This is a genomic window from Serratia sp. BNK-10, assembly GCF_047456065.1.
Lineage (GTDB): Bacteria > Pseudomonadota > Gammaproteobacteria > Enterobacterales > Enterobacteriaceae > Serratia > Serratia ureilytica.
Window position 1 is genome coordinate 4,426,275 of the sequence record NZ_CP179894.1, and the last position, 228,093, is coordinate 4,654,367.

Here is a 228,093-nt window from a genome sequence, read left to right on the forward strand (position 1 = left end):
CTTCGACGATCGCCACGCTGTCCGGCACCGCGGTCTGCGCGCCGAACAGTTCGCTGTCGACCCGCGCCAGGATACCCGGATTCTGATACGCCTCGCGCCCCATCATCACGCCGTCCAAGTGCTGCAGGTGCTGCCGCGCCTCTTCCAGCGTTTTCACCCCGCCGTTAATGGCGATGGTCAACGCCGGGAAATCCCGCTTCAACTGATAGACGCGCGGATAGTCCAGCGGCGGCACTTCGCGGTTTTCTTTCGGGCTGAGGCCGGAGAGCCAGGCCTTGCGCGCGTGGATGGTGAACATGTCGCACTCGCCGCGCCCGGCGACGGTCTCGATAAAGTCACACAGGAAGGCGTAGCTGTCCTGATCGTCGATGCCGATGCGGGTCTTCACCGTCACCGGGATCGACACCACGTCGCGCATCGCCTTGATGCAATCGGCGACCAGCGCCGCCTGGCCCATCAGACAGGCGCCGAACATGCCGTTTTGCACCCGATCGGACGGGCAGCCGACGTTGAGGTTAATCTCATCGTAACCGCGCTGCTCCGCCAGCTTGGCGCAATGCGCCAGCGCGGCCGGATCGCTGCCGCCCAGTTGCAGCGCCACCGGATGCTCTTCTTCGCTGTAGGCCAGATAGTCGCCCTTGCCGTGGATGATCGCGCCGGTGGTCACCATCTCGGTGTACAGCAGCGTTTCCTTGGTCAGCAGGCGGTGGAAGTAACGGCAATGACGATCGGTCCAGTCGAGCATCGGCGCGATGGAGAAACGATTGGCGGCGTAGGTTGGGGCGTGGTTGTCTTTCGTCATGCTGAGTTACTGGCTACCTGAGTCTGTCTGGGTTCAACGAACGGCGCGCGGCCGCAAACGGCTATTATAACGACAATCGGCGCCGTTGGGAAAACCCGCTTGCCGCCGGCAAAAATAAGCGGAGACAAGGCGAATAAACCCGCTCGTTCAGGTGTTATCTCATTACGGGCGCGCACGGCGCCTCTGCCTTGAGGACATAACCATGAACAGCTTCATTAAACGCCTGCTGGCATCGGCCATTGCCGGCTGCCTGCTGTTGTCCGGCGCGGCGCTGGCGATGGGCGGCGACGGCAGCGGCCAAACCCCGCCAACCTGTCCGAAAGGCCAGGTCTACGACAGCAAAACTCAGACTTGCATGGTAGATAAAAGCGGCAAGGTCGACGACGCCGACCGCACTAACTACGCCTATGCACTGGCGAAAAGCGGCCGTTATCAGGAAGCGCTCGATATGCTCAATACGTTGAAAAATCCCAACACCGCCGTTGCGCTGAACTATCGTGGCTACGCCACGCGCAAACTTGGCCGCACCGATGAAGGGATCGGCTATTATTTAAAATCAGTAGCCCTCGATCCGAAATACCCCAAAGTGCGCGAGTACCTGGGGGAAGCCTATATGCTGAAAGGCCGACCCGATCTGGCTCGCCAACAGCTGCAGGTGATCCAGTCGCTGTGCGGCACCGGGTGCGAGGAGTACCGCGATTTGGCGGCGGCCATCGACCGCCACCCGGAATCGTGATCCGACGCGCCTGCGGAGGTGACTATCAGCGGCGATGCGATACGCGATGAACTCGGCCACTATCTCTCCCGCCTGTGGCGCTATGCGCTGGTGCTCTCGCACCGGCGGGATGTCGCCGACGATCTGGTGCAGGCCACTTGCCTGCGTGCGCTGGAGCGCGCCGCGCAATTCACCCCCGGTTCACACCTGGATCGCTGGCTGTTTTCCATCTTGCACTCCATTTGGCTCAATGAAGTTCGCGCCCAACATCTTCGCCAGGGGCAAGGCTGCATGGCGGCGGAAGAGCTGGGCGATGCGGACAACGGCGAACAGCCGGTCTGGCTCCATGAAGTGATGCGGCGCGTCAGCCGGCTGCCGACGGCCCAGCGCAACGCGCTGTTTCTGGTGTATGTCGAAGGGCTGTCTTACCGGGAAGCCGCAAAAGTGCTGGCGGTGCCGATCGGCACCGTCATGAGCCGTTTGGCGGCCGCACGCCTGGCATTGGCCGATGACCGCCCGTTGGCAAACGACGGCCCGCACCGCAAAGAGCGCCATCCCGCCCCCTTGCCTCCTGATCGTCGATAACGCCCTATTCCAACGAGCGGATAACCCGGCATGGCTGCCCCAGCGCCAGCACGTTGGCCGGGATGTCGCCGGTAACGATACTGCCCGCGCCGATGGTGGTGCCGTCGCCGATGGTCACTCCCGGCAGGATCACTACGTTGCCGCCGATCCAGACGTTGTTGCCGATGGACACCGGCTGCGCCGAGGTGCGGAAAGGGAAATCCGGATCGCCGGTGAAGCGCTCTGCGGCCTTCAGCGGGTGGCTCGGCGTATAGATTTGCACGTTGGGGCCGATCAGCGTGTTGTCGCCGATGGTGATGGTATTGCAGTCGAGGAACACCGCGTTGACGTTGATAAAACAGTTTTTACCGATGCGGACATGCTGCCCGTAGTCGCACCAGAATGGCGTTTCAATCCAGCTCGCCTCCCCCCAGGCGCCGAACAGCTCGCCGAGCAGGCGGTTTTTCTCGTCCGCCTGATGCGAGTCCAGAGCCCCCAGGCTTTTGATCAACGCCCTCGCCCGATGGTACAGGGCGATCAGTTCTTCATCGCGGCTGTTGTACTCCAGGCCGCTTAACAGCTTCTCTCTTTCCGTCATCACACAGGGCTCCTGCTCATCACACGGGTGAAAGGCGTTATACCGCTCTCGTCCCCCGCTCTCCAGCGCTAAAAACGGCAACGTTGATTTGCCACCCGACGGTGGGGAAAAGTTGTGACGCATCTCTCTTTTAGCGCGATCGACGCGCCTTTCCCTGCGCTATCATCAGGGGAAAAGGGGGCAACCCTCGGCGATTCGCCGTAATCATGGTAAAATCGGCTTTTTTACGTACCGGGATATTTGCGATGAACTCAACCACCCAGGAAAAGCTGCTGGCGCAGGCTGAACGCCTCTGCCAGCAACGCAATGTGCGATTGACGCCGCAACGGCTGGAAGTGCTGCGTCTGATGACTCAGCAACCCGGTGCAATCAGCGCATATGACCTGCTCGATCTGCTGCGCGTCGCCGAACCGCAGGCCAAGCCGCCGACGGTATACCGCGCGCTGGATTTTCTGCTGGAGCAAGGGTTTATCCATAGAGTGGAATCGGCCAACAGCTACGTGCTGTGCCACCATTTCGAACAGCCGATGCATACGTCCGCGCTGTTTATCTGCGACCGCTGCGGCCAGGTGACCGAACGCACCACCGAAGGCGTGGAGGAAACGCTGCAGAAGCTGGCACAGGAAGCCGGATTTGCACTGCGGCACAGCGTGGTGGAAGCGCACGGTCTGTGCGCCGGTTGCGTTGAAGTTGAAGCTTGTGACAGCAAGCATGACTGCGCCGAACACGATCACAGCATCGCCATCAAGAAGAAGTAAGACGAAGTCAGGTACTTCCCTGTACCTGCGGCCGGGGCGCCAGAGGATGGAGCGACGCCGGCCTGCGCTGTTGCCGGCCGCCGTCAGTGGCGGCCCTGCGTGTTACCAGCGGTGTTTGGTGTGATCTTCCCAGGCCTTCACCTCTTTTTCGGCCGCCTCTTTCTGGTAACCGTAGCGCTCCTGAATTTTGCCGACCAGCTGTTCGCGTTTCCCTTCGATGACCGTCAGATCGTCATCGGTCAGCTTGCCCCATTTCTCTTTCACTTTGCCTTTCAGCTGCTTCCAGTTACCGTCGGCTTGATCTTTATTCATAGTCTCTCCGTTAACCTGTGGTGAATCAGTGATCCCTGTTGCCGGCCGGGGTTAACCAGAAATTTTTCTGGCTGATGCTTCCTTCACCTTAAGAAGCACCGCTCCCCTTCATTTACCAGCCACATGATTCATTCTAGTTAAACATGGAAATAAAAAAGCCAAAATACAGAATAAAAAACCATTAACAAACAAAATAAAAACAAAAAACGCTAACAAACAACGAACTAACGCGAACAGACCTAGGCTGAAAACATGTAAGCAAACATGACCAAAACCATAAGAAAAACTAACCATTAACCCAACAAAACGTCCGGTTTAATGTGCAGTAAACCAGCTGCCGCGCACCTGGTGGCGGTGCCAAATCCAGCCCAATGCCACGCCACGCAACGTCAGAAACACCGCCAGCGCCAGCCAGAGCCCGTGGTTGCCAAGCAACGGCACGCTGAACAGCGTCAGACCGTACCCTGCCGCGGCCACCGCCATGCTGTTACGCATCTCAGCGCCCCGCGTGGCGCCGATAAACATGCCATCCAGCAAATAGCACCACACCCCGACCAGCGGCAAAATGACCTGCCACGGTAAATAGTGGGCGGCCAACGCGCGCAGCTCCGGTAGGGAGGTCAACGCCGCCACGATCTGCTGGCCGGTAACGGCATACGCCAGGCCGAAGGCCAACGCGACCAGCCCCGCCTGCCTGCAGGCCGCGTGCCACACCTTACGCAGTTGGCTGCCGTCCCGAGCGCCGTAGGCGTGGCCGGAATGGGCCTCCACCGCATAAGCGAAGCCGTCGAGCGCATAGGCGGTAAACGTCAGCAGGTTCATCAACACCGCGTTAACCGCCACCACATCGCTCCCCAGGCGAGCGCCGAAAATGGTCAGCGACGCAAAGCACAGCTGCAGCAACAATGAACGCAGCATGATGTCGCGATTGAGCGCCAGCAGGCGACGCAGATCGCCACGCCAGGCCTGACGCAGCATCGCCAGGGTAATACCGCGCAGACGCATCACCCGCCACGCCAGCCACAGGCCGAGCAATAGCGTGGCATATTCGGCGATGGCGGTGGCCGCCGCCGCCCCTCGCACGTTCCAACCCAGGCCCATCACCAGCCAAATATCCAGCACGATGTTCAGCAGGTTGCCGACGATCAGCAGGATCACCGGCGCACGCACGTACTGCACGCCGAGCAGCCAGCCCAGCAGCACCAGGTTGGCCAGCGCCGCCGGCGCGCTCAACCAGCGGATCTCAAGAAAACGCCGCGCCTGCTCCAGCACCGCGCCATCGCCGCCGACGATCCGCAGCGCCAGTTCAATAAGCGGGTAGCGCAACAGGACGATCGCCCCCCCGGCCAACAGCGCCAGCAGCAGCGGTTGCATAAAGGCGCGCGCCAGCGCCTGCGGGTTCTTCGCTCCCAGCGCCTGCGCCGCGAGGCCGGTGGTGCTCATGCGCAGGAACAGCAGCAGCATGAACAGGAAGCTGGTCGCCACCGCGCCGATCGCCACGCCTCCCAAATAGATCGGGCTGTCGAGGTGGCCGATCACCGCGGTGTCCACCAGCCCGAGCAGCGGCACGGTGATATTGGAGAAAATCATCGGCAGGGCGAGGCGCCACAGGGCTTTATCGGTGTCGCTGGTGAAGGCGGAAATCAGGCGCATGATGGGATGTTCCTGTGACAGAGTGACGAAGGGCGAAGTCAGAAACAAAAACGCCCCAAAACAGGGGCGATTGATACAGGGAGCGGCGGTGATGGCGCGGCGATTAAATCCAGTCGCCGTTGCGGATCACGCCGACCGCCAGCCCTTCGATCGTGAAATTCTGCTGGCGCAGATCGACCACGATCGGTTGGAATTCGTTGTTTTCCGGCAGCAGTTCAACCACGTTGCCGTGCTTTTTCAAGCGTTTGACCGTCACTTCGTCTTCGATGCGCGCGACCACGACCTGGCCGTTGCGCACATCTTGCGTTTTGTGCACCGCCAGCAGATCGCCGTCCAGAATGCCGATGTCGCGCATCGACATGCCGTTCACCCGCAACAGGAAATCGGCGCTCGGTTTGAACAGGGATGGATCCACCTGGTAGTGCCCTTCGATGTGCTGCTGCGCCAGCAGCGGCTCGCCGGCGGCGACGCGGCCGATCAGCGGCAGCCCTTCTTCTTCTTCCATCAGCAGGCGGATACCGCGCGACGCGCCGGAGACGATTTCGATCACGCCTTTGCGTGCCAGCGCCTTCAGGTGCTCTTCGGCGGCGTTAGGCGAACGGAACCCCAGACGCATCGCGATCTCGGCACGCGTCGGCGGCATGCCCGTTTGCGAAATATGATCGCGAATCAGATCGTAGACCTCTTGCTGTCTGGTAGTTAGTGCTTTCATTCCGCCCCCTGTTTGTTTATACAGTCTTGCTGTGAGTATATACAGGTAAGCGCGGATTGGGAACCGAAGAATAAATAAAAATCAGTCAGTAGGCGCTTTGCGTCAGCCAAAATGCTGCCACAAGACCGTGCCCCAAACGAACAGCGCGAGTACGATCGCCAGCGACACCGCCGCCGATCCCATGTCCTTGGCCCGCCCGGACAGCTCATGGTGTTCGCTGCCGATGCGATCCACCACCGCCTCGATCGCGCTGTTCAGGATCTCGACGATCATCACCAGCGTCACCGATCCGATCAATAAAATGCGCGCTATCGCACCCACGTCCAGCCAGACAGCCAGTATGATAGCCAGGAGGGTCACCACCAGTTCCTGGCGGAACGCCGCCTCGTGTTGCCAGGCGGCGGAAAGCCCTTTATAAGAATAGCCGGCGGCCTTGATGATGCGGGTCAATCCGGTTGCTTGGTTTGCCATGTTTTCGTGCCTTTCTCAGAGGTCGGTCATAATAAAAAGAGTCTAGAACAGTCCGCGCTGACGGCTCTCGGTTTTCGAACACCACAGATCTGCTACCCGGTTTCTGGTATGCTTGCGGCGCATTGCTAACAAGAGGCTTCACGTTGTTATGTCAGGTTGGCGTAAAATTTATTATAAAATATTGAATTTACCACTTAAATTGTTGGTAAGAAGTAAGGTTATCCCTTCAGATCCGGTTACCGAGCTAGGGTTGGATCCCTCACGGCCGATTTTGTATGTTTTACCTTACAATTCCAAGGCGGATTTGCTGACGCTGCGCACCCAGTGCCTGGCGCAGGATCTGCCCGATCCGCTCAACGCGCTGGAGATCGACGGCACCGTGCTGCCGAGCTACGTGTTCATTCACGACGGCCCGCGCGTGTTCCGCTACTACACCCCGAAAGAAGAGTCGGTAAAGCTGTTCCACGACTACCTGGATCTGCATCGCAGCAATCCGGATCTCGACATTCAGATGCTGCCGGTTTCGGTCATGTTCGGCCGCTCGCCGGGCCGCGAAGGCCACGGCACGCCGCACCTGCGTCTGTTGAACGGCGTGCAAAAATTCTTCGCCGTGCTGTGGCTCGGCCGCGACAGCTTCGTGCGCTTCTCCAACACCGTTTCGCTGCGCCGCATGGCCACCGAACACGGCACGGATAAAACCATCGCGCAGAAACTGGCGCGCGTGGCGCGCATGCACTTCTCGCGTCAACGCCTGGCCGCAGTAGGCCCAAGCCTGCCGGCCCGTCAGGATCTGTTCAACAAGCTGTTGGCGTCCAAAGCGATCGAAAAAGCGGTCGAGGACGAAGCGCGCAGCAAGAAGATCTCGCACGAGAAGGCCCAGCAGAACGCCATCGCATTGATGGAAGAGATCGCCGCCGACTTCTCCTACGAAACCGTGCGTCTGTCCGATCGCGTGCTGAGCTGGACCTGGAACCGGCTGTATCAGGGCATCAACGTCACCAACGCCGAGCGCGTGCGCCAGCTGGCGCAGGACGGCCACGAGATCGTCTACGTGCCCTGCCACCGCAGCCACATGGACTATCTGCTGCTGTCCTACGTGCTGTATCACCAGGGCCTGGTGCCGCCGCACATCGCTGCGGGCATCAACCTCAACTTCTGGCCGGCCGGCCCGATCTTCCGTCGCCTGGGCGCGTTCTTCATCCGCCGCACCTTCAAGGGCAACAAGCTTTACTCGACGGTGTTCCGCGAATACCTCGGCGAGCTGTTCACCCGCGGTTACTCGGTGGAATACTTCGTGGAAGGCGGCCGTTCCCGCACCGGGCGTCTGCTGGAACCGAAAACCGGCACCCTGTCGATGACCATCCAGGCGATGCTGCGCGGCGGTGCCCGTCCGATCACGCTGGTGCCTATCTACATCGGCTACGAGCATGTGATGGAAGTGGGTACCTACGCCAAAGAGCTGCGCGGCGCCACCAAGGAAAAAGAGAGCCTGTTGCAGATGCTGCGCGGCCTGCGCAAACTGCGCAATCTGGGCCAGGGTTACGTCAACTTCGGCGAACCGCTGCCGTTGACCGCTTACCTCAACCAGCACGTGCCGCAGTGGCGCGAGTCGATCGATCCGATCGAGGCTCAGCGCCCAAGCTGGTTGACGCCGACGGTCAACGATCTCGCCGGCCAGATCATGGTGCGCATCAACAATGCCGCCGCGGCCAACGCCATGAACCTGTGTTCCACCGCGCTGCTGGCCTCGCGCCAGCGTTCGCTGACCCGCGAACAATTGCTCGAGCAGCTCGAGTGCTACCTGCAGCTGATGCGCAACGCGCCTTACGCGCATGACGTCACCGTACCTACGCAGACGCCGGACGAGCTGCTGGATCACGCGCTGAACATGAACAAGTTCGAGGTGGAAAAGGACAACATCGGCGACATCATCATTCTGCCGCGCGAGCAGGCGGTGCTGATGACCTATTACCGCAACAACATCCACCACCTGCTGGTGTTGCCGTCGCTGATCGCCAGCATCGTCATGCATCATCGCCGGGTATCGCGCGCCGAACTGCTGCGCCAGATTGGCATGATTTACCCGATGCTGAAAGCCGAGCTGTTCCTGCATAACGACAAGGAGCAGCTGCCGGACGTGCTGCGGCCGATGATCGACGAGCTGATCCGCCAACAGCTGATCTGCGACAAAGGCGACGAGCTGGTGCTGAACCCGGCGCGCATTCGCCCGCTGCAGCTGCTGGCCGCCGGGGTGCGCGAAACCCTGCAACGCTACGCCATCACCATGTCGATCCTCAGCGCCAACCCGAGCATCAACCGCGGCGCGCTGGAGAAAGAGAGCCGCATCATGGCGCAGCGTCTGTCGGTGCTGCACGGCATCAACGCGCCGGAGTTCTTCGACAAGGCGGTGTTCTCCACCCTGGTGGCGACGCTGCGCGAAGAAGGCTACATCAACGACAGCGGCGATGCGATCCGCGAGCACACCCTCGAGGTGTACAACATGCTGAGCGATCTGATCACGCCGGAAATCAAGCTGACCATCGAAAGCGTCAACATGCCGGAAGAGACCAACGCTCTGCCGCAAACCGATGCGCAAGAAGAGAAAGACGAGTGATTTCGCCCGGCGCGAAAACACAAAAGGCACCCCTTGGGGTGCCTTTTTTCTTGCTGCAGGAAACCGTTACGCCGGCAGATAGCTGAGCGCGATGCCGATAAACACTACCAGCCCAACATAATTGTTCTGCAGGAAGGCCTTGAAACAGGCCTCGCGCTCGCGCCCGGCGATCTGCTTCTGCTGGTGAATGAACAGCGCGCCCGCCAGCAACAGCGACCAGTAAAACGCGCCGCCGAGCTGCGCCAGATAACCGACCCACACCAGCAACAACAGCGTCGCGAACTGCAACAGCCCGACGATCAGCTTGTCATAACGCCCGAACAGGATGGCGGTGGACTTGATGCCTATTTTCAGATCATCGTCGCGATCGACCATCGCATATAGCGTGTCGTAGGCCACCGTCCAGCAGATGTTCGCCAGCAGCAGCAGCCAGCAGCTGAGCGGCAGCGATTCGCTGACCGCCGCATAGCCCATCGGAATGCCCCAGCCGAACGCGGCGCCCAGCACGAACTGCGGCAGGTTGGTCACCCGCTTCATAAAAGGATACACCCAGGCCAGCGCCAGCGCCGCCAGCGACAGCCAGATGGTCATCGCATTCAGCGTCAACACCAGGCAGAACGAGATCAGCACCAGCACCACGAACAGCACCTTGGCCTCTTTCGCGCTCACCCGGCCGCTCGGCATCGGCCGCCCGGCGGTGCGCTTTACGTAGCCGTCCACCGCGCGATCGGCGTAATCATTCACCACGCAGCCGGCGGCGCGCATCAGGAACACGCCGAGCACGAACACCACCAGAATCGACAGCGGCGGCACGCCTTTCCCGGCCAGCCACAGCGCCCACAGCGTCGGCCACAACAGCAACAGCGTGCCGATCGGTTTATCAATGCGCATCAAATGGCTGTAAGCCCGCCATTTACTTTGAGTCACGCTTCCCTCCAACGTCTTGCTCTCCTCTCTTATGCGGGAACCGCTGAATACAGCGGCGAAGCCGGTAAAAACAGTTCGGTCAGCAGCAGCGGCTTTCCCGCCAGCCGCAGCCGTGAACGACGCGCCCACAGCGCGTCCTGCCGGCCGATATGGATATAGTCGCGGGTCAGATCGCCGCTGCTGAACAGATAGCGCCCGAGCGGCAGCGTCCCCAGATCCACCAACGCCTGATCGGGGCCGGTCAGCGTATGTTCCGGGATCACCGTGCGCCCCAGCAGCCAGGGCTGGTCGTCGCCCAGCAGCACCACTTCGCGCAGCCAGTAGCGCGGGCTGTCGGGCAGGTGGTTAGCCTCGTCGCCCAGCGCCTCGCGCGTGACGAAGCATTCGCGCTGCGGTTCAACGCGCACCTGGGCGCAATGGCGTTCAAATCGGCGGGTCATGGAGCCTAACTCCATCAGCCAGTCGCTGACGGCGGCGGGCGCCGGAGGATCCTGTTCGGATAACCACTCCAGCGGCGGCAGGATGGAATCCCTGATGCCAGACATTGCTTTACTCCTCGCCTGAACCGCAGCCGGTACGGCGCGCCAGACGATACAAACTGTTAACAGGCCCCCATTGTAGCGCAGAAATGCGAAAGCGGCAGGCTGATTCGTGGCGAAAACGGCAGGCCTATCGGCCGGAAAAACCGGGGTTCTGTCATCTTTTTGCCATCCGCATTCTCTATCTTCATTTCCCGGCGCGCTGACGATTCTGTGATCGCCCGCAAAGTTTCAGCTTCCTCGCGTTGTGTTATCTACGCGCGTAGATACCCTGATACAGCAGCGTTGAATCGCCATGCGTCCGACATGATTTGTCGGCACACCTTTGTTGCCGGCACCAGGGAAACCATCTTTAACCGCGCCCCTTCAGGCGCAGAACAAAAGAGGATAGCACTGCCATGAGCGAAACAACGCTTGCCCCTTCACAGACCGCCGACGCCGCGCTAGCGGCCGATGAACGCCTGGCGACCAAAGAGGGGCGCAGCCAATTTTGGCGCGCCACCTTCTCCTGCTGGCTCGGCACCGCCATGGAATACGTCGACTTCGCGCTGTACGGCCTGGCGGCCGGCATGGTGTTCGGCGACGTGTTCTTCCCGGAAGCCACGCCGCTGGTGGCGCTGCTGGCCAGTTTCGCCACCTACTCCGTCGGCTTCGTCGCGCGGCCGATCGGCGCGCTGGTGTTCGGCTGGATCGGCGACCGCAAAGGCCGCCGCGTGGTGCTGATCACCACCGTGGCGCTGATGGGCCTCTCCACCACGCTGATCGGCCTGATCCCGTCCTATGCGCAAATCGGCGTCTGGGCGCCCGCCTGCCTGGTGATCCTGCGCTTCGCGCAGGGGTTCGGCGCCGGTGCGGAGCTGTCCGGCGGCGCGGTGATGCTGGCGGAATACGCGCCGGCCAAGCGGCGCGGGCTGGTGGCGTCGATCATCGCCATCGGCTCCAACAGCGGCACCCTGCTGGCGTCGCTGGTATGGCTGCTGGTGCTGCAGCTGGACAAGGAAGATCTGATGAGCTGGGGCTGGCGCATTCCGTTCCTCGCCAGCATTCTGATCGCCGGGGTGGCGCTGTACCTGCGCCGTCACGTGCGGGAAACGCCGGTGTTCGAACGCGAGCTGCAGCAAAACCACCAGCGCATGCTGGACGCCGCCCAGGCCGCGCCAGATACGCGCAGCTACCTGCAACGTACCAAAGCGTTCTGGGTGATGCTCGGCCTGCGCATCGGCGAAAACGGCCCTTCCTACCTGTGCCAGGGCTTTATCGTCGGCTATGTCGCCAAGGTGCTGATGGTCGATAAATCGGTGCCGGCGCTGGCGGTGTTGATCGCCTCGCTGTGCGGTTTTCTGGTGATCCCGCTGGCCGGCTGGCTGTCCGATCGTTTCGGCCGCCGCATTACCTACCGCTGGTTCTGCCTGCTGCTGGTGCTGTATGCCTTCCCGGCGTTCTGGCTGCTCGACAGCCGTGAACCGGCTATCGTCATCTCGGTGATCGTGGTCGGCATGTGCATCGCGTCGCTGGGGATCTTCGGCGTTCAGGCGGCCTACGGCGTCGAACTGTTCGGCGTGAAGAATCGCTACTCCAAGATGGCGTTCGCCAAAGAGCTCGGTTCGATCCTCTCGGGCGGCACCGCGCCGCTGATCGCCACCGCGCTGCTGTCCGGTTTCGGTCACTGGTGGCCTGTCGCCTGCTATTTTGTTGTAATGGCGGCCATCGGCTTAATCACCACCTTCTTTGCTCCCGAAACCCGCGGCCGCGATCTCAACCTGCCGCAGGATGCCGCGTAGCGAGAAGGCGAACAGGATCCCAATTTGGATAATCACTCCGCGCGACGCGTTACCCGCGCCGACGTGGCCCGCGTAGCGGGCACCTCCGTCGCCGTGGTCAGCTATGTGATCAACAACGGCCCGCGCCCGGTGGCGGAAGCCACCCGGCTGCGCGTGCTGGCGGCGATCGAGCAGACCGGCTACCGGCCGAACGACATCGCGCGGGCATTGGCCTCCGGCAGCACGCAAACCTACGGGCTGGTGGTGCCGGATATTTCCAACCCGTTCTTCGCCACGCTGGCGCGGGCGCTGCAGCAGGAGGCCTTCAGCCGCGGCCGCGTGCTGCTGCTGGGCGACGCCGGCGATGACCGGCAGCGCGAGTATGAGCTGATCAATAACCTGCTGCGTCGCCAGGTCGACGGCCTGCTGTACACCAGCGTCGATCGCCATCCGTGGTTCGAGCTGATCCGTGCCTCCGGCACGCCCTGCGTGATGATAGACACTATCGACAGCCAGGCTGGCGTCTGCGCCATCCGCGTCGACGAGCGCGACGCCGCCTGCCAGGCGACCCGCCATCTGCTGCAGCACGGCTATCGCGACATCGGCATTTTTATCGGCCCGCTAACCATGCTCAACGCGCAGGATCGCCTGAACGGTTGGCGCGATGCGCTGCTGGAGGCGGGCATTGCGCCGCGCGACGAGTGGATTTTCGAGGCGCCTTACACCCGCCAGGGCGGCTACCAGGCCACCCAGCGCATGGTGCAAGGCCCGCGCCCGCGCGCCGTTTTCACCTCCAACGAGCAGCAGGCGCTCGGCTGCCTGTCGGCGCTGGCGGAGCATGGGTTGCGCGCGCCGGACGATCTGGCGCTGATCTGTTTTAACGGCACGCAGCAATCCGAATTCAGCGTGCCGCCGCTCAGCGCGGTCGAGCAGCCTATCGACGCCATGGCCAAGCGGGCCATCGCCATGCTGGCCGCCGGCGCCGCGCCCGCCGAGCTGCATGAATTCGCTTTTCAACTGCGCATCCGCCGCTCGTGCGGCTGTTAGCGGTTTTTCAGGACACCTTCTATGCGTTTGATCATTGATTGCGATCCCGGCAACGGCGTTCCCGGTGCCAACGTCGACGACGGCCTGGCGCTGGCCCTGGCGCTGGCGGCCAAACCGCAGCTGCAGCTGGAACTGATCAGCATCGTGGCCGGCAACACCCCGCGCGAAGTGGGCTTCGCCGTCGCCAGCGAGCTGCTGGCGCAAAGCGGCTACCAGGTGCCGGTCGCCCTCGGCGCGGCGCGCGCCCTGAGCGAGCCGCCGGAGCCATGGCGCGCGCATCTGGACAGGCCGATCGCCGATCCCAAGCTGGCGGCGCTGTGGCGCGACTTGCCTGCGCCCTCACTCGCCAACGCGCCCGCACCGGACGCCGCCATCGCCATCGGCGAGCTGATCTGCCGCCATCCCGGCGAGATAACGCTGGCGGCGATCGGCCCGCTGACCAACGTTGCGCACGCCATGCAGCTGTACCCGCAGATGGCGCAGGCGGTGAAAGAGATCGTGATCATGGGCGGCGTGTTCAACGTCGAGGGATACATCAAGGACACCAATTTCGGCCTGGATCCGGAAGCCGCGCGGCTGGTGCTGAACAGTGGCGCCGCTATCACGCTGGCGCCGCTGGACGTCACCACCCAGACCATGCTGACCCAGGCGGATCTGGCCGCACTGACGCAGCCGGATACGCCGCTGTGCCGCTATTTGCGCGCCACCACGCAGCCGTGGATCGATTATTCGCGCCATACGCGGCGCCTGCCGGGCTGCTGGATCCATGATGCGCTGGTGATCGCCTGGCTGCTGGCACCGCAGCTGGTCACGACCGAGATGTTCCATGTGGATGTGGCGCTGGAAGGGGCGCTGACGCGCGGCAGCTCACGCCGTTGGCGGCCGGACAGCCTGCGCCTGACGGTCGGCATGCCGGCGCCGCAGGGTAAGCCGGTGCGCATCATGCAGCAGGTGGACAACACCCGTCTGCTGGCGTTGATCGGCGCAACGCTGGCCCGCGGATGAAAAAAGGTGCGCCAAGGCGCACCAATCATCGAGCCAGCATCGGCAGCGTCGGGTGTTACCCCTTGCCTTTTACGCTGCTGATAAACGTTTTACGCGCAGTGGTCGAGCCCAGTTTCTCGGCCTCATTCATCAGTTTCAGCGCCTTGTCGATATCGCCCGCCTTCACCGCCTGCTTGATGCCGTTATTGAAGTAGCTTTCGGTATCGTTGAGCATCGGCTCCGCCGGTTTCTCCGGCGTCGGTGCAGGCGCCGTCACGGCGGCCGGTGCGGTTGATCCCACCACCACCGGCGCCACGGTCGGCGCAGGCTGCAGCATGCCAATCATCACGTTGCCGGTGCCCTGTTCCGCGGTCACCTTGAGCTTCAGCGTGCCGGTCGTCGCGTGGCCGGCGATCGGATCCGGGATATCCGGCACTGCGTTACCCACGCCCTGCGCGTAGGCCTTGGCCGGGTTAGTCAACTGCGTGGTTTTCGCCAAATCCTGACGGGTGGTGTACACCAGCAGGTAAATCTGTTTTTGACCGAGCGCCGGCGTCAGTTTCAACGTGCCTTCGAGGCGATCGGAGGACATCGCCCCCGGCGGCTGGTAAGGGAAATAGCTGCTCGGGTAATACGCCGCCGGGCGCAGATGCTCGTCCAGCACCAGCACGCTCGGCGCGTACAGCGAATTGTTCTTGGCGAGGCTGCTCAGCGTCACTTCCAGCGAACCGCGATCGGCCGGCAGCGTATAGGCGGCGATCGCCCCCTGAATGTCGCCCTGATTGAGCTGCGGGCTAACGGCGTCGAGCTTCACTTCTTGCGACACCGGCGGTTGCAGCGGCTGCCACGGCAGGCTTTGCAGCGTGGCGGCGCTGATGGCCGGGGCGACGGAAACGTTGGCCGGCGTATCGGCGTTGGCCGCCAAAGGCGCGCCGACGGTCAGCGCCAGCGACAGGCAGAGTGACAGCAGATTCTTTTTCATCGTTATATCCTCTTTCAGCACCGCGGCGGATCAGGCAAGAGATCGGGCCGCGGCGAATGCGGTTGGGGGAGAGCCGGCGGCCCTCCCCGTCCTGTCGTTACCACCAAATTTCCATCTGGGCGCCGAAGGTGACTTCGTCATCCTTGCCGCGGCTGAAGGTATGCATGCTGGTGTCGTTGTAAGCGGTGCCGGCGTTATACCCGGTGTCATCGCCGGTGGCGTAGCCCCACTTCTCGTCCCACTTGGCGTAGGTGGCGAACAGGCGGATGGCCGGACGCGACCAAATGCTGTTGCCCGCCTGCCATTGCTGCGCCAGGGTCACTTTATACTGGCCGTTGCGATCGCCGGTGCGCTGAGATTTGACGTTGTCGTAGCCGGCTTCCAGCAGGGTGCTCATGATCGGCGTCCATTTGTACATCGGACGCACGCCCACGGTGTACCAGGTGGTGCCGTTGTTGTTGTCGCGGTCAATGTCCTGGAACATGGCGACGTACATCAGCGCCCACTGATCGTTGAAGTCGATGGCGCCGTGATCCAACACGCGGATCATCTTGCCGTTGTTATCGATGGTGGCGCCTTCGTTGCGGCCGTTGTTCTGCGAGGTCATCGAGTCGGTGGCGTACTGCAGCACGAATTTGTTGTAACCGTTCAGGATGCTTTGCGTGTGTTCGGCGGTGAACATCCAGCCGTCTTTGCTGGCCCCGTCGGCCAGGCGGTAGTTATCCTGCGCATTGGCTCGGCCGTAGTCCACGCCCAGCTCCAGGGTGCCGCCCGGGTTCAGCTCCAGCCCGGCCAAGCGCACGTCGAAGGTATCGTTGACGGTCGGACGCTGTTTCCATTCGTTATCCAGGTAGCCGTAAGAGCCGCCAGATTCCGAGTTGCGGGTCACGGCGGCGGACAGCTTGCCGAAGCCCAGATCGATGTTTTCCAGACCGGCGCCCGGGCCGGAGATATCCCAGTAGTAGAAGTCGATCATGTGAACGTCATGACGCTGATAGAAACGCTTACCGGCCCACAGCGTGGAGCCCGGCAGCCACTCGATCAGGTTTTTACCCTGCACGTTCACTTCGCGGAAGCCCGGCGTCACGTCTTCCCAGTCGGAGCGCTGCGAGACCGAATAGGCCAGGTTAGTGTCGAAATAGAAGCTCTTGTCGCCTTCTTTCCACACTTCCTGCCCCAGTTTCAGCTCGGCGTAGGTTTCGCACTCGTTGCCGAGACGGTATTTGCTCGCGGCGCCGGTGGCCTTGAAGCACTGTTGCTCACCGCCGCTGCCGGTCCAGCCGATGCCGGAACGGGCGTAACCGTGGAAATCCACGGCCAGCGCCTGAGTAGAGAGAACACCGGCGGCGACAGCCAGTGCCAGAGGAAGTTTGCGCAGAGTAGTCATCATTATTCTCCTGTTATACCGACTTTGATGCTTTAAACGCCCGGCTCCTGGTGCAGCCGTTTACATGCCGTACCGTCTTCACGGAACAGGTGGCAGCGGTGAGGCGGCAGGCCGATGGCGAATGTGGCACCTTCTTCTACCAGCACCACGTCATTCTGGCGGTACACCAGGTTTTGACGGATGGCCGGGATTTGGATATGGATTTGCGTCTCGTTGCCGAGCTGCTCCACCACCTGCACGTCGCCGGTAAGCCGCACTTCAGAGGCTTCGCCGGGCAGCAGATGTTCAGGGCGAATGCCCAGTGACAGGTTGGCGCCGGGTTGGACACCCGCGCCTTCCACCGGCAGCCAGACCAGCTGACGGTTGGGCAGTTCGACCTGCACCTGTCGCGGCTCCGCCGCGGTGACCTTGACCGGCAGGAAGTTCATCTTCGGTGAGCCGATAAACCCGGCGACGAAGCGGTTGGCCGGGTAGTGATACAGCTCCAGCGGCTTGCCGACCTGCGCCACGCGACCGGCGTCGAGCACCACGATCTTGTCGGCCAGCGTCATCGCTTCGACCTGATCATGGGTGACGTAAATCATGGTGCGCTGCAGGCGCTTGTGCAGACGGGAGATCTCAATGCGCATCTGCACCCGCAGCGCGGCGTCGAGGTTGGACAGCGGCTCGTCGAGTAGGAACACGTCCGGCTCGGCCACCAGCGTGCGGCCGATCGCCACGCGCTGACGCTGCCCGCCGGACAGCGCCTTCGGCCGCCGATCGAGCAGGTGCGCCAACTGCAGCACCTCGGAAACCTGGTTCACCCGTTGATTGATTTCCGCTTTCTTGGCGCCGGCCAGCTTCAGGCCGAACGACATGTTGTCCGCCACCGACAGGTGCGGATACAGCGCGTAAGACTGGAACACCATGCCGATGCCGCGCTCGGAAGGCGGCACTTCATTCATGCGTTTCTCGCCGATCAGCAGGTCGCCGGAGGTGATGTCCTCCAGCCCGGCGATCATGCGCAGCAGCGTCGATTTGCCGCAGCCCGACGGCCCGACAAACACCACAAACTCGCCGTCTTCGATGGTCAGATTGACGTCTTTGGAAATCACGGCCTCACCGAAGGCCTTATAAACGCTGCGCAGTGTCACGCTAGCCATGCGTTACTCCCCTGCTTTCGCAGTTAACATGTCGTGTGAAAATGGCGGAGGCAAAGCCCGCCAAAACCCATTGATGACCCTCTTGCTGCGCGCCGTGCTGCCATGCCAACGGCAAGGTCGCCTCAGACGGCGCGGCCGCCTGAGTATAAGGCTGCAGGTTTATCAGCGCTTCAAGGCATTGATCCTGATGGGTAATAAGTAAGCGCACCACGCCATCGCGCTGGCTGACCGCGCTCAGCTCGCCGCGCTGGAAAAGCGGCGAACGGCGCAGGGCCAGCAGCGTCTGGCAGTAACGCAAGGTGGAGTGGCTGTCGTGCTGTTGGCGACTGATGGCCAACGCGCGGTGTTCGATCGCCACCTGCTGATACCAGCTGATCTCCCCGGCGGTGACCTGTTCGGGGGCTTCATGCCACGGCATCGGCGTTTGCGCGCCGCGCGGATCCTGCAGGCCGGCGGCGTGCGGCAGCCCCAGCTCCTCGCCCTGGTACAGGCAGATCGGCGCCGGCAACATCGCCAGCAGCGTCAAAAAGGCGGCGGCGGAACGCAGGTCGCCCTGCCCCCAGCGGCTGACCACCCGAGGCTGATCGGCGTCGCCGGTGCTCCACAGGCTGTCCGCCAACGTGGCGCGGCGGGCATGCAGCACCGCCACCAGCTTTTCCGCGCTGAACGGCATCACGTCGAGCGCCAGCGCGCCGTGGGCGAACCGCTGCACGTCGGCGGCATGACGAACGCGATGGGCTTCGTCGGCGTACCACAGCGTCAGCCCTTCGCCCGTCACCGCCGTTTCGGCCTCCGGCGCCAGCGTCTGCGGCAGCAACAGACCGTCGATCGACAGCGCTTTCAGGTACGGCAGCGCCGCCAGCATGCCGTGCGCGTCGCCCACGCCGTCCCCGTTTCCGTCACGGAAACTGGCCGGATGGATCCGGTACAGGGTGGGCTGAGTGGCGATAGGCATTGACGACATAAATCCGGTATCCCTGCTGCGCGTGGCGTTAAAAATCAATGGGCCGATAGTGCGGGAGTCGCCGGAAAGGGTAATCATCCGTAACAGGATTTTTCATGGGGGAGGAGACGGGAGGATGAGAGAACGACCGCGGCGATGAGAAGTTCCGCGCTTAAGGCAAATCTGTGATCAAACCGGCAAAAATCGCCCCCCTATTTTGTGCCTGACGCCACAGAATAGAGCGCAACGTTAACTGGATCACACTCCTCATCTCTGGGGCGTAGAGGGGGGGAGGATGAGAATATGTCGCGTTGTGACCCACTATGATCGCGAAACGTCTCTCCTTGATTTATGTGCCCACAAAAAGAAGGACTGGATTATGACTCGCAGCATTACCCTCGCCCGTACGCTGGCGCTCTCGGCACTGGCTACTCTGGTGCTCTCTTCTTCCGCCTTCGCCAAGATAGAGGAAGGCAAACTGGTTATCTGGATCAACGGCGACAAGGGCTATAACGGCCTGGCCGAAGTCGGCAAGAAATTCGAAAAAGACACCGGCATCAAAGTCACCGTCGAGCATCCCGACAAGCTGGAAGAGAAATATCCGCAGGTGGCCGCCACCGGCGACGGCCCGGACATCATCCTCTGGGCCCACGATCGCTTCGGCGGCTATGCGCAGTCCGGCCTGCTGGCCGAAGTCCACCCGTCCAAAGCCTTCCAGGACAAGCTGTTCCCGTTCACCTGGGACGCCGTGCGCTATGACGGCAAGCTGATCGGCTACCCGATCGCCGTCGAAGCGCTGTCGCTGATTTACAATAAAGACCTGGTCAAACAGCCGCCGAAGACCTGGGAAGAGATCCCGGCGCTGGACAAACAGCTGCGCGCCAGCGGCAAAAGCGCCATCATGTGGAACCTGCAGGAACCCTACTTCACCTGGCCTATCATCGCCGCCGACGGCGGTTATGCCTTCAAGTATGAGAACGGCAAATACAACATCAAGGATGTCGGCGTCGCCAACGCCGGTTCGCAGGCCGGCCTGCAGTTCATCGTCGATCTGGTGAAAAACAAACACATCAACGCCGATACCGATTACTCGATCGCCGAAGCCGCGTTCAACAAAGGCCAGACCGCGATGACCATCAACGGCCCGTGGGCCTGGAACAACATCGAGCAGAGCAAAATCAACTACGGCGTGACGCTGCTGCCGACCTTCAAAGGCAAACCGTCCAAACCGTTCGTCGGCGTGCTGACCGCCGGCATCAACGCCGCCAGCCCGAATAAAGAACTGGCGACCGAGTTCCTCGAGAACTATCTGCTGACCAACGAAGGGCTGGCGGACGTCAACAAAGACAAACCGCTGGGCGCGGTGGCGCTGAAGTCCTACCAGGAAACGCTGGCCAAAGATCCGAAGATCGCCGCCACCATGCAGAACTCGCAAAACGGGGAGATCATGCCGAACATTCCGCAGATGAGCGCTTTCTGGTACGCCGAACGCAGCGCGGTGCTCAACGCCGTCAGCGGCCGCCAAACGGTGAAAGCCGCGTTGGACGATGTGCAGACCCGTATCACCAAGTAATGTCGTCGTGCGGGGCGCCGTGGCGCCCCGCCGTTGCTTCACAGAAAGGAACGCCCTATGCAATTCGCTCACGCCGGGACGCCCGCGCGTAAAAAATCGAAGTGGTGGCAAAGCGACGCGCTGAAATGGCTGGTGGTCGGCCTGTTCAGCCTGGTGACCTGCTACCTGATTGTGTTGATGTATGCACAGGGTGAATACCTGTTCGCCATCCTGACGCTGATCCTGGTCAGCGCCGGGCTTTACGTCTTCGCCAACCGCCGCGCCTACGCCTGGCGCTATGTGTATCCCGGCGTCGCCGGCATGGGATTGTTCGTCCTGTTCCCGCTGATCTGCACCATCGCCATCGCCTTTACCAACTACAGCAGCACCAACCAGCTGACGTTTGAGCGCGCGCAATCGGTATTGATGCAGCGTCAGTTCCAAAGCGGCAAAACGTTCACCTTCGGCCTCTACCCGGCGGAAAACCAGCAGTGGCGCCTGCAGCTGACCTCGCCGGACAGTGAACAGCCGCTGATTTCCGAGCCTTTCCGCCTCGACGCGACGCCGCCGTTCCCCCTGAAATTGACGGCCCAGAGCGCCGCGCCGCAGGGCGAACCCGCCACGCTGCGGGTGATCACCCAGAACCGGCAGGCGCTGAGCCAACTGGTGGCGCAGCTGCCGGACGGCGATGAATTGCGCATGAGCTCCCTGCGCCAGTTCTCCGGCACCCGTCCGCTGTATGCGCTGGACCAAGACGGCAGCACGCTGACCAATAACCAGACTCAGGTGCGCTACCGGCCGAACGGCGACATCGGCTTCTATCAGGCGATCAACGCCGACGGCGGCTGGGCGCAGGAAACCCTGAGCCCAGGCTATACCGTCACCACCGGCTGGAAAAACTTCCTGCGGGTGCTGCAGGACGAGGGCATCAAAAAACCGTTCGTGTCGATCTTCATCTGGACCCTCGTGTTCTCGGTGATGACGGTGATCCTTACCGTGGCGGTCGGCATGGTGCTTGCCTGCGTGGTGCAGTGGGAGGCGCTGAAAGGCAAGGCTATCTACCGCGTGCTGCTGATCCTGCCCTATGCGGTACCGTCGTTCATCTCGATCCTGATCTTCAAAGGCTTGTTCAACCAGAGCTTCGGCGAGATCAACATGATGCTCAGCCACCTGTTCGGCATCAAACCGGCCTGGTTCAGCGATCCGCTCACCGCCAAGAGCATGATCCTGATCGTCAACACCTGGCTTGGCTACCCGTACATGATGATCCTGTGCATGGGGCTGCTGAAGGCCATCCCGGACGATCTGTACGAGGCCTCGGCGATGGACGGCGCCAACCCGTGGCAAAACTTCTTCCGCATCACCTTCCCGCTGCTGATCAAGCCGCTGACGCCGCTGATGATCGCCAGCTTCGCCTTCAACTTTAACAACTTCGTGCTGATCCAGCTGCTGACCAACGGCGGCCCGGACATGATCGGCACCACCACGCCGGCCGGCTATACCGATCTGCTGGTCAGCTACACCTACCGCATCGCCTTCGAAGGCGGCGGCGGGCAAGACTTCGGGCTGGCGGCCGCCATCGCCACGCTGATCTTCCTGTTGGTGGGCGCGCTGGCGATCCTGAATTTGAAAGCCAGCAAGATGAACTTCGATTAGGGAGAATAACGATGGCCATGGTTCAACCCAAATCCCAGCGCCTGCGCCTGTGGATGACCCACATTTTGATGCTGTGCTTTATCGCCCTGATCATGTTCCCGCTGCTGATGGTGGTGGCCATCTCGCTGCGCGCCGGCAACTTCGCCACCGGCAGCCTGATACCGGAAACCCTCTCCTGGGATCACTGGCGGCTGGCGCTCGGCTTCAGCGTCACCCACGCCGACGGCAGCGTGACGCCGCCGCCGTTCCCGGTGCTGCTGTGGCTGTGGAACTCAGTCAAGATCGCGGCGATCACCGCCATCGGCATCGTGACGCTGTCCACCACCTGCGCCTACGCCTTCGCCCGCATGCGTTTTCGCGGCAAGAGCACGCTGCTGAAAAGCATGCTGATCTTCCAGATGTTTCCAGCGGTGCTGTCGCTGGTGGCGCTGTACGCCTTGTTCGATCGCCTGGGCCAGTACATTCCGTTTATCGGCCTGAACACCCACGGCGGCGTGATCTTCGCCTATATGGGCGGCATCGCGCTGCATGTCTGGACCATCAAGGGCTATTTCGAAACCATCGACAATTCGCTGGAAGAGGCGGCGGCGCTGGACGGCGCCACGCCGTGGCAGGCGTTCCGGCTGGTGCTCCTGCCGCTGTCGGTGCCGATTCTGGCGGTGGTGTTCATTCTGTCGTTTATCGCCGCCATCACCGAGGTGCCGGTGGCGTCGCTGCTGCTGCGCGATGTAAACAGCTACACGCTGGCGGTGGGCATGCAGCAATATCTCAACCCGCAGAACTACCTGTGGGGCGATTTCGCCGCCGCCGCGGTGCTGTCGGCGATACCGATTACCGCCGTGTTCCTGCTGGCGCAGCGCTGGTTGGTGGGCGGCCTGACGGCCGGCGGCGTGAAGGGGTAATTTGTGCCACTGCAGTGCGTTTGATGTTTTTCCTTATCTTTTACCCTATGGATTTCAAGTTACAGCCAGGCGACCAGCTCGCTAAGCCCAGGCGCTTACTTCAGTAAGTAACTGGGGTTAGCGAGTGCAGTCAACAACGCTGTCGCTTGAAAGACGACGGGTAATGATATCCTGTGTCTTTGGCGGCCTCTGGCCGCCATTTTTATCGCTACTCCCGTTTCAGGCGATCGGTGTTGGCCAGATAGAGCGTCACCACCAGCACCAATATCGCCGCCGCGTAGATCAGGGTGTCGATGGGATTTTTGTGATCCACGATAATCAAACGAATAATCGCGGTAATGCCGATATAAATAAAATAGCGCAGCGGGAAATGATAACCCGACTCAAAATACTTGACGATCAAGGCGATAAATTCAAAGTACAGAAAATAAATCACGATGCCTTCAATCAACAGGTAAGAGGACGACTCTTCGCTGTTGATAAATAACACCTTCGCCAGATGGATGGTTTCCTTGACCAGAAACACCACCAGAATTGCCGCCAGCAGCAGCAGGCCCACGTTCAGCACTCGCTGCAGCCCTTTTGCTATCATTATCGAACGCGACGTTTTTGCCATAAAACCTCTCTCTGAATACCGCTTATATGATTCAAGCTTGCCAATATAGGCATTGTCCTAAAAATTACGCCCTTCGCGAAAGCACTTTAAACCCCATTTAATTCATAAAGTTATAATAAGATGTTTCTGACTTATAGATTTGTAGCAAATCGAAATGTCAACTATCATGGGTCACAGAGATCTTTACATAAAACCAATAACCTCGAATTAACAAGGGAATTCTTTATGCGCGCTAAACTTAACGGACTGGTCGCTGCGGGCCTGTTTACCTGTGCATTGTCCGGTCACGCCGCCGGCCTGGTAGCCCCTGACAACGATCTGCGTAACGATCTCGCCTGGTTGTCTGACCGCGGCGTCATCAACGTCAGCCTGTCCACCTGGCCGCTGAGTCAGGAAGAGATCAGTTCCGTTATCGCGCAGGCCAAACCGGTCACCAATACCGAGAAAAACGTCATCGACCGCGTGCAACGCCGCGTTGACGCCCTGAAAGCCAACATCCGCGTCAGCGGTTACGCCTCGACCGATAAACCCGGCACCCCGCAGGGCTTCGGCCAAAACGAGTACGCCGACGATCGCCTGACCATCGGCGCCGGCGCCAACGGCGAGTTCTGGGACGTGCGTCTGCAGGGCTCGGTGGAAGGCGACCAGCGCGTCAGCGACGGCTCCAAATTCAATATGAACGGCTCCTACGGCGCGGTGAAAATCTGGAACCAATGGCTCTCCTTCGGCGAGGTCTCCCAGTGGTGGGGCCCGGGTTACGACGGCAGCCTGATCCGCTCCGACGCCGCGCGCCCGGTCGCCGGCTTTATGCTGCAGCGCGCCGACCAATCGCCGTTTGAAACGCCGTGGCTGTCGTGGATCGGCCGCTGGCAATACCAGTTGTCCGCCGGTCAGCTGTCGCAGTACGCTGCCGTGCCGGATACCAAACTGTTCGGCGGTCGCCTGACCATGATGCCGACCGATTTCCTGGAGCTGGGCGCTTCACGCGTCATGATGTGGGGCGGTGATGGCCGTCCGCACTCCTGGCGTTCCTTCTGGGATGGCGTAACCGGCAACGACAATACCGGCGATCCGAAAAACGATCCGGGCAACCAGTTGGGCGGTTTTGACTTCAAACTCAAGCTGCAGCCGCTAGTCGGCATGCCGGTCAGCCTTTATGGCCAAATCACCGGCGAAGATGAAGCTGGCATGTTGCCTTCGCATAATGCCTATATGTTGGGGCTTGAAGGCCATCCGGAATGGGGCCCGACCACCATCAACTGGCATATCGAAGGTTCTGATACCCGTTCTAACGGCAACGCCAACAACGTGATGTACAACCACTACGTCTATCGGGGCGGTTACTACCAGCAAGGTTACCCGCTGGGCCATGCGATGGGCGGCGACGGCCAGATGCTGTCCGGTCGCGTCGAGCTGGTGCTGGACGACAGCCAGCGTTGGAGCACCCGCTTGGTATACGCCAAGGTGAATCCGAACAACCAAACCATCAACCGGGCATTCCCGCGTTCCGATACGCTGAAAGGCATTCAGCTCGGCTGGGGTTACACCTTCCCGTCACAGGTTAAGTTCGACACCAGCCTGTGGTACACCGACAACGATCACAGCACCGCTGATGACGTAGGTGCGGGCGTCAGCTTCGAAGTGCCGATCAACCTGTAACTTTTCGCAGACGTAAAAAAACCCGCCGCGGCGGGTTTTTTTATTGGCTCAGATCAGGCGATTAGCGCCATTCCTTGAAGCGGTTGATCAGCGCATTGGTCGAGCTGTCGTGGCTGCTGATTTTCTCACTGCCCGCCAGTTCCGGCAGGATGCGGTTGGCCAGCTGTTTGCCCAACTCCACGCCCCACTGATCGAAGGTGAAGATGTTCAGGATTGCGCCCTGGGTGAAGATCTTGTGCTCATACAGCGCAATCAGGCTGCCCAGGCTGAACGGGGTGATTTCACGCAGCAGGATCGAGTTGGTCGGACGGTTGCCTTCAAACACTTTGAACGGCGCCACGTGTTTGACCTGCTCAGGGGTTTTACCCTGCGCCGCGAACTCGGCTTCCACCACTTCCAGCGACTTGCCGAACGCCAACGCTTCGGTCTGGGCAAAGAAGTTGGACAGCAGTTTGGCGTGGTGATCGCCCAGCGGGTTATGGCTGATGGCCGGCGCGATGAAATCGCACGGCACCAGCTTGGTGCCCTGGTGGATCAGTTGGTAGAACGCGTGCTGACCGTTAGTGCCCGGCTCGCCCCAGATGATCGGGCCGGTCTGGTAATCCACCGGATTGCCGTTGCGATCGACGTACTTGCCGTTGGATTCCATGTTGCCCTGCTGGAAGTAAGCGGCAAAACGGTGCATGTACTGATCGTAAGGCAGAATGGCTTCGGTTTCGGCGCCGAAGAAGTTGTTGTACCAAATACCGATCAGCGCCAGCAGCACCGGCAGGTTTTTCTCCGCCGGCGTTTCGGCGAAGTGCTTATCCATGGCGTGCGCGCCGCTCAGCAGCTGCTCGAAGTTGTCGTAACCGATGGACAACGCGATCGACAGACCGATCGCCGACCACAGCGAGTAACGGCCGCCGACCCAGTCCCAGAATTCGAACATGTTGTCGGTATCGATGCCGAACTCGGCCACCGCTTTGCCGTTGGTGGACAACGCAGCGAAGTGCTTGGCCACGTGTTGTTGATCGACGGCGCTGCTCAGGAACCAGTCGCGCGCGCTGTGGGCGTTGGTCATGGTTTCCTGAGTGGTGAAGGTTTTGGACGCCACCAGGAACAGCGTGGTTTCCGGGTTCAGCGGCTGCAGCGTTTCGGCGATGTGGGTGCCGTCAACGTTGGAGACGAAGTGCATGTTCAGGTGGTTTTTATAAGGGCGCAGCGCTTCGGTCACCATGTAAGGGCCGAGATCCGAACCGCCGATGCCGATGTTCACCACGTCGGTGATCGGCTTGCCGGTGTAGCCTTTCCACTCGCCGCCGATGACGCGCGCGCAGAACTGTTTGATCTTGGCCAGCACCGCGTTCACTTCCGGCATCACGTCTTTGCCGTCGACCAGGATCGGGCTGTTGCTGCGGTTGCGCAGGGCAATGTGCAGCACCGCGCGATCTTCGGTGCGGTTGATCTTCTCACCGGCGAACATCGATTTGATGGCGCCTTGCAGATCGGTTTCTTTCGCCAACGCCTGCAGCTTCTCCAGGGTTTCCTGCGTGATGCGGTTCTTGGAATAGTCCACCAACATTTGATCGTTGAAGGTCGCGGAGAACCTGGAGAAACGATCGCTGTCCTCGGCGAACAGGTCGGCGATCCGTACGTCTTTCATCTGTGCATAATGTTGCTGCAGGGCTTGCCAAGCAGCGGTTTGACTAGGATTGATATTTTTCATAGCAACACTCTTAGGCTTGAGAATAAAAATGACGCGTTTGTCCGATTGTAGCCTGTTCGACTGTGATTATGATCGCTTTTCTTGCGATAGGCGCTAACTGTCAACGCATTGCCGCCTCGTTTCAGCTTTCACTCTATACTTTTGGCTAACGGCCTGTTATCGGGGTTGCCGAATTGTCATCAGGCTGTGTCATCGTCGCTTATTTCGTCATTTGAAAGGGATCTCGCTTATGGAATTATCCGCCCCACTCATGTTGGTGCTTATCGGCCTGGCGTCGCTGCTGGCGCAGTGGCTGGCCTGGCTGCTGCGCCTGCCGGCCATCTTGCCGCTGCTGCTGTTCGGCATCGTGCTCGGCCCGACGGTGCATCTGGTGCAGCCGGATCTGCTGTTTGGCGATCTGCTGTTTCCGCTGGTGTCGCTGTCGGTGGCGATCATCCTGTTCGAAGGGGCGCTGACGCTGCGTTTCGAGGAAATTCGCGGCCTTGGCGGCGTGGTGCGCAATCTGGTCACCGTCGGCATGCTGGTCACCTTTCTGGTCATCAGCCTCGCCAGCTGGTGGCTGCTGGATTTCCCGCCGGAGCTGGCGGCGTTGATCGGCGCGGTGACGGTGGTGACCGGGCCGACGGTGATCGCCCCGCTGATGCGCGTCGTGCGGCCGAACGCCAATATCAACCAGGTGCTGCGCTGGGAAGGGATCGTCATCGATCCGGTCGGCGCCATCTTCACCCTGCTGGTGTTCGAGTTCATCGTGCTGAAGCAGAATGCGGAATCCTATACCCACCTGTTTTGGACGCTGGGCGTGACCGCCGCCGTCGGCCTGCTCGCCGGCGCGCTGTTCGGCTACCTGCTCGGCCTGGCGCTGCGCCGCGTCTGGCTACCGCGCTACCTGCAGAACCTGGCGGTGCTGGCGATCATGCTGACCGCCTTCGGCGTTTCCAACGCCATCGCCGACGAATCCGGTTTGCTGACCGTCACGGTCATGGGCATCTGGCTGGCCAACATGCGCGACGTGGATACCAGCGATATTCTGGCGTTCAAAGAGGAGCTGTCGGCGATCCTGATCTCGGCGCTGTTCATCATTCTGGCGGCGCGGCTCGACATCCAGGCGCTGTGGAACATGGGCTGGCCGCTGCTCCTGCTGCTGCTGGCGGTGCAGTTCATCGCCCGGCCGCTGTGCATCGCGGTGTCGACCTGGCGCTCTTCCCTGCACTGGCGCGATCGGCTGCTGCTGTGCTGGATCGCCCCGCGCGGCATCGTCGCCGCGGCGGTCAGCTCGCTGTTCGCGCTGACGCTGCAGCGCAGCGGCTATCAGGGCGCCGACCGGCTGGTGACCGTGGTGTTCGCCATCATCATCGGCACCGTGGTGTTGCAAAGCCTGACCAGCGGCATGATGGCGCGCTGGCTGCGGGTGCAGCAGCAGAAACCGCGCGGCGTGCTGATCGTCGGCGCTAACAGCGTGGCGCGCATGCTGGCGCAGGCGCTGATCAAGCTGAACGTGCCGGTGATCGTCACCGACAGCAGCTGGGAATACTACCGTCAGGCGCGCATGGACGGCATTCCGGCCTACTATGGCCACGCCTACTCCGAACACGCCGAGAACTATCTCGATCTGAGCAATATCGCCCAGGTGCTGGCGCTGTCGCCCAATCGTCACCAAAACGCGCTGGCCGTCTATCACTTCGGCCACCTCTTCGGCGAGGATCACGTGTTCGCCATTCGCTCGGGGGCGCCGTTGAAAGGGCGCGGCGCCAGCGCGGAAAGTTCGCGTTTCCGCCGGCACGAAATTTTATTTAATCAGGAAGCCACCTACGGCCGTCTGAGCAGCCTGCTCGCCAGGGGGGCCACCATCAAAGCGACCAAATTGAACGAAAATTTCGGTTGGTTGGAGTATTTGGAAAAACATCAGGGTGTTATCCCGTTATTCAGCCAAAAGGAAGACGGTTCTCTGCAACCGATTGGCGCCGGTTCCACGCCTGCAATGCCCTGTACGCTTATCGCGCTGGTGCAAGATGAAAATCCCTCACCGTCTGTACGTTGACAGAATGACGATAACCGGCTATTCCTAACAGCCTACTTGCGCACCCGGTGCGCAAGCCAGAAGAGGCGCGTCGCCCAGGTAGAGTGTCAGAGGAGCCGTTTCTCCGTTGACGGCACCCGAGGGGGAGCGACGCCGAGGTAGGGTAATGGCCGGCCATTATCGTATCGACTACAGGGGCTGAATCCCCTGGGTTGTCACCAGGGGATCGCCCGCAGGGCGATCGACAAGGTGGGGCGCTTCTGGGTGTATCGTAGCCTGACCTCTACGCCTGCCCCCTGTTTACCGCTCTCCCCTTGTGCCAAGGCTATGGAAATACAGTGCCCCCAAACGGGCATCCCTGACACGAGGTTTCTACATGAACCAAGCAGTACCCCAGAATTCCACCGTGGTAGCAAAGTTCGGCGGCACCAGCGTCGCCGACTTTGAAGCCATGAACCGCAGCGCCGACGTCGTGCTGGCCAACCCGCAGGTCCGCCTGGTGGTGTTGTCCGCCTCGGCGGGCGTCACCAACCTGTTGGTCGCCCTGGCCGAAGGTTGCGAGGCCGAGAAGCGCAACTACCAGCTTGATGAAATTCGTCGCATCCAGTACGCCATCCTCGATCGCCTCGCGGCACCTGCGGTGATCCGCGACGAGATAGACCGCCTGCTGGAAAACATCGCCATGCTGTCGGAGGCCGCGTCGCTGGCCACCTCGACGGCGTTGACCGACGAGCTGGTCAGCCATGGGGAGCTGATGTCCACCCTGCTGTTCGTTGAAATCCTGCGTGCCCGCAACGTGCAGGCCGAATGGTTCGACGTGCGTAAAGTGATGCGCACCGACGATCACTTCGGCCGCGCCGTGCCGGACAGCGCCGCGCTCAGCGAACTGGCGCAGGCGCAGTTGCGGCCGCGTCTGCAAGAGGCGCTGGTGGTCACCCAGGGCTTTATCGGCAGCGAACCGAAAGGCCGCACCACCACGCTCGGCCGCGGCGGCAGCGACTATACCGCCGCGCTGCTCGGCGAGGCGCTCGGCGTCGGCCGGGTGGATATCTGGACCGACGTGCCGGGCATCTACACCACCGATCCGCGCGTGGTGCCGGCAGCCAAGCGCATCGATAAAATCGGTTTCGAAGAGGCGGCGGAAATGGCCACCTTCGGCGCCAAAGTGCTGCATCCAGCCACCCTGCTGCCGGCAGTGCGCAGCGACATTCCGGTGTTCGTCGGCTCCAGCAAGGATCCGGCGGCCGGCGGCACGCTGGTGTGCAACACCACCGAAAACCCGCCGCTGTTCCGCGCGCTGGCGCTGCGCCGCAAGCAAACGCTGCTGACGCTGCACAGCCTGAACATGTTGCACGCGCGCGGCTTCCTGGCCGAGGTGTTCAACATTCTGGCGCGCCACAATATCTCCGTCGATCTGATCACCACCTCGGAAGTCAGCATCGCGCTGACCATGGACACCACCGGCGCCACCTCCGTCGGCGGCAGCCTGCTGACCACCTCGCTGTTGACCGAGCTGTCGTCGCTGTGCCGGGTGGAGGTGGAAGAAAACCTGGCGCTGGTGGCAATCATCGGCAACCAGCTGTCGCGGGCCTGCGGCGTGGGCAAAGAGGTGTTCGGCGTGCTCGATCCGTTCAACATCCGCCTGATCTGCTACGGCGCCAGCAGCTATAACCTGTGCTTCCTGGTGCCGGGCGAAGAAGCCGAGCAGGTGGTGCGCACCCTGCATCACAACCTGTTCGAATAAGTCATTATCCCTGATTGCGGGCGCAGCATGCTGCGCCCCTGCGTCTAAAAAATCCGTTCAAAACCGGCAGGGGTTCAGCTTGTTGAACCCGCAAAAAAACACAACCACATCCACCGTTCTCAATCTGGCTAAGGAAAACCTGCATGCTGGCAATACTCACGCGCTTATTCCCCCTCTGGGCGATACTGCTGTCCGTCGCCGCCTATTACACGCCGAGCACCTTTACCGGCATCGGCCCCTATGTCAGCCCGCTGCTGATGCTGATCATGTTCGCCATGGGCGTTACGCTGCGGCTCGACGACTTCAAACGCGTGCTGGCGCGCCCCGGCCCGGTGGCGGCAGGCATCTTCCTGCATTATCTGATCATGCCGCTGGCGGCCTGGATCCTGGCGATGCTGTTCCGCATGCCGCCGGATCTGTCCGCCGGCATGGTGCTGGTGGGCAGCGTGGCCAGCGGTACCGCGTCCAACGTGATGATCTACCTGGCCAAGGGGGACGTGGCGCTGTCGGTGACCATCTCGGCGGTCTCGACGCTGGTGGGGGTGTTCGCCACGCCGCTGTTGACCCGCCTGTACGTCGATGCCGAAATCAGCGTCGATATCATGGGCATGCTGCTCAGCATCCTGCAGATCGTGGTGATCCCGATCGGCCTAGGCCTGATCGTCCACCATACCTTGACCAAAACGGTGAAGCGCATTGAGCCGCTGCTGCCGGCGCTGTCGATGGTGTGCATCCTGGCGATCATCAGCGCGGTAGTGGCGGGCAGCCAAAGCCACATCGCCTCGGTCGGCCTGGTGGTGATCGTCGCGGTGATCCTGCACAACGGCATCGGTCTGTTGAGCGGCTACTGGGGCGGCAAGCTGTTCGGCTTCGACGAATCCACCTGCCGCACGCTGGCGATTGAAGTCGGCATGCAGAACTCCGGGCTGGCGGCCACGCTGGGCAAAATCTACTTCTCGCCGCTGGCCGCGCTGCCGGGCGCGCTGTTCTCGGTCTGGCACAATCTCTCCGGCTCGCTGCTGGCGGGTTATTGGTCCGGACGCCCCATCAAGAAAAAATAAACCGCCTGCGGGGACGCAAACATTTGCGTCCCCGTTCTTCTCTGCGAAATTTCGTATTTCCCACTGGTCGGATTGTCATAATTCCCCCCATCCTCTATCATCCGTGAAAAATAAAAATTCAGATTCTTCCTATCCATGCCGATAATGTTGGCAAGGGGGAGAGACGCTCCACTTTTTTTAATTAATTAAGTCACCAGGGTTGCCCGCCAAAAAAGAAGCAGCCTAATTATTATTTAGATCTATACCCACCGTCTTATTTGCTGCGGCAAATCGAGATACCTCGCAATGTGCATGTCGCTCATTATTTCGGGCCGGCCGTCGGTCGCCCGTGGTTAACCTCATGGATTGGGCTGGCTGCCCCGGCAGCCTCTCATAATGGATTACAATGATAAAAAAAATCACCGCCTTGATGCTGCTGGTCAGCACGGCCCTTTCCGCTGAAACCCTGCCGGATTCCCACATGATGCGGGATATGTCGATGGGGGAATCACGCCGCGCGCTGCAAGACAGCACGCGTGAAGTCAACCAGCTGATTGAACAGCGCCGCTATCAGCAACTGAAGCAACAGCGCCTGCTGGCGGAACCGGAACCGGCCGCGCCCGCCCTGCCGCAATCCGCGCAGTGCCTGCCGATCGCCGGCGTTTACCTGCAAGGCATTACCCTGCTCTCGCCGGCCGATTTGTCGGCCCTGAGCGCGCTGCCGGAAAACTGCATCAGCAGCAACGATATCAATCGCCTGACCCGCGAATTAACGCGCCTTTATGTGCAAAAAGGCTATATCACCGCGCGCGTGCAAATTGTTCGCCCTAATTCGCAGGGGGAATTGGGGCTGAGCGTGACCGAAGGATTTATCGAGAAAATAGAAGGCGGCGATCGCTGGGTCAACAGCCGATTATTATTTCCTGGGCTGGAAGGCAAGCCGCTGAAATTAACCGAACTCGATCAAGGATTGGATCAGGCCAATCGTTTGCAATCGAATACCACCAAGCTGGATATATTACCCGGCCGCCAGGTTGGCGGTTCGGTCATTCGTTTGCGCAATCAGCACGCCAAGCCCTGGCTGATTACCGCCGGCACGGATAATTACGGTCAGAAAAGCACCGGCCAGTGGCTGGCGCGCGCCACCGCCACGCTGGACAGCCCGTTCGGCCTGTCGGACTTCGTCAGCCTGAACGCCAACAGCACACTGGAAAACCCGGCTCACCGCTACAACCGCGCCTACACCCTGCTCTATTCGCTGCCGTACGGCGCGTTCACCTTCAGCGGGTTCGCCAGCTTCTCGTCCTATGAGAACCACCAGCAGCTGCCGCACAACGTGGTCAAACTGCACGGTCAGACTCAACAGTACGGGCTGCGCAGCGACTACGTGTTTTATCGCGACCACGATCAGATAGACAGCCTGAGCGGCCAGTTGACCTACAAGCGCATCGACAACTACTTCGAAAGCGTGCGTCTTGAGGTCAGCAGCCCAACGCTGACCCTGGCCGAGCTGAGCGCCAGCCACCTGCAAATTCTGCCCCATGGGGTATTCAGCGCCAACCTCAGCGTCGAGCAGGGCCTGCCCTGGCTGGGCGCCGATCGCCACCCGAGTTCGGTGCACCTCGACAGCCAGTTCACCAAGGGCAAGCTGTTCGCCAACCTGAGCCAGCGCCTCAAGCTGGGTGACGCCACCTATCAGCTCAACAACCTGTTCTACGGCCAATACAGCCGCGACCCGCTGCCCGGCGTGGAGTGGCTTAGCCTTACCGATCGCAGCGCCGTGCGCGGCTTCAGCCGCAGCACCCAGTCCGGCGACAACGGCTGGTATCTGCAGAACACGCTGTCGCGCAGCTTCAATTTAGGTGCCGCCACGCTGACGCCGCGCCTTGGCGCCGACGTCGGCCGCATTCTGCCGCGTCAGGACAACTCGGGCTGGCGCAGCAGCGCCGGGGTGAGCAGCGGCGCCACGTTACGCTACCGACAGGCGCTGGTCGATCTGGAGGTCAGCCGCGGCTGGATTTTGTCGAACCACGCCACGCCTGAAGATCCCGTTCAGGTGCTGGCGCGCTTTTCTTACACCTTTTAATCAGCAGTTTTGCAGGACCCCACGGCAATATACGGAGATACATGGATGAAAAATAATAACTTCAGACTTTCGGCGGCAGGCAAACTGGCCGCCGCGCTGGCGATAATTCTCGCCGCTTCCGCCGGCGCCTACGCCGGTGAGATCGTCGCGGCCAACGGCGCCAACGGCCCCGGCGTTTCCACCGCCGCCACCGGCGCCCAGGTGGTCGACATCGTCGCGCCGAACGGCAACGGGCTGTCGCATAACCAATATCAGGACTTCAACGTCAACCAGCCCGGCGCGGTGCTGAACAACTCCCGCGAGGCGGGGCTGTCGCAGCTGGCCGGCCAACTGGGCGCCAACCCCAATCTGGGCGGGCGCGAAGCCAGCGTGATCCTCAATGAAGTGATCGGCCGCAATCCGTCGCTGCTGCACGGCCAGCAAGAGATCTTCGGCATGGCGGCCGACTACGTGCTGGCCAACCCGAACGGCATCAGTTGCCAGGGCTGCGGGTTCATCAACACCAGCCGCTCCTCGCTGGTGGTCGGCAACCCGCTGGTGGAAAACGGCCTGCTGCAGGGCTACAGCACCCTGGGCAACCGCAATACCCTGAGCCTCAACGGCACCCTGAACGCCGGCGGCGTGCTGGATCTGATCGCGCCGAAGATAGACAGCCGCGGCGACGTCATCGTACAAGACTTCACCCACCGCAACGGCAAAGTGACGCCGGCGGCGATCAACGCCATCAGCGGCCTTAACCGCGTGGCGCGCGACGGCAAGGTGCTGGCCAGCGAGCAACCGACGACCGCGCTGGACAGCTACTACCTCGGCAGCATGCAGGCCGGGCGCATCAACATCATCAACACCGCGCAAGGCAGCGGCGTGAAGCTGGCCGGCAAGCTGACCGCCGGCGACGAGCTCAAGGTGAAGGCCTACGACATTCGCAGCGAAAGCCGCGTCGAAGATGCCGGCAGCAACCGCAACGGCGGCGACAACTACCAGAACTACCGCGGCGGCATCTACGTCAACGATCGCAGCGGCAGCCAGAAGCTGATCCGCACCGAGCTGAAAGGCAAGAACATCAGCCTGGTGGCGGATAACCACGCGCACCTCACCGCCACCGATATTCGCGGCGAAGACATTACCCTGCAGGGCGGCAAGCTGACGCTCGACGGACAACAGCTGAAGCAAACCCAAGGTCACACCGACAACCGCTGGTTCTACTCCTGGCAATACGACGTCACCCGCGAGCGCGAGCAGCAGCAGCAGGCGGGCAGCACCGTCGCCGCCAGCGGCAACGCCAAACTCGTCAGCACACGGGAGGACGTGACGCTGCTGGGCGCCAACGTCAGCGCCGATCGGGCGCTGAGCGTCAAAGCGGCGCGCGACGCGCACCTCGCCGGGCTGGTGGAGAAGGATAAGTCCAGCGAACGCGGCTACCAGCGCAACCACACCTCCAGCCTGCGCACCGGCAGTTGGAGCAGCAGCGACGAAAGCGAAAGCCTGAAGGCCAGCGAACTGCGCAGCCAGGGCGAACTGACGTTGAAAGCCGGCCGCAATGTCGCAACCCAGGGCGCCAGGGTCCACGCCCAGCGCGATCTGACGATCGACGCAGACAACCAGATCCAGATCGGGGTGCAGAAAACCGCCAACGCCAAAGCGGTGCGCGATGACAAAACCTCCTGGGGCGGCATCGGCGGCGGCGACAACAAGAACAACAGCAACCGCCGCGAAGTCAGCCACGCTTCCGAACTGACCAGCGGCGGCACCCTGCGCCTGAACGGCCAGCAGGGCGTCACCATCACCGGCAGCAAGGCGCGCGGCCAGAAAGGTGGCGAAGTCACCGCCACCCACGGCGGCCTGCGCATCGACAACGCGCTGAGCACCACCGTGGACAAAATCGACGCGCGCACCGGCACCGTGTTCAACATCACCAGCAGCTCGCACAAGGCAGACAACAGCTACCAGAGCAGTACCGCCAGCGAACTGAAGTCCGACACCAACCTGAAGCTGGTCAGCCGTAAGGATACCGACGTGATCGGCAGCCAGGTCGCCAGCGGCGGCGAACTGAACGTCACCTCACAGACCGGCAACATCAACGTCAAGGCCGCCGAGCAGCAGCAGAACATCGACGAGCAGAAGACCGCGCTTACCGTCAACGGCTACGCCAAAGAAGCCGGCGACAAGCAATACCGCGCCGGTGTACGCATCGAACACACCCGCGACAGCGAGAAAACTACCCGCACCGAGAATCGTGGCGCCACCCTCAGCGGCGGCAGCGTGAAGCTCGAAGCGGATAAGGACGTGACCTTCAGCGGCTCCAAATTGGTCGCCGACAAAGGCGACGCCAGCGTCAGCGGCAATAAGGTTTCGTTCCTGGCGGCCGACGACAAAACCACCTCGAACACCGAGCAGACCAAGGTCGGCGGCGGTTTCTACTACACCGGCGGCATCGACAAGCTCGGCAGCGGCGTAGAGGCCGGTTACGAGAACAGCAAAACGCAGGCGCAGAGCAGCAAGGCAGTCACCTCCGGCAGCGACGTCAAAGGCAACCTGACTGTCAACGCCCGTGACAAATTGACCCAGCAAGGCGCGCAACACAGCGTCGGCGGCGCCTATCAAGAAAACGCCGCGGGCGTCGATCATCTGGCCGCCGCCGACACTACCAGCAGCACCACCACCAAAACCGACGTCGGCGTGAACATCGGCGCCAACGTCGATTACAGCGCCGTCACTCGTCCGGTCGAGCGTGCGGTCGGCAAGGCGGCCAAGCTGGACGCCACCGGCGTCATCAACGACATCGGCGGCATCGGCGCGCCTAACGTCGGCCTGGATATCGGCGCACAGGGCGGCAGCAGCGAAAAACGCAGCAGCAGCTCGCAGGCGGTGGTCAGCTCGGTGAAAGCCGGCAGCATCGACATCAACGCCAAAGGCGAAGTGCGCGATCAGGGCACGCAATATCAAGCCCACAAAGGCGCGGTCACGCTGACGGCGGACAGCCACCGCAGCGAAGCCGCGGCGAACCGTCAGGACGAGCAGAGCCGCGACACCCGCGGCAGCGCCGGCGTGCGCGTCTACACCACCACCGGCAGCGATCTGACCGTGGACGCCAAGGGCGAAGGCGGCACTCAGCGCAGCAACAGCAGCGCGAGCCAGGCGGTGACCGGCTCGATCGACGCGGCCAACGGCATCAACGTCAACGTGAAAAAAGACGCGGTCTATCAGGGCACCGCGCTGAACGGGGGCAGCGGTAAAACCGCCGTCAACGCCGGCGGCGATATCCGTCTTGATCAGGCCAGCGACATGCAGAGCGAAAGCCACAGCGGCTTTAACGTCAAAGCCTCCGCCAAGGGCGGTTTCACTGCCGACAGTAAAAACTTCGGCGCCGGGTTCGGCGGCGGCACCCATAACGGCGAAAGCAGCAGCAGCACCGCGCAGGTCGGCAACGTCAGCGGCCAACAGGGTGTGGAGCTGAAGGCGGGCCGCGATCTGACGCTGCAGGGCACCGACATCAAGAGCCGGGGCGACATCACTCTGAGCGCGGGCAACCAGGTCGCGCTGCGGGCGGCGGAATCGACCCAAACGCGTAAGGAGAGCAAGCTGTCCGGCAATATCGATCTGGGCGCCGGCAGCAGCGACAGCAAGGAAAAAACCGGCGGCAGCCTCTCCGCCGGCGGCGCGTTCGACATCGCCAAGGTGAATGAGTCCGCGACAGAACGCCAGGGCGCCACTATCGCCTCAGACGGCAAGGTCACCCTGTCCGCCAACGGCAAAGGCGATGACGCGCTGCATCTGCAGGGTGCCAAAGTCAGCGGCGGCAGCGCCGCGCTCGAGGCGAAAAACGGCGGCATCCTGCTGGAGTCCGCCAAAAACGAGCAGCACAAGGACAACTGGAGCCTGGGCATCAAAGCCAACGCCAGAGGCGGCCAAACGTTCAACAAGGACGCCGGCGGCAAGATCGATCCGAACACCGGCAAAGACACCCATACGCTGGGGGCCGGTCTGAAGGTCGGCGTGGAACAGCAGGATAAAACCACCCACGCCAACGCCGGCATCACCGCGGGCGACGTGGCGATCAACAGCGGCAAGGACACCCGTCTCGCCGGGGCGCGCGTCGATGCCGACAGCGTCCAGGGCAAGGTGGGCGGCGATCTGCGCATTGAAAGCCGCAAAGACGTTGAGAAAGGCGTGAAGGTGGATGTGGATGCCGGCCTGAGCCACAGCAACGATCCGGGCAGCAGCGTCACCTCCAAGCTGTCGAAGGTGGGCACGCCGCGCTACGCCGGTAAGGTGAAAGAGAAACTGGAGGCCGGGGTAAACAAAGTGGCCGACGCCACCACCGACAAGTACAACAGCGTGGCGCGTCGCCTCGATCCGCAGCAGGACACCACCGGCGCGGTCAGCTTCAGCAAGGCCGACGGCAAAGTCACGCTGCCGGCAACGCCGGCCGGTGAAAAACCGCAAGGCCCGCTGTGGGATCGCGGCGCACGCACCGTCGGCGGCGCGGTGAAAGACAGCATCACCGGCCCGGCCGGTCGCCAGGGGCACCTCAAGGTCAATGCCGACGTGGTGAACAACAACGCGGTTGGCGAGCAGTCGGCGATTACCGGCAAGAACGGCGTGGCGCTGCAGGTCGGCGGCCAAACCCAACTGACCGGCGGCGAGATCCGCAGCCAGCAGGGCAAGGTGGAACTGGGCGGCGGCAAGGTCAGCCAGCAGGACGTCAGCGGCCAGCGCTATCAGGGCGGCGGCCGCGTCGATGCGGCCGCCACGATCGGCGGGCTGCTAGGCGGCGCGGCGAAGCAAAGCGTTGACGGCAACGTACCGTTCGCCAGCGGCCATGCTTCAACTCAGCAAGCGGACGCCAAAGCCGGGGTGTTCAGCGGCAAATAACACGCCCCCCAACGCAACGCCCCCGGTTAAAACCGGGGGCGTTTTTTTTACAGCGTGCTCGGGGTGTCTTCCCAGTCGCGATCGTCGTCCTTGGCATCCTGATCCAACACGTTGTAAGCCACGGCGCAGAACAGCGAGTTCAGGCGCTTCATGTCCCCCAACAATCCCAAATGCAACGAACTGGTCTCGATGCTCTGCACGTTTTGCTGGTGCAAACGATCGACGTGCGCGTGCGCGTAGCGGCGATCCAGAATGCGGAAACGGTGCTTGGAACGGCGCAGGCGCTTGGCGCTGGTGACGTCGCCGGACAGGAACACCGACAGCCCCAGGCGCAGATTGCCGATCAGCCGTTCGTGCAGTCCGTCCAGCTCCGCCAACCCTTCCGCCGAGAAAGCGCGGCGCGCGGCGTGCGACTTGGCGCCCACATCGCCGGCCATGCGCTCGATGATGTCGCCCGCCTGTTCCAGGTTGAGCGCCATTTCGATGATCTCCGCCCAGCGGCGCGAGTCTTCCTCGCCCAGATCTTCCTTCTGGATCTGCGCCAGATACAGCTTGATGGCGGTGTACAGCACGTCGACGTCATCGTCGAGGCGCCGCACCTCTTTATCGACCCCCTGCTTACCGTGCAGCACCTCACGTTGCAGGATCATCATGTGTTCCACCACGTCGCCCATGCGCAGCGTTTCGCGCGCCGCGTTGGCCAACGCCAGCGTCGGCGTGTCCAGCGCGCTGGCGTCCAGATGGCGCGGCCGCATGCGCGGATCGTCGGCCGCTTCGTCGACGATCAGCCGTTCGCACAGCGTCGCCATCGGCCCGGCCAACGGGATCATCACCAGGCAGCGGATCAGGTTGTAGAACACGTGGAAATAGATCACCAGCTCTTCGCTGCCGCCCGGCAGTTGAGCCATCAAATCCGCCAGATAGGAGACGAACGGCAGCACCAGTATGCAGCCCACCAGCTTGAACAGCAGGCTGCCGAGCGCCACGCGCCGCCCCGCGGCGTTCTGGCCGCTGGCGTTGATCATCGCCAGCAGGCCGCTGCCGAGGTTGGCGCCGATCACCAGACAGAGCGCCACCTTCAGCGAAATCACGCCGGATGCGGTCAGGGTGGCGGTCAGCAGCACCGCCGCCAGGCTGGAATAGCTGACGATGGCGAACAGCGCGCCGGTCAGGGCATCCAGCATCACGTCGCCGGTCAGCGACGAGAACAGCACTTTCACCCCGGCCGCCTGGGTGATCGGCGTGGCGGCGGCGACGATCAGCTCCAGCGCCAGCACGATCAGCCCAAGGCCGATCAGGACGCGTCCGATCTGGCCGATCCGCATCTGTTTGCGGCTGAGGAACAGGAAGACGCCGACCAGGATCAGCAGCGGCGACAGCCAGGAAAGATCGAAGGTCAACACGCGCGCCATCAGCGCGGTGCCGACGTCGGCGCCCAGCATGATCACCAGCGCAGGCGCCAGCCCCACCAGCCCCTGCGCGACGAAAGAGGTCACCAGCAGTGCGGTGGCGTTGCTGCTTTGCACCAGCGCGGTCACGCCGATGCCGGAAACGAACGCCAGCGGTTTTTTCTCAACGCTGTCGCTCAACACGCGCCGCAGATTGGCGCCGTAAACCCGCATGATCCCGGTGCGCACGATGTGGGTGCCCCACACCAACAGCGCCACGGACGAAAGCAGGTGAAGAAGGGTCAGCACGGAAGATACGCTCCATTAACGCCCGGCCAAAGGAGGCTGATACCCGATGCTTGTCACGCGACGCAGAGAGGCGAGCCAAAGGATGACGGATACAGCGCGCGGTCCCGCCTGCCGGGCGTGGGTCTGGCAGGACAGCGGGCGGGCGGCAGACCGCAGAAGAGAAGGGTTAATGCGGCGGCGAGAAGGCCCCGGCGCCGCGCTGCGAAGTCATGCAACTTCCCGCAATACAACAGGTTCCAAGTGTAGCCCAATTTCCGCGCCGTCGGGCCGCAGGTCGGCCACCGAACGGTTGAGCACGTCAACCAGCAATTCTACCTCGCAAACCTGAATCCGATACCGTACCACATTCCCGAGCAAACTGTGACCCAGGATCACCCCGCCGATCCCCTGTCCGGCCGGCAACAGGCCGATCGATTCGGGGCGGATCGCCACCTTGCCGACATAGCTGCGCCCGGTCAAGCGGCCGGCCTGTTCGGCGCTCAGCAGGTTGTAGTTGCCGATAAACCCGGCGGCGAAGGCATCCGCCGGCTGGGTATACAGGGTTTCCGCATCGCCGCTCTGCACGATCTGCCCCTTGTTCATCAGCACGATGCGATCCGACAGGGTCAGCGCCTCTTCCTGATCGTGGGTGACGAAGATCGCCGTCAGGTTCAGCTCGCGCTGAATGCGCCGGATCTGCTCGCGCAGGTGTTTGCGAATACGCGCATCCAGCGCCGACAGCGGTTCGTCGAGCAGCAGCAGACGCGGGCGAGTGACCAGCGATCGCGCCAACGCTACGCGCTGACACTGGCCGCCCGACAGCTGATGCGGATAGCGCTTCGCCAAATCGCTCAGCTCCACCAGCGCCAGCGCCTCCTGCACCCGCTGTCCGATCTGTCCGGCCGCCAGCTTCTGCATTTTCAGGCCGAAGGCCACGTTGCCTTCCACCGTCATATTGGGAAACAGCGCATAACTTTGAAACACCATGCCGATGCCGCGCTTTTGCGGCGCCAGCGGCACCAGATCCTGGCCCTGCAGCAAAATTTGCCCGCTGTCGACCGGGGTCAGGCCGGCCAGACAGCGCAGCAGCGTCGATTTGCCGCAGCCGCTAGGCCCCAGCAGGGTGACGAACTCCCCCTCTTCGGCGGTGAAATCGATATCCTGAAACACCTGGGTCTGGCCATAGTGTTTGTTCAGGCGGGTGACGTTGAGATAAGCCATCGGGTTAGCCCTTGTTTTTATTCAGCAGGTTCGCCAGCCAGGTGACGAGCAGCACCACGGCGAAATAGGAGATGACCAGCGCGCTGGTAAAGTGCCCGCTGCCGTTGCGCATATTGAACAGATAGACCTGCAGCGTTTCATACTGGCTGCCCACCAGCAGGTTGGCGAACACGAACTCGCCGATCAGGAACGAAAACGACAGCAGCACGGCGATCGTTCCGCCCTTGCGCAGGTTCGGCAGCACCACCCACAGCGCCGCCTGCCAGGTGCTGGCGCCGAGCAGGTGCGCGGCGTCCATCAGATCGCGCAGGTTAATCGCCTGCATGTTGTTGCTGATGGCGCGGTAGATAAACGGCAGCGCGATGGTGAAATAGCAGCCCACCAAAATCCAGGGGGTGCCGAGCAGCGGCAGCGGATCGGCGGCGAACAGCTGCATCAGCCCCACCGCCGACACCACCGGCGGCACGGCGAACGGCAGCAGGATCAGCACGTTCATCACCGCGTCCAGCTTGGGGAAGTAGTAAGCGATCACAAACATCGCTGGCAGGATCACCACCACCGACAGCAGCAACGTGCCAAAGCAGATCAGCAGCGAGTGCCACAGCGCCAGCAAAAAGCGCGAATCGCTCCACAGCGCCGTCAGCCACTTCAGGGTAAAACCGTCCGGCAAAATGGTGGCGCCCCACTGGGTAGCCAGCGCGTAAACCAGCGTCGCAGCCAGCGGCAGCAGCAGAATCAACAGCAGCAGGCCGGTCACCGTGCGGTGGTACAGGCGTTCAACACGCGACATGAGCATTCTCCATCCGATTATGAGCGCGCATTGAGGTAACTCCTGCGCAGCATCCATTGGTGGATCACCGTGATAAACGCCATCATCGCCACCAGCAGCATCGCCAGCGCGCTGGCCAGGTTCGGATCGAGGGAGATGTCCCCCGCCACCAGCGCCGAGATGCGGATCGGGATCACGTTGAAGTTGCCGGTGGTCAGCGCGTACACCGTGGCGTAGGCGCCCAGCGCGTTGGCCAGCAGGATGACGAAGGTGCCCATCAGCGCCGGCGCCAACACCGGCAGGCCGATATGCCGCCAGTAGCGCCAGGGGCCGGCGCCGAGCAGTGCCGCCGACTCGCGCCAATCGGCGCGCAGCGCATCGAACGCCGGATACAGCAACAGCACGCCCAACGGGATCTGGAAGTAGGTATACAGCACGATCAGGCCGCTCTTGGAATAGAGGTTGAAGCTCTCCATCAAACCGTATTTGCGCAGCAGCAGCGTCAGGCAGCCGTTCAACCCCAACAGAATGACGAAGGCGAACGCCAGCGGCACCCCGGCGAAGTTGCTGGTCATGTTGGTGAACGACATCACGAAGTCATGAAAGCGGGTCTGGCCGAGCTGGCGAAGTGAGTAACTGCCCACTAATGCAATCAGCAAGCCGTAGACGCTCGACCACAGCGAGATCTCCAGCGAGAACTGAAAGGCCTGCAGGTAGAACGGCGACGTGAGGATATCGACATAGTTGCCCCATCCCCAGCCGCTGCTCTCGCTGAAAAAGCTGTGAACCGCGATCCACACCAGCGGGGCGATCTGAAACGCGCCGAACAGCACGATAAACGGCAGCAGGCACAGCGCGGCGATCCATTTGGTTTTGCTGTTCATCGCGCATCCTGCGCCAGCAGCGCCCGGCAGCGCGGCTTGTCGTGCGGCGCCTGCAACAGATCGCAGATCGTGCCGCACAGCTCGGTTTGCTGCGGATCGGCGTCGTCCAGGCTGAAGCCCGCGCCGAACACGAACAGCGGCACCTGGCGCTCTTCCGGCAACACCCCGCCGTGGCTGCGATCGTCGTTCATGCCGTGGTCGGCGGTAACCAGCACCTGATAACCGGCCGCCAGCCACTCGGGCAGGTAGCGCGACAGCGAGCCGTCGGCGCGGCGCGCCGCGTTGCGGTACTGCGGCGAAGAGAGGCCGAAGCGGTGCCCGGCGTCGTCGATGTTCATCGGGTGGATCAGCAGAAAATCCGGCTGATGACGCTGGCGCAGACTTTCGGCGTCGTCGAACAGATGGCTGTCGGGATAGCCGTCGTCATAATAGAAATGGCCGTGCTGAATCGGCAGTTCGGGAGCGTCAGTGTGGCGGTCGCGCGCGGCGTCGAACGGCGTACGGTTATACAATTCGCTGAACCAATGATACGCGGCGGCGGCGGTGGTCAGCCCGGCGGCGCGCGCGTAATGAAACACGCTTTGTTGATGAGAAAGGCGCGAGACGTGGTTGTGCACCACGCCGCTCTCCACCGGCGTGACGCCGGTGAGGATGCATTCATACAGCGGCCGGGAGAGCGAGGGCAACTCGCTCTCCAGCAGGTACAACCGCCCGCGTCCCGCCGCGCATTCGGCCTGCAGATACCCCATGGCGTCGTGCGCCACCCGGTAGTTGAGGCCGTCCAGCAGCACGAGGATCGTTTTCATGGTGCGTTAACTCACTGCTGCATAAACATAATGACGTTTTCCTGCCACAGACGCGGCAGCGCTTTGGCGCTCTGTTCCCAAGCCGCCGGATCGGCGATCGGGTGCGCATTCTTGTACTGCTCGGCCGGCAGCAGCTTGGCCTTGACGTCGTCCGGCAGCGTCAGATGTTCGGCGCGGATCGGGCGGGCATAGCCGCGCGCCAGGTTGATCTGGCCGGCGTCGGAGAAGATGTATTCGCGCGCCAGCTTGGCGGCGTTCGGGTGCTTGGCGTATTTGTTGATGATGGTGGTGTAGCCGGAGATGATCGAGCCGTCCGACGGGATCAGCACTTCAAAACGGGTTTTGTCGATCTGATCGCGGTAGTTCAGGCCGTTGAAGTCCCACACCACGCCAACCTGCACTTCCCCTTTCTCCAGTGATGCGATCACCGGGTTACTCAGGCTCAGGCGGCCGGCCTTGGCCAGCTTGCCGAAGAATTCCAGGCCCGGCTTGAGGTTTTTCTCGTTGCCGCCCATGGCGTAGGTGGCCGCCAGCACGCCGCTGGCCGCCTGCGACGCGGTACCGACGTCGCCGATGGTGACCTGATAGCTGCCCTTGAGCAGATCGGCCCAGCTGTGCGGGATGTCTTTCACCTGCTGCTTGTTGATGATGAAGGCGATGGTGCCGGTGTAAGCCAGCGCCCAGTGGCCGTCTTTGTCTTTCGCCCACTCCGGCACCTGATCCCAGGTAGACGGTTTGTACGGCTGCGTTACACCCTTCTGCACCGCCACCGGGCCGAAGGCCGCGCCGACGTCACCGATGTCCGCCGTGGCGTTGTTCTTTTCCGCATCAAATTTGGCGATCTCCTGCGCGGAGCTCATGTCGGTATCGACATGCTTCAGGCCGTACTTGCTCAACAGATCTTGCCAGGTGCCTTTCCAGTTGGCCCAGCTGTCCGGCATGCCGACGCTGTTGACTTCGCCTTCTTTCTTCGCGGCCTGCTCCAGCGCCGCCAGATCGGTATCCGCGGCCCAGCTCATCTGGCTGGATAACACGATGGCACTGGTTAACACAGAAGCGCACAAACGTTTCATAACTGATGCTCCAGGTGGTAGTGTGGGGATGACTGGACTAGTCCAGTAAGGACCAAACCAATCTAACGGACGAATGTGATAATTATATGTCAGCTTAAAAAAGCGACAGTTTTATCACCCATTGCAACGGCGAAAACGCGACGCTGGTCTACCTTAAGGAAGGCCAAACGCACTGAAACGGGACACCCGCTGTATGAGTGAAGCACCGACGACCGTCGCCACCATCTGCCAAACGCTGAGCGCCCGCATCACCGCCGGCGAGTTCGCCGTGGACGGCAAGCTGCCCTCCGAACGCGCCCTGAGCGAGCAATTCGCCACCACCCGCATTACCTTGCAGGAGGCGCTCGGCCAGTTGGAGGCGCAGGGCGTCATCTACCGCCAGGTGCGGCGCGGCTGGTTCATCTCGCCGCCACGTTTGATCTACAACCCGCTGCAGCGCAGCCATTTTCACGCCATGGCGCAGCAGCAGGGGCGCGCCGCGCATACCGAAGCGATCGACAGCGCGGTCGTCACGCTCGACGCGCCGCTGGCCGGCCGCCTGGCGCTGCCTCCCGGCGCGCAGGCCTATCGCATTCGCCGGCTGCGCTACATCGACGGACGCGCGGTGCTGTACTGCGAGCACTACCTCAATCCGGCCTATTTCCCCGGCATTCTGGACGAAGATCTGACCCAGTCGCTGACCGCGCTGTACGCCGCGCGCTACGGCATTCACTACGGCCGGGTGCGTTTCGACATGCTGCCCACCCTGCTGCCGCAGCAGGCCGCCGCCATGCTGAAAGTGACCTACGGCAGCCCGGCGCTGTTCATTACGCGGGTGAATCGCGATCAGCACGACAGGGTGATCGATTGCGACCTGGAGTATTGGCGGTACGACGCGCTACACATCGATGTGGAAGCGCTGTAAATGACAAGGGCGCATCGCTGCGCCCTTAAAGAGGAAAGTCAGTCGGCGTCGTAGCCGAGGTTTGGCGCCAGCCAGCGCTCGACCTCGCTCACGCTCATCCCTTTACGCGCCGCGTAGTCTTCCACCTGATCGCGCTGGATCTGCGCCACCGCGAAGTACTTGCTCTCGGGGTGACTGAAGTACCAGCCGGATACCGCCGCCCCCGGCCACATGGCAAAGGACTCCGTCAGTTCCATACCGGTGTGGCGGTTGACGTCCAACAGCTGCCAGATGGTCGCTTTTTCGGTGTGCTCCGGGCAGGCCGGGTAGCCCGGCGCCGGCCGGATGCCCTGATAGTTTTCCCGGATCAGCTCCTCGTTGCTCAGGCTCTCGTCGGCGGCATAGCCCCAGTGCAGCTTGCGCACCTGTTCGTGCAGGTATTCGGCGAAGGCCTCCGCCAAACGATCCGCCAGCGCCTTGACCATGATTTTGTTGTAATCGTCGTGCTGCGCGTCGTACGCCGCCGCCAGCGCGTCTTCCTCCAGCCCGCCGGTCACCGCGAAGGCGCCGAAGTAGTCGGCTTTGCCGCTGCTTTTCGGCGCCACAAAGTCCGCCAGGCAGTAGTTCGGGAAGTCGGTTTTTTCCGTCTGTTGCCGCAGGTGGCGGCTCACCGCCAGCACCTCGTCACGCCGTTCGTCGCGGTATACCTCCACGTCGTCGCCGACGCGGTTGGCCGGGAACAGGCCGTAAACGCCGCGCGGGTTGAGGCTACGCTCGGCGGCCAACCGATCCAGCATCTGATTGGCGTCATGGAACAGGCGCTTGGCCTCTTCCCCCACCACCTCATCCTCGAGGATGCGCGGGTATTTGCCCGCCAGCGACCAGGTCATGAAGAACGGCGTCCAGTCGATATAGTGGCGCAGCGTCTCGATGCCGGCCGACACCGGAAACACGCCAAGCTGCCGCGGCGCCGGCGGCTGATAGTCGGCCCAGTTCAGCGCCATGGCGTTGGCGCGCGCCTTGTGCAAATCGACCGGCGGCGTGCGCGGCTTTTTGCGCGCGTGTTGAATGCGCACCGTTTCATACTCTTTGCGGGTGCGCGCCACAAACTCGTCGCGCTGGGTGGCGGACAGCAGCGCCGACACCACGCCCACGGTGCGCGAGGCGTTTTGCACGTAGGTGGTCGGGCCGCTGTAGTTCTGCTCGATTTTCACCGCGGTGTGCGCCTTGGAGGTGGTGGCGCCGCCGATCAGCAGCGGCAGCGTAAAGCCCTGGCGCTCCATCTCTTTGGCCACGTTGACCATCTCGTCGAGCGACGGCGTGATCAGCCCCGACAGGCCGATGATGTCGACATTCTCCTCGCGCGCGGTGCGCAGGATTTTCTCCGTCGGCACCATCACGCCAAGATCGACGATTTCATAGTTGTTGCACTGCAGCACCACGCCGACGATGTTCTTGCCGATGTCGTGCACGTCGCCTTTCACCGTCGCCAACAGGATTTTCCCCGCGGAGGTGCCTTGCTGCTTGCTGGCCTCGATGTACGGTTCCAGGTAGGCCACCGCCTGCTTCATCACGCGGGCGGATTTCACCACCTGCGGCAGGAACATCTTGCCCTCGCCGAACAGATCGCCGACCACGTTCATCCCGGCCATCAGCGGCCCTTCGATCACTTCGATCGGGCGTTCGGCCTGCTGCCGCGCTTCTTCGGTGTCCAGTTCGATAAACTCGGTGATGCCCTTCACCAGCGAGTATTCCAGCCGCTTCTCCACCGGCCAGCCGCGCCATTCCGCCTGCTGCACCGCCGCTTCGCCGTCTTTGCTGCCGCGGTACTTTTCCGCCAGTTCCAGCAGGCGTTCGGTGCCGTCCTCGCGACGGTTGAGGATCACGTCTTCTACCGCCTCGCGCAGCTCGCCAGGCAGATCGTCGTAAATCGCCAGCTGCCCGGCGTTGACGATGCCCATGTCCATGCCGTTGCGAATGGCGTGATACAGGAATACCGCGTGGATCGCTTCACGCACCGGATCGTTGCCGCGGAACGAGAACGACACGTTGGACACCCCGCCGGAGATCATCGCGTGCGGCAGGTGGGTTTTGATGTCGGCGCAGGCTTCGATAAAGTCGACGGCGTAGTTGTTGTGCTCGTCGATGCCGGTGGCGACGGCGAAGATGTTCGGGTCGAAAATGATGTCTTCCGGCGGGAAACCGACGCGTTCGGTCAAAATTTTATAGGCGCGGCGACAGATCTCGAACTTGCGCTCGCGGGTGTCCGCCTGGCCCACTTCGTCGAACGCCATCACCACCACCGCGGCGCCATAGCGGCGCACCAGCCTGGCGTGGTGGATAAAGGCCTCTTCGCCCTCCTTCATCGAGATCGAGTTGACGATGCCCTTGCCCTGAATGCACTTCAGGCCTTTCTCGATAACGGACCACTTGGAGGAGTCGATCATGATCGGCACCCGGGCGATATCCGGCTCGCCGGCGATCAGGTTGAGGAAGCGCACCATCGCCGCTTCGGCGTCGAGCATCCCCTCATCCATGTTGATGTCGATGATCTGCGCGCCGCTCTCGACCTGCTGGCGCGCCACGTCGAGCGCCTCGTTGTATTTCTCTTCTTTGATCAAGCGTTTGAAACGCGCCGAGCCGGTGACGTTGGTGCGCTCGCCGACGTTGACGAACAGGGTGTTGCCGTCGATGGTCAACGGCTCCAGACCGGCCAGGCGGCAGGCGACCGGGATATCCGGCAGCCGGCGCGGCGGCACGCCCTCGACCGCCTTGGCCATCGCGGCGATATGTTCCGGCGTGGTGCCGCAGCAGCCGCCGATAATATTGAGGAAGCCGGCCTGCGCCCACTCCCCGACCTGGCGCGCCATCTCGGCCGCATCCAGATCGTACTCGCCGAAGGCGTTCGGCAAACCGGCGTTCGGGTGTGCGGTGACGTAGGTCTCCGAGATGCGCGCCAGCTCGGCGACGTACTGACGCAGCTCATCCGGCCCCAGGGCGCAGTTCAGGCCGAAGGTCAGCGGCTTGACGTGGCGCAGCGAATTGTAAAACGCTTCGGTGGTCTGGCCGGACAGGGTGCGGCCGGAGGCGTCGGTGATGGTGCCGGAAATCATGATCGGCAGTTCCACCCCCAGCGCTTCGAATTCGGTTTCCACCGCAAAAGCGGCGGCCTTGGCGTTGAGGGTGTCGAAGATGGTTTCGATCATGATCAGATCGACGCCGCCTTCCACCAGCGCGCGGGTCGATTCGCGGTAAGCCGCCACCAGTTCATCGAACGAGATGTTGCGGAACGCCGGATCGTTGACGTTCGGCGAGATGGACGCGGTGCGGTTGGTCGGCCCCAACACCCCGGCGACGTAGCGCGGTTTTTCCGGCGTGCGCGCCGTCCATTCGTCGGCGCAGGCGCGCGCCAGGCAGGCGGCCTGATAGTTAATCTCGGCGGACAGCGACTCCATATGGTAGTCGGCCATGGCGATGGAGGTGGAGTTGAAGGTATTGGTCTCAAGGATATCGGCGCCCGCCTCGAGATAGGCGTAATGAATGGCGGTGATCACTTCCGGCTTGGTCAGCACCAGCAGATCGTTATTGCCTTTCAGATCGCTGCGCCAGTCGGCGAAACGCTCACCGCGGAAATCGCGCTCATCCAGACGGTAGCTCTGGATCATGGTGCCCATGCCGCCGTCCAACACCAAAATGCGCTGCGCTAACTGGCGGCGCAGTTGTTCTACTCGATTCGTCACTGTAACCCCTTCCATTGCCATCCAGCCCATTGCTCAACTGCCGCAAAAACCAACGAGTCATCCTAGCACAGCTTGTAAGGACAAAGGGCCAGGCGACAATTGAGAGTTTTTCAGGTTGTGCGCCAACACCTCCGATGAGCTGACGGCGGCTTGCAATTCATCGACAAAAAACGAAAATGAATTCCATCATACGGAAAAAGGAATCTCACCCATGGCCACCCCTGCTCCCGCCAAGCGCGGCAAGAAGCCCCGCGCAGCAGCCCCCGCCGCCAGTGCGGCGACCGGTCAGGTACAATCGTTGACCCGTGGCCTGAAACTGTTGGAATACATTTCGGAAGCCCAGGGCAACGTGGCGCTGACCGATCTGGCCCAGCAGGCCGGCCTGCCGAACTCCACCACTCACCGCCTGCTCACCACCATGCAGCAGCAGGGATTCGTGCGCCAGGTCGGCGATCTCGGCCTGTGGACCATCGGCTCGCACGCCTTTGTGGTCGGCAGCAGCTTCCTGCAAAGCCGCAACCTGCTGGCGATGGTGCATCCGACGCTGCGCCGCCTGATGGAGGAATCCGGCGAAACCGTCAACCTGGCGGTGCTGGATACCAGCGAGTACCAGGCGATCATCATCGATCAGGTGCAGTGCACGGCGCTGATGCGCATGTCGGCGCCGATCGGCGGCAAACTGCCGATGCACGCCTCCGGTGCCGGCAAAGCGTTCCTCGCCACCCTGCCGGACGATCAGGTGACCAAACTGCTGCACAAGAAAGGCATGCACACCTACACGCCGCATACCCTGACGCCGCACAACCTGAAAGAGGGGCTGGCGCAGATCCGCAAACAGGGCTTCTCCTTTGACGACGAAGAGCACGCGCTCGGCCTGCGCTGCGTGGCGGCCTGCATCTTCGACGAGCACCGCGAAGCCTTCGCCGCCATTTCCATCTCCGGCCCGGTGTCGCGCATCACCGACGATCGCGTGATCGAGCTGGGCGCGCTGGTGATCCACGCGGCGAAAGAGATCAGCCAGGCCTACGGCGGCGTGCGCTAATCCTGCTCATCCGAGGGGCGCCCCAGTGCGCTCCTGCTCCCCTGCCATGCTCTGTTGTCAGCATGTAACAGGCTGTCGGCATCCTGTTTAGCGCACAGGAAAAAAGCTTGAAGCCGATCACAGTTAACGATCCTCACGGCGAAAGCCCATTGCAACCGCTCAAACTTCCTTCGACAATGTTACCGATAACATGTTACCGGTAACAATCAAGCTAAATGAAGGTAACGTCACCCGGTGTTTTGGAGCCAAGCCATGACCAACAATCAAAATCGCATTTACGTCGTTATGGGCGTTTCCGGCAGCGGCAAGTCCGCCGTCGCCGCCGCCGCGGCCCGCCAACTCTCCGCCGGCTTCCTCGACGGCGACTTCCTGCACCCGCGCAGCAACATCCTGAAGATGGCCGCCGGGGAAGCGTTGAACGACGACGATCGCGCGCCGTGGCTAGCCGCGCTCAACGACGCCGCCTTCGCCATGCAGCGCACCAACAACGTGTCGATCATCGTCTGCTCGGCGTTGAAAAAGCAGTATCGCGACCGCCTGCGCGCCGGCAACGGCAACCTGTCATTCATCTATCTGCACGGTGAGTTCCCGGTGATCGAATCCCGCCTGGCGGCGCGCAACGGCCACTTCTTCAAGCCGCAGATGCTGGTCACCCAGTTCGCCGCGCTGGAGCAACCGGGCGCCGACGAGAACGACGTGATGGCGATCGACATCAATCAGCCGCTGGACGCGGTGATCGCCGATACCGTGCGCCATATCCAGAGCTTCCTGCCGCAGGACGTGTGCGCGTGAGTACCGTAACGCTGGTCGGTACCGCAGTCGGCTCGGTTTTACTGCTGTTATTCCTGGTGATGAAGGCGCGCATGCACGCCTTCGTCGCGTTGATGCTGGTGTCCATCGCCGCCGGCATTTTCTCCGGCATGCCGCTGGAACACATCGCCGACACCATGCAAAAAGGCATGGGCGACACGCTGGGCTTCCTGGCGATCGTGGTGGCGCTCGGGGCGATGTTCGGCAAGATCCTGCATGAGGTCGGCGCGCTCGACCAAATTGCGGCGCAATTGCTGAAACGATTCGGACAAAGCAAGGCGCACTACGCGCTCGGCATCGCCGGGCTGATCTGCGCGCTGCCGCTGTTCTTCGACGTGGCGGTGGTGCTGCTGATCGGCATCGTGTTCGCCGTGGCGCGCCGCACCGACGGCAATATCGTCAAGCTGGCCATCCCGCTGTTCGCCGGCGTGGCCGCCGCCGCCTCCTTCCTGCTGCCGGGGCCGGTGCCGATGCTGCTGGCGTCGCAGATGAAGGCCGATTTCGGCTGGATGATCGCCATCGGCCTGGTGGCGGCGGTGGTCGGCATGCTGATCGCCGGCCCGCTGTACGGCAGCTTTATCAGCCGTTTCGTCAACTGGCCAATGCCGCCGGAAGAGAATGAGCCGACGCTGACCAAGGGCAATCTGCCGTCGTTCGGCTTCAGCCTGGCGCTGGTGCTGTGCCCGCTGGTGCTGGTCGGCATGAAAACCATCGGCGCGCGGCTGGTCACCCCCGGCTCGCAGCTGCAGCAGTGGCTGGAGTTTATCGGCCACCCGTTCACCGCCATCCTGCTGGCCTGCCTGATCGTGATTTACGGTCTGGCGAAACCGCGCGGCATGAGCAACGAACAGACGCTGGCCATCTGTTCCGCTGCGGTGCAGCCGGCCGGGATCATCCTGCTGATGACCGGCGCCGGCGGGGTGTTCAAGCAGATCCTGGTGGATTCCGGCGTCGGGCCGGCGTTGGGTGACGCCATGATCGGCGCCGGCCTGCCGATCGCCGTGGCCGCCTTCGCGCTGTCCGCCATGGTGCGGGTGATTCAGGGCTCGGCCACCGTCGCCTGCCTGACCACCGTCGGTCTGGTGCTGCCGGTCACCAGTCAGCTCGGTCTGAACGGCGGGCAACTGGCCGCGCTGGCCATCTGCATCGCCGGCGGCTCCATCGTGCTGAGCCACGTCAACGACGCCGGCTTCTGGCTGTTCGGCAAATTCACCGGCGCCAACGAACTGCAAACGCTGAAAACCTGGACGGTGATGGAAACCATTCTGGGCAGCGTCGGCGGCGCCATTGGCATGATTGCATTCACGATGTTTTAAATCCTAAATCGCCCCCGGCCTTGCACACCAGGGCTGCAAATCACCCCCGGGGGCACCGCCACAGGCGGCGACTATAACAACAGCAATGTGAGGAAGGCATGATTAATCCAACCTTGTCCCGTGTCACACAGCGCATCATCGACCGTTCCCAGGCCAGCCGCGCCGCCTATCTGGCGCGTATCGAGGCGGCCCGCTCCCAAACCGTCCACCGCGCGCAGCTCGCCTGCGGCAACCTGGCCCACGGCTTCGCCGCCTGTCAGCCCGATGACAAGGCGTCGCTGAAAAACATGGTGCGCAGCGATATCGCCATCATCACCGCTTACAATGACATGCTGTCGGCCCACCAGCCGTACGAACACTACCCGCAGCGGCTGAAGCAGGCGCTGAAGGCGGTCGGCGCCGTAGGCCAGGTGGCCGGCGGCGTGCCGGCGATGTGCGACGGGGTGACGCAGGGGCAGGACGGCATGGAGCTGTCGCTGATGAGCCGCGACGTGATCGCCATGTCGGCCGCCGTCGGCCTGTCGCACAATATGTTCGACGGCGCGCTGTTCCTCGGCATCTGCGACAAGATCGTGCCGGGGCTGGTGATGGCCGCCCTCTCCTTCGGCCACCTGCCCGCGCTGTTCGTGCCGGCCGGCCCGATGAGCAGCGGCCTGCCGAACAAGGAAAAAGTGCGCGTGCGCCAGCTGTACGCCGAGGGCAAGGCCGACCGTTTGGCGCTGCTGGAGGCCGAGGCGGCCTCTTATCACGGCATCGGCACCTGCACCTTCTACGGCACCGCCAACACCAACCAGATGGTGATGGAAGTGATGGGTCTGCATCTGCCGGGCGCCTCCTTCGTCCATCCGGACACGCCGCTGCGCGACGCGCTGAACGATGCCGCCGCGCGCCAGGTGACCCGACTGACCGATACCGCCGGCAACTACCTGCCGATCGGCCGCCTGGTGGACGAGAAAGTGGTGGTGAACGGCATCGTCTCGCTGCTGGCCACCGGCGGCTCCACCAACCTGACCATGCATCTGGTGGCGATGGCGCGGGCGGCGGGCATCATCATCACCTGGGACGATTTCTCGGAGCTGTCGGAGGCGGTGCCGCTGCTGTGCCGCATCTACCCGAACGGCCCGGCCGACATCAACCAATTCCAGGCCGCCGGCGGCGTGCCGCTGGTGGTGCGCGAGCTGCTGCAACACGGCCTGCTGCACGAAGACGTGCACACCGTGGCCGGTTTCGGCCTGCGCCGCTACACTCAGGAACCGTGGCTGGACAACGGCCAATTGATATGGCGCGAAGGCGTGGCCGGCTCGCTCGACGCCAGCGTGATCGCCAGCGTGGCCCAGCCGTTCGAACATCATGGTGGCACCAAAGTGATGGCCGGCAATCTGGGCCGCGCAGTGATGAAAACCTCGGCGGTGCCCGCCGATAACCAGATCATCGAAGCGCCGGCGGTGGTGTTCGACAGCCAGCACGATATTGTGCCGGCGTTCGAAGCCGGCAAGCTGGATCGCGATTGCGTGGTGGTGGTGCGCTTCCAGGGGCCGCAGGCCAACGGCATGCCGGAGCTGCACAAGCTGATGCCGCCGCTGGGCGTGTTGATGGATCGCGGCTTCAAAGTGGCGCTGGTGACCGACGGCCGCCTGTCCGGCGCCTCCGGCAAGGTGCCTTCCGCCATTCACGTCACCCCGGAAGCCTATACCGGCGGCCTGCTGGCGAAAGTGCGCGACGGCGATCCGATCCGCGTCAACGGCCGCAGCGGCGAGCTGCAGGTGCTGGTCGACGCCGACGAGTTGGCGCGGCGCACGCCTTGCCAACCCGATCTGAGCGCCGAACACATCGGCTGCGGCCGCGAGCTGTTCGGCGCGCTGCGCAGCCAGCTGTCAGGCGCCGAGCAGGGCGCCTGCTGCATCAAATTTTAATCGATAGCCTGGCCGCATCGCCGCCTGGCGGCGGCCACAGAGGAGAACGTCAGCATGAACAAGTGGACAACAAGCGCCGAGCAGATCCTGACGGCGGGGCCGGTAGTGCCGGTCATCGTGATCAACAAGCTGGAACATGCGGTGCCGCTGGCGAAAGCGCTGGTCGCCGGCGGCGTGCGGGTGCTGGAGGTGACGCTGCGCACCGCCTGCGCCATGGACGCCATTCGCGCCATCGCCCAAGAGGTGCCGGAAGCGATCATCGGCGCCGGTACGGTGATCAATCCGCAGCAGCTGCGGGAAGTGACCGAGGCCGGCGCGCAGTTCGCCATCAGCCCGGGGCTGACCGACGAGCTGCTCAAAGCCGCCACCGCCGGTTCCATTCCCCTTATACCGGGCATCAGCACCGTTTCCGAGCTGATGCAGGGCATGGATTACGGCCTGCGCGAATTTAAATTCTTCCCGGCGGAAGCCAACGGCGGCGTAAAAGCGCTGCAGGCGATCGGCGGCCCATTCCCGCAGGTGCGTTTCTGCCCGACCGGCGGCATCTCGCCGGACAATTACCGCAGCTATCTGGCGCTGAAAAGCGTGCTGTGCATCGGCGGCTCCTGGCTGGTGCCGGCGGACGCGCTCGAAAGCGGCGACTACGCGCGCATTACCGAACTGGCGCGCGCCGCCGTCGCGGGCGCCCAGGCCTGATTTACATCGCAGCGGTGGCGGCCGGCAGCGCCGCCCCGCTGCGCTGGCTGAACCGCTGCTTCTTGCGATAAGCGAACACGTCTTCCACATGCCCCTCGCGGATGCGCTGCTGCAACCCGCGCCAATACTCCGCGGTAAACAGATCGCTGTGCAACTCTTCAAACACCTGCCGAATGCGCCGATCGCCGCACAGGAAGTGGCGGAACTCTTCCGGGAACACATCGTTGGGCGCGATGCTGTACCACGGCTCGCTGGCCAGCTCGTCCTCCGGATAACGCGGCGGCGGAATGTCGCGGAAGTTGACCTCGGTCATGTAGCAAATCTCGTCGTAGTCGTAGAACACCACACGCCCGTGGCGCGTCACGCCGAAGTTCTTGAACAGCATATCGCCGGGGAAAATATTGGCGGCGGCCAACTGCTTGATCGCGTTGCCATACTCTTCAATCGCATCGCGCATTTGCTGGTCGTTGGCCTGCTCCAGATACAGGTTCAGCGGCGTCATGCGCCGTTCCATATACAGATGTTTGATCACGATGCGATCGCCGAGATCTTCCAGCTTGCCCGGCACTTCACGCCGCAGCTCCGCCAACAGCTCAGGGCTGAGACGCGCCTTGTCGACGACGAAATTTTCGTACTCCTGGGTATCCGCCATGCGCCCGACGCGATCGTGCTCTTTCACCAGCTGATAGCAAGCCATCACCTGCGCCTGCGTCACCTCTTTCTGCGGGGCGAACTCATCCTTGATCACTTTAAACACCCGATCGAAGGACGGCAGGGTGAACACCAGCATCACCATGCCTTTCACGCCCGGCGCGATGATGAACTGTTCCTGTGAGTGCGCCATAAAGGTCAGGTATTCGCGATAGCATTCGGTTTTGCCGTGTTTTTGGCAGCCGATCGCCATGTACAGCTCGGCGGTGGTCTTGCCCGGCAGGATCTCGCGCAGCCACTCCACCATCGCCGCCGGCAGCGGTGCGTAGACCATGAAATAAGAGCGGGCAAAACCGAAGACGATGCTGGCCTCGGCCCTGCCGGTTAGGCAGGCGTCGATAAACAGCGCGCCCGATTCGCTGTGGTGGATCGGCAACAGGAACGGGTAAACGCCGTCGGCCAGGCGCAACTTGCCAACCAGCCAGGCGGCCTTGTTGCGATAGAACAGCTCGTTGGCGATCTGGAAGGTCGCCCCCGTCAGTTGCTGTGGGCTGAAGGCGCGTTGCAGCGCCTGAGTGATGTAGCGAATGTCGCGTGTCAGATCCTCCCACGGCAACCGCAGCGGCAGATCGCTCAAGACGCTGCGCAGCATCGCCGGCAGATCGCCATTGGGGGTAAAATCGCGCGCCAGCGGACGCGGAATGTCGCGAAAACGCCGTTCCGGCTGCGAACTGAAGACGAACAGCTTGTCCGGCGTCAGATCGCGATGCTTGAACAACCGGCAATAGACCGAGTTGAAGAAGCTTTCGGCGATCTCAAAACGCGGGTAGTCCGGCAGCAGATCGATATAGACCGCTTTGACCCGGCTGGGGAAGTCGGCGTCGAAATATTTCTGCCCGGTGATGCATTTAAGCTGCTCCACCACCAGACCGACGTGATGGTCGTACAGATGGATGCGCTTTTTCATCGCCTGCTGCACCGCCGGCCAATCCGCCTGCTCAAAGCGCTGCTGCGCGCCGGCGGTCACTTCCAGAAAGCGGCCGTACTGCGCATCGAAGCCCTGCAGGATCGTCTGTGCGATCAACAACTCCAGTTTTGCCGCCATCCTTACCCCCGCCAGAAAAAGAAGCCTGCGCATGCAGGCTCCGGGTGAAACGTCTTCAAGCTTGCCGCATCAGAACTGCTGTTCTTCCGTCGAACCGGTCAGCGCAGTGACCGAAGAGGCGCCGCCCTGAATGATGGTGGTGACCTTGTCGAAGTAGCCGGTGCCCACCTCTTGCTGGTGCGACGCGAAGGTGTAACCGCGCTCCACCGCGGCGAACTCCGCCTGCTGCACCTTCTCGACGTAGTGTTTCATCCCTTCGCCCTGCGCATAGGCGTGCGCCAGGTCGAACATGTTGAACCACATGCTGTGGATGCCCGCCAGCGTGATGAACTGATACTTGTAGCCCATGTCCGACAGCGCCTGCTGGAAGCGGGCGATGGTCTGGTCGTCGAGGTTCTTCTTCCAGTTGAACGACGGCGAGCAGTTGTAGGCCAGCAGCTTGCCTGGGTATTTGGCGTGGATGGCGTCGGCGAAGCGCTGGGCGGCATCCAGATCCGGCGTTGAGGTTTCGCACCACACCATATCGGCGTAAGGGGCATAAGCCAGACCGCGGCTGATCGCCTGCTCGACGCCGGCATGGGTGCGGAAGAAGCCTTCCGCCGTACGCTCGCCGGTGACGAAGGCGCTGTCATACGGATCGCAGTCAGAGGTCAGCAGGTCGGCCGCATCGGCGTCGGTACGGGCGATCACCAGCGTCGGCACGCCGAGCACGTCGGCCGCCAGGCGCGCGGCGACCAGTTTCTGGATCGCTTCTTGCGTCGGCACCAGCACTTTGCCGCCCATATGGCCGCATTTCTTCACCGCCGCCAGCTGATCTTCGAAGTGCACCCCGGCGGCCCCGGCGGTAATCATCGCTTTCATCAGCTCAAAGGCGTTCAACACGCCGCCGAAGCCGGCTTCCGCATCAGCGACGATCGGCAGGAAATAATCGGTGTACCCTTTGCTGCCCGGCTCAATCTGGTTCGCCCATTGGATCTGATCGGCGCGCCGGAAGGTGTTGTTGATGCGCTCGACCACCTTCGGCACCGAGTCCACCGGATACAGCGATTGGTCAGGGTACATGGCCGCTGCGCTGTTGGCGTCGGCCGCCACCTGCCAACCGGACAAGTAGATGGCCTCGACGCCGGCTTTGGCCTGCTGCAGCGCCTGGCCGCCGGTCAGCGCGCCCAGGCAGTTCACGTAGCCTTTGCGCGCCTTGCCATTCAGCAACGCCCACAGTTTGGCGGCGCCGTTTTGCGCCAGGGTGCATTCCGGGTTGACCGAACCGCGCAGATTGATCACGTCTTCGGCGCTGTAAGGGCGAGTGATGCCTTCCCAACGGGCCGATTTCCATTCCTGTTCCAGCTGCTGGATCTGTTGAGAGCGAGAGGTAGACATAATTTTTATCCTTTCAGTCATGTAGGGTTGATTGGGAAAGTTCAGGCCAGCAGCTCATAGCCGGGCAACGTCAGGAAATCGATTAATTCATCTTGCGTGGTGATGCGCTCCATCAGGCGCGCCGCCTCTTCGAACCGGCCGGCGTTAAAGCGCGCTTCCCCTACTTCTTCACGCACCACCAACATCTCTTCTTGCAACATCTGGCGGAACAGCGCCTTGGTGACCGGGCGCCCGTCGTTCAGGCTCTTCTCGTGGTGGATCCACTGCCAGATAGACGTACGGGAGATCTCCGCCGTCGCCGCATCTTCCATCAAACCGTAAATCGGCACGCAGCCGTTGCCGGAGATCCAGGCTTCGATGTACTGCACCGCCACGCGGATATTGGCGCGCATCCCCGCTTCGGTGCGTTCGCCGTCGCACGGCTCCAGCAGTTGGGCGGCGCTGATCGGCGCATCCTGCTCACGCAGCACGTCCAGCTGATTTTGACGATCGCCCAATGCGTTGCCGAACACCTCCATCACCGTGTCCGCCAAGCCCGGGTGCGCCACCCAGGTGCCGTCGTGGCCATTGTTGGCCTCCAGCTCTTTGTCCGCCCGCACCTTATTCAGCACCCAGGCGTTTTTCTCGGCGTCTTTGCTCGGGATAAACGCCGCCATGCCGCCCATGGCGAACGCGCCGCGCTTATGACAGGTTTTGATCAACAGGCGCGAATAGGCGCTGAGGAAAGGTTTTTCCATGGTTACCGACTGACGATCCGGCAGCACGCGATCGCCGTGGTTCTTCAGCGTTTTGATGTAGCTGAAGATGTAATCCCAGCGGCCGCAGTTCAGACCGACGATGTGATCGCGCAGGTGATACAGGATCTCGTCCATCTGGAACACCGCCGGCAGAGTTTCGATCAGCACGGTCGCCTTGATGGTGCCGCGCGGCAGATCGAAACGATCCTCGGTAAAGCTGAAGACATCGCTCCACCAGGCCGCTTCCTCCCAGGACTGGGTTTTCGGCAGGTAGAAATACGGGCCGCTGCCCTTGGCCAACAGCTGGCGATAGTTGTGGTAGAAGTACAGCGCGAAATCGAACAGGCCGCCGGGGATGGCTTCATCACGCCACAGCACGTGCTTCTCCGGCAGATGCAGACCGCGTACGCGAGCGATCAATACCGCCGGGGTCGGTTTCAGCTGGTAGATTTTGCCGGCTTCATTGGTGTAGGAGATGGTGCCGTTAACCGCATCGTGCAGGTTGATTTGACCGTCGATGACTTTGTCCCAGCTTGGCGCCAGCGAGTCTTCGAAGTCCGCCATAAACACTTTTACGTTGGCGTTCAACGCATTGATCACCATCTTGCGCTCGACCGGCCCGGTGATCTCTACCCGGCGATCGCGCAGGTCTTGCGGAATGCCGCGGATCTGCCAATTGCCTTCACGAATGGAATTGGTTTCCGAAATAAACCCAGGCAATTCGCCGCGATCGATATTTTGTTGCCAGCGGGCACGCGCCGCCAACAGCTCATTGCGACGCGGCGTGAATTTCCCCACCAGTTCCGCCAGAAATTCAACCGCTTCATCCGTTAACACCTGGCGCTCCGCAGCGGCGAAACCCTGCGTAAACCTTAACTCCGTGCCTGCTATCTGTTGCGTCATGACCTTGCTCCTTCCCATCGTTGCGCCCGAGCGACCGGCGCATTTTCATCAGAAATCACTGTGGATCAGGGCGGATGGAACGATCCTAAACTGGTCAGATCTCATCCCGATAGCGTTAAGAATACCCAACAAAAAATAAAAATCAAAAACCATTTCCATTTTATTATTAAATATTTTATTAACACTTTATTATCAATTGGTTAGGATAAATAACACGGTCAACAGGTAAGGAAATCGGTTCCAATAGAATTGCAAAGACGGACTAACGCGTTGTTAGGCAATGGTTTTTTGGGAGAATTGACGAGTAAAAAGAAGATCGTGCAGAGGGTGAGCAGTGCGGCGGCCTCGATTCAGCCGCCGGCAGGCAGAAAATATCAGTCGAGAGTCGGATTCATATGGCGCAGATCGTAAGGCGTGATCTGGTAGACGTAATAATTGAGCCAATTGGAAAACAGGAGGTGGCCATGGCTGCGCCAGGTGGCTTTCGGTGTCAGTGCGGGGTTGTCATCGGGGAAATAGTTGAGCGGTACGGCAGGATCGAGGCCGGCATCGTTGTCGCGACAATACTCTCCCGCCAGCGTCATTGTATCGTATTCCGGATGGCCGGTGACGAACGCCAGGCGCTTATCCCTGCTGGCGAACAGGTAGGCGCCAGCCTGCTCGGATTCGGCCAGGATGTCCAGGTCGGTATATTGGCGAATCACCTCGGTCGGGAAATCGGCATAGCGTGAATGCGGCGCCAGAAAGCTTTCGTCGAAGCCGCGCGTCAGCAACGCATGCTGCTGCAGCGTTTGGTGCGGATAAACCCCGGAGAGCTTCACTTCGCGCGTCATCTTGGGAATGCCGTACAGAATATTCAACGCCGCCTGTACCGCCCAGCACACGAACAGCGTGGAGGTAACGTGATGCTTGGCCCAGTCGATCACCCGTTCGATCTGCGGCCAGTAGGCAACGTCGCAGAAATCGACCAGCCCCAGCGGCGCGCCGGTGACGATCAGGCCATCGAAGTTCTCGTTCTGAATATCCTCGAAGTCGCAGTAGAAGTTGTTCAGATGCTCCGCCGGCGTATTCTTCGACTCGCGGCTGTCGATGCGCAGCAACTGGATATCAATCTGCAGCGGCGAGTTGGAAAGCAGGCGCAAAAACTGGTTTTCCGTTTCGATCTTCTTTGGCATCAGGTTGAGGATCAGCACTTTCAGCGGCCTGATTTCCTGTGTTTTTGCCCGCGAGGATGTCATCACGAAGACATTCTCACCGCGCAAGAAATTGACCGCAGGTAACTCATCAGGAACACGAATCGGCATTGCTTAACCCTCACACATCCATTTATACGTTTAGACTTCTAGATGCCCGAAGATAGCGTTTTTTTCCGTCGATGTCGAGCGTTCAGCGGAAAGGTGAAAATGTTTCATTGAGCAAACTGCGTCAGGATCTTGGCAGGGAGGATGAGAGGCACGGAAAGCAAAAAGGCCATCCTTTCGGATGGCCTCTTGGCTTATTTGATGCTTGGCAGTGTCCTACAGTATTCGTCTCATCCTGAGACTCTCCCCTGCGGGGCCGCCGCAAGCGGCGTTAAGGCCCGTTCCCGACGGGCCTTTCGCATGCCCATGCTCGAGCAGAACGCCAGATAACAGACAAAACAAAAAGCCCCATGCTTTCGCATGAGGCTTGTTGTTTTATTTGATGCTTGGCAGTGTCCTACTCTCGCATGGGGAGACCCCACACTACCATCGGCGCTACGGCGTTTCACTTCTGAGTTCGGCATGGGGTCAGGTGGGACCACCGCGCTATTGCCGCCAAGCAAATTCTTTTTTCTGCCGAACTTCTAAACCCACTTTAAATAAAGTGGTGCTGATACCCAGAGTCGAACTGGGGACCTCACCCTTACCAAGGGTGCGCTCTACCAACTGAGCCATATCAGCACGCTTAATTTGATGCCTGGCAGTGTCCTACTCTCGCATGGGGAGGCCCCACACTACCATCGGCGCTACGGCGTTTCACTTCTGAGTTCGGCATGGGGTCAGGTGGGACCACCGCGCTATTGCCGCCAGGCAAATTCTGTTTCATTCCAACCGCCTCACTTCCATGAAGCCATCAGAACCAATCTTGGAACGTCGCTGAAAATCTCTCTAAAAACACCTTCGGTGTTGTAAGGTTAAGCCTCACGGATCATTAGTACTGGTTAGCTCAATGCATCGCTGCACTTACACACCCAGCCTATCAACGTCTTAGTCTTAAACGTTCCTTCAGGGGCCTTGAAGGCCCAGGGAAGACTCATCTTGAGGCAAGTTTCGCGCTTAGATGCTTTCAGCGCTTATCTTTTCCGCACTTAGCTACCGGGCAATGCCATTGGCATGACAACCCGAACACCAGTGGTGCGTTCACTCCGGTCCTCTCGTACTAGGAGCAACCCCTCTCAATCTTCCAACGCCCACGGCAGATAGGGACCGAACTGTCTCACGACGTTCTAAACCCAGCTCGCGTACCACTTTAAATGGCGAACAGCCATACCCTTGGGACCTACTTCAGCCCCAGGATGTGATGAGCCGACATCGAGGTGCCAAACACCGCCGTCGATATGAACTCTTGGGCGGTATCAGCCTGTTATCCCCGGAGTACCTTTTATCCGTTGAGCGATGGCCCTTCCATTCAGAACCACCGGATCACTAAGACCTACTTTCGTACCTGCTCGAGCCGTCACTCTCGCAGTCAAGCTAGCTTATGCCTTTGCACTAACCTCACGATGTCCGACCGTGATTAGCTAACCTTCGTGCTCCTCCGTTACTCTTTGGGAGGAGACCGCCCCAGTCAAACTACCCACCAGACACTGTCCTCACCCCGGATCACGGGGCCGAGTTAGAACATCAAACATTAAAGGGTGGTATTTCAAGGATGGCTCCACGCAGACTGGCGTCCACGCTTCAAAGCCTCCCACCTATCCTACACATCAAGGCTCAATGTTCAGTGTCAAGCTATAGTAAAGGTTCACGGGGTCTTTCCGTCTTGCCGCGGGTACACTGCATCTTCACAGCGAGTTCAATTTCACTGAGTCTCGGGTGGAGACAGCCTGGCCATCATTACGCCATTCGTGCAGGTCGGAACTTACCCGACAAGGAATTTCGCTACCTTAGGACCGTTATAGTTACGGCCGCCGTTTACTGGGGCTTCGATCAAGAGCTTCGCCTTGCGGCTGACCCCATCAATTAACCTTCCAGCACCGGGCAGGCGTCACACCGTATACGTCCACTTTCGTGTTTGCACAGTGCTGTGTTTTTATTAAACAGTTGCAGCCAGCTGGTATCTTCGACTGGCTTCAGCTCCATCCGCAAGGGACTTCACCTACATGCCAGCGTGCCTTCTCCCGAAGTTACGGCACCATTTTGCCTAGTTCCTTCACCCGAGTTCTCTCAAGCGCCTTGGTATTCTCTACCTGACCACCTGTGTCGGTTTGGGGTACGATTTAATGTTACCTGGAGCTTAGAGGATTTTCCTGGAAGCAGGGCATCAACTACTTCTGCACCGTAGTGCATCGTCATCACGCCTCAGGGTTAATATGCAACCGGATTTACCAGGTCACACCCCCTACACGCTTAAACCGGGACAACCGTCGCCCGGCTAGCCTAGCCTTCTCCGTCCCCCCTTCGCAGTAACACCAAGTACAGGAATATTAACCTGTTTCCCATCGACTACGCTTTTCAGCCTCGCCTTAGGGGTCGACTCACCCTGCCCCGATTAACGTTGGACAGGAACCCTTGGTCTTCCGGCGAGCGGGCTTTTCACCCGCTTTATCGTTACTTATGTCAGCATTCGCACTTCTGATACCTCCAGCAACCCTCACAGGCCACCTTCAACGGCTTACAGAACGCTCCCCTACCCAACAACGCCTAAGCGTCGCTGCCGCAGCTTCGGTGCATGGTTTAGCCCCGTTACATCTTCCGCGCAGGCCGACTCGACCAGTGAGCTATTACGCTTTCTTTAAATGATGGCTGCTTCTAAGCCAACATCCTGGCTGTCTATGCCTTCCCACATCGTTTCCCACTTAACCATGACTTTGGGACCTTAGCTGGCGGTCTGGGTTGTTTCCCTCTTCACGACGGACGTTAGCACCCGCCGTGTGTCTCCCGTGATAACATTCTTCGGTATTCGGAGTTTGCATCGGTTTGGTAAGCCGGGATGGCCCCCTAGCCGAAACAGTGCTCTACCCCCGAAGATGAGTTCACGAGGCGCTACCTAAATAGCTTTCGGGGAGAACCAGCTATCTCCCGGTTTGATTGGCCTTTCACCCCCAGCCACAAGTCATCCGCTAATTTTTCAACATTAGTCGGTTCGGTCCTCCAGTTAGTGTTACCCAACCTTCAACCTGCCCATGGCTAGATCACCGGGTTTCGGGTCTATACCTTGCAACTAATCGCCCAGTTAAGACTCGGTTTCCCTACGGCTCCCCTATACGGTTAACCTTGCTACAAAATATAAGTCGCTGACCCATTATACAAAAGGTACGCAGTCACACCACGAAGGTGCTCCCACTGCTTGTACGTACACGGTTTCAGGTTCTATTTCACTCCCCTCGCCGGGGTTCTTTTCGCCTTTCCCTCACGGTACTGGTTCACTATCGGTCAGTCAGGAGTATTTAGCCTTGGAGGATGGTCCCCCCATATTCAGACAGGATGTCACGTGTCCCGCCCTACTCATCGAACTCACGACCTGTGCATTTTAGTGTACGGGGCTATCACCCTTTGCTGCGCGACTTTCCAGACGCTTCCACTAACACACAAGCCGATTCAGGTTCTGGGCTCCTCCCCGTTCGCTCGCCGCTACTGGGGGAATCTCGGTTGATTTCTTTTCCTCGGGGTACTTAGATGTTTCAGTTCCCCCGGTTCGCCTCATGCCACTATGTATTCATGACATGATAGTGTGTCGAAACACACTGGGTTTCCCCATTCGGGTATCGCCGGTTGTAACGGTTCATATCACCTTACCGACGCTTTTCGCAGATTAGCACGCCCTTCATCGCCTCTGACTGCCTAGGCATCCACCGTGTACGCTTAGTCACTTAACCTCACAACCCGAAGATGTTTCCATCGTTCGCGCTGCAAACATTTGAGAGACTCTATGACAGGTTACTCTTTATCCCAGTACATCTACGGAGGGATAAATTTCAGCCGTCATGTTTCAATTTTCAGCTTGTTCCAGATTGTTAAAGAGCAATATCTTAAACATGACTCGGAAGTCATCTTTAAGATATGGTGTATCGTCAGATACTTGAGACCGCCGCTTTCACCGGGTGGGTCGGAAGCTTGGCGTCCCCTAGGGGATTCGAACCCCTGTTACCGCCGTGAAAGGGCGGTGTCCTAGGCCTCTAGACGAAGGGGACACGACACCGTACTTTTATGACGCTTTTGCTCGTTACTTTTTCATCAGACAATCTGTGTGAGCACGCCACGCGAACTAATATCTTTAGGTAAGGAGGTGATCCAACCGCAGGTTCCCCTACGGTTACCTTGTTACGACTTCACCCCAGTCATGAATCACAAAGTGGTAAGCGCCCTCCCGAAGGTTAAGCTACCTACTTCTTTTGCAACCCACTCCCATGGTGTGACGGGCGGTGTGTACAAGGCCCGGGAACGTATTCACCGTAGCATTCTGATCTACGATTACTAGCGATTCCGACTTCATGGAGTCGAGTTGCAGACTCCAATCCGGACTACGACGTACTTTATGAGGTCCGCTTGCTCTCGCGAGGTCGCTTCTCTTTGTATACGCCATTGTAGCACGTGTGTAGCCCTACTCGTAAGGGCCATGATGACTTGACGTCATCCCCACCTTCCTCCAGTTTATCACTGGCAGTCTCCTTTGAGTTCCCGGCCGAACCGCTGGCAACAAAGGATAAGGGTTGCGCTCGTTGCGGGACTTAACCCAACATTTCACAACACGAGCTGACGACAGCCATGCAGCACCTGTCTCAGAGTTCCCGAAGGCACCAAAGCATCTCTGCTAAGTTCTCTGGATGTCAAGAGTAGGTAAGGTTCTTCGCGTTGCATCGAATTAAACCACATGCTCCACCGCTTGTGCGGGCCCCCGTCAATTCATTTGAGTTTTAACCTTGCGGCCGTACTCCCCAGGCGGTCGATTTAACGCGTTAGCTCCGGAAGCCACGCCTCAAGGGCACAACCTCCAAATCGACATCGTTTACAGCGTGGACTACCAGGGTATCTAATCCTGTTTGCTCCCCACGCTTTCGCACCTGAGCGTCAGTCTTCGTCCAGGGGGCCGCCTTCGCCACCGGTATTCCTCCAGATCTCTACGCATTTCACCGCTACACCTGGAATTCTACCCCCCTCTACGAGACTCTAGCTTGCCAGTTTCAAATGCAGTTCCCAGGTTGAGCCCGGGGATTTCACATCTGACTTAACAAACCGCCTGCGTGCGCTTTACGCCCAGTAATTCCGATTAACGCTTGCACCCTCCGTATTACCGCGGCTGCTGGCACGGAGTTAGCCGGTGCTTCTTCTGCGAGTAACGTCAATTGATGAGCGTATTAAGCTCACCACCTTCCTCCTCGCTGAAAGTGCTTTACAACCCGAAGGCCTTCTTCACACACGCGGCATGGCTGCATCAGGCTTGCGCCCATTGTGCAATATTCCCCACTGCTGCCTCCCGTAGGAGTCTGGACCGTGTCTCAGTTCCAGTGTGGCTGGTCATCCTCTCAGACCAGCTAGGGATCGTCGCCTAGGTGAGCCATTACCCCACCTACTAGCTAATCCCATCTGGGCACATCTGATGGCAAGAGGCCCGAAGGTCCCCCTCTTTGGTCTTGCGACGTTATGCGGTATTAGCTACCGTTTCCAGTAGTTATCCCCCTCCATCAGGCAGTTTCCCAGACATTACTCACCCGTCCGCCGCTCGTCACCCGGGGAGCAAGCTCCCCTGTGCTACCGCTCGACTTGCATGTGTTAAGCCTGCCGCCAGCGTTCAATCTGAGCCATGATCAAACTCTTCAATTAAAAGCTTGATGTGCTTCCACTCGAGAAGCGGTGCTCAAAGATTTACTGCATGAATTTTACTTCAGTTAGTCACTCTTCAAGACTTGATATTTTTTTGCATCCGAAGATGCTGGATATCGTCTTGTGGAGTGCCCACACAGATTGTCTGATAAATTGTTAAAGAGCAGTGAGTTAGGCGCTTTCGCTTGCTAACTCGAGGTGGCGTATATTACGCTTTCCTCTTTCAGAGTCAACCCTAATTTTCAGGATTTTTTCTCTTTCTTCCCGGCCGCTGTGTGAAGTGAATCACTTGCGCCGTGTCGATGGAGGCGCATTATAGGGATCCGAGTTTTTTGCACAACCCCTTTTTTGATCTTTTCTTTCTGTTTGCACACTTTTCAGCCCTTCCGAGTGGATCTTGTGCGATCAGGGCCATTTTCCGCAGGATCCGGCGCTGCGATTGGTTGTAATTCCATCGCCAGAGTCTAGTATTGCCGGTAAATATGATCCCGACGTGAGGCAAGCACCATGTCCGATGCAGTACGTTCTTATCTTCAATACACCCCCAAACTCGGTCAGCGCGTCTTGATCGATCCTTCCAGCGTCGTCATCGGCGACGTCGATCTGGCGGATGACGTCAGCATCTGGCCGCTGGTCGCCATTCGGGGCGACGTCAATGCGGTAAAGATCGGCGCGCGCAGCAATATACAGGACGGCAGCGTACTGCATGTGACTCACCGCTCCGAACATAACCCCGACGGTTATCCCCTGTTGATTGGAGAAGACGTGACCGTAGGCCATAAAGCGATGCTGCACGGCTGCGCCATCGGCAACCGGGTGCTGGTCGGTATGGGATCGATCCTGCTGGACGGTGTAGTAGTAGAAGACGACGTGATGATTGGTGCCGGCAGTTTAGTGCCGCCGGGCAAACGCCTGGTCAGCGGCTATCTCTATATGGGCAGCCCGGCACGCCAGGTTAGGCCGTTGACCGCCGCCGAGTTGGAAGGATTGCTTTATTCTTCGAACAACTATGTACGCTGGAAAGATGAGTACCTGTCGGAAGACATCTGACGGGAACCCCGTTCTCTATAAATAAAGAGAACGGGGCAGGATTTATGCCGCCAGTTCGCTGCGCAACTGGCGCAATACCGGCTCGATCTGTGGCATCACTCCATGCCAAAGCAGGAAAGCATGCGCCGCCTGCCCCACCAGCATGCCCAACCCATCGGCATATTCCGTTGCCCCCTGCTGCTGCGCCCAGGCCAGGAATGGCGTAGTGCCCTGCTGATAGAACATGTCATAGCAACGAGTGTGCGCATTAACTACGCCCGCCGGCAACGCCGGGATCTCTCCGCTGATGCCGGACGCCGTCGCATTGATCACCAGTTCGAACGCTTGCTGATCCAATTGATCCATCGGCGCCGCCGAGATCTCCCCCAGATGCCGAAAAGCGTCTGCCAACGCCTGGGCTCGGCTGAAGGTGCGGTTGGTGATCGTTAGCCGACAGCCGAAAGACAGCAGCGGCAGGATCACGCCGCGCGCTGCGCCGCCGGCGCCCATCAGCAGGATGCGATCCTGCGGCCGGATCAATTGCTGACGCTGTAGATCGGTCAGCAACCCGATGCCGTCGGTGTTATCCCCCAACAGCTCGCTATTCGGTAATACCTTCAGGGTGTTGACCGCACCGGCCATCGCTGCGCGCTCGCTCAGCTCAGAAGCGGCCGAATAAGCACGCTCCTTGAAGGGCACCGTGACGTTCGCCCCCAGCCCTCCGGCGCGGATAAACGCCTGCAGGCTGGTTTCAAAACCGTCTAACGGCGCCAACACCGTCCCATAAGGATGCTCAATGCCGGTCTGGGCAGCAAACAGCGCATGAATTCGCGGCGACTTGCTGTGGCCGATAGGGTTGCCAAATACCGCAAACTTCTCCATGCCCATTACCTCTAGCCCTGACGGATCTGTTCGCCGGTCAGAACGTCTCTGATTTCGGAAGGATTAAGACGGCCACCCACCTTGCCGCGCAATACCGGGAAAGCTTCGCCGAACTGCCGCGTAACCTCATCCGCACTGCGGCATGGCTCCAGCCCACTGAGATTGGCGCTGGTCGACACCAGCGGCTTGCCATACTGCCGGCACAGCTGCTGCACCAACGGATGATCGCTGACGCGCACCGCCAGCGAGCTGAAGCGTCCGGTCAGCAAACGCGGCGTCCCCGGCCTAGCGGGCAAAACCCAGGTTACCGGCCCTGGCCAGCTGGCAAACATCGTCGTGCGCTGCTGTTCGCTGAGCGCACTGTCGTCGATATAAGGTTTAAGCTGTGCATAGTCGGCGGCGATCAAAATCAGCCCCTTTTCCCACGGCCGCTGTTTCAGCGCCAGCAATGCATTGACCGCCTGCTCGCTGTCGGGATCGCAACCCAGGCCGAATACGGCTTCTGTGGGATACGCAATCACCTGCTGTTGATGCAAAGCATCGATGATAGATAAAAGGTTCGGGCTTAATTCTGAGTTCATGATGTGATTATTCTGTAGTCGCGACGGGTTTTCCGCACAGCTTGCTGGCACAGCACAGGACGGGGCCTTTTGCCGTGCGCTTTTCCATCAGCAGCGGATAATGGCAATAGGCGCACTCACCGGCGACAGGTTTAACATTGAGGGCAAACTGGCATTCCGGGTAACGATCGCAGGAATGAAAAACTTTGCCGTAACGCGACTTGCGCTGCAGCAGTTTGCCTTGGCCGCACTGCGGACAGGTAATGGCGGTTTCGTCAGGCTTATCGATCACTTCAGTGTGATCGCACTGCGGATAATCGCTGCAGCCGATAAACATGCCATAGCGCCCCTGGCGCAGCACCAACGTCGCCTGACATTTCGGGCACTGTTGCCCATCCAAGACCTTAACGATATGTCCATCGGCCTGCGCTTTCAGCGGCCGAATATATTGGCATTCAGGGTACTGGGAACAGCCGAGGAAGGGGCCGTGGCGACCGCTACGGATCACCAGTTCGGCCCCGCATTCCGGACAGGGTTCATTTTGCCTGGCGGCAAAAATCGCGTTTTTTGTCATAACGTCTTCTATGCGCGTTATCGGCTCAATGCAGATAACCTTCGTTCACTTCAAACAACAGTTCTTCCATTTGCTGATAGGCGCTTTCATATCCGGGGATATTAAACAGCACCATCAACACGACCCATTTCAGATCTTCGAGATCGAATTCCGCATTATCCAAAGCCATAACGCGGTCGATAACCATTTCACGGGTTTCGAGGTTCAATACCTGAATCTGTTCCAGGAACAGGAGAAAACCACGGCAGCCGGCGTCCAGACGTGCACCTTCTTCTTCGGTGTAGATCCGCATTGCCAGCGGATCGGCATCCATAAAGTAAGGGGCATTTTGACCCTCTTGCAGGTCAGCCAACTTCTCAAGCCAATTCAACGCGTTGTAGATATCATCCCGATGAAACCCCGCCTGAGCGAGATCATCGGTCAGTTGATCCTGATCGACGCGCATCTCTGGTTCATTGTGGATATAAGTTTCAAACAAGTACATGAGTACGTCGAACATGGCTTGCCCTCCTTATTCGGACATAGCCGCCGGGTACAGCTGCGATCCACCCTGCTAACTCCAGCTCGAGTAACTTGATTACCACCACTGGCACAGGTTGGCCGGCACGTTCAGCGACGACGTCAACAGGTGTCACCTCATCTCCTACGTTAGCCAACACATCGCCAAATGGCAATTCAACTTCAGCCTGCGACGCACAAATAGTTGTATTTTCGTTCAGTGACAGCCATTGAAGGCCGCTTCCCAGCAATTCGGCGATATCTTTCGGCCCGGTGACCAGATGCGCGCCCTGCTGGATTAACCAATGCGTCCCCTCACTCATCGGGTTTCCTAATGGCCCAGGCAAGGCGAACACCTCACGCCCCTGCTCCAACGCGTAGCGAGCCGTCACCAGGGTACCGCTGCGCAGCGAAGCTTCTATGACCAGAACCCCCAGGCTGAGCCCGCTGATAATGCGATTACGGCGTGGGAAATGGTCGGCCAGAGGCAAATCGGTGACTAAATGATCTGAAATCACGGCGCCGCCCTGCTCGACTATCTGCTCCGCGAGCCGGCGGTGCCGGCGCGGATAGATATTGCCCAGCCCGCTGCCCAACACCGCAATCGTGCAGCCATCGGCCGCCAGCGCCGCACGATGGCAAATGCCGTCGATGCCGATCGCCAAACCGCTGGTGATGGTGAAACCGCAACGCGCCAACTCCTCGGCGAAATGGTTCGCCCAACGCTCGCCGTAATGGCTGAACTGCCGGCTGCCGACCATAGCGAGCTGAGGTTGCAACAGCACCCGAGGATCGCCCTTGATCAGCAGAAACAGCGGCGCGTCGTCGATCTGAGCCAGGTTTTCAGGATAGCCGGACGCCCCATAGTTCAGCATACGGTGCGCCGGCTCCTCCAGCCAACGCAGGGTGGCCGCCAGATAGACGGGATCCACTCGGTTGAACTGTGCCTGCTGCCGTTCGTTCAATCCCAGCTCATGCAACACGCGGCGAGGCTCGCCACTCATTTGCGATAACTGTCGCACGAGCCGACTGGCCACGACGGTCTGTAGCCCCGTGACTCCCCGCATCCGTAAAGCGATCTCTTCCGGCCGCATCGTCTGTTCCCTCAGCAAAAACGGTGGTATTGCCAATCTGAGCAATTGGTGCGCAATGCTGTCAATCAGGTCGGGAAATGTCTAGAATAGAGGTTAAACCTCGTTCATTACTCGGATACAGATCTAAAGATATATGTCAGTCTTGCAGGTATTACATTTCCCAGACGAGCGTCTGCGCAAAGTCGCAGCGCCGGTAAAAGAAGTCAATGCAGATATCCAGCGCATCGTGGATGATATGTTTGAAACCATGTACGCAGAGGAAGGCATTGGCCTGGCTGCGACTCAGGTGGATATCCATCAGCGCATTATCGTGATCGACGTCTCCGAGAATCGCGATCAGCGCCTGGTGCTGATCAACCCGGAGCTGCTGGAAAAAAGCGGCGAAACCGGCATCGAGGAAGGCTGTCTTTCCATTCCCGAGCAGCGTGCGCTGGTGCCGCGCGCCGCGCAGGTGAAGATCCGCGCGCTGGATCGCGAAGGCAAACCTTTCGAGCTGGAAGCGGACGATCTGCTGGCGATCTGCATCCAGCACGAGATGGATCACCTGATGGGTAAACTGTTCGTCGATTACCTGTCGCCGCTCAAGCGTCAGCGCATTCGTCAGAAACTGGAAAAAATGGCCAAGCTTCAAGCCCGCGCCTAACCGATCAGGAAATCAACGTGTCTGACTCTTTACGGATTATTTTCGCCGGAACACCAGACTTCGCAGCGCGTCATCTTGACGCGCTGTTGTCATCTGAGCACCAGATTGTCGGCGTATTCACTCAACCCGACCGTCCAGCAGGCCGCGGCAACAAGCTAACGCCCAGCCCGGTCAAAATGCTGGCCGAACAACACCAATTGCCGGTATTTCAGCCTAAATCGCTGCGCCCCGAAGAGAACCAGCGCCTGGTGGCAGATCTCAACGCCGACGTGATGGTGGTGGTTGCCTACGGGTTGATTCTGCCGCAAGCGGTGCTGGATATGCCGCGTCTTGGCTGCATCAACGTACATGGTTCGCTGCTGCCCCGCTGGCGCGGCGCGGCACCGATCCAGCGTTCGCTCTGGGCCGGTGACAGGGAAACCGGCGTGACCATCATGCAGATGGATGTCGGTCTCGATACCGGTGACATGATGCACAAGATCGCCTGCCCGATTGAGAGCAGCGATACCAGCGCCAGCCTCTACGACAAGCTGGCGCAGCTCGGCCCGCAGGGCATGCTGACGACGCTGCGCCAAATGGCCGACGGCAGCGCCACCCGCGAAGTGCAGGACGAGTCGCAGGTCACCTACGCCGAGAAGCTGAGCAAAGAAGAAGCTCGCCTGGATTGGACACTGTCCGCCGCACAGCTGGAGCGTTGCATCCGCGCCTTCAACCCTTGGCCGATAAGCTACTTCACCATCGATGAGCAACCGGTGAAAGTGTGGCAGGCCAGCGTAATGGCGGAAAGCGCCAACGCGGAGCCGGGCACCGTTGTCCATGCCGACAAGCACGGCATTCAGGTGGCGACCGCCGACGGTATCCTCAATCTGATCCAACTGCAGCCCGCCGGCAAGAAACCGATGTCGGCGCAAGACCTGTTAAATTCACGTCGTGAATGGTTTACCCCGGGTAACCGGCTGTAAGTCACCCCACTGCCCGGCCGTTCATCGCCGGGCCGTTATTTTCTTAATGCCGATCGTTATCAGCTTCAGCCTATGAAAAATAATTACAATCTCCGCAGCATCGCTGCCAAAGCCATCGGCCAGGTGCTGGATCAAGGGCAGTCACTGAGTACTGTTCTGCCGGCGCTGCAAACCTCCATCAGCGATAAAGACCGCGGGTTGCTGCAGGAACTGTGCTTCGGCACGTTACGCGTACTGCCGCAGCTCGAATGGTGCATTCAGCAATTAATGGCCAAACCGCTGACCGGCAAGCAACGTACACTTCACTATTTGCTGATGGTCGGCTTGTATCAGCTGCTGTATACCCGTATCCCGGCGCACGCCGTACTCGCAGAAACCGTGGAAGGTGCGGTGGCGCTGAAACGCCCACAGTTAAAAGGTTTGATTAACGGCGTCTTGCGGCAATTCCAGCGCCAGCAGGAAGAACTTCTGCAGCGCGCCGCCAACAATGACAGCCGCTACCTGCACCCGAGCTGGTTGCTGAAACGCATCCAACAGGCTTATCCCGCCAACTGGCAACAGATCGTCGACGCCAATAACCAGAAGCCGCCGATGTGGCTGCGCGTCAACCGCCTGCATCACACCCGTGAGGCTTACCTGCAGCTGCTGACCGACGCCGGCATCGCCGCGGAGCCTCATGCAGACTATGCCGACGCCGTGCGGTTGCTGGCACCTTGCGCCGTGACCGATCTGCCAGGGTTCGCCGACGGCTGGGTCACCGTGCAAGATGCCTCAGCCCAAGGCTGTGTTGATCTGTTGGATCCACAAGACGGTGAACAGATCCTCGATTTGTGCGCCGCGCCCGGCGGCAAAACCACGCATATTCTGGAAGCGGCGCCGAAAGCACAGGTTATGGCCGTCGATATCGACAAACAGCGTCTGGCGCGGGTGAAAGAAAACCTGCAGCGTCTGCGTTTGCACGCAGAGGTTAAACTGGGCGATGGCCGCACACCGCAGCAATGGTGCGGTGACAAGCAGTTCGACCGTATCCTGCTGGACGCGCCTTGTTCAGCCACCGGCGTGATCCGCCGTCATCCCGACATCAAATGGCTGCGCCGCGATCGCGACATCGCCGAACTCGCCGCCCTGCAGGCCGATATCCTGGAGGCCGTCTGGCCGCATCTGAAATCAGGCGGCGTGATGGTTTACGCAACCTGCTCTATTCTGCCGGATGAAAACAGTAGTCAGATCGCCGCGTTCTTGCAGCGCCATGCCGATGCCAAGCTGGTTGAAACCGGCGATGCGCAGCGGCCGGGACGGCAGAATATCCCGCATCCCGAGGACGGCGATGGCTTCTTTTACGCTAAGCTGATTAAAATGTAATTCTTCAGGGTGCCCACGCGCCCTAAGTCTTTCAGTGTGAAGCAGAGAACACGATGAAAATAATTATTCTTGGTGCCGGGCAGGTTGGCGGGACGCTGGCGGAAAACCTGGTAGGTGAAAACAACGATATCACCGTCGTCGATACCGACTCCGGCCGGTTGCGTCAGCTGCAGGATAAATTCGATCTGCGAGTGGTTCAGGGACATGGTTCTCACCCCCGGGTGCTGCGCGAAGCCGGCGCAGAAGATGCCGACATGCTGGTCGCCGTCACCAACTCCGACGAAACCAACATGATCGCCTGCCAGATCGCCTATTCTCTGTTTAATACCCCCAACCGTATCGCCCGTATCCGCGCGCCGGAATATATCCGCGAGTCGGAGAAACTGTTCCTGCCGGAAGCGGTGCCGATCGACCATCTGATTTCGCCGGAGCAGCTGGTCATCGACTATATCTACAAGCTGATTGAATACCCCGGCGCGCTGCAGGTGGTCAACTTCGCCGAAGGCAAGGTCAGCATCGCCGCGGTTAAAGCCTATTACGGCGGCCCGCTGGTCGGCAATGCGCTCTCTTCGATGCGCGAACACATGCCGCATATCGACACTCGCGTCGCCGCCATTTTCCGCCAGGATCGGCCGATTCGTCCGCAAGGCTCGACCATTATCGAAGCCGGTGATGAAGTGTTCTTCGTTGCCGCCTCACAGCACATTCGCGCGGTGATGAGCGAACTGCAACGGCTGGAAAAACCTTATAAGCGCATCATGATCGTCGGCGGCGGCAACGTCGGCGCCGGCCTGGCCGCCAAGCTGGAGAAAGACTATAACGTCAAACTCATTGAGCGCAATCAGCAACGTGCCGCCGAACTGGCCGAGCAGTTGCACGATACCATCGTGTTCTACGGCGATGCCTCCGACCAGGAACTGCTGGCCGAAGAGCACGTCGAGCAGGTGGATGTATTCATCGCTATCACCAACGACGATGAGGCCAACATCATGTCGGCCATGCTGGCCAAGCGCATGGGCGCCAAGAAAGTGATGGTCTTGATCCAGCGGCGCGCCTATGTCGATCTGGTACAGGGCAGCGTGATCGATATCGCCATTTCACCGCAGCAGGCAACCATCTCCGCGCTGCTTGGGCATGTGCGCAAAGCGGATATCGTCAGCGTTTCATCGCTGCGCCGCGGCGTAGCGGAGGCGATCGAAGCGATTGCCCACGGCGATGAAAGCACGTCCAAAGTGGTTGGCCGTATCGTTGAAGATATCAAGCTGCCACCGGGTACCACCATCGGCGCTATCGTTCGTGGCGACGACGTCATCATCGCTAACGGCAACAGCAAAATCGAACAGGGCGATCATGTCATCATGTTTATTACCGACAAGAAATTCGTGCCGGACGTTGAACGCCTGTTCCAACCGAGCCCGTTCTTCTTGTAGAACGAATTTATTTGGCGATGGTCTATAATCGCGTAGTTGTTCTCTGCCTTGAGAGGAGATAAAACTTCTCTCCTTTTGTGGCAAAGGGAAATTGCTTTGTTAAACTTGAGTTATTAATTCTGCAAGGGGTGCGTTCTATGAGTATGTTGAAAGAGTTTCGCGAATTTGCCATGCGCGGCAACGTGGTCGATCTGGCCGTCGGTGTGATTATCGGCGCCGCGTTCGGCAAGATTGTTTCATCCTTCGTCGCTGATATCATCATGCCTCCGCTGGGCTTGCTGATCGGCGGCGTCGACTTTAAACAGTTCCATCTGGTATTACGTGAAGCTCAGGGCGCCGTACCGGCGGTGGTAATGAACTACGGTTCATTCATCCAAACCGTATTTGACTTCGTGATTGTCGCCTTCGCCATCTTCCTGGCGATTAAATTGATGAACAAAATGCGCCGCAAACAGGAAGAAGCTCCGGCAGCGCCGCCAGAACCTACTGCAGAAGAGAAACTGCTGACGGAAATCCGTGATTTGCTGAGCCATCAACAGCAGCCAAAACTGTAAGACAGCGTTTGGTTATGCCAATAAAAAGCCACCGGATGAAGGTGGCTTTTTTAATGCCTTAAAACCAGAAGGCCAGTGGTAAATTATCGTTTGATAGTTTGCCACTGGCCTCCCAGTTACCGCCTTTGTTGTGTTTTTCTTTACGCCGATAGCTACCTTTGCCTTTCACATTCTTTTCTACCCGCTGACGGAATAGCGGATCATGCAGCAGCGCCTCAATGGCGTTATCTTGAATCTGGCCTTTGGTGTGACGATATTTCGTCATGATAATGCTCCTGTAAAATATGAGGGATAAAACGGGGCGATAATACTGCCGGCGATATAAAAATTAAAGTGCCGTCAGCAACCTTTTTTGCCTTTGTCATCGCTGGCGCCCTGTTCCAAAGCTTCCAGGATCGAACAGTAGTTGCTGGTATGGGCGGTACCGCAGCAGGCGTCGCTCAGCCGTTTCAACGATTCACGCATCCGGGTCAGCTCCGCCAACTTGCTTTCCACTTCGCTCAGGCGCGCATCAACGATAGACTTCGATTCCTGGCAGGTGTGATGTTCCGGATCGACCCGGATCGACAGCAGCTCGGCGATCGTTTCCAGAGTAAAGCCCAACTGCTTGGCATAGCGGATAAAACGCAGCCGCTGCAGATCCTGCTCGGTGTACAGCCGATAACCGCCTTCAGTACGGACATTGTGATCCATCATGCCCTGCTTTTCATAGTAACGCACGGTATCCGGCGTCACTTCGGCAAGCTTGGCCAACTGACCTATCTTGAACATTACTTCTCCTCTCGGGTGAGTTTACCGTCCAGCGCACGCTGATATTCGCCATGCAAGAAGTCCGTGCTCATTCCAGCGTGACGCAACCGATGTTCCAGCAGCGCCATGCGCTTGCTGAGATCGACATAGTCCGGATGCTCACTGTTGATCCCTTGCAGTAAGTGAGCAACGGTTAATGCCTCTTTGCGATCTTCCAGCGCCGGCGGCAGATAACCGGCATTTTTCAGCAGGCGGTAACCGGCGCGTAGCTCAGCAGGCACCGCGCTGTCATCGTCCAGCACGAGCGGTTGTCCCTGGCCGGGCAGATTGTCGAACTCGCCTTTATCCTGGGCATCGAGGATATGACGTTCCGCCCATTGGTCGAGCAACCCCATAACAGACAGCCTCAGTGAGCTTATTGAATGAGTCTAAGCATAACGGATAGGAGCGGGGATCTTAAGCTCGGTGGGGGAATTGAGCACATTTGGCTGGATTTGGACGTAAAAAAACCGGGCAAGCCCGGTTTTTTTACGCGTCTACAGATTACTCTGCAGTTGCTACTTCTGCTTGAGACTCAGCACGATCAACCAGCTCGATGTATGCCATCGGCGCGTTGTCGCCTGCGCGGAAGCCACACTTCAGAATGCGAGTGTAACCACCGGCACGGCTCGCGAAACGCGGGCCCAGCTCGTTAAACAGTTTTGCCACGATCTCGTTATCACGAGTACGGGCGAATGCCAGACGACGATTAGCTACGCTGTCGGTCTTGGCAAGAGTAATCAGCGGCTCAACAACGCGACGCAGCTCTTTTGCTTTTGGCAGGGTCGTCTTGATGATCTCATGACGAACCAAAGAGCCGGCCATGTTACGGAACATAGCCTGGCGATGGCTGCTGTTACGGTTCAGTTGACGACCACTCTTACGATGGCGCATGACCTTATCCTTCTCAGTAAAACCTTAACCTGTGATCCGGTTACTCGTCAGCAATGCTTGCCGGCGGCCAGTTTTCCAGGCGCATGCCCAGAGACAGACCACGTGAGGCCAGCACGTCTTTAATCTCGGTAAGAGATTTTTTACCCAGGTTTGGCGTTTTCAGCAACTCAACCTCGGTACGCTGTACCAGATCACCGATGTAGTGGATAGCTTCTGCCTTGAGGCAGTTAGCAGAGCGGACAGTCAATTCCAGATCGTCAACAGGGCGCAGCAAGATCGGATCGAATTCCGGTTTCTCTTCTTTAACTTCCGGCTGACGTACATCACGCAGGTCAACGAAAGCTTCAAGTTGTTCAGCCAGAATGGTGGCCGCACGGCGGATCGCCTCTTCAGGATCGATCGTGCCATTGGTCTCCATCTCGATGACCAGCTTATCCAAGTCAGTACGCTGTTCTACACGCGCAGCTTCAACATTGTAGGCGATACGCTCTACAGGGCTGTAGCAGGCGTCAACCAACAGACGACCGATTGGGCGCTCATCTTCTTCCGAATGAATTCGGGCAGAAGCCGGCACATAACCGCGACCGCGCTGAACTTTGATACGCATGCTGATAGCCGCGTTCTCATCAGTCAGGTGGCAGATCACGTGCTGAGGCTTGACGATTTCGACATCACCATCATGGGTGATGTCGGCAGCGGTCACAGGGCCAATGCCAGATTTATTCAGGGTAAGAATAACTTCGTCTTTGCCTTGAACTCTCACCGCCAGCCCTTTCAGGTTGAGCAGGATCTCCAGGATATCTTCCTGTACGCCTTCTTTGGTGCTGTACTCATGCAGTACACCATCAATCTCAACCTCGGTCACCGCGCAACCCGGCATAGATGAAAGCAGAATACGGCGCAGTGCGTTGCCAAGAGTATGGCCAAAGCCACGCTCTAAAGGCTCAAGGGTCACCTTGGCGTGCGTCGAACTGACTTGCTCGATATCTACCAGGCGCGGTTTTAGAAACTCTGTCACAGAACCCTGCATTGTGTCCTCTCTTTGGTACTAAGCTTTACTTGGAGTAAAGCTCGACGATCAGGTGTTCGTTAATGTCCGCAGACAGATCGGTACGTTCAGGCATACGCTTGAACACGCCTTCCATCTTAGCAGCATCAACTTCCAGCCAAGTCGGCTTTTCACGCTGCTCAGCCAGCTCCAGAGAAGCTTTAACACGAGACTGCTTTTTAGCTTTCTCGCGGATGCTGACTACGTCATTCGGAGATACCTGATAAGAAGCGATGTTAACAACGCGACCGTTTACCATAACTGCTTTGTGGCTAACCAGCTGACGTGACTCTGCACGAGTAGCGCCGAAGCCCATACGGTAAACAACGTTGTCCAGACGACCTTCCAGCAGCTGCAACAGGTTTTCACCGGTGTTGCCCTTCAGGCGGGTTGCTTCTTTGTAATAGTTACGGAATTGACGCTCCAGAATGCCGTACATACGGCGAACTTTCTGCTTCTCACGCAACTGAACACCGTAATCAGACAGACGCGGTTTACGCGCACCGTGCTGACCAGGTGCTTGTTCAATTTTACACTTGGAATCGATCGCGCGAACGCCAGACTTAAGGAACAGGTCTGTGCCCTCACGACGGCTCAGCTTGAGCTTAGGACCCAAATATCTTGCCATTTTCTTTCTCCAACAATCCTAAAAGCTGCGTTACACGCGGCGCTTTTTCGGCGGACGACAACCGTTATGAGGGATCGGAGTCACATCAGTAATATTAGTGATGCGGAAACCAGCCGCGTTCAGAGCGCGGATAGTAGACTCACGACCAGGACCAGGTCCTTTAACCATAACTTCCAGGTTCTTGATACCGTATTCTTTTACTGCGTCAGCACAACGTTCTGCTGCAACCTGTGCTGCGAACGGAGTGGACTTACGAGAACCACGGAAACCGGAACCACCGGCTGTTGCCCAACCCAAAGCATTACCCTGACGATCAGTGATGGTAACGATGGTGTTGTTGAAAGAAGCATGGATATGAGCCACGCCGTCAGAGACTTGCTTTCTTACACGCTTACGTGTACGAACAGGTGCCTTTGCCATTATTCAATAACCCCGATTATTTCTTGATCGGCTTGCGCGGACCCTTACGGGTACGAGCGTTGGTCTTGGTGCGCTGACCGCGTACCGGCAGACCACGACGATGACGCAAACCACGATAGCAACCAAGGTCCATAAGACGCTTGATGCTCAGGGTAATTTCACGACGCAAATCACCCTCAACGGTGTATTTGGCAACTGCATCACGAAGCTTTTCGATTTGCTCTTCAGACAGCTCACTGATCTTAACATTTTCAGCAATACCCGTGGATGCACAGATAGCCTGTGAACGGGTTTTACCGATACCGAAGATCGACGTTAAGGCGATAACGGTATGTTTATGATCAGGAATGTTAATGCCTGCTATACGGGCCACTATGCACTCCTACTATTTTATACAGCAACACCATTCTGAAAAGCCCGTTTTCAGGATACTCAAATAATGTTGCAGTGCGACATACAAAAGATTGGCTGGCTAATCTAGCCAGCTCAACCCAACTTTGCAAGAAAAATATGCGAGATAATCAGCCTTGACGCTGTTTATGCTTCGGCTCGGCGCTGCAAATCACACGAACGACACCGTTACGCTTAACGATTTTGCAGTTACGACATAATTTCTTGACGGAAGCACGAACTTTCATTTTTACTCTCCGTAACTTCTCAAACGAATCTGACTAGCGGTTATAGCCTTTCAGATTTGCTTTCTTCAATGCAGACTCGTACTGACTTGACATCATCAGAGTTTGCACTTGAGCCATAAAGTCCATGATGACGACAACCACGATCAGTAGCGAGGTACCACCAAAGTAGAATGGTACTTTCATTGCATCACGCATGAACTCCGGGATCAGGCAGATGAAAGTAATGTACATCGCGCCCACCAGGGTTAAACGCGTCATTACTTTATCGATATACTTCGCCGTTTGCTCTCCCGGACGAATTCCTGGTACGAAGGCACCGGACTTCTTCAGGTTATCTGCTGTCTCACGCGGGTTGAATACCAACGCCGTGTAGAAGAAACAGAAGAAGATGATTGCAGACGCATAGAGTAACACATAAAGCGGTTGCCCTGGCTGCAAATACAGCGAAATCGTAGTCAGCCAGTTCCAACCGGTACCGCCCCCAAACCATGATGCAATCGTGGCCGGGAACAGAATAATGCTGGAAGCGAAAATCGCCGGGATAACACCCGCCATGTTCACTTTCAACGGTAAGTGTGTACTCTGTGCTGCATAAACACGACGACCTTGTTGACGCTTCGCATAGTTAACGACGATACGACGTTGACCACGCTCAATGAAAACAACGAAGAAGGTTACTGCAAACACCAATACTGCAACCAACAGCAGCAGGAGGAAGTGCAGGTCGCCTTGCCGCGCTTGCTCGATAGTATGGGCCACTGCCGGCGGGAGCCCCGCTACAATACCCGCGAAGATAATGATCGAGATACCGTTGCCGATACCGCGCTCAGTAATCTGCTCACCCAGCCACATCAGGAACATTGTCCCGGTGACCAAGCTCACAACCGCAGTAAAGTAGAATGCAAAGCCTGGGTTTAACACCAGGCCCTGCATACCAGGCATATTCGGCAGACCGGTAGCAATACCGATCGACTGGAATATGGCCAATACCAGCGTACCGTAACGGGTGTACTGACTAATCTTGCGACGGCCAGCCTCCCCTTCTTTCTTGATTTCCGCCAACGCCGGATGAACCACCGTCAGCAGCTGGATAATGATCGACGCCGAAATATACGGCATGATCCCCAGAGCAAAGATAGAAGCACGGCTGAGGGCACCACCAGAGAACATGTTAAACATTTCAATGATAGTGCCTCTCTGCTGCTCAAGCAATTTGGCAAGCACAGTGGCATCGATACCAGGAATCGGAATGAAAGAGCCGATGCGGAAGACAATCAGCGCGCCGATGACAAACAAAAGTCTGCGCTTCAGCTCGCCGAGCCCGCCTTTAGCACTTTGAAAATCTAATCCTGGTTGCTTAGCCATCTGCTACTTATTCCTCAATTTTACCGCCAGCAGCCTCGATAGCAGCACGAGCGCCTTTGGTGACACGCAGACCACGCAGGGTTACCGGACGAGCGACTTCGCCAGAAAGTACAACTTTCGCGAATTCGATCTGGACACCAACTACGTTAGCGGCTTTCAGCGCGTTCAGGTCGATAACATCGCCTTCAACCAGAGCCAGTTCAGACAGACGAACTTCTGCCGTGATCATCGCTTTGCGTGAAGTGAAGCCGAATTTCGGCAGACGACGGTACAGAGGCATCTGACCACCTTCGAAACCACGACGTACGCCACCGCCAGAACGAGACTTCTGACCTTTGTGACCACGGCCGCCGGTTTTACCCAGGCCAGAACCAATACCACGACCTACACGCTTAGGCGCATGCTTGGCACCTTCAGCCGGAGACAGAGTATTTAAACGCATCTGTTACTCCTCAACTTTAACCATGTAGGAAACCAGGTTGACCATACCGCGAACAGCAGGAGTATCCTCGCGCTCTACGGTGTGACCAATACGACGCAGACCCAGACCGAGCAGAGTAGCTTTATGCTTCGGCAGACGGCCAATTGAGCTGCGAGTTTGTGTAACTTTAATAGTCTTAGCCATGGTCAATTACCCCAGAATGTCGGCAACGGATTTACCACGCTTAGCAGCGACCATTTCAGGAGACTTCATATTCGCCAGAGCGTCGATAGTTGCACGAACCACGTTGATCGGGTTGGTGGAACCATAAGCTTTAGCCAATACGTTGTGCACCCCAGCAACTTCGAGAACGGCGCGCATTGCACCGCCCGCGATGATACCGGTACCTTCATGAGCAGGCTGCATGAACACGCGAGAACCCGTGTGAGCGCCCTTAACAGGGTGCTGCAGGGTGCCGCTGTTCAGCGCGACGTTCATCATGTTGCGACGGGCTTTTTCCATCGCTTTCTGGATCGCTGCTGGAACTTCGCGTGCTTTGCCGTAGCCAAAACCAACGCGACCGTTACCATCACCAACTACAGTCAGTGCGGTAAAGCTGAAAATACGGCCACCTTTTACGGTTTTAGATACGCGGTTTACCGCGATCAGCTTTTCCTGCAGTTCGCCAGCTTGTTTTTCGATGTGAGCCATCTTAAACCTCTTCCTTAGAACTGAAGGCCAGCTTCACGGGCAGCATCTGCCAGTGCCTGGACTCGACCATGATATTGGAAACCGGAACGGTCAAAGGATACTTTCGCAATCCCTTTTTCCAACGCGCGCTCAGCCAGAGCTTTACCTACGGCTGCTGCTGCGTCTTTGTTACCGGAATACTTCAGTTGCTCCGCGATAGCTTTTTCTAAAGTAGAAGCGGCTACCAGTACTTCAGAACCGTTTGGAGCAATCACCTGTGCGTAAATGTGACGCGGGGTACGATGTACCACCAGGCGGGTTGCACCCAGCTCTTGGAGCTTGCGGCGTGCGCGGGTCGCACGACGGATACGAGCAGATTTCTTATCCATAGTGTTACCTTACTTCTTCTTAGCCTCTTTGGTACGCACGACTTCGTCGGCGTAACGAACACCCTTGCCTTTGTAAGGCTCAGGACGACGGTAAGCGCGCAGATCTGCTGCTACCTGGCCAATTACCTGCTTATCAGCGCCTTTCAGCACGATTTCAGTTTGGCTTGGGCATTCAGCAGTGATACCTGCTGGCAGCTGGTGATCGATAGGGTGAGAGAAGCCCAGGGCCAAATTCACCACGTTGCCTTTAACGGCAGCACGATAACCAACACCTACCAGTTGAAGCTTCTTGGTGAAGCCTTCGGTAACACCAACAACCATTGCGTTCAGCAGAGCGCGCGTGGTACCCGCTTGGGCCCATGCGTTAGCAAAACCTTCGCGCGGAGCGAAAGTCAGTGCGTTAGCTTCTTGCTTCACTTCAACGGCGTCGTGGATAGTACGAGTCAACTCGCCGTTTTTACCCTTAATCGAAATAACCTGACCGTTGAGTTTTACCTCTACGCCGGCAGGAATGACGACGGGTGCTTTTGCAACACGAGACATTCTTTCCTCCCGAATTAAGCTACGTAGCAGATAATCTCGCCACCAAGACCAGCCTGGCGAGCTGCACGATCGGTCATAACACCTTTAGAGGTAGAAACAACAGCGATACCCAAACCGGCCATAACTTTTGGCAGCTCATCTTTTTTCTTGTAGATGCGCAGACCTGGACGGCTGATACGTTGAATGCTTTCTACCACAGCTTTGCCCTGGAAGTACTTCAGTACCAATTCCAGAACAGGCTTGGCGTCGCCTTCGATTTTGAAATCTTCAATAAAACCTTCTTCCTTCAGCACGTTGGCAATTGCCACTTTCAGCTTGGAGGAAGGCATGGTGACCGCAACTTTGTTCGCGGCTTGACCGTTACGGATACGGGTCAGCATATCCGCGATCGGATCTTGCATGCTCATCTGTCTTTACTCCCGTGATTCAATTGGTAATTACCAGCTAGCCTTTTTCAAGCCTGGTACTTCACCGCGCATAGCGGCTTCACGAAGCTTAATACGGCTCAACCCGAATTTGCCCACATAACCATGTGGACGGCCAGTTTGGCGGCAGCGTTTACGCTGACGAGACGGGCTGGAATCACGCGGCAGAGTTTGCAGCTTGAGAACGGCATTCCAACGATCTTCATCGGATGCGTTCACATCAGAGATAATAGCTTTCAGTTCAGCGCGTTTTGCAAAGAACTTGTCAGCTAATTTCACGCGCTTGACTTCGCGTGCTTTCATTGATTGCTTAGCCATCAGTAACCCTGCCTTACTTGCGGAACGGGAAGTTAAAAGCAGCCAGCAGCGCGCGGCCTTCATCATCAGATTTCGCAGTAGTGGTAATGGTAATATCCAAACCACGAACGCGATCGACTTTGTCGTAGTCGATTTCTGGGAAGATGATTTGCTCACGCACGCCCATGCTGTAGTTGCCACGGCCATCGAATGACTTGGCGGACAGGCCACGGAAGTCACGGATACGTGGAACAGCAATGGAGATCAGACGCTCAAAGAACTCCCACATGCGTTCGCCACGCAGAGTTACTTTACAGCCGATCGGATAGCCCTGACGGATTTTGAAGCCTGCAACGGATTTGCGGGCTTTGGTGATCAACGGTTTTTGACCGGAGATAGCTGCCAGGTCCGCTGCTGCGTTATCCAGCAGTTTCTTGTCAGCAATCGCTTCACCAACACCCATGTTCAGGGTGATCTTCTCGACCCGAGGGACTTGCATGACAGAGTTGTAATCAAACTGAGACATCAGTTGTTTGACTACCTCGTCTTTGTAGTAATCATGCAGTTTCGCCATCGTATTACTCCAAATTACTTGATAGTTTCGCTGTTAGATTTGAAGAAACGGACTTTTTTGCCGTCTTCGAATCTAAAGCCTACACGGTCAGCCTTGCCGGTAGCCGCGTTGAAGATAGCAATGTTAGAAACCTGAATTGCAGCTTCTTTCTCAACAATGCCGCCTGGTTGGTTCAGAGCCGGAACCGGCTTCTGGTGTTTCTTAACCAGGTTGATGCCTTCAACAATGACCTTGCCAGCAGACAGGACATTTTTTACTTTACCGCGCTTACCTTTGTCTTTCCCGGTAATCACGATAACTTCGTCATCACGACGGATCTTCGCTGCCATGTTCGCTCCTTAGAGTACTTCTGGTGCCAGAGAGATAATTTTCATGAACTTCTCATTACGCAGTTCACGAGTTACCGGCCCAAAAATACGCGTACCGATTGGCTGCTCGCTGTTATTGTTCAAAATAACGCATGCATTGCCATCGAAGCGAATGACAGAACCGTCCGGGCGACGTACACCCTTCTTGGTGCGCACCACTACCGCCTTCAGAACATCGCCTTTCTTCACCTTACCGCGAGGAATTGCTTCCTTGATGGTAATTTTGATGATGTCGCCGACGCCTGCGTAGCGACGGTGCGAGCCACCTAGAACCTTGATACACATTACGCGACGTGCACCGGAGTTGTCGGCGACGTTCAGCATAGTCTGTTCTTGGATCATTTTAGTGCTCCGCTAATGTCAACTACTACTTTAAAGACCCAAGTAAAAATTAGGCCGTTGAAAAGCCCCATAACCGAGGGCGCAGCATTATAACACCGCTTACTTGGTATGGGTAGAAAAAATAAACGGCTCATTTTCTGAGCCGTTTATTAAGTGAGAGCCAGCTACTCTATTACAGAATCGCTTTCTCTACAACGCGAACCAACGTCCAGGACTTGGTCTTGGACAGTGGGCGGCATTCGCGGATTTCAACCACGTCGCCGGTACCACATTCGTTGTTCTCGTCATGTACGTGCAGCTTGGTCGTACGTTTGATGAATTTCCCGTAGATTGGGTGCTTCACAGTACGCTCGATAGCAACAACGATGGATTTCTCCATTTTATCGCTAACAACACGACCCTGCAGGGTACGGATAACTTCAGTCATTTACACACCCGCCTTTTGAGTCAGTAAAGTCTTAACGCGTGCGACGTCACGACGCACTTGTTTCAACAGGTGAGTTTGTTGCAGCTGGCCACTGGCCGCCTGCATGCGCAAGTTGAATTGCTCACGCAGCAGGTTGAGCAGCTCGGCATTCAGCTCTTCAACGCTTTTTTCACGCAGCTCTTGTGCTTTCATTACATCACCGTCTTAGTTACAAAGGTGGTTTTGATCGGCAGTTTCGCTGCTGCCAGTTTGAATGCCTCGCGGGCAACCTCTTCTGGCACGCCGTCCATTTCGTACAGGACCTTACCAGGCTGGATCAGGGCAACCCAATACTCCACGTTACCCTTACCTTTACCCATACGCACTTCCAGCGGCTTCTCGGTGATCGGTTTGTCCGGGAATACACGGATCCAGATCTTGCCTTGACGCTTAACTGCACGAGTCATTGCACGACGAGCTGCTTCGATTTGACGAGCAGTCAGACGGCCACGGCCAACAGCTTTCAGACCGAAAGTGCCGAAGCTAACATCCGTACCTTGCGCCAGACCACGGTTGCGGCCCTTGTGCACCTTACGGAATTTTGTACGCTTTGGTTGTAACATCAGCGACTCTCCTTACTTGCGGCCTTTACGCTGCTGCTTTTTAGGTTGAGCAGCCGGTTCCGGTTGTTCAACTGCAGCCATACCACCCAGGATCTCACCTTTGAAGATCCATACCTTAACGCCGATTACACCATAAGTGGTGTGCGCTTCAGATGTGTTGTAGTCGATGTCCGCACGCAGAGTGTGCAATGGAACACGACCTTCGCGGTACCATTCGGTACGTGCGATTTCAGCGCCGCCAAGACGGCCGCTTACTTCAACTTTGATACCTTTAGCGCCAAGACGCATTGCGTTCTGTACTGCACGCTTCATAGCACGACGGAACATAACGCGACGTTCCAGCTGAGAAGTGATGCTGTCAGCAACCAATTTAGCGTCGAGTTCCGGTTTACGGACTTCGGCGATGTTGATCTGTGCAGGAACGCCAGCGATGTCCGCTACGACCTTGCGCAGTTTTTCGACGTCTTCACCTTTCTTGCCGATAACGATGCCTGGGCGAGCAGTGTGAATGGTCACACGGATGCTCTTCGCAGGACGCTCGATAACGATGCGAGAAACGGAAGCTTTCGACAGTTCCTTAGTCAGGAATTGACGAACTTTAAAGTCGCTGTCCAGGTTGTCAGCGAATTCTTTGGTATTCGCATACCAAGTAGAGTTCCAAGGTTTGACAATACCCAGGCGAATACCATTAGGATGTACTTTCTGACCCATTGCTAGTCTCCAGAGTCTCAGCGATCGGACACAACCACAGTAATGTGGCTGGTGCGCTTCAGGATGCGATCTGCACGACCTTTTGCACGCGGCATAATGCGCTTCATGCTTGGGCCTTCGTCTACGAAGATTTTCGTAACTTTCAGATCATCGATGTCAGCGCCATCGTTGTGTTCTGCGTTAGCAATGGCAGACTCCAGCACTTTCTTAACCAGACCAGCAGCTTTCTTGTTGGTGTAGGTCAGAGTTTCCAGAGCTTGCGACACTTTCTTACCGCGAATCAGGTCAGCAACAAGGCGAACCTTCTGAGCAGAAGAACGAGCGTGGCGATGTTTAGCGATAGTTTCCATCTCTTCCTCCTACCTTAGCGCTTTTTAGCTTTTTTATCAGCCGCATGGCCGCGATAAGTACGAGTCGGCGCGAATTCACCCAGTTTGTGACCGACCATTTCATCGGAAACGAACACTGGTACGTGCTGACGACCATTATGGACAGCGATGGTCAAACCGATCATGTTAGGAAAGATCGTTGAACGACGGGACCAAGTGCGCAAAGGCTTCTTGTCACCGCTTTCCACCGCTTTCTCTACCTTCTTCAGCAAGTGCAGGTCAATAAAAGGACCTTTCTTGAGAGAACGTGGCATGGCTTATCCTCTAATTATTTTTTGCTACGGCGACGTACGATGAACTTATCAGTACGCTTGTTGCTACGGGTCTTCTTACCTTTGGTCTGAACGCCCCACGGAGTTACCGGGTGCTTACCAAAGTTACGACCTTCACCACCACCGTGCGGGTGATCTACCGGGTTCATCGCCGTACCGCGAACGGTAGGACGAACACCACGCCAACGTGCAGCACCTGCTTTACCCAGAACGCGAAGCATGTGTTCAGCGTTACCGACTTCACCCAGGGTGGCGCGGCAATCAGCTGGAACTTTACGCATTTCGCCGGAGCGCAGACGCAGAGTTACGTAGGAACCATCACGAGCAACGATCTGAACGTAGGCACCAGCGGAGCGAGCCATCTGGCCGCCTTTGCCTGGTTTCATTTCTACGTTGTGAACCGTTGAACCAACTGGAATGTTGCGCATCGGCAGGGTGTTACCCGCTTTAATTGCAGCATCAACGCCAGATTGAATCTGGTCACCAGCTTTCAGGCCTTTCGGCGCCAGGATGTAACGGCGTTCGCCGTCTTTGTACAGAACCAGCGCGATGTTCGCGGAACGGTTCGGATCGTACTCCAGACGCTCAACCACAGCAGGGATACCGTCTTTGTTGCGCTTGAAGTCAACCAGACGATAATGTTGCTTGTGGCCACCACCGATATGACGGGTGGTGATACGGCCATTGTTGTTACGACCACCGCTTTTGCTCAGTTTTTCCAGCAGCGGGGCATAAGGTTTACCCTTGTGCAGCTCAGGGTTAACCACTTTAACAACGTGGCGACGACCCGGAGATGTAGGTTTACATTTAACAATTGCCATTGTTCTTACTCCTCCGACTTACTCTGCGCCGCCGATGAAGTCCAGATTCTGGCCTTCTTTCAGGGTGACGTAAGCTTTTTTCCAGTCGCTACGACGACCAACACGCTGACCGTGACGTTTCACTTTCCCTTTAACAACCAGGGTGTTCACGTCTTCGACTTCGACTTCAAACAGTTTCTGCACTGCAGCTTTGATTTCTGCTTTGGTCGCGTCTTTGGCAACTTTGAGAACGATGGTGTTGCTTTTTTCCATCGCAGCGGATGCTTTTTCAGATACGTGCGGTGCACGCAGCACTTTCAGCAAACGTTCTTCACGGATCATGCCAGCATCTCCTCAACTTGCTTCACAGCATCAGCAGTCATAACCACTTTGTCGAAGGCGATCAGGCTAACCGGATCGATACCTGCCACATCGCGCACGTCAACCTTGTACAGGTTGCGAGCTGCCAGGAACAGATTCTCATCCAGTTCACCGGTCACGATCAGCACGTCTTCCAGAGCCATATCTTTCAGTTTCTGTGCCAGCAGCTTAGTTTTAGGCGCTTCTACAGAGAACTTCTCGACAACGATCAGACGATCTTGACGTACCAGTTCGGACAGGATGCTTTTCAGCGCGCCGCGGTACATCTTTTTGTTTACTTTCTGACTGTGGTCCTGTGGCTTAGCAGCAAAGGTCACGCCGCCTGAACGCCAGATCGGGCTCTTTACAGAACCTGAACGCGCACGGCCGGTGCCTTTCTGACGCCATGGCTTTTTGCCGGAACCAGTTACTTCAGCACGGGTCTTCTGAGCACGGGTACCTTGACGGGCACCTGCTGCATAAGCAACAACAACCTGGTGTACCAGCGCTTCGTTGAAATCACGACCGAAGGTAGTTTCGGAAACAGTCAGCGCGCTTTGCGCGTCTTTCAATACTAATTCCATTGCTATCCCCTTACGCCTTCACAGCTGGTTTAACGATCAGGTTGCCACCGGTTGCGCCCGGTACAGCACCCTTAACCAGCAGCAGGTTGCGCTCAGCGTCAACACGTACTACGTCCAGGCTCTGAACGGTTACGCGCTCATCACCCAGGTGGCCAGCCATTTTCTTGCCTTTGAACACTTTGCCCGGAGTCTGGTTCTGACCGATAGAACCCGGAACGCGGTGAGACAAGGAGTTACCGTGGGTAGCGTCTTGGGTACGGAAGTTCCAGCGCTTAACAGTGCCAGCAAAACCTTTACCTTTAGAAGTACCGGTAACATCGACTTTTTTAACGTCAGCGAAGATTTCTACGCTAATTTCCTGACCTGCAGCGAATTCTTGACCTTCTTCCAGGCGGAATTCCCACAGACCACGGCCAGCTTCAACGCCAGCTTTAGCGAAATGGCCCGCTTCCGGCTTGGTTACACGGTTAGCTTTTTTGCTACCAGTGGTAACCTGAACGGCACGGTAACCGTCGGTGTCCAGGCTTTTAACCTGAGTCACGCGGTTCGCTTCAATTTCAATTACGGTTACTGGGATAGAAACGCCATCTTCAGTGAAGATACGGGTCATACCCACTTTTTTACCGACTAAACCAATCATTGTTTCAACCTCTCAATCGCTCAATGACCTGATTAACCCAGGCTGATCTGCACGTCTACACCGGCAGCCAGATCCAGACGCATCAGAGCATCAACGGTTTTCTCGGTTGGCTCAACGATGTCAACCAGACGCTTGTGAGTGCGAATCTCGTACTGATCGCGCGCGTCTTTGTTGACGTGCGGAGAAATCAGAACGGTAAAGCGCTCTTTGCGAGTTGGCAGCGGGATCGGACCACGGACTTGCGCACCAGTGCGCTTTGCAGTCTCGACGATTTCCGCGGTTGATTGATCGATCAGACGATGATCAAACGCTTTCAGGCGGATACGGATTCTTTGGTTCTGCATGAGACCAGAGCTCCAATTATTTATAAACGTAAATAATTACTCCTCACACCCATTTCGATTGATGGGGGAGTGTAATCGTCAACATATAACCCCCATATCGGGAGTATTGTTCGAAAGGCAAAAAAGGCCTGCCAATCGACTGATTCGCTAAAATCAGGCTTACCAAGATTAGGTAAGCCCGCGCATTATACGCAAAATGGCCCAGGAAGCAAGCCGCAGTTGGAAATATGCTCAGGAAATCGTCATTTTTGCGCGTTCAGTGGCAGTTGGCGTGTTAACACGGTAAACAGGGAATGAATTAGGCTTGGCGGGAACACTCTCCCCTGCCCAGCCGAGAAAACGGCCGCCGGCAGGAGAGACGATGACGAATGGACGGAAGGCTTACTCTTTGCGCTCTAAAATCTGGGCCTGGGCATAGTTCTGAATACCGAGACGGGCAATCAGATCCAGCTCCGTTTCCAGCCAGTCGATATGCTCTTCTTCATCGGCCAGGATTTCAATCATCAAATCGCGGCTGACGTAATCGTGGATCGAATCGGCATAGGCGATGCCTTCACGCAGGTTCTTGGCGCCCGCCAGCTCCAGCGCCAGATCGGAACGCAGCATCTCTTCAATGTCTTCGCCGATATTCAGCTTGCCGAGATCTTGCAGATTCGGTATCCCTTCCAGGAACAGGATACGCTCGATGTAGCGATCGGCATGTTTCATTTCGTCGATCGACTCGTGATATTCCTTGTCGTTGAGGCGCATTAAGCCCCAATTCTTGAACATTCGGGCGTGCAGGAAATATTGATTGATGGCAACCAGCTCGTTGCCGAGCAGTTTATTGAGGTGAGCAATGATCTTTTTATCGCCTTTCATAGGTAACTCCTCCTGGCCAGTTCTAAAAGTGTAGAACCTGTAAGCCAAGAGTCAAAAATAACCTTACCCTTTGTTAGGCAACTTCATGCATTGGGATGATAGTTCCGCGTTCCTCCACCATAATCTGTCTTGCCTGACGAATGCACTTTCCACAATCGGTACCAATCGGCACAAGTTCACGCAGTTGCTTCATGGTATGGGGATTGTGCTGACGCACCGCATTACGGATCGCTTTGTCAGTCACCGCATTACACAGACATACATACATAGAGAGACTCACTTCTTAACCAATGCATTGAGTCTAAATAGGAATGGTTTTTATTTCAATTAAGATTTGTACAAATTGCATAAAAAAAGGGCACCGAAGTGCCCTTTTTTGTGTCGAAAAATTATTCGCGATTAAGCGATAACTTTAGCAACAACACCAGCGCCTACAGTACGGCCGCCTTCACGGATTGCGAAACGCAGACCGTCGTCCATCGCGATTGGGTGAATCAGGGTTACAACCATGTTCACGTTGTCGCCTGGCATTACCATCTCTACGCCTTCTGGCAGTTCGATGGTACCGGTCACGTCAGTAGTACGGAAGTAGAACTGTGGACGGTAGCCTTTGAAGAATGGCGTGTGACGACCACCTTCATCTTTGCTCAGGATGTACACTTCAGATTCGAACTGGGTGTGCGGCTTGATGGAGCCTGGTTTAGCCAGTACCTGACCACGTTCGATTTCTTCACGTTTGATACCACGCAGCAGAACACCTACGTTCTCACCAGCACGGCCTTCGTCCAGCAGTTTGCGGAACATTTCAACGCCAGTACAGGTAGACTTAACGGTGTCTTTGATACCAACGATTTCAACTTCTTCGCCAACTTTGATGATACCGCGCTCAACACGACCGGTAACAACGGTACCACGACCGGAGATGGAGAATACGTCTTCGATTGGCAGCAGGAACGGCTTGTCGATAGCACGCTCTGGCTCTGGGATGTAGCTGTCCAGGGCTTCGGCCAGTTCGATGATTTTCGCTTCCCACTCAGCTTCGCCTTCCAGCGCTTTCAGCGCGGAACCGCGGATCACTGGCAGGTCGTCGCCTGGGAAGTCGTACGCGGACAGCAGTTCGCGAACTTCCATTTCTACCAGTTCCAGCAGCTCTTCATCATCAACCATGTCGCATTTGTTCATGAATACGATGATGAAAGGAACGCCAACCTGACGACCCAGCAGGATGTGCTCACGGGTCTGAGGCATTGGGCCGTCAGTCGCAGCAACTACCAGGATCGCGCCGTCCATCTGAGCAGCACCGGTGATCATGTTTTTCACGTAGTCGGCGTGCCCTGGGCAGTCAACGTGCGCGTAGTGGCGAGTCGGGGTGTCATACTCAACGTGAGAGGTGTTGATGGTGATACCACGAGCTTTTTCTTCTGGCGCGTTATCGATCTGGTCGAAAGCACGTGCAGAACCGCCGTAGGTTTTAGCCAGAACGGTGGTGATCGCTGCAGTCAGGGTAGTTTTACCGTGGTCAACGTGGCCGATAGTACCAACGTTAACGTGCGGTTTTGTACGTTCAAATTTTTCTTTAGACACGGCTATATTCCTTACTATAGCGCTCTCCCCTTCTGGAGAGAGCACGGGACTTTGGTTTTAACCCTGCGGCTTATTTGCCACGGGCTTCGATTACGGCCTGAGCGACGTTGTTCGGTGCATCATCATACTTCAGGAATTCCATGGTGTATGATGCGCGACCTTTAGTCAGAGAACGCAGCTGAGTTGCGTAGCCGAACATTTCGGACAACGGTACTTCAGCGTGGATCTTAACGCCAGTCACTTCAGATTCCTGACCGCGCAGCATGCCGCGACGACGGCTCAAGTCACCGATAACGTCACCGGTGTTCTCTTCTGGAGTCTCAACTTCAACCTTCATGATAGGCTCAAGCAGAACTGGTTTCGCTTTCTTAAAGCCTTCTTTAAAGGCGATAGATGCGGCCAGTTTAAACGCCAGTTCAGAGGAGTCAACGTCGTGGTAAGAACCGAAGTGCAGACGAATACCCATATCTACTACCGGGTAACCAGCCAACGGACCAGACTTCAACTGCTCCTGGATGCCTTTATCAACGGCAGGGATGTATTCGCCAGGAATTACGCCGCCTTTGATGTCGTTGATGAACTCGTAACCTTTCGGGTTAGAGCCCGGCTCCAGTGGGTACATGTCGATCACAACGTGACCGTACTGACCGCGACCACCAGACTGCTTGGCGTGCTTACCTTCAACATCGGTAATCTTCGCGCGAATCGCTTCGCGGTAAGCTACCTGAGGTTTGCCCACGTTAGCTTCAACGTTGAATTCACGCTTCATGCGGTCAACGATGATGTCGAGGTGCAGTTCACCCATACCGGCGATGATGGTCTGGTTAGACTCTTCGTCAGTCCATACGCGGAATGACGGGTCTTCTTTAGCCAGACGGCCCAGAGCCAGACCCATTTTCTCTTGGTCAGCTTTGGTTTTTGGTTCAACGGCGATAGAGATTACCGGCTCAGGGAATTCCATACGCTCCAGGATGATTGGAGAGTCTGGATCACACAGGGTGTCCCCGGTGGTCACGTCTTTCAGACCGATCGCAGCGGCGATGTCGCCTGCGCGAACTTCTTTGATCTCTTCACGCTTGTTGGCGTGCATCTGAACGATACGGCCGAAACGCTCGCGCGCAGCCTTAACGGAGTTCAGCACGGTGTCGCCGGAGTTAACAACGCCGGAGTACACGCGGAAGAAGGTCAGGTTACCTACGAACGGGTCGGTAGCGATTTTGAACGCCAGAGCAGAGAACGGCTCGTCATCACTTGCGTGACGCTCAGCCGGGGTGTCTTTACCGTCGTCCAGGATACCGTTGATCGCAGGAACGTCAGTTGGCGCCGGCAGGTATTCGATTACCGCATCCAGCATCGCCTGTACGCCCTTGTTCTTGAACGCAGAACCACAGGTAACCAGGATGATTTCGTTGTTCAGCACGCGCTGACGCAGAGCGGACTTGATTTCTGCCTCGGTCAGCTCTTCGCCGCCCAGGTATTTTTCCATCAGCTCTTCGGAAGCTTCCGCAGCGGATTCGATCAGGTTCTGGCGCCATTCTTCAGCCAGTTCCATCATGTCAGCCGGGACGTCTTCGTATTCGAAGGTAACGCCTGCGTCTTCTTCGTTCCAGTTGATCGCCTTCATCTTCACCAGGTCGATAACGCCGGTGAATTTGTCTTCTGCGCCGATAGCCAGCTGCAGAGGAACAGGGTTAGCGCCCAGACGAGTTTTGATCTGGCCAACAACTTTCAGGAAGTTAGCGCCCATACGGTCCATTTTGTTAACGAACGCGATACGTGGCACTTTGTATTTGTTAGCCTGACGCCATACGGTTTCAGACTGTGGCTGAACACCACCAACAGCACAGTAAACCATTACCGCGCCATCCAGCACACGCATGGAACGTTCTACTTCGATGGTGAAGTCAACGTGCCCTGGGGTGTCGATGATGTTTACGCGATGCGGTTCGAACTGCTTGGCCATACCAGACCAGAAGGCAGTCGTCGCTGCAGAAGTGATGGTAATACCACGCTCCTGCTCCTGTTCCATCCAGTCCATGGTGGCAGCGCCGTCATGAACTTCACCGATTTTGTGGTTTACACCGGTGTAGAACAGAATACGTTCGGTAGTGGTGGTTTTACCGGCGTCGATGTGAGCACTGATACCGATGTTACGGTAGCGTGCAATGGGTGTTGTACGAGCCATTTGATTCCTCTATTCCTAGGGCGTTCAAGTTCAGTTAACCCAAGCGGGCCGATTTGACGCGCCCGCTTGGTTAGCATGACTACAGCCAGATGATTACCAGCGGTAGTGGGCGAACGCCTTGTTGGCTTCGGCCATACGGTGAACGTCTTCACGCTTCTTAACAGCAGAACCTTTGTTCTCTGCTGCGTCAGACAGCTCGTTCGCCAGGCGCAGAGCCATGGATTTATCACCGCGTTTACGTGCAGCATCAACGATCCAACGCATTGCCAGAGCATTACGACGAACCGGGCGGACTTCAACTGGTACCTGATAAGTAGAACCGCCAACGCGACGCGACTTAACTTCTACAGTCGGGCGAACGTTGTCGAGAGCGACTTCGAAAGCTTCCAGGTGATCTTTACCAGAACGCTGAGCCAGGGTCTCCAGCGCGGTATAGACGATTGCTTCTGCAGTAGATTTTTTACCGTCTACCATCAGGATATTTACAAATTTGGCCAGCAGCTCAGATCCGAACTTAGGATCTGGCAGGATTTTACGTTGGCCGATTACGCGACGACGTGGCATGGAAATACTCCGTTGTTAATTCAGGATTGTCCAAAACTCTACGAGTTTATTTTGACATTAAAGTTAAAACGTTTGGCCTTACTTAACGGAGAACCATTAAGCCTTTGGCTTCTTCACGCCGTACTTGGAACGAGCTTGCTTACGGTCTTTAACACCGGAGCAGTCAAGTGCACCACGGACGGTGTGGTAACGCACACCTGGCAGGTCTTTTACACGACCGCCACGGATCAGGATTACGGAGTGTTCCTGCAGGTTGTGGCCTTCGCCACCGATGTAGGAAGTCACTTCGAAACCGTTGGTCAAACGCACACGGCAAACTTTACGCAGTGCGGAGTTTGGTTTTTTCGGGGTAGTGGTATATACGCGGGTGCATACGCCACGTTTCTGCGGGCAGGCTTCCAGCGCTGGAACGTTGCTTTTAGCAGCCTTCACAGAGCGTGGTTTGCGAACCAGCTGGTTAATTGTTGCCATTAAAAAAGCTCCTGGTTTTTGCTTCGTACTAGCTTCGTAAACATGTGATAAATCCCCTCGTATGCACTACTGGCAAAGTACGAGGACGCAGAATTTTAGGGCTGACCAGTATGGGTGTCAAGAAATATACAACATCACTCTCATTACCAGGCCATTTGGCTGCGGTGTTGTTCGGTTAATTCAACGAAGTGATTATAGCCGACGACAGTGATTTTGTGCGAAAAATGACCAATCACCCCCCTGGCTTCCAGGTCGTCCTGCAGCGCATAAAGGGATATGGGGGCGGCGAGCAGCGATTCAAGATGGGCGCTGCCAACAAGGCCTGCGAGCACGCCGTCCTGCAGCAGCAGCAGCGCGTCGCCCTCCGCGGTCAGGCGCAACAGCGCGGGCAGGTCACATTGGTTTGGCGAATGGCTCAGGGTATACAACATCAGAAGATCCTAAAACGTCATTACGGCGTCGTAGCCGGCCAATTCACGGCGCAGTTCGTCCGGCGCCAGCACCTCGGCATCCAGCACCCAATCGGTCACCTGACTCAGCCCGCGTTCCTGCAGCGAAGCCTGGCACAGATAACACCGCTCCACGTCATACAGCGGCAGTACGCCGAAAGTGGCGATATAATTGCGCGCCAAAATCTTTTCCGGTTGCTGGCCCGGCAATAGCTGCAACACGCCATCACCGATAAAAAACACCCCCAAATCTTCACTGAGCGCCGACGTGGCGAGCAGCGCATCCAGCCCTTCCCTGCCGCCGGCGCCGCCATGCGGCCCGTGGGTGAAAACAAAAGCGACTCGTTTCATCATTTCCTCAGAACTGCACCAGACGGTCGCAACTCAGCGACGCTTCGGCCAGGGAACCCAGCCCGCTCAGGGTAAAACCGGGCTGCAGGTTGGCGCCGGCCAGCCCCTGCTGCTGCGCCTCCTGCTCGTCGGTGACGCCCCGACGCAGCGCGGCGGCCACGCAGACGTTGAGCGCTACGCCGTGTTGCTGCGCGAGCTGCGTCCAGCCGCGCACCAGATCGAATTCGTCGCTGGCGGGCGCGGTTAACTGGTTGGCGTTCAACACCCCTTCACGGTAGAAAAAGACGCTGGAAAGACGGTGCCCTTTCGCCAGTAAAGCCTGAGCGAATTGATAGGCGCTGCTGGCCTGCTGCGTGCCATAAGCCGGGCCGGTAACCAACAGACAATAGTCGAGCATCAGCGGTCGCTTCCCACCAGGTCGCCGCTTTTAAACTGGCGAATGTACAGATAGACGGTGTGTTTGGAGATATTCAGACGATCCGCCACCTGATTGATCGCATCCTTGATGTCGAAGATGCCTTTCTCATAGAGATTGAGCACCACCTGCCGATTCTTGGCGTTATTGGACACCGAGCGGTCGGCGTTCACCTCTTCGATGGTGAACTCCAGCGTCTGCGCCACCAGATCGTCGACGGAAGAGGCGAAGTTCACCGACGACGGCACGTCCTGCGCTGTCGGCGGCATAAAGGTTTGCATGATCTGCGAGAACGGCACGTCGAGGTTCATGTTGATGCACAACAAACCAATCACCCGCTGCTCGCGATTGCGAATGGCGATAGTCACCGATTTCATCAATACGCCGCTCTTGGCGCGGGTAAAGTAGGCTTTCGACACGCTGCTGTCGTCGCCGGCCATGTCGTGCAGCATGCGCAGCGCCAGGTCGGTAATCGGCGAGCCGATTTTGCGCCCGGTGTGTTCCCCGTTGGCGATGCGCACCGCCGAGCTGTTCAGGTCTTCCAGCGCGTGCAATACGATTTCGCAGTGGCCGCCGATCAACATCGCCAGCCCGTCGACCACCGCTTCATAGGATTTCAGGATTTCATGATCCGTTTGAGTAAACGGACGTTCATTCAGCAAATCAAGTTCGCTGGCTTCGCTGGATAAAAGCGAATTCGACATCGAAGATACCACCCTCATAGATCGCCTGTGCCAGGGGGCGCAGCTAAAACCGCTCGGGCCGGATCGCTGCCGTCGTCGGCGCGCTGCAGCGCGGCTGGCTGAGAGCGGCATAAAACGGCGCGATGACATCCGCGGGCGAGGCGGCCGGGAACAATTTTAGGTACACGCCCTAAGGGGCAGACGCATGACTGATAAGTCAGAATTATTAGTCTAGCAAAGCGGCCGGAGCAAAGTCCTTGCGTTTGCGCGTGGTATTGACGTTAAGCCCGATGCCCGGCAGGCGTCAAGCGTTCAATGGAGAGAGCGGTAGCGGCTGCCGAAATGAAAACCGCCGCGGAGGGCATCCGCGGCGGTGGCAAACAGAGCGACGAGATTATTTCGCTTTGGCGTCGGCTTTGGCGTCGGCCGGTTTTTCGGCTTTAGCGTCGGCTTTCGGCGCCGCTTTCACATCCAGCAGCTCGACGTCGAAGACCAGCGTGGAGTTAGCCGGGATGCCCGGAACGCCGGTTTTACCGTAGGCCAGCGCCGGTGGGATCACCAGCTTGATTTTGCCGCCTTTCTTGATGTGCTTCAGGCCTTCGGTCCAGCCAGGGATCACACCATCCAGACGGAATGACAGCGGCTCACCGCGGGTGTAGGAGTTATCGAACTCGGTACCGTCGGTCAGGGTGCCTTTGTAGTTCACTACCACGGTGTCGCTGTCTTTCGGCGCTTCACCCGCACCCGGTTTCTCTACCTGATACAGCAGGCCGGATTCGGTTTTCTTCACGCCTTTTTCTTTAGCGAAGCTGTCGCGATACTTAGCGCCTTTGGTTTCGTTGTCCTTGGCGTCCTGCTCCATCTTCGCCTGAGCGGAAGCCTTCACGCGCGCTTCAAAGCCCTGCAGGGTCTTTTCGATGTCGGCGTCGTTCAGCTTGCTCTTGTTAGCGAAAGCGTCCTGAACGCCGGCGATCAGCTGATCTTTGTCCAGCTTGATGCCCAGCTTCTCTTGCTCTTTCAGAGAGTTGTCCATGTAACGGCCAAGAGAGGCGCCCAGTGCGTAAGCCGCTTGCTCGTCGTCGTTTTTGAACTTGCCGGTGCTTGGCGCTGCTGCCGCGTCTGCCGCCGGTTTAGCGGCATCGGCTGCCATGACCTGGGTCGCATTCAGAGCAAAAGCCATGGTGGTTGCCAGAAGCGTGACTTTAAACAAAGATTTCATCCATTTCTCCAGTGTCTGAAGCAATGCCCCAAACAATCATTAGGTAAGATAACCGGGCTACTATAGCTGCCTGAAACAAAACAAAACAGTCGCACAGGTAACCAATCGAGTCAAAGTGTGACTCCCGCTTTGCCAAGAAGTTTCCCGCTGCGTGCTACTCACATGATAAATCAGATTTTTCTTGCAGAATATTCGGCGAGGTTAGCAAAAAACGGCGAATCAGGCGTGCAGCTTTTCAGCACTTTACACTGCCGATCGCAACGTTGCGCGCCGCCCAAAGAAATAGCGCGGGCAAACCCGACGCCAGCTGTTACCATAGCGCCGAATCAGGATTTTATCGCGTCAGAGGTAGCCTCATGCACAACGCCGACATTCAAAGCCTGCTACAGCGGCTTGAAGAACTGGAAAGCCGTCAGGCTTTTCAAGAGCTCACTATCGAAGAGCTCAACCAGACCGTCACCCAGCATCAGATGGAAATGCTGAAGATGCGCGAGCACCTGCGCATGTTGACCGACAAACTGCGCTCGACCCAAACCTCGATGATCGCCTCGCAATCGGAAGAAACCCCTCCGCCGCACTATTGAGGGGCGCCGCGCATAAAAAAGGGCAGCCAATGGCTGCCCTCTCGTCTCGGGATTGCGTTCTGCTTAGTGGCAGCCGCAACCGCCGTTGCCGCAACCGCCTTTACCGTGGTCGTGACCATGGTCGTGATCGTGGCTGTGGCCGTGACCGCCGCAGCAGCCTTCACCGTGCTCGTGGTGATGATCGTGCTCGCCGTGTACGTGACCGTGCGCCAGTTCTTCTGCAGTCGCTTCGCGGATCGCGACAACTTCCACGTTGAAGTTCAGGTTTTGGCCGGCCAGCATGTGGTTGCCGTCAACCACAACGTGGTCGCCGTCAACTTCAGTGATTTCAACCGGTACCGGGCCCTGATCGGTGTCAGCCAGGAAACGCATGCCGACCTGCAGTTCGTCAACGCCCATGAAGACGTCTTTCGGTACGCGCTGCACCAGGTTTTCGTCGTAGTTGCCGTACGCGTCGTTCGCGCCGACGTGAACGTCAAAACGATCGCCAACGTCGTGGCCTTCGAGCGCTTTTTCCAGACCTGCGATCAGAGAACCATGCCCGTGCAGATAGTCCAGCGGTGCGCTCACCGGAGACTCATCAACCAAAACACCGTCTTCTGTACGTACTTGGTAAGCCAGGCTGACCACCAAGTCTTTTGCTACTTTCATGATATCTCCTACCGTTGGCTACTAGGACGCGCACCGTTATCGGGATGCGCGCCTTTTCCGGACAGATTGTAACGGAAATCTGCCTCGCTGTACCCTTCGGGATAAAAAAACGCTACTTCGGCTGAAAAATGCCGATCACCTGCTCTTGCGGTCGAACGTGTTTTTCCACCTGTTGTTCGGTCTGGCGCTGGTGATGGCCGCACTTGACGCACTCCACCACTTCCACCTGATCCTCCCGCCATACCGCCAGCGTATCCATGGCGCTACAGCTCGGGCACACCGCTCCGGCGATAAATCTCTTACGTGTTGCAGACATCGTTATGCTCCCGCTTATTCGTATTCATCCCAGCCGTCAAACTGGCGACTTTCTTTTTGCATTTCGCGATGGAAGAGCTCTTCCAGCTCGCGCCGCGCCTCTTTCACGCGAGAAATTTGCGCCACGTCGCCCTGATGCGGCGGCATCAGCTCACGCAGCATGCGCATATCCAGACGACGGAAATGCTGCTGGGCGCGAAAGGCCTGATGCGGGTGCATGCCCAATTCCATCAGCGCCTTGCGCCCCAGTTCCAGCGCGCTGGAGAAGGTCTCGCGGCTGAACTGTTTTACGCCCGCCTGCAGCAGCTCATGCGCCTCCACGCGGCCGCGCGCGCGCGCCAGGATGCTCAGGTTCGGGAAGTGCTGCTGGCACAGCCGCACGATCGCCATGGTGTCTTCCGGCTCATTGCTGGTGATCACGATCGACTTGGCCTTCTCTGCGCCTGCCGCGCGCAGTAGCTCCAACTCGGTGGCGTCGCCGTAATAGACCTTGTAACCGTAGCGACGCAGCACGCCGACGGCGCTGACGTCGCGTTCCAGTACGGTAATGCGCATTTTGTTGGCCATCAGCAGGCGGCCGATCACCTGGCCAAAACGCCCGAAGCCGACGATGATCACCTGCGGATCGTCATCTTCCACGTACGGCGTCTCCTCGTCTTCGTCTTTGGCGTTATAGCGGCGCGCCAAAATGCGATCGATGGCCTGCATCAACAGCGGCGTGGTCATCATCGACAGCGTCACCACCACCAGCAGCAAAGAGAGTTGATCCGGCTGCAGCACCTTTTGGGCGCCCGCCGCCGAAAACAGCACGAAGGCGAACTCACCGCCCTGGCTGAGCACGCCGGCGAACTGCAGGCGTACCGAACTGCGCAGGCCGAACAGGCGCGATACGCCGTAGAGCACGCCGGATTTCACCGCCACCAACGCCAACACGCCGATCAACACCTCGGCCAGATGGGTGTAGAGCACGCCGATATTCAACACCATGCCCACCGAGATAAAGAACAGCCCCAGCAGCAGCCCTTTAAACGGCTCGATGGAGATCTCCAGTTCGTGGCGGTATTCGCTCTCCGCCAGCAGCACGCCGGCGATGAAGGTGCCGAGCGCCATCGACAGGCCGAGCGTCTCCATAAACAGCGCCGAGCCGAGCACCAGCAGCAGCGCCGCGGCGGTAAAGATCTCGCGCACGCCGGAAGCGGCGATATAGCGGAACAGCGGCCGCAGCAGGAAGCGGCCGCCGATCAGCATGCCGCCGAACGCCGCCACCTTGAGCGCGATCTTCGCCCAGTCGTCGCTGGTGCCGCCGGCGCCGGCCAGAATGGGGATCAACGCCAGCGCCGGGATCACCGCCATATCCTGGAACAGCAGCACCGAGAAACCCAGCTGCCCGCCTTCGTTGCGGTTCATGCCCTTTTCGCGCATCAGCTGCAGCGCCATGGCGGTGGAAGACATCGCCAGGCCAACGCCGCCGATCACCGCCGCCTGCCAGGCGAAGTGCGTCAGGTACAGCAATGCGCCCAGCACCGCCGCGGTGATCAGCACCTGGCCGGCGCCGGCGCCGAAAATCGAGCGCCGCAGCTCCCACAGCTTGCTGGGGTTCAGCTCCAGGCCGATGATGAACATCAGGAACACCACGCCCAGCTCGGAGAAGTGCAGGATCTCGTCAACGTCGCGAATAAAACCCAATCCCCACGGGCCGATGGCGATGCCGGCGATCAGATAACCCAGCACCGCGCCGATCCCCAGGCGACGGGCGATCGGCACCGTCACCACCGCGGCAAACAGGAACAGTAAAATGGCGGTCAGTAAGGTCGATCCTTCCATGATCACCGCCCCCCGTGCGGCAGCGGGTGGCTCAGCCACTCCCCGTAGGCGTCTGCGTGGCTGCGCAGCACCTCCGGCTTTTGCCGCCGCGCCCAATAGACCACGAACGGCGTCAACCAGTGCATATGGCACATCCCGGCGGTCAACTCGAACGGCCGCAGGATATCTTCCATCGGGTAATGGTTATAACCGCCGGTGCGGTAGGCGCCTTCCGGCTCGCCGGTGGTGATCACCGAACGCCAGTATTTGCCCGCCAGCGCATTGCCGCCCACGCCGCTGGCGAAGCCGCGCGCCAGCACGCGATCCAGCCATTCCTTCAGCAGCGCCGGGCAGCTGTAGGTATACAGCGGGTGCTGAAACACGATGACCTGATGCTCACGCAGCAGCTGTTGTTCGTGATGAATATCGATAAAAAAATCAGGGTAGTGCGCGTAGAGATCGTGCACGGTGACATGTTCCAATTGCTGCGCCGGTCGAAGCAAAACCCGGTTCGCCACCGAGTCATGGGATTCCGGATGGGCATACAGCAGCAAGACCTTGGGCGGCTGCGACATCATTCCCCTCCAAAGCGTCGTCAGGGTAGCGGTTTTCCGTTACCATGCATCGCAAAGACAAAAACAGCGCGCGGTGCGCGTTCTGTTACCTTAATGATAATTTAACATACTCTGAACATACGGCGCTTTATGATTGTATTCTCCTCGCTACAAATCCGACGCGGCATCCGCGTCCTGCTGGACAACGCCACGGCGACGGTTAATCCAGGTCAGAAGGTCGGCCTGGTCGGCAAAAACGGCTGCGGCAAATCCACGCTGTTGTCGCTGCTGAAGGGCGAGATCGCGGCGGACGGCGGCAGCTTCACCTTCCCCGGCAACTGGGCGCTGGCCTGGGTCAACCAGGAGACGCCGGCGCTGGACGTGCCGGCGATCGAGTATGTTATCGACGGCGACCGCGAGTTTCGCCAGCTCGAAGCCGAACTGCAGGCCGCCAACGACCGCAACGACGGCCACGCCATCGCCACCCTGCACGGCAAGCTGGACGCCATCGACGCCTGGACCATTCGTTCCCGCGCCGCCAGCCTGCTGCACGGTCTCGGCTTCTCCAACGAACAACTGCAAAGCCCGGTGCGCGACTTTTCCGGCGGCTGGCGCATGCGTCTTAACCTGGCGCAGGCGTTGGTGTGCCGTTCCGATCTGCTGCTGCTCGACGAACCGACCAACCACCTGGATCTCGATGCGGTGATCTGGCTGGAGCGCTGGCTGAAAAGCTATCCCGGCACGCTGGTGCTTATCTCGCACGACCGCGACTTCCTCGATCCGATCGTCGACAAGATCCTGCATATCGAACAGCAGACGATGAACGAGTACACCGGCAACTACTCGTCGTTCGAACGCCAACGCGCCACCAAACTGGCGCAGCAGCAGTCGCTGTATCAGCACCAGCAAGAAAAAGTGGCGCACCTGCAAAGCTATATCGACCGTTTCCGCGCGCAGGCGACCAAGGCCAAGCAGGCGCAGAGCCGCATCAAGATGCTGGAACGCATGGAGCTGATCGCCCCGGCGCACGTCGACAACCCGTTCACCTTCAGCTTCCGGCCGCCGGAAAGCCTGCCGAACCCGCTGCTGCGCATGGAAAAAGTCAGCGCCGGGTACGGCGACAAGGTGATCCTGAAGTCCATCAAACTGAACCTGGTGCCCGGCTCACGCATTGGCCTGCTCGGCCGCAACGGCGCCGGTAAATCGACGTTGATCAAACTGCTGGCCGGCACCCTGGAGCCGCTGAGCGGCGAGATCGGCCTGGCGAAAGGCATCAAGCTGGGTTACTTCGCTCAGCACCAGCTGGAATTCCTGCGCGCCGACGAGTCGCCGCTGCAGCACCTGAGCCGCATCGCGCCACGGGTGTTGGAGCAGCAGCTGCGCGATTATTTGGGCGGTTTCGGCTTCCAGGGCGACAAGGTCAGTGAAATCACCGAACGCTTCTCCGGCGGCGAGAAGGCGCGGCTGGTGCTGGCGCTGATCGTCTGGCAGCGCCCGAACCTGCTGCTGCTCGATGAACCGACCAACCACCTGGATCTCGACATGCGCCAGGCGCTGACCGAGGCGCTGATCGATTTCGAAGGCGCATTGGTGGTGGTCTCGCACGACCGTCACCTGCTGCGCTCCACCACCGACGATCTGTACCTGGTGCACGATGGCCAGGTCGAGCCTTTCGAAGGCGATCTCGACGATTATCAGCAGTGGCTGATCGATCTGCAGCGCCAGGAAAGCCAGCAGGACGCGCCGGAAAAAGAGAGCGGCGCCAACAGCGCGCAGGCGCGCAAGGATCAAAAACGCCGCGAGGCGGAGTTCCGTACGCAAACCCAACCGCTGCGCAAGCAGATCGCCAAGCTGGAACAGCAGATGGAAAAACTGGGCGCCGAACTGGCGGCGGTGGAAGAGCAGTTGGCGGATTCCGCACTGTACGACATCAGCCGCAAGGCCGAACTGACCGACTGCCTGCAAAAGCAAAGCCAAGCCAAATCCGCGCTGGAAGAGACGGAAATGACCTGGCTGGATGCGCAGGAACAGCTGGAGCAGTTAACGCAGGCGTTCGACGCCTAACCGTTGTTACGCCTTGTAAAAGGGCTTGTCCCCCAGAATGGTCGCGCGGTGCATGATGCGCCGCTGCGGCAGATAATCCGCGTTGGCGTAGTGCTGCGTCACGCGGTTATCCCAGATCGCCACGTCATTCTCCTGCCAACGCCAGCGCACCTGAAACTCCGGTTTGGTGATGTGAGCAAACAGGAAATTCAGTAAAGCGTCGCTCTCCTTCGGCGCCAGATCGACGATCCGCGTGGTGAACCCTTCATTGACGAACAGCGCCTGCCGGCCGCTGACCGGATGGGTACGCACCACCGGATGCAGCAGCGGCGGGTTTTTCTGCACCGCCAGTTGCCAGCGCTGATGCTCTTCTTCACTGCCGCGATGCTTGTGCTCCGGGAACGACTTGGTGAAGTCATGTTCCGCGCGCAGCCCCGCGAGCAGCGTTCTGAACGGTGCCGACAGCGCCTCATAGGCGGCGATGCCGCTGGCCCACAGCGTATCGCCGCCGGTGGCAGGCAGCGTCTTGGCCGCCAGGATCGCCCCCAGCGGCGGGTTCTCGATAAAGGTCACGTCGGTGTGCCAGTTGTCGTTGTCCGGCGGGTTGTCGTCGTGGGTATCGAGCACGATGATCTCTTCCACGTCGGTGGCGTGCGGATAGACCGGATGGATGTGCAGATCGCCGAAGCGGCCGGCCAGATCGCGCTGCTGCAGCGGCGTGATCGGCTGGTTGCGGAAGAACAGCACCTGATGCTTGAGCAGCGCATGATAAAGCTGTTCAAACTGGCCGTCGCCCAGCGGCCGGGCCAACTCGACGTTTTCCACCAGCGCCCCGATGTAAGGCCCCAGCGGGGTGATATTCAGACGTTCGTTCATTGCTGTACTCCATGCCACGGGGTCAATCGGCGCTGCAGGGCGCGCAGCCCCAGCTCCAACCCAAATGCAATCACCGCAATCACGCCGATGCCGGCCAGCACCACGTCGGTCGCCAGAAACTCACCGGCGGATTGCACCATAAATCCCAGGCCGCGCGTGGCGGCGATCAGTTCGGCGGCTACCAGCGTCGACCAGCCGACGCCCAGCCCGATGCGAATGCCGGTCAGGATCTCCGGCAGCGCGCTCGGCAGCACCACGAAACGCAGCACCTGCCAACGCGTGGCGCCCAACGCGCGGGCGGCGCGCACCCGTACCTGCGCCACGCTGCGCACGCCCGCCACGGCGGACAGCGTCACCGGCGCGAAAATCGCCAGATAAATCAGCAAGATCTTCGAGGTTTCGCCGATGCCGAACCAAATCACCATCAGCGGCAAATACGCCAACGGCGGCACCGGACGATAGATCTCAATCAGCGGATCGAGGATGCCGCGCACCGTGTCGTTCAGCCCCATGGCGATGCCCACCGGAATGCCGACGATCACCGCCGCCAGCAGCGCCACCAAAATGCGCCCCAGGCTGGCCGCCAGATGCTGCCACAGCGTGGCGTCCATAAAGCCTTGCGGGCTGGCGATGGTGATCAGCTGATGCAATACCTGCTGCGGCGCCGGCAGGAACAGCGGGCTGATCAGCTGCAGCGCCGTCACGCCCCACCAGACGATCAACACCGTCAACAGCGTGGCGCCGCTCAGCCAAACGTTGCGCGGCACGCTGAAACGGCGCGTCGCTTTGCCCTGCGGCTGCGCCGCGGCCTTTAACGTGGAATGCAGGCTCATAACAAGGCCTCGCGCTGTTGGAAAACTTTGCCCAGCACGTATTCGCGCTGCGCGATAAATTCAGGATCGGACTTAATTGAGCGGCAGGCTTCGCCGTCGGCATAGCGTTGGCCGAAGTTCAGCGACAGCCGCTCCACCACCTGCCCCGGCCCCGGCGACAGCAGCAACAGCTCGCTGGCGAGGAACACCGCCTCTTCAATATCGTGAGTGATCAGCAGCACCTGCTTGCCGGTATCGCGCCAGATGGTCAGCAGCAGCTCTTGCATCTGCTCGCGAGTGAACGCGTCCAGCGCGCCGAACGGTTCATCCAGCAACAGCAGACGCGGATCGGCGGCCAGGGCGCGGGCGATGCCGACGCGTTGGCGCATGCCGCCGGAAAGCTGCCAGATGAAATGCCGCTCGTAACCGGCCAGACCGACGCGCTGCAACATCTGCTCCGCCACCTGGCGGCGCTGCGCCTTGCCGACGCCGGCCAGCTGCAGGCCGAACTCGACGTTGTCCACCACGTTACGCCACGGCAGTAAACCCTCATGCTGGAACACCACGCCCCGTTCGGCGCTTGGGCCATGAACGGACGTTCCATCCAGCGTGATGCTGCCAGCTGAAGGCTCGATAAACCCGGCGATTAAATTCAGCAGCGTGGTTTTGCCGCAGCCCGACGGGCCGAGCACCACCACCAGTTGCCCGGCGGCGATCTGGAACGACACGTCACGCAGCGCGGGCCGCCCCTGATACTCTGCTGAAAGATGGCTGACGTTTAGCATCCTGCTTCCTTACGACTGCGGCGCAGCCTGCACCTGTTTCACAAAACGGTCGGTCACATAAGCGCTGTAATCGCTGTCGACCTGCGGGATCTTGCCCTGCTGCTTGAGGAATTCGGCGGTATCGCGGATCGCCTTGTCCACCGGCTGGCCGAGTTGGGCGACCTGATCCGCCACCGGCAGATAACGGTTCCCCTTCACCAGCTCCGGCACCTGCGCTTCCGGCACGCCGCTCAAGCGCGCCAAGGTGCTGAGATGGCTCGGATCTTTCAGCCACTGTTCCGGCGCTGCCAGGTAGGCCTTCTGCGCCTGCAGGGCGCTGGCGGCAAAGGCGGTCACCACGTCGGGATGTTTCTCGGCGAAGTCTTTGCGCACCACCCACACGTCCAGGGTTGGCGAACCCCATTCGCCCACCTGCGCGGAGTCGGTCAACACCTTGCCCTGTTTGGCCAGTTCGTTGACCACCGGCGCCCAGACGTAGGCGCCGTCGATGTCGCCGCGCTGCCAGGCGGCGGCGATGGCCGGCGGCTGCAGATTGAGGATCTTCACCTGTTCAGGCTTGATGCCCCAATGTTTGAGCGAGGCCAGCAGGCTGTAATGAGTCGTAGAAATAAACGGCACCGCGATGCGCTTGCCGATCAGATCCTGCGGGCTTTTGATGTCATTCTTCACCACCAGCGCTTCGGAACTGCCGAGCTGCGAGGCGATGAGGAACACTTCGATGGGGAGTTTTTGGCTGGCGGCCACCGCCAGCGGGCTGGAGCCGATATTGCCGATCTGCACGTCGCCGGAGGCCAGCGCGCGCAACACGCTGGAGCCGCTGTCGAACTTACGCCAGTCGACGGTCGCACCGGACTGTTTGGCGAAGCTGTTTTCCGCCTGCGCCACCTTGGCCGGCTCCGCCGACGTCTGGTACGCCACGGTGACGTCCACCGCATAGGCGCTGGCCGCGCTGAGCGACAGCGCCAGCAGCGCCGCGTTGCGTAAAGAAAAGAGTTTGCCCGCCATGTTCCGCTCCGTTGATAAAAATCTGTTCAGTTGCTGACAGTTTTATCTGAGCGATGACGGGCGATAAAAGAATAAAAAAGTCTTCTTTATTACCTTAGGTAATATTAAAGCGAATCACAGCACGATCGTCCCGCGCAAGAACACGTGAGCGTAGCCGCCGAGCAACGTGCGGTCCCCTTGCAGTTCGCAGAACAGCTCGCCGCCGCGCGCCGAAATCTGCCGGGCGTGCAGCCGATGGCGGCCGAGACGCGCCGTCCAGTAAGGCATCAACGTACAATGCGCGGAACCGGTCACCGGATCCTCGCCGCCGTCGAGCGTGAAATAGCGCGAAACGAAGTCCACGGTGTCACCCGGCGCGGTGACGATCACCGCGCGGCCGGCCAATGCGATCAGCGCCGGGATGTCCGGGCGCAGCGCGCGCACCTGCGCCTCATTTTCCACCACCGCCAGCAGCGCTTTCGCCTGCCACACTTCCTGCGGCTGCACGCCCAGCAGCGCCGCGAGGCCCGCCGGTTCGGCGACTTTCTGCGGCGGCCTGGCGGGGAAATCAAGCACCAGCCGCTCCCCGTCCCGCTCATCGCGCTTGACGAACAGCTCGCCGCTGGCCGATCTGAAGCGAATATCCTTCAGCGCCGGGTTAACCGCGCTGAACATCACATGCGCCGCCGCCAGCGTGCCGTGGCCGCAAAGATCGACCTCACGCTCCGGGGTAAACCAGCGAATGGCGGTCATGTCGCCGTCATCCCAGACAAAGCTGGTTTCCGGCAGGCCGATCTCGTTGGCGATCGCCTGCAGCCGCTCCGTCGGCAGCGGCTGCGTCAGCAGGCAGACCCCGGCCGGGTTGCCGCGCAGCCCCTCACCGGTAAAGGCGACCACGTGATAATAGTTTTCCGCCATCGTTCCGCTCCTTAATGCCAAATCAGTAATACACAGGCTGCAGTCAGCAGCCCCATGGAAACGTTGAAGATAATCCAGGCCTTTTTGCTGCGCAGCAGGCGGCCGATCACCGTGCCGAACGCCAGCCAGATAACGCCGGCGACGATGTTGACCGCCAAAATGCCCAGCGCGATCGCCGCAATGGAACCGTTGTACTTATCGCCCGCCAGACTGAAGCTCGCCACCGCGCCCAGCGCCATCAGCCAGGCTTTCGGGTTGAGGAACTGCAACAGCCAGCCCTGATACAGCCGCACCGGCTGCGGCGGCGCCACGTCGGTTTCCAGCTTTTCATAGGCGGCGGTGGCGACTTTCCACGCCAGCCACAGCAGGTACAAACTGCCGAGGATTTTCAGGATCAGGTGCAGCGACGGGTAAACCAGGATCAGGCTGCCGACGCCGAAGGCCACCAGCAGCAAAATGCTTTGCATGCCGAGCATGATGCCGATCATCAGCCACAGCGAACGCATAAAGCCGAAATGAGCGCCGGAGGTGGTCAGCAGCAGGTTATTGGGGCCAGGCGTGATGGCGGCGACCCACAGGAAGCCCAGCATCGAAAGGAATAAACTCGGTTCCATGGCACGGGTGCTCCTCACCCAAGGCGCTTTTTTGCAGTATCATTGTCAGTTATTGGTATTGAAGCTAACAGTGCGCCTGGGATCTCACAATAGTCGCCAACAACATTTTTACTCCGCCTATGCATGACGTCTTTCGCCCCCTGACCGGGGCCAGTAACCCGCACCTGCAAACGCTGTTGCCGCGGCTGGTGCGCCGCCGCGTGTTATTGAAACCGCATTGGCAACGGCTGGAATTGCCCGACGGCGATTTCGTCGATCTCGCCTGGAGCGAGGATCCGGCGCAGGCGCGCGACAAACCGCGCGCGGTGCTGTTCCACGGTCTGGAGGGCAGCTTCTACAGCCCCTACGCGCATGGCCTGCTCAACGCCTGGCGCGAACGTGGCTGGCTCGGGGTGGTGATGCACTTTCGCGGCTGCAGCGGCGTGCCCAACCGCAAACAGCGCATCTACCACTCCGGCGAAACCGAAGACGCGCGCTTCTTCCTGCGCTGGCTGCGCGACAGCTACGGCGAGGTGCCAACCGCGGCGGTAGGCGTTTCACTCGGCGGCAACATGCTGGCCTGTTATCTGGCGCAGCAAGGCGCCGACAGCCTGCTGCAGGCGGCGGTGGTGGTCTCGGCGCCGCTGATGCTGGAGCCCTGCGCCTACCGCATGGAGCAAGGCTTCTCCCGCGTCTATCAGCGCTACCTGTTGGGGCAGCTGAAACAAAACGCCACCCGCAAACTGTTGCACTACCCGGACACCCTGCCGCTCAAGCTGTCACAGCTGAACGGGTTGCGGCGCATCCGCGAATTCGACGACGCCATCACCTCGCGCATTCACGGCTTCAGCGACGCCACCGATTATTATCGCCGCTGCAGCGCCCTGCCGCTGTTGCCGGCGATCCAAACGCCGCTGCTGATCATCCATGCGAAGGACGATCCCTTCATGACCCATGAGGTGATCCCCGACGTCGCCGGCCTGCCGCGCAATATCGAATATCAGCTGACCGAGTTCGGCGGCCACGTCGGCTTTGTCGGCGGCACGCTGAAAAAACCGCACATGTGGCTGGAGCATCGCATTCCGGCCTGGCTTTCCCCTTATCTGGACATCCCGACGTGATCATTCCCTGGCAAGAACTGGCAACCGACACCCTGAACAGCCTGATCGAATCCTTTGTGCTGCGTGAAGGCACCGATTACGGCGAGCACGAACGATCGCTGGAGCAGAAGGTGGAGGACGTGCGCCGCCAGCTGAAAAACGGCGAGGTGGTGCTGGTGTGGTCGGAACTGCATGAGAGCGTCAACATCATGCCGCGCGGTCAGTTCCGCGCCGGGCAGGAAGAAATTTAGTGGCGCCCGGTTCTATGACTGACGGAAAAAATCAGGTAACAATGGGACATTGCAAACCAGCGCGCGCCATTTTTTCCTGACATAGAGAGCGTCAACAAGAGCCACAATAATCCCCTGACGCCGGCGCATTCAACACGGAGTGACAACCACCATGTCTGCCAAACATCCCGTTATCGCGGTGACCGGTTCCAGCGGCGCCGGCACCACCACCACCAGCGTGGCGTTCCGCAAAATCTTCCAACAGCTCAACATTCGCGCCGCCGAGCTGGAGGGCGACAGCTTCCACCGCTACACCCGGCCGGAAATGGACGCGGCGATCCGCAAGGCGCGCGATCTGGGCAGACACATCAGCTATTTCGGCCCCGAGGCCAACGACTTCGGCCTGCTGCAGCAGAGCTTTATCGAGTACGGCAAAAACGGCACCGGCCGTTCGCGCAAGTACCTGCACACCTACGACGAAGCGGTGCCCTACAATCAGGTGCCGGGCACCTTCACCCCGTGGGAGCCGCTGCCGGCGCCGACCGACGTGCTGTTCTACGAGGGGCTGCACGGCGGTGTGGTCACCGAGCACCATGACGTGGCCAACCACGTCGATCTGCTGGTCGGCGTGGTGCCGATCGTCAACCTGGAGTGGATCCAGAAGCTGATCCGCGATACCGGCGAACGCGGCCACTCCCGCGAGGCGGTGATGGATTCGGTGGTGCGTTCGATGGAAGACTACATCAACTACATCACGCCGCAGTTCTCGCGCACCCACATCAACTTCCAGCGCGTACCGACGGTGGATACTTCCAACCCGTTCGCCGCCAAAGCCATCCCCTCACTGGATGAAAGCTTCGTGGTGATCCACTTCCGCGGGCTGGATCAGATTGACTTCCCCTATTTGCTGGCGATGCTGCAGGGCTCGTTTATCTCGCACATCAATACGTTAGTGGTGCCGGGCGGCAAGATGGGGCTGGCGATGGAGCTGATCATGGCGCCGCTGGTGCAGCGGCTGCTGGAAGGCAAGAAGATCGAATAAACGCGTTGAGCGCGGCGGCAGGCCGCGCTCCGTCTCGATTACGCCGGCTGGCGGATCTCGAAGCTGTGGGTCACCGTGGCGGCCTTGTTGAGCATCAGCGCCACCGAGCAGTACTTCTCCGCCGACAGGTTCACCGCTCGCTCTACGATTTTGTCGGTCAGATCCTGGCCGGTGACGATGAAGTGCAGGTTGATATGGGTGAACAACCGCGGGGCTTCTGCACGGCGCTCGGAGGTCAGCTTCACCTCGCAGTCGCGCACGTCGTTGCGCCCTTTTTGCAGGATGGACACCACGTCGATCGCGCTGCAGCCGCCCACCGACATCAGCACCATCTCCATCGGGCTGGGCGCTTTATCGCCGGCGTTGCCGTCCATCAGCACCTGGTGGCCGGAGGCCGATTCACCCAAAAACGTTAACCCTTCTACCCACTTAACTCTTGCCTGCATTCTGGTCACTCCGGTTGATTTCTTAAAATCAGAGTACGCTTTCGCATAGAAACAGGCAACGTAACCTGATGCTAATCATGCTGAAGCGAGACAACACGAGACACCCGCCTTACTCTGTGCTACAAACAGAGCCGCAATAAATCTTTCCGGGACACTGAATTTCAGGGAAACGCCCAGAGAAAGGCTCCTTTACCGGTATGTTAACAGAATGTAGCTTGCAGCGCTTACGGCAAGTTAATATGCTAGAGCGACAGCGTATTTTTATGACACGCCTCAAAACTTGCCGGTAGCCCTCGCTCATGACTGCGGCTACAGGCGGGTTTTACAGGGAACTCTGACCCCTGTGACACAAGGCAGCGATAACAACAGAGGATAACAGCGAATGGTTCTCGGCAAACCGCAAACAGACCCTACTCTCGAATGGTTCCTGTCTCATTGCCATATCCACAAATATCCATCGAAGAGTACGCTGATTCACCAAGGTGAAAAGGCCGAAACGCTTTACTACATCGTGAAAGGCTCCGTCGCGGTGCTGATCAAGGATGAAGAAGGTAAAGAGATGATCCTGTCCTACCTCAACCAGGGGGATTTCATCGGCGAGCTCGGATTGTTCGAAGAAGGTCAGGAGCGCAGCGCCTGGGTTCGCGCCAAAACCGCCTGTGAAGTGGCCGAAATTTCCTACAAGAAATTCCGCCAGCTGATCCAGGTGAACCCGGACATCCTGATGCGTCTGTCCGCCCAAATGGCGAGCCGCCTGCAGGTCACTTCCGAAAAAGTGGGCAACCTCGCCTTCCTGGACGTCACCGGCCGCATCGCGCAAACCCTGCTGAATCTGGCGAAGCAACCCGACGCCATGACTCACCCGGACGGCATGCAGATCAAGATCACCCGCCAGGAAATCGGCCAGATCGTCGGCTGCTCGCGTGAAACCGTTGGCCGTATTCTGAAAATGCTGGAAGACCAAAACCTGATTTCCGCCCACGGCAAAACCATTGTCGTCTACGGCACCCGTTAATCCCTGAAGAAACGGCGCAATCTGCGCCGTTTTTTTGTCTGCTCTCTGCCATGTGGCGCCGCCTGATTTACCACCCGGAAGTCAACTACGCACTGCGACAAACGCTGGTGTTGTGCCTGCCGGTGCTGTTTGGCCTGCTGATTGGCCAGCTGCAGCTCGGCCTGATGTTCTCTCTGGTGCCCGCCTGCTGCAATATCGCCGGTCTGGACACGCCGCATAGGCGCTTCTTTAAACGGCTGATCGTCGGCGGTACGCTGTTTGCCCTCAGCAGCCTGCTGCTGCAACAAGCCCTGCTGTGGCACGTGCCGCTGCCGGCGCTGATGCTGGGCCTGGCACTGCTGCTCGGCGTCACCGGCGAAATCAGCCCGCTGCACGCCCGGCTGTTGCCGGCGGCGTTGGTGGCCGCCATCTTCTCCCTCAGCATGGCCGGCACCGTGCCTCTCTGGCAGGCGCCGCTGCTGTACGCGATCGGCACCGCCTGGTACGGCTTATTCACCTGGTTCTGGTTCCGGCTGTGGAAAGAGCAGCCGATGCGCGAGACGCTGAGCCAGCTCTATCTGGAACTGGCGGACTACTTCGAAGCCAAATACTCGCTGCTGACTCAGCACACCGATCCGCAGACCGCGCTGCCGCCGCTGCTGGTGCGCCAGCAAAAGGTGATGGATCTGATCAGCCTGCTGTACCAACAGCTTAATTTCCTGCCGCACGCCAACAACCTCGATCAAAAGCGTCTGCAACGCGCCTTTCAGGTGGCGATGGATCTGCAGGAGCACATCACCGTCAGCCTGCACTTGCCGGAGGAAGTACAAAAACTGATGGAGCAGAGCCAGGCCGAAGCGATCATTCGCCGCAACGCTCAGGTGATCGCCGGGCGGCTGCGCGTGGTGGCGCACGATATTCTCTACCATCAACATTCGAAGCGCTTTTCCATGACGCACGAACTGGCGGCGCTGGAAAAAATGGCGGCGCAGCATCCCGACAACCCGGTCGGCCAGTTTTGTTACTACCATTTCAGCCGCATTGCCCGCCTGCTGCGCACCCAGCATCCGCTGTACCGCCGCGATTTGATGCCCAGCCAGCATCGCCTGCCGTTTTGGCCGGCGTTGGCCAGCTACCTGTCGTTCAAATCCACGGCGCTGCGCAACGCCGCGCGGCTGGGGGTGACGCTGGCGGTCGGCAGCAGCCTGGGGGCGGTATTCAATCTGCCGAAGCCGTACTGGATACTGCTCACCATCATGCTGGTGAGCCAAAACGGCTATAACGCCACCCGGGTGCGTATTCAGCACCGTGCGCTCGGCACGATCGCCGGTCTGTTGTTGGCGGCCGGGCTGTTGCAGCTGCAGTTACCGGAAGCAGAAACACTGAGCATCATGCTGATGATCACGCTGCTGGCCTACCTGGTTTCGCGCAAGAACTACGGGCTGTCGGTGATTGGCTTTACGGTCACGGCGGTTTACACCTTGCAGCTGCTGGCGCTGAACGGCTCGCATTTTTTGGTGCCGCGTCTGATCGATACGCTGATCGGCTGCGTGCTGGCGTTCGGCGGCACCATTTGGCTGTGGCCGCAGTGGCAAAGCGGGCTGCTGCGCAAGAATGCCCATCAGGCGCTGGAAAACGATCAAGCCGCGCTGCGGCTGATGCTGAAGCAACCGGAGCCGGACGCCACCGCGTTGGCCTATGCCCGCATGCAGGTCAACCAGGCGCACAATGCGCTGTTCACTTCGCTCAATCAGGCGATGCAGGAACCGGGGTTCGCCTCGAACTATCTGGCGGACATGCGGCTGTGGGTCACTCACAGCCAGTTCATCGTCGAACACCTGAACGCCATGACCATCCTGGCGCGCGAGCACTACATGCTGACGCCGAAGCTGGCGGAAGCGTATCTGCAAACCTGTGAAATCGCGCTGCAAAGCTGCCAGCAGCGGTTGGAATACGACGGCCCGAGCAGTGACAACAGCGGCATCATGCAGCCGCCGGATCTGCATCCGGAGATGCCCGTCACCGAGATGGAACGTCATTTGCGGCGTATTCTGTCGCACCTGAGCGTCATGCACACCATTTCGTCGCTGGCCTGGCGCCAGCGCCCGCACCACGGCATCTGGCTCAAGCGTAAACTGCGCGATCAATAAGGGCGCGGCATGCCGCGCCCCGTTCTTCGCCGCAGGTGCTTCAGGCGTTGATCACATCCTGCACCGCCAGCTCGAACAGCGCCATGCCGGCCTCGATGTCCTGCAGCTCCACCACCAGCGACGGCGCAAAGCGGATCACGTTCGGCCCGGCGTTGAGGATCATCAGCCCACGCGCGGCGGCGGCGGTGAGGAAATCGCGCGCTCTGCCGTGATAATGCGGCGTCAGCTCGGCGCCGATCAGCAACCCCATGCCGCGAATGGCGGTGAAAATACCGTATTTATCGCCGATATTCTGCAAAGCCTGCACATACAGCGCATGGCGCTGCTCGATGCCGCTCAGCACCTCCGGCGTATTGATCACATCCAGCGCTGCCTCCGCCACCGCGCAGGCCAGCGGGTTGCCGCCGTAGGTGGTGCCGTGAGTGCCCACCTGCATCACCGACGCAATCTCTTCGGTAGTCAGCATGGCGCTCACCGGGAAACCGCCGCCCAGCGCCTTGGCGGTGGTGAGAATGTCCGGCGTCACGCCATAATGCATATAGGCGAACAGCTTGCCGCTGCGCCCCATGCCGCTTTGCACTTCATCGAACACCAGCAGCGCCTGATGTTGGTCGCACAGTTTGCGCACGCCTTTAAGGAAGTCGGCGTCGACCGGCGTAATGCCGCCCTCGCCCTGAATCGGCTCCATCACCACCGCGCAGGTGTGGTCGTCCATCACCGCTTTCACCGCCGCCAGATCGTTGAACGGCACGTGCACGATGTCGGCCGGCTTCGGCCCGAACCCGTCGGAATATTTGGCCTGCCCGCCCACCGACACGGTGAACAGCGTGCGGCCGTGAAACGCGTTATAAAAGGCGATGATTCTGGTTTTATAGGGGCTGTGGCGGGTGATGGCGTAATGACGCGCCAGTTTGAACGCCGCCTCGTTGGCCTCCGCGCCGGAGTTGGCGAAGAACACCCGATCGGCGAAGGTGGCGTCGATCAATTTGCTCGCCAGGCGCAGCGCCGGTTCATTGGTGAAGACGTTGCTGGTATGCCACAGGGTTTCCCCCTGACGTTTGAGCGCCTCGACCAGCGCCGGGTGGCAGTGTCCCAGCGCCGTCACCGCGATGCCGCCGGAAAAATCGATGTACTCTTTTCCCTGCTGATCCCAGACCCGGCTGCCTTGGCCGCGCACCGGCACAAACTGGGCGGGTGCATAAACAGGCAGGATCACCTGGTCAAAGGTGCTGCGGCTCACTGCGGATTTGTCAGTCATTTTCGGCTCCACCCTGAAGGTTTTTCAGCGCTATCGCGATGTTATAATGAAAATATAATCACGAAATATGCATAAAAAAACACTAAAGCGCAAATGCAAAACGCCTGACGGGCGAAAAAAATGCGAAGGGATTAACGCCTGAGAAAATTGTCCAACAGCTGATGGCCCTGCTCGCTGAGCACGCTTTCCGGGTGGAACTGCACCCCTTCCAGCGCCAGCGTGCGGTGGCGGATGCCCATGATCTCGTCGCGCACGCCGTCGCGTTCGCTCCAGGCGGTCACTTCAAAGCAATCCGGCAGCGTATCGGCTTTCAGCACCAGCGAATGGTAACGCGTCACGGTCAGCGGATCGCTCAGGCCGCGAAACACGCCGACGCCCAGATGGCGAATCGCCGAGGTTTTGCCGTGCATCACCGCGCGGGCGCGCACCACCTCGGCGCCGAACGCCTGCCCCAGCGCCTGGTGCCCCAGGCACACGCCGAGGATCGGCAGCTTGCCGGCGAAATGACGAATGGCGGCCAGCGAGATGCCCGCTTCGTTCGGGGTACAAGGGCCGGGGGAAATCACCAGATGCTGCGGCGCCAGCCGCTCGATATCGGCCAGCTGCAGCTCATCATTGCGCTTCACCACCACCTCGGCGCCCAACTCGCAGAAGTACTGGTAAAGGTTATAGGTAAAGGAGTCGTAGTTATCGATCAGCAGCAGCATGTTAGGTCCGGCAGAGAAAAACGCCGCCATAGTTTACTGATTTAACCCGCCGCTGCCGACGATAATTTCCGCTTACTTTTTACGGCCGCCGGTGATCGAGCCCAGTACGCCGCGCAGGATCTGCCGGCCGAGATCGCGCGCCATGCTCTTGGCAGCGGTCTGGACGATGCCGTCGCGTTTGCCGCCGCGCGGGCCGGTGGAACCGAACAGCAGCTCGTTCAATCCGTCCATCAGGCCGCCACCCGTCTGTTGCTGCGCTTGCGCCTGCGGTTGCTGCCCCTGCTGCGCAGTGCCGACGGTGGCGAAGCCGCCCGACGACAGCTTCTCGTAGGCGGACTCGCGGTCAATCATGTCTTCATAGCGGCCATACAGCGGCGACTTGTTGATCGCGCTGTTCAGCCCTTCCGCGCCGAGCATGCCCATTTTGGATTCCGGCGCGATGACCATCGCCCGCTCCACCACGTTCGGCCGGCCCTTCTCGTCGAGGAATGACACCAGCGCTTCGCCCACGCCCAGCTCGGTGATCGCCGTTTCGGCATCGAAGGCCGGATTGGCGCGCAGGGTTTGCGCCGCCGTTTTCACCGCCTTCTGATCGCGCGGCGTGAAGGCGCGCAGCGCATGCTGTACGCGGTTGCCCAACTGGCCCAGCACGCTGTCCGGGATATCCAGCGGGTTCTGGGTGACGAAGTAAATGCCGACGCCTTTGGAGCGGATCAGGCGCACCACCTGTTCGATCTTGGTCAACAGCGCCGCCGGCGCGTCGTTGAACAGCAGGTGCGCTTCATCGAAGAAGAACACCAGCTTCGGCTGTTCAGGGTCGCCCACTTCCGGCAGATGTTCAAACAGCTCGGCCAGCAGCCACAGCAGGAACACTGAATACAGCTTCGGCTGATTGATCAGCTTGTCCGCCGCCAGCAGGTTGATCACGCCATGACCGTTGGCGTCGGTTTTCATCAGATCGTTGATGTCCAGCATCGGCTCGCCGAAGAACTGGTTGGCGCCCTGCTCTTCCAGCGTCAGCAACCCGCGCTGGATGGCGCCGATCGACGCGGCAGAGATGTTGCCGTACTGAGTCTGGAATTGTTTGGCGTTATCGCCGACGAACTGCACCATGGCGCGCAGGTCTTTCATGTCCAACAGCAGCAGCGCGTTGTCATCGGCGATTTTGAACACCAGCTGCAGCACGCCGCTTTGCACCTCGTTCAGATCCAACAGGCGCCCCAGCAGCAGCGGCCCGAGATCGGAAATGGTGGCGCGGATCGGATGCCCCTTTTCGCCGTAAATATCCCACGGGATAATGGTGCAGGCCTGTGGCTGCCAGTCGGTGACGCCGATCGCCGCCAGGCGCGCCTGCAGCTTCTCGGAAGGTACGCCCTCGGCGCCGATGCCGGACAGATCGCCCTTCACGTCCGACAGGAACACCGGCACGCCGATGCGCGAGAACTGTTCGGCCATTTTTTGCAGCGTCACCGTCTTGCCGGTGCCGGTTGCCCCGGTAATCAACCCGTGGCGGTTGGCCAACGCCGGCAAAATCACCAGATCCTGTTCCGGTTTTCCGTCTTTCATCGCCTTGGCGATAATCCGTGGTTCACTCATTTTCTGTTCCTTTGACGCTGACGCGGCGCGAAACGCGCCTGTTGATGCAATAAAGCTATAAGCGCCGCGTAACCCCGTCAAGGACAAACAAAAAGGGCGCCGTTGGAGCCTGATGAATTCAGATTGCGCTTAACGCCAGAGCCTCCGAGCGTCCTTGCTTGAACAATAAAGCAGCGGTGTTATAGTGAATATTACGCTGTATATACGAGGTAAATACCATGCCTGAATCTACCGTGGTAATCCGCGTGGATGAAGAGTTAAAAACCGCTTTTGCCAGCGCGGCAAAGGCCGCCGACCGCACGGCTTCACAACTGCTGCGCGATTTCATGCGCGAGTTTGTCAGCCGCCAGGCTCAGCAGGAAGAATACGACCAGTGGCTGAGGGAAAAAGTCGAGGTGAGCCGCAAGGCGTTGCGTGAAGGCAAGTTCGCCGACGATGAAGAGGTCGCCGCTTATTTCGCCGAACGCAGAGCTAAATCAACGCGATAAACCACAAAAGGACTTTTGTGAAACTGATATGGACGGAACCCGCCATCGCCGATCGTCTGGCGATTTATGAATGGTTGGAACTTAAAAACCCGGCCGCCGCCGCGGAAAATGATGTAAAAATCGCTGACGCGGCGGCACGCCTCGTGCATCATCCCGCCAGCGGAAAAACGGGTCGGATAGCCGGCACGCGCGAGTTGGTCATCTCTCCGTCCTATCTGCTGGTCTATGAATGGGCTGCTCAGCGCGTCATCATATTGGCCATCGTGCATACCCGCCGCCGGTGGCCACCCGTATAGTCACCCCCGCAGCCCCAGTTGCTCCTTCAGCGCTTTCAAATAGCGCCGGCTGACCGGCACCGGATCGCCGGCGGACATGATCATCTCCGCCGCGCCGCCTTCTTCGAAGCGGATCTCGCGCACCTGCTCCAGGTTGACCAAATACTGCCGATGGCAGCGCACCAGCGGCGTACGGCTTTCCAGCGTGCGCAGCGTCAATTCGGTGAAACACTCCATGCCGTCGCTGCGCACCACGAATACCCCGCTCAGTTTGGAACGGATCGCCAGCACCTCGTCGAACCGCAGCAGATAGATGCGGCTGTGGCCGGTGCAGGGAATGTATTTCAGGTAACCGGCGCTCTCATCCAGCGCCGTCACGTCCTGCGGCGCACTGCGCTGCCGCAGGCGTTGCAGCGTCTTGCTCAGCCGCTTCGGCTCCGCCGGCTTCAGCAGATAGTCGAAGGCGTGCTCCTCGAACGCCTGCACCGCGTATTCGTCGTAGGCGGTCAGAAACACGATGTGCGGCATCCGATTGGGATCCAGCATGCCGACCATTTCCAACCCGCTGATGCGCGGCATTTGAATATCGAGAAACACCACGTCCGGCTGCAGCCGGTGGATCTGGCTGATGGCTTCGATGGCGTTGGCGCATTCGCCGATGATCGCGATCCCCGCTTCGGCCTCCAGCAGATGGCGCAGGTTGTCGCGCGCGGAAGGCTCATCGTCAACAATCAGTGCGTTTAACATCAGGCGGCCCTCTCCATGGGAACATTGAGCGTAATGCGGGTATAGGCGTCCGGCCGGCAATCCACCTGCACGCCATAGCCTTCGCCGTAGCGCACGCGAATGCGTTTATCCACCAGATTCATACCCAGCCCGCTGCAGTTCGGTTTCGGCTGGAACAGCCCGGCGTTGTCCGTCACCTGCAGCAGCAGATGCTCGCCTTCGCAGCAGGCGCCGATTTCGATGCGGCCCACGCCCAACAGATGCGAGGTGCCGTGCTTGATGGCGTTCTCGACGATCGGCTGCAGCGAAAACGCCGGCAGCCGCGCCGCCAGCAGCGCCTCGGGCAGCGATACCGCAATCTCCAGCCGATCGGCGAAACGCGCTTTCTCGATCTGCAGATAGGCGTTCACATGTTCTATCTCGTCCGCCAGGCTGACTTCATCATCCGAGCGCTTGAGGTTTTTGCGAAAGAAGGTCGAAAGGGACTGCACCAACTCGCAGGCGCGCTCGCCATCACGGCGGATCACCGCCACCAGCGTATTCAACGCATTGAACAGGAAATGCGGGTTGACCTGCGCATGCAACAGCTTGATCTCCGACTGCGCCAACAGCTGCTTGTGGCGCTCGTACTGTCCGGCCATGATCTGCGCCGACAGCAGGCTGGCGATGCCTTCGCCCAGCGTGCGGTTGATGGTGCTGAACAGCTGGCTTTTCGGTTCGTACAGCTTGATGGTGCCGATGACCTGCTGGTTTTCGCCGCGCAGCGGGATCACCAGCGTCGATCCCAGCTTGCAGGCCGGATTGATCGAGCAGCAGTAAGAGAGCTGGTTGCCGTCGGCGTACACCACCTCGTTGTTGTCGATGGCGCGATGCGAATGCACCGAGGCGATCGGCGTCCCCGGCAGGTGGTGATCGTCGCCGATGCCGATAAACGCCAACAGCTTGTCGCGATCGGTGATCGCCACCGCGCCGATGCCCAGTTCCTGATAAATCACCCGGGCGACCTTCATGCTGTTTTCCTGATCGAAGCCCTGCCGCAGGATGCCCTCGGTGCGCTCGGCGATTTTCAGCGCCTTGGAAGAGAAAGCGCTGGTGTATTTCTCGAACATCGCGCGCCGATCCAGCAGGATTTGCATAAACATCGCCGCGCCGACGGTATTGGCGATCATCATCGGCAGCGCGATGTGTTCCACCAGCTGCAACGCCTCGTTGTAAGGGCGCGCCACCGCCAGAATGATCGCCATCTGCAACACTTCCGCCACCAGCGCCACGCCGCCGACGAACAGCGGATTGAACAGCAGCTCGATGCGCCCGCGGCGCATGGCGATGCTGTGTACGATGCCGCCGACCAGGCCTTCCGACACCGTGGAGATCGCGCAGGCCACGTCGGTCATGCCGCCGAGCGTATACCGGTGCAGGCCGCCGGTCAGCCCGACCAGAAAGCCTACCGACGGCCCGCCGAGCAAGCCGCCCAGGACCGCGCCTATCGCGCGGGTATTGGCGATCGAATCCTGAATGTGCAACCCGAAATAGGTGCCCATGATGCAGAACACCGAGAAGATCACGTAACACAGCAGCTTGTGCGGCAGGCGAATGGTCACCTGCATCAGCGGGATAAACAGCGGGGTTTTGCTCAGCAGATAGGCGATGACGAGATAGACGCACATCTGCTGCAACAGCAACAGCACCTGGTTAAATTCATACATGGCAGCAACTCATCCAGAGACAACAAAGGGCGAACGCCGGATTTCCGGTCTGGTTATTGTCTGCCGATTAGAGCATGGGGCGCGGGAGAAAACAGTGATGAAGGCAAGGCTTCGTGAGGAAGGACGGCCGACCCCGGCGGGATCGGCCAAAAAACTTACGGCAGCACCTTGGCCGACAGAATCACCACCGGTTTGGTCGGCACATTCTGGTAAGGGCCGACGTTGCCGGTCGGCACCTGAGCGATCTTGTCCACGACGTCCATGCCTTTCACCACTTTGCCGAACACGGCGTAGCCGAAGTCACGCTGGCCGTGATCCAGGAAGGCGTTATCGGCCACGTTCAGGAAGAACTGGCTGGTGGCGCTGTCCTTGTCGGCGGTGCGCGCCATCGAAATGGTGCCGCGCAGGTTGCGCAAGCCGTTGTCGGCTTCGTTCTTGATTGGCGCCTTGGTGGATTTCTGCTGCATGTCAGCGGTGAAACCGCCGCCCTGAATCATAAAGCCAGGGATCACGCGGTGGAAAATGGTGTTGTTGTAGTACCCGCTGTTCACGTAATCGACGAAATTCTGGGTGGAAACCGGTGCCTTCTGACTGTCGAGCGCCAACTCGATATTCCCTGCCGAGGTGGTCAGCATGACATGGGTTTCACCGGCGGCGAGCGCCGCTGGCGCCATCGCTGTCAGGGAACACAGCGCGACGAAGGTCACTAAAGTACGTTTGAACATTAACGGGTCCTTTCTCTGAGAGACAAACAACGGAAAAGCGCTTTGATTCTAAAGAGCTGTATCGGCAAGTGCCAGCCATTTACCTATATTTACCCAATTACGGGACATATCCTAGGTGGCCCTGAATTTTGCTGCGGAAAGTATGGGCGCAGAAGGCTTTTTTGCCAACCGCGTCACGCATTTTTTGCCCAGCGCCGCCCCGGGGCGTTTTTTGCGATCTACCTCCCAGTTTGCACACCCGTTGCCGTTACCCTATATAAATGAGAGCGCTCTCATTATAAAAAGAACGGATACTGAGGTATCCCACGGCGGCGTCGCCGCGCAACCCCTGGAGAAATGACGTGAGTGAATTGATGACTGAAGTCAGCCCCGAGTTTGAAAGCACCATCATGGAACTGCTGGTGTTCTCCGGCAGCGCGCGCAGTAATGCGTTGATGGCGCTGCGGCAAGCGCGCGCCGGTGACTTCGCCGCCGCGGCCAAACACATGGTCGAATCCAAAGAGTGGGTGAAGAAGGCGCACCTGATCCAGACCGAGCTGATCGGCCTGGACGAAGGCTGCGGCAAGCTGGCGATCAACCTGATCACGGTACATGCGCAGGATCATCTGATGAACGCCATGGTGATCCAGGATCTGGCCGACGACATGATCGAGCTCTATCGCCGTCAGTCGCAAACGGAGGGCCGCTCATGAGCACGCTCAAAATCGCGGTGATTGGCGGTGGCAGCAGCTACACTCCCGAACTGGTCGATGGGCTGATCCAACGCATCGATGAGCTGCCGGTCACCGAACTGGCGCTGGTGGACGTCGAGCCAGGCCGCCAAAAGGTGGAAACCATCGCCGCCCTGACCCGCCGCATGCTGGCGCGCCACGGGCTGGAACAGGTGAAGGTCAGCGTGCACTTCGCGCTGGACGAAGCGATTCGCGGCGCCGCTTTCGTGCTGACCCAGTTCCGCGTCGGGCAACTGCCGGCGCGCGCCGCCGACGAACGGCTGGGCCTCAAATATCAGCTGCTCGGCCAGGAGACCACCGGCGTCGGCGGCTTCGCCAAAGCGCTGCGCACCATTCCGGTAATGCTGGATATCGCCCGTCGGGTGGAAAAGCTGGCGCCGGACGCCTGGATCATCAACTTCACCAACCCGGCCGGCATCGTCACCGAGGCGGTGTCCCGCTTTACCAAAGCGAAGATCATCGGCCTGTGCAACGTACCGATCAGCATGCATCACATGATCGCCAACATGCTGCAGGCGCCTTACGCCGACGTGCAGCTGCGGTTCGCCGGTTTGAACCACATGGTCTGGGTGCATCAGGTCACGCAGCAGGGGCGCGACGTCACCGGCAACGTGATCGACATGCTGTGCGACGGCGCGGCGCTGACCATGAACAACATCAAGGAAGAGCCCTGGCAGCCGGACTTCCTGCGCGCGCTCGGCGCCATCCCCTGCCCGTACCACCGCTATTTTTACCAGACCCGCGAGATGCTGGCGGAAGAGATGGCCGCCGCCGGCGAGCGCGGCACCCGCGCCGAGCAGGTGATGCAGGTAGAAAAAGAGCTGTTCGAGCTGTATGCCGATCCGCAGTTGAACAGTAAGCCGGAGCAGCTCAGCTTCCGCGGCGGTTCTTTCTATTCCGAAGTTGCGCTGGAGCTGATCCGTGCTATCCATAATAATCTCGGCACGCAATTAGTGGTCAACACCGCAAACCGCGGCGCAATCCATGGCCTGCCGGACGATGCTGTGATAGAAATCAACTGTATCGTCGATGCTCAGGGCGCGCATCCGCTGACCTTCGGCCCGCTGTCGGAACCGATGCAGGCGCTGACGCAGCAGGTGAAAGCCTACGAACGCCTGACCATCGAGGCCGCGGTGCACGGCGATCGCCGCAGCGGCTTGCTGGCGCTGATCGCCAACCCGCTGGTGGGCAACGCTAATCTGGCGCAGCCGTTGCTGGACGAGGTGTTGACGATAAACGCGCCGTATTTGCCGCAGTTCAGGTAAGCGCCTGCGCGCGGTATGACAGGGGTTCGGCGCGCCGAACCCATTTTTTTAGCCGTAATCAGGAGTTGGACGATGGTGACACTGGAAGATGTCGCGGCGCTGGCGGGCGTATCGCGCGCCACCGTATCGCGGGTAGTGAACGGCGACAGCAACGTCAAAGCGCCGACCCGCGAGAAGGTTGAGCGCGCCGTCGCCCAGCTCGGTTACACCCCCAACCCGGCGGCCCGCGCGCTCGCCTCCAGCCATAGCAATACCCTCGGGTTGGTCACCACGTCGTATCGCGGCGGCTTCTTCGGCGCGCTGATGGACTTCGTGCAAACCGAGGCCGAATCCCACGGCAAGCAGCTGCTGGTGACCCAGGGCCGCAACAGCGCCGAAAACGAATGGCAGGCGGTGCAGCGGCTGTTCAGCCTGCGCTGCGACGGCGTGATCCTGCACGTGCGTTTTCTCAGTGACGATCGGCTGCGCCAGCTGGCGGCGGAGCAACGTCATTTCGTGTTGCTCGATCGTCTGGTGCCGGGGCTGGAAGACCGCTGCGTCACCTTCGATCATCCGCTCGCCAGCCGCATGGCGACCCAGCAACTGCTCGACGCCGGACACCGGCGCATCGCCTGCATCAGCGGGCCGCGCGAGCGGCCGTCGAGCCGCCTGCGGCTGCAAGGGTTTGAAGAGGCGATGCAGGCGGCGAATATCGAGCCGGTGGCCTGTCTGGAGGGCGTTTACGATCTGGAAAGCGGTTACCGCTGCGCCGATCGCCTGTTGCGGCAGGCCGCGCCGCCCAGCGCCATCTACTGCTGCAACGAAGAGATGGCGATCGGCGCCCTGCTGGCGATCAACGAGCACCGCCTGCGGGTGCCGCAGGATATCTCCTTGATCTGCTACGACAGCGGCGAACGCGCGCCCTTCGTCCGCCCGGCGTTGAGCAGCGTACACTTTCCCATCAGCGAGATGGCGCAATACGCGGCGCGCAGGTTGATCGATCCCGCCACCCCGACGCACCGTTTTGAGCCGACGATCATCAACCGTGATTCCATTGTGACGGTACGCAAATAGATCACAATAATGCGTATCATCCCTTCATGGGTTGCATCAAAAAATCGACAGCCATCACAAAAAATCCCGTTGTCTGTGCTAGGATCCGCCCCCTGGTGGCCTGAACGGGACTTTTTTCTGCGTTTGCCAGGAAAAGCCAGCGGCCTTATGCCAGTTTTAAAACCTCTAACAGACATATTCAGGCCTATATAATGAATGACAGTAACCGCATACGGCTTACCTGGATCAGCTTCTTTTCGTACGCGCTGACCGGTGCTTTAGTGATCGTCACAGGGATGGTGATGGGAAACATTGCAGAGTACTTTAATCTGCCGGTTTCCAGCATGAGTAACACCTTTACTTTCCTCAACGCCGGCATTTTGATTTCGATCTTCCTCAATGCCTGGCTGATGGAAATCATCCCGCTGAAGCGTCAGCTGATCTTCGGCTTTGTCCTGATGGTGCTGGCGGTGGCAGGGCTGATGCTCGGCAAGAGCCTGACCATGTTCTCGCTGTGCATGTTTATCCTTGGCGTGGTTAGCGGCATCACCATGTCGATCGGCACCTTCCTGATCACCCACATGTATGCCGGCCGCCAGCGCGGTTCACGCCTGTTGTTCACCGATTCCTTCTTCAGCATGGCCGGGATGATTTTCCCAATCGTCGCCGCCATGCTGCTGGCTCGCCATATCGGCTGGTACTGGGTTTATGCCTGCATCGGCCTGCTGTACGTGGGGATCTTCGTGCTGACCCTGTGCTCCGACTTCCCGGTGCTGGGCAAGAAAGGCGCCGACGCCGGTCAACCGGTCGAGAAAGAAAAATGGGGCATCGGCGTGCTGTTCCTGTCGATCGCCGCGCTGTGCTACATCCTTGGCCAGCTGGGCTTCATTCAGTGGGTGCCTGAGTACGCCACCAAGTCGTTCAACATGGACATCGGCCAGGCCGGTAAGCTGGTGAGCGACTTCTGGACCTCATACATGGTCGGCATGTGGGTGTTCAGCTTCATCCTGCGCTTCTTCGATCTGCAGCGCATCGTTACCGTGCTGGCCGCGCTGGCCACCGGCGCGATGTACCTGTTCGTCAGCACCGACAATCCGGAGCACCTGGGCTACTACATCATGGCCCTGGGCTTCGTTTCCAGCGCCATCTACACCACGCTGATCACCCTCGGCTCGCTGCAGACCAAGGTCTCCTCGCCGAAGCTGGTCAACTTTATCCTGACCTGCGGCACCATCGGCACCATGCTGACCTTCGTGGTCACCGGCCCGATCGTGGCGAAAGGCGGGGCGCACGCGGCGCTGACCACCGCCAACGGCCTGTACCTGGCGGTGTTCGTGATGTGTCTGCTGCTGGGCTTCGTGACCAAGCACCGCAGCCACGGTCACGTAACGCACTGATTTCTTCGCATCAAATACATCAAGGGCGCCCGCAAGGCGCCCTTTTTTTGCGCCTTAGCGCCGAAAATCCACCGTCTCATCCTGCTGCAGATGCAGCGTGGTTTCCGCCGGCCGCGTTTCGGCGATCACCGCGCCCTGGCGAATCGAATAACGCACCGGCGTCTGGCGGCGCACCGCGTCGAAACCGCTTTCCGCCGGCAGGATCACCAGGTTGGCGCTGTTGCCGGCCGCCAGGCCGTAGTCGCTCAGGTTAAGAGTGCGCGCGCTGTGGCTGGTGATCAGCTTCAGCCCGTCGTCGATTTGGCCATAGCCCATCAGCTGGCACACGTGCAGCCCCATATGCAGCACCTGCAGCATGTTGGCGGTGCCGAGCGGATACCAGGGATCGAACACATCGTCGTGGCCGAAGCAGACGTTGATCTCCGCCTCCAGCATCTCCTTCACCCGCGTCACGCCGCGCCGTTTTGGGTAGCTGTCGAAACGCCCCTGCAGGTGAATGTTCACCAGCGGGTTGGCGACGAAGTTGATGCCGGACATTTTCAGCAGGCGGAACAGCCGCGAGGCGTAAGCGCCGTTGTAAGAGTGCATCGCCGTGGTGTGGCTGGCGGTGACTTTCTCCCCCATCTCCAGCTTCAGCGCCAGCGCCGCCACGGTCTCGACGAAACGCGATTGCTCATCGTCAATTTCATCGCAGTGCACGTCCACCAGCCGATCGTATTTTTGCGCCAGCGCGAATGCCTTGTGCAGCGACTCCACGCCGTACTCGCGGGTGAACTCGAAATGCGGAATGGCGCCCACCACGTCGGCTCCCAGCCGCAGCGCTTCTTCCAGCAATGCTTCGCCGTTGGGATAGGAAAGGATCCCCTCCTGCGGGAAGGCGACGATCTGCAGCGTTACCCAGGGCGCCACCTCCTGCTTAACTTCCAGCATGGCGCGCAGTGCGGTCAGCGTGGGATCGGAAACGTCGACGTGGGTGCGCACATACTGCACGCCGTTGGCGATCTGCCACTTGAGCGTTTGCCAGGCGCGTTGCTTGACGTCTTCATGGGTCAACAAGGCTTTGCGTTCTGCCCAGCGCTCAATCCCCTCAAACAGCGTGCCGGACTGGTTCCAGGCCGGCTGGCCGGCGGTTTGGGTGGTATCCAGATGAATATGGGGTTCGACGAATGCCGGCAGCGCCAGCCCGCCCTGCGCATCCAGCACGTCGCTGCGCCACTCCTGCCCTTCCGGCTGCGGCACCAGATGCGCAATGCGCCCCTGTTCTATCGCCAGTTGCCACAATCCTTCATGCCCGCTTAAATGCAGGTTGTCGATAAACTTCAATGGACGTTTCACCACCCTTCACCTCTGCCGTTGCGCTGGTTTTCTTCATCATACTGGCAGCGGATCGCGCTGACAAAGTCGCCGTTGCATGCCGGCCTGCGCGTCTACTCCCAGCGGGGTAGTTGGTGCGCGACCTGACTCGCTTCAGCTAAAGGTGAATAAAATCCGCAGCTTATCAAAAAACGTGGAAAATCATTCATATACCACGTTGTGGGTATATAAAGGCGCGATTGATTTGCATCAATAAATTGCCCCTCGGGAGGGATAAGGTAAGCCTAGGAAACCCGAATTTTGAGGCAATAATGAGCAGAGTCAAACTTGCCGTGATCGGCAATGGCATGGTCGGCCACCGGTTCATCGAAGATCTGTTGGATAAAGCAGACAAAGACCTATTCGACATCACCGTGTTTTGCGAAGAGCCGCGCATCGCTTACGATCGCGTGCATCTCTCTTCCTATTTCTCGCACCATACCGCCGAAGAACTGTCGCTGGTGCGCGAAGGCTTTTACGAAAAGCACGGCGTGAAGGTGCTGATCGGCGAACGCGCCATCACCATCAATCGCGACGAGAAAGTCATCCACTCCAATACCGGACGCACCGTCTATTACGACAAGCTGATCATGGCCACCGGCTCCTATCCGTGGATCCCGCCGATTAAAGGCTCGGATAGCCAGGACTGCTTCGTTTACCGCACCATCGAAGACCTGAACGCCATTGAAGCCTGCGCGCGCCGCAGCAAACGCGGCGCGGTGGTCGGCGGCGGGCTGTTGGGGCTGGAAGCCGCCGGCGCGCTGAAAAGCCTCGGGGTGGAAACGCACGTGATCGAGTTCGCTCCGGTGCTGATGGCCGAACAGCTCGACCCGATGGGCGGTGACCAGCTGCGCCGCAAGATCGAGCGCATGGGCGTCAAGGTACACACCGGGAAAAACACCCAGGAGATCGTCAACGGCGGCGGCACGGCGCGCAAAACCCTGCATTTCGCCGACGGCAGCCTGCTGGAAGTGGATTTCATCGTTTTCTCCACCGGCATCCGCGCCCAGGACAAGCTGGCGCGTCAATGCGGACTGGAGATCGGCCGCCGCGGCGGCATCGCCATCAACGACTGCTGCCAGACATCGGATCCGGACGTGTACGCCATCGGTGAGTGCGCCGCCTGGCGCGATCGCACCTTCGGCCTGGTGGCGCCGGGTTACAAAATGGCGCAGGTGGCCGCCGATCACCTGCTGGGCCGCGAAAACGGCTTCCAGGGCGCCGATATGAGCGCCAAACTGAAACTGCTGGGCGTAGACGTCGGCGGCATCGGCGATGCCCACGGCCGCACCGAGGGCGCCCGCAGCTACGTTTATCTGGATGAGAGCAAAGAGGTCTACAAACGCATCGTGGTCAGCGCCGACAACAAAACCCTGCTCGGCGCAGTGTTGGTCGGCGATACCAGCGATTACGGCAACCTGCTGCAGCTGGCGCTGAACGGCATCGCGCTGCCGGAAAACCCGGACGGCCTGATCCTGCCGGCCCATGCGGGCAGCAAGCCGGCCATCGGCGTGGATTCGCTGCCGGAAAGCGCGCAGATTTGCTCCTGCTTCGACGTCAGCAAAGGCGACATCATCCGGGCAGTCAACCAAGGCTGCCACACCGTGGCGGCGCTGAAAGCCGAAACCAAGGCCGGCACCGGCTGCGGCGGCTGCATCCCGCTGCTCACCCAGGTGTTGAACGCCGAGCTGAGCAAGCAAGGCATCGAGGTCAACCACCACCTGTGCGAACACTTCGCCTATTCACGCCAGGAGCTGTTCCACCTGATCCGCGTCGAAGGCATCAAGTCGTTCGAGGCGTTATTGGCCAAATACGGCAAAGGCTACGGCTGCGAAGTCTGCAAACCGACCGTCGGCTCGCTGCTGGCCTCGTGCTGGAACGAATACATCCTCAAACCGCAGCACACGCCGCTGCAGGATACCAACGACAACTTCCTCGGCAATATCCAGAAAGACGGCACTTACTCGGTGATACCGCGCTCCGCCGGCGGCGAAATCACCCCGGACGGCCTGCTGGCCATCGGACAGATCGCCAAGGAGTACAATCTTTACACCAAAATGACCGGCTCGCAGCGCATCGGCATGTTCGGCGCGCAGAAAGACGACCTGCCGGCCATCTGGCGCAAGCTGCTCGCCGCCGGCTTTGAAACCGGGCACGCATACGCCAAGGCGCTGCGCATGGCGAAAACCTGCGTCGGCAGCACCTGGTGCCGCTATGGCGTCGGCGACAGCGTCGGTTTCGGCGTCACGCTGGAACATCGCTACAAAGGCATCCGCACCCCGCACAAAATGAAATTCGGCGTCTCGGGCTGTACCCGGGAATGCGCCGAAGCGCAGGGCAAGGACGTCGGCATCATCGCCACCGAAAACGGCTGGAACCTGTATGTTTGCGGCAACGGCGGCATGAAACCGCGCCACGCCGACCTGCTGGCCGCCGATCTCGATAGCGAGACCCTGGTGCGCTACCTTGACCGTTTCATGATGTTCTATATCCGCACCGCCGATAAGCTGCAGCGCACCTCGGTATGGCTGGAGAGCCTGGAAGGCGGCATCGATTACCTGCGCAAGGTGATCGTTGACGACAAGCTCGGCATCAACGAGCAGCTGGAAGCGGATATCGCCCGCCTGCGCGAGGCAGTGATCTGCGAGTGGAAAGAAACCGTCGAGCACCCGGAAACGCAGCTGCGCTTCGCCCACTTCATCAACAGCCCGCTGCGCGATCCGAACGTGCAGGTGGTGGCCGAACGTGACCAACACCGCCCGGCGCGCCCTGACGAGCGCATTGCCGTCACCCTGATCGACACCGAGGAGAGCCAAGCATGAGCCAGTGGATTACCGTTTGCCCCATCGCCGACATCCTGCCCGGCACCGGCGTGTGCGCCCTGATCGGCGATCGGCAGGTGGCGGTGTTCCGCCCCTATGCCGACGAACAGGTGTTCGCCATCAGCAATATCGACCCGTTCGCCCAGGCCAGCGTGCTGTCGCGCGGGCTGATCGCCGAGCATCAGGGGGAGTTGTGGGTCGCCAGCCCGCTGAAGAAACAGCGTTTCCGCCTGTACGATGGCCACTGCCTGGAAGATGACAGCCGCTCCGTCGCCAGCTTCACCAGCCGGGTGGTCGACGGCATCGTGCAAGTCGCGCCATAACCTTTCGGGGGCGCATCCCGCCCCCACGCCGATAATCCCGAGGAATGCCGATGGACTACCTGCCGATTTTCTGCCAACTGCAACACAAAGCCTGCCTGCTGGTCGGCGGCGGCGAAATCGCCGAACGCAAGGCGCGCCTGCTGCTGGACGCCGGCGCGGCGCTGACCGTCAACGCCCTGGCCTTCAGCCCGCAGTTCCACCAGTGGGCGGCAGAAGGCCTGTTGACGCTGGCCGAGGGCGAATTCAGCCCGGCCCTGCTGACGGAAAAATGGTTGGTGATCGCCGCCACTGACCGGCTGGAGGTCAACGCGCGGGTGTACCAGTGCGCCAACCAGCAGCGGGTGTTCTGCAACGTGGTCGATGACCCGAAACGCGCCAGCTTTATCATGCCGTCGATCATCGATCGTTCGCCGATCGTGGTGGCGGTGTCCTCCGGCGGCAAAGCGCCGGTGTTGGCGCGGTTGCTGCGCGAGAAGCTGGAAGCGCTGCTGCCGCAACACCTCGGCAAGCTGGCGCAGCTCGGCGGATCGCTGCGTCAACGGGTGAAACAGCGCTTCAGCAGCCTCGGCGCGCGCCGCCGCTTCTGGGAGCGGCTGTTCGCTCACGATCGGCTGGCGCAATCGCTGGCCAATGACGACGCGGCTCTGGCCGAACGCCAGCTCGAACAGCTGTTCAGCGAACGGCCGGAGGATCGCGGTGAAGTGGTGCTGGTGGGCGCCGGGCCGGGCGATGCCGGCCTGCTGACGCTGAAAGGGCTGCAACAGATCCAGCAGGCCGACGTGGTGGTTTACGACCGGCTGGTCTCCGAAGCGATCATGACGCTGGTGCGTCGCGACGCCGAGCGCATCTTCGTTGGCAAACGCGCCGGCCATCACTGCGTGCCGCAGGAGCAGATCAACCACATCCTGCTGCAGCAAGCGCGGCAAGGCAAACGCGTGGTGCGCCTGAAGGGCGGCGATCCCTTTATCTTCGGCCGCGGCGGCGAAGAGCTGGAAACGCTGGCGGACGCCAACGTACCGTTCTCGGTGGTGCCGGGCATCACCGCCGCCTCCGGCTGTTCCGCCTACAGCGGCATCCCGCTCACCCACCGCGACCACGCGCAGAGCGTGCGTCTGGTGACCGGCCACGCCAAGGCCGACGGTGGATTGGACTGGGCGACGCTGGCCGCCGGGCAACAGACGCTGGTGTTCTATATGGGGCTGTCGCAGGCGGCGGAGATCCAGCGCCGGCTGATCGCGAACGGACTGCCGGCCGCCACGCCGGTGGCGCTGGTGGAAAACGGCACTTCCTGTCGCCAGCGGGTGATCGAAGGCGAGCTTGGCCAACTGGGCGCCTTGTCCCTGCAGGCCGCCAGCCCCAGCCTGATCATCGTCGGCAGCGTGGTCAGCCTGCGCAGCAAGCTCAATTGGTTCGCCAGCGAGGCCCCGCCCGCCGGCCTGGCCCGAATGGCGTGATACCGACGTAAAAAAAGCGGCCCAAGGCCGCTTTTTTTATTTGCGCCGGCGTTACGCCTGCGGCGGTACGAAACCGACGGCCTGATAAACCTTCGCCAGGGTTTCCTGCGCGCGTGCACGGGCTTTGGCGGCGCCGTCGCGCATCACCTGCTGCAGGTAGGCTTCGTCGTTGCGGAAGCGGTGGTAACGCTCCTGCAGTTCAGCCAGCATGCCGGAGACGGCTTCCGCCACCGCGCCTTTCAGGTGGCCGTACATTTGGCCTTCGAACTCGGCTTCCAGCTGCGCGATGCTCTTGCCGGTGACGCCGGCGAGGATGTCCAACAGGTTGGAGACGCCCGCCTTGTTGACCACGTCGTAACGCACGACAGGCGGCTCTTCCGAGTCGGTCATTGCGCGTTTGATCTTTTTGGTCACCGCTTTCGGATCTTCCAGCAGGCCGATCACGTTGTTGCGGTTATCGTCCGACTTGGACATCTTCTTGGTCGGTTCCTGCAGCGACATCACGCGTGCGCCGGATTTAGGAATAAACGGCTCCGGCACTTTGAACACGTCGCCGTACAGCGCGTTGAAACGCTGGCCCACGTCGCGGCTCAGTTCCAGGTGTTGTTTCTGGTCTTCGCCCACCGGCACCTGATTGGTTTGATACAGCAGGATGTCCGCCGCCATCAGCACCGGATAGCTGAACAGCCCGGCGTTGATGTTCTCCGCGTAGCGTGCGGATTTGTCTTTGAACTGCGTCATGCGGCTCAGTTCGCCGAAATAGGTGTAGCAGTTCAGCACCCAGCTCAGCTGCGTATGCTCAGGCACGTGCGACTGCACGAAGATGGTGCTTTTTTCCGGATCGATACCGCAGGCCAGATACAGCGCCAGCGTATCCAGCGTGGCTTTGCGCAGCTTTTCGGCGTCTTGGCGCACGGTGATGGCATGCAGATCGACGATGCAGTAGATGCAGTCGTAGTCGTCCTGCATCTGCACCCACTGACGCAGCGCACCCATGTAGTTGCCGATGGTCAGTTCGCCGGACGGCTGCGCGCCGCTAAATACGATGGGCTTACTCATGTTTAAATTTCCTGATTCTCTAAAGATGACAGCCCAAGAGCGGGCAACAAATCGGCGAAGCGCTCCAACACCCGATCGGGGTGGCTCAGGGCGATCGATTCGCCGTAGTTATAACCGTAGGTAAAACCGACGCTCGGGCAACCGGCGCCCTGAGCGGCTTGAATATCGTTGCGCGAATCGCCGACGAACAGCAGTTCATGCGCTCGCAACCCAAGCTTGCCGAGCACCAGATACAACGGCGCCGGGTGAGGTTTCTTTTCCGTCACGTCGTCGCCGCCAATCACCAGCGAAAAATACTCGCCAATGCCCAGCGATGCCAGCAGCGGCGCCACGAACGGCGTCGGCTTGTTGGTCACCAATGCCATCGGGTAACCGTGCGAGGCCAGGCGGGCCAGCGTCTCTTGCACCTGCGGGAACAGGCGGCTGCCGCTGTCGACGGTCTGCGCGTAGAAATGATCGAAGCGCTCACGCAGCCGGCTGCACTGCTCCGGCGTGTCTTCCGCTTCCGCCCAGCGCAGCGCGCGCTGCACCAGCACGTCGGCGCCGTTGCCGATCCAGGTGCCAACTCGCTCTTCACCCGCTTGCGGCAGCCCCCTCTCTTCCAGCGCCATATCGATGGCGGCCGCGAGGCCCGGCGCGCTGTCGACCAGCGTACCGTCAAGATCGAAGGCCAGTGCGCGGATCGCGCCGAAATCAGCCATGGGAAACCTTCGCCAGCTCGCTGCGCATTTCGTCGATCACCTTGCGGTAGTCCGGCTGGCCAAAGATGGCGGAACCGGCGACAAACATATCGGCGCCCGCGGCGGCGATTTCGGCGATGTTGTCCACCTTCACCCCGCCGTCGACTTCGAGACGGATATCGCGGCCGCTGTCGTCGATCAACTTGCGCACCTGGCGCAGCTTGTCGAGCGTGCCGTGGATGAACGACTGGCCGCCGAAGCCCGGGTTGACCGACATCAGCAGGATCACGTCGATTTTATCCATCACGTAATCAAGATAGCTCAGCGGGGTCGCCGGGTTGAACACCAGGCCGGCCTTACAGCCGTGCTCTTTGATCAGCTGAATGGTGCGATCGACATGTTCGGAGGCTTCAGGGTGGAAAGAGATATAAGACGCGCCGGCCTTGGCGAAGTCAGGCACGATGCGATCCACCGGCTTGACCATCAGATGCACGTCAATCGGCGCGGTAATGCCGTAGTTGCGCAGCGCTTCGCACACCATCGGACCGATGGTCAGATTGGGCACGTAGTGGTTGTCCATGACGTCGAAGTGCACCACGTCGCCGCCTGCGGCCAGCACGTTAGCGGTATCTTCACCTAACCGGGCAAAATCTGCCGACAGAATGGACGGGGCAATCAAAAACTTTTTCATCCGCTTCTCCAAACGTAGGGTCGAGTTGTTATGCGCCGGGGTGCCCCCGGCTTAGCGATACAGCGCCAAAAGCTCGTTCACTTTGCTGCGGCCGAGAATATTGCGGCTGATCGTGCGGCGCGCTTTCACCACATACAGCGCAGCATGCTGGTACCAGTCGCGCGTCAGCTCGGTATCGTGATTGGAAATCAATACCGGCACCCGGCTCTCTACCGAGAGCTGATGCGCCAGATGCGCCAGGCTCTGCTGATCGGCGATGCTGAAGCTGTTGGTGTGATAAGCGGTGAAATTCGCCGTCGCCGACAGCGGCGCATAAGGCGGATCGCAATACACCACGGCGCCGGCTGCAGCCTTCGCCATGGTATCGCGGTAATGCTCACAGACAAAAGTGGCATTGCGCGATTTTTCAGCAAACCAGTAGAGCTCTTCTTCCGGGAAGTACGGTTTCTTGTACCGGCCAAACGGCACATTGAACTCGCCGCGCAGGTTATAGCGGCACAGGCCGTTATAGCAGTGACGGTTCAGGTACAGGAACAGCAGCGCCCGGCGGTAAGGCTCGGTGCTAGTATTGAACTCTTCTCGCAGCAGGTAAAACTGATCCGAGTTATTGAATTCATCGGCGAAAAGCGTGCGGGCATCGCGCACGAAGTCATCCGTGCGCAGCTTAACGATGTTATACAGGTTGATAAGATCGCTATTGATGTCGGCGAGAATGTAGGCGTCGTAATCCGTATTCAGAAAGACGGATCCCGCACCCACGAAGGGCTCGATTAAGCAGTCTCCCGCCGGCAGATGGCGACGAATCTCATCTACCAGCGGGTATTTTCCACCAGCCCATTTTAAAAAAGCGCGGTTTTTCTTCATGCCGTCAATTAGCTACTTATACAATTCAGAGCGGCGGATTGTACTCTGTTTCAGACAGCACATCAGCGCACAAATTTAAATGATTTATTTTTTAAGATCTTGCTGCACTTGGTGTACAGGTCGAACCCATGGTTTTTTCGCCTGCACATCGGCCGGCAACGAAGCAATGGCGCGCTTCGCTTCAGCAGAAGACGCATAGTTGCCGCTCACCAGCACGTACCACGGCTTGCCGTCACGCTTGGTGGCATACACCAGGTAATTCTGCAGCTTCTGCTGTTTGGCGTAGGCGTTCAGCGTATCGGAACGCGAAGCGCTGCTCAGTTGCAAGGTATAGTGGCTGCCCGGCGCAGACTGCACAGAACTGCCGCTGCTGGCGACCGCTCCCGCTTTCGCGGTGGAAGACGGCTTGGCCGGCGGCGTATACACCGTAGTCGGTGATTTATGCTGCGTTGCGGTCGGTTTGGCGGCGGCGGTTTTCGCCGGCGTTTTATGCTGTTGCGGGGCAGTGCCCTGCACAGGACGCGTCGCTTCGCGCGCTGCGGCGCCGCTCATCACCGTGGCCGGAGCGGTCGGCAACGTCGACGCTGCGCCGGTCATGCCCTGCGTAGCGGCGTCAACCTGCCCCTGCTGCTGCGACAGCGCATCCGCCATGTTGCCCGGCAAATCGACGCGCTGCTGCGCACCGCCTTGCTGAGGCTGCGTTTGCGCTTCGGTCGGCGTGCCGGAGATCGGCGGAACGCTGACGTTCTGCGGTTGCTGCGGCTGAGTCGCGCTCACGCCGTTATTATCGTGGGTATCCGTCGTGCCGCCCGGCACGCCGTTATTGGCGGTGGTCAGCGACGAAGAACCGGACAGGTTGATATCGCGGGCCGCGCCGTTTTGCGCGCCGCTCTCCTGAGCCGCTTCATGTTTGGTCGGCGCCTTCAGGGCTGAACCGATGCCGATAATCAGCAGCAGCAGCACCAAAATGCCGATGCCAATCATCAAATGCTGGCGCGAAACGGCGAAGCGCGGCGCGGCGGCCGGCTTGCGCGAACGCGTAGGACGACGATCGCTGCTATCAGGTCTGAGATCGTCTTCCGGTTTAAACTCGTCCATCTGAAACCCTCCAACTAGAGGCAAAAGCCCACCACCGTAGACCTACCGTGGCACGGGCGGATTAACCCGATGATGGCAAAGCGACACCCGTCGTGCTCTGCTCACTGTATTAATATAGATGCTAATGGCGGCTAAGCCACTGTTACTTAGTCCGATTTAATTACGCTTCCGCTCAGGCGAGCAGGCGGCGATCGACGCCAGCACCAGCTCATGCCCTACGCCGCCGCGCACTTCCGCCGCACCGATCGCGGTCGGCAACACCAAACGCAGTTCCCCCGCCAGCACTTTCTTGTCGCGCAACATGTGCGGCAAGTAGGATTCCGGCGTCATTTCCTGCGGCCCGCAGACCGGCAAGCCGGCGCGCAGCAGCAGCGCTTTGATGCGCTCGATGTCTTCAACGGAGAACTGGCCGAGACGGTGCGCGGTTTCCGCCGCCATCACCATGCCCGCAGCCACCGCCTCACCGTGCAGCCACACGCCGTAGCCCATCTCGGCTTCGATAGCATGGCCGTAAGTATGGCCCAGATTCAGCAGGGCGCGCAGACCGCTTTCGCGTTCGTCTGCGGCCACCACCTCGGCCTTCAGCTCGCAGCAGCGGCGAATACAGTAGGCCAACGCCTGCATATCCAACGCCATCAGCGCATCGATGTTATGTTCCAACCAGACGAAAAACTCGCGATCGAGAATGATCCCGTATTTGATGACTTCGGCCAGGCCGGAAGAGAGTTCACGCGTCGGCAGCGTTTTCAGGCAATCCAGATCAACCACCACCGAAGCGGGTTGATAGAAAGCGCCGATCATGTTTTTGCCGAGCGGGTGGTTGACGGCGGTCTTGCCGCCCACGGAGGAGTCCACCTGCGACAGCAGCGTGGTGGGAACCTGAATGAAGCGCACGCCACGTTGGTAGCACGCAGCGGCGAAGCCGGTCAGATCGCCGACAACGCCGCCACCGAGCGCGATCAGCGTGGTATCGCGCCCGTGCGGTTTTTCGAGCAGCGCCGAAAACACCTGCTCCAACACCGCCAGAGATTTGTACTGCTCACCATCGGGAAGAATCACCTGATCCACCACGACGCCGCTCTGCTCCAGCACCTGCCGGACACGCTCCAAATAGAGCGGCGCCAGGGTCTGGTTGGTGACCAACATCGCTTGTTCACCCGCCTTTAACGGCATAAAAGAAGCCGGATCGTCAAACAATCCGGCGGCGATGGTAATCGGGTAGCTGCGCTCCCCAAGCGTTACAGTAATTCTCTCCATGTCGCGCTTAGTTCTCTGTATGGTACGGCGGTGGTTGATCCCCGCAACGGCGGGGAACACAAATCAGTTTTCCGCATTAGCCGACGGCGAACGCGAAATAGCCGACGGCGAACGCGAAAATCGGCAATCAGTTGCTTTCCAGCATGTTGATGATCTGGTTGGCAACCACTTTAGCGCTCTGATCGTCGGTGCGAATGGTGACATCGGCAATCTCTTCATACAACGGATTGCGTTCTTTCGCCAAAGCTTCCAGCACTTCACGCGGCGGAGAATCAACCTGCAGCAGCGGGCGTTTTTTATCACGCTGGGTACGAGCCAACTGCTTTTCGATCGTGGTTTCGAGATAAACCACCACGCCGCGCGCGGACAGACGGTTGCGCGTTTCGCGCGACTTCACCGAACCGCCGCCGGTCGCCAACACAATCCCTTGCTTTTCCGTCAGTTCATTAATGACTTTTTCTTCACGATCGCGGAAACCTTCTTCCCCTTCCACGTCGAATACCCAGCCCACGTCAGCTCCGGTACGTCGCTCAATTTCTTGATCGGAGTCGAAGAACTCCATATTGAGTTGCTGAGCTAACTGACGGCCAATAGTGCTTTTGCCGGCACCCATAGGCCCAACCAGAAAGATATTGCGTTTCTCTGCCATGTTTTTCGGTATTACTAAGACAATTCGTTAATGTTAACCCGCCCCGCCAATCAAATCAGCGGCGGGACCTAAACTGAAACCTCATGAGCGATAGTGCGAGATCAGACGAAAAATTATCTCAACACTCTTGGTAGTTTGGCAACCGAATAAATCGCAATCCACGCCGCGGTAGGGAAACCATATGTTTTTAACGGCGTCTTGGCGCTAACAAAAAACCTCGGTGCTCAATTCGGTAACCCTTGTAAGCTAAATCGGCCGCAGCGTCAAACGCAGATCCCCCCAAGGGGATAAAAAAGTGTATCTGCTCATCAACTTTAGGCGATTTGCCGCCCGGCCGACAGGCCGCCGCTTATCCCTTAATCAGGGTCGGCGTAATAAAGATCACCAGCTCGCGTTTTTTCTGTTGTGCGCCGCTCTGCCGGAACAAGCCCCCCAGCAGCGGCGCATCCCCCAGTCCCGGCACCTTGTCCGCCGACTTGCCGCGATGCCGTTGAAAAATGCCGCCGAGCACCAGGGTTTCGCCGTTTTTCACCGTGATCTGCGTCTTAATCTCCTGTTTATCGATGGTCAACGCCTCTCCGGCCCCTCGGCTGATGGCGCGCCCCGGCATATTTTGGCTGATCTGCAGCGTCAGCGTGATGCGCCCGTCCGGCAACACCTTCGGCGTCACCTCCATGCCCAGCACCGCCTCTTTAAACTCGATGGCGGTCGCACCGCTGGCGCCGCTGGACACTTCATAAGGGATCTCCGTCCCTTGCTTGATGCTGGCGGTTTGTAGATGCGCCGTCAGGAGACGCGGGCTGGCGATGATCTCCACCTGATTTTCCTGCTCCAGCGCCGTCAGCTCCAGGCTCAGCAAACGCCCGCTGATGCGCGCCAGATGGAAACCGGCGCTCACCGCGCTGCGCTCCAACGGCAGGTTAACGCCGATATTGCCCGGCCGCAGCGGCCGCGCCGGCCTGTCGTCGGGCGCCAATCCCCAACGCACGCCGAGCTCACGCAGGCTTTCGCTGTTGATGGTCACGATATGCGCCGCCAGTTGCACCTGTGCCAGCGGCGCATCCATTTCCGTTATCCGCTTTTTCAACTGCGCCACAATCGGCGCGGTGTCGCGCAGCAGCAGCGTATTGGTGCGTTTATCCGCCAACACGCTGCCACGCTCGCTCAGCAACGCGCCACGTTGGGCGTTGAGGCTTTCGGCAATTTCCGCCGCATCGCCGTTTTGCACGGTCATCGTCAGGCTGTGCAAGGGTTGCCGCTGCGCCAACGCCTCTTGCTGCTGTCTTTTTTCCCGTGCATCCGGCTCCGGGGAGATCAGCATCACGTTACCCTCCCGCGTCATCGTCAGTTTGCCCATACGCAGGGTCAGCGCCAGCGCCTGGGGCCAGGGCACATCCTCCAGCCGCAGCGTCAGGTTGCCGCTCACGCCCGGCGCGGCGATCAGGTTCATCTGCCGATAATCCGCCAAGGCCTGCAGGATGACCGTGACCGGCGCATCCTGAAACTCCAATGAGATTATCTGTTTATCCTGAGCCTGCGCGGTGCCGAGCGCCAAACACCCTAGCGCCAAGCCCAGTCCAGCGCGTCCTTTCATGATTTGTCATCCTTGTCGTCGATCATCAGCGATATGTCGTCGCGGCTCGTCGGGCACTCCGGTTCGGCCGTCAGCGCCTTCAACGTCAGGCTGCGCGCCTGCACCTGCGTCACCTGCCAGCGCTCGGCAAGCACCCGTTGTTGCGGCCGCAGGCGCAACCATTGCCCCGCCGGCGTCACCACCCAGCCATAGCGCTGCATCGGTTGCCCGATGACGCCTTTCAATCGCCAGCCCGCCGGGGATGTCTCTGTCTGGGCGCAAGCAGGCATCGGAGGCGGCGCAAACGGGTCGCGCGGTTCGGCGCATAAGGCCCACGGCCATAGCAGCCACCACCAACGGCCGGATCTTCTACTCATCGGCCAGCTCCTCGGCGGCATCCTGTAAAACCAACCGCGCCGTCATGCCCTGCGGCGGCGTCTCCACGCTCAATTGTTCGAGACGCAAATCGGCGGGAAGCGCCTCCAGCAGCGCCAACAAACCGGGGTAGTCAATGCGCAAGCTCAGCGTTTGCCGCGGCGGTTTTTCCTGCCGCTGCCAGCGCAATAAGGCGCCCCCCGCACGTTGCAGCCCGTTCGTCAGATCGCCGGTGGCGGCCGGAGCGATCGGCGTCGGCGGCATCAGGGCGACCGGCGCCTCGTCCAGTTGGCGCTGCGCCACGGCGATCTGTTGCAGCAGGCGCTGTTGCCGCTCTGTCGCGATTTCCCGCTGACGCCATTCGTCTTGCAGCATCCAGCCGCCGCCCAACAACGCCAACGTGCCGATGCCCAGCCATTGCGCGGCCAGCAATCGCCGGCCCGACAGGCCCAGCAAGAAGCGCAGCCCAGATGGCAAACGGTTATCCATCACGCCCCCATTGCGCCACCAGATGAAAGGCGTACAGGCCGTCGTCGCGTTGCGCCACCTCCGCCAAACGCAGCCGCGGTAACGCGGGCATCCCCGCCAGCCGCCGTTCGAACTGCGAAATGGCGGCAGGAGAACGGCTCAATCCACGCAGCCGCAGGCCGTTCGCCGCATCGCTGTCCAACGCCGTGAGCCACAGCGGTGGGGGGAGGCAGGAGGAGAGTTGCTGCAGCAGTTGCAAATAACGCCGGTTATGTTGGGCATTGCGCGCCTGCCGTTCAGCGAGGGCGCTGTATCGCGCCCGTTGCGCCCGCTCTTGCTGCTGCTGACGGACGAGCAGCGTCACTGCCGCCAGCTCTTCTTCCAACAGCGCCAGCCGCTCCTGGCGCTGCGCCTGTTGATGACGCAGTTGGCCGGCGACGAGGCCCCCTGCCAGCAACAGCACCGTTATCTGCAACAGCAACACGCCCAGCCAGAAGCAGCCGCGCCGCCGATCGCGACGTTGCCGCCAGGGCAAAAAGTTGACCTGGTACATCAGCGGTCCTCCTCGCGCAGCGCCAGACCGCCGGCCAACGCGAACGCTGAGGGATGCACGGGCAACGGCGGACGCAGCTGCGTGAAGGCGCTGAGCGGCGACCAGGAAAGGCAGCCGACGGGCAAGGCTCCTGCCAGCACGCTGCCGGCATAGACCGGTCGATCATCGTCCGCCGGCATCTGGGCTTGCAGCGCCCGCAGCGCCTGCGCGTCATCGTCGCCCGGCGTCAGCCCGAACGCGAACGCGCCGTCGGCCGGCGCCACCCACAGCCATTCTCGCTCGAGACGATGCATCAGCCCCGCGGTGTGCGGCACGCCCGCCGCCGTCGCCATCATCCGCAGCGCGCAGGGCGTAATATCGACCGCTTGCGGATGCAGGCCCGCCTGGCGCAGACAGTGCAGCCACTGCTGCAGCTCCTGCCGCCGCGCGGCGGTCAACAGCAGCGCCGCCCCCTCCGCCGGCGCGGCGCGATAGTCGAGCGCCAGAGTCTGGCCGTCGAGTGGGAACTGCTTTACGCCGTGGCCAACGATATAGTCGCTGCGTTCCGGCTCGCGCAGCCGCGCGTCCGGCTGCGCCATGCACTGTTGCAACACTCGCTGCGCCGGCAGGGCAATGCGTAAGGAAATATGTCGCGGCAGTTGGACGCGCCATTGCCGCAGCGCCCGGATCAGGGCTTCGGAAGGTGCCAGGCAGCCGTCGCGTAAAACCGCCTGCGGCAGCGTCTGTTGCCACCAGTGACGCAGTTGCCAGCCGTTGCGGCGGCGTTGGACCGCCAGCGCCCGCACGCAGTCGATTTGTATATCCAGCCCCACCTGCCATGCTTGAGGGAACATGTTTCACAAGCCTCCATAACATCCGATGATAAAAGAACATATCCATGTCGCAGGCTTGCCTTTATACTACCGCGCGGTTGTTTATAAACTGCCCAAATGACTTAGAAATGGGAAATCTCAGGTGAAGTTCGTAAAGTATTTACTAATCCTTGCAGTATGTTGCATCGTGCTGGGAGCAGCCTCGATTTTCGGCTTGTACAAATATGTCGAGCCGCAGCTGCCCGACGTCGCAACGCTGAAAGACGTGCGGCTGCAGATACCGATGCAGGTTTACAGCGCCGATGGCGAACTGATCGCCCAGTACGGCGAGAAGCGCCGCATTCCGCTGAAGTTGGATCAAATTCCGCCGGTGATGGTGCACGCATTTATCGCCACCGAAGACAGCCGCTTCTATGATCACCACGGTGTCGATCCGGTCGGCATCTTCCGCGCGGCCTCCATCGCGCTGGTCTCCGGCCACGCTTCCCAGGGGGCCAGCACCATTACCCAACAGCTGGCGCGTAACTTCTTCTTAAGCCCGGAACGCACCCTGATGCGTAAAATCAAGGAAGCCTTCCTGGCGGTACGCATCGAGCAGATGCTGACCAAAGATGAAATCCTTGAGCTGTATCTGAACAAGATCTACCTGGGTTACCGCGCTTACGGCGTGGGCGCCGCCGCGCAGGTCTATTTCGGCAAGGACGTCAGCCAGCTCACCCTGAGCGAGATGGCGACCATCGCCGGCCTGCCGAAAGCGCCGTCCACCTTCAACCCGCTCTATTCGCACGATCGCGCCGTTGCCCGCCGCAACGTAGTGCTGTCGCGCATGCTGGACGAACACTACATCACGCAGGCGCAGTACGATCAGGCGCGTTCTGAAGATTTGGTCGCCAACTACCATGCGCCGGAAATCAGCTTCTCCGCCCCGTATCTCTCCGAGATGGTGCGTCAGGAAATGATCAAGCGCTACGGTGAAAACGCCTATACCGACGGTTATAAGGTTTACACCACCGTGACCAAACGGCTGCAGCTGGCGGCGCAGGAATCGGTGCGCAATAACGTGTTGGCCTATGACATGCGCCACGGCTATCGCGGCCCGTCAAACGTGCTGTGGAAAGTCGGCGAAGCGGCCTGGGATCGCAAACAGATTGTCGACTCGCTGAAAAACCTGCCGAACTACGGCCCGCTGGCGCCGGCGGTCATCACCGCCGCCAACCCGCAGGAAGCGACGGCGATGCTGGCCGACGGCAGCAGCATTGCCCTACCGATGGCCACCATGCGCTGGGCGCGGCCATACCGTTCAGACACTCAGCAAGGCCCAACGCCGAAACGCGTCACCGACGTGGTGCAGCCAGGTCAGCAGGTCTGGGTGCGTAAAGTGAACGAGGCCTGGTGGCTGTCGCAGGTGCCGGACGTCAACTCGGCGCTGGTTTCCATCAACCCGAACGACGGCGCGGTGAAAGCGCTGGTCGGCGGCTTCGATTTCAACCAGAGCAAGTTCAACCGCGTCACGCAGGCCCTGCGTCAGGTGGGCTCGAACATCAAACCGTTCCTGTATACCGCCGCGATGGATAAAGGCCTGACGCTGGCCACCATCCTGAACGACTTGCCGATCACCCGTTGGGATGCCGGCGCCGGCACCGACTGGCGGCCGAAGAACTCGCCGCCGACCTACGATGGCCCGATTCGTCTGCGTCAAGGGCTGGGGCAGTCGAAGAACGTGGTGATGGTGCGCGCGATGCGTGCGATGGGCGTCGACTACGCGGCGGAATATCTGCAGCGCTTCGGCTTCCCGGCACAGAACATCGTGCATACCGAATCGCTGGCGCTGGGCTCCGCTTCCTTCACCCCGATGCAGCTGGTGCGCGGTTACGCGGTGCTGGCGAACGGCGGTTACCTGGTCGATCCGTACTTCATCACCAAAATTGAAGACGACAACGGCAATACGGTGTTCGAAGCCAAACCTAAAGTGGTTTGCAGCAGCTGCAACCTGCCGGTGATCTACGGTGATACTCACCGTTCGGCCGTGCTGTCCGATGACAACATCGAAAACGTCGCCACCTCGCAGGAAGGCAGCAACAGCACGGTGCCGATGCCGCAGCTGGAGCAGGTAACCCCGGCTCAGGTGCAGCAGGACGGCGACCAACAGTATGCGCCGCACGTGATCAGCACGCCGCTGGCCTTCCTGATCCACGACGCGCTGAACAGCAACATCTTCGGTGAACCGGGTTGGATGGGCACCGCCTGGCGCGCCGGGCGCGATCTGAAACGTCATGATATCGGCGGCAAAACCGGTACCACCAACAGTTCCAAAGACGCCTGGTTCTCCGGCTATGGCCCGGATACCGTGACGTCGGTGTGGATCGGCTTCGACGATCACCGCCGCGATCTGGGCCGTTCGACGGTGTCCGGCGCCATCCCGGATCAGATTTCCGGCGGCGAAGGCGGTGCCAAGAGCGCCCAGCCGGCGTGGGACGACTTCATGAAGATCGCGCTGGAAGGCATTCCGGAGCAGAAAGTCACGCCGCCTCCGGGCATCATCAGCGTCACCATCGACAAGAGCAGCGGCAAGCTCTCTGGCGGTGGCGGCGGCAGCCGTTCCGAGTACTTTATCGAAGGAACGCAGCCGACGGACTACCCATCGCGCGATACCGGCACCACGCTGACCGATCCGGGCGGCGAAAGCCACGAGCTGTTCTGATCGAAAAGGGCCAGAGAAATCTGGCCCTTTTTTTATGCGGCGCGAAGCGTCTCAGCGCGAAGCGCGCAGAAACGCCTCGGAGAGGAACAGCGCGCTGACGTTGCGCGCCTCACGGAAATCCGGTTCCGCCAGCAGCGCCATCATGTTGGCGATCGGCCAGCGCACCTGCGGCAGGGGTTCCGGTTCGTCCCCTTCCAGGCTCTGCGGGTAGAGATCGTGCGCCAGCACAATATTCATTTTGCTGGAAAAGTAGGATGGCGCCATCGTCAGCTTGCTGAGGAAATCAAAGCGTCTGGCGCCGAATCCCACCTCTTCCATCAGCTCGCGGTTGGCCGCCTCCAGTACCCCCTCGCCGGGATCGATCAACCCTTTCGGGAAGCCGAGCTCATAGGATTCAGTGCCCACCGCATATTCGCGGATCAGCAGCAGGTCATCGCCAATCACCGGCACAATCATCACCGCTTCGCGATCCGAAGGCCGCATGCGCTCATACACCCGCCGCACACCGTTGCTGAATTCCAAATCGACCGACTCGACGTTGAACAAACGCGAACGCGCGACCGTTTCCACTTTCAGAATTTTAGGTTTTTGCAGGTGTTTATCCATGATTGCCTCAAAGAGGTTGCCCAGGCGCGGACAGGGCAACCGAAAAAATGATTGGCGTAACGCACGGCTCGTTGGCGCTCAAACGCTGACCAAATTCGATCTTGATCACATTGTGCGTTAAGGGCAAGCTCGGCCGCAACGCGCATGAACAGTAATTTACTTTCTTTTAACAAGCGTCGCCAGCCGCAGGCGATTTTCTGCACTGATTCAGCAAACAGCGCGCATGAAAATAGGATAATGCCGATATCGACGGCAGGGGCCGGTTGCTAGTATCACGCAGGCAAGAATCAGTGATAAAATGACCTTGCTTCATGAAGGAATGAGATCCAAAGCGAAAATTTGTTTGTTCCCTCATTAGTTCTGGGTGCCTCCTGGCGGTTTACTCCGTATAATATTCAGCTTTTCATCAGGTTGGCGAAATTCACGGGTGTGAGATGGGGATTGCATGAGCACAATAGTGTTGATATTGGCCTTAGTGCTTGTCTGCCTGATTGCCGCCGGCCTGTACCTGTGGTTCAAGGCCCGCCACCCGACGGCGCTGGCGCGCACGCTGCCGTTTATCAAACCCGCCCACCGCAAGCTGACCGACGAAGAACGCGCGGCGGTCGAGTTCTACCTCAATCAACAAAACAAGCTGAGCAACAAACTGTTGCCCGGCGGCGGCGCTACGCTGCCCGCAGCCAAACTGGCGCTCACCCCGCAAAGCGATAACGTTTATCCCGTGACGCACGCCATCACCCGTTACGGGCTGGCCAGCGACGATCCCAATAAATGGCGCTATTACCTCGATGCCGAAGAGGTACATCTGCCGCCATTTTGGGAACCCTACATCACCGCCGATAACCATGTGGAAGTGATCCGAACCCAGACGCTGCCTCTGGTGATTTCGCTCAATGGGCACTCGCTGAAAGATCATATCCACGACCGGCCGCAGCCGCCGGTCGTGACCGCCGCGCCGACCAAAAACGCCTCCATCCGCAAGGAAGAGAGCGAGCATGTCGAGCTGGTGAACATTCGCAAGGAAACGCCGGAAGAGCATGCGCTGAACCGGCCGAACGGCATCCGTGAAGCCGTCATCATCTCCGCCGCGCTGCTGCTGCTGTTCTTCAGCCTGATCAGCCCGGTGTTGGTGATCCCCTGGATGATTTTCGTGGCGGTGCTGATGATCGCCTGGGGAGGGTGGAACCTGTTCCGCCGCCCGGCGTCGCGCGAGTTGAAAGAGATCCACTGCCTGCGCGGCACGCCAAAGCGCTGGGGCCTGTTCGGCGAATCCGGCCAGGGGCAGATCAGCAATATTTCGCTCGGCATTATCGATCTGATCTATCCGCCGCACTGGCAACCGTACCTGACGCAGGATCTGGGCAAAACCACCGATGTGGACGTCTATCTCAACCGTCAGGTGGTGCGGCAGGGGCGCTTCCTGTCGCTGCATGACGAAGTGAAGAATTTCCCGTTGCAGCAGTGGGGCCGCAATGCGGTGCTGGTCGCCAGCTCGGCGCTGGTTCTGCTGCTGCTGCTGATCTATATCCCGCTCAACCTGCCGTTGACCCTCAGCATGGCCTGGCTGCAAGGCGCGCAAAAAGTGGAAGTGACCAGCGTACAGGCGCTGGAGGCCACGCCGCTGCGCATCGGCGACACGCTGAAAGTGCGCGGCAGCGGCATGTGCTATGTCCCACCGCCGGCCAACGGCGGCGGCGCCGTCAATTTTGCGCCGTTCGACTGCTCCGGCATCTATTGGAACACCGCCGCCCCGCTGCCGCAGCCGGAATCGGAAGTCATAGACAAAGCGACAGCCCTGCTGGCGACGGTCAGCGGTCAGCTGCATCCGAGCGGCGCCGATCAGAAGGTCAACCCGCAGCTGGCCAGCGCCATCGAGAAATCCGGCATGATCCTGCTGGACGATTTCTCCGATATCGTGCTGAAAACGCAGGATCTGTGCCAGACGGAAAACGACTGCGTACGGCTGAAAAACGCGCTGGTTAACCTGGGCAACGCGAAAAACTGGAGCAGCCTGGTGAAACGCGCCAAATCCGGCGCGCTGCAAGGCGTCAACGTCCTGCTTCGTCCGGTCAGCGCCGAATCGCTGGAAAGCCTGACCAAAGTGGCCACCTCGTCGTTCATCTTCAATGAGACGCGACTGGCCGCCGCTGCGCTCAACAGCCCGCCGCCAGGCGGTTTCCTGATCCGCAGCGACGAAGGCCGCCAGTGGGTCAGTCACCCCCAGCCGCAGACGCCGCAAAGCGAATACAACGCGCTCGACCAGTGGAATGAGCTGCAGCGCCAGTCCAACCTGCTGCTGCATACCCCATTCCAGGCGCAGGGCGTGATCACCAGCCTCAGCGTTGACGCCAACGGCACTCGCCACGTGGCGTTGCACAGCGAACCGGACATGATCACCCTGTGGCGCTATCTCGGCACCAGCCTGTTGTTGCTGGCCGTAGTGGTCAGCCTGGGTTATAACGCCTGGCGGCTGGTGCAGCGTCGACGCATCAATCAGCACCGCGTCGCCGATATCCAGCGTTACTACGACAGCTGCTTCAACCCGCAGCTCAATCCGATGTCGATGCGGCCGATGGCCTGAACCTGACGCCGGGGCTTCGGCCCTGTCATCCGCTTATGCTACGCTAACGCTATTATTCTCATCTGCGGACTGCCCGTCGGTCCGCCCGTGGAGTTTTTATGGTTCCCGAGTTTGATTGGCCGCAGATCGATACCGTGCTGCTGGACATGGACGGCACATTGCTGGATCTGGAGTTCGACAGCCACTTTTGGCTCAGCCTGGTGCCGCAGGCGCTGAGCGAAAGGCGCGCCATTCCGTTCGACGAAGCCCGCCACATCATCGAGCGGGAATATCAGGCGGTGCAGCACACCATGAACTGGTATTGCTTCGATTACTGGAGCGAGCGGCTGGATCTGGACATTTACCGCATGACCAGCGAAGTGGGCAGCCGCGCCCGGCTGCGCGAAGACACCGAGCCTTTTTTACGGGCGCTGCGCGACGCCGGCCTGCAAACCATTTTGCTGACCAACGCCCATCCGCACAGCCTGGCGGTGAAAATCGAGCATACCGGCCTCGATCGGCACCTTGATTTATTGTTTTCCACCCACACATTTGGTTATCCGAAAGAAGATCAGCGTCTGTGGCAGGCAGTGCAACAGCACACCGGATTCAACCCGCAGCGCACGCTGTTTGTCGACGACGGCGAGCCAATCCTCGACGCGGCGCGCACTTTCGGCATTCGTTACTGCCTGGGCGTGCAAAACCCGGACTCCAGCACGGCGGAGAAAAGCTTCCAGCGCCATCCGTCGATGCGCGACTACCGCCTGCTGATACCGGCGCTGGCCAAGGGGGAAGCATGAAGGAAAAAGCGACGCGCGACGACGCGGTCCGACTGGATAAGTGGCTGTGGGCCGCACGCTTCTACAAGACCCGCGCGCTGGCGCGCGAAATGATCGACGGCGGCAAGGTGCATTACAACGGCCAGCGCGGCAAGCCGAGCAAGATTGTCGAGCTCAACGCCGAGCTCAAACTGCGGCAGGGCAACGAAGAACGTACGGTGATCGTGCTGGCGCTGACCAGCCAACGCCGCGGCGCCAACGAGGCGCAGCAAATGTATCAGGAAACCGAAGCCAGCATCGCCAACCGCGAAAAAATGGCGCTGGCGCGCAAGATGAACGCGTTGACCATGCCGCATCCGGACCGACGTCCGGACAAAAAGGAGCGGCGCGACCTGATGAAATTTAAATTTGGTGAGCAGGAATAACCCCTCACCGCAATGAGAGAAGATTATGTCCAACCATGACCAATTGCACCGTTACCTGTTTGAAAACTACGCGGTGCGCGGCGAGCTGGTTACCGTCAGCGAAACCTATCAGCAGATCCTGAACAACCACGACTACCCGGCGCCGGTGCAAAAACTGCTGGGCGAGCTGCTGGTCGCCACCAGTCTGCTGACCGCAACCCTGAAGTTCGACGGCGACATCACCGTTCAGCTGCAAGGCGACGGCCCGCTGAAGCTGGCGGTGATCAACGGCAACAACCGCCAGGAGATGCGCGGCGTTGCGCGCACCCAGGCGCCTATCGCTGACGACAGCACCCTGCATCAGATGATCGGCAACGGCGTCATGGTCATCACCATTTCCCCAACGGAAGGCGAGCGCTATCAGGGCGTGGTCGGTCTGGAAGGGGAAACGCTGGCCGAATGCCTGGAAGCCTACTTCCGCCAGTCTGAACAGTTGCCGACCCGCCTGTTCATCCGCACCGGCGAAGCGGAAGGCAATGCCGCGGCGGCCGGCATGCTGCTGCAGGTGCTGCCGGCGCAAGACGGCAACCTCGATGATTTCGATCACCTGGTGCAACTGACCAACACGGTCAAAAGCGAAGAGCTGTTCGGCCTGCCGGCCAACGAGGTGCTGTACCGTCTGTATCATCAGGAAGAAGTCACTCTGTATGAACCGCAGGACGTGCAATTCCGTTGTACCTGTTCACGCCAGCGTTGCGCCGACGCGCTGCTGACGCTGCCGACCGACGAAGTGGCGGACATGCTGGAGCAGGACGGCAATATCGACATGCACTGCGACTACTGCGGCAGCCACTATGTCTTTGACCCGGTTGATGTTGCCGCGTTGTATGCGGGCAACACCGGCGAAAGCGACCGGTTGCACTAAGTCACACCCTCTCGGCGGGCGCGCCCGGCGCCCGCCAAGCCCCGCCGTTTGCACGTTTGCTTTTTTCCGTGTGCTATCTCTCAGATCGTAACGAAATACCGCCTAAAACGTTAAATATTTGATACCCATCGCGGTTACGCACCGTTAGATCCCTACAATTGCCGCCAGAAATTCTGTGACCAAGGAGTAGTAACATGCGCGTTAAAGGTATAACCCCTCAGGATCTGGCCGCTTACGGCATTCACGACGTCAGCGAAATCGTTCACAACCCGAGCTATGAACTGCTGTTTAAGGAAGAAACAGACCCATCTCTGGAAGGTTTTGAGCGTGGGGTAGTCACCAAGCTGGGTGCCGTCTCCGTCGATACCGGCATCTTCACCGGCCGTTCGCCGAAAGACAAATACATCGTCCGCGACGACATCACCCGCGATACCGTGTGGTGGGCCGATCAGGGCAAAGGCAAAAACGACAACAAACCTCTCAGCCCGGAAGTCTGGGCCGATCTGAAACACCTGGTCACCGAGCAACTGTCCGGCAAGCGCCTGTTCGTGGTGGATACCTTCTGCGGCGCCAACGCCGACTCGCGCCTGAAAGTGCGTTTCATCACCGAGGTGGCCTGGCAGGCGCACTTCGTGAAAAACATGTTCATCCGCCCGAGCGACGAAGAGCTGGCTGACTTCGAACCGGACTTCGTGGTGATGAACGGCGCCAAATGCACCAACCCGAACTGGCAGCAGCAAGGCCTGAACTCGGAGAACTTCGTCGCCTTCAACCTGACCGAGCGCATGCAGCTGATCGGCGGCACCTGGTACGGCGGCGAAATGAAGAAAGGCATGTTCTCGATGATGAACTACCTGCTGCCGCTGAAAGGCATCGCCTCGATGCACTGCTCGGCCAACGTGGGCGAGAAAGGCGACGTGGCGGTGTTCTTCGGCCTGTCCGGCACCGGCAAGACCACCCTCTCCACCGATCCTAAGCGTCAGCTGATCGGCGATGACGAGCACGGCTGGGACGACGACGGCGTGTTCAACTTCGAAGGCGGTTGCTACGCCAAGACCATCAAGCTGTCTGAAGAAGCCGAGCCGGACATCTACCACGCCATCAAACGCGATGCGCTGCTGGAAAACGTCACCGTGTTGGCCGACGGCAGCATCGACTTCAACGACGGTTCGAAAACCGAGAATACCCGCGTTTCTTACCCGATCTACCATATCCAGAACATCGTCAAGCCGGTGTCCAAGGCGGGTCACGCCACCAAGGTGATCTTCCTGACTGCCGACGCCTTCGGCGTGCTGCCGCCGGTATCGCGCCTGACCGCCAACCAGACTCAGTACCACTTCCTGTCCGGCTTCACCGCCAAACTGGCCGGCACCGAGCGCGGCGTGACCGAGCCGACGCCAACCTTCTCCGCCTGCTTCGGCGCCGCATTCCTGTCGCTGCACCCGACGCAGTACGCCGAAGTGCTGGTGAAACGCATGCAGGCCGCCGGCGCCCAGGCTTACCTGGTCAACACCGGCTGGAACGGCACCGGCAAACGCATCTCGATCAAAGATACGCGCGGCATCATCGACGCCATCCTGAGCGGTGAAATCGACAAGGCGGAAACCGTTACCCTGCCTATCTTCGATCTGGCGATGCCGACCGCGCTGCCTGGCGTGAACCCGGAGATCCTCGATCCGCGCAATACCTACGCCAGCCTCGAGCAGTGGCAGGAAAAAGCGCAGGATCTGGCCGAGCGCTTCATCACCAACTTCGACAAATACACCGACACGCCTGCGGGTGCCGCGCTGGTCAGCGCCGGCCCGAAGCTGTAATTCGGTAACGTTACCTCTTCAGCTAAGGCGCGGATCCCGCGCCTTTTTTTATTTCAATTGATTGCTTTTTAACCGGGGAGACGAGAGAATAAGTCAATGCAATCATTGATAGCAAAGGAGGTTTCAATGGCTACTATCACCGTCAGAAATCTGGACGACGAAATCAAAGAGCTGCTGCGTATCTCAGCGGCGAAAAACGGCCATTCCATGGAAGAGGAAGCGCGCATGATCCTGAAACAGGCGCTGGTGAAAAAGCCGCCGCGCTATGGATTGGGTACCTGGATGCATCAGCACTTCGCCGAATTCGGCGGCGTTGAGCTGGAGATCCCACCGCGTGACGCCGTGCCGCCACGCATCGTCACCTTTGATGATGAAGATGACAACGCATGATCATTATCGACACCGACGTCATTTCAGAAACGCTGCGTCCCAGCCCGTACTACAACGTCATTAACTGGTTAAATGAAAAGGACAATGACGAGCTCTATCTCAGCGCCATTGTCCTCGCCGAACTGTTCAGCGGCGTGGCCTGCATGCCTGACGGCAAACGCCAGCGGGATCTCAAGCTGAAATTGGCGGACGCCATTGAATTGAAGTTCGAGGGGCAGATATTGCCGTTTGATGGGCTGTGCGCGATGCAATACGCGGAATTGACGGCAAGGAATCGGCTGTTGGGTAAAGCGATGAGCGTGCCCGATACCCAAATCGCCGCCACCTGCCTGCATTACGGCGCCGCCTTGGCCACCCGCAATACCAAAGACTTCCTCCACTGCGGCATCGAATTAATCGATCCGTGGCAGGCGCCGACCGGCCGCCGGTTGCATGAGGATGCGGCGGAATACTACGTGATGAGCAGAAAGTCCTGACGGGGCCGCAGCGGCGCGGCCCACATCAGAGGTCAGGCGGTTTCCCTGGCCGTTTGATGGCCGTTGGTCGACTCTTTTTTCTCCATCGGCAACGGAATATAAGCGCGGATCAATAGCCCGCCGCGCTCGCTGGTGCCGATATCCAGTTCGCCGTCATGCGCGTCGATAATACGCTGCACGATCGCCAGCCCCAGGCCGGTGCCGCTGGTGCTGCGCGCGCTGTCACCGCGTACGAACGGCTGCAGCAAGTGCTTCAACTCGTCCGGCTTGATGCCCGGGCCGTCATCTTCCACCTGGAACCAGCCGCGCTGCAGCTCACGGCCGCTGCTGACCTTGATCCAGCCGTTGCCGTAACGCGCCGCGTTCACCACCATATTCACCGCCGCCCGTTTAATCGACAGCGGATGCACGTTCATCATCAGCTCGCCCGGCGACAGCGCGGTTTCAATCACCCGCTCATAGCCGCTCTCGGCCGCGACCACTTCGCCTAAAATGGCGTTCAGATCGCTGCTTTCGGTCGGCATTTCCTGCCCGGTGCGCAGATAATCGATGAACTGCTCGATGATGGCGTTGCACTCTTCGATGTCTTTATTGATCGACTCGGCCAGATAGCCGTCTTCGGCGCTCATCATCTCCGTCGCCAGGCGGATGCGCGTCAACGGCGTGCGCAGGTCGTGGCTGACTCCGGCCATCAGCAAAGTGCGGTCATCCGCCAGCTGTTTGACGCCCGACGCCATCTGATTGAATGCGCGAGTCACCGACCGCACTTCGGAAGCGCCATACTCGCGCAGCGGCGGCGGAATAATGCCCTTGCCCACCTGCAGCGCCGCATGTTCCAGCTCCACCAGCGGGCGGTTTTGAATACGAATAAACAGCCAGGCGCCGCCGATCGCGAGCAGCATAATCGCCAGCGTATAGCGGAACAGCGGCGAGAAATCGCCCTGGTGGATTTCCGTCAGCGGCACGCGCACCCAGATATCGGGCTGCAGCCAGGTTTTCAGCCACACCACCGGGGAGTTCTTGTTCACCTCCACCCGCACATCGGTCGGCCCGCCGAGCTGCTGCGCCATCTGCTGGCTGAGGAACTGGTAGTGCTGCGCCCAGCGCAGGCCGCTCTCCTCCGCCGCCGAGTTGGTGTAGAGAGAGATGCCCAGTTCGCGGTAGATCTCACGGCGGAACGCCGGCGGCACCTCCAGCAGCGTGCCGTCCTCCAGCTGCAGCCGATCGGTCATCAGCATACGCACTTCGTAGGCCAATACCTTGTTGAACTGCTGCAGGCTGGGCAGGATGGCGAAGTTCAGCACCACCAGATAGGTCGTCACCAGGCTGACGAACAGCAAGGTGACGATCAACAACAGGGTTCGGGCAAACGAGCTACGCGGTGAAAAGCGCAATCGCCTCATGCCTTACTGCCGTCCGGGACGAAGACGTAGCCGAGACCCCACACGGTCTGGATATAACGCGGATGCGCCGGATCTTCTTCAACCATACGGCGCAGACGAGAGATCTGCACGTCGATGGAGCGTTCCATGGCGCTGTATTCGCGGCCACGCGCCAGGTTCATCAGCTTATCGCGCGACAGCGGTTCACGCGGGTGGCTGACCAGCGCCTTCAGTACCGCGAACTCGCCGCTAGTCAACGGCATCGGCTCGTCTTCGCGGAACATCTCGCGGGTGCCGAGGTTCAGTTTGAATTTGCCGAAAGCGATCACCGCTTCTTCCTGCGAAGGCGCGCCCGGCAGTTCGTTCGCCTGACGGCGCAGCACCGCGCGGATACGAGCCAACAGCTCACGCGGGTTGAATGGTTTAGGAATGTAGTCGTCGGCGCCGATTTCCAGGCCCACGATGCGATCGACCTCTTCGCCTTTCGCGGTGACCATAATGATCGGCATCGGGTTGCTCTGGCTGCGCAGGCGGCGGCAGATGGACAGGCCGTCTTCGCCCGGCAACATCAGATCGAGCACCATCAAATGGAAGGATTCACGAGTCAGCAAGCGATCCATTTGCTCAGCGTTGGCAACGCTGCGAACCTGGAAGCCCTGCTCGGTTAAATAACGTTCTAAAAGCGCGCGCAGGCGCATGTCATCATCGACAACCAGGATCTTATGATTCTCTTGCATGGTATTACTCCCAAAGGCTTTATTGCCTGACTCGAATATTGTTAGAAAACCTTGCCATTTGAGACAGCGTTTAATGGTATGTATTCTAGACGAAATTGTTACAAAGCTTATTCTTTTCCCCATTTATCAACAATTTTCAGTGAATGTCGACGGGGGTTCGTCAAAATTTCGCCCTTTATCGGCGCAATGTGGGGCGACGGCCCAATTTTGTGCAATTTCGCCACCGGGAAGCGCCCGGTGGCGTTCAGCTCTCGGGTCAGGAAGTTTGCAGGAAACGCGCCAGCTGCCTGCGCAGCTGCCGGTTCTCTTGCTGTAGCGCATCAACCCGGTCGAGCAGCGTCAGCGCCATGGCGATCCCCGGCCAGTCCAGATCCAGCTCCGCCCGCAGCCTGCGTGCGCGCTGCAGATGGCTCAGCGCCGGATAATCAAACTCCCAGCGCGGCTGCGCCGGCTCCAGCGGCACGATAACGCCCAGGCCGACGATCTCGACCAGCTCGTCCTCTGAAATCTCCACCCTCTGACACAATTCCACCACGGTGAAAGTGATCTCTTTTTTCATCATCTGCTTTACTCCCATTCCGCGCGCGGGTTGAACGCCGCCTGTTCAGCCAGTTCCCGCCACAGGGCGCTGGCCTTCTCGTTCGGCTTCGGCGGCATCACCACCTTGAGAATAACGTACAGGTCACCGGGCTCTTTCTTGCCCGCCAGCCCTTTGCCTTTGACCCGCAGCCGTTTGCCGCTCTGGCTGCCGGCCGGCACGGTCAGCGCGATTTTGCCGGTCAGCGTCGGCACCTCAATGCTGGCGCCGAGCGCCGCCTCCCACGGAGCGAGCGGCGCCACGATGCTCAGGTTGTGGCCGTCTATCTCAAACAGCGGGTGCGGCGCGAGGCGGATAACCAGATACAGGTCGCCGTTCTGGCCGCCGCCCACGCCGGCAACGCCCTGCCCCTTGAGGCGAATGCGCTCGCCGTCGCCCACGCCGGCCGGAATTTTCACGTTCAGCGTCTTGCTGGCTTCGCTTACCTGCCGCCCCAGTTCGTCGTACACCGGCAGCTTGTAGGAAATCTCGCGGCTTTGACCATGCAGCGTTTCCTCGAGGAACAGCGGCACCTCCATCTCCAGATCCTGGCCGCGGAAGCCATGCCCGCCGTGCGAGTGCGAAGCGGAACGGTGCCCGCCCGCCGCCCGCCCGCCGAACATGCTCTCGAAGAAGTCGGAGAAGTCTTGCGCGTCGGCGCCGCCGCCGTGCCATGAGGCGCTCTGCTGATAGCCGCCGTGATCGCCGCGCGCCTGGCGGCCAAAGTTCGGATCGTTGCGATGCAGCCGGATCTGATCGTACTCGGCGCGGCGCTCGTCGTCCTTCAGTACCTCATAGGCTTCGGCCAGTTCCTTGAACTTGCTCTCGGCGTCGTCTTCGGTGCTCACGTCAGGGTGATATTTACGCGCCAGCCGGCGGTAGGCCGTTTTGATGGTTTTCAGATCGGCGTTGGGCTCAACGCCCATCGTGGCGTAGTAATCTTTAAATTCCATGCGGTAATACCTTCAATGTGTTGGGTTGTGCGCCAAAATTCCTTGTCTCTCTCGCCAGATATCCTCCTTTCGTCACATTCTTTTTCCGCTATCGCTAAGCATACTCCCGATTGTTAAAAGCTGCGCAAACTGAATAAAAACCGTGCGACAAGGCGCAGGCCCGCGCGCCATTTTTAAAGCCCTCCGCATTCACGTACACTGTGGCGGTGGCCCCATAAAGATAAATCACGATGAGAACTCAACTGATAACCCGTGAAGGGTATGACAAGCTCAAACAAGAGCTGGATTACCTCTGGCGCGAAGAACGCCCCGAGGTGACCAAGAAAGTGACCTGGGCCGCCAGCCTGGGCGACAGAAGCGAAAACGCCGATTACCAATACAACAAGAAGCGGCTGCGCGAGATCGATCGCCGCGTCCGCTATCTGACCAAATGCCTGGAGCAGTTGAAGATCGTCGATTACTCCCCGCAGCAGGAAGGCAAAGTGTTCTTTGGGGCCTGGGTGGAGGTGGAGAATGACGACGGCGAGATCAAACGTTTTCGCATCGTCGGCTACGACGAGATTTTCGGCCGCAAGGATTACATCTCCATCGATGCGCCGATGGCGCGCGCCCTGCTGAAAAAAGAGGTCGGGGACGTCGCCACCGTCAATACCCCGCTGGGCGAGGCGCAGTGGTACGTTAACGAGATAAACTACCCGAAGTAAGCTTTCAGCTTTTTCCGAACCGCCGCCAACGCCGCCGCCTGAGCTGTTCTCCACGCCGCGGCCGCGCGGCGGCGGCCCGCTCCGCTGGCATTTTCCGCGATCAATCCGTATAACTGTCCCCTGTTTATTCACCGTTCTCAATACAGATACCAGACCTATGAATGACCCACTGAGCCGCATTATTGCAACAGAACTGCAGGCCCGGCCGGAGCAAGTCGACTCCGCCATCCGTCTGCTGGATGAAGGTAATACCGTGCCCTTTATTGCACGCTATCGTAAGGAAGTCACCGGGGGCCTGGACGACACCCAACTGCGCCAGCTGGAAACCCGCCTGGGTTATCTGCGTGAACTGGAAGATCGTCGTCAGACCATCCTGAAGTCGATCGATGAACAGGGCAAACTGACCGAACAACTGGCGGGGGCGATCAACGCCACGCTGAGCAAGACCGAACTCGAAGATCTCTACCTGCCGTACAAACCCAAGCGCCGCACCCGTGGCCAGATCGCCATCGAAGCCGGTCTGGAACCGCTGGCGGACACGCTGTGGCAGGATCCGCAACAGCAGCCGGAACAGCTGGCTGAACGCTACGTCGACGCCGAGAAGGGCGTGGCGGACGTGAAAGCCGCCCTCGACGGCGCGCGCTATATCCTGATGGAGCGCTTCGCTGAAGACGCCGCGCTGCTGGCCAAGGTGCGCGACTACCTGTGGAAAAACGCCCATCTGGTCTCCAAAGTGGTCGAGGGCAAGGAAGACGAAGGCGCCAAGTTCCGCGACTACTTCGATCACCACGAACCGATTTCCCAGGTGCCTTCGCACCGCGCGCTGGCGATGTTCCGCGGCCGCAACGAAGGCGTGCTGCAGCTGGCGCTGAACGCCGATCCGCAGTTTGAGGAAGCGCCGCGCGAAAGCCAGGCGGAGCTGATCATCATCAATCACCTCAATCTGCGCCTGAACAACGCTCCGGCCGACGCCTGGCGCAAGGCGGTGGTCAACTGGACCTGGCGCATCAAGGTGTTGCTGCACCTGGAAACCGAGCTGATGGGCACGGTGCGCGAACGCGCGGAGGATGAAGCGATCAACGTCTTCGCCCGCAACATGCATGATCTGTTGATGGCCGCGCCGGCCGGCATGCGCGCCACCATGGGCCTCGATCCGGGCCTGCGCACCGGGGTGAAAGTCGCCGTGGTCGACGCGACCGGCAAACTGGTGGCCACCGACACCGTCTATCCGCACACCGGGCAAGCGGCCAAAGCCGCCGCCATCGTCGCGGCGCTGTGCATCAAACACAACGTGGAGCTGGTGGCGATCGGCAACGGCACCGCTTCGCGTGAAACCGAGCGTTTCTATCTCGACCTGCAAAAGCAGTTCAGCGACGTCCGGGCGCAAAAAGTGATCGTCAGCGAAGCGGGCGCGTCGGTGTACTCCGCGTCCGAACTGGCGGCGCAGGAGTTCCCGGATCTCGACGTGTCGCTGCGCGGTGCGGTGTCCATCGCCCGTCGTCTGCAGGATCCGCTGGCGGAGCTGGTGAAGATCGACCCGAAATCCATCGGCGTCGGCCAGTATCAGCACGACGTCAGCCAGAGCCAGCTGGCGAAAAAGCTGGACTCGGTGGTGGAAGACTGCGTGAACGCCGTCGGCGTCGATCTGAACACCGCTTCGGTGCCGTTGCTGACCCGCGTGGCCGGCCTGACGCGCATGATGGCGCAGAATATCGTCAACTGGCGCGACGAGAACGGCCGCTTCAGCAACCGTGAACAGCTGCTGAAAGTCAGCCGTCTGGGGCCGAAAGCGTTCGAACAGTGCGCCGGCTTCCTGCGCATCAACCACGGCGACAACCCGCTGGATGCCTCTACCGTCCACCCGGAAGCCTACCCGGTGGTGCAGCGCATTCTGGCCGCCACCGAGCAGGCGCTGCAGGATCTGATGGGCAACGCCTCGGCGGTGCGCAGCCTGAAAGCGGTCGATTTCACCGACGACAAGTTCGGCGTGCCGACGGTCACCGACATCCTGAAAGAGCTGGAGAAGCCGGGCCGCGACCCGCGTCCTGAGTTCAAAACCGCCACCTTTGCCGAAGGCGTGGAAACCCTCAACGATCTGCAGTCGGGCATGATCCTGGAAGGGTCGGTGACCAACGTCACCAACTTCGGCGCCTTCGTGGATATCGGCGTGCATCAGGATGGCCTGGTGCATATCTCCTCGCTGGCGGACAAGTTCGTCGAAGATCCGCACACCGTGGTGAAGGCCGGCGACATCGTCAAAGTGAAGGTGATGGAAGTCGATCTGCAACGCAAACGCATCGCGCTAAGCATGCGTCTGGATGAGCAACCGGGCGAAGGCTCGCCGCGCCGCGGCGGCAACGCGCCGGCACAGGCGCGCGACAACGCCAACCGTTCGGCGCCCGCCAACAAGGCCAAACCGCGCAATGCGGCGCCGGCCGGCAACAGCGCCATGGGCGACGCGCTGGCGGCGGCTTTCGGCAAGAAACGCTAAGTCAGACCAACAGGGCGGAGCCTGCTCCGCCCTTTCCAATGAAGAAAACTTGCGGCATTTTTGACCCGCCTCAATAAACCATCATCTTTTTATTTCCCGTTCTTGTGTGACCGTCCTCCCATTATTCAGGCAGCAAAAATCCCTTCTGCAGCCGTTTATTAACAACTCCGTTAACACGCATTTTTCATCTCGCGAATTGTGAGAGAAACACAAATGGTTACCGCTCGCATTACGGCGGAATAATGTTATTGAATTGCCTTTCACCAGAAATAAAAAAGGAAAAAACGCCATCGCCATTTGCAAACGAGAAACCCTGGCTACAAATATATAACTGATTTAACTCGCCATTCTCATTTGTCGCCGCGTAAAAGCGGTGGTAAAACAGGGATTATCAAGGGGGCCAGCCAAAAAGCGGCCGCCGCCAAAATAATTGGTTACAATACCCTTACTTTTTGCATTGAATGCGATAATGATAATTACTATTATTTTCGCTCACTTTATTGCATGACCTTATGGATGAATACCGCCGACGGCGTGGCATTTTCGCCGGCAACGTCCAATTATCATCAGCCCGATGCTCATCGGCACCCGGAAGGTTAATGACATGCAGCTTCAACCTAAACACACATATAAGATTGTCGGCTTTTCCAGCGAGATTGCGCCGGCCTACCGCCAAAAATTGTTATCGCTCGGCATGCTGCCCGGCTCTTCGTTCGACGTGGTGCGCGTCGCGCCGCTGGGCGATCCGATAGAAATTAAAACCCGCCGCGTCAGCCTGGTGCTGCGCAGGAAGGATTTGGCGCTGCTGCAGCTCGACGGCCAGCCCTGAGCCGGCGCGCCCTCCGTTTGCCGGTGCGCCTTTGCGCCGGCGCTGTTCTCCTTGAAGACGACACGCAGAACTATGAAAAAACTCACCATCGGCTTAATCGGCAACCCGAACTCCGGCAAAACCACGCTGTTCAACCAACTGACCGGCGCGCGCCAGCGGGTCGGCAACTGGGCGGGCGTGACGGTCGAACGCAAGGAAGGCCATTTCACCACCCCGCAGTCCGACGTGCGGCTGGTCGATTTGCCCGGCACCTACTCCCTGACCACCATTTCGGAGCAGACGTCGCTCGATGAGCAGATCGCCTGCCACTACATTTTGAGCGGCGACGCCGATCTGCTGATCAACGTGGTGGATGCCTCCAACCTGGAACGCAACCTCTACCTGACGCTGCAGCTGCTGGAGCTGGGCATTCCCTGCATCGTGGCGCTCAACATGCTCGACATCGCCAAAAGCCAGCATATCGATATCGACGTCGCCGCGCTGTCGGCGCGCCTCGGTTGCCCGGTAGTGCCGATGGTCTCCACCCGCGCCGACGGCATCGGCGTGCTGAAACAAATGATCGACAATCATCGCATCAACGAACAGCAGGCGCTGGTGAACTACCCGCCGCTGCTGCTGAAAGAGGTCGCCACGCTGAGCGACGCCATGCCGCAAACGCTGCCGGCGGCGCAGCGCCGCTGGCTGGCGCTGCAGATGCTGGAGGGCGACATCTACAGCCACCGCCTGGCCGGCCCCGCCGTGGCGCGGCTGCCAGCGGCCATTCAGGCGCTGCAACAGCAGCAGCAGGAGGACCCGGCGCTGGTGATCGCCGACGCGCGCTACCAGTCCATCGCCGCCCTGTGCGACGCGGTCAGCAACTCGCAGCAGGCGATGCCCAACCGCCTGACCGACATACTGGATAAAGTGATCCTCAACCGCTGGCTGGGCGTACCGATCTTCCTGCTGGTGATGTACCTGATGTTCCTGCTGGCGATCAATATCGGCGGCGCGCTGCAGCCGATCTTCGATATCGGCTCGGCGGCGATCTTCATTCAGGGCATTCAGTGGCTCGGTTACACCCTGCACTTCCCCGACTGGCTGACCGTCTTCCTGGCGCAGGGCGTCGGCGGCGGCATCAACACCGTGCTGCCGCTGGTGCCGCAGATCGGCATGATGTACCTGTTCCTGTCGTTCCTGGAAGACTCCGGCTACATGGCGCGCGCGGCGTTCGTGATGGACCGCCTGATGCAGGCGCTCGGGCTGCCGGGCAAATCCTTCGTGCCGCTGATCGTCGGCTTCGGCTGTAACGTGCCGTCCATCATGGGCGCCCGTACGCTGGACGCCCAGCGCGAGCGCCTGATCACCATCATGATGGCGCCGTTCATGTCCTGCGGCGCCCGTCTGGCGATCTTCGCGGTGTTCGCCGCCGCCTTCTTCGGCCAGGACGGCGCTGGGGTGGTGTTCTCGCTGTATATGCTCGGCATCGCGGTGGCGATCCTGACCGGCCTGGTGCTGAAATACACCCTCATGCGCGGCGAAGCCTCGCCGTTCGTGATGGAGCTGCCGGTTTACCACGTGCCGCACCTGAAAAGCCTGCTGCTGCAAACCTGGCAGCGGCTGAAAGGCTTCGTGTTGCGCGCCGGCAAGGTGATCGTGGTCGCCAGCATGTTCATCGGCGGCCTGAACAGCTTCTCGTTCAGCGGCAAAACGGTCGACAACATCAACGACTCCGCGCTGGCTTCGGTCTCCAAGGTGCTGACGCCGCTGCTGCAGCCTATGGGCGTCCACAGCGATAACTGGCAGGCCACCGTCGGGCTGGTGACCGGCGCGATGGCGAAAGAAGTGGTGGTCGGCACGCTGAACACGCTGTACACCGCCGAGCACATCAATAAAGAGGCGTTCGACGCCGCCAACTTCAACCTGCTCGACGAGCTGGGCGGCGCGCTGCAGGAAACCTGGGACGGGCTGAAAAACACCTTCAGCCTGAGCGTGCTCTCCAACCCGATCGAAGCCAGCAAGGGCGACGGCGAGATGGGCGTCGGTTCGATGGGCGTGATGAGCAGCAAATTCGGCTCCGGCATCTCCGCCTACAGCTACCTGATCTTCGTGTTGCTGTACGTGCCTTGCGTCTCGGTGATGGGCGCTATCGCCCGTGAATCAAGCCGCGGCTGGATGACCTTCTCAATCCTGTGGGGGCTGAACGTCGCCTACTCGCTGGCGACGCTGTTCTATCAGGTGGCCACCTTCAACCAACATCCGCAGTACAGTCTGACGGCGATTCTGGCGGTGGTGCTGGTAAACCTGCTGGTGCTGTTTGGCCTGCGCCGGGCGCGCAGCCGCGTCACGGTTCGCCTGGGCAACGCCACGCCGGCGGCCTGCTGTCAGGGCGCCAAAGGGAGCTGCCACTGATGGCCGGGCTGCTGCAGGTGCGCGATGCGTTGGCGCTGCGCGGCAGCGCCCAGGCGCAGCAGCTCAGCCAATCGCTGGCGACGCCGCTGCCGCTGGTGCAGGCGATGCTGGACCGTTTGACGGCGATGGGGAAAGTGGAACGCATCGAACAGGATGACGGCGCCTGTCTGAGCGGCGGCTGCAAAAGCTGCCCGCAGGGCCAGGGGTGCAGCACGGTGTTCTACCGGCTGAAGGCCTGACGATCAGGGGCGCCGCTGCGGGCGCCCCTTTGCCGTTCAAGGCTTATTGCTTGTCTTTGTAAACTTCGGCGATGGCGCTGAATTTACCGTGCTCACGGCCCGCCAGGATCACGTAGTATTGACCGCCCTTTTCGTCCGCCAGTTTGGACAGCTCTTCCTTGGCATCCATCGGCGACGTGGTCTGCGCCGTGGTGGTCACGGTGCCGATCTTCTCGTATTTACCCGGATTCTTATCCAGATCTTCCTTGGTCAGCAGGGTTGCCGCCATGGAGCCGAAAGACACCGAACCCAGCACTGCCGCTGCAATAATCATCTTCAATGATTTCATGACACTAACCTCTCAATGGATAATTTATCTGTTATGAAAGCCGTCCAGGATCCATGCGTAGTACTGCAGGCTGCCGCGACATCCTCAGGCCTCGTTGCTTTCCCTGACGGGGCCTGTTTCCCAGAGACGAAACGCCAAAATGAAAATCGCCGCACGCGGTCTTTTCATTTTGCAGCCAACGCATTGACTCACTAAGTATTGAACAGCTTTGTCTTTTATCCACCCGGCAGCGTTTTTTTTCGCGCTCTATCGTGCGTTTTCACGCTGCATTCAATGTGCTGCAATAAACGCTTCGATCATCGTCACAAATTCATCGGGATGAGAGATAAACGGCGCATGGGCGGCTTTAGCCACGATCTGCGACGTGGAGTTCGGCCAGGCGGCGTCGAGCAGCTCGGCGACCTTGCGCGGCACCAGCCCGTCCAGATAGCCGTAGATCCGCAGCAGCGGCAGATTCAACTCCGCCAGCGGCGCGCGCAGATCGGCGGTGCGCAGGATCTCCAACCCGCCGTTCAGTACTTCGACGCTCGGCGTCGGTTGGTTGAGCACCACCGCTTTCAGCTGGCGCGCATCCTGACGCGCGCTCTCGGTGCCCAGCGTCTGCAGCGCCAGAAAACGCTCGACGGTGCGCTGGAAATCCAGGCTTAGCTGGTGCTGGAAACCGCTCAGCACGTCCGGACGGATCCCCGGCCACTCATCGCGGGTGGCAAAGCACGGCGAGGAGGCCACGGTGATAAGCCCGCTGACCCGCTGCGGCTGCATCAGCGCCGCCTGGCTGGCCACCAGCCCGCCGAGCGACCAGCCGAGCCACCAGGCCTGCGGCGGGGCGGCCGCCAGCACGATTTCCGTCATCTGCGCCAGCGACAGGGCGCCGAACCCCTGGCTGCGGCCGTACCCCGGCAGATCGACCAGGTGCAGGCGAAAATGCGGCGTCAGCCGCGCCTGAATGCAACGCCACACTTCGGCGTTCAATCCCCAGCCGTGCAGCAGCACAAGATCGCGTTCACCTTCACCTATTGTTTGCCAGTACAGCGCTGTCATTGGTTATTGTCCTTTCATGCTTACCCGTCTCGGAGACACTATGCTATCAATCCGCAGCCGCTGTTGGCTATGCCGACAGCCATTGAGCCTGATGCGTCATGGCCTCTGCAGCTGCTGCCTGCGTCACCTGCCGGCCAGACCGCCGTGTTGCCCGCGCTGCGGGCTGCCCGCCGGGGAGACGCGCACGCCCTGCGGCCGCTGCCTGCAACGGCCACCGCCCTGGCAACGGCTGGTGTTCGTCGGCGACTACGTGACGCCGCTCAGCGGCTTGGTAAAAAGGTTCAAGTTCCACCGCGCGCCCGAGCTGGCGCCGGCGCTGGCGCGCCTGATGCTGTTGCGCTGGCAGCAGGCGCGCAGAGAGCAGTATCTGAACAGACCCGACCTGATTTTGGCGGTACCCTTGCATGCAACACGCTGCTGGCGCCGTGGCTATAACCAGAGCGATCTGCTGGCCCGGCCACTGGCGCGCTGGTTGGGTTGCGCCTACCGGCCCGCCGCCTTGCGCCGGGTGCGCAAAACCACCCTGCAACAGCGGCTGAGCGCCTCTGCCCGCAGACGCAATCTGCAGCGCGCGTTCGCCTGTACCGTGCCGGTCGCCGGCCGGCATATCGCCCTGGTGGATGACGTGGTGACCACCGGCAGCACCGTCTCGGAGATCGCGGCGCTGCTGCGGCGGCAAGGCGCCGCCTCGGTGCAGATATGGTGCGTTTGCCGCACGTTGTAGTGCCACGGCAATGGGCGTATTATAACCGACTATAGAAGTCAACTATTGAGCTAATGCTATGATCCGTATAACAGATGCTGCACAGGAACACTTTGCCAAACTGCTGGCAAATCAAGAAGAAGGCACCCAAATCCGCGTATTCGTGATCAACCCGGGCACGCCGACGGCCGAATGCGGTGTCTCTTATTGCCCGCCGGACGCGGTAGAAGCGACGGATACCGAACTGAAGTTCGACAAACTGTCCGCCTATGTCGATGAACTGAGCGCGCCGTATCTGGAAGACGCCGAAATCGACTTCGTGACCGACCAGTTGGGTTCTCAGCTGACGCTGAAGGCGCCGAACGCCAAGATGCGCAAGGTCGATGACGACGCGCCACTGATGGAACGCGTGGAATACGTGCTGCAGTCGCAGATCAACCCACAGCTGGCGGGCCACGGCGGACGCGTAACGCTGATGGAGATCACCGACGACAACATGGCTATTCTGCAGTTCGGCGGCGGTTGCAACGGCTGTTCGATGGTCGACGTCACGCTGAAAGAAGGCATCGAGAAAGAGCTGCTGCAGAAGTTCCCGGAGCTGAAGGGCGTGCGTGATTTGACCGAGCACCAGCGCGGCGAGCACTCCTACTATTGATACCCGGCGTTCGCGCCACGGTAGATAACACAATGCCGGAAGGGGGAACCCGTTCCGGCATTGTCGTTTTCAGCCCACCGACACCTTGCGTCGGCGCTTGTCCAAATCCTTCAGCAGCCGGTTTATCCGCGGGTCGGCGAACATCTCCTCCAACGTCCGGGTCAGCTTGCGCCGCCAGTTAGGGTACTGATCGCTGGTGCCGGGGATGTTGACCGGATCGGCCATGTCCAGCCAGTCTTCCGGCTGCAGGCCAAGCAAGGCGCTGGCGCTGTCAGCGACATAACGCTGCAGGCCGCGGTTGAGCAGCGGGCTCATGCCGAGCAGCGCCGCCTTCTTGCCCACCTTCTGCGGCACGCAGCCATAACGATGCAATCCATCCAGCAGCCCCTGCTTGGCGCGTTCCCGATCGGCGAACAGCGCCCGCAGGATTTCCGCGTCCGGGTAGAGACCCAGCCGGTTGCCCAGCGTCAGATCGTCGCTTTGCCAGTAGCCGCGCAGCGTCGGCAGATCGTGAGTGGTGATGGTCGCCATCGCCTGCACCGGATAGGCCTGCGGCGCGCGGAAATGGTGTTCGCCGTCGCTTTCGAAATAGAGCACTTTGTAGGAATAGACGCCGCTGTCGCGCAGCTTGCCGACGATTTCCACCGGCACCGTACCGAGATCCTCGCCGATCACCATGCAGCGATGGCGCTGGCTTTCCAGCGCCAGCACCGCCAGCAGATCGTCCACCGGGTATTTGACGTAGGCGCCGCGATCGGCGGTTTCACCATACGGGATCCACCATAGCCGCAGCAGCGCCATGACGTGATCGATACGCAGCGCGCCGCAGCTGGTCATGTTGGCGCGCAAAAGATCGATGAACGGCTGGTACCCGCGCGCCGCCATCACGTGCGGATCCATCGGCGGCAGGCCCCAGTTTTGCCCCAGCGGGCCCAGAATATCCGGCGGCGCCCCGACCGACGCTTTCAGGCAGTACAGCTCGCGGTCACACCAGGTTTCCGCCCCGCCTTCCGCCACCCCGACCGCCAGATCGCGATACAGGCCGATCGGCATCTGCTGCTGCCTGCTCTGGTCAAAACACTGCGCGAACTGGGTGGCCGCGAGCCACTGCAGCCACAGGTAAAAACGAACCGTTTCCTGGTGTTCAGCGCAGAACTGCCGCACCGCTTCGCTATCCCCCTGCCGATAACGTTCGGGCCAGGCCGGCCAGCCCCACTGGCTGATGTCATCCGCCGCCAAATGGGCATGCAGCGCGTCGAAGGCCGCTTGCCGATACAGGCTGTCGCCGCCGTCCGTCACGAATTGCTCAAACGCCTGACGCTGCGCGTCGTTTGGCTTGCGCGCCTGAAATACCGGAAACGCCAGCTTCAGCGCCGCCAGTTTCAGCTGCATCACGGCGGTGTAATCCACCCACTCCGCAGCGCGCGCTTTGGCGAGCTGTTTCTGCGTCGCCGGCTTCTGCCACCAGCGCTGCGCCGCGTCGCTGCGCTGGAAATCCTCCACCGCGTTGACGTCGATATACGCCAGGTTCAGCCAGCGGCGCGACGAGGGGCTGTATGGGCTGGCGCTCTCCGGGTTGGCGGGGTACAGCGCATGGATCGGGTTGAGGCCGACGAAAGCGCCGCCGCGTTCCCCCACCTCTTCCACCATCAGGCGCAGATCGCCGAAATCGCCGATGCCCCAGTTGCGATCGGAGCGCAGCGTGTACAGCTGAACGCAGGCGCCCCACAGCTTTTTGCCGGTCAACAAGGCGTCCGGCTCGAAGCAGCGCCTCGGCGCGACGATCACTCGGCATGACCACTGCCGTGCGCCCTGGCTCAACGTCAATTGGTGGTAACCCGCCGGCAGCTCGCCGGGCAGCGTCAGGGTCTTGCGCGCGCCGACGCGCCCCTGCAGGCATTCGCCGTCTTCACGCTGCAGCGCCCACAGGTATTCGCCTTCGCCCGTCGGCGTCAGCGCCAACGGCGCGCCCTGATAGAACACCTTGACCGCCGGTAACGGCGGCGGCGCGGTATCCTGCACCGCATCATCGGCCCACTTCATGGCCGCCAGCAGCTTGCGCTTGGTCTGCGGCTCAATCGCCTGCCGTTTGCCGTGAGCATTGATGAAATCGGCAGCGATCCCCGCCTGCGCTGCCGCCTGATCGATACGCTTGCGATCCATTCGCTCTCCTTAACGTTTGGCTTGCCAGATGCGCTGCTGGTAATCGCGGATCGAGCGATCCGAGCTGAACATGCCGACGCGCGCGGTGTTAAGGATAGTCCGCCGCGTCCACTCGTCCCGATCGCGATACAGCTCATCGACCCGGCGCTGCGCCTGGCAGTACGAGGCAAAGTCCGCCAGCACCAGATAGGGATCGCCGCCTTCCAGCAGGCTGTGCAGCATCATGTCGAACGCGTGCTTGTCGCCGTGACTGAACGCGCCGCTCGCCAGTTCATCCAAAATCGCCTTCAGGTGCTTGTCCTTCTTGCGATAGCTGAGCGGATCGTAGCCCTTCGCCACTATCGCCTTCACCTGCTCCACGGTATTGCCGAAGATAAAGATGTTGTCTTCGCCCACCTGCTCGGCGATTTCGACGTTGGCGCCGTCCAGCGTGCCGACCGTCAGCGCGCCGTTCAGCGCCAGTTTCATGTTGCCGGTGCCGGAGGCCTCTTTACCGGCGGTGGAGATCTGCTCGGAGATATCCGCCGCCGGGATCATCAGTTCGGCCACCGAGACGCGGTAGTCCGGAATAAACGCCACTTTCAGGCGATCTTTCACCAGCGGATCGTGATTGATCTTCTCGGCCGCCTGATTGATGGCGTAGATGATGTTCTTCGCCAGGTAGTAGCCCGGCGCCGCCTTGGCGCCGAACAGGAACACGCGCGGCACGATGTCCAGATTCGGGTTGTCGCGCAGCTGGCGATACAGCGACAGGATGTGCAGCAGATTCAGGTGCTGGCGTTTATACTCGTGCAAGCGTTTGATCTGCACGTCGAAGATTGCGTCCGGATCGAGCGTCAGCCCCATCACGCCGTGCACGTAATGGGCCAGCGCCACCTTGTTGTCGCGTTTGATCTGCTGATAACGCTGGCGGAACGCCGCGTCGTCGGCGAATTTCTCCAGCCCGCGCAGCGCGTCGAGATCGCCCGCCCACTCCACCTTCAGCGTCTCGTCGATCAAGCCTGACAGCGCCGGGTTGCACTGTTTCAGCCAGCGCCGCGGCGTGATGCCGTTGGTGACGTTATGGAATTTGTTCGGCCACAGCTGGTGATATTCCGGGAACAGATCCTTCACCACCAGATCCGAATGCAGCTGCGCCACGCCGTTAACCGCAAAGCCGCTGACCACGCACAGGTTGGCCATGCGCACCTGCTTGTCGTGGTGCACCGCCAGCTTGGCCCACACCGCCTCGTCGCCAGGCCAGTGCTTATCCACCAATTTTTTAAACCTGGCGTTGATCTGTTTGATGATGGAGAAATGGCGCGGCAGCAGGCTGCGCACCAATTTTTCATCCCAGCACTCCAGCGCTTCCGGCATCAGAGTGTGGTTGGTGTAGGCGAAGGTGTTACTGGTGATCGCCCAGGCCGCCTCCCACTCCAGCTGGTGCTCGTCCAGCAGAATGCGCAGCATTTCCGGAATGGCGATCGTCGGGTGGGTGTCGTTCAGTTGGATCACTTCATACTTCGGCAGTTCTTCAATCTTGCGGCCGGCCTGATGGTGCTTGCGCAAAATGTCCGCCACCGAGCAGGCGCACTGGAAATACTGCTGCATCAGGCGCAGGCGTTTGCCGGCCTGATGGTTGTCGTTCGGGTAAAGCACCTTGGTCAGCTTATCGGCTTCTACGCCCTGCTTCTCAGCCTGCAGGAATTTGCCGTCGTTGAAATCGCCCAGGTTGAACGGATGCTGATGGGTCGCCTGCCACAGACGCAGCGGCTGCGCCACGCCGTTGCGATACCCCAGCACCGGCAGATCCCAGGCTTCGCCGCGCAGGGTGAAGGCCGGGCGCCACAGTTCGCGGCCGTCGGCCTGCTTCTCCAGCTTGCCGCCGATGCCCACGTCCACCGCCAGCGCGGCGTTGTGGCGGAACCACGGATAGCTCTCGCGTTGCCAGTTATCCGGCGCCTCTTGCTGTTGCCCACCCTGGAACGACTGGCGGAACAGCCCGTACTGGTAGTTCAGCCCATAGCCGGTGGCCGGTTGTTCCACCGTCGCCATCGAGTCGAGGAAACAGGCCGCCAAACGCCCCAGCCCGCCGTTGCCCAACGCCGGATCGGTTTCCTGCTCGAGCAGATCCGCCAGCTTGACGTTCTGCTCGGCCAGCGCCTGCTCGACGATGTCGTACCAGCCCAGGTTGATCAGGTTGTTCGCCGTCAACCGGCCAATCAAAAACTCCATCGAGATGTAGTTCACGTGACGCAGCGGTTTGGCGCTTTTGCGCGGCGCCGGCTGTGCGGCCAGTTGCTCGGCCAGCGCCGCACTGACGGCTTCCCACCATTGATGTTGCGTCATTTGCTGCGCGGAACTGAGGCCGAACCGTTGCCACTGACGGGCGAGCGCCGCCAGAAAAGCATCCTTCTTGAGCGTAGGCTGTGACATAAGGAAAACTCTCTATCCAGTAAGTGGGTCAAATTGCCGCTATCGTGCCGGTGAGAAAGCCTGACGGCATCATCCCGCCTGGGGATTAGCTGGGGAGGAGGATTGGGGCGTAGCTGGAATTGTGATCTCAGGCACTTTTTGACTCCCTTGCAACGATGCAAAAAAGCCCGCCAACGCGTGCGGCGAGCACTGAGAACGTTAACCATGACGTTAGCACAAGTATTCGCGCTGCTGAAGTTTTGTCCATGGCCGGAAATGCGATCCGCAACCGCATCGCCGTACTCCGACACCAAACGTAAAAAAGTGTGATCGATAGCAACTTAACTCCAAGCCGATGCGGAAGCTTGTTGCAATACGTTTAGGGTTGGCAGAAGTTAGGGGGAGCTATTAATTACGAACCATAAAATAATTAGCGCCACTCCAATCCCGGCGGGAACCGCGATTTATATCCTGGAATACTATGCTGATCCCATCAAAACTGAGCCGCCCGGTACGGCTGCAAAATACCGTGATCCGCGATCGCCTGCTGGCCAAACTGGCCAGCGCGGGCAACTATCGTCTGACACTGGTCAATTGCCCGGCGGGATACGGGAAAACCACGCTGATCGCCCAATGGGCGGCCGGCAAGGCCGATCTGGGCTGGTATTCCCTGGATGAGAGCGACAACCAGCCGGAGCGTTTCGCCAGCTACCTGATCGCGGCGCTGCAGCAGGCCAGCGGCGGTCGCTGCGTCAAGAGCGAGGCGCTGAGCCAGAAGCACCAGTACGCCAGCCTGTCTGCGTTGTTCGCCCAGCTGTTTATCGAGCTGGCCGACTGGCATCAACCGCTGTACCTGGTGATCGACGACTATCACCTGATCACCAACGACGCCATTCACGAAGCCATGCGCTTTTTCCTGCGCCATCAGCCGGAAAACCTGACGCTGATCCTGCTCTCGCGCACCCTGCCGCCGCTCGGCATCGCCAACCTGCGGGTGCGCGATCAGCTGCTGGAAATGGGCACGCAGCAGCTGGCGTTCACCCATCAGGAAGCCAAACAGTTCTTCGATTGCCGCCTGGCGGCGCCGATGGAACAGCAGGACAGCAGCCGCCTGTGCGACGAAGTCGAAGGCTGGGCCACCGCGCTGCAGCTGATCGCGCTGTCGGCCCGCCAATCCGCCTCCTCGGCCCAACTGTCGGCCAAGCGGCTGGCGGGGCTGAACGCCAGCCACCTGTCCGACTATCTGGTGGACGAAGTGCTGGATCACGTCGATGCCGATGCGCGCGCCTTCCTGCTGCGCTGTTCGGTGCTGCGCTCAATGAACGATGCGCTGATCGTGCGGCTGACCGGCGAAGACAACGGCCAGCAGCGGCTGGAGGAGCTGGAACGCCAGGGGCTGTTTATCCACCGCATGGACGACACCGGCGAATGGTTCAACTTCCACCCGCTGTTCGCCTCTTTCCTGCGCCAGCGTTGCCAGTGGGAACTGGCGCTGGAGCTGCCGGGGTTGCACCGCGCCGCCGCCGAAGGCTGGCTGGCGCTGGGGTATCCGGCGGAGGCCATTCACCACGCGCTGGCGGCCAGCGACGTCAGCATGCTGCGCGATATCCTGCTGCAACACGCCTGGTCGCTGTTCCACCACAGCGAACTGGCCTTGCTGGAGGAGTGCCTCAACGCGCTGCCGTATGAGCGCCTGATCCAAAACCCCAAGCTGGCGCTGCTGCAGGCCTGGCTGGCGCAGAGCCAGCACCGCTACAGCGAGGTCAACACCCTGCTGGAGCGCGCCGAGCGCACCATGCGCGAACAAAAAATCGAGATAGACCAAACGCTGCACGCCGAGTTCGACGCCTTGCGCGCCCAGGTGGCGATCAACGCCGGCAAACCGGAAGAAGCCGAGCGGCTGGCGACCGAAGCGTTGAAATTCCTGCCGCTGTCCAGCTACTACAGCCGCATCGTCGCCACCTCGGTGACCGGCGAAGTGCACCACTGCAAGGGCGAACTGGCGCGCGCGCTGCCGATGATGCAGCAGACCGAGCAGATGGCGCGTCGTCATCAGGCCAACCATTACGCGCTCTGGGCGCTGCTGCAGCAGAGCGAAATCCTTATCGCCCAAGGCTTCCTGCAGGCCGCTTACGAAACCCAGGATAAGGCGTTCGAACTGATCCGCGAGCAGCACCTGGAACAGCTGCCGATGCACGAATTTCTGCTGCGCATCCGCGCCCAGATCCTGTGGTCATGGTCGCGCTTGGACGAAGCGGAAGACGCGGCGCGCGCCGGGCTGAAAATTCTGGCCAACTACCAACCGCAGCAGCAGCTGCAGTGCATCGCCATGTTGGCCAAATGCTCGCTGGCGCGCGGCGATCTGGACAACGCCAATACCCATCTGCAGCGCTGCGAAACCCTGCTGCACGGCGCCCACTATCATCGCGACTGGTTGACCAACACCGACAAGTCGCGGGTGATCCACTGGCAAATGACCGGCGACACCGCCGCCGCCGCCCAGTGGCTGCGCCACACCGAAAAGCCCGGCATGGCGGACAACCACTTCACGCAGGGCCAATGGCGCAACATCGCGCGAGTGCAGATCCTGCTCGGCCAGTATGAAGAGGCCGGCGTGGTGCTGGATGAACTGAACGAAAACGCCCGTCGCCTGCGGCTGGTGAGCGATCTCAACCGCAATCTGCTGCTCAGCAACCAGCTCTACTGGCTGCAAGAGCGCAAGGGCGAAGCGCAGCAGGCGCTGATCGAAGCGCTGTCGCTGGCCAACCGCACCGGCTTTATCAGCCACTTCGTCATCGAAGGCGAAGCGATGGCGCAGCAGCTGCGCCAGTTGATCCAGCTCAACACGCTGCCGGAGCTGGAACAGCATCGCGCCCAGCGCATCCTGCGCGACATCAACCAGCATCATCGGCACAAATTCGCGCATTTCGACGAGAACTTCGTCGATAAGCTGCTGACCCATCCACAGGTGCCGGAACTGATCCGCACCAGTCCGTTGACCCAACGCGAATGGCAGGTGCTGGGATTGATCTATTCCGGTTACAGCAACGACCAGATCGCCGGTGAGTTGGATGTAGCGGCCACCACCATCAAGACCCATATACGCAATCTATACCAGAAGCTGGGCGTGGCCCATCGCCAGGAAGCGGTGCAGCAAGCGCAGCAGCTGCTGAAGATGATGGGGTACGGCGCCTGATAGTCAGCGCTGGCCGTAATAAGCGCCGGCGCCATGTTTGCGGCTGAAATGTTTCGCCGACAGGTGTTCATCGATCCGGCGCAGGCCGGGGTTAATGCCCCGGCTGATCCACGCCATCTTAGCCACCTCCTCGAGCACCACCGCGTTATGCACCGCCTCATCCGGCGAGCAGCCCCAACTAAACGGGCCATGCTGATACGCCAGAATGCCGGGAATGTGCAACGGCTCGCGCCCGCACAGGGTTTCGATAATCACCTGCCCGGTGTTCAATTCATATTCCCCCGCCACCTCTTCCGCCGTCAGCGCGCGGGTGCAAGGAATGTCGCCGGAAAAATAGTCGGCATGGGTGGTGCCAAACGCCGGTATCGCCTCACCCGCCTGGGCCCAGGCGGTGGCGTGAGTGGAGTGCGTATGCACGACGCCGCCGAGTTGTGGGAATGCCCGGTACAGCGCCAGATGCGTCGGCGTATCGGATGAAGGCCGCAGTTGCCCCTCAACAACCTCCCCTCGCGCATTCACCACCACCATATCTTCCGCCCGCATCGTTTCATAAGGCACGCCGCTGGGTTTTATCACCATCAGATCGCTGGCCCGATCGATGCCGCTGACATTGCCCCAGGTATAGGTCACCAGCCCGTGCTCAGGCAGCGCCATATTGGCTTTGTAGACCTGCCATTTCAGTTGTTCCAGCATGTTAGCTCCCTATTTCCAACCCGGCCTCTGCCATGCGTTCAACCACCCAGGCACGCGCCTCCCGCACCGCCTGCAGCGGGTCGGGCGCCTTCTCGCTCCACATTTCGAGCAGATAGGGGCCGCGATAGCCGCTCGCAAGCAGCGTTTCGAAGCAGCGGGTGAAATCGACCACGCCCTCGCCGAACGGCACGTTCTTAAACTCTCCCGGCCGCGTATCCTTAACGTGCACCGCTACGATATGCCCGCGTCCGGCTACGAGCTCCATCTGCACATCGTTGTCCCAGGCAGACAAATTGCCGATGTCCGGGTACAGCTGAAACCATGGGTTATTCAGGTAGTGGACATAACCCAGCGCCTTGCTGATCGAATTCATCAGCGCATAATCCATGATTTCCATCGCCAGCATGACCTGCGCACGGCTGGCCATCTCCACCGCCTGCGCCAAGCCGGCGCGGAACCGGGCGCGGGTCTGCGCAGTAGCCTGTTGGTAATAAACGTCATATCCGGCCAGTTGGATCACCCGTATGCCGGTATCCTGCGCCAGCCGGATGGCCTTGCGCATGATCTCCAGCCCCCGCTCGCGCGTCCTGTCGTCTTCACTACCCAACGGAAAACGCCGATGGGCGCTAAGGCACAAAGAAGGGACGCGCACACCGCTGGCCGCAACGGCGCCGAGCAGCGCCAGTCGCTGCTCGCTGTTCCAATCCAGCCGCGCCAGACGGCCGTCGCTTTCATCGATCGACATTTCAACGAAATCGAATCCCAACTCCCCCGCCAGTTGCAAGCGCGTCAGCCAGTCCTCGCCCGGCGGCAACGCCTTCTCGTAGATGCCCAACGGTACGGATTTTTGCAACATAACCGCTCCTCAGCCCCACAGTTGGGCGATGACGCGTTTAAATTCCCGCGCCGCCGCGACCGGATCGGCGGCATCGCGAATGCTGCGCCCGGCGATAAAAACATGGATGGGAATGCCCCGGAACAGAGGCAAATCCGCCAATGACAATCCGCCGGTAACCGTCACCTTGAAACCCATCTCGCTCAGGCGATGAACCGCGCGGATATCGTCATCGCTCCAGGCGACGCCCGCCGCCTGCGCGTCACGGCTGCGGTGATACACCACCTGACCAATACCCGCCTCACGCCACGCCTGCGCCTGTTCCCAGGTCCAAAATCCCGTCAGTTCGATCTGCACGTCGCCACCGAACTCATGCGCCACCTGCAGCGCGCCCTTGGCCGTATTGATGTCAGCGCAGCAGATCACCGTGATCCAGTCGGCGTGTGCCTCGAAGCACATCCGCGCCAAAATTTGCCCCGCATCGGCGATTTTCGCGTCCGCCAACACGATGCGATCCGGATACAGCGCTTTCAGATCGCGCACGGCCCGTACGCCTTCCGCCACGCACAAAATAGTGCCGACCTCAATGATGTCGACTTCGGCCGCGATCAGGCGCGTCGTATTGTAAGCCGCGGCCATGGACAGGTTATCCAGCGCCACTTGCAGCATCGGTAAATGCGTTTTCATTGCATGTCTCCTTCAATTCGCCGCCGCCGCGGACGTTTTGTCGATTAACGCCAGTACCTCGCTCGCCCGGCGACAGGCCCGCAAGCGATCGAAGTTCGCCTCATCTTCGAACAGGTTAACCACTTGCATGATGCCCACCTCCTGATGCGTTTTGGCGTCCACCGCCGCCATGGTGATCAAGATATCTATCGGATCGTTGTCCTCATCGCCGAAGCACACCGGCGTTTTCAAGGTGACCAAGGCGAAGCCGGTTTTCAGCACCCCTTCCTCCGGCCGACCATGCGGCATCGCCAGGCCGGGCGCCAACACGAAGTAAGGGCCGTGCCGTTCGACGCCGGCCAGAATGGCGTCGAAATAGCGAGGCTCCACCACGCCGGCGGCCACCAGCAGATCGACCCCCAGCCGCACCGCCTGACGCCAGTCGGCAGCCTCCGCCTGCAGGTGAATAGCGTTGTTCTGCGCCAACGAATCGCTCAGCTTCATGACTCGCTCCTCACTGCTTCAAATCTTGCGGAAAATGCGCGCCGATGACTTCCATCAGCTTCGGACCAAAGTCGGCCGCCGAGAGCATATTGCGCACCCCGACCACGTATTTGTTGCCGCTGACGACGATCTCATCCGCGACATGGGTGGAAGCGATGATGATGTCAGCCCCGCTCAACTCGGATTTGTATTCCCCCACCGCACAGCTGTTGACCGAATGATCCACGCCTTGCTGCGTTAAAAATTGGTCGACTTTCATTTTCATGATCATGGAACTGCCTTGTCCGCAACCGCACACCGCCAGGATTCGTACCGTCATAATCTGCACTCCTATTAACGTGACGCTGGTTCAACCGATTGTTTTTCAGCATCTTCCTCCGCGCGCAGGGTGCGCCCGGCGAAGAACATGTACAGCAGCGCGATGGCGATCACCACGCCCATAAACCACAGGCCGAAGCTCAGCCCTTGCATCAGCGGCGGCGCCAGAATCGACCAGTCCGCCATTCCCATCCAGGCGCTCAGCCCGGTCAGCTTGATGGCCCACACGCAGCCCAAGATCTCTATCATCCCCATCACCAGGCAGATCTTCATCGCCGCGCGCCAGCCGCCAAAGTGGTTAGCGAACACGCCGATGGTGGCGTTAGAGAAGAACATGGGAATGAAACCGGGGATGATCATGATGGAAGCGCCGCACGCCAGGAGGATGCCGACGGCGATCAATTGGCCGATGGTGCCCCACATAAAGCCCCACACCACGGCGTTGGGCGCGAAGCTATAGATGGCGGCGCAGTCGATGGCCAGTACCGCACCGGGGATCAGGCGTTGGGAAATCCCATTGAAGGCCTCGGTCAATTCGGCGACGAACATGCGCACGCCCTGCACGATGATGAAAATCGCCACCGCGAACATCAGCCCGGTTTGCAGGATATAGATGCTCCAGTGGGTTTTACCGGCCATCGCCTGCAGGGTATCCAAGCCGAACGAGCAAAGAATGATGCCGAAGAACAGCGTCATCACGATGGCGGTGGAAACGATGTTGTCATGGAAAATATTCAGCCACCCAGGCAGCTTCAGATCTTCCACGCTGTCCTCTTTTTTACCGAGATACGGCGCTGCCTTATACGCCAGCCACGAAGCGAACTGCTGTTGGTGCCCAATGGAGAAACCGCTGTTTTCCGTCACCGCCTGCGTCGGTTTGAACATCATGTTGGACGTGATGCCCCAATACAGTGAAGCCAACAGCGCGCTGCATAATACCGTTGTCCACATGCCGTAGCCCAGAATGTAGAAAAATACCGCGATCAACCCCACCTGCTGAAACATGATATGGCCGGTAAGCATGATGGTGCGGATGCCGGTAATGCGCCTCAACAACACGTAGAGTATGTTCAGCGCCAGCGCCAGCAAGACCGCGTAGCCGACCCAGCTATAGGCCTCCCCCATCCGATCGATGGTGGCCATCATCGAGGCATAGGTATCTGAAATCGCCCCGTTGATGCCGTACACCTCGGACAGCTTCGCCACCACCGGTTTGAACGTGCCGGTCAGGATGCCGGAACCGGCTTGCAGCAACATGAAACCGATAATGGTTTTGATCGTGCCTTTGATAATGACCGCCGCGCTTTTGCGCAGCAACGTGTAACCCAGCAGCGTAACCAGCCCCAACAGCAGCGGCGCATTGGTCATCACCTGGTTAAAAAAGACGGTGAAGATGGTGTAAAGAGTTTCCATACGGCTCTCCCGAAAAGGTTGGCATGCTGGTAACGCCTTCACCATACCAATCACAAGAAATCACAAAAAGATCATAAATGATTATTTGTGAACAACCTCGCAAGTTAAAAATCAATTCCACTAACATTCAATGAATTAGACGGCTTACATTTTATTACTCATTGAATTTAATAGCAGTTAATCAAACAAAAAGGAGATGAAAGGACGGCGCACCACGTAAATCCGGCGGTGTTATCGTGTATTTCGATCGTTGTCAGTTGAAAAAAACGGTGCTAGATTCGATCAAAACGAATCACATAAAATCTTTAAATGATTATTTGTGATTGCATTATCACCGCCAACGAGGAACGACCCATGAGTAAAGTCAACGACATCACCCGCGAATCCTGGATATTGAACACCTTTCCCGAATGGGGCACCTGGCTGAACGAAGAGATAGAGCAGGAGAAAGTTGCGCCCGGCACCTTCGCCATGTGGTGGCTGGGCTGTACCGGTATCTGGCTCAAATCGGAAGAAAGCGCCAATCTGTGCGTCGACTTTTGGTGCGGTACCGGCAAGCAGAGCCACGGCAACCCGCTGATGAAAACCGGCCACCAAATGCAGCGAATGGCGGGAGTGCGCAAGCTGCAGCCTAACCTGCGCATTACCCCATTCGTACTGGATCCCTTCGCGATTACCCAGCTCGACGCCGTCTTGGCCACGCACGACCACAACGATCACATCGATGTGAACGTCGCCGCGGCGGTGTTGCAAAATTGCGCCGCCACCGTTCCGTTTATCGGGCCGCAAAGCTGCGTGGATATCTGGATTGGTTGGGGTGTGCCGCCTGAGCGCTGCATCACCGTCAAACCTGGCGACGTGATAAAAATCAAAGACATTGAAATTCATGCGCTGGACGCCTTCGATCGCACGGCGCTCATCACACTGCCGGTGGAACAAAAAGCGGCGGGCGTTCTGCCGGACGGCATGGACCTGCGGGCGGTCAACTACCTGTTCAAAACGCCGGGCGGCAACCTTTATCACAGCGGCGATTCCCACTACTCCAACTATTACGCCAAGCACGGCAACGATCATCAGATCGATGTCGCCCTCGGTTCCTACGGCGAGAACCCGCGCGGCATTACCGACAAGATGACCAGCGCCGACATCTTGCGCATGGCGGAATCGCTGAACGCCAAAGTCGTGATCCCCTTCCACCATGACATATGGTCGAATTTCCAGGCGGATCCGCAGGAAATTCGCGTGCTGTGGGAAATGAAGAAAGACCGGCTCAAATACGGTTTTAAACCGTTTATCTGGCAGGTTGGCGGCAAGTTCATCTGGCCGCGGGATAAAGACAATCTGGAGTACCACTACCCGCGCGGTTTTGATGATTGCTTCACCCTCGAACCCGATCTGCCCTTCAAGTCTTTCTTGTAATCAACCGGTGTTGCATACGGATGCGCGCTTTTGAACGGGAATGATTCAAATCGTCAAACGGCGCGCATATAATCATAGGCAACGACGTTTTCTCTCTCCGACGGAGCCCGCATGACAGAGTCCCAACGCCACAACGCCATTCTCGATCTCTTGCAGCGCAAGGGGCAAATCTCCGTGGCGGACGTCATCGCGGCGTTTGACATCTCTCCGGCCACCGCGCGCCGGGACATCAACAAACTGAATGAAATCGGCAAATTGCGCAAAGTGCGCAACGGCGCCGAAGCCACACAAACTCCGCGCCCGGCCTGGACGCCGCTCAATATCCACCAAACCCAGCATCTGGACGAAAAAATGCGTATTGCGGCGGCCGCGGCACAGCTCTGTCAGCCGGGTGAAAGCGTGGTGATCAATTGCGGCTCCACCGCATTTCTGTTGGGCCGTGAAATTTGCGGCAAGCCGGTTCAGGTGATCACCAATTATCTGCCGCTGGCCAATTACCTGATCGAGCAGGAACACGACAGCGTGGTGATCATGGGAGGCCAGTACAACAAAACCCAGTCGATTACTCTGGCGCCCCAGGACGGCGACGCCACCCTGTACGCCGGGCACTGGATGTTCACCAGCGGTATCGGCCTCACCGCTGACGGCCTGTATAAAACCGATATGCTGACCGCGATGGCGGAACAGAAGATGCTCAACTACGTCGGTAAACTGGTGGTGCTGGTCGACAGCAGCAAAGTCGGCCAACGCGCCGGCATGCTGTTCAGCCGTACCGAGCAAATCGCCATGGTGATCACCGGCCGCGCCGCCGATTCGGCGATCGTTGAGCAACTGCGTCAACAAGGGGTAGAAGTGCTGCTGGTGTGAGAAAACCACAAGCTTGCTCTGGTCTTAAACGCCGCAGAGTTGGTTACAATAGCGGCGTCCCCCAATAATGAGGCAGTCAGCAGTATGGAACAGTTCGAAGCGATCAACGTTGAACAGGCTTACAGCCGCTGGAAAGAGGGCAGCGCCGCCCTGGTCGACATCCGCGATCCGCAAAGTTTTGAAGCCGGGCATACGCCGGGCGCCTTTCACCTCACCAACGCCACCCTGTCGGCCTTTATGCAGCAAAACGACTTCGAGCGGCCGGTGATGGTGATGTGCTACCACGGCAACAGCAGCCGCAGCGCGGCGCAATACCTGCTGCACCAGGGGTTCGACGCGGTCTACAGCATCGACGGCGGCTTCGAGGCCTGGGCCCGTCAGTATCCGCAAGACGTGGAAACCTCTGCCTGATCCCCGCCGCCCGCCGTGCGTCGGCGGGCTTCCCCTTCGTTTTTATGCGCGTTTTCGCGGGTTTTTCGCAGATCCGTTTGCCAGCGCTCAGGATTTCGACGTTATAATCGGCCGTCAGGGTCGCCGGCGCGCAAGCGGCGGCCAAAATCATTCACTTACGACGGAAGAGCAATGGTTAGAGTAATCGCCGTATCCAACCCGCGCCTGGCGCTGGCCTTTGTCGACTATATGGCGACCCAGGGCATCCGGCTTGAGCTGCGCAACAGCGGCGAGGCGGCGGAAATCTGGCTGGCCGACGAAGGTCATCTCGAGCAGGTGCAACACGAGCTGCAGCAGTTTCTGGTCGATCCGCTCAACCGCCGTTATCAGGCCGCCAGCTGGCAGACCGGCCATACCGACGCCGGCCTGCACTATCAGAGCGAGTCCTACCTGCACACCCTGCGCAGCAAAGCCGGGCCGCTGACGCTCGGCGTGATGGTGCTGTGCATCGCAGTCTATATTCTGATGCAGGCGCTCGGCGACGATACCGTGATGTACTGGCTCTCCTGGCCGCAGGACAGCAGCCAATACACCCAGCTGTGGCGCTGGATCAGCCATGCGTTCCTGCATTTCTCCCTGCTGCATATCCTGTTTAACCTGATGTGGTGGTGGTATCTCGGCGGCCAGATGGAAAAACGCCTCGGCGCCGGCAAGCTGTTCGTGCTGGCGGTGGTGTCGGCGTTCTTCAGCGGCTGGGCGCAATCGCTGTTCAGCGGCGCGCTGTTCGGCGGGCTGTCAGGCGTGGTCTATGCGCTGATGGGCTATGTCTGGCTGTCGGGCGAACGGGCGCCGGAGCGCGGCCTGATGCTGCCGCGCGGCCTGATGGTGTTCTCGGTGCTGTGGCTGGTGGCCGGATATTTCGATATTTTAGGAATGTCGATCGCCAACGCGGCACACGTAGCCGGTTTAGTGTTAGGGTTATTGATGGCATTTTGGGATACGCGTCATCGCGCACACAACGAACAATAACAGCCGGGAGCTATGCCCAGCGGGCATAGCGGGCGTTTTAGGGGATTATCGTGAAGCAAACACAGCGTCATGACGCAATTATCGAGCTGGTGCGCCTGCAGGGTTACGTCAGCACGGAAGAGCTGGTCGAGCATTTTGACGTCAGCCCGCAAACGATTCGCCGCGATTTGAATGACCTGGCCGACCAGAACAAGATCCAGCGTCACCACGGCGGCGCGGCGCTGCCTTCCAGCTCGGTCAACGCTGCCTATAACGATCGCAAGGTGATGTGGTCGGAAGAGAAAGCCCGCATCGCGCAGCGCGTCGCCAGCCAGATCCCGGACGGCGCCACGCTGTTCATCGATATCGGCACCACGCCGGAGGCGGTGGCCCATGCGCTGATGAACCACAAGAACCTGCGTGTGGTCACCAACAACCTTAACGTCGCCACCCTGCTGACCGCCAAAGAAGACTTCCGCCTGATCCTGGCCGGCGGCGAAGTGCGCACCCGCGACGGCGGCATCATGGGCGAAGCCACCCTGGACTTCATCTCCCAATTCCGTCTCGATTACGGCATTCTCGGCATCAGCGGCATCGATATGGACGGCTCGCTGCTCGAATTCGACTATCACGAAGTGCGCACCAAACGCGCGATTATCGAAAATTCCCGCTGCGTGATGCTGGTGACCGACCACTCCAAATTCGGCCGCAACGCCATGGTCAACCTGGGCAACATGAACCTGATCGACTACCTGTTTACCGACCAGCTGCCGCCGCCGAGCGTGATGAAAATCATCGAACAGTACGACGTGCAGCTGGAGCTGTGCTGATTCGGCCCTAACCTGCGGGGCGCGCCGCCGCCCCGTTTCATCCCTTTAACCCCCTCACCGACAGCCGTTTGCGCGCCCGCGCCATATCCATGCTACTTGTGTGACTATCATCACCAAACTGTTACCTCTATCACGCCTAAATGTTTTTGTTTGGTTAAGTCTTGGCTTGCTTGTTGGTTTTTGATTACAATCATGAGCGAAAACGAACATGAAAGAGCTATTTCGAACATCTGGAGGAAGATGACGTGGAAACCAAAGACTTGATCGTTATCGGTGGCGGCATCAACGGTGCCGGCATCGCGGCGGATGCTGCCGGGCGCGGGCTGTCGGTACTGCTACTGGAAGCGCAAGACTTGGCCTGTGCTACGTCTTCCGCCAGTTCCAAACTGATCCACGGTGGCCTGCGCTACCTGGAACACTACGAATTCCGTCTGGTGAGCGAAGCGCTGGCCGAACGTGAAGTGCTGCTGAAACTGGCGCCGCACATCGCGTTCCCGATGCGTTTCCGCCTGCCGCACCAGCCGCATCTGCGTCCGGCCTGGATGATCCGTATCGGCCTGTTCCTGTACGATCACCTGGGCAAACGCACCAGCCTGCCGGGCAGCAAGGGGTTGCGCTTTGGACCAGAATCGGTGCTGAAGCCTGAACTGAAGCGCGGTTTCGAATATTCCGACTGCTGGGTCGACGATGCTCGCCTGGTAGTGCTGAACGCGCAGGAAGTGGAAAAACGCGGCGGCGAAGTGCGCACCCGCACCAAAGTGACCCGCGCATGGCGCGAAAACGGCCTGTGGATGGTGGAAGCGGTCGATATCGACAGCGGCAAAACCTTCACCTGGCGCGCCAAAGGCCTGGTGAACGCCACCGGCCCATGGGTGAAAAACTTCTTCGACGACGGCCTGAAGCTGAAATCGCCTTACGGCATCCGTCTGATCAAAGGCAGCCACATCGTGGTGCCGCGCGTGCACGATCAGCCGCAGTCTTACATTCTGCAGAACGAAGACCACCGCATCGTGTTCGTGATCCCGTGGAATGACGAGTTCTCCATCATCGGCACCACCGACGTGGAGTACAAAGGCGATCCGAAAGACGTGAAGATCGACGAGAACGAAATCGCTTATCTGCTGAAAGTGTACAACGATCACTTCAAGAAGCAGCTGGGCCGCGACGACATCGTCTGGACTTACTCCGGCGTGCGTCCGCTGTGCGACGACGAATCCGATTCACCGCAGGCGATCACCCGCGATTACACGCTGGACGTGCACGACGAGCAAGGCAAGGCGCCGCTGCTGTCGGTCTTCGGCGGCAAGCTGACCACCTACCGCAAGCTGGCCGAACATGCGATGGAAAAACTGGCCCACTACTACCCAGGCTGCGGCCCGGCGTGGACCAAAAACGCCACGCTGCCGGGCGGTGACATCGACGGCGACCGCGACGGTTACGCGGCCAAACTGCGCCGTGCGCACGGCTGGCTGCCGGAAGCCCTGGCGCGCCGCTATGCCCGCACCTATGGCAGCCAGAGCGAGCTGATCCTGGCCGGCGCCAACGGCCTCGCCGATCTGGGCGAAGATTTCGGCCACGGTCTGTATGAAGCCGAACTGCGCTACCTGACCGAGAAAGAGTGGGTCGTGGAGCTGGACGACGCTATCTGGCGCCGCACCAAGCTGGGAATGTGGCTGGACGAAGCGCAGCAGGCGCGCGTGAAAGCCTGGCTGGCGGAACACGCGAAAACGAAAGCGCTGTCGCTGGCTTCCTGAGCCGCAGCGTAACGAAAAAGGGCCGGTTATCCGGCCCTTTGCTTTTTTCCCTGCCCCGCTTTACAGCTTCACCGGCTTAATGTGCCAAATTTCATCCGCATATTCCTGAATGGTGCGATCGGATGAGAAGTAACCCATATTGGCGATATTCAGCACCGCGCGCCGCGTCCACTCGTCCTGATTGAGATACACCTCGTCCACCTTGTCCTGCGTGTCCACATAGCTGCGGTAATCCGCCAACAGCTGATAGTGGTCGCCGAGGTTCACCAGCGAGTCGAACAAATTGCCATAGCGCTTCGGCTCCTCAGGGCTGAACATGCCGGTGGCGATCTGCGTCAGCGCCTGATGCAGCTCTGGGTCTTGCTCGTAGTACTGGCGCGGGTTGTAACCGTTGCGGCGCAGTTCCTCGACCTGCTCGGCGGTATTGCCGAAGATAAAGATGTTCTCCTCCCCCACGTGCTCGCGCATCTCGACGTTGGCGCCGTCCAGCGTGCCGATGGTCAGCGCGCCGTTCAGCGCGAACTTCATATTGCTGGTGCCCGAGGCTTCGGTGCCCGCCAGCGAGATCTGTTCCGACAGATCCGCCGCCGGGATGATGATCTGCGCCAGGCTGACGCCGTAGTTCGGAATGAACACCACCTTCAACTGGGTATGCACGCGCGGATCGTTGTTGATCACTTTGGCCACGTCGTTGATCAGGCGGATGATCTGCTTGGCGGCATAGTAGGCCGAGGCCGCCTTGCCGGCGAAGATCACCACCCGCGGCACGCGCTCGATATCAGGGTCGGCCAGTAAACGGTTATACAGCGTGATGACGTGCAACACGTTGAGCAACTGCCGTTTGTACTCGTGAATGCGTTTGATCTGCACGTCGAACAGCGCATCCGGGTTAACCACCACGTTGAGCGTTTTGGCGATGTACAGCGCCAGCCGCTCCTTGTTCTGCCGCTTGGCGCGCTGCACCGCCTGCAGGAAGCTCGGGTAATCGATGTTGGCCTTGATCTCGCTCAGCTGGCTGAGATCGGTGCGCCAGGTTTGGCCGATGCAGTCGTCCAGCACCGCCGCCAACGGCGGGTTGGCCAGCGCCAGCCAACGACGCGGCGTCACCCCGTTGGTTTTGTTGCAGAAACGAGTCGGGAACAGCCGGGCGAAGTCGGCGAACAGCGACTGCACCATCAGTTCGGAATGCAGGGCGGAAACGCCGTTGACCTTGTGGCTGGCCACCACCGCCAGCCACGCCATGCGCACCCGACGGCCGTTGGTTTCGTCGATGATCGAGACCCGCGCCAGCAGATCGTTGTCGCCTGGCGCCACCTCCTGCACCATTTTGAGGAAGTGATCGTTGATCTCGAAAATCAGCTGCAGATGGCGCGGCAAGATGCGGCCAAGCATGTCCACCGGCCAGGTCTCCAGCGCCTCACTCATCAGCGTGTGGTTAGTGTAGGAGAATACCTGCTCCACCACTTCCCAGGCGTCGAGCCACTTGAACTTGTGCTCGTCGATCAGCCGGTGCATCAGCTCCGGAATCGACAACACCGGGTGAGTGTCGTTGAGGTGAATGGCGATCTTGTCCGCCAGGTTGTCGAAGGTTTTGTGCATCAGCCAATGGCGATTGAGAATATCCTGCACCGTGGCCGACACCAGGAAATACTCTTGTCGCAAGCGCAATTCACGCCCGGAGGAGGTCGAATCGTCCGGATAGAGCACGCGCGACACGTTCTCCGAATGGTTTTTATCTTCCACCGCCGCGAAGTAATCGCCCTGATTGAACTTGCCGAGGTTGATCTCGTTACTGGCCTGCGCGCCCCACAACCGCAGCGTGTTGGTGGCGTCGGTGTCGAAACCGGGGATCACCTGATCGTAGGCGATGGCCACGATCTCTTCGGTCTCCAGCCAGCGGGCCTTGGCCCCCTCCTGCTGCACGCGGCCGCCGAAGCGCACCTTGTAGCGGGTGTTATGGCGCGGAAACTCCCACGGATTGCCGTACTCCAGCCAGTAGTCCGGCGATTCCATCTGTTGGCCGTTGACGATGTTCTGCTTGAACATGCCGTACTCATAGCGAATGCCGTAGCCGCGCCCCGGCAGCGCCAGCGTCGCCAGCGAGTCGAGGAAGCAGGCCGCCAGCCGGCCCAGACCGCCGTTGCCGAGCCCGGGGTCGTTCTCTTCCTCCAGCAGCTCCGCCAGGTTCAGCCCCATCTCGTTCAACGCGTTGTCGATGTCCTGATAAATGCCCATCGACAGCAGCGCGTTCGACAACGTGCGGCCGATCAGAAACTCCATCGACAGGTAATACACCTGCCGCACGTCTTGAGACAGCTGGGCGCGGTTGGAGCGCAGCCAGCGCTCCACCATGCGATCGCGCACCGCGAACAGGACGGCGTTGAGCCAGTCGTGGCGGTTGGCGATCGCCGGATCCTTGCCGACGATAAACATCAGCTTATAGGCAATGGAATGTTTCAGCGCTTCCACACTGACCGTAGGTGAGGTGTAACTAAACGGTGAAGTCATGGCTTTTAATCCCTAATGGGGAGCCCAGCCATCCGCCGCGGAATAGCTGGCCCCGCTGAACATGGGCGCGGTACGCTGCGCCCCGACAATCTACCCTTACGGTTGCCCGCCGCGCGTCAACTCGCGACGCGAATCGCGGGCTACAAGCGTTGATAAAGCGATAAATACTCTTTCGCCGCCACCGGCCAGCCGAAGTCCACGCTCATGGCGTGGCGCTGAACGTGGCGCCAGTGTTTCGGCCGGCTCCACAGCACCATGGCGCGGCGGATGGCGTTGCCCAGCGCGACGGCGTCGCAATCGTCGAACACGAATCCGCTGGCGGTGCCGTCGGCCAGGTTCTCCAGCGCGCAGTCCACGACCGTGTCCGCCAGCCCGCCGGTGCGGCGCACCAGCGGCAGCGTGCCGTATTTCAGGCCGTAGAGCTGCGTCAGGCCGCAGGGCTCGAAGCGGCTCGGCACCAGAATGACGTCGGCGCCGCCGATGATGCGGTGGGAGAAGGATTCGTGATAACCGATCTGCACGCCGACCTGCTCAGGGTAGTCGGCGGCGGCGGCCAGAAACGCCTGCTGCAGCACCGCGTCGCCGGCGCCCAGCAGCGCCAACTGCCCGCCCTGCGCCAGCAATTCGGGCAACGCCTGCAGCACCAGATCGAGGCCTTTCTGGCTGGTCAATCGGCTCACCACCGCGAACACCGGCAGCGATTCGTCCACCTTCAGCCCCATGGCCTTTTGCAGATGCAGCTTGTTTTTGACCTTGCTTTTCAGATCGTCGGCGTCGTAGCGGGCGCTCAGCCGCGGGTCGTGGGCCGGATCCCAAATCTTGTCGTCCACGCCGTTGAGGATGCCGCTCAACCTGCCTTGCCGCTGCCGCTCCTGCAGCAGCCCCTCCATGCCGTAGCCAAACTCCGGCCGGGTGATCTCGCGCGCATAGGTCGGGCTGACGGCGGTCACGTGGTCGGCATAAAACAGCCCGGCCTTGAGGAACGACATCTGGCCGTAGAACTCCAGGCCATAGACATCGTAAAACGACGCCGGCAGCCACAGCTCGGTCACGTGATGGGCGGAGAACAGGCCCTGATAGGCCAGGTTGTGCACGGTGAACACCGAACGCGCCGGGTGACCGTTGGCGGCCAGATAGGCGCAGCTCAGGCCGGCATGCCAGTCGTGGGCGTGCACCAGCTGCGGACGCCAGTAGCGATCCAGCCCCTTGGCTAATTCGCAGGCCATCCAGCCCAGCAGCGCAAAGCGCCGGTGGTTGTCGGGGTAGGCGTACATGGACTGATCGTGGTATGGGCTGCCCGGCCGGTCATACAGCCAGGGCGCATCGATCAGGTAAATGCCCACGCCATGGTAGGTGCCGTAACGCAGGCCGACACGGCCGGCGAACGAGTCTATCTCCGCCACCAGCACGGTGTCGGGTATGCCGTTGCGTACGTCAGGGAAAGCGGGCAATAGCACCCGAACATCGGCGCCTTCGGCGATTTGCGCCGCCGGCAGCGCGCCAACCACGTCTGCGAGTCCGCCCGTTTTCAGCAGGGGGAACATTTCAGAACATACGTGTAAGACCTGCATTATCACTCCTGAAAGTCGGCCGAAGGCCTCTGGATAAGAAATAAAGCAGGCTTGCCGCTGTTATGTGTGCCGCGTTGCGCAAGCCATCGAACCGTTCATCGGGCGGCAGGCTATCGTTCTGCCCCCCACGTTAACTCACAATTTTGACAACATTTCGCGCGTCACCAGCACGATGCCGCCTTCCGAGCGATAGAAACGCTTGCTGTCCTCATCGGCGTTTTCCCCGATCACCATGCCCTCCGGAATATGGCAGGCGCGGTCGATGATGCAGCGCCGCAGGCGGCAGGAACGGCCGACGTTCACGTCCGGCAACAATACGGTAGAGTCGATGGTGCAAAACGAGTTCACTCGCACGCGCGGGAACAGCACCGAATGCACCACCACCGAGCCCGAGACGATGCAACCGCCGGACACCAGCGAATTCATGGTCATGCCATGGCTACCGGAGCGATCCTGCACGAACTTGGCCGGCGGCAGCGGTTCCATGTGGGTGCGAATCGGCCAGGCGCGGTCGTACATGTCCAGCTCCGGCGTCACCGACGCCAGATCGAGATTGGCGCGCCAGTAAGCGTCCAGCGTGCCCACGTCGCGCCAGTAAGGCGGCAAGTCGGGGTTGGACGTCACGCAGGACAAGGTAAACGGATGCGCCCACGCCGCCTGCTGCGCGGTGATTTTCGGGATCAGATCCTTGCCGAAATCGTGGCTGGAGCCGGGGGTCGACATATCCTCTTCCAGCAGTTGGAACAGGTAGGCGGCATTAAAAATATAGATGCCCATGCTGGCCAGCGACATATCCGGGTTGCCCGGCATCGCCGGCGGATCGGCGGGCTTTTCCAGAAACTCGATGATGCGGTCGCTTTCATCCACCTTCATCACGCCGAATTCGCCGGCTTCGCTGCGCGGCACCGGCAGGCAAGCCACGGTGCACTGAGCGCCCTTCTCGACGTGGTCGATCAGCATGCGCGAATAATCCATCTTGTAGATGTGATCGCCCGCCAGGATCACCACGTATTCGGCCTCGTAGCGACGGATGATATCCAGGTTCTGGTACACCGCGTCGGCGGTGCCCTTGTACCAATGCTCGGTGCTGAGGCGTTGCTGGGCCGGCAGCAGATCGACGAACTCATTCATCTCCTCGTTGAGGAACGACCAGCCGCGCTGAATGTGCTGCACCAGCGTGTGCGACTGGTATTGGGTGATCACGCCGATGCGGCGGATGCCGGAGTTCAGGCAGTTCGACAAGGCGAAGTCGATGATGCGGAATTTGCCGCCAAAGTGGACGGCGGGCTTGGCGCGGGTGGAGGTCAAATCTTTCAGACGTGAACCGCGGCCGCCGGCCAGGATCAGCGCTACGGATTTAATCGGCAGCTGGCGCGCCAACATCAGGGGGTCTTTATTTTCAAACCTAACCATAGCGGACTCCTTTTATTATTTCCGTACCAGTACGCAAAGCGAGCGCGCGGCCTGGTGCCAGGCGGGCAATACCGCCCGTGAGTCTTCCTGAGTGAACGGGGCGACAACCTGCCAATCGCCTTCCGGCAACCTCATCTCCGTCGTTTGCGGCGTGGCGTTGATCAGCAGCAGCCAGCGCTGCGACAGCAGGATCTGCATGAGCGGCTCGCCCTGCTCCCACTGCTGCGCGTCGAGCGCCTGCCCTTGCGCGTTCAGCCACTGCACGCTGCCGTCGTCCTGCTGCCACCAGCGGTCCTGCTGCAGCGCGGGGATCTGGCGGCGCAGCGCGATCAGCGCCGCGACGTAATCGGTCAGCGCGTCGTCCGCCGTGGCCCAATCGAGCCAGGTGGTGGCGTTGTCCTGACAATAGGCATTGTTGTTCCCCTGCTGGCTGTGTCCCTGTTCATCGCCGGCCAGCAGCATCGGCGTTCCCTGGGACAGCAACAGCGTGGCGAGCATCGCCCGCTGGCTGGCCCTGCGGCGTTGCACAATGGCGTCGTCGGCGACCAGGCCTTCGACGCCGTGGTTGTTGCTGAAATTGCGATCGCTGCCGTCGCGGTTGCCCTCGCCGTTGGGCTGATTGTGTTTCTCGTTGAAGCTGACCACGTCCTGCAGGGTAAAACCGTCATGGGCGGTCAGCATGTTGACGGTGGCGTAAGGCGCTCGCCCGCGCTGGTTATACAGATCGCTGGAAGCGGCAAAACGCCGGGCGAACTGGCCGAGCGATACGCCGCTCTGCAGCCAGAAACGACGCATGTCATCGCGGTAATGATCGTTCCATTCGGCGAAGCGGCCGGGAAACGCCCCTACCTGATAGCCGCCAGGGCCAATGTCCCAGGGTTCGGCGATCAGCTTGCAGCGCGACAGCACATCGTCCGCCAGCATCGCCTGGAACAGCGGCGCATCGCGATCGAACCCCGGCGTGCGGCCGAGCACGCTGCCCAGATCGAAACGGAAGCCGTCGACGTGGCACTCCCGCACCCAAAAACGCAGGCAATCCATCACCCAGGCCACGCCCTGCGGCTGATCCAACCGCAGCGTGTTGCCGCAGCCGGTGTCGTTGACATAGTCCCCTTCGGGCGTCAGCCAGTAGTAGCTCAGGTTATCGATGCCGCTCAGCGACAGCATCGGCCCGTCCATATCCAGCTCGGCGCTGTGGTTGAACACCACGTCGAGGATCACCTCGATGCCGGCTTGGTGCAGCGCCTTGACCGCATCGCGGAATTCGTTCAGCGGCGTGGCATCGGTGCTCAGGCTGGCGTAGCGGTTGTCCGGCGCATAGGGCGCCAGCACGTTATAGCCCCAATAGTTGATCAGCCCCAGCCGCTGCAGGCGCGGTTCGGAGGTATGTTGCTGCACCGGCAGCAGTTCCAGCGCGGTGATGCCGAGGCGTTTGAAGTGGGCGATCATCGCCGGGTGCCCCAATGCGGCGAAGCTGCCGCGCAGCGCCGGCGGGATCTGCGGGTGCAGCAGCGTCAGGCCGCGCACGTGCGCTTCGTAAATCACCGTCTGTCCCCAGGGCGTGGCAGGCGGGCGATCGTCCTGCCAGTCATACTGTTCGTCCACCACCACGCACTTCGGCATCAGCTCCGCGCTGTCGTGCGGGTCCGGCTGCTCGTAACCGCCGTGCAGGTGCGGGTGATCCGCCACCGGCCCTTCCACCGCGCGCGCGGCCGGATCGAGCGCCAGTTTGTTGGGGTTAAAACGCTGTCCGTTCGCCGGGTCAAACGGGCCGTAGACCCGGTAACCGTAACGTTGCCCCGGCCTGCCGCCCGGTAAGTAGCCATGCCAGATATCGCCGCTGCGCGCCGGCAGCGGCAGGCGCACTTCGCGCTGCTGGCCGTCGAACAGGCACAGCTCCACCCGCTCGGCGTGCGCCGAGTACAGGGTAAAGTTGATGCCTTCGCCGTCGTAATGCGCGCCCAGCGGCGCGGCGAGGCCGGCCGTCAGCTCCGTCATGGCGCCTCCCGCAGCAGATAAATGGTCGCCAGCGGCGGCAGCGTTACGCAGATGGAGAAGTCGCGGCCGTGGCTGCCGACCGCTTCGGAAGAGACCCGCCCCTGATTGCCGGCGTTGCTGCCGTGATAGTGGTGCGAATCGGTATTGAGGATCTCGCGGTAGTCACCGGCGCGCGAGAGGCCGATGCGGTAGCGGTAGCGCGGCACCGGGGTAAAGTTGCTGATGGCGATCAGCTCATTGCCCTGCGAATCGTAGCGCGCGAAGGCGAACACCGAGTTGTCGTGATCGTCGACCACCAGCCACTCGAAGCCGTCAGGCCGGTAGTCGCGCTCGTACAGTGGCGCCTGCTGCCGGTAGCAGTGGTTCAGATCGCGCACCAGCCGCTGCACGCCGTTATGCCAGTTATCCAACCCTTCCAATAAATGCCAGTCGAGGCTGGTATCGAAATTCCACTCGCGCCCCTGTGCGAATTCGCAGCCCATAAACAGCAGCTTCTTGCCCGGATGCGCCCACATAAAGCCGTAATAGGCGCGCAGGTTGGCGAATTTCTGCCAGGCGTCGCCCGGCATACGGTCGAGGACCGATTTTTTGCCGTGCACCACTTCATCGTGCGAGATAGGCAACACGAAGTTCTCGGTATAGGCGTACAGCATGCCGAAGGTCATCTGGTTGTGGTGATACTTGCGGTGCACCGGATCGCACTTCATGTAATTGAGCGTGTCGTGCATCCAGCCGAGGTTCCATTTGTAGTGGAACCCAAGGCCGTTGGCGTCCGGCGGCAGGGTGACGCCGGGATAGTCGGTGGATTCCTCCGCCAGCGTCACCGCGCCCGGCTGCGCCTGGCCGATAGTCTGGTTGGTATAACGCAGGAAGGCGATGGCCTCCAGATTCTCGTTGCCGCCGTAGTAATTCGGCACCCACTCGCCGTCGGCGCGGCTGTAGTCGCGATAGATCATCGACGCCACCGCATCCACCCGCAGCGCGTCGATGCCGAAGCGCTCCAGCCAATACAGCGCGTTGCCCGCCAGGTAGTTGCGCACCTCGTGGCGACCGTAGTTGTAAATCAGCGTATTCCAGTCCTGATGGTAGCCCTCGCGCGGATCGGCGTATTCGTACAGCGCAGTGCCATCGAAATTCGCCAGGCCGTAGGCGTCGCTGGGGAAGTGCCCCGGCACCCAGTCGAGGATCACGTTGATGCCCGCCTCATGCGCCGCCGCCACAAACGCCCTGAAGTCGGCCGGCGTGCCGAAGCGCCGGGTCGGCGCATACAGCCCCAGCGGCTGGTAGCCCCAGCTGCCGTCGAACGGGTGCTCGTTGACCGGCAGCAGCTCGATATGGGTGAATCCCATGTCCTTCACATAGTCGATCAGCTGCACCGCCAGTTCACCGTAGCTGAGCCAAAAGTGGTTATCGGTGTGGCGGCGCCATGAGCCGAGATGCACCTCGTAAATGGCGATCGGCTGGTCAAAATCGTTGGCGCGGCGGCGCGCCGGCGTCGACGGCACCACCTCCGGCAGCGGCGCCACCAGCGAGGCGGTATCCGGGCGCATCTGCGCCTCAAAGGCGTAAGGATCGGCTTTCAGTTGGGTATTGCCATAGCAATCGACGATTTCATATTTGTACAGCTGCCCGGCCCGCACGCCGGGCAAGAACAGCTCCCAGATGCCGTTCTCACGCCGCAGACGCATCGGGTGGCGGCGGCCGTCCCAGAAGTTGAATTCCCCCACCACCGAGACGCGCTGCGCGTTGGGCGCCCAGACCGCAAAGCTGACGCCGTCGACGCCATCCAGCGTGACGAGGTGAGCGCCCAGCCGTTCATAGGGGCGCAGGTGCGTGCCTTCGGCCAATAACCAGCTGTCGATATCCTGCAGCAGCGGGCCGAACCGGTAGGGATCGTCGACGATCTGTTGATGATCGCGCCAGCTGACCTGCAGCTGATAGCGGAAAGGATTTTTTCGCCGCGGCACCACGGCGCTGAAGAAACCGCGCGGATCGTCGCAGTTCAGCTGCACCAGTCGCCGGCCGGTTTGCTGTTCCACCAGCCAGACTGCGCCGGCGTCCGGCAGCAGCGCGCGCACTTGCAGACCGTTATCGGTCGCATGCATGCCAAGCAGAGCAAAGGGATCGGCGTAATGGCCGGAGATGATCTGATCAATCACGTCACGATCGGGAAGTACAGGCATAGTCTTCTTCCTTAGATTAACAGCATGATCTAAGCACGGCTTGTTGGTTATTCCTTGGCCGTTTTGGTCATCATGCAATGCATTCGGACTCTAAAGCGTGATTGCGGTCGGTTATTGACCAATCTTTACTCTGCCGACCTGAATTTCGCTCTTTATGCTTATTTTTTGAAATATTTCAGTCATGGTGAAAAAGTGTTCACCCCCTGCGTTAAGCATAGCCAATGTCTGTTAAAAACTGCTCGGCATTGGTGAGGAAAATTCTTCATTAAGAAAACTGCCAGCCTGACGGCATCTGCATGTGGCGGCCGACGAGAAGAGATGCGGGGTACAGCCCAATGAAACGAGACTTGCGATAACGCTGCCCGACGCGGCGCGCAGCGAACAAAAAAGCGGAAAATAAGGCGTTAGGGGGCTGAAAGCGCTCAGCCCCCAGGAAGTGCGGGTTTACAGCAGGATGCGCAGCATGCGGCGCAGCGGCTCGGCCGCGCCCCACAGCAGTTGGTCACCCACGGTGAACGCCGACAGGTACTCCGGCCCCATATTCAGCTTGCGCAGACGGCCGACCGGCGTATTCAGCGTGCCGGTCACCGCCGCAGGCGTCAGTTCGCGCATGGTCAGCTCGCGGTCGTTCGGGATCACGCGCACCCAGTCGTTGTGCGTCGCCAGCATCTGCTCAATTTCCGGCAGCGACACGTCTTTTTTCAGCTTCAGGGTGAACGCCTGGCTGTGGCAGCGCAGCGCGCCCACGCGCACGCACAGACCGTCGACCGGGATCACGCTGCCGGTGTTGAGGATCTTGTTGGTCTCCGCCTGGCCTTTCCACTCTTCGCGGCTCTGGCCGTTGTCGAGCTGTTTGTCGATCCACGGGATCAGGCTGCCGGCCAGCGGCACGCCGAAGTTGTCGGTCGGCAGTTTGCCGCTGCGGGTCGCCTCGGTCACCTTGCGTTCGATATCCAGAATGGCGGAGGCCGGATCCTGCAGCTCTTTCGCCACATCGGCGTGCAGCATGCCCATTTGGGTCAGCAGTTCGCGCATGTGGCGAGCGCCGCCGCCGGAGGCCGCCTGGTAGGTGGCAACCGACGCCCACTCAACCAGATCGTTGGCGAACAGGCCGCCGAGGGACATCAGCATCAGGCTGACGGTGCAGTTGCCGCCGACGAAGGTTTTGATGCCTTTGTCCAGGCCCTGCTGAATCACCGCGTGGTTGACCGGATCCAGAATGATGATGGCGTCATCCTGCATGCGCAGCGACGAGGCCGCGTCGATCCAGTAACCCTGCCAACCACTGGCGCGCAGCTTAGGATAAACTTCGTTGGTATAATCGCCGCCCTGACAGGTAATAATGATATCGAGCGCGCTCAGGGCGTCGATGTCATAGGCATCCTGCAGCGTGCCCTGCTGGCCGCCGAAGGCCGGCGCGGCAGAACCGTGCTGCGAGGTGGAGAAAAAGACCGGGCGAATGGCGTCGAAATCGCGCTCTTCCGTCATGCGTTGCATGAGAACTGAGCCGACCATTCCGCGCCAACCGATGAAACCAACGTTTTTCATGATATCTGTGTCCCGCCCGGATAAGGGCTTATTAGGTGATAACGAGTTGTGTGCAATATCTCCTCACCTTACAAAATGTCGGCGCGGGCGCAAAGTGAATTTATTCGATGGCTGGGGATTTCTCAGCAATCCTTCTTATATACCCGTCGTCTTTCAAACTGCAGCGTTGTTACCTGCACGTAGTTACGTGGCTCATCCGTGGGCCACGCCCCAAGGGGCCGCTGCGAGCAGCGTTCAAATCTGCTCCCGGCAGATTTGTCATACCCCAGTCACTTACTTGAGTAAGCTCCTGGGGATGCGATCGCTGGGCGCCTAGCTGCCATTTGAAATCCATAGGGTATAGGCAAGGACGCGGCCGAAAAGGCCGAGGCGTTTTCCCGATCACGAGGTCACCATGACAGAGATGATTTCCGCTACGGTATTGCTGTTTTTAATTATGGATCCGCTGGGCAACCTGCCGATTTTCATGTCGGTGCTCAAACACCTGGAACCGCGCCGCCGCCGCGTGGTGTTGATTCGCGAGCTGCTGATCGCCCTGCTGCTGATGCTGATCTTCCTGTTCGCCGGCGAGAAAATTCTGGCGTTCCTCAACCTGCGCACCGAAACCGTCTCCATTTCCGGCGGCATCATCCTGTTTCTGATCGCCATCAAGATGATTTTCCCCTCGCAGGAAGGAAACAGCTCCGGGCTGTCCGCCGGCGAGGAGCCGTTCCTGGTGCCGCTGGCGATCCCGCTGGTGGCCGGGCCGTCGATTCTGGCTGCATTGATGCTGCTGTCGCACCAGTATCCGCATCAGCTGCCCCATCTGGTGGCGGCGCTGTTGATCGCCTGGGGCCTCTCTGCGGCCATTTTGCTGATGTCGAACCTGTTCCTGCGCCTGCTGGGCAGCAAAGGCGTCAGCGCGCTGGAGCGGTTGATGGGGCTGATTCTGGTGATGCTGTCGACCCAGATGTTCCTGGACGGCGTGCGGGCTTACATGAAGCTGTAGGCGCCTGGCGGCGCCGACAACGGCCCGCGCTCAGCGGGCGGTAACGCGGCGAATATAGGCGAGCGTATCGGCGACCACGCCGTCCAGCGGCTGGTTGATGTCGATCGCTTGCACATCCGGCTCCTGCTCGCCCGGCTCTTCCAACGTGGCGAACTGCGAAACCAGCATCTGCGGTTTGAAGAAGTGACCTTTGCGCTGCTTCAGGCGCTCCTCGATCACCGACTGGTCGCCTTTCAGATACAGGAAATGCAGGTTGCTATTCCCTTCGCGCAGGCGGTCGCGATAGCTTTTCTTCAGCGCCGAGCAGACCAGCAGCGACACGGGATTGGTGCGTTGCATGGCGAAGATGGCGTCGTTCAAGGCCGCCAGCCACGGGGCGCGATCGTTGTCGTCCAGCGCATGCCCGGCAGCCATCTTGTTGATGTTGGCGCGCGGATGCAGGTAATCGCCGTCCAGCATGGCGGCATCGGCTTCCCGGGCGACGGCGCTGGCCACGGCGGATTTACCGCTGCCGGACACCCCCATCAGGATAAATACGTGATTCTGCGGATTACTCATTGTGTCATGCCCTTATGGGAACTGGCGCGAGCGCGCCAAATGCGTCCCAACTGATAAAGATACTCTGGAACGCCGACGCCCCGCAGGGCGTCGGATAACGATTATACGACCGTCGCCAGCAGCAGGCAGCCCACCAGGCCGCACACCGAGATGATGGTTTCCAGCACCGACCAGGATTTGATGGTTTCCATGATGCTCAGGTTGAAGTACTCCTTGAACAGCCAGAAGCCCGGATCGTTAACGTGCGAGAAGATAACGCTGCCGGAACCGACCGCAATCACCATCAGCTCAGGGCTGACGCCGGTGGTGGCGATCAGCGGGGCGACGATGCCGCCGGCGGTGATCGCCGCCACGGTGGCGGAACCCAGCGCCAGACGCAGCGCGGCGGCGATCGACCAGGCCATCAGGATCGGCGAAACGTTGCTGCCTTCCATCAGGCCGGCGATGTACTGCTCGACGCCGCTGTCCACCAGCACCTGTTTGAAGGCGCCGCCGCCGCCGATGATCAACAGCATCATGGCGATGATTTTAATCGAGTCGGTGATGGTGCCCATCACTTCATCCATGGTGCGGCCGCGGTTCAGGCCGAAGGTGAAGATGGCGATCAGCACGGCGATCAGGGTCGCCATCACCGGGTCGCCGAAGAACTCGGCGAAGCGCAGCAGGCTGTGGCCCTTCGGCAGCACCATTTCAGCGACCGCGCGCAGCGCCATCAGGATCACTGGCACCAGCGACGTGGCGACGCTGACGCCAAAGCTCGGCATCTCCGCGTCGGTAAAGGTTTTCGGGTTGTACAGGCCTTCCGGCACCGGCTTGTCGATGCCTTTCAGGAAGCGGGCATAGACAGGGCCGGCCAGGATCACCGTCGGGATCGCCAGCAGCGTGCCGTACAACAGGGTTTTACCCATGTCGGCATGGAAGATGGTGGCGATGGCGGTCGGGCCCGGGTGCGGCGGCAGGAAGCCGTGAGTCACCGACAGCGCGGCGGCCATCGGCACGCCGACGTACAGCAGCGGAATGCGCGCGGAGGCGGCGATGGTGAACACCAGCGGCAGCAACAGCACGAAGCCCACTTCGTAGAACAGCGCGAAGCCGACGGTGAAACCGGTCAGCACCACCGCCCATTGAATGTGTTTTCTGCCGAACTTGTCGATCAGCGTGGTGGCGATGCGCTGTGCGCCGCCGCAGTCCGCCAGCAGCTTGCCGAGCATGGCGCCGAAGCCCATGATCAGCGCCAGGCTGCCCAGCGTGCCGCCCACGCCGGCCTTGATGGAGCCGATGACCTTATCGACCGGCATCCCCTGTGCAATCCCGACCGCCAGAGCAACCAGAACCAGAGAGATAAAGCCGTTCAGCTTGAAGCGGATCATCAGCAGCAGCAGCAGCGCTACGCCGCCTGCAACAATCACTAATGGCATAGTTTTTCTCCAACCTTTTATCGCGACTCTCTTTACGATAGGCGTAAAGCGTGCGATTGTTTTATTTTTAGGCTCTTTCCCGGTGTTTAAGAAGAGCTGTAGGTGTTGTTGATTCAGAGGTTCAGTCTTGCAGCAAGATGACCGCCCACTCGTTGTTACCGGTATCATGATACCGGTAACAACATAATCCTCGGAACCGGGTAAGCGGCTAAAATTCGCGTTCTGGGACAGAGATCAAACTTATGTCGGCAACGAGCGGCGGGCTTACAGGCGGGATAACCAGCGCGCCTCAGGACGCGCTGCAAAAAGAAAGGGTGTTAAAACAGAACGTTAAAATGGCTCAGATGCTACCGCCGGGGATCACGGTGAAACCGACGTCCACCATGCGCGGGCACACCGTTTCGCCGCGCAGCCGGGCCAGCAGGCGCTCGGCGCCGATCTGCCCCATGCGCTCGCGCGGGGTCAGCACGCTGGCCAGCTTCGGCACCATCACCTGACCGATGTCATGGCCGTGGAAACCGGCGATCGCCATGTCCTGCGGGATCGACAGCCCCTGTCTCTGGCACTCGAAGGCCGCGCCGATCGCCAGGTCATCGTTGGTGCAGAAGATACTGTCGATCTGCGGATAATCGCGCTGCGCCTGGCGCAGCAGCTCGCCGCCGGCGGAGTAGGAGGAAGACCGCGCGGTCATGATGCTGTACGGCTCCAGGCCGGATTCACGCATCGCCTGCTCATACCCCTGTTGTTTGATGATGGTACGTTCATCCTGACGGGCGCCGAAGTAGACCACGTGACGGTGGCCGTGCGCGATGATTTGCTGCGTCATCTGGCGCGCCGCCTCGAAGTTGTTGAAGCCCACCGCCAGATCGATGCACGGCGAGACGCAGTCCATCAGCTCTACCACCGGAATGCCCGCCACCTCGATCATCTTCAGGGTGCGCGGCGTGTGGTGGCGCTCGGACAGGATCAAACCGTCGATATTGTAAGACAGCAGCGAGGTCAGACGCTCTTCTTCACGCTCCGGCAGATAGCCGTAGTGCGCCAGCATGGTCTGGTAGTTGTGCGCGTCGGTCACGCTTTCGATGCCGCGCAGCACTTCGGCGAACACCTGGTTGGTCAGCGACGGCAACAGCACGCCAATCGCCCGGCTGGTGGCGTTGGAGAGAATGTCCGGCGCGCGGTTGGGGATGTAGCCCAGCTCATCCAGCGCGACGGCGATTTTTTGCTGCAGGGCGGCGGAAACCTGGTCGGGATTGCGCAGATAACGGCTCACCGTCATCTTGGTCACGCCCACCTTGTCCGCCACATCCTGGAGTACCGGCCGTTTTTTCTTCATTATCAATGAACTGACTAACCGTGAATGGGCAGTCATTTTAGCAAAAAAAACGGCGCGCCGATATTGTCGGTTATGCGACGGCCAACGCAAAAAGGGCTCACACCGTGAGCCCTTGATATTTACCGCTTAATCACACCGGCGGCAGATCGAACAGCAGGATTTCGCTCTCTTCGTCGGCCTGAATCGTCAGCGCCGATTCATCCCACACCGCAAACGCGTCGCTGATGCCGGCGGCCTGGCCATTGACCGAGACCTTGCCGCGCACCACCTGGATCCAAATGCGGCGTCCGGCGTCGATCGCGTATTCCGCCTGCTCACCTTTATTCAGCGCCCAACGCGACAGCGTCATGTCCTGGAACACCTTCAGCGAGCCGTCACGCGCATCCGGCGACAGCACCAGCTGACGGCCCTGCGGCGCGTCGAACATGCGCTGTTCGTAGCGCGGCTCCAGCCCGACCTGATCCGGGATGATCCAAATCTGGTACAGGTGCAACGGACGATCCTGATTGGCGTTGTACTCGGAGTGACGCACGCCGGTGCCCGCACTCATGATCTGGAATTCGCCGGCCTGGATCTGCTCCTTGTTGCCCATGCTGTCCTGGTGTTCCACCGTGCCGCTCAGCACGTAGGTCAGGATTTCCATGTCTTTATGCGGGTGGGTACCGAAACCCTGCCCTGCGTCGATCACATCTTCGTTGATCACCCGCAGCGCCGAGAACCCCATAAAGTTCGGATCGTAGTAATCGGCAAATGAGAAGGTGTGCCAGCTATCCAGCCAGCCATGATTGGCGTGGCCGCGGTCTTCCGCTTTACGTACATAAATCATATTCAACTCTCCTCAATGTTTTTTTACAGTCTAGTCCTGCCAGCAGAATAAGAAAGCGTAAAAAACTCATGCCTCTGTTCAAAAATTTCGATGAAATGAAACGGCGGATGGGCAGCGGATTTGTTGAAAGCGGGAACGACTGAAAAATGGCAAAAAAAAAAGCCAGCACCCGAGCTGGCTAAGTAAACACTGGAAGCAATGTGAGCAATGTCGTGCCTTCGCAGCGAGAGTATCAAGGGTTGATGCCCTCCCCGGAACGCATCGCAATAATAATCATTATCATTCGCACCTGTAAAGCGTTTTTTTTGACCCGTTTAAATAATATTGACTCAAGGCAGTAAACGGATAAATTCAGAGGTTATTCAACCGGTAAGCGACAGGAGCAGCGAGATGAGCGAGATCGTGATACGCCACGTGGAAACAACGGATGCGCAGGCCCTGCATCATCTTTATTCTCAGACGCCCGTCTACCGCGATACGCTGCAGCTCCCGCTACCGTCCGTCGAGTCCTGGCAGAAGCGCCTCGCCAATCCCGAACCGGGCACGCATAACCTGGCCGCCATCATCGACGGGCAGCTTGCCGGCCAGTTGGTTGTGATGCTGAATCAGCGCGTTCGCCGCCGCCACGTCGCCACCTTCGGCATCGGCGTCGATCCGCGCTACCACGGTAAAGGCGTCGGCAGCCGCCTGATGCAGGCGATGCTCGACCTGTGCGACAACTGGGCGGCCATCGAGCGCATCGAACTGACGGTGTTCACCGATAACCCGGCGGCCATCGCGCTGTACCGCAAATTCGGCTTTGAGATAGAGGGCACCAGCCGCGCCTATGCCATGCGCGACGGCGTGCTGGTCGATGCCTACCATATGGCGCGTCTGCGCTCCGGGCAGCCACGCGCAGATGCGTGATCTCATCCCCCCGCAGGGGCCGCTGCGCCGGCCCCTTAACATCAACCGCCGAACTTTTTTACAAGCGCTGGCCGGCCTGACCGCCGCCGCCGGCATGTTCTCTCCCCTCACCCCATTAGGTGCCGCTATGCCAACTTCCGCCACCGGGCGCCCTGGCGCCCGCAACCTGATTACCGATGTGCCGGGCCTGAAGGTCGGCGTGGCGCAGGACAGCCGGGTGCGCACCGGCGCGACGGTGATCCTGCCGGACAGCCCAGCGATGGCCGCCGTGGACGTGCGCGGCGGCGGCCCCGCCACCCGGGAAACCGACGCCTTGGGCGAAGACAATCTGGTACAAACCATCGATGCGCTGACGTTCAGCGGCGGTTCAGTTTACGGCCTGGCGGCGGCGGACGGCGTCGCGGCCTGGCTGGGGCAACAGGGCCGAGGCTACGCGCTGCGCCCAGCGCCCGGCGTGCCGGTCTCCCCGATCGTGCCCACCGCCTGCCTGTACGATCTGGCCAACGGCGGTGACAAAAACTGGCAGCTCACGCCGCCGTATCGCCAGTTGGGCATCGACGCGGTCGGCACGGCTGGATTGGACTTTCCGCTGGGCACCGTCGGCGCCGGCTACGGCGCCATGACCGGCATGGGCAAGCTGAAAGGCGGCCTCGGTTCGGCGTCTATCGTCGCCGCCAACGGCGCTACCGTCGGCGCGCTGGTGGCGGTCAACAGCCTGGGTGCGGTGGTAGCGCCCGGCACCCGCGCCTTCTGGGCGACGCCCTATGAAATTGACGGTGAATTCGGCAACGGCGGCGCGGCGGCGCTGGCGCAACTGCACGCTCAGGGCGAAGACTGGATGGTGCAAGAGCCGCAGGGCGGCAGAAAGAACACCACCCTGGCCTGCATCGCCACCGATCTGGCGCTGACGCGCGTGGAGTTGAAACGGGTGGCCATCATGGCGCAAGACGGCATGGCGCGCGCTATTCGCCCGCTGCACAGCCCGTTTGACGGCGACGTGGTGTTCGCCCTGTCCACCGGGCGGCGCGAGGTACAGGGCAGCCGCGAACTGGCGGTGCTGCAGATCGGCGCGCTGGCGGCGGACACCCTGGCTCGGGCGATCGCCCGGGGCGTGTATGCCGCCACGCCGTGGCCGGGCAGCCAGGTTGCCACCTGGCGAACGCTCGGCGGCTAACGCGCCGCCATCAAAAAGGGGCGCTGGCGGCGCCCCTCGAGTTTTATTGCCCCTTACCGCTTAAATGCCGGCGGTTTCCCGAATATAGCGGCGCGCTTTCACCGCATACTCGAACGGGTTGGCCAGCGCCGGATCCTGCTCGGCCTCCACCACCATCCATCCCTTGTAACCGCGCTCGTCCAGCAGCTTGAACACCGGCCTGAAGTCGATCACGCCATCACCCGGCACGGTGAAGGTGCCCTTCTTCACGCCGTCGAGGAAGCTCAGCTTGTTGGCCTTCACTTCCGCCACCACCTCATCGCGCACGTCCTTCAGATGGACGTGGTTGATGCGCGGCAGATACTTCTCCAGGATCGCCATCATCGCCTGCTGGCTGCCTTCCGAATAGTAGGCGTGGCCGGTATCGAACAGCAGGTAGACGTCGTCGTTGACCATACTCATGTAGCGATCGATTTCGGCGGTGGTCTGAATGCCGGTGCCCATGTGGTGGTGCAGACACACCTGCATGCCTTTGCCGGCGGCGATCTTCGCCAGCTCGTTGTAACCGTCGGCCACCCGCCGCCACTCTTCATCGCTGAAGTACGGCTTCTCTTCGAACACGCCTTTGGTGGTGCCCTGAATGCTCTTGCTCTGTTCAGAACAGCCGATCACCCTGGCGCCCATGGCATGCAGGAAATTCATGTGGTTGATAAATTCATCGATGGTTTTGTCTTTCTGACCATCGGCGAAAAAGGTGCTGAACCAGGCGTTGCAGATCTGGATGCCGCGAATATCCAGCATCGGCTTCAGCACCGCCGGATCGCGCGGATATTTGCTGCCCACTTCGCTGCCGGTGAAGCCGGCCAGCGCCATTTCGCTGACGCACTGCTGAAAGGTGTTTTCCTTGCCCAGATCGGGCATGTCGTCGTTGGTCCAGCCGATCGGCGCAATGGCCAATTTCACGTTGTCTTTATTCATGGTCTGCCTCGGTCCTTGGAGGGCCGCCGGTGCAAACGCCGCCGGCGAGCCGAATAAGATTAGTTGCCCAACAGCTCTCTTTCGATGCGCTCTCTGGTCGCCACCGCCTGGCTCGGCATCTTTTCCGGATAGCCGAACAGCGAGGTGCAGATGATCGATTCGCCACCGACCTTGAAGTTGCGGTTGGCGAATTCCATGTCGCGCAGCGTCTGGAACAGGGCGTCGAAATTCACCTCACCTTCGCCGATGCCGACATGCTGGTGCACCGCGGCGTCAACGCCCGGCGGGTTGACGATATAGCGGCAGTGCTTGGTGTGGTTCATGGTGTCGGCGATCAGCACGTGGGACAGATCGTCCCCTGCGTACTTCAGCATGCCGGCCACGTCGCCCTGCCCCTTGTCGTAGTAGAAGGTGTGCGGCACGCTGTAGAGGTATTTGACGTGGTCGCTGCGCAGCGATTTCACCAGATCGGCGGTTTCGTTGCTCAGCTCACAGAAGTCCCACGGATGCGACTGGATCTCCATACGGATGCCCTCACGCTCGACGATCGGCAGCAGCTCCTCCATCGAGCGATACCACAGCTCCTCGCAGATCTCCGGCTCGTTGGGGTTACCGGCCAACTCGGTGTTGATCACCTGCACGCCCATCTCCACCGCGATTTCGATCATCCGTCGCCAGTTTTTGACCGCCGCCTGACGGCGATCTTCCCCCGGCCCGGACCAGCGATACACCACGATAAATGAGGATATTTCCACGCCGGTCGCTTTCAGGGCGTTTTTATACTCCGCCATGATTTCGCGGCTGGCCTTCGGATGCTTGTAAAACGGGTTGATCTGCGGGTGCGGCGACTGCTCGATGTACTTATAGCCCCAGTCCGCCACCTGCTGAACCATTTTGGTCACGCCCAAATCCCGGATAACGTCGACATCAAAAGCGATCTTCATGGTCACTCCTCTGCAATCGTGGGTACGGGGTTCAAGCCGATGGCTTGTTGTAAAACGCCGGGCGCGCCGGCAGGGTCACCGGTACGATCTCGCCGCTGAGCTGGGCCGCCACGCAGGCGTCGGCGGTCACGGCGGCGGCGTAGCCGTCCCAGGCAGAAGGCCCGGTCAGTTGGCCCGCGGCCACGTCGTTGATGAACCCCTGCAGCTCGACGTCATAGGCGTCGATAAAGCGATCCTTCCAGTCGGTCAGGATTTCGGTCGACAGGCGGGCGCCGCTGCGCAGCTGCACCGAGGACGGCTCCGGCAGTTTGGCGATGCCGGTTTCCCCCACCACTTCACACTGAATGTCGTAGCCGTACTGGCAGTTGACGAAAATCTCGACGTCGATGCGGGTGCCTTTGGCGGTTTCGAACAGCACAATCTGCGGATCTTTCAGATGCGGGAACGCCTTCGGGCTCTTGCGCGGGAACACCACCTGCACCGACACATAGTCGTCGTCTAGCAGCCAGCGCAGCACGTCGATTTCGTGGATCAGGGTGTCGGTGATCGCCATGTCGGTGGTGTAAGCCTCGCCGACCGTCGGGTTGCGGTGCGCACAGTGCAACATCAGCGGTTCGCCGATCTGGCCGCTGGTCAGCACCTGTTTCAGCGCGCGATAGCCCTGGTCATAGGGGCGCATAAAGCCGACCTGCACCAGCCGCTTGCCGTGCTTCGCTTCGGCATCGACGATGTTTTTGCAGCCCTGCGCGGTCACCGCCAGCGGTTTCTCGCAGAACACCGGTTTGCCGGCGGCGATGGCCGCCAGCACGAATTCTTCGTGGCTCGGCCCCCAGGAGGTGACCAGCACCGCCTGCACGTCGGCGGCCTTGATCAGATCGTGGCCGCTGTCATACACCCGCGCATCCAGCTGCAGATCGTTCACCGCCTTGGCGGCGTTGTCGCGATTGATGTCGTTCACCGCCACGACTCGGGCGCCCTGCAAAACTTGGCTGCAGCGACGGATATGATCGCGGCCGATGGCGCCGGTGCCGATAACCCCAATGTTCAAAGTCATTTTCGCTACCCTCTGGAAAGTGTGTTGTGTTCGAAAACGAATCAGTAATCGCGCGCCTTATCGATGTTTTCCTGCAGCTTGCGCGCCACTGCGACGATTTTCTCGCTGTCGGCCACCTGAGCGCCGCCCACGCGCCACCAGCTGAGGTACTTGTGCACCATGGTCTTCGGCAGCACTTTGATGTCGAGCAGCGTGGACACGGTTTGCCTGCGGGCGTCGGCCAGCGCGTCGAGCAGCTGCTGCTCGGTGGTGACGCGATAGGTTTTGCAGCCGTAAGCCGCCGCCAGCATGGCGAAATCGACCGGCACCAGTTTGCCGTCGAGCTTGCCGCCCTCTGGATTGCGGAAGCGGAATTCGGTGGTGTAACTGTCCATGCCGTGTTCCATCTGCAGGTTGTTGATGCAGCCGTTGGTCATGTTGTCAAACAGCACCACGTTGATCTTGCAGCCTTCCTGAATCGAAGTGACCAGCTCGGAATGGAGCATCATGAAGGCGCCGTCGCCCACCATCGCGTACACTTCGCGCTGCGGCTCGGCCAGCTTGACCCCCAATGCGGCGTTCACCTCGTACCCCATGCAGGAGTAGCCGTATTCCACGTGGTAACCGTGCTCGCCATGGTTGTGCCACACCCGCTGCAGGTCGCCCGGCAGGCTGCCGGCGGCGGCCACAATCACGCTGTCCGGCGGCAGCTCGCGGTTCAGCACCCCCAGCACCCGGCTTTGCGTCATCGCCGAGTCGGTCTGCGCGATAAATTCGGCGAACACCCGTTCGCGATCGAGGTGATCGTCTATTTCCGGCACAAAGCCTGCGCCGCTGTATTCCACCGCGTAAACCCGCTCGGTCTCTTCACGCTGGGCGCCGCGCGCCGCGGCGATGGCGTCGCCCCAGCCGGCGCGATAATCAGCCTGCGCCAGCAGCGCGCTCAGTTCGCTCAGGCCCTCGCGGGCGTCCGCCAGCACCTGCACGCCGTCGAGCTTGCCGGCGTCAAAGGCGCTGACGTTGATATTGAGGAAGCTGACGTCCGGATGTTGGAACAGCCATTTGGACGAGGTAGTGAAATCGGTGTAACGGGTGCCGACGCCAATCACCAGATCGGCCTGTCGAGCCAGCGTGTTGGCCGCCAGGCAGCCGGTTTCGCCGATGCCGCCGAGGTTGAATTCATGATCGCTCGGCACCGCGCCTTTGCCGGCCTGGGTCTCGGCGAACGGAATGCCGAAGCGCTCGGCGAATTCGCGCAGCGCCCGCCCGGCCTGCGAGTACTTCACGCCGCCGCCGCACACCAGCAGCGGTTTGCGTTTGGCCGTCAGCAGCGCCAAGGCGTCCGCCAACATGCCATCGGTCGCCGGGCGGCGATCGAGCCGGTGCACGCGTTTTTGGAAGAAATAGTCGGGGTAGTCGTAGGCTTCCCCCTGCACGTCCTGCGGCAGACACAGCGTCACCGCGCCGGTTTCCGCCGGATCGGTCAGCACGCGCATCGCGTTGATGCAGGCGCTCATCAGCTGTTCCGGCCGCACGATGCGGTCCCAGTACTTGCTCACCGCGCGGAACGCGTCGTTGGTGCTGATGCTGAGATCGTAAGACTGTTCGATTTGCTGCAGCACCGGATCCGGCTGGCGGGAGGCGTAAACGTCGCCCGGCAGCAGCAATAAAGGGATACGGTTGGCGGTGGCGGTAGCCGCGGCGGTGATCATATTGGCGGCGCCGGGGCCGACCGAGGAGGTGCAGGCGTAAATCTGCCGGCGCAATTTCTGCTTGGCGAAGCCGATCGCCGCGTGGGCCATCCCCTGTTCGTTGCGGCCCTGGTGCACCCGCAGATCGCCACTATCCTGTTCCAGCGCTTGCCCCAGCCCCAGTACGTTGCCGTGGCCGAAAATCGCGAAAATGCCCGCGACGAATTTGGTTTCCACCCCGTCGGCCAGCAGATACTGGTTATCGAGAAATCTGACGAGCGCCTGCGCCATGGTTAGCCTGATCTTGCCCATTTACTCACCCTTTAGATTGAGGGCCGCCCCGGAAAGGGCTCGCGCCGAGCCGACAATCCCGTGTTTGTGTTACGCGGCGGCAGCTATTATCTTGAGCAGGCGATGCCCGCTGCTCACGAAGTCGACAACCTGAAACGTGAAGCGATTATAAACAAATATATTTTTCATAAAATCACATTACAGAAGAAACATTTCATTTTGCGATAAAGATCGCATATTAGATGAAAAGCCCGTTTCATCTCGTGGTTTGGCCTTTACCGGCTTAGCGCCGCGCACCGGCCGGGGAACCCCATCAGCACGCAGGGCGACCGTCTTTCATCCTGCCCCGGCGCCTCTTTGCCGCACGCCCTCCGCCACCCTCTCATGGCGACTTAATCCGCTTTTTCCGCTCCTCCGTCGATGTTTTAAACGCATCACATTTTTGGGGTGTAAATTTCATTCCATATTGAAATTGAAATTTTCATTCCCCATACTATTCCCATGCTTCCTGCAAGGCGCCACGCTTGGGCCGCCGCCGGAGTTTTGCTTAAACAGAAGGAAACGGGTATGGCTACACAAGAAAAACAGCTTGATGTCATTTGTCTCGGGCGCATCGCCGTCGATTTCTATGCTCAGCAGATCGGCGCGCGTCTGGAAGACGCCGGCACATTCGCCAAATACCTCGGCGGCTCTTCCGGCAACGTGGCCTACGGCACCGCCATTCAGGGGTTGAAATCCGGCATGCTGGCCCGCGTCGGCGATGAACACATGGGCCGTTTTCTGCGTGAAGAGCTGCAGCGCGTCGGGGCCGATACCCGCTGTCTGATCACCGACAAACACCGGTTAACCGGCCTGGTGATCCTCGGCATCAAGGATCAGGAAACCTTCCCGCTGATCTTCTACCGCGAAAACTGCGCGGACATGGCGCTGACGCCGGACGACATCGACGAAACCTACATCGCCAGCGCACGCGCGCTGGCCATCACCGGCACGCACCTGTCGCACCCGAACACCCGCGCCGCCGTGTTGAAGGCGCTGGAATACGCGCGCCGCCACGGTTTGCGCACCGCGCTCGACATCGATTATCGCCCGGTGCTGTGGGGGCTGACGTCGCTGGGCGACGGCGAAACCCGCTTTGTGGAATCGGCACAGGTGACCCGCGAGCTGCAGGAAGTGCTGCACCATTTCGATCTGATCGTCGGCACCGAAGAGGAATTTCATATCGCCGGCGGCAGCACCGATACGCTGACGGCGCTGAAAAACGTGCGCCGGACGACCGCGGCCACGCTGGTGTGCAAGCGCGGCGCGCAGGGCTGCTCGGTGTTCGAAGATGACATCGCCGACGACTGGGCGCAGGTGAAGCTGCACGCCGGCGTGCGGGTGGAGGTGCTGAACGTGCTGGGGGCCGGCGACGCCTTTATGTCCGGTCTGCTGCGCGGCTATCTGAACGATGAGGGTTGGGATCAGGCCTGCCGCTACGCCAACGCCTGCGGCGCATTGGTGGTCTCGCGCCACGGCTGCGCGCCGGCCATGCCGACCAAACGGGAGCTGGACGACTACCTGCAGCGTGAACAACAGGTCACGCGCCCGGACCGCGACGCGCGCCTGAACCACCTGCACCGGGTCACCACCCGCAAGCAACAGTGGCCGGAACTGTGCGTGTTCGCCTTCGATCACCGCAAGCAGCTGGCGGACATGGCGCGCGAAGCCGGCGTCGGCGAGGAACGCATCCCGCGTCTGAAGACCCTGCTGCTCACCGCGGCGCAACAGGCTGCCGCTCAGGCCGGCCTCGACGGCAACAGCGGCATTCTGGCCGACACCACCTACGGGCAGGCGGCGCTGAACGAAATCACCGGCCAGGGATGGTGGATCGGCCGGCCGGTGGAGCTGCCCAGCTCGCGCCCGCTGCGCCTGGAGCACGGCAATATTGGCTCGCAATTGATCGACTGGCCGCAGGAGCACGTGGTGAAGTGCCTGGTGTTTTATCACCCGCACGACGCGGCGGAACTGCGCCGCGAACAGGATGCGCTGATCGCCGACGTCTACCGCGGCTGCTGCAAATCCGGTCACGAACTGCTGCTGGAGGTGATCCTGCCGGACAGCAACGCCGACAAGGACGAGCACTATTACCTGGAGATGATTGAACACTTCTACCAGTTGGGCATTCAGCCGGACTGGTGGAAACTGCCGCCGCTGAGCGCGGAAAACTGGCAGCAGGTCGGCGCGCTGATCGACGCCTGCGATCCCGACTGCCGCGGCGTGCTGATCCTGGGGCTCGACTCCCCGGAGGCGGTGCTGAAGGCGGGCTTTGCCGCCGCCGCAGATGCGCGCTGGGTGAAAGGTTTCGCCGTCGGCCGCACCATTTTCGGCCAACCTTCGCGCCGCTGGCTACAGGGGGAAATCGACGACGCGGCCCTGATCGAGCAGGTGAAACAAAAATACCTGACGCTGATCGGTTTCTGGCGCCAGTACCGTCCGCAGGCGGGCGGCGCGCACTGACAGCAACAGCAGGTTCACGTCCCCTTAAGGCCATTTCGCCGCTTTAAGGGGATTTTTTTGCCCATTTTCTGTGAAGTCGCGCAATGTGCGATCGAATAAATCGCTTTTTGAGGAAATGAAATTTCCGCTCCGTCTGTTAAAATACCCTGTCAATATTTCAGGCGTCAGGCCAATGCGCCTTCACCCCACTGCGAGCCGAATGGATGAACAACCCAACTCAACTTTCGCTGTTACAGGACGAGATCCGCCACCGTTATGAAACGCTAAGCAAGCGTTTGAAGCAGGTGGCGCGCTATATTTTGGATAACAGTAACAGCATCGCTTTCGATACCGTTGCCTCCATCGCCGCACAGGCCAGCGTGCCGCCTTCCACCCTGATCCGTTTCGCCAACGCCTTCGGCTTCAGCGGCTTCAACGAAATGAAGCAGGTGTTCCGTCAGCATCTGATGGAAGAGACGGTGAACTATACCGAGCGCGCGCGTCTGTTCCGCCAAACCTCCACCGACGACAACGTCGCGCCGGAGAAACCGGCGGAGATTCTCAACGTGTTCACCATGGTCAACGCGCAGGCGCTGCAGCAACTGGCGATGCAAATCGCCCCCGAGCAGCTGGAACGCGCCGTCGATTTGCTCAATAACGCCGAAAACATCTACGTGATCGGCCTGCGCCGCTCGTTTAGCGTCGCTTCCTACCTCACCTATGCGCTGCGCCATCTGGAGCGCCGCGCGTTTCTGATCGACGGCCTGGGCGGGATGTTCACCGAACAGCTGAGCATGGTGAAACCGAAGGACGTGGTGATCGCCATCAGCTATTCGCCGTACGCCCGCGAGGCGGTGGAACTGGTGGAATTGGGCGCCAAGCGCGGCGCGCAGCAGATCGCCATCACCGACAGCCAGGTCAGCCCGCTGGCCGCCTTCAGCGACGTCTGTTTCGTGGTGCGCGAAGCGCAGGTGGACGGGTTCCGCTCGCAGGTGGCTTCGATGTGCCTGGCGCAGACGCTGGCGGTCTCGCTGGCGCTGAATAACGCCCGGGACGAGTAAAGCTGACAAAAAAGCCCGGCAAGCCGGGCCTCAAGCGCCTATTGCGCGGCGGGGTAGCCGTCGCCGTTAATCCAGGCGTGGTCTTTTTCCCAGGTGAACTTCCACTGCCGCACCGGCCCGGCCATCACGTTGAGGTAATAGTTGTCGTAACCCGCCAGGGTCGCCACCGGGTGATAACCGCGCGGCACTTTCACCACGTCGCGATTGTAGACCGGCATGCACTCGTCGAGCGTGCGGTCGTCGGTATAGACGCGCTGCATGCAGAACCCTTGCTCCGGCTGAATGCGGTGATAGTACGTCTCTTCCAGATAGGTTTCGTCCGGTGAGTCTTCTTGATCGTGCTTGTGGCTCGGGTAGGAGCTGGTGTTGCCCTCGTCGGTGTAAACCTCCACCACCAGCAGGCTGTCGGCCGGCTCGCTGTCCGGCAGAATGTTGTGCACCAGCCGCTGGTTGCGCCCCTTGCCGCGCCGCTCCACGCCGATATCCGCCGGCGTGATCAGCCGTGAAGGCAGGTGGCCGCCGCCGGGCGCGCTGCACACCGCCAGCTCCAGATCGGTTTCCGCCCGCACGTCGATGCGATCGTGGTGCGGCACATACACCGCATACGGCGGCGTGCGCTCGAACGGGCTCATGCGTTTGCCGATATGCGGGTATTCAGCGCGCCGCGTGGCGACGGAGGCGATACCGGCGACCAGCACCAGACACAGTTCCTTGTCGCCGCATTCCAGCTGCAGCGACTGCCCGGCAGCCAGGCGGTAAACGTCAAAGCCGACATAGCGCCAACCGGCATTTTCCGGCGTCACGTGCTGGATACGCCCCTCGGCGTTCGGCGTCTGACATTTGGCAAGCAGTGAAGACATTTCGATTCTCCTGTTAACTCGCAGTGCAAAGGCCGTTGCCCCGAAGGAGCAACGGCCTGGCCTGAGTGTGAAAGCGCTTAGCCCAGCGTCGGCATGCTGAATTCGGACACCGTCTGCTGCCCGGCCGGCCAGCGCGCGGTGGCGGTCTTCATGCGCGTGTAGAAGCGCACGCCGTCGGTGCCGTGCACGTTCAACGCGCCGAACACCGAGCGCTTCCAGCCGCCGAAGCTGTGGAACGCCATCGGCACCGGCACCGGCACGTTGACGCCGACCATTCCGGCCTGCACGTCTTGCACGAACTGGCGCGCATAGTGGCCGCTGCCGGTGAAGATGGCGCTGCCGTTGCCGAATTCGTGGCCGTTCACCGTGTCGATGGCGGTGCGGTAGTCCGGCACCCGTACGATGCCCAGCACCGGCCCAAAAATCTCTTCGCGGTAGATGCGCATGTTCGGCGTCACATGGTCGAACAGCGTGCCGCCGACGTAGTAGCCTTCAGGATAGCCCGGCACCTGATAGTTGCGGCCGTCGGCCACCAGGGTGGCGCCTTCTTCCACGCCCAAATCGATGTAGCCCAGCACCTTTTTCTGGTGAGCGGACGACACCAGCGGCCCCATTTCATTCTCTTCGCCGCCCTGCTGCAAGCCCGGCCCGACGCGCAGCTGCGCGATCAGCGGCTTCAGTTTGGCGATCAGTTTATCGGCAGTGTCGTCACCAACCACCACGGCGATCGGCAACGCCATGCAGCGCTCGCCGGCAGAGCCGAACGCGCCGCCCATCAGCGCGTTGACCGTGGCGTCCAGATCGGCGTCCGGCATGACGATCGCCTGGTTCTTCGCCGCGCCGAAGGCCTGCACCCGCTTGCCGTGCGCGCTGGCGGTGGTATAGATATGTTCCGCCACGGTGGAGGAGCCGACGAAGCTCACCGCCTGAATGCGCGGATCGGTACACAGCTGCGCCGCATCTTCATTGGCGCAGTGCACCACGTTGAACACGCCGTCCGGCAAACCGGCTTCCTTCAACAGTTCCGCCAGGCGCACCGAGGCCGAAGGCACCAGCGCCGGCGGCTTGAGGATAAAGGTGTTGCCGCAGGCCAGCGCGATGGGGAACATCCACATCGGCACCATCGCCGGGAAGTTGAACGGAGTAATGCCCGCCACCACGCCCAGCGGCTGCATCAGCGAGAAGCTGTCGACGCCGCTGCCGACGTCCGGCGAGTACTCGCCTTTGATCAGATGCGGGATGCCGCAGGCGAATTCGACCACTTCCATGCCGCGCGTCAGTTCGCCCAGCGCATCCGAATACACTTTGCCGTGCTCGCTGACGATAAGCTCGGCCAGCTCGTCGCGGTGCTGTTCCAGCAGCGCCTTGAAATTGAACATGATGCGCGCGCGGCGCAGCGGCGTAGTGCGCGACCAGTCGGCGAACGCCCGGTGGGCCACGTCGATGGCCTGTTTGACTTCGGCAGCAGTGCTCTGCGTGACGCGCCGCTCAACCTGCCCGCTGGCCGGGTTGTGCACGTCGACGGTCTGATTGCTGCTGCTCAGGCACACCTGCCCGTCAATAAAATTACCCACGGTTTTCATGTCACGCCCTCTTTTCAAGTCCGCTGTCGCCTGGCCACACCCAGGCGGCGCGGCGTTAATCTTCCCGCTCGCCAAACCCCGTCGGCAAGCCGGCTACATCCTGACCGGATGCAGCAAACTCTATTTTATTGAAAAAAAAATTTCAAATAAATTGTTTTGAAAAATTTATTTTTAGTGCGTGAGGTCGCAATTTTGCGGTGTCGATCGGGTTGGCGCTTTCATTACCGCGCCAACCAAGGCGCGGTTTCGCAGGAGAGTCCATCGCTAATGCATACTGACTTTGCTACAGAAAATCCGCACTGCGCCTGACCTGCGGCCGTTACCGCCTCCCTCCGAGCGCCCAAGGCGCCCGGATCGCTCGCGACGGTTTTTTTTGAACTGGATCTAAAAATCAATATTCCATTATTCACTAATTATGAAATAAATGTTCTTGTTTGTTCCAGCATTTATCAACGACATCGCCTTGATGACAGGCACGGTTCACACCCTTCCGCTCGCCCTCTTCCCGACACCCCAACCGTGCGGACGGAAGCCAGGATAAAAATCGGAGCAACACATGTCATATCAGCGTAAGCACAATACCGGTTACATATTGCGAATTTGCGGCATCGCCGCCCTGGGCGGCATTCTGTTCGGCTACGACACCGCCGTGATCTCCGGCGCGATCGAAGCGTTGAAAACCTATTTCAATCTCAGCCCGGCCGAAACCGGCTGGGCCGTCTCCAACGTGGTGATCGGCTGCGTAATCGGCGCCTTCGCCGCCGGGCCGCTGGCGGCGCGCTGGGGCCGTAAAAAGGCGCTGATGCTGGCGGCGCTGCTGTTCACCGTTTCCGCCGTCGGCACCGCATTGGCCCCGACCTTCACCTGGTTCGTCATTTACCGCATCATCGGCGGGCTGGCGGTCGGCATCGCCGCCACCGTGTCGCCGATGTACATGTCGGAAGTGTCGCCGAAAGACATGCGCGGGCGGGCGCTCAGCATGCAGCAGTTCGCCATCGTCTTCGGTCAGATCGTGATTTTCTACGTCAACTTCAAAATCGCCAGCCTCGCCAGCGAAGCCTGGCTGGTGGAAATGGGCTGGCGCTGGATGTTCGCCTCGGGCGTGATCCCCTGCATTCTGTTCTGCATCCTGGTGTTCGTCATTCCTGAATCGCCGCGCTGGAACGTGATGATGGGCCGCGACGATCAGGCGCTGGCGATGTTGACCAAAGTCTCCAACGCCGCCCACGCGCAGAATCTGCTGAAAGAAATCAAAGACTCGCTGCAGCAGGATCAACAGCAGCAGCACCGGAAGCTGAACTACGGCGATGTGCGGGTGCGTTTCATCCTGTTCGTCGGCTGTATGATCGCCATGTTGCAGCAGGTCACCGGCGTCAACGTGATGATGTACTACGCGCCGGTGGTGCTGAAAACCGTCACCGAAAACGCGCAGGAAGCGCTGTTCCAGACCATCTGGATCGGCGTGCTGCAGCTGGTCGGTTCGGTCATCGGCGCCATGCTGATGGATCGCATGGGCCGCATTCCGCTGATGCGTTACGGCACGCTGGGCGCCATCGCGGGCCTGCTGCTCACCTCGTACGCGCTCTACACCCAGGCCACCGGCTATTTCGCGCTGTTCGGCATGCTGTTCTTCATGGTGTTTTATGCGCTCTCCTGGGGCGTCGGCGCCTGGGTGCTGGTGTCGGAGATCTTCCCGAACCGCATGCGCGCGCAGGGGATGAGCATCGCCGTCGGCTGCATGTGGGTCGCCAACTTCGCGGTGTCGCAGTCGTTCCCGATGATCAACGATCACCCTTACCTGTTCTCGCATTTCCACGGCGCCTTCCCGATGTGGATCTTCGCCGCCTGCTGTCTGTTCAGCTACTGGTTCATCGGCCGCTATATTCCGGAAACCAAAGGCGTCTCGCTGGAAAAAATGGAGCAGGTGGTGTTGGCAAAACGCCACCGCCAATCCCAGCCCGACGGCAAGCCGCTGCCGCTGGAAAACGGCAAATCCTGATCTCTCAACCCTGACCGCTGGAGTCATGCCCATGAACATTGCGCTGGACCGCTTCTGCATTAACCGCAAGATCGCGCCGAATCTCGATCTGGACCGTTTTTTCCGCCTGGTGAAACGCTGCGGGCTCAGCAAAGTTGAGCTGCGCAACGACATGCCCAGCGGCAAGGTGACCGACGATCTGAGCAACGCGCAGCTCAACGCGCTCGCCGCGCAATACGGCATCGAGATCGTCACGATCAACGCCCTCGGCAGATTCAATCTGATGGATGACCCGGCGGCGCTGCAGCAGCGCGCCGAAGCGATGCTGGCGCAGGCGCAGGCCATCCGCAGCCGGGCGCTGGTGCTATGCCCGCACTGCAGCGCCGACGACACGCGCAGCGAGCAGCAAAAACGGGACGACACCCTCGCGGCGTTGCGGCTGCTGGCACCGCTGTTTGCCCGCTATGGTGTGCAGGGATACGTCGAACCGCTGGGCTTCGGCATCAGCTCGCTGCGATCGTCGCTGCTGACCCAGGCGCTTATCCGCGACTCGGGCGCGCCGTACCGCATCGTGCTCGATACGTTCCACCACTATCTGAGCGGCGTGACGCAGGCCGACTTTGACGCGCAGATCCAGGTGGCGCAGATCGGCCTGGTGCATCTGTCCGGCGTGGAGGACGGGCGGGATAAAAGCGCGCTGAGCGACGAAGAGCGCATCATGCTGAGCGAGAGCGATCGGCTGGAGAGCCGCCGCCAGGTGCAGAACCTGGAACGCCTGGGCTACACCGGCGTCTATGCTTTCGAACCGTTCTCTTCACAGCTGGACCGCTGGAGCGAGGCGGATATCGAACGGGAAATCCGCCAGAGCATCGCCCTGCTGCAAGGGTAAAAAAACGGCCTCCGCGGAGGCCGTTTTTCATGGCGTTACTTCAGGTTGCCGACCACCAGCTGATGGCGCTCGTTGTAAAACTTACGGTAGGCCAGATAGCAGGCGATGATGGTCGACAGGCTGGCGGTGGAAAGCAGCATGAAGGTCACCATAATCTGATATTTGATCGCTTTCACCGGATCGATGCCGGCGAAGATCAGCCCGGACATCATGCCCGGCAGGCTGACCAGCCCAACGGTTTTCGCCGAGTCGACGGTCGGGATCAGCGAAGCGCGGATGCTGTCGCGGATCAGCGCCGCCGACGCGAACTTGGGCGTCGCCCCCAGGCTGAGCATCTCCTGAATCTTCTGCTGCTCGCTTTTGAAACGCTGGCCGAGGTTGGTGTAGCACAGCCCCACCGCCACCATGGCGTTACCGGCGATCATCCCGGAGATGGGGATCACCTGCATCGGCGTAAATTCAATGGAGCCGGTCAACACCAGTACCGCCAGCGTCAGCACCGCGCCGGTGGTGATGGCGATAAACGACGTCACGAACGCGTGTTCGACGTACTTGCTGCGTTTCTTGGCGTTGTAGGCCGCGTTAAAGCAGATGAACAGCACCATCAACACGGTGAGAACGGCGTTATCCAGGTCGAAAATATACTTCAGCACGTAGCCGACGATGATCAGCTGCACCACCGCGCGGCAGATGCTCCAGATGATGTCCTTTTCCAACGCCAGCTTTTCCCGGTGGCTGATCAGGATGGCGACCACCACCAGCACCATCGACAAGCCCAAGGATTCGTTGGTGATATTATGCTGATTCATGCTGTTGCTCCTGTGGCTCGGCGCCGTGCGCGCGCAGGGTGATCACCTCGTCCGCATGCGCTATCTCTTCGGTATCGTGCGTCACCCACAGCACCGCCAGCCGGTGTTCCGCCACCAGCTGATGCACGATTTCGTTGACGTTGCGCTTATTTTCCTCGTCCAACGCGCTGGTGATCTCATCGAGCAACAGCACCCGCGGCATAAACTGCAGGTTGCGGATCAGGGACACGCGCTGCTTCTCCCCGCCGGACAGTTCATTGATGCTTTTCGTCAGCATCGCCTCCGGCAGGCCGAAACGCGCCAGATCGGCCTTCATTTTTCGCTCGGCCGGCGGTTCCTGGCGGATCTGATACGGCAGCGCCAGATTGTCGTAAACCGTATTGCCGAACAGCGCCGGCGTCTGGAAGCAATAAGAGACCTGCTTGCGATACGCCTCCGGCGACATCTCGTCGATCGCCTGGCCGTCGAAATAGAGGCTTCCGCTGGTCGGATTCATTAAGGAAGAGATGATTTTCAGCAGCGTGCTTTTTCCGCAGCCGGAAGGCCCGGTGATCAGTTTGAACTCGCCCTCACCCAACGTGAAAGAGACGGAGTCCAGGATCACCTGGCGGTCTATTTGATAATGAATATCATCCAATCTCAGTATGTCTTTCTTTTCCTTCATTACGATGCCGGCTCCCTACACCTGTTCCCGTCTGAGCGATAAGTATATGGTCGCAAAAAACATCTTAGCAATGCCTGCGCGGAGGGCGGAAAGCGGAGAGGAGGATTGGCGGAGCGAAATGCCCCGCCAAATAATAAGATTAATTAATGTTTAGCTGTAAGATAGTCAAAAGCGACCGTCAGGGTCGAATCACTCTTTTTTTATCGCTGCCTGTTCGTCGCAGCTGTACCAGCGTAGAGAATTGTTGATGCTGCGGTGGGTGCAGCGGACCTTGCCCTCCTTTTCCAGCGCCAGCAGCAGGGTGCGGGTGGTATAAATGTTTTCACCGCATTTATCCGCCAGCTCGCGGGTCTTCGGCCATTGCTCCGGCGGGGGATGATGGCCGCCGGAGCCTTCCACACGATCCCTGCACAATCCTTGCAACACATTCAGCATCAGCGATTTTCTGCTTTCAAACGTTTTCGGCGCCTTGGCCATAGCATTCCTCCTGAGTGGTTACTGCTGAGCTCCCCGCTCACGACTGCACGTCAGCGATGCGCAGGGTATAAATCATGGTGGCGTCCGGAGGGATCGCCGGCGGGCTGCCCTGCTTGCCGTACGCCAGCGCCGGCGGCACCACCAGCGTGATCGAGCCGTGGCGCTGCAGCTTCTCGATAGCCGCGTGAAACAGCGGCGGATAGCGCGTCAATGGCTGCGAGATCACCGTTCCCGCCAGCTCCATGTCTTTGATCACCCGGCCGTCGGTCAGGCTTTCGCGCACCACGATATCCACCCGATCGTCGGCGCCGATCGCACCGCTGCCGGCATAGTCCACCCGGTAGTAGAAACCGAGCGCATCTTGCTTGACTCCCTCCTGGCGGGCGAAATCGGCCAGATAGGCCTTGCCGTCCGGAGGGGGAGCCTGTGTCTGTTGCGTCTGCTGCAAACGTTGCTGCGCCGTGCGCAGCGCGCTGTCGATGGCGGCCTCATCCAGCCGCAACCGCCCGGCCAGGGTATCGGCGATGCCCGCCAGCAAAAGCCGCCGATCCGCCTCCAGTCCCGCTCGCCGGTTTTCCTGTTGCAGATGCAAAATATCGCGCCCCAGCGATACGCCGGCGGCATACGCCTGCTTGTCCGCCTCGCTGGCCAGCACCGGGGCCTCAGCCGCCTGCCGCCGCTCAGCCAGCAAGGCGTCTACCCGCTGTCGTTGCTGTGCCAACTGCGCCGTCAAGCTTGCGCTGCGCTGTTCGGCCCGCGTGAGCGAAGCGGCCAGCGCGGTGACCTCAGGCAACGGCGCAACGGCCTGCCGCAACGCCTTCAGGGCATCGGCCAGCGGCCGAATATCGACATCGGTCCGCGCGCTTTTCGGCGCCGCGGCGGCCTGAGCCGCCGCCAACTGGCGCTCCAGCTGACGGATTTTCTCCGCCTGCTGTTGTACAGAGTGCTTCAGAGAAGTTAAACGAGCGCCGTCTGCCCCCGCGACGGCGGCCGGTGCGGGCGCCGGTTTACGCGCGGTTTCCTCCTTGAGCGCGGCCGGCGGAGCCTGCCGCTGTTCGGCAAACTTCAACAGGGCGGGAATGCCGTCGTCAGCGGCGCAAACGGCACCGCTCAGCGCCAACAGCCAAAGCCCCATCGCCCATCTTTGCGCGCATCGCTTCATGGCTACAGATTCTCGACCCGGTTGGACAGATCGGACATCAGCTCATGTTCAACGTCGGCGCAGAATTTCTCGGTTTTATATTGATAAAGAGCATCAATCGCTTTACGGGTGCTTTCATCCACATTGCCGCGTACGCCGGCATATCCGGAAGCGTTGGAAAGCAGACCGTTAAAATAGGCAATGCGTTTTTGGTAACTCTGCGGATTAATATTTTTTAATGAGTTAACCCGTTGCTGGCAAAGCGCGATACGTTGTTCATCGGATTTATCATTAGGATTGTTCTGTGAAAGTTTTTTCACGGAATTCAGGTTTGTCTTGCTACCGCCCACGCAGCCTGACAGCGACATGACAGACAGTAAAAATATAGCAGAAACTACCGTGCGGCGGCCGCCGCAAGCATTAATCATCGTTATCATTCCGTTTATAATCCTTTAATTGTCACTTAGGTCATCATTATGTGGCGAACGGCAACAGCACATGCCTTAATTTGATTAATCAAAATGGGTTAGGCAGTGAAAAATCCCTATACCGCAGTGCGATAGAATAATTCACTACCGATGACATTGTTATTTAATTGTTAATGAATTAGACCTAAACGCGGGCTAAACACGAATAAAAAAACCAATCCCTTAGGAGAAGAAAACCACGAAACAACAATAAAAACAATAGATTATGTTTTATATTTTGTTTCTAAAGGGAAATTCATCATCTGCTGCCTCAGGGCGATATTAGCAAAACAATATGGCGAATTGTAGGTATCAGCCTATTTCCCCCGATCTAATATCTCGCATATCGTTATTTATATAGTGATTTATACTGGATAATATTTGTATACGATCTATTGGTTTTAAAGCAAATATATTTCTTTTTCCTTTTGGTTTTATATTCTGAATTTGACTTAATTTAATAAAATCTATTTCCAAGCAATACTATTATTTGCAAGAATATTCCCAGCAACACGCCACACGTAAAACTCGTATTTTATTTACCAGAAAATCCATTGTCGATTTTCCCAATCTCGTTATTTCTCATAAATAACGGATGTTGGCGTATTGCCCAGAGCAAAAGGATCTGGCTCCAACCGTACGGCCGGCGACATGACGTTGCCGCCGCTGCGGGGGATTTAGATGTGCTGTTCTTTTTATTTAAAAACTCTCTACAGGAACCTGAGAAATGAAACTGAATAAATTAATGCTGGCAACCGTGATTGCTTTCGCTTCTGCATCTGTTGCTCACGCCGCATCTAATCAGGGCAGCGGTAAAGTCACCTTTACCGGCGAAATTATCGATGCGCCATGCAGCGTCGCGCCGGAATCCGTTGACCAAACCGTACCAATGGGCCAGATCAGCAGCCGCATCCTGGCTAACCAGGGTAAATCCAGCATGCAACCTTTCAACATCGAACTGAAAGATTGCTCCATCTCCACCATGAAAAACGTCAAGGTGACCTTTACCGGCACGCCTGATCCGGTCAACAACAAACTGCTGGCCCTGAGCGGCACGGCAACCGGCGCCGGCATCGTGATCTACGACAACCTGCACTCCAAGGAAGTGGAACTGGGCACGGCAACCGACGGTCAGGGCCTGAACGACGGCGACAACTCGCTGAAATTCGCCGCTTACCTGCAGGGCAGCAGCGCCTCCGCCGCCGTGGTGCCGGGCGACTTCACCAGCGTGGCCAACTTCACCCTGGCTTACCTGTAATACCCCACAGGGGATGTCTCAGGGCATCCCCCGCTTGATTGCATGCCGACGAGAGCGGCAAGGGAACAGGGCAAGACAGGGAGACGCCAGCATGACTATCCGCCTTTGCGGCCTGTTGCTCATCGCGCTCAGCGTAGGCAGCGCGGCGGCGGCAGTGAAAAATCAGGGCCACGGCAAAGTCAGCCTGGGCGGCACCATCGTTGAAACGCCGTGCGGCATCGCCAGCGACAGCCTGGATCAAACCGTCGATTTCGGTCTGATCGCCATGACCGATGCCTCGCAGGACGGGCAATCGGTGCTGATCGGCAGCCGCCGTCATTTCACGATCAAACTGGTGAACTGCGAACTGGCCAGCCAGGTGAAGCCTGACTTCATCTATCGCGCGGCCAACGTCACCTTCGACGGCACCGCCGACAGCCGGGATCCTTCCCTGCTGGGCGTCTACGGCGAGGCGCAGGGCGTGGCTATCGAGCTGTTGACCGATGCCGGCACCCCGATCCCGCTCGGCAGCACGACGGCGGATTACCAGATCGTCGCCGGCGACAACACGCTGCGTTTTGGCGCGCAGTTGCGCCTGCATCCCGATAAGGCGCGGGCGGGCGGCTTCAGCTCTCTGGCCAAATTCACCCTGTCTTATCTCTAGCGCCGGCGGGCGCTGCACAGCATTACGTATTCAGGTCGCACGGATGACCTGCTATTGGGCGCGGACTTGCCATGAGTGATTATGCTATGACGTCATTACTGACACGGAAACACCTACCTCTTCTCGTCATTCTATCTTTCCTCTGGGTGCGTCCGGCATTTTCCGCCACGGAATTCAATACCGACGTCCTGGATATCGGCGAGCGCAGCAAAGTGGATCTTTCGCGTTTCTCCGATGCCGACTACGTCATGCCCGGCGCTTATTTGCTGGACATCAAGATCAACCAGAAAACGCTGCCCCAGCGCAGCATTCAGTATTTCCCGTCGCCGGATAACAAGAGCGGCAGCCAGGTGTGCCTGCCGCCTGATCTGGTGGAAAAAATGGCGCTGAAAGAAGAAGCGGCCAAAAAAGTCACCCTGTGGCACGACAACCAGTGCGCCGACATTCGCGGCATCAAAGGCGCGACCGTCTCCGATCGCATCGGCGGCGGCGTGCTGGCGATCACCATCCCGCAGGCGTGGATGAAATACTCCGATCCCGACTGGACGCCGCCCGAACAGTGGGACGACGGCATTCCCGGCCTGCTGCTGGACTACAACCTGAGCGGCCAGTTAGGCAAGCAGAATCACAACAACAACACCGCCCAGAACCTGAGCAGCTACGGCACGCTGGGCGCCAACCTGGGCCCCTGGCGCCTGCGCGCGGACTACCAGGCCAATTACAATCAGCAGGCCGGCGATCGCAGCACCGGCTTCGACTGGAACCAGATCTACGCCTACCGCGCGCTGCCGATGCAGGCCGCCAAGCTGACGCTGGGTGAGATTTATCTCGACTCCGGGGTGTTCGACGCCTATCGCTTCACCGGCCTCAATCTGGCCAGCGACGAGCGCATGCTGCCGCCGAACCTGCAGGGCTACGCGCCGGAAGTGCGCGGCATCGCCAAGAGCAACGCCAAGATCACCGTCTCGCAGGAAGGCCGCACGCTGTACGAAACCACCGTGCCCGCCGGGCCGTTCGCCATTCAGGATCTCAACAGCTCGGTGCGCGGCAAGCTGGACGTCAAGGTGGAAGAGCAGGACGGCACCGTCTCGACCTTCCAGGTGGATACCGCCACCATTCCGTACCTGACCCGCCCGGGCTACGTGCGCTACAACGTGGCGCTCGGCAAAACCTCGGCCTACGACCACCGCACCCAGGGCCCGCTGTTTTCCGCCAGCGACTTCTCCTGGGGGCTGAGCAACGCCTGGTCGCTGTATGGCGGGGCGCTGCTCGGCGGCGACTATAACGCCTGGGCGCTCGGCCTCGGCCGCGATCTGAACGTGTTCGGCGCCATGTCGTTGGACGTCACCCAGTCGATCGCCCGTCTGCCCGGCGAGCCGACCGCCAGCGGCATGTCGTTCAAGCTCAACTACGCCAAACGGTTCGATGAGCTGAACAGCCAGATCACCTTCGCCGGCTACCGCTTCTCGCAGCGCAAGTTCATGAACATGTCGCAGTACCTGCAGGAGCGTTACGGCGATTACGAAAAGAATTACAACGGCCGCCAGAAAGAGCTGTACACCATCACCGCCAGCAAAACCTTTATGGCGGAAGACAGCGCCAAGGCGATCACCGCCTACCTGACCTACTCGCACCAGACCTATTGGGATGCGCGAACCCAGGACCGTTACGGGCTGTCGGCCAGCAAGCTGTTCAGCGTCGGCGATATCAGCAACATCACCGCCTCGCTGTCGGCTTACCGCACCTATTACCAGGGCCGCACCGACGACAGCGTGATGCTCAACTTCACCGTGCCGATCGGCGACCGTCGGCGCGTCGGTTATGCGCTGCAAACCAACAACGGCGATGTCACGCAGACCGCGTCGTACAACGACTACAGCGATCCGGACAATACCTGGCAGGTCAGCGGCGGCTTTAATCAGTCCGGCAAATCGCTGGCGCGCGGGTACTACACCCACAACGCCTCGTTTGGCTCGCTGAACGCCAGCGCCTCTTACCAGCAGGACAGCTACTCGTCGATCGGTGGCTCGTTCCGCGGCGGCCTCACTGCGACCCGGCACGGCATCGCGGCGCATCAGAACTCGAGCAACGGCGGCAGCCGCATGATGCTCAACACCGACGGCATCGCCGGCGTGCCGATCAACAACGGCCGCGCCTACAGCAACCGCTTCGGGCTGGCGGTGATTTCCGACATCACCAGCTACTACAACACCGACACCCGCATCGACGTCAACAAGCTGGCGGACGACGTCGAGGCCACTCGCGCCGTGGTGCAAGGCACGCTGACCGAAGGCGCCATCGGTTATCGCCACTTCGAGGTGGTGAAAGGCAGCAAGCTGTTGGCCACCATTCGCCTCGCGGACGGCAGCGAACCGCCGTTCGGCGCCGCGGTGCTGAGCGAGAAAGGCCGCGAGGTCGCGGTGGTCAACGACGGCGGCTCGGTCTACCTGACCGGCGTGCAGCCGGAGGAAAAACTGGACGTCGCCTGGGAAGGCCAACGCCGCTGCCGCATCGTGATCCCGGGCGCCGCCAAGCCGCTGGACCAGCTGCTGCTGCCGTGCGCCACCCTGTAATCCGTAACGCTGAGAAATAATGACATGAACAAACACCCGATAACGCTACTGACCGCCGCCGGCCTGGCCCTGAGCGCCGTACTGCCCACCGCCGACGCGGCGATATCGCTGGATCGCACGCGCGCCGTTTATGTGAGCGACGCCAAATCGATCAGCCTGAATATCGTCAACGAAAACAAAGAGCTGCCCTTCCTGGCGCAATCCTGGCTTGAGAACGAGCAG

The 228,093-nt window shown here is 59.9% G+C and carries 215 protein-coding genes, 2 tRNA genes, 4 rRNA genes and 1 riboswitch (2 of these 222 running past the window's edge); of the genes, 77 read left to right on the plus strand and 144 right to left on the minus strand.

The genetic code is table 11. The features are described from left to right. On the minus strand, positions 1–802 hold the 5' portion of the coding sequence (gene dusA, locus ACMGG9_RS21310; RefSeq protein ID WP_033644410.1) for a tRNA dihydrouridine(20/20a) synthase DusA. 209 nt of this gene lie to the left of the window's left edge; the window shows 802 of its 1,011 coding nt (coding positions 1–802); its start codon is at positions 800–802; its stop codon lies off the left edge, out of view. Between the two features lie 202 nt (positions 803–1,004). Here dusA and ACMGG9_RS21315 point away from each other — a divergent pair, with 202 nt between their 5' ends. After that, positions 1,005–1,538, plus strand: coding sequence for a tetratricopeptide repeat protein (locus ACMGG9_RS21315; RefSeq protein WP_042785465.1), 534 nt, complete (start codon positions 1,005–1,007; stop codon positions 1,536–1,538). An 18-nt stretch (positions 1,539–1,556) separates the two neighbouring features. Further along, the gene (locus ACMGG9_RS21320; protein WP_080491974.1) at positions 1,557–2,102 is read left to right on the plus strand and encodes an RNA polymerase sigma factor; all 546 of its coding nucleotides are present in this window, start codon (positions 1,557–1,559) and stop codon (positions 2,100–2,102) included. A 4-nt stretch (positions 2,103–2,106) separates the two neighbouring features. Here ACMGG9_RS21320 and ACMGG9_RS21325 read toward each other — a convergent pair whose 3' ends face one another. Further along, on the minus strand, positions 2,107–2,679 hold the full coding sequence (locus tag ACMGG9_RS21325; RefSeq protein WP_033651216.1) for a sugar O-acetyltransferase: 573 nt from the start codon (positions 2,677–2,679) through the stop codon (positions 2,107–2,109). A 245-nt stretch (positions 2,680–2,924) separates the two neighbouring features. Between ACMGG9_RS21325 and zur the strand changes: the two genes are divergently transcribed. After that, entirely contained in the window at positions 2,925–3,437 is a 513-nt protein-coding gene (gene zur, locus ACMGG9_RS21330) for a zinc uptake transcriptional repressor Zur (RefSeq protein WP_015379223.1), read from the plus strand. 102 nt (positions 3,438–3,539) lie between these two features. Here zur and ACMGG9_RS21335 read toward each other — a convergent pair whose 3' ends face one another. From ACMGG9_RS21335 to ACMGG9_RS21350, 4 genes are all read right to left on the minus strand, one after another. Then, entirely contained in the window at positions 3,540–3,749 is a 210-nt protein-coding gene (locus tag ACMGG9_RS21335) for a CsbD family protein (RefSeq protein ID WP_004936743.1), read from the minus strand. A 315-nt stretch (positions 3,750–4,064) separates the two neighbouring features. Further along, complete coding sequence (gene dinF, locus ACMGG9_RS21340) at positions 4,065–5,402, minus strand: MATE family efflux transporter DinF (protein ID WP_046687895.1); 1,338 nt, start codon at positions 5,400–5,402, stop codon at positions 4,065–4,067. 103 nt (positions 5,403–5,505) lie between these two features. Beyond that, positions 5,506–6,114, minus strand: a complete 609-nt coding sequence (gene lexA / locus ACMGG9_RS21345; protein ID WP_025160136.1) for a transcriptional repressor LexA — start codon at positions 6,112–6,114, stop codon at positions 5,506–5,508. 102 nt (positions 6,115–6,216) lie between these two features. Continuing rightward, positions 6,217–6,585 carry a diacylglycerol kinase gene (locus ACMGG9_RS21350; protein ID WP_033651215.1) on the minus strand — a complete coding sequence of 123 codons (369 nt, stop codon included), beginning with the start codon at positions 6,583–6,585 and terminating at the stop codon, positions 6,217–6,219. Positions 6,586–6,733: 148 nt separating this feature from the next. Between ACMGG9_RS21350 and plsB the strand changes: the two genes are divergently transcribed. After that, positions 6,734–9,199 carry a glycerol-3-phosphate 1-O-acyltransferase PlsB gene (plsB, locus tag ACMGG9_RS21355; RefSeq protein WP_033644405.1) on the plus strand — a complete coding sequence of 822 codons (2,466 nt, stop codon included), beginning with the start codon at positions 6,734–6,736 and terminating at the stop codon, positions 9,197–9,199. 66 nt (positions 9,200–9,265) lie between these two features. Here the strand turns inward: plsB and ubiA are convergent, their stop codons facing one another. Both ubiA and ubiC read right to left on the minus strand, forming a co-directional pair. Next, entirely contained in the window at positions 9,266–10,138 is an 873-nt protein-coding gene (ubiA, locus tag ACMGG9_RS21360; protein ID WP_025304455.1) for a 4-hydroxybenzoate octaprenyltransferase, read from the minus strand. A 17-nt stretch (positions 10,139–10,155) separates the two neighbouring features. Continuing rightward, positions 10,156–10,671, minus strand: a complete 516-nt coding sequence (ubiC, locus tag ACMGG9_RS21365) for a chorismate lyase (protein ID WP_033651214.1) — start codon at positions 10,669–10,671, stop codon at positions 10,156–10,158. Positions 10,672–11,063: 392 nt separating this feature from the next. Here ubiC and ACMGG9_RS21370 point away from each other — a divergent pair, with 392 nt between their 5' ends. The 3 genes from ACMGG9_RS21370 to ACMGG9_RS21380 are packed head-to-tail and all read left to right on the plus strand — an operon-like array spanning position 11,064 to position 14,477. Further along, a complete protein-coding gene (locus ACMGG9_RS21370; RefSeq protein ID WP_033651213.1) occupies positions 11,064–12,446 on the plus strand; it encodes an MFS transporter in 1,383 nt (460 codons plus the stop codon). Positions 12,447–12,470: 24 nt separating this feature from the next. Further along, positions 12,471–13,472: a LacI family DNA-binding transcriptional regulator gene (locus tag ACMGG9_RS21375; protein ID WP_033644401.1), complete on the plus strand. Its 1,002-nt coding sequence runs from the start codon at positions 12,471–12,473 to the stop codon at positions 13,470–13,472. A 21-nt stretch (positions 13,473–13,493) separates the two neighbouring features. Continuing rightward, positions 13,494–14,477, plus strand: a complete 984-nt coding sequence (locus ACMGG9_RS21380) for a nucleoside hydrolase (RefSeq protein WP_414161708.1) — start codon at positions 13,494–13,496, stop codon at positions 14,475–14,477. A 55-nt stretch (positions 14,478–14,532) separates the two neighbouring features. On the opposite strand, the gene malM is transcribed toward ACMGG9_RS21380, so the two are convergent. From malM to ACMGG9_RS21400, 4 genes are all read right to left on the minus strand, one after another. Then, complete coding sequence (gene malM, locus ACMGG9_RS21385; protein ID WP_033651211.1) at positions 14,533–15,438, minus strand: maltose operon protein MalM; 906 nt, start codon at positions 15,436–15,438, stop codon at positions 14,533–14,535. A gap of 97 nt (positions 15,439–15,535) precedes the next feature. Continuing rightward, positions 15,536–16,825 (minus strand): maltoporin, encoded by a 1,290-nt coding sequence (locus ACMGG9_RS21390; protein ID WP_025304461.1) that lies wholly within the window; start codon positions 16,823–16,825, stop codon positions 15,536–15,538. Between the two features lie 32 nt (positions 16,826–16,857). Next, positions 16,858–17,967 carry a maltose/maltodextrin ABC transporter ATP-binding protein MalK gene (gene malK, locus ACMGG9_RS21395; protein WP_016930284.1) on the minus strand — a complete coding sequence of 370 codons (1,110 nt, stop codon included), beginning with the start codon at positions 17,965–17,967 and terminating at the stop codon, positions 16,858–16,860. Continuing rightward, a complete protein-coding gene (locus tag ACMGG9_RS21400) occupies positions 17,960–18,931 on the minus strand; it encodes an alpha-amylase family glycosyl hydrolase (protein WP_033651344.1) in 972 nt (323 codons plus the stop codon). The genes malK and ACMGG9_RS21400 overlap by 8 nt, the downstream gene beginning before the upstream one ends. Before the next feature lie 358 nt (positions 18,932–19,289). On the opposite strand from ACMGG9_RS21400, the gene malE reads away from it, so the two are divergent. From malE to malG, 3 genes are read left to right on the plus strand one after another with little or no spacing between them, the layout of a single operon-like run. Then, positions 19,290–20,483, plus strand: a complete 1,194-nt coding sequence (gene malE / locus ACMGG9_RS21405; protein WP_033651209.1) for a maltose/maltodextrin ABC transporter substrate-binding protein MalE — start codon at positions 19,290–19,292, stop codon at positions 20,481–20,483. Positions 20,484–20,540: 57 nt separating this feature from the next. Then, complete coding sequence (gene malF / locus ACMGG9_RS21410; RefSeq protein ID WP_414161709.1) at positions 20,541–22,118, plus strand: maltose ABC transporter permease MalF; 1,578 nt, start codon at positions 20,541–20,543, stop codon at positions 22,116–22,118. A gap of 11 nt (positions 22,119–22,129) precedes the next feature. Beyond that, the gene (gene malG, locus ACMGG9_RS21415) at positions 22,130–23,020 is read left to right on the plus strand and encodes a maltose ABC transporter permease MalG (protein WP_033651207.1); all 891 of its coding nucleotides are present in this window, start codon (positions 22,130–22,132) and stop codon (positions 23,018–23,020) included. Positions 23,021–23,228: 208 nt separating this feature from the next. Here the strand turns inward: malG and psiE are convergent, their stop codons facing one another. Then, entirely contained in the window at positions 23,229–23,636 is a 408-nt protein-coding gene (psiE, locus tag ACMGG9_RS21420; protein WP_015379238.1) for a phosphate-starvation-inducible protein PsiE, read from the minus strand. A gap of 225 nt (positions 23,637–23,861) precedes the next feature. Here psiE and ACMGG9_RS21425 point away from each other — a divergent pair, with 225 nt between their 5' ends. Next, positions 23,862–25,295 carry a capsule assembly Wzi family protein gene (locus ACMGG9_RS21425; protein ID WP_147881353.1) on the plus strand — a complete coding sequence of 478 codons (1,434 nt, stop codon included), beginning with the start codon at positions 23,862–23,864 and terminating at the stop codon, positions 25,293–25,295. Positions 25,296–25,356: 61 nt separating this feature from the next. Here the strand turns inward: ACMGG9_RS21425 and pgi are convergent, their stop codons facing one another. Further along, entirely contained in the window at positions 25,357–27,003 is a 1,647-nt protein-coding gene (gene pgi, locus ACMGG9_RS21430) for a glucose-6-phosphate isomerase (RefSeq protein WP_033651205.1), read from the minus strand. 229 nt (positions 27,004–27,232) lie between these two features. Here pgi and ACMGG9_RS21435 point away from each other — a divergent pair, with 229 nt between their 5' ends. The 5 genes from ACMGG9_RS21435 to ACMGG9_RS21455 all read left to right on the plus strand — a co-directional run bounded on the left by ACMGG9_RS21435 (position 27,233) and on the right by ACMGG9_RS21455 (position 38,762). Continuing rightward, the gene (locus tag ACMGG9_RS21435; RefSeq protein ID WP_147838990.1) at positions 27,233–29,041 is read left to right on the plus strand and encodes a cation:proton antiporter; all 1,809 of its coding nucleotides are present in this window, start codon (positions 27,233–27,235) and stop codon (positions 29,039–29,041) included. A gap of 52 nt (positions 29,042–29,093) precedes the next feature. After that, positions 29,094–29,288: riboswitch (Lysine riboswitch) on the plus strand. Between the two features lie 108 nt (positions 29,289–29,396). Continuing rightward, positions 29,397–30,764, plus strand: a complete 1,368-nt coding sequence (gene lysC, locus ACMGG9_RS21440) for a lysine-sensitive aspartokinase 3 (RefSeq protein WP_042785471.1) — start codon at positions 29,397–29,399, stop codon at positions 30,762–30,764. Positions 30,765–30,907: 143 nt separating this feature from the next. Further along, complete coding sequence (gene panS / locus ACMGG9_RS21445) at positions 30,908–31,825, plus strand: ketopantoate/pantoate/pantothenate transporter PanS (protein WP_033651203.1); 918 nt, start codon at positions 30,908–30,910, stop codon at positions 31,823–31,825. Positions 31,826–32,210: 385 nt separating this feature from the next. Beyond that, positions 32,211–33,890, plus strand: a complete 1,680-nt coding sequence (locus ACMGG9_RS21450) for a ShlB/FhaC/HecB family hemolysin secretion/activation protein (RefSeq protein WP_033651202.1) — start codon at positions 32,211–32,213, stop codon at positions 33,888–33,890. 45 nt (positions 33,891–33,935) lie between these two features. Next, positions 33,936–38,762, plus strand: coding sequence for a hemagglutinin repeat-containing protein (locus tag ACMGG9_RS21455; protein ID WP_414161710.1), 4,827 nt, complete (start codon positions 33,936–33,938; stop codon positions 38,760–38,762). 47 nt (positions 38,763–38,809) lie between these two features. Here ACMGG9_RS21455 and ACMGG9_RS21460 read toward each other — a convergent pair whose 3' ends face one another. From ACMGG9_RS21460 to ACMGG9_RS21485, 6 genes are all read right to left on the minus strand, one after another. After that, positions 38,810–40,459: a Na/Pi cotransporter family protein gene (locus ACMGG9_RS21460; RefSeq protein WP_033644385.1), complete on the minus strand. Its 1,650-nt coding sequence runs from the start codon at positions 40,457–40,459 to the stop codon at positions 38,810–38,812. Between the two features lie 207 nt (positions 40,460–40,666). Next, the gene (locus tag ACMGG9_RS21465; protein WP_033651200.1) at positions 40,667–41,659 is read right to left on the minus strand and encodes an ABC transporter ATP-binding protein; all 993 of its coding nucleotides are present in this window, start codon (positions 41,657–41,659) and stop codon (positions 40,667–40,669) included. 4 nt (positions 41,660–41,663) lie between these two features. Then, the gene (locus tag ACMGG9_RS21470) at positions 41,664–42,449 is read right to left on the minus strand and encodes an ABC transporter permease (protein ID WP_033644383.1); all 786 of its coding nucleotides are present in this window, start codon (positions 42,447–42,449) and stop codon (positions 41,664–41,666) included. A 17-nt stretch (positions 42,450–42,466) separates the two neighbouring features. Then, positions 42,467–43,312 carry an ABC transporter permease gene (locus tag ACMGG9_RS21475; protein WP_033651199.1) on the minus strand — a complete coding sequence of 282 codons (846 nt, stop codon included), beginning with the start codon at positions 43,310–43,312 and terminating at the stop codon, positions 42,467–42,469. Continuing rightward, complete coding sequence (locus tag ACMGG9_RS21480; protein ID WP_016930299.1) at positions 43,309–44,118, minus strand: alkaline phosphatase family protein; 810 nt, start codon at positions 44,116–44,118, stop codon at positions 43,309–43,311. Before ACMGG9_RS21480 ends, ACMGG9_RS21475 begins: the two co-directional genes overlap by 4 nt. 11 nt (positions 44,119–44,129) lie before the next feature. Continuing rightward, positions 44,130–45,191 (minus strand): ABC transporter substrate-binding protein, encoded by a 1,062-nt coding sequence (locus tag ACMGG9_RS21485; protein WP_414161711.1) that lies wholly within the window; start codon positions 45,189–45,191, stop codon positions 44,130–44,132. A 193-nt stretch (positions 45,192–45,384) separates the two neighbouring features. On the opposite strand from ACMGG9_RS21485, the gene ACMGG9_RS21490 reads away from it, so the two are divergent. Next, positions 45,385–46,095: a UTRA domain-containing protein gene (locus tag ACMGG9_RS21490; protein ID WP_042785476.1), complete on the plus strand. Its 711-nt coding sequence runs from the start codon at positions 45,385–45,387 to the stop codon at positions 46,093–46,095. Positions 46,096–46,133: 38 nt separating this feature from the next. Here ACMGG9_RS21490 and metH read toward each other — a convergent pair whose 3' ends face one another. Continuing rightward, on the minus strand, positions 46,134–49,829 hold the full coding sequence (metH, locus tag ACMGG9_RS21495; protein ID WP_123062000.1) for a methionine synthase: 3,696 nt from the start codon (positions 49,827–49,829) through the stop codon (positions 46,134–46,136). Between the two features lie 196 nt (positions 49,830–50,025). Here metH and iclR point away from each other — a divergent pair, with 196 nt between their 5' ends. From iclR to ACMGG9_RS21520, 5 genes are all read left to right on the plus strand, one after another. Further along, positions 50,026–50,856 carry a glyoxylate bypass operon transcriptional repressor IclR gene (iclR, locus tag ACMGG9_RS21500; protein ID WP_103830350.1) on the plus strand — a complete coding sequence of 277 codons (831 nt, stop codon included), beginning with the start codon at positions 50,026–50,028 and terminating at the stop codon, positions 50,854–50,856. Between the two features lie 252 nt (positions 50,857–51,108). Beyond that, positions 51,109–51,648, plus strand: coding sequence for a gluconokinase (gene gntK, locus ACMGG9_RS21505; RefSeq protein ID WP_004936645.1), 540 nt, complete (start codon positions 51,109–51,111; stop codon positions 51,646–51,648). Next, positions 51,645–52,982 (plus strand): gluconate transporter, encoded by a 1,338-nt coding sequence (gene gntU, locus ACMGG9_RS21510; RefSeq protein ID WP_414161712.1) that lies wholly within the window; start codon positions 51,645–51,647, stop codon positions 52,980–52,982. Before gntK (ACMGG9_RS21505) ends, gntU begins: the two co-directional genes overlap by 4 nt. Positions 52,983–53,080: 98 nt before the next feature. After that, entirely contained in the window at positions 53,081–54,895 is a 1,815-nt protein-coding gene (gene edd / locus ACMGG9_RS21515; protein WP_033644379.1) for a phosphogluconate dehydratase, read from the plus strand. A gap of 54 nt (positions 54,896–54,949) precedes the next feature. After that, positions 54,950–55,591 (plus strand): bifunctional 4-hydroxy-2-oxoglutarate aldolase/2-dehydro-3-deoxy-phosphogluconate aldolase, encoded by a 642-nt coding sequence (locus ACMGG9_RS21520; protein ID WP_025304481.1) that lies wholly within the window; start codon positions 54,950–54,952, stop codon positions 55,589–55,591. Between the two features lies 1 nt (position 55,592). On the opposite strand, the gene aceK is transcribed toward ACMGG9_RS21520, so the two are convergent. From aceK to ACMGG9_RS21570, 10 genes are all read right to left on the minus strand, one after another. Then, positions 55,593–57,347: a bifunctional isocitrate dehydrogenase kinase/phosphatase gene (aceK, locus tag ACMGG9_RS21525; protein WP_047026587.1), complete on the minus strand. Its 1,755-nt coding sequence runs from the start codon at positions 57,345–57,347 to the stop codon at positions 55,593–55,595. 69 nt (positions 57,348–57,416) lie between these two features. Beyond that, positions 57,417–58,724: an isocitrate lyase gene (gene aceA / locus ACMGG9_RS21530; protein ID WP_033639246.1), complete on the minus strand. Its 1,308-nt coding sequence runs from the start codon at positions 58,722–58,724 to the stop codon at positions 57,417–57,419. Positions 58,725–58,765: 41 nt separating this feature from the next. Further along, positions 58,766–60,364, minus strand: coding sequence for a malate synthase A (gene aceB / locus ACMGG9_RS21535; protein WP_414161713.1), 1,599 nt, complete (start codon positions 60,362–60,364; stop codon positions 58,766–58,768). A 374-nt stretch (positions 60,365–60,738) separates the two neighbouring features. Next, a complete protein-coding gene (metA, locus tag ACMGG9_RS21540) occupies positions 60,739–61,668 on the minus strand; it encodes a homoserine O-acetyltransferase MetA (RefSeq protein ID WP_197666831.1) in 930 nt (309 codons plus the stop codon). A 381-nt stretch (positions 61,669–62,049) separates the two neighbouring features. Beyond that, a 5S ribosomal RNA gene (rrf, locus tag ACMGG9_RS21545) occupies positions 62,050–62,165 on the minus strand. 45 nt (positions 62,166–62,210) lie between these two features. Beyond that, positions 62,211–62,286: transfer RNA gene (locus ACMGG9_RS21550), tRNA-Thr, on the minus strand. 14 nt (positions 62,287–62,300) lie between these two features. Beyond that, positions 62,301–62,416: ribosomal RNA gene (rrf, locus tag ACMGG9_RS21555) — 5S ribosomal RNA — on the minus strand. 99 nt (positions 62,417–62,515) lie between these two features. Next, positions 62,516–65,423, minus strand: a 23S ribosomal RNA gene (locus tag ACMGG9_RS21560). Positions 65,424–65,662: 239 nt separating this feature from the next. Further along, positions 65,663–65,738, minus strand: a tRNA-Glu gene (locus tag ACMGG9_RS21565). 88 nt (positions 65,739–65,826) lie between these two features. Continuing rightward, positions 65,827–67,368: ribosomal RNA gene (locus ACMGG9_RS21570) — 16S ribosomal RNA — on the minus strand. Together the 16S, 23S and 5S rRNA genes with 2 tRNA genes alongside form the textbook arrangement of a ribosomal RNA operon. Positions 67,369–67,875: 507 nt before the next feature. Here ACMGG9_RS21570 and ACMGG9_RS21575 point away from each other — a divergent pair. Next, a complete protein-coding gene (locus ACMGG9_RS21575) occupies positions 67,876–68,418 on the plus strand; it encodes a gamma carbonic anhydrase family protein (protein WP_033645236.1) in 543 nt (180 codons plus the stop codon). Positions 68,419–68,460: 42 nt separating this feature from the next. On the opposite strand, the gene aroE is transcribed toward ACMGG9_RS21575, so the two are convergent. Genes aroE through dprA form a run of 5 tightly spaced genes read right to left on the minus strand, consistent with a single transcriptional unit; the run spans position 68,461 to position 72,005 of the window. After that, entirely contained in the window at positions 68,461–69,279 is an 819-nt protein-coding gene (aroE, locus tag ACMGG9_RS21580) for a shikimate dehydrogenase (protein ID WP_414161714.1), read from the minus strand. Between the two features lie 11 nt (positions 69,280–69,290). Next, on the minus strand, positions 69,291–69,860 hold the full coding sequence (gene tsaC, locus ACMGG9_RS21585) for an L-threonylcarbamoyladenylate synthase type 1 TsaC (RefSeq protein WP_147881185.1): 570 nt from the start codon (positions 69,858–69,860) through the stop codon (positions 69,291–69,293). 7 nt (positions 69,861–69,867) lie between these two features. After that, positions 69,868–70,413 carry a type I DNA topoisomerase gene (locus ACMGG9_RS21590; protein ID WP_019456195.1) on the minus strand — a complete coding sequence of 182 codons (546 nt, stop codon included), beginning with the start codon at positions 70,411–70,413 and terminating at the stop codon, positions 69,868–69,870. Positions 70,414–70,438: 25 nt separating this feature from the next. Further along, positions 70,439–70,912 carry a DUF494 family protein Smg gene (smg, locus tag ACMGG9_RS21595; RefSeq protein ID WP_025160381.1) on the minus strand — a complete coding sequence of 158 codons (474 nt, stop codon included), beginning with the start codon at positions 70,910–70,912 and terminating at the stop codon, positions 70,439–70,441. Then, a complete protein-coding gene (gene dprA, locus ACMGG9_RS21600) occupies positions 70,884–72,005 on the minus strand; it encodes a DNA-protecting protein DprA (RefSeq protein ID WP_197762271.1) in 1,122 nt (373 codons plus the stop codon). The genes smg and dprA overlap by 29 nt, the downstream gene beginning before the upstream one ends. A gap of 133 nt (positions 72,006–72,138) precedes the next feature. Here dprA and def point away from each other — a divergent pair, with 133 nt between their 5' ends. The 5 genes from def (at position 72,139) to mscL (ending at position 76,956) form a co-directional block, all read left to right on the plus strand. Then, positions 72,139–72,648 carry a peptide deformylase gene (gene def / locus ACMGG9_RS21605; RefSeq protein ID WP_015379260.1) on the plus strand — a complete coding sequence of 170 codons (510 nt, stop codon included), beginning with the start codon at positions 72,139–72,141 and terminating at the stop codon, positions 72,646–72,648. A gap of 17 nt (positions 72,649–72,665) precedes the next feature. Then, positions 72,666–73,610 carry a methionyl-tRNA formyltransferase gene (gene fmt / locus ACMGG9_RS21610; RefSeq protein WP_223085418.1) on the plus strand — a complete coding sequence of 315 codons (945 nt, stop codon included), beginning with the start codon at positions 72,666–72,668 and terminating at the stop codon, positions 73,608–73,610. Positions 73,611–73,682: 72 nt separating this feature from the next. Continuing rightward, a complete protein-coding gene (gene rsmB, locus ACMGG9_RS21615) occupies positions 73,683–74,972 on the plus strand; it encodes a 16S rRNA (cytosine(967)-C(5))-methyltransferase RsmB (protein WP_414161715.1) in 1,290 nt (429 codons plus the stop codon). Positions 74,973–75,025: 53 nt separating this feature from the next. Continuing rightward, positions 75,026–76,402 (plus strand): Trk system potassium transporter TrkA, encoded by a 1,377-nt coding sequence (gene trkA / locus ACMGG9_RS21620; protein ID WP_004929716.1) that lies wholly within the window; start codon positions 75,026–75,028, stop codon positions 76,400–76,402. 137 nt (positions 76,403–76,539) lie between these two features. After that, complete coding sequence (mscL, locus tag ACMGG9_RS21625) at positions 76,540–76,956, plus strand: large-conductance mechanosensitive channel protein MscL (RefSeq protein ID WP_033645241.1); 417 nt, start codon at positions 76,540–76,542, stop codon at positions 76,954–76,956. Between the two features lie 58 nt (positions 76,957–77,014). On the opposite strand, the gene ACMGG9_RS21630 is transcribed toward mscL, so the two are convergent. The 42 genes from ACMGG9_RS21630 to fkpA form a co-directional block, all read right to left on the minus strand. After that, a complete protein-coding gene (locus ACMGG9_RS21630) occupies positions 77,015–77,221 on the minus strand; it encodes an alternative ribosome-rescue factor A (RefSeq protein ID WP_004929720.1) in 207 nt (68 codons plus the stop codon). A gap of 74 nt (positions 77,222–77,295) precedes the next feature. Next, complete coding sequence (gene zntR / locus ACMGG9_RS21635) at positions 77,296–77,727, minus strand: Zn(2+)-responsive transcriptional regulator (protein WP_016930321.1); 432 nt, start codon at positions 77,725–77,727, stop codon at positions 77,296–77,298. Then, positions 77,727–78,101 carry a DUF1992 domain-containing protein gene (locus ACMGG9_RS21640; protein WP_033645242.1) on the minus strand — a complete coding sequence of 125 codons (375 nt, stop codon included), beginning with the start codon at positions 78,099–78,101 and terminating at the stop codon, positions 77,727–77,729. Before ACMGG9_RS21640 ends, zntR begins: the two co-directional genes overlap by 1 nt. 148 nt (positions 78,102–78,249) lie before the next feature. Further along, positions 78,250–78,639: a 50S ribosomal protein L17 gene (rplQ, locus tag ACMGG9_RS21645; RefSeq protein WP_004929726.1), complete on the minus strand. Its 390-nt coding sequence runs from the start codon at positions 78,637–78,639 to the stop codon at positions 78,250–78,252. A gap of 40 nt (positions 78,640–78,679) precedes the next feature. Further along, positions 78,680–79,669: a DNA-directed RNA polymerase subunit alpha gene (locus ACMGG9_RS21650; protein ID WP_002919219.1), complete on the minus strand. Its 990-nt coding sequence runs from the start codon at positions 79,667–79,669 to the stop codon at positions 78,680–78,682. A 25-nt stretch (positions 79,670–79,694) separates the two neighbouring features. Further along, a complete protein-coding gene (gene rpsD / locus ACMGG9_RS21655) occupies positions 79,695–80,315 on the minus strand; it encodes a 30S ribosomal protein S4 (protein ID WP_004929729.1) in 621 nt (206 codons plus the stop codon). Positions 80,316–80,345: 30 nt separating this feature from the next. Then, positions 80,346–80,735 carry a 30S ribosomal protein S11 gene (gene rpsK / locus ACMGG9_RS21660; protein ID WP_004929731.1) on the minus strand — a complete coding sequence of 130 codons (390 nt, stop codon included), beginning with the start codon at positions 80,733–80,735 and terminating at the stop codon, positions 80,346–80,348. A 16-nt stretch (positions 80,736–80,751) separates the two neighbouring features. Beyond that, entirely contained in the window at positions 80,752–81,108 is a 357-nt protein-coding gene (gene rpsM / locus ACMGG9_RS21665; protein WP_004929734.1) for a 30S ribosomal protein S13, read from the minus strand. A 148-nt stretch (positions 81,109–81,256) separates the two neighbouring features. Beyond that, positions 81,257–81,373, minus strand: a complete 117-nt coding sequence (gene rpmJ, locus ACMGG9_RS21670; RefSeq protein WP_002227352.1) for a 50S ribosomal protein L36 — start codon at positions 81,371–81,373, stop codon at positions 81,257–81,259. Positions 81,374–81,406: 33 nt separating this feature from the next. Further along, positions 81,407–82,738 (minus strand): preprotein translocase subunit SecY, encoded by a 1,332-nt coding sequence (gene secY / locus ACMGG9_RS21675; protein ID WP_004929740.1) that lies wholly within the window; start codon positions 82,736–82,738, stop codon positions 81,407–81,409. Between the two features lie 7 nt (positions 82,739–82,745). After that, complete coding sequence (rplO, locus tag ACMGG9_RS21680; protein WP_004929742.1) at positions 82,746–83,180, minus strand: 50S ribosomal protein L15; 435 nt, start codon at positions 83,178–83,180, stop codon at positions 82,746–82,748. Between the two features lie 3 nt (positions 83,181–83,183). Beyond that, positions 83,184–83,363, minus strand: a complete 180-nt coding sequence (gene rpmD / locus ACMGG9_RS21685; RefSeq protein WP_048232028.1) for a 50S ribosomal protein L30 — start codon at positions 83,361–83,363, stop codon at positions 83,184–83,186. Between the two features lie 6 nt (positions 83,364–83,369). Then, positions 83,370–83,870, minus strand: coding sequence for a 30S ribosomal protein S5 (gene rpsE, locus ACMGG9_RS21690; protein WP_004929747.1), 501 nt, complete (start codon positions 83,868–83,870; stop codon positions 83,370–83,372). Between the two features lie 14 nt (positions 83,871–83,884). Beyond that, positions 83,885–84,238, minus strand: a complete 354-nt coding sequence (gene rplR, locus ACMGG9_RS21695) for a 50S ribosomal protein L18 (protein ID WP_004929748.1) — start codon at positions 84,236–84,238, stop codon at positions 83,885–83,887. Between the two features lie 9 nt (positions 84,239–84,247). Then, entirely contained in the window at positions 84,248–84,781 is a 534-nt protein-coding gene (gene rplF / locus ACMGG9_RS21700; RefSeq protein ID WP_004929751.1) for a 50S ribosomal protein L6, read from the minus strand. A gap of 14 nt (positions 84,782–84,795) precedes the next feature. Beyond that, a complete protein-coding gene (gene rpsH, locus ACMGG9_RS21705) occupies positions 84,796–85,188 on the minus strand; it encodes a 30S ribosomal protein S8 (RefSeq protein ID WP_004929753.1) in 393 nt (130 codons plus the stop codon). A 30-nt stretch (positions 85,189–85,218) separates the two neighbouring features. After that, a complete protein-coding gene (rpsN, locus tag ACMGG9_RS21710) occupies positions 85,219–85,524 on the minus strand; it encodes a 30S ribosomal protein S14 (RefSeq protein WP_004929754.1) in 306 nt (101 codons plus the stop codon). Between the two features lie 13 nt (positions 85,525–85,537). Next, the gene (gene rplE / locus ACMGG9_RS21715; protein ID WP_004929756.1) at positions 85,538–86,077 is read right to left on the minus strand and encodes a 50S ribosomal protein L5; all 540 of its coding nucleotides are present in this window, start codon (positions 86,075–86,077) and stop codon (positions 85,538–85,540) included. Positions 86,078–86,091: 14 nt separating this feature from the next. After that, on the minus strand, positions 86,092–86,406 hold the full coding sequence (gene rplX / locus ACMGG9_RS21720) for a 50S ribosomal protein L24 (protein WP_004929758.1): 315 nt from the start codon (positions 86,404–86,406) through the stop codon (positions 86,092–86,094). Between the two features lie 9 nt (positions 86,407–86,415). Continuing rightward, on the minus strand, positions 86,416–86,787 hold the full coding sequence (gene rplN, locus ACMGG9_RS21725; RefSeq protein WP_000613954.1) for a 50S ribosomal protein L14: 372 nt from the start codon (positions 86,785–86,787) through the stop codon (positions 86,416–86,418). Positions 86,788–86,959: 172 nt separating this feature from the next. Then, complete coding sequence (rpsQ, locus tag ACMGG9_RS21730) at positions 86,960–87,214, minus strand: 30S ribosomal protein S17 (protein ID WP_004929760.1); 255 nt, start codon at positions 87,212–87,214, stop codon at positions 86,960–86,962. Next, on the minus strand, positions 87,215–87,406 hold the full coding sequence (gene rpmC, locus ACMGG9_RS21735; RefSeq protein ID WP_004929762.1) for a 50S ribosomal protein L29: 192 nt from the start codon (positions 87,404–87,406) through the stop codon (positions 87,215–87,217). It lies immediately after the preceding gene. Further along, positions 87,406–87,816, minus strand: coding sequence for a 50S ribosomal protein L16 (gene rplP / locus ACMGG9_RS21740; RefSeq protein WP_004929764.1), 411 nt, complete (start codon positions 87,814–87,816; stop codon positions 87,406–87,408). Before rplP ends, rpmC begins: the two co-directional genes overlap by 1 nt. A 12-nt stretch (positions 87,817–87,828) precedes the next feature. Further along, positions 87,829–88,527, minus strand: coding sequence for a 30S ribosomal protein S3 (gene rpsC / locus ACMGG9_RS21745; RefSeq protein WP_004929766.1), 699 nt, complete (start codon positions 88,525–88,527; stop codon positions 87,829–87,831). A gap of 17 nt (positions 88,528–88,544) precedes the next feature. After that, positions 88,545–88,877, minus strand: coding sequence for a 50S ribosomal protein L22 (rplV, locus tag ACMGG9_RS21750; RefSeq protein ID WP_002223844.1), 333 nt, complete (start codon positions 88,875–88,877; stop codon positions 88,545–88,547). A gap of 14 nt (positions 88,878–88,891) precedes the next feature. After that, positions 88,892–89,170 (minus strand): 30S ribosomal protein S19, encoded by a 279-nt coding sequence (gene rpsS / locus ACMGG9_RS21755; protein ID WP_004929772.1) that lies wholly within the window; start codon positions 89,168–89,170, stop codon positions 88,892–88,894. A 14-nt stretch (positions 89,171–89,184) separates the two neighbouring features. Next, a complete protein-coding gene (gene rplB / locus ACMGG9_RS21760) occupies positions 89,185–90,009 on the minus strand; it encodes a 50S ribosomal protein L2 (protein ID WP_004929775.1) in 825 nt (274 codons plus the stop codon). A gap of 18 nt (positions 90,010–90,027) precedes the next feature. Next, positions 90,028–90,330, minus strand: coding sequence for a 50S ribosomal protein L23 (gene rplW, locus ACMGG9_RS21765; RefSeq protein ID WP_004951179.1), 303 nt, complete (start codon positions 90,328–90,330; stop codon positions 90,028–90,030). Continuing rightward, positions 90,327–90,932 (minus strand): 50S ribosomal protein L4, encoded by a 606-nt coding sequence (gene rplD / locus ACMGG9_RS21770; protein ID WP_004929779.1) that lies wholly within the window; start codon positions 90,930–90,932, stop codon positions 90,327–90,329. The genes rplW and rplD overlap by 4 nt, the downstream gene beginning before the upstream one ends. Before the next feature lie 10 nt (positions 90,933–90,942). Further along, positions 90,943–91,572: a 50S ribosomal protein L3 gene (gene rplC / locus ACMGG9_RS21775; protein WP_015379265.1), complete on the minus strand. Its 630-nt coding sequence runs from the start codon at positions 91,570–91,572 to the stop codon at positions 90,943–90,945. A 32-nt stretch (positions 91,573–91,604) separates the two neighbouring features. After that, positions 91,605–91,916 (minus strand): 30S ribosomal protein S10, encoded by a 312-nt coding sequence (rpsJ, locus tag ACMGG9_RS21780; protein ID WP_001181005.1) that lies wholly within the window; start codon positions 91,914–91,916, stop codon positions 91,605–91,607. A gap of 381 nt (positions 91,917–92,297) precedes the next feature. Next, the gene (bfr, locus tag ACMGG9_RS21785; RefSeq protein ID WP_033645244.1) at positions 92,298–92,777 is read right to left on the minus strand and encodes a bacterioferritin; all 480 of its coding nucleotides are present in this window, start codon (positions 92,775–92,777) and stop codon (positions 92,298–92,300) included. Between the two features lie 73 nt (positions 92,778–92,850). Beyond that, positions 92,851–93,045, minus strand: a complete 195-nt coding sequence (gene bfd / locus ACMGG9_RS21790) for a bacterioferritin-associated ferredoxin (RefSeq protein WP_015379266.1) — start codon at positions 93,043–93,045, stop codon at positions 92,851–92,853. Positions 93,046–93,176: 131 nt separating this feature from the next. Beyond that, positions 93,177–94,361: an elongation factor Tu gene (tuf, locus tag ACMGG9_RS21795; RefSeq protein ID WP_015376315.1), complete on the minus strand. Its 1,185-nt coding sequence runs from the start codon at positions 94,359–94,361 to the stop codon at positions 93,177–93,179. A 70-nt stretch (positions 94,362–94,431) separates the two neighbouring features. Further along, a complete protein-coding gene (gene fusA / locus ACMGG9_RS21800; RefSeq protein ID WP_033645245.1) occupies positions 94,432–96,546 on the minus strand; it encodes an elongation factor G in 2,115 nt (704 codons plus the stop codon). Positions 96,547–96,639: 93 nt separating this feature from the next. Then, positions 96,640–97,110 carry a 30S ribosomal protein S7 gene (gene rpsG, locus ACMGG9_RS21805; RefSeq protein ID WP_004956203.1) on the minus strand — a complete coding sequence of 157 codons (471 nt, stop codon included), beginning with the start codon at positions 97,108–97,110 and terminating at the stop codon, positions 96,640–96,642. A gap of 96 nt (positions 97,111–97,206) precedes the next feature. Then, positions 97,207–97,581, minus strand: coding sequence for a 30S ribosomal protein S12 (gene rpsL / locus ACMGG9_RS21810; protein WP_004930426.1), 375 nt, complete (start codon positions 97,579–97,581; stop codon positions 97,207–97,209). A 143-nt stretch (positions 97,582–97,724) separates the two neighbouring features. Continuing rightward, positions 97,725–98,012 (minus strand): sulfurtransferase complex subunit TusB, encoded by a 288-nt coding sequence (gene tusB / locus ACMGG9_RS21815; RefSeq protein WP_033651720.1) that lies wholly within the window; start codon positions 98,010–98,012, stop codon positions 97,725–97,727. A gap of 9 nt (positions 98,013–98,021) precedes the next feature. Further along, on the minus strand, positions 98,022–98,381 hold the full coding sequence (gene tusC / locus ACMGG9_RS21820; protein WP_033645384.1) for a sulfurtransferase complex subunit TusC: 360 nt from the start codon (positions 98,379–98,381) through the stop codon (positions 98,022–98,024). A gap of 7 nt (positions 98,382–98,388) precedes the next feature. Next, positions 98,389–98,778 carry a sulfurtransferase complex subunit TusD gene (gene tusD / locus ACMGG9_RS21825; RefSeq protein ID WP_163966888.1) on the minus strand — a complete coding sequence of 130 codons (390 nt, stop codon included), beginning with the start codon at positions 98,776–98,778 and terminating at the stop codon, positions 98,389–98,391. Further along, the gene (locus tag ACMGG9_RS21830; RefSeq protein WP_033645248.1) at positions 98,778–99,500 is read right to left on the minus strand and encodes a transcriptional regulator; all 723 of its coding nucleotides are present in this window, start codon (positions 99,498–99,500) and stop codon (positions 98,778–98,780) included. The genes tusD and ACMGG9_RS21830 overlap by 1 nt, the downstream gene beginning before the upstream one ends. Before the next feature lie 373 nt (positions 99,501–99,873). Beyond that, the gene (gene fkpA, locus ACMGG9_RS21835; protein WP_033645249.1) at positions 99,874–100,698 is read right to left on the minus strand and encodes an FKBP-type peptidyl-prolyl cis-trans isomerase; all 825 of its coding nucleotides are present in this window, start codon (positions 100,696–100,698) and stop codon (positions 99,874–99,876) included. Positions 100,699–101,054: 356 nt separating this feature from the next. Here fkpA and ACMGG9_RS21840 point away from each other — a divergent pair, with 356 nt between their 5' ends. After that, a complete protein-coding gene (locus ACMGG9_RS21840; RefSeq protein WP_033645250.1) occupies positions 101,055–101,282 on the plus strand; it encodes a SlyX family protein in 228 nt (75 codons plus the stop codon). Positions 101,283–101,345: 63 nt separating this feature from the next. Here the strand turns inward: ACMGG9_RS21840 and slyD are convergent, their stop codons facing one another. From slyD to kefG, 4 genes are all read right to left on the minus strand, one after another. Then, a complete protein-coding gene (gene slyD, locus ACMGG9_RS21845; RefSeq protein ID WP_004930407.1) occupies positions 101,346–101,933 on the minus strand; it encodes a peptidylprolyl isomerase in 588 nt (195 codons plus the stop codon). A gap of 112 nt (positions 101,934–102,045) precedes the next feature. Next, positions 102,046–102,249: a YheV family putative zinc ribbon protein gene (locus tag ACMGG9_RS21850; RefSeq protein WP_015379274.1), complete on the minus strand. Its 204-nt coding sequence runs from the start codon at positions 102,247–102,249 to the stop codon at positions 102,046–102,048. Positions 102,250–102,263: 14 nt separating this feature from the next. After that, positions 102,264–104,072 carry a glutathione-regulated potassium-efflux system protein KefB gene (gene kefB, locus ACMGG9_RS21855; RefSeq protein ID WP_033651722.1) on the minus strand — a complete coding sequence of 603 codons (1,809 nt, stop codon included), beginning with the start codon at positions 104,070–104,072 and terminating at the stop codon, positions 102,264–102,266. 2 nt (positions 104,073–104,074) lie between these two features. Next, positions 104,075–104,626 carry a glutathione-regulated potassium-efflux system ancillary protein KefG gene (gene kefG / locus ACMGG9_RS21860; protein WP_028127618.1) on the minus strand — a complete coding sequence of 184 codons (552 nt, stop codon included), beginning with the start codon at positions 104,624–104,626 and terminating at the stop codon, positions 104,075–104,077. Positions 104,627–104,755: 129 nt separating this feature from the next. Between kefG and ACMGG9_RS21865 the strand changes: the two genes are divergently transcribed. Further along, positions 104,756–106,669 (plus strand): ABC transporter ATP-binding protein, encoded by a 1,914-nt coding sequence (locus ACMGG9_RS21865; RefSeq protein ID WP_033645252.1) that lies wholly within the window; start codon positions 104,756–104,758, stop codon positions 106,667–106,669. Positions 106,670–106,675: 6 nt separating this feature from the next. Here ACMGG9_RS21865 and tauD read toward each other — a convergent pair whose 3' ends face one another. The 6 genes from tauD to ACMGG9_RS21895 all read right to left on the minus strand — a co-directional run bounded on the left by tauD (position 106,676) and on the right by ACMGG9_RS21895 (position 111,637). Beyond that, positions 106,676–107,524 (minus strand): taurine dioxygenase, encoded by an 849-nt coding sequence (gene tauD / locus ACMGG9_RS21870; RefSeq protein WP_033645253.1) that lies wholly within the window; start codon positions 107,522–107,524, stop codon positions 106,676–106,678. Next, positions 107,521–108,357, minus strand: a complete 837-nt coding sequence (gene tauC, locus ACMGG9_RS21875) for a taurine ABC transporter permease TauC (protein ID WP_033645254.1) — start codon at positions 108,355–108,357, stop codon at positions 107,521–107,523. The genes tauD and tauC overlap by 4 nt, the downstream gene beginning before the upstream one ends. Continuing rightward, a complete protein-coding gene (tauB, locus tag ACMGG9_RS21880) occupies positions 108,354–109,121 on the minus strand; it encodes a taurine ABC transporter ATP-binding subunit (protein WP_033645255.1) in 768 nt (255 codons plus the stop codon). The genes tauC and tauB overlap by 4 nt, the downstream gene beginning before the upstream one ends. A gap of 9 nt (positions 109,122–109,130) precedes the next feature. Beyond that, positions 109,131–110,126: a taurine ABC transporter substrate-binding protein gene (tauA, locus tag ACMGG9_RS21885; RefSeq protein ID WP_004930383.1), complete on the minus strand. Its 996-nt coding sequence runs from the start codon at positions 110,124–110,126 to the stop codon at positions 109,131–109,133. Positions 110,127–110,240: 114 nt separating this feature from the next. Further along, complete coding sequence (locus ACMGG9_RS21890) at positions 110,241–111,023, minus strand: PhzF family phenazine biosynthesis protein (protein WP_096242648.1); 783 nt, start codon at positions 111,021–111,023, stop codon at positions 110,241–110,243. Between the two features lie 11 nt (positions 111,024–111,034). After that, positions 111,035–111,637, minus strand: coding sequence for a LysE family translocator (locus ACMGG9_RS21895; protein WP_033645257.1), 603 nt, complete (start codon positions 111,635–111,637; stop codon positions 111,035–111,037). 119 nt (positions 111,638–111,756) lie between these two features. On the opposite strand from ACMGG9_RS21895, the gene ACMGG9_RS21900 reads away from it, so the two are divergent. The 3 genes from ACMGG9_RS21900 to ACMGG9_RS21910 all read left to right on the plus strand — a co-directional run bounded on the left by ACMGG9_RS21900 (position 111,757) and on the right by ACMGG9_RS21910 (position 113,988). Next, on the plus strand, positions 111,757–112,737 hold the full coding sequence (locus ACMGG9_RS21900) for a hydrolase (RefSeq protein ID WP_033645258.1): 981 nt from the start codon (positions 111,757–111,759) through the stop codon (positions 112,735–112,737). Continuing rightward, positions 112,734–112,967 carry a YheU family protein gene (locus tag ACMGG9_RS21905; RefSeq protein ID WP_004930376.1) on the plus strand — a complete coding sequence of 78 codons (234 nt, stop codon included), beginning with the start codon at positions 112,734–112,736 and terminating at the stop codon, positions 112,965–112,967. Before ACMGG9_RS21900 ends, ACMGG9_RS21905 begins: the two co-directional genes overlap by 4 nt. A 151-nt stretch (positions 112,968–113,118) precedes the next feature. Beyond that, complete coding sequence (locus tag ACMGG9_RS21910) at positions 113,119–113,988, plus strand: phosphoribulokinase (protein WP_042785488.1); 870 nt, start codon at positions 113,119–113,121, stop codon at positions 113,986–113,988. A 38-nt stretch (positions 113,989–114,026) separates the two neighbouring features. Here the strand turns inward: ACMGG9_RS21910 and ACMGG9_RS21915 are convergent, their stop codons facing one another. Further along, positions 114,027–114,434, minus strand: a complete 408-nt coding sequence (locus ACMGG9_RS21915; RefSeq protein ID WP_025304517.1) for an OsmC family protein — start codon at positions 114,432–114,434, stop codon at positions 114,027–114,029. Positions 114,435–114,816: 382 nt separating this feature from the next. Here ACMGG9_RS21915 and crp point away from each other — a divergent pair, with 382 nt between their 5' ends. Next, positions 114,817–115,449 (plus strand): cAMP-activated global transcriptional regulator CRP, encoded by a 633-nt coding sequence (crp, locus tag ACMGG9_RS21920; protein WP_004090925.1) that lies wholly within the window; start codon positions 114,817–114,819, stop codon positions 115,447–115,449. A gap of 50 nt (positions 115,450–115,499) precedes the next feature. After that, the gene (locus ACMGG9_RS21925) at positions 115,500–117,578 is read left to right on the plus strand and encodes a YccS/YhfK family putative transporter (protein ID WP_072626832.1); all 2,079 of its coding nucleotides are present in this window, start codon (positions 115,500–115,502) and stop codon (positions 117,576–117,578) included. Positions 117,579–117,618: 40 nt separating this feature from the next. Here ACMGG9_RS21925 and argD read toward each other — a convergent pair whose 3' ends face one another. The 3 genes from argD to ACMGG9_RS21940 all read right to left on the minus strand — a co-directional run bounded on the left by argD (position 117,619) and on the right by ACMGG9_RS21940 (position 121,139). Continuing rightward, entirely contained in the window at positions 117,619–118,836 is a 1,218-nt protein-coding gene (argD, locus tag ACMGG9_RS21930; protein WP_099784999.1) for a bifunctional acetylornithine/succinyldiaminopimelate transaminase, read from the minus strand. Positions 118,837–118,967: 131 nt separating this feature from the next. Continuing rightward, on the minus strand, positions 118,968–119,543 hold the full coding sequence (locus ACMGG9_RS21935; protein WP_033645386.1) for an aminodeoxychorismate synthase component II: 576 nt from the start codon (positions 119,541–119,543) through the stop codon (positions 118,968–118,970). Positions 119,544–119,615: 72 nt separating this feature from the next. Further along, on the minus strand, positions 119,616–121,139 hold the full coding sequence (locus ACMGG9_RS21940; RefSeq protein ID WP_033645261.1) for a helicase HerA-like domain-containing protein: 1,524 nt from the start codon (positions 121,137–121,139) through the stop codon (positions 119,616–119,618). Positions 121,140–121,357: 218 nt separating this feature from the next. On the opposite strand from ACMGG9_RS21940, the gene ACMGG9_RS21945 reads away from it, so the two are divergent. Beyond that, positions 121,358–121,627, plus strand: coding sequence for a hypothetical protein (locus tag ACMGG9_RS21945; RefSeq protein ID WP_042785491.1), 270 nt, complete (start codon positions 121,358–121,360; stop codon positions 121,625–121,627). 17 nt (positions 121,628–121,644) lie between these two features. Then, positions 121,645–121,923, plus strand: coding sequence for a type II toxin-antitoxin system RelE/ParE family toxin (locus ACMGG9_RS21950; RefSeq protein WP_182265722.1), 279 nt, complete (start codon positions 121,645–121,647; stop codon positions 121,921–121,923). Here ACMGG9_RS21950 and btsR read toward each other — a convergent pair whose 3' ends face one another. From btsR to ppiA, 3 genes are all read right to left on the minus strand, one after another. Beyond that, positions 121,924–122,649 (minus strand): two-component system response regulator BtsR, encoded by a 726-nt coding sequence (gene btsR / locus ACMGG9_RS21955; RefSeq protein ID WP_046688553.1) that lies wholly within the window; start codon positions 122,647–122,649, stop codon positions 121,924–121,926. It abuts the gene before it with no gap. After that, positions 122,649–124,334 (minus strand): sensor histidine kinase, encoded by a 1,686-nt coding sequence (locus ACMGG9_RS21960; RefSeq protein ID WP_213588141.1) that lies wholly within the window; start codon positions 124,332–124,334, stop codon positions 122,649–122,651. Before ACMGG9_RS21960 ends, btsR begins: the two co-directional genes overlap by 1 nt. Before the next feature lie 155 nt (positions 124,335–124,489). Continuing rightward, on the minus strand, positions 124,490–125,059 hold the full coding sequence (gene ppiA / locus ACMGG9_RS21965; RefSeq protein WP_033636286.1) for a peptidylprolyl isomerase A: 570 nt from the start codon (positions 125,057–125,059) through the stop codon (positions 124,490–124,492). Positions 125,060–125,412: 353 nt separating this feature from the next. Here ppiA and ACMGG9_RS21970 point away from each other — a divergent pair, with 353 nt between their 5' ends. The 4 genes from ACMGG9_RS21970 (at position 125,413) to tsgA (ending at position 129,484) form a co-directional block, all read left to right on the plus strand. After that, a complete protein-coding gene (locus ACMGG9_RS21970) occupies positions 125,413–125,751 on the plus strand; it encodes a PTS lactose/cellobiose transporter subunit IIA (protein ID WP_025304525.1) in 339 nt (112 codons plus the stop codon). Then, positions 125,748–127,055, plus strand: coding sequence for a 6-phospho-beta-glucosidase (locus tag ACMGG9_RS21975; protein ID WP_033645265.1), 1,308 nt, complete (start codon positions 125,748–125,750; stop codon positions 127,053–127,055). Before ACMGG9_RS21970 ends, ACMGG9_RS21975 begins: the two co-directional genes overlap by 4 nt. Before the next feature lie 72 nt (positions 127,056–127,127). Then, complete coding sequence (locus ACMGG9_RS21980; protein ID WP_033645266.1) at positions 127,128–128,108, plus strand: LacI family DNA-binding transcriptional regulator; 981 nt, start codon at positions 127,128–127,130, stop codon at positions 128,106–128,108. A 191-nt stretch (positions 128,109–128,299) separates the two neighbouring features. Continuing rightward, positions 128,300–129,484, plus strand: a complete 1,185-nt coding sequence (gene tsgA, locus ACMGG9_RS21985; protein WP_025304528.1) for an MFS transporter TsgA — start codon at positions 128,300–128,302, stop codon at positions 129,482–129,484. Between the two features lie 54 nt (positions 129,485–129,538). Here tsgA and ACMGG9_RS21990 read toward each other — a convergent pair whose 3' ends face one another. Next, positions 129,539–130,819 (minus strand): cytosine deaminase, encoded by a 1,281-nt coding sequence (locus ACMGG9_RS21990; protein WP_172644558.1) that lies wholly within the window; start codon positions 130,817–130,819, stop codon positions 129,539–129,541. Between the two features lie 290 nt (positions 130,820–131,109). Between ACMGG9_RS21990 and nirB the strand changes: the two genes are divergently transcribed. The 3 genes from nirB to cysG are packed head-to-tail and all read left to right on the plus strand — an operon-like array spanning position 131,110 to position 135,436. After that, positions 131,110–133,659 carry a nitrite reductase large subunit NirB gene (gene nirB, locus ACMGG9_RS21995; RefSeq protein ID WP_122004517.1) on the plus strand — a complete coding sequence of 850 codons (2,550 nt, stop codon included), beginning with the start codon at positions 131,110–131,112 and terminating at the stop codon, positions 133,657–133,659. After that, positions 133,656–133,982, plus strand: coding sequence for a nitrite reductase small subunit NirD (gene nirD / locus ACMGG9_RS22000; protein ID WP_101452747.1), 327 nt, complete (start codon positions 133,656–133,658; stop codon positions 133,980–133,982). The genes nirB and nirD overlap by 4 nt, the downstream gene beginning before the upstream one ends. A gap of 50 nt (positions 133,983–134,032) precedes the next feature. Beyond that, a complete protein-coding gene (cysG, locus tag ACMGG9_RS22005) occupies positions 134,033–135,436 on the plus strand; it encodes a siroheme synthase CysG (RefSeq protein ID WP_414161716.1) in 1,404 nt (467 codons plus the stop codon). 51 nt (positions 135,437–135,487) lie between these two features. Here the strand turns inward: cysG and trpS are convergent, their stop codons facing one another. The 12 genes from trpS to pilM form a co-directional block, all read right to left on the minus strand. Continuing rightward, a complete protein-coding gene (gene trpS / locus ACMGG9_RS22010) occupies positions 135,488–136,495 on the minus strand; it encodes a tryptophan--tRNA ligase (RefSeq protein WP_004930324.1) in 1,008 nt (335 codons plus the stop codon). 2 nt (positions 136,496–136,497) lie between these two features. Continuing rightward, complete coding sequence (locus tag ACMGG9_RS22015) at positions 136,498–137,196, minus strand: phosphoglycolate phosphatase (RefSeq protein WP_213588140.1); 699 nt, start codon at positions 137,194–137,196, stop codon at positions 136,498–136,500. Beyond that, positions 137,189–137,866, minus strand: coding sequence for a ribulose-phosphate 3-epimerase (gene rpe / locus ACMGG9_RS22020; protein ID WP_019456160.1), 678 nt, complete (start codon positions 137,864–137,866; stop codon positions 137,189–137,191). Before rpe ends, ACMGG9_RS22015 begins: the two co-directional genes overlap by 8 nt. Positions 137,867–137,917: 51 nt before the next feature. Then, the gene (gene dam / locus ACMGG9_RS22025) at positions 137,918–138,730 is read right to left on the minus strand and encodes an adenine-specific DNA-methyltransferase (protein WP_033651736.1); all 813 of its coding nucleotides are present in this window, start codon (positions 138,728–138,730) and stop codon (positions 137,918–137,920) included. A gap of 84 nt (positions 138,731–138,814) precedes the next feature. Next, positions 138,815–139,828 (minus strand): SPOR domain-containing protein, encoded by a 1,014-nt coding sequence (locus ACMGG9_RS22030; protein ID WP_033645274.1) that lies wholly within the window; start codon positions 139,826–139,828, stop codon positions 138,815–138,817. Positions 139,829–139,984: 156 nt separating this feature from the next. Beyond that, positions 139,985–141,085 (minus strand): 3-dehydroquinate synthase, encoded by a 1,101-nt coding sequence (gene aroB / locus ACMGG9_RS22035; protein ID WP_182265719.1) that lies wholly within the window; start codon positions 141,083–141,085, stop codon positions 139,985–139,987. A 127-nt stretch (positions 141,086–141,212) separates the two neighbouring features. Then, on the minus strand, positions 141,213–141,734 hold the full coding sequence (gene aroK / locus ACMGG9_RS22040) for a shikimate kinase AroK (protein ID WP_004391482.1): 522 nt from the start codon (positions 141,732–141,734) through the stop codon (positions 141,213–141,215). A 349-nt stretch (positions 141,735–142,083) separates the two neighbouring features. Continuing rightward, entirely contained in the window at positions 142,084–143,328 is a 1,245-nt protein-coding gene (hofQ, locus tag ACMGG9_RS22045; RefSeq protein WP_080280871.1) for a DNA uptake porin HofQ, read from the minus strand. Further along, the gene (locus ACMGG9_RS22050; RefSeq protein ID WP_033651738.1) at positions 143,325–143,684 is read right to left on the minus strand and encodes a HofP DNA utilization family protein; all 360 of its coding nucleotides are present in this window, start codon (positions 143,682–143,684) and stop codon (positions 143,325–143,327) included. The genes hofQ and ACMGG9_RS22050 overlap by 4 nt, the downstream gene beginning before the upstream one ends. Then, positions 143,677–144,171 (minus strand): hypothetical protein, encoded by a 495-nt coding sequence (locus ACMGG9_RS22055; RefSeq protein ID WP_033651739.1) that lies wholly within the window; start codon positions 144,169–144,171, stop codon positions 143,677–143,679. The genes ACMGG9_RS22050 and ACMGG9_RS22055 overlap by 8 nt, the downstream gene beginning before the upstream one ends. After that, positions 144,164–144,703 carry a PilN domain-containing protein gene (locus tag ACMGG9_RS22060; protein ID WP_033645278.1) on the minus strand — a complete coding sequence of 180 codons (540 nt, stop codon included), beginning with the start codon at positions 144,701–144,703 and terminating at the stop codon, positions 144,164–144,166. The genes ACMGG9_RS22055 and ACMGG9_RS22060 overlap by 8 nt, the downstream gene beginning before the upstream one ends. Then, positions 144,703–145,536, minus strand: a complete 834-nt coding sequence (gene pilM / locus ACMGG9_RS22065; protein ID WP_033651740.1) for a type IV pilus biogenesis protein PilM — start codon at positions 145,534–145,536, stop codon at positions 144,703–144,705. Before pilM ends, ACMGG9_RS22060 begins: the two co-directional genes overlap by 1 nt. 121 nt (positions 145,537–145,657) lie before the next feature. Here pilM and mrcA point away from each other — a divergent pair, with 121 nt between their 5' ends. Beyond that, positions 145,658–148,216 carry a peptidoglycan glycosyltransferase/peptidoglycan DD-transpeptidase MrcA gene (mrcA, locus tag ACMGG9_RS22070; RefSeq protein WP_033645280.1) on the plus strand — a complete coding sequence of 853 codons (2,559 nt, stop codon included), beginning with the start codon at positions 145,658–145,660 and terminating at the stop codon, positions 148,214–148,216. 51 nt (positions 148,217–148,267) lie between these two features. On the opposite strand, the gene nudE is transcribed toward mrcA, so the two are convergent. Next, complete coding sequence (gene nudE, locus ACMGG9_RS22075; protein ID WP_033645281.1) at positions 148,268–148,822, minus strand: ADP compounds hydrolase NudE; 555 nt, start codon at positions 148,820–148,822, stop codon at positions 148,268–148,270. A 445-nt stretch (positions 148,823–149,267) separates the two neighbouring features. On the opposite strand from nudE, the gene ACMGG9_RS22080 reads away from it, so the two are divergent. The 7 genes from ACMGG9_RS22080 (at position 149,268) to ACMGG9_RS22110 (ending at position 156,170) form a co-directional block, all read left to right on the plus strand. Continuing rightward, on the plus strand, positions 149,268–151,403 hold the full coding sequence (locus ACMGG9_RS22080) for an intracellular growth attenuator family protein (RefSeq protein ID WP_042785500.1): 2,136 nt from the start codon (positions 149,268–149,270) through the stop codon (positions 151,401–151,403). A gap of 98 nt (positions 151,404–151,501) precedes the next feature. Beyond that, positions 151,502–152,182, plus strand: a complete 681-nt coding sequence (yrfG, locus tag ACMGG9_RS22085) for a GMP/IMP nucleotidase (protein ID WP_025304546.1) — start codon at positions 151,502–151,504, stop codon at positions 152,180–152,182. Then, on the plus strand, positions 152,179–152,586 hold the full coding sequence (hslR, locus tag ACMGG9_RS22090; protein WP_033645283.1) for a ribosome-associated heat shock protein Hsp15: 408 nt from the start codon (positions 152,179–152,181) through the stop codon (positions 152,584–152,586). Before yrfG ends, hslR begins: the two co-directional genes overlap by 4 nt. 25 nt (positions 152,587–152,611) lie before the next feature. Continuing rightward, entirely contained in the window at positions 152,612–153,490 is an 879-nt protein-coding gene (hslO, locus tag ACMGG9_RS22095) for an Hsp33 family molecular chaperone HslO (protein ID WP_414161717.1), read from the plus strand. A 194-nt stretch (positions 153,491–153,684) separates the two neighbouring features. Then, the gene (gene pckA, locus ACMGG9_RS22100; protein ID WP_015379308.1) at positions 153,685–155,304 is read left to right on the plus strand and encodes a phosphoenolpyruvate carboxykinase (ATP); all 1,620 of its coding nucleotides are present in this window, start codon (positions 153,685–153,687) and stop codon (positions 155,302–155,304) included. 126 nt (positions 155,305–155,430) lie between these two features. Continuing rightward, positions 155,431–155,694 carry a FitA-like ribbon-helix-helix domain-containing protein gene (locus tag ACMGG9_RS22105; protein WP_004930730.1) on the plus strand — a complete coding sequence of 88 codons (264 nt, stop codon included), beginning with the start codon at positions 155,431–155,433 and terminating at the stop codon, positions 155,692–155,694. Beyond that, the gene (locus tag ACMGG9_RS22110; RefSeq protein ID WP_033645285.1) at positions 155,691–156,170 is read left to right on the plus strand and encodes a type II toxin-antitoxin system VapC family toxin; all 480 of its coding nucleotides are present in this window, start codon (positions 155,691–155,693) and stop codon (positions 156,168–156,170) included. Before ACMGG9_RS22105 ends, ACMGG9_RS22110 begins: the two co-directional genes overlap by 4 nt. A 32-nt stretch (positions 156,171–156,202) precedes the next feature. Here ACMGG9_RS22110 and envZ read toward each other — a convergent pair whose 3' ends face one another. The 4 genes from envZ to cbpA form a co-directional block, all read right to left on the minus strand. Then, entirely contained in the window at positions 156,203–157,573 is a 1,371-nt protein-coding gene (gene envZ, locus ACMGG9_RS22115) for a two-component system sensor histidine kinase EnvZ (protein ID WP_033645286.1), read from the minus strand. Next, a complete protein-coding gene (gene ompR, locus ACMGG9_RS22120; RefSeq protein ID WP_004709363.1) occupies positions 157,570–158,289 on the minus strand; it encodes a two-component system response regulator OmpR in 720 nt (239 codons plus the stop codon). Before ompR ends, envZ begins: the two co-directional genes overlap by 4 nt. Positions 158,290–158,545: 256 nt before the next feature. Then, complete coding sequence (locus ACMGG9_RS22125) at positions 158,546–158,851, minus strand: chaperone modulator CbpM (RefSeq protein WP_004930739.1); 306 nt, start codon at positions 158,849–158,851, stop codon at positions 158,546–158,548. A gap of 5 nt (positions 158,852–158,856) precedes the next feature. Continuing rightward, positions 158,857–159,819 carry a curved DNA-binding protein gene (cbpA, locus tag ACMGG9_RS22130; RefSeq protein WP_033645288.1) on the minus strand — a complete coding sequence of 321 codons (963 nt, stop codon included), beginning with the start codon at positions 159,817–159,819 and terminating at the stop codon, positions 158,857–158,859. A 230-nt stretch (positions 159,820–160,049) separates the two neighbouring features. On the opposite strand from cbpA, the gene greB reads away from it, so the two are divergent. From greB to ACMGG9_RS22155, 5 genes are all read left to right on the plus strand, one after another. Then, positions 160,050–160,523, plus strand: a complete 474-nt coding sequence (gene greB / locus ACMGG9_RS22135; RefSeq protein WP_033645289.1) for a transcription elongation factor GreB — start codon at positions 160,050–160,052, stop codon at positions 160,521–160,523. A gap of 157 nt (positions 160,524–160,680) precedes the next feature. Further along, positions 160,681–163,014, plus strand: a complete 2,334-nt coding sequence (locus ACMGG9_RS22140) for a Tex family protein (protein ID WP_414161718.1) — start codon at positions 160,681–160,683, stop codon at positions 163,012–163,014. 604 nt (positions 163,015–163,618) lie between these two features. Beyond that, positions 163,619–163,843 carry a ferrous iron transporter A gene (gene feoA, locus ACMGG9_RS22145; protein WP_042785505.1) on the plus strand — a complete coding sequence of 75 codons (225 nt, stop codon included), beginning with the start codon at positions 163,619–163,621 and terminating at the stop codon, positions 163,841–163,843. Between the two features lie 72 nt (positions 163,844–163,915). Next, on the plus strand, positions 163,916–166,231 hold the full coding sequence (gene feoB / locus ACMGG9_RS22150) for a Fe(2+) transporter permease subunit FeoB (RefSeq protein WP_414161719.1): 2,316 nt from the start codon (positions 163,916–163,918) through the stop codon (positions 166,229–166,231). Then, positions 166,231–166,470 (plus strand): FeoC-like transcriptional regulator, encoded by a 240-nt coding sequence (locus ACMGG9_RS22155; RefSeq protein ID WP_004930758.1) that lies wholly within the window; start codon positions 166,231–166,233, stop codon positions 166,468–166,470. The genes feoB and ACMGG9_RS22155 overlap by 1 nt, the downstream gene beginning before the upstream one ends. A gap of 43 nt (positions 166,471–166,513) precedes the next feature. On the opposite strand, the gene ACMGG9_RS22160 is transcribed toward ACMGG9_RS22155, so the two are convergent. Together ACMGG9_RS22160 and bioH are read right to left on the minus strand one after the other, a co-directional pair. Beyond that, positions 166,514–166,798 (minus strand): YdgH/BhsA/McbA-like domain containing protein, encoded by a 285-nt coding sequence (locus tag ACMGG9_RS22160; RefSeq protein WP_033651745.1) that lies wholly within the window; start codon positions 166,796–166,798, stop codon positions 166,514–166,516. A 270-nt stretch (positions 166,799–167,068) separates the two neighbouring features. Next, complete coding sequence (gene bioH / locus ACMGG9_RS22165) at positions 167,069–167,839, minus strand: pimeloyl-ACP methyl ester esterase BioH (protein WP_414161720.1); 771 nt, start codon at positions 167,837–167,839, stop codon at positions 167,069–167,071. Positions 167,840–167,879: 40 nt separating this feature from the next. On the opposite strand from bioH, the gene gntX reads away from it, so the two are divergent. Together gntX and nfuA are read left to right on the plus strand one after the other, a co-directional pair. Continuing rightward, a complete protein-coding gene (gntX, locus tag ACMGG9_RS22170) occupies positions 167,880–168,563 on the plus strand; it encodes a DNA utilization protein GntX (protein WP_414161721.1) in 684 nt (227 codons plus the stop codon). A 58-nt stretch (positions 168,564–168,621) separates the two neighbouring features. After that, complete coding sequence (gene nfuA / locus ACMGG9_RS22175) at positions 168,622–169,197, plus strand: Fe-S biogenesis protein NfuA (RefSeq protein ID WP_004930777.1); 576 nt, start codon at positions 168,622–168,624, stop codon at positions 169,195–169,197. A 69-nt stretch (positions 169,198–169,266) separates the two neighbouring features. Here the strand turns inward: nfuA and malQ are convergent, their stop codons facing one another. Further along, complete coding sequence (gene malQ, locus ACMGG9_RS22180) at positions 169,267–171,360, minus strand: 4-alpha-glucanotransferase (protein WP_197786255.1); 2,094 nt, start codon at positions 171,358–171,360, stop codon at positions 169,267–169,269. A gap of 9 nt (positions 171,361–171,369) precedes the next feature. Beyond that, a complete protein-coding gene (gene malP, locus ACMGG9_RS22185; RefSeq protein WP_198793387.1) occupies positions 171,370–173,775 on the minus strand; it encodes a maltodextrin phosphorylase in 2,406 nt (801 codons plus the stop codon). 460 nt (positions 173,776–174,235) lie between these two features. Between malP and malT the strand changes: the two genes are divergently transcribed. Continuing rightward, a complete protein-coding gene (malT, locus tag ACMGG9_RS22190) occupies positions 174,236–176,950 on the plus strand; it encodes an HTH-type transcriptional regulator MalT (RefSeq protein WP_033651750.1) in 2,715 nt (904 codons plus the stop codon). A gap of 3 nt (positions 176,951–176,953) precedes the next feature. Here malT and ACMGG9_RS22195 read toward each other — a convergent pair whose 3' ends face one another. The 6 genes from ACMGG9_RS22195 to ulaA are packed head-to-tail and all read right to left on the minus strand — an operon-like array spanning position 176,954 to position 181,379. After that, positions 176,954–177,640 (minus strand): L-ribulose-5-phosphate 4-epimerase, encoded by a 687-nt coding sequence (locus tag ACMGG9_RS22195; protein WP_033651798.1) that lies wholly within the window; start codon positions 177,638–177,640, stop codon positions 176,954–176,956. Positions 177,641–177,644: 4 nt separating this feature from the next. Then, positions 177,645–178,499, minus strand: a complete 855-nt coding sequence (locus ACMGG9_RS22200; RefSeq protein ID WP_414161722.1) for an L-ribulose-5-phosphate 3-epimerase — start codon at positions 178,497–178,499, stop codon at positions 177,645–177,647. A 9-nt stretch (positions 178,500–178,508) separates the two neighbouring features. After that, positions 178,509–179,165, minus strand: coding sequence for a 3-keto-L-gulonate-6-phosphate decarboxylase UlaD (locus tag ACMGG9_RS22205; RefSeq protein WP_033645299.1), 657 nt, complete (start codon positions 179,163–179,165; stop codon positions 178,509–178,511). A gap of 12 nt (positions 179,166–179,177) precedes the next feature. Continuing rightward, positions 179,178–179,648, minus strand: a complete 471-nt coding sequence (ulaC, locus tag ACMGG9_RS22210; protein WP_033645300.1) for a PTS ascorbate transporter subunit IIA — start codon at positions 179,646–179,648, stop codon at positions 179,178–179,180. Between the two features lie 10 nt (positions 179,649–179,658). Further along, on the minus strand, positions 179,659–179,967 hold the full coding sequence (gene ulaB, locus ACMGG9_RS22215) for a PTS ascorbate transporter subunit IIB (RefSeq protein ID WP_033645301.1): 309 nt from the start codon (positions 179,965–179,967) through the stop codon (positions 179,659–179,661). A 14-nt stretch (positions 179,968–179,981) separates the two neighbouring features. Next, the gene (gene ulaA / locus ACMGG9_RS22220; protein WP_033645302.1) at positions 179,982–181,379 is read right to left on the minus strand and encodes a PTS ascorbate transporter subunit IIC; all 1,398 of its coding nucleotides are present in this window, start codon (positions 181,377–181,379) and stop codon (positions 179,982–179,984) included. A gap of 354 nt (positions 181,380–181,733) precedes the next feature. On the opposite strand from ulaA, the gene ulaG reads away from it, so the two are divergent. The 6 genes from ulaG to glpD all read left to right on the plus strand — a co-directional run bounded on the left by ulaG (position 181,734) and on the right by glpD (position 187,647). After that, positions 181,734–182,798, plus strand: a complete 1,065-nt coding sequence (ulaG, locus tag ACMGG9_RS22225; protein WP_414161723.1) for an L-ascorbate 6-phosphate lactonase — start codon at positions 181,734–181,736, stop codon at positions 182,796–182,798. Between the two features lie 111 nt (positions 182,799–182,909). Continuing rightward, positions 182,910–183,665 carry an HTH-type transcriptional regulator UlaR gene (gene ulaR, locus ACMGG9_RS22230; RefSeq protein WP_033651753.1) on the plus strand — a complete coding sequence of 252 codons (756 nt, stop codon included), beginning with the start codon at positions 182,910–182,912 and terminating at the stop codon, positions 183,663–183,665. Positions 183,666–183,749: 84 nt separating this feature from the next. Then, positions 183,750–184,076: a thiosulfate sulfurtransferase GlpE gene (glpE, locus tag ACMGG9_RS22235; protein WP_063991711.1), complete on the plus strand. Its 327-nt coding sequence runs from the start codon at positions 183,750–183,752 to the stop codon at positions 184,074–184,076. A gap of 171 nt (positions 184,077–184,247) precedes the next feature. Next, the gene (gene glpG, locus ACMGG9_RS22240) at positions 184,248–185,084 is read left to right on the plus strand and encodes a rhomboid family intramembrane serine protease GlpG (protein WP_033651754.1); all 837 of its coding nucleotides are present in this window, start codon (positions 184,248–184,250) and stop codon (positions 185,082–185,084) included. A gap of 50 nt (positions 185,085–185,134) precedes the next feature. Next, the gene (locus ACMGG9_RS22245) at positions 185,135–185,893 is read left to right on the plus strand and encodes a DeoR/GlpR family transcriptional regulator (protein WP_004930797.1); all 759 of its coding nucleotides are present in this window, start codon (positions 185,135–185,137) and stop codon (positions 185,891–185,893) included. Between the two features lie 245 nt (positions 185,894–186,138). Further along, complete coding sequence (gene glpD / locus ACMGG9_RS22250) at positions 186,139–187,647, plus strand: glycerol-3-phosphate dehydrogenase (protein ID WP_004930801.1); 1,509 nt, start codon at positions 186,139–186,141, stop codon at positions 187,645–187,647. Positions 187,648–187,707: 60 nt separating this feature from the next. On the opposite strand, the gene glgP is transcribed toward glpD, so the two are convergent. From glgP to asd, 6 genes are all read right to left on the minus strand, one after another. Next, on the minus strand, positions 187,708–190,155 hold the full coding sequence (glgP, locus tag ACMGG9_RS22255; protein WP_033645307.1) for a glycogen phosphorylase: 2,448 nt from the start codon (positions 190,153–190,155) through the stop codon (positions 187,708–187,710). 140 nt (positions 190,156–190,295) lie between these two features. Continuing rightward, positions 190,296–191,726: a glycogen synthase GlgA gene (glgA, locus tag ACMGG9_RS22260; protein ID WP_033645308.1), complete on the minus strand. Its 1,431-nt coding sequence runs from the start codon at positions 191,724–191,726 to the stop codon at positions 190,296–190,298. A 135-nt stretch (positions 191,727–191,861) separates the two neighbouring features. After that, a complete protein-coding gene (glgC, locus tag ACMGG9_RS22265) occupies positions 191,862–193,139 on the minus strand; it encodes a glucose-1-phosphate adenylyltransferase (RefSeq protein WP_004930810.1) in 1,278 nt (425 codons plus the stop codon). A gap of 15 nt (positions 193,140–193,154) precedes the next feature. After that, complete coding sequence (gene glgX / locus ACMGG9_RS22270) at positions 193,155–195,137, minus strand: glycogen debranching protein GlgX (protein ID WP_414161724.1); 1,983 nt, start codon at positions 195,135–195,137, stop codon at positions 193,155–193,157. Beyond that, positions 195,134–197,320, minus strand: a complete 2,187-nt coding sequence (gene glgB, locus ACMGG9_RS22275) for a 1,4-alpha-glucan branching enzyme (protein ID WP_033645310.1) — start codon at positions 197,318–197,320, stop codon at positions 195,134–195,136. Before glgB ends, glgX begins: the two co-directional genes overlap by 4 nt. Before the next feature lie 444 nt (positions 197,321–197,764). Further along, positions 197,765–198,868 carry an aspartate-semialdehyde dehydrogenase gene (gene asd, locus ACMGG9_RS22280; RefSeq protein WP_016930397.1) on the minus strand — a complete coding sequence of 368 codons (1,104 nt, stop codon included), beginning with the start codon at positions 198,866–198,868 and terminating at the stop codon, positions 197,765–197,767. Between the two features lie 394 nt (positions 198,869–199,262). Here asd and ACMGG9_RS22285 point away from each other — a divergent pair, with 394 nt between their 5' ends. Beyond that, positions 199,263–199,856 carry a YhgN family NAAT transporter gene (locus ACMGG9_RS22285; RefSeq protein ID WP_025159894.1) on the plus strand — a complete coding sequence of 198 codons (594 nt, stop codon included), beginning with the start codon at positions 199,263–199,265 and terminating at the stop codon, positions 199,854–199,856. Between the two features lie 30 nt (positions 199,857–199,886). Here ACMGG9_RS22285 and gntK (ACMGG9_RS22290) read toward each other — a convergent pair whose 3' ends face one another. The 4 genes from gntK (ACMGG9_RS22290) to ACMGG9_RS22305 form a co-directional block, all read right to left on the minus strand. Beyond that, the gene (gene gntK, locus ACMGG9_RS22290; protein WP_033651757.1) at positions 199,887–200,414 is read right to left on the minus strand and encodes a gluconokinase; all 528 of its coding nucleotides are present in this window, start codon (positions 200,412–200,414) and stop codon (positions 199,887–199,889) included. A 101-nt stretch (positions 200,415–200,515) separates the two neighbouring features. Continuing rightward, the gene (gene gntT / locus ACMGG9_RS22295; protein ID WP_016930400.1) at positions 200,516–201,832 is read right to left on the minus strand and encodes a gluconate transporter; all 1,317 of its coding nucleotides are present in this window, start codon (positions 201,830–201,832) and stop codon (positions 200,516–200,518) included. A gap of 340 nt (positions 201,833–202,172) precedes the next feature. Continuing rightward, positions 202,173–203,168 (minus strand): gluconate operon transcriptional repressor GntR, encoded by a 996-nt coding sequence (gene gntR / locus ACMGG9_RS22300; RefSeq protein ID WP_004930833.1) that lies wholly within the window; start codon positions 203,166–203,168, stop codon positions 202,173–202,175. A gap of 130 nt (positions 203,169–203,298) precedes the next feature. Beyond that, positions 203,299–203,994, minus strand: a complete 696-nt coding sequence (locus ACMGG9_RS22305; protein WP_033651758.1) for a pirin family protein — start codon at positions 203,992–203,994, stop codon at positions 203,299–203,301. Between the two features lie 390 nt (positions 203,995–204,384). Here ACMGG9_RS22305 and ACMGG9_RS22310 point away from each other — a divergent pair, with 390 nt between their 5' ends. Continuing rightward, positions 204,385–204,900 (plus strand): GNAT family N-acetyltransferase, encoded by a 516-nt coding sequence (locus tag ACMGG9_RS22310; protein ID WP_033651759.1) that lies wholly within the window; start codon positions 204,385–204,387, stop codon positions 204,898–204,900. Next, positions 204,893–206,074: a P1 family peptidase gene (locus ACMGG9_RS22315; RefSeq protein WP_414161725.1), complete on the plus strand. Its 1,182-nt coding sequence runs from the start codon at positions 204,893–204,895 to the stop codon at positions 206,072–206,074. Before ACMGG9_RS22310 ends, ACMGG9_RS22315 begins: the two co-directional genes overlap by 8 nt. Positions 206,075–206,134: 60 nt before the next feature. On the opposite strand, the gene iolE is transcribed toward ACMGG9_RS22315, so the two are convergent. From iolE to iolD, 4 genes are read right to left on the minus strand one after another with little or no spacing between them, the layout of a single operon-like run. Continuing rightward, positions 206,135–207,031, minus strand: a complete 897-nt coding sequence (gene iolE, locus ACMGG9_RS22320; RefSeq protein ID WP_033645315.1) for a myo-inosose-2 dehydratase — start codon at positions 207,029–207,031, stop codon at positions 206,135–206,137. A 59-nt stretch (positions 207,032–207,090) separates the two neighbouring features. Beyond that, positions 207,091–207,975 (minus strand): sugar phosphate isomerase/epimerase family protein, encoded by an 885-nt coding sequence (locus ACMGG9_RS22325; protein WP_033651761.1) that lies wholly within the window; start codon positions 207,973–207,975, stop codon positions 207,091–207,093. Positions 207,976–208,006: 31 nt separating this feature from the next. Then, positions 208,007–209,029, minus strand: coding sequence for a Gfo/Idh/MocA family protein (locus ACMGG9_RS22330; RefSeq protein ID WP_414161726.1), 1,023 nt, complete (start codon positions 209,027–209,029; stop codon positions 208,007–208,009). A gap of 41 nt (positions 209,030–209,070) precedes the next feature. Further along, positions 209,071–211,011 (minus strand): 3D-(3,5/4)-trihydroxycyclohexane-1,2-dione acylhydrolase (decyclizing), encoded by a 1,941-nt coding sequence (iolD, locus tag ACMGG9_RS22335; RefSeq protein WP_033651763.1) that lies wholly within the window; start codon positions 211,009–211,011, stop codon positions 209,071–209,073. A gap of 546 nt (positions 211,012–211,557) precedes the next feature. Here iolD and ACMGG9_RS22340 point away from each other — a divergent pair. Continuing rightward, entirely contained in the window at positions 211,558–213,489 is a 1,932-nt protein-coding gene (locus ACMGG9_RS22340) for a bifunctional 5-dehydro-2-deoxygluconokinase/5-dehydro-2-deoxyphosphogluconate aldolase (protein WP_414161727.1), read from the plus strand. A gap of 203 nt (positions 213,490–213,692) precedes the next feature. After that, entirely contained in the window at positions 213,693–214,529 is an 837-nt protein-coding gene (locus ACMGG9_RS22345; protein WP_099784935.1) for a MurR/RpiR family transcriptional regulator, read from the plus strand. 38 nt (positions 214,530–214,567) lie between these two features. Here the strand turns inward: ACMGG9_RS22345 and iolB are convergent, their stop codons facing one another. Then, positions 214,568–215,389: a 5-deoxy-glucuronate isomerase gene (gene iolB / locus ACMGG9_RS22350; protein WP_033645320.1), complete on the minus strand. Its 822-nt coding sequence runs from the start codon at positions 215,387–215,389 to the stop codon at positions 214,568–214,570. A gap of 77 nt (positions 215,390–215,466) precedes the next feature. Then, the gene (locus tag ACMGG9_RS22355) at positions 215,467–216,972 is read right to left on the minus strand and encodes a CoA-acylating methylmalonate-semialdehyde dehydrogenase (RefSeq protein ID WP_047573403.1); all 1,506 of its coding nucleotides are present in this window, start codon (positions 216,970–216,972) and stop codon (positions 215,467–215,469) included. 556 nt (positions 216,973–217,528) lie between these two features. Here ACMGG9_RS22355 and ACMGG9_RS22360 point away from each other — a divergent pair. Beyond that, positions 217,529–218,971, plus strand: a complete 1,443-nt coding sequence (locus ACMGG9_RS22360; RefSeq protein ID WP_414161728.1) for a sugar porter family MFS transporter — start codon at positions 217,529–217,531, stop codon at positions 218,969–218,971. 31 nt (positions 218,972–219,002) lie between these two features. Continuing rightward, positions 219,003–219,839: a TIM barrel protein gene (locus tag ACMGG9_RS22365; RefSeq protein ID WP_342185072.1), complete on the plus strand. Its 837-nt coding sequence runs from the start codon at positions 219,003–219,005 to the stop codon at positions 219,837–219,839. 35 nt (positions 219,840–219,874) lie between these two features. Here the strand turns inward: ACMGG9_RS22365 and fetB are convergent, their stop codons facing one another. The 5 genes from fetB to ACMGG9_RS22390 all read right to left on the minus strand — a co-directional run bounded on the left by fetB (position 219,875) and on the right by ACMGG9_RS22390 (position 223,367). Next, positions 219,875–220,648, minus strand: a complete 774-nt coding sequence (gene fetB, locus ACMGG9_RS22370) for an iron efflux ABC transporter permease subunit FetB (protein WP_033645324.1) — start codon at positions 220,646–220,648, stop codon at positions 219,875–219,877. Continuing rightward, positions 220,635–221,312 carry an iron efflux ABC transporter ATP-binding subunit FetA gene (fetA, locus tag ACMGG9_RS22375; RefSeq protein WP_033645325.1) on the minus strand — a complete coding sequence of 226 codons (678 nt, stop codon included), beginning with the start codon at positions 221,310–221,312 and terminating at the stop codon, positions 220,635–220,637. Before fetA ends, fetB begins: the two co-directional genes overlap by 14 nt. A gap of 189 nt (positions 221,313–221,501) precedes the next feature. Beyond that, complete coding sequence (locus tag ACMGG9_RS22380; RefSeq protein WP_033645326.1) at positions 221,502–221,789, minus strand: FaeA/PapI family transcriptional regulator; 288 nt, start codon at positions 221,787–221,789, stop codon at positions 221,502–221,504. Positions 221,790–221,826: 37 nt separating this feature from the next. Beyond that, the gene (locus tag ACMGG9_RS22385) at positions 221,827–222,924 is read right to left on the minus strand and encodes an FKBP-type peptidyl-prolyl cis-trans isomerase N-terminal domain-containing protein (RefSeq protein ID WP_414161729.1); all 1,098 of its coding nucleotides are present in this window, start codon (positions 222,922–222,924) and stop codon (positions 221,827–221,829) included. Positions 222,925–222,953: 29 nt separating this feature from the next. Continuing rightward, positions 222,954–223,367, minus strand: a complete 414-nt coding sequence (locus ACMGG9_RS22390) for a hypothetical protein (protein WP_033651770.1) — start codon at positions 223,365–223,367, stop codon at positions 222,954–222,956. A 757-nt stretch (positions 223,368–224,124) separates the two neighbouring features. On the opposite strand from ACMGG9_RS22390, the gene ACMGG9_RS22395 reads away from it, so the two are divergent. The 4 genes from ACMGG9_RS22395 to ACMGG9_RS22410 all read left to right on the plus strand — a co-directional run. Continuing rightward, positions 224,125–224,655 (plus strand): fimbrial protein, encoded by a 531-nt coding sequence (locus tag ACMGG9_RS22395; protein WP_019455211.1) that lies wholly within the window; start codon positions 224,125–224,127, stop codon positions 224,653–224,655. A 91-nt stretch (positions 224,656–224,746) separates the two neighbouring features. After that, on the plus strand, positions 224,747–225,298 hold the full coding sequence (locus ACMGG9_RS22400; protein ID WP_033651771.1) for a fimbrial protein: 552 nt from the start codon (positions 224,747–224,749) through the stop codon (positions 225,296–225,298). An 86-nt stretch (positions 225,299–225,384) separates the two neighbouring features. Continuing rightward, positions 225,385–227,871 (plus strand): fimbria/pilus outer membrane usher protein, encoded by a 2,487-nt coding sequence (locus ACMGG9_RS22405; RefSeq protein ID WP_414161730.1) that lies wholly within the window; start codon positions 225,385–225,387, stop codon positions 227,869–227,871. 24 nt (positions 227,872–227,895) lie between these two features. After that, positions 227,896–228,093 carry the start of a molecular chaperone gene (locus ACMGG9_RS22410; protein ID WP_342175351.1) on the plus strand. Its footprint extends 549 nt past the window's final position, so 198 of the gene's 747 nt are visible here — the first part of the coding sequence; its start codon is at positions 227,896–227,898; the stop codon falls past the right edge of the window.

Excerpts from the sequence above, each read along its gene's own strand:
- rplR (WP_004929748.1), bottom strand. The coding sequence starts at position 84,238 with ATGGATAAGAAATCTGCTCGTATCCGTCGTGCGACCCGCGCACGCCGC.
- glpE (WP_063991711.1), top strand. The coding sequence starts at position 183,750 with ATGGAACAGTTCGAAGCGATCAACGTTGAACAGGCTTACAGCCGCTGG.
- cysG (WP_414161716.1), top strand. The coding sequence starts at position 134,033 with ATGGACTACCTGCCGATTTTCTGCCAACTGCAACACAAAGCCTGCCTG.
- iolE (WP_033645315.1), bottom strand. The coding sequence starts at position 207,031 with ATGAATAAAGACAACGTGAAATTGGCCATTGCGCCGATCGGCTGGACC.
- rsmB (WP_414161715.1), top strand. The coding sequence starts at position 73,683 with ATGAAAAATAATTACAATCTCCGCAGCATCGCTGCCAAAGCCATCGGC.
- ACMGG9_RS21650 (WP_002919219.1), bottom strand. The coding sequence starts at position 79,669 with ATGCAGGGTTCTGTGACAGAGTTTCTAAAACCGCGCCTGGTAGATATC.
- crp (WP_004090925.1), top strand. The coding sequence starts at position 114,817 with ATGGTTCTCGGCAAACCGCAAACAGACCCTACTCTCGAATGGTTCCTG.
- ACMGG9_RS22405 (WP_414161730.1), top strand. The coding sequence starts at position 225,385 with ATGACGTCATTACTGACACGGAAACACCTACCTCTTCTCGTCATTCTA.
- ACMGG9_RS21865 (WP_033645252.1), top strand. The coding sequence starts at position 104,756 with ATGATTGTATTCTCCTCGCTACAAATCCGACGCGGCATCCGCGTCCTG.
- glgP (WP_033645307.1), bottom strand. The coding sequence starts at position 190,155 with ATGACTTCACCGTTTAGTTACACCTCACCTACGGTCAGTGTGGAAGCG.
- fusA (WP_033645245.1), bottom strand. The coding sequence starts at position 96,546 with ATGGCTCGTACAACACCCATTGCACGCTACCGTAACATCGGTATCAGT.
- ACMGG9_RS22365 (WP_342185072.1), top strand. The coding sequence starts at position 219,003 with ATGAACATTGCGCTGGACCGCTTCTGCATTAACCGCAAGATCGCGCCG.
- gntK (WP_033651757.1), bottom strand. The coding sequence starts at position 200,414 with ATGAGTAATCCGCAGAATCACGTATTTATCCTGATGGGGGTGTCCGGC.
- ACMGG9_RS21480 (WP_016930299.1), bottom strand. The coding sequence starts at position 44,118 with ATGAAAACGATCCTCGTGCTGCTGGACGGCCTCAACTACCGGGTGGCG.
- edd (WP_033644379.1), top strand. The coding sequence starts at position 53,081 with ATGATTAATCCAACCTTGTCCCGTGTCACACAGCGCATCATCGACCGT.
- malK (WP_016930284.1), bottom strand. The coding sequence starts at position 17,967 with ATGGCTAGCGTGACACTGCGCAGCGTTTATAAGGCCTTCGGTGAGGCC.
- mscL (WP_033645241.1), top strand. The coding sequence starts at position 76,540 with ATGAGTATGTTGAAAGAGTTTCGCGAATTTGCCATGCGCGGCAACGTG.
- ACMGG9_RS22105 (WP_004930730.1), top strand. The coding sequence starts at position 155,431 with ATGGCTACTATCACCGTCAGAAATCTGGACGACGAAATCAAAGAGCTG.
- ACMGG9_RS21380 (WP_414161708.1), top strand. The coding sequence starts at position 13,494 with ATGCGTTTGATCATTGATTGCGATCCCGGCAACGGCGTTCCCGGTGCC.
- panS (WP_033651203.1), top strand. The coding sequence starts at position 30,908 with ATGCTGGCAATACTCACGCGCTTATTCCCCCTCTGGGCGATACTGCTG.
- ACMGG9_RS21890 (WP_096242648.1), bottom strand. The coding sequence starts at position 111,023 with ATGGCGGAAAACTATTATCACGTGGTCGCCTTTACCGGTGAGGGGCTG.
- ubiC (WP_033651214.1), bottom strand. The coding sequence starts at position 10,671 with ATGTCTGGCATCAGGGATTCCATCCTGCCGCCGCTGGAGTGGTTATCC.
- ACMGG9_RS21575 (WP_033645236.1), top strand. The coding sequence starts at position 67,876 with ATGTCCGATGCAGTACGTTCTTATCTTCAATACACCCCCAAACTCGGT.
- nirB (WP_122004517.1), top strand. The coding sequence starts at position 131,110 with ATGAGCAGAGTCAAACTTGCCGTGATCGGCAATGGCATGGTCGGCCAC.
- ACMGG9_RS21350 (WP_033651215.1), bottom strand. The coding sequence starts at position 6,585 with ATGGCAAACCAAGCAACCGGATTGACCCGCATCATCAAGGCCGCCGGC.
- pckA (WP_015379308.1), top strand. The coding sequence starts at position 153,685 with ATGCGCGTTAAAGGTATAACCCCTCAGGATCTGGCCGCTTACGGCATT.
- ACMGG9_RS21830 (WP_033645248.1), bottom strand. The coding sequence starts at position 99,500 with ATGTCGAATTCGCTTTTATCCAGCGAAGCCAGCGAACTTGATTTGCTG.
- ACMGG9_RS22310 (WP_033651759.1), top strand. The coding sequence starts at position 204,385 with ATGAGCGAGATCGTGATACGCCACGTGGAAACAACGGATGCGCAGGCC.
- aceA (WP_033639246.1), bottom strand. The coding sequence starts at position 58,724 with ATGTCTACCTCTCGCTCTCAACAGATCCAGCAGCTGGAACAGGAATGG.
- tauC (WP_033645254.1), bottom strand. The coding sequence starts at position 108,357 with ATGAGCCTGCATTCCACGTTAAAGGCCGCGGCGCAGCCGCAGGGCAAA.
- rplB (WP_004929775.1), bottom strand. The coding sequence starts at position 90,009 with ATGGCAATTGTTAAATGTAAACCTACATCTCCGGGTCGTCGCCACGTT.
- aroK (WP_004391482.1), bottom strand. The coding sequence starts at position 141,734 with ATGGCAGAGAAACGCAATATCTTTCTGGTTGGGCCTATGGGTGCCGGC.
- ACMGG9_RS22155 (WP_004930758.1), top strand. The coding sequence starts at position 166,231 with ATGGCCGGGCTGCTGCAGGTGCGCGATGCGTTGGCGCTGCGCGGCAGC.
- malP (WP_198793387.1), bottom strand. The coding sequence starts at position 173,775 with ATGTCACAGCCTACGCTCAAGAAGGATGCTTTTCTGGCGGCGCTCGCC.
- aroB (WP_182265719.1), bottom strand. The coding sequence starts at position 141,085 with ATGGAGAGAATTACTGTAACGCTTGGGGAGCGCAGCTACCCGATTACC.
- ACMGG9_RS22285 (WP_025159894.1), top strand. The coding sequence starts at position 199,263 with ATGACAGAGATGATTTCCGCTACGGTATTGCTGTTTTTAATTATGGAT.
- nfuA (WP_004930777.1), top strand. The coding sequence starts at position 168,622 with ATGATCCGTATAACAGATGCTGCACAGGAACACTTTGCCAAACTGCTG.
- tauB (WP_033645255.1), bottom strand. The coding sequence starts at position 109,121 with ATGCTAAACGTCAGCCATCTTTCAGCAGAGTATCAGGGGCGGCCCGCG.
- rpsC (WP_004929766.1), bottom strand. The coding sequence starts at position 88,527 with ATGGGTCAGAAAGTACATCCTAATGGTATTCGCCTGGGTATTGTCAAA.
- btsR (WP_046688553.1), bottom strand. The coding sequence starts at position 122,649 with ATGTTAAACGCACTGATTGTTGACGATGAGCCTTCCGCGCGCGACAAC.
- lexA (WP_025160136.1), bottom strand. The coding sequence starts at position 6,114 with ATGAAAGCACTAACTACCAGACAGCAAGAGGTCTACGATCTGATTCGC.
- ACMGG9_RS21970 (WP_025304525.1), top strand. The coding sequence starts at position 125,413 with ATGACTGAAGTCAGCCCCGAGTTTGAAAGCACCATCATGGAACTGCTG.
- rplE (WP_004929756.1), bottom strand. The coding sequence starts at position 86,077 with ATGGCGAAACTGCATGATTACTACAAAGACGAGGTAGTCAAACAACTG.
- rpsG (WP_004956203.1), bottom strand. The coding sequence starts at position 97,110 with ATGCCACGTCGTCGCGTAATCGGCCAACGTAAAATCCTGCCAGATCCT.
- rplX (WP_004929758.1), bottom strand. The coding sequence starts at position 86,406 with ATGGCAGCGAAGATCCGTCGTGATGACGAAGTTATCGTGATTACCGGG.
- ACMGG9_RS22355 (WP_047573403.1), bottom strand. The coding sequence starts at position 216,972 with ATGAAAACCGTGGGTAATTTTATTGACGGGCAGGTGTGCCTGAGCAGC.
- tusD (WP_163966888.1), bottom strand. The coding sequence starts at position 98,778 with ATGCTCGACTATTGTCTGTTGGTTACCGGCCCGGCTTATGGCACGCAG.
- malT (WP_033651750.1), top strand. The coding sequence starts at position 174,236 with ATGCTGATCCCATCAAAACTGAGCCGCCCGGTACGGCTGCAAAATACC.
- ACMGG9_RS22315 (WP_414161725.1), top strand. The coding sequence starts at position 204,893 with ATGCGTGATCTCATCCCCCCGCAGGGGCCGCTGCGCCGGCCCCTTAAC.
- aceB (WP_414161713.1), bottom strand. The coding sequence starts at position 60,364 with ATGACGCAACAGATAGCAGGCACGGAGTTAAGGTTTACGCAGGGTTTC.
- ACMGG9_RS22125 (WP_004930739.1), bottom strand. The coding sequence starts at position 158,851 with ATGATGAAAAAAGAGATCACTTTCACCGTGGTGGAATTGTGTCAGAGG.
- ACMGG9_RS21400 (WP_033651344.1), bottom strand. The coding sequence starts at position 18,931 with ATGTCGTCAATGCCTATCGCCACTCAGCCCACCCTGTACCGGATCCAT.
- ompR (WP_004709363.1), bottom strand. The coding sequence starts at position 158,289 with ATGCAAGAGAATCATAAGATCCTGGTTGTCGATGATGACATGCGCCTG.
- ACMGG9_RS21915 (WP_025304517.1), bottom strand. The coding sequence starts at position 114,434 with ATGCAGGCAAGAGTTAAGTGGGTAGAAGGGTTAACGTTTTTGGGTGAA.
- ulaR (WP_033651753.1), top strand. The coding sequence starts at position 182,910 with ATGACAGAGTCCCAACGCCACAACGCCATTCTCGATCTCTTGCAGCGC.
- ACMGG9_RS21900 (WP_033645258.1), top strand. The coding sequence starts at position 111,757 with ATGCATGACGTCTTTCGCCCCCTGACCGGGGCCAGTAACCCGCACCTG.
- ACMGG9_RS21485 (WP_414161711.1), bottom strand. The coding sequence starts at position 45,191 with ATGAAACGTTTGTGCGCTTCTGTGTTAACCAGTGCCATCGTGTTATCC.
- ACMGG9_RS22330 (WP_414161726.1), bottom strand. The coding sequence starts at position 209,029 with ATGACTTTGAACATTGGGGTTATCGGCACCGGCGCCATCGGCCGCGAT.
- ACMGG9_RS22390 (WP_033651770.1), bottom strand. The coding sequence starts at position 223,367 with ATGATAACGATGATTAATGCTTGCGGCGGCCGCCGCACGGTAGTTTCT.
- ACMGG9_RS22305 (WP_033651758.1), bottom strand. The coding sequence starts at position 203,994 with ATGATTTATGTACGTAAAGCGGAAGACCGCGGCCACGCCAATCATGGC.
- hslO (WP_414161717.1), top strand. The coding sequence starts at position 152,612 with ATGTCCAACCATGACCAATTGCACCGTTACCTGTTTGAAAACTACGCG.
- rpmD (WP_048232028.1), bottom strand. The coding sequence starts at position 83,363 with ATGGCTAAGACTATTAAAGTTACACAAACTCGCAGCTCAATTGGCCGT.
- ACMGG9_RS21390 (WP_025304461.1), bottom strand. The coding sequence starts at position 16,825 with ATGACTACTCTGCGCAAACTTCCTCTGGCACTGGCTGTCGCCGCCGGT.
- smg (WP_025160381.1), bottom strand. The coding sequence starts at position 70,912 with ATGTTCGACGTACTCATGTACTTGTTTGAAACTTATATCCACAATGAA.
- rpsN (WP_004929754.1), bottom strand. The coding sequence starts at position 85,524 with ATGGCTAAGCAATCAATGAAAGCACGCGAAGTCAAGCGCGTGAAATTA.
- ACMGG9_RS22400 (WP_033651771.1), top strand. The coding sequence starts at position 224,747 with ATGACTATCCGCCTTTGCGGCCTGTTGCTCATCGCGCTCAGCGTAGGC.
- iolD (WP_033651763.1), bottom strand. The coding sequence starts at position 211,011 with ATGGGCAAGATCAGGCTAACCATGGCGCAGGCGCTCGTCAGATTTCTC.
- pgi (WP_033651205.1), bottom strand. The coding sequence starts at position 27,003 with ATGAAAAATATCAATCCTAGTCAAACCGCTGCTTGGCAAGCCCTGCAG.
- ACMGG9_RS22200 (WP_414161722.1), bottom strand. The coding sequence starts at position 178,499 with ATGTTGCAAAAATCCGTACCGTTGGGCATCTACGAGAAGGCGTTGCCG.
- rpsQ (WP_004929760.1), bottom strand. The coding sequence starts at position 87,214 with ATGACTGAAGTTATCCGTACCCTGCAGGGTCGTGTTGTTAGCGATAAA.
- ACMGG9_RS21370 (WP_033651213.1), top strand. The coding sequence starts at position 11,064 with ATGAGCGAAACAACGCTTGCCCCTTCACAGACCGCCGACGCCGCGCTA.
- metA (WP_197666831.1), bottom strand. The coding sequence starts at position 61,668 with ATGCCGATTCGTGTTCCTGATGAGTTACCTGCGGTCAATTTCTTGCGC.
- rpsL (WP_004930426.1), bottom strand. The coding sequence starts at position 97,581 with ATGGCAACAATTAACCAGCTGGTTCGCAAACCACGCTCTGTGAAGGCT.
- lysC (WP_042785471.1), top strand. The coding sequence starts at position 29,397 with ATGAACCAAGCAGTACCCCAGAATTCCACCGTGGTAGCAAAGTTCGGC.
- ACMGG9_RS22360 (WP_414161728.1), top strand. The coding sequence starts at position 217,529 with ATGTCATATCAGCGTAAGCACAATACCGGTTACATATTGCGAATTTGC.
- ACMGG9_RS21470 (WP_033644383.1), bottom strand. The coding sequence starts at position 42,449 with ATGTCGCGTGTTGAACGCCTGTACCACCGCACGGTGACCGGCCTGCTG.
- plsB (WP_033644405.1), top strand. The coding sequence starts at position 6,734 with ATGTCAGGTTGGCGTAAAATTTATTATAAAATATTGAATTTACCACTT.
- ulaA (WP_033645302.1), bottom strand. The coding sequence starts at position 181,379 with ATGGAAACTCTTTACACCATCTTCACCGTCTTTTTTAACCAGGTGATG.
- rpsH (WP_004929753.1), bottom strand. The coding sequence starts at position 85,188 with ATGAGCATGCAAGATCCGATCGCGGATATGCTGACCCGTATCCGTAAC.
- ACMGG9_RS21335 (WP_004936743.1), bottom strand. The coding sequence starts at position 3,749 with ATGAATAAAGATCAAGCCGACGGTAACTGGAAGCAGCTGAAAGGCAAA.
- ACMGG9_RS21910 (WP_042785488.1), top strand. The coding sequence starts at position 113,119 with ATGTCTGCCAAACATCCCGTTATCGCGGTGACCGGTTCCAGCGGCGCC.
- ACMGG9_RS21640 (WP_033645242.1), bottom strand. The coding sequence starts at position 78,101 with ATGGGGTTGCTCGACCAATGGGCGGAACGTCATATCCTCGATGCCCAG.
- rpsE (WP_004929747.1), bottom strand. The coding sequence starts at position 83,870 with ATGGCTCACATCGAAAAACAAGCTGGCGAACTGCAGGAAAAGCTGATC.
- ACMGG9_RS21465 (WP_033651200.1), bottom strand. The coding sequence starts at position 41,659 with ATGGCTTATCTCAACGTCACCCGCCTGAACAAACACTATGGCCAGACC.
- psiE (WP_015379238.1), bottom strand. The coding sequence starts at position 23,636 with ATGGCAAAAACGTCGCGTTCGATAATGATAGCAAAAGGGCTGCAGCGA.
- malQ (WP_197786255.1), bottom strand. The coding sequence starts at position 171,360 with ATGGATCGCAAGCGTATCGATCAGGCGGCAGCGCAGGCGGGGATCGCT.
- ACMGG9_RS21630 (WP_004929720.1), bottom strand. The coding sequence starts at position 77,221 with ATGACGAAATATCGTCACACCAAAGGCCAGATTCAAGATAACGCCATT.
- ACMGG9_RS21450 (WP_033651202.1), top strand. The coding sequence starts at position 32,211 with ATGATAAAAAAAATCACCGCCTTGATGCTGCTGGTCAGCACGGCCCTT.
- gntK (WP_004936645.1), top strand. The coding sequence starts at position 51,109 with ATGACCAACAATCAAAATCGCATTTACGTCGTTATGGGCGTTTCCGGC.
- malM (WP_033651211.1), bottom strand. The coding sequence starts at position 15,438 with ATGAAAAAGAATCTGCTGTCACTCTGCCTGTCGCTGGCGCTGACCGTC.
- tsgA (WP_025304528.1), top strand. The coding sequence starts at position 128,300 with ATGAATGACAGTAACCGCATACGGCTTACCTGGATCAGCTTCTTTTCG.
- ACMGG9_RS21975 (WP_033645265.1), top strand. The coding sequence starts at position 125,748 with ATGAGCACGCTCAAAATCGCGGTGATTGGCGGTGGCAGCAGCTACACT.
- gntR (WP_004930833.1), bottom strand. The coding sequence starts at position 203,168 with ATGAAGAAAAAACGGCCGGTACTCCAGGATGTGGCGGACAAGGTGGGC.
- ACMGG9_RS21455 (WP_414161710.1), top strand. The coding sequence starts at position 33,936 with ATGAAAAATAATAACTTCAGACTTTCGGCGGCAGGCAAACTGGCCGCC.
- ACMGG9_RS22395 (WP_019455211.1), top strand. The coding sequence starts at position 224,125 with ATGAAACTGAATAAATTAATGCTGGCAACCGTGATTGCTTTCGCTTCT.
- rpsJ (WP_001181005.1), bottom strand. The coding sequence starts at position 91,916 with ATGCAGAACCAAAGAATCCGTATCCGCCTGAAAGCGTTTGATCATCGT.
- ACMGG9_RS22340 (WP_414161727.1), top strand. The coding sequence starts at position 211,558 with ATGGCTACACAAGAAAAACAGCTTGATGTCATTTGTCTCGGGCGCATC.
- feoA (WP_042785505.1), top strand. The coding sequence starts at position 163,619 with ATGCAGCTTCAACCTAAACACACATATAAGATTGTCGGCTTTTCCAGC.
- ACMGG9_RS22345 (WP_099784935.1), top strand. The coding sequence starts at position 213,693 with ATGAACAACCCAACTCAACTTTCGCTGTTACAGGACGAGATCCGCCAC.
- glgC (WP_004930810.1), bottom strand. The coding sequence starts at position 193,139 with ATGGTTAGGTTTGAAAATAAAGACCCCCTGATGTTGGCGCGCCAGCTG.
- rplF (WP_004929751.1), bottom strand. The coding sequence starts at position 84,781 with ATGTCTCGTGTTGCAAAAGCACCCGTCGTCATTCCTGCCGGCGTAGAG.
- gntT (WP_016930400.1), bottom strand. The coding sequence starts at position 201,832 with ATGCCATTAGTGATTGTTGCAGGCGGCGTAGCGCTGCTGCTGCTGCTG.
- ACMGG9_RS21940 (WP_033645261.1), bottom strand. The coding sequence starts at position 121,139 with ATGAGTGAACCACGGATTATCGCCAAGGCGATGAAAGACGGAAAACCG.
- glgX (WP_414161724.1), bottom strand. The coding sequence starts at position 195,137 with ATGACGGAGCTGACGGCCGGCCTCGCCGCGCCGCTGGGCGCGCATTAC.
- fkpA (WP_033645249.1), bottom strand. The coding sequence starts at position 100,698 with ATGAAATCTTTGTTTAAAGTCACGCTTCTGGCAACCACCATGGCTTTT.
- rpmC (WP_004929762.1), bottom strand. The coding sequence starts at position 87,406 with ATGAAAGCACAAGAGCTGCGTGAAAAAAGCGTTGAAGAGCTGAATGCC.
- glpG (WP_033651754.1), top strand. The coding sequence starts at position 184,248 with ATGGTTAGAGTAATCGCCGTATCCAACCCGCGCCTGGCGCTGGCCTTT.
- ulaC (WP_033645300.1), bottom strand. The coding sequence starts at position 179,648 with ATGAAGCTGAGCGATTCGTTGGCGCAGAACAACGCTATTCACCTGCAG.
- ACMGG9_RS21475 (WP_033651199.1), bottom strand. The coding sequence starts at position 43,312 with ATGAACAGCAAAACCAAATGGATCGCCGCGCTGTGCCTGCTGCCGTTT.
- rplQ (WP_004929726.1), bottom strand. The coding sequence starts at position 78,639 with ATGCGCCATCGTAAGAGTGGTCGTCAACTGAACCGTAACAGCAGCCAT.
- ACMGG9_RS21840 (WP_033645250.1), top strand. The coding sequence starts at position 101,055 with ATGCACAACGCCGACATTCAAAGCCTGCTACAGCGGCTTGAAGAACTG.
- malE (WP_033651209.1), top strand. The coding sequence starts at position 19,290 with ATGACTCGCAGCATTACCCTCGCCCGTACGCTGGCGCTCTCGGCACTG.
- tsaC (WP_147881185.1), bottom strand. The coding sequence starts at position 69,860 with ATGAACTCAGAATTAAGCCCGAACCTTTTATCTATCATCGATGCTTTG.
- ACMGG9_RS21945 (WP_042785491.1), top strand. The coding sequence starts at position 121,358 with ATGCCTGAATCTACCGTGGTAATCCGCGTGGATGAAGAGTTAAAAACC.
- iolB (WP_033645320.1), bottom strand. The coding sequence starts at position 215,389 with ATGTCTTCACTGCTTGCCAAATGTCAGACGCCGAACGCCGAGGGGCGT.
- nudE (WP_033645281.1), bottom strand. The coding sequence starts at position 148,822 with ATGGATAAACACCTGCAAAAACCTAAAATTCTGAAAGTGGAAACGGTC.
- glgB (WP_033645310.1), bottom strand. The coding sequence starts at position 197,320 with ATGCCTGTACTTCCCGATCGTGACGTGATTGATCAGATCATCTCCGGC.
- ACMGG9_RS21435 (WP_147838990.1), top strand. The coding sequence starts at position 27,233 with ATGGAATTATCCGCCCCACTCATGTTGGTGCTTATCGGCCTGGCGTCG.
- rpe (WP_019456160.1), bottom strand. The coding sequence starts at position 137,866 with ATGAAAAAGTTTTTGATTGCCCCGTCCATTCTGTCGGCAGATTTTGCC.
- greB (WP_033645289.1), top strand. The coding sequence starts at position 160,050 with ATGAGAACTCAACTGATAACCCGTGAAGGGTATGACAAGCTCAAACAA.
- rplN (WP_000613954.1), bottom strand. The coding sequence starts at position 86,787 with ATGATCCAAGAACAGACTATGCTGAACGTCGCCGACAACTCCGGTGCA.
- glgA (WP_033645308.1), bottom strand. The coding sequence starts at position 191,726 with ATGCAGGTCTTACACGTATGTTCTGAAATGTTCCCCCTGCTGAAAACG.
- bfr (WP_033645244.1), bottom strand. The coding sequence starts at position 92,777 with ATGAAAGGCGATAAAAAGATCATTGCTCACCTCAATAAACTGCTCGGC.
- ACMGG9_RS21520 (WP_025304481.1), top strand. The coding sequence starts at position 54,950 with ATGAACAAGTGGACAACAAGCGCCGAGCAGATCCTGACGGCGGGGCCG.
- zntR (WP_016930321.1), bottom strand. The coding sequence starts at position 77,727 with ATGTTCAAGATAGGTCAGTTGGCCAAGCTTGCCGAAGTGACGCCGGAT.
- kefG (WP_028127618.1), bottom strand. The coding sequence starts at position 104,626 with ATGTCGCAGCCGCCCAAGGTCTTGCTGCTGTATGCCCATCCGGAATCC.
- argD (WP_099784999.1), bottom strand. The coding sequence starts at position 118,836 with ATGACTGACAAATCCGCAGTGAGCCGCAGCACCTTTGACCAGGTGATC.
- secY (WP_004929740.1), bottom strand. The coding sequence starts at position 82,738 with ATGGCTAAGCAACCAGGATTAGATTTTCAAAGTGCTAAAGGCGGGCTC.
- ACMGG9_RS21590 (WP_019456195.1), bottom strand. The coding sequence starts at position 70,413 with ATGACAAAAAACGCGATTTTTGCCGCCAGGCAAAATGAACCCTGTCCG.
- rpsK (WP_004929731.1), bottom strand. The coding sequence starts at position 80,735 with ATGGCAAAGGCACCTGTTCGTACACGTAAGCGTGTAAGAAAGCAAGTC.
- tusC (WP_033645384.1), bottom strand. The coding sequence starts at position 98,381 with ATGAAACGAGTCGCTTTTGTTTTCACCCACGGGCCGCATGGCGGCGCC.
- fetA (WP_033645325.1), bottom strand. The coding sequence starts at position 221,312 with ATGAAGGAAAAGAAAGACATACTGAGATTGGATGATATTCATTATCAA.
- gntX (WP_414161721.1), top strand. The coding sequence starts at position 167,880 with ATGCTATCAATCCGCAGCCGCTGTTGGCTATGCCGACAGCCATTGAGC.
- def (WP_015379260.1), top strand. The coding sequence starts at position 72,139 with ATGTCAGTCTTGCAGGTATTACATTTCCCAGACGAGCGTCTGCGCAAA.
- slyD (WP_004930407.1), bottom strand. The coding sequence starts at position 101,933 with ATGAAAGTAGCAAAAGACTTGGTGGTCAGCCTGGCTTACCAAGTACGT.
- ACMGG9_RS22030 (WP_033645274.1), bottom strand. The coding sequence starts at position 139,828 with ATGGACGAGTTTAAACCGGAAGACGATCTCAGACCTGATAGCAGCGAT.
- rplW (WP_004951179.1), bottom strand. The coding sequence starts at position 90,330 with ATGATCCGTGAAGAACGTTTGCTGAAAGTGCTGCGTGCACCGCACGTA.
- kefB (WP_033651722.1), bottom strand. The coding sequence starts at position 104,072 with ATGGAAGGATCGACCTTACTGACCGCCATTTTACTGTTCCTGTTTGCC.
- trkA (WP_004929716.1), top strand. The coding sequence starts at position 75,026 with ATGAAAATAATTATTCTTGGTGCCGGGCAGGTTGGCGGGACGCTGGCG.
- bfd (WP_015379266.1), bottom strand. The coding sequence starts at position 93,045 with ATGTATGTATGTCTGTGTAATGCGGTGACTGACAAAGCGATCCGTAAT.
- ACMGG9_RS22205 (WP_033645299.1), bottom strand. The coding sequence starts at position 179,165 with ATGAAAACGCATTTACCGATGCTGCAAGTGGCGCTGGATAACCTGTCC.
- rplC (WP_015379265.1), bottom strand. The coding sequence starts at position 91,572 with ATGATTGGTTTAGTCGGTAAAAAAGTGGGTATGACCCGTATCTTCACT.
- ACMGG9_RS22325 (WP_033651761.1), bottom strand. The coding sequence starts at position 207,975 with ATGAAGATCGCTTTTGATGTCGACGTTATCCGGGATTTGGGCGTGACC.
- nirD (WP_101452747.1), top strand. The coding sequence starts at position 133,656 with ATGAGCCAGTGGATTACCGTTTGCCCCATCGCCGACATCCTGCCCGGC.
- tusB (WP_033651720.1), bottom strand. The coding sequence starts at position 98,012 with ATGTTGTATACCCTGAGCCATTCGCCAAACCAATGTGACCTGCCCGCG.
- envZ (WP_033645286.1), bottom strand. The coding sequence starts at position 157,573 with ATGAGGCGATTGCGCTTTTCACCGCGTAGCTCGTTTGCCCGAACCCTG.
- ACMGG9_RS21980 (WP_033645266.1), top strand. The coding sequence starts at position 127,128 with ATGGTGACACTGGAAGATGTCGCGGCGCTGGCGGGCGTATCGCGCGCC.
- fetB (WP_033645324.1), bottom strand. The coding sequence starts at position 220,648 with ATGAATCAGCATAATATCACCAACGAATCCTTGGGCTTGTCGATGGTG.
- aroE (WP_414161714.1), bottom strand. The coding sequence starts at position 69,279 with ATGGAGAAGTTTGCGGTATTTGGCAACCCTATCGGCCACAGCAAGTCG.
- ACMGG9_RS22055 (WP_033651739.1), bottom strand. The coding sequence starts at position 144,171 with ATGGATAACCGTTTGCCATCTGGGCTGCGCTTCTTGCTGGGCCTGTCG.
- ACMGG9_RS22380 (WP_033645326.1), bottom strand. The coding sequence starts at position 221,789 with ATGGCCAAGGCGCCGAAAACGTTTGAAAGCAGAAAATCGCTGATGCTG.
- cbpA (WP_033645288.1), bottom strand. The coding sequence starts at position 159,819 with ATGGAATTTAAAGATTACTACGCCACGATGGGCGTTGAGCCCAACGCC.
- ulaB (WP_033645301.1), bottom strand. The coding sequence starts at position 179,967 with ATGACGGTACGAATCCTGGCGGTGTGCGGTTGCGGACAAGGCAGTTCC.
- ACMGG9_RS21425 (WP_147881353.1), top strand. The coding sequence starts at position 23,862 with ATGCGCGCTAAACTTAACGGACTGGTCGCTGCGGGCCTGTTTACCTGT.
- ACMGG9_RS22385 (WP_414161729.1), bottom strand. The coding sequence starts at position 222,924 with ATGGGGCTTTGGCTGTTGGCGCTGAGCGGTGCCGTTTGCGCCGCTGAC.
- rpmJ (WP_002227352.1), bottom strand. The coding sequence starts at position 81,373 with ATGAAAGTTCGTGCTTCCGTCAAGAAATTATGTCGTAACTGCAAAATC.
- bioH (WP_414161720.1), bottom strand. The coding sequence starts at position 167,839 with ATGACAGCGCTGTACTGGCAAACAATAGGTGAAGGTGAACGCGATCTT.
- dprA (WP_197762271.1), bottom strand. The coding sequence starts at position 72,005 with ATGCGGCCGGAAGAGATCGCTTTACGGATGCGGGGAGTCACGGGGCTA.
- ACMGG9_RS21490 (WP_042785476.1), top strand. The coding sequence starts at position 45,385 with ATGAGTGAAGCACCGACGACCGTCGCCACCATCTGCCAAACGCTGAGC.
- asd (WP_016930397.1), bottom strand. The coding sequence starts at position 198,868 with ATGAAAAACGTTGGTTTCATCGGTTGGCGCGGAATGGTCGGCTCAGTT.
- rpsS (WP_004929772.1), bottom strand. The coding sequence starts at position 89,170 with ATGCCACGTTCTCTCAAGAAAGGTCCTTTTATTGACCTGCACTTGCTG.
- malG (WP_033651207.1), top strand. The coding sequence starts at position 22,130 with ATGGCCATGGTTCAACCCAAATCCCAGCGCCTGCGCCTGTGGATGACC.
- ppiA (WP_033636286.1), bottom strand. The coding sequence starts at position 125,059 with ATGTTCAAACGTACTTTAGTGACCTTCGTCGCGCTGTGTTCCCTGACA.
- pilM (WP_033651740.1), bottom strand. The coding sequence starts at position 145,536 with ATGTTCCCTCAAGCATGGCAGGTGGGGCTGGATATACAAATCGACTGC.
- ACMGG9_RS21925 (WP_072626832.1), top strand. The coding sequence starts at position 115,500 with ATGTGGCGCCGCCTGATTTACCACCCGGAAGTCAACTACGCACTGCGA.
- ACMGG9_RS21960 (WP_213588141.1), bottom strand. The coding sequence starts at position 124,334 with ATGTATGAATTTAACCAGGTGCTGTTGCTGTTGCAGCAGATGTGCGTC.
- ACMGG9_RS22080 (WP_042785500.1), top strand. The coding sequence starts at position 149,268 with ATGAGCACAATAGTGTTGATATTGGCCTTAGTGCTTGTCTGCCTGATT.
- ACMGG9_RS21935 (WP_033645386.1), bottom strand. The coding sequence starts at position 119,543 with ATGCTGCTGCTGATCGATAACTACGACTCCTTTACCTATAACCTTTAC.
- dinF (WP_046687895.1), bottom strand. The coding sequence starts at position 5,402 with ATGCGCCTGATTTCCGCCTTCACCAGCGACACCGATAAAGCCCTGTGG.
- tauA (WP_004930383.1), bottom strand. The coding sequence starts at position 110,126 with ATGGCGGGCAAACTCTTTTCTTTACGCAACGCGGCGCTGCTGGCGCTG.
- ACMGG9_RS21315 (WP_042785465.1), top strand. The coding sequence starts at position 1,005 with ATGAACAGCTTCATTAAACGCCTGCTGGCATCGGCCATTGCCGGCTGC.
- ACMGG9_RS21895 (WP_033645257.1), bottom strand. The coding sequence starts at position 111,637 with ATGGAACCGAGTTTATTCCTTTCGATGCTGGGCTTCCTGTGGGTCGCC.
- ACMGG9_RS21850 (WP_015379274.1), bottom strand. The coding sequence starts at position 102,249 with ATGTCTGCAACACGTAAGAGATTTATCGCCGGAGCGGTGTGCCCGAGC.
- trpS (WP_004930324.1), bottom strand. The coding sequence starts at position 136,495 with ATGAGTAAGCCCATCGTATTTAGCGGCGCGCAGCCGTCCGGCGAACTG.
- ulaG (WP_414161723.1), top strand. The coding sequence starts at position 181,734 with ATGAGTAAAGTCAACGACATCACCCGCGAATCCTGGATATTGAACACC.
- rplV (WP_002223844.1), bottom strand. The coding sequence starts at position 88,877 with ATGGAAACTATCGCTAAACATCGCCACGCTCGTTCTTCTGCTCAGAAG.
- malF (WP_414161709.1), top strand. The coding sequence starts at position 20,541 with ATGCAATTCGCTCACGCCGGGACGCCCGCGCGTAAAAAATCGAAGTGG.
- ACMGG9_RS21325 (WP_033651216.1), bottom strand. The coding sequence starts at position 2,679 with ATGACGGAAAGAGAGAAGCTGTTAAGCGGCCTGGAGTACAACAGCCGC.
- ACMGG9_RS22050 (WP_033651738.1), bottom strand. The coding sequence starts at position 143,684 with ATGAGTAGAAGATCCGGCCGTTGGTGGTGGCTGCTATGGCCGTGGGCC.
- hslR (WP_033645283.1), top strand. The coding sequence starts at position 152,179 with ATGAAGGAAAAAGCGACGCGCGACGACGCGGTCCGACTGGATAAGTGG.
- ACMGG9_RS22110 (WP_033645285.1), top strand. The coding sequence starts at position 155,691 with ATGATCATTATCGACACCGACGTCATTTCAGAAACGCTGCGTCCCAGC.
- metH (WP_123062000.1), bottom strand. The coding sequence starts at position 49,829 with ATGGAAGGGGTTACAGTGACGAATCGAGTAGAACAACTGCGCCGCCAG.
- ACMGG9_RS22160 (WP_033651745.1), bottom strand. The coding sequence starts at position 166,798 with ATGAAATCATTGAAGATGATTATTGCAGCGGCAGTGCTGGGTTCGGTG.
- tauD (WP_033645253.1), bottom strand. The coding sequence starts at position 107,524 with ATGAACGAACGTCTGAATATCACCCCGCTGGGGCCTTACATCGGGGCG.
- aceK (WP_047026587.1), bottom strand. The coding sequence starts at position 57,347 with ATGGCGGCAAAACTGGAGTTGTTGATCGCACAGACGATCCTGCAGGGC.
- yrfG (WP_025304546.1), top strand. The coding sequence starts at position 151,502 with ATGGTTCCCGAGTTTGATTGGCCGCAGATCGATACCGTGCTGCTGGAC.
- dam (WP_033651736.1), bottom strand. The coding sequence starts at position 138,730 with ATGAAGAAAAACCGCGCTTTTTTAAAATGGGCTGGTGGAAAATACCCG.
- ACMGG9_RS22015 (WP_213588140.1), bottom strand. The coding sequence starts at position 137,196 with ATGGCTGATTTCGGCGCGATCCGCGCACTGGCCTTCGATCTTGACGGT.
- hofQ (WP_080280871.1), bottom strand. The coding sequence starts at position 143,328 with ATGAAAGGACGCGCTGGACTGGGCTTGGCGCTAGGGTGTTTGGCGCTC.
- rplP (WP_004929764.1), bottom strand. The coding sequence starts at position 87,816 with ATGTTACAACCAAAGCGTACAAAATTCCGTAAGGTGCACAAGGGCCGC.
- ACMGG9_RS22060 (WP_033645278.1), bottom strand. The coding sequence starts at position 144,703 with ATGTACCAGGTCAACTTTTTGCCCTGGCGGCAACGTCGCGATCGGCGG.
- iclR (WP_103830350.1), top strand. The coding sequence starts at position 50,026 with ATGGCCACCCCTGCTCCCGCCAAGCGCGGCAAGAAGCCCCGCGCAGCA.
- feoB (WP_414161719.1), top strand. The coding sequence starts at position 163,916 with ATGAAAAAACTCACCATCGGCTTAATCGGCAACCCGAACTCCGGCAAA.
- rpsD (WP_004929729.1), bottom strand. The coding sequence starts at position 80,315 with ATGGCAAGATATTTGGGTCCTAAGCTCAAGCTGAGCCGTCGTGAGGGC.
- rplO (WP_004929742.1), bottom strand. The coding sequence starts at position 83,180 with ATGCGTTTAAATACTCTGTCTCCGGCTGAAGGTGCCAAGCATGCGCCT.
- ACMGG9_RS22140 (WP_414161718.1), top strand. The coding sequence starts at position 160,681 with ATGAATGACCCACTGAGCCGCATTATTGCAACAGAACTGCAGGCCCGG.
- rplD (WP_004929779.1), bottom strand. The coding sequence starts at position 90,932 with ATGGAATTAGTATTGAAAGACGCGCAAAGCGCGCTGACTGTTTCCGAA.
- zur (WP_015379223.1), top strand. The coding sequence starts at position 2,925 with ATGAACTCAACCACCCAGGAAAAGCTGCTGGCGCAGGCTGAACGCCTC.